This window comes from Lysinibacillus sp. KU-BSD001 (genome assembly GCF_042920265.1).
Classification (GTDB): domain Bacteria; phylum Bacillota; class Bacilli; order Bacillales_A; family Planococcaceae; genus Lysinibacillus_B.
This window is the reverse complement of sequence record NZ_JBDQZI010000002.1, coordinates 230,687-421,822: the sequence shown is the minus strand read 5'-3', so window position 1 is coordinate 421,822 and position 191,136 is coordinate 230,687. Positions and strand designations below refer to the sequence as shown.

The following is a 191,136-nucleotide window of genomic DNA, read 5'->3' as shown; positions in this document are numbered from 1 at the left end:
GTTTTTAATACGGATTCTTAAATGATCCCAGGGGCTGTTCGGCTTTCCTTCACTTCTACTATAAAAAAATAGTAGCACAAACCATGGCCGTGGTTTGTACTACTAATGTTAGTATGTTTTTACTGTTTTGTTCCTGAAAGTCGCGCATATTTCAGCCAAACTCGCGTATATTCTACTCAAAGTCGCGGATAAATGAAGTAACACACTCTCAAAAGCTAGGTATTTCCACTATAATGGTTGTAGTTAAAGAGGAGGGGATGTCATCATGCAAGCTTTACCATACATAGCGGTGTTACTGGCAGCGATGCTGTGGGGGACGACGGGAACAACACAAACATTTTTACAGGATGGGATTTCGTCATTTGCTGTCGCGTGTGTACGTTCAGGGATTGGTGGTGGGGCACTACTGATCGTTGTATTGCTGATGCGAAAAATGAATTGGCGCACATGGCCATGGAAATGGAACATAGCCGCCGCAGTCGCGATTGCGTTGTTCCAATGTTTATTTTTCTCATCGATTCGCTTTACAGGTGTGGCGATTGGCACTGTTGTCACGATTGGCAGTGCCCCTGTATTTGCGGGCATACTGGAATGGCTGATTTGGAAAACGAAGCCGTCTCGCATTTGGGCAATGGCGACAAGCTTTGCGATTACAGGTTGTATATTGCTTTTCGTGAATCGCGGGGAAGCAGTCGTCGATGTAGTGGGGGTTCTACTTGCACTAGGTGGTGGATTGATGTTTGCGCTGTATACAAACGTGAGTAAGCAGCTCACAAAAAGCGCGGACACATTGCCAGCTGTAGCGATGACCTTTTCTTTATGTGCGTTATTTTTATCCCCCATCGCGCTAATGGACGGGGTGGCGTGGATCGGCAATATGCAAAACTTTGTCCCGATGCTGTATATGGGCATTATGACGACGAGTGTGGCCTATTTGCTCTTTTTAGCTGGGCTTCGTTTCGTCAGTTCCTCTGCCGCGGTGACGCTTAGTTTAGCAGAGCCATTAACAGCCGCAATGCTCGGTGTGTTTTTCTTAGGTGAATACTTATCGTGGACGTCTTGGATTGGTGTTGGGCTTATTTTAGGCGGGATTTTAGTATTAACGATGGGGAGTAAGACTACTTCAGCGTGAAGTAGTCTTTTGCATTGAGTGACAAAGAGTGATTGATTACTGAAACAATTGTAGTCTTTTTTGAAGTTTCCCTAGTAATCGAAAGGCAATGGGGCAATTTCTACCGTTTTCCATCGTGACATAACGTTCTTTTATATTTAATTCTTTGACATTTTCAAGGTTAATAAGATAACTTTTATGGCAACGGAAAAAGTGCTCGCCTAGATGATCTAGTTCTTTTAACGTGCCGTAAAATGTATGATAGCCATTTCGTTCATGCAGCTCTAGTTTATGTGGTTGTGTAGATGTTTCAAAAAAATAAATATCTTTCAAGCGAATGTTTTTAACCTTCTCCCCGACTTTAATTTGAAACCACTTCGTCGAATCAGTGTTCCCTAATTGCTTGTATTTCATCAAAGCAGCTTGTAGTGCTTCTATAACGCCGAGCGCTATTTGTTCGGGCGAATCTTTTACAATAAAATCAAGGGCTGCGAGTTTATACTTAAATGTTAAGCTTAAACGATCGGCATATGTTGTAATAAAAATAATGTGAGCAAGTGGGTCTTGTTCGCGAATCCTTTTAGCAACATCTAAGCCATTGATCGTACTACCTAATTCTATATCTAATAAATAACAGTCAATATGTATGGATTTTCTTTGTTGTAATAATTCATGGGGGTCATTTGTACATAGAACTACTTCGATACTCGGTGCTTGAAATAATGCATAGTTTTGGATAGCTTTTAAAATGCATGCTCGGTGAAAAGTCTCATCTTCACAAATGGCGACTCTCATTTGAACTTACCTCTCTTTCAATAACCATTTCTTGAATAAACCAACCTGCTTCTACATAGGTGTTCAACACGGTAGTAGGGTAGCTTTCTAAAAGTTGCTTTACATTGTATAAACCGAAACCTCTATTTTCTCCTTTTGTTGAATAATTTTCGTCGAATAGCTGTTTCATATCCATATAGTGCTGATTCGTTGTATTTCGAATGACGGTGATTAGTTCGTGTCGATCACTATACAGGAAAGCGATTTGGATTTTTGGATTTGTATGCTGAAGGCTCGCCTCGATGGCGTTATCCAAAAAAATCCCCATTATTCTTGTCAAATCCATTACATTCAATGGTATGGATTTAATTTCTTCTGGCACCTCTATTTGAACTGTAATATGTAAGTTAGTTGCTTTTAATAGCTTTGCACCAATGAGTCCCTTTAGTTCGATTATTTTAATATGTTCAAGCTGTTGGAAATCATTAAACGGCTGCTGAGTTGTATGCAAGATATTTGTTTCAAAATGATCTTTTAATCCTTTCCAATCCTCCTGTTCAATATAGCCGTGCATGGATAGCAGTAGGTTCGAATAGTCGTGTTGAACTCTTTGGACTTTTCGGTTCATTTCCTCTAATCCTTCCATATACTCATGAAAATAACGCTGTTCAACCTCTTTTTGTTGCCATAAAGCTTCCTTCCGCATCGTTTGAATGATTGATTGAGATGAAATTAAAAGAAACAAAAAATACGCACAGAGCATGCCAAGATTTAATAAGGAAACCTTTATTTCACCATTCGTAGAAGGGACAAAGACCGTTACATAAAACACAATGAAGGTAATGATGCAAACAACGAGAAGTAGTCTCGGCACCTGAGCTGAAAACGCTAACTGATTTAAGGTGTTATGTATAAATTGTTTGTACCCATAAAGACTCACAGTGAACATGAAGACAATCAGTAATCCATGAATGATGAATGGTAGTTCAAATTGATGTACTAATAAGAGCGCAAAATATTCTATAAGCATCGTCATTAAGTGAACGAGCATTAAATGTAAAAAGACAATGCTTTTCTTCGTGATGAAATAAAATAGACTACCGCTAAACAACATACTGAGCGCAAGAGAAAGCCAAGGAATATGTGAGAATTGAATAGCTATAATTGCAACAAGTGCATTTAACATAAGACAAGCGAAAATGCGTTTAACAGTTGGTCGGATATTTAATAAATAAAACAGTGAACCAAACACAATAAAAAAATTTAAAACGATAAAAGGTACCCATTCCATTTCCATTATTCCCCTCCTTTTAGTATTGTACTGTAATTTCAAAAGATGTTCATAGGAATGAACAACGTTCCAGATGAGTTTCTTGACGTTGACGATAAAATGATGCGGAATGAAGGAGCTGTTTTTTATAATGAACCGAATGACATAGAGAAAGAGGGGTTCTGATGAGCACGGATCAATACTTATCAATGAGCAGTGATGTGTTGTTTATCGCTTTTATTTTATTATTAGTGGCGATTGTGCCGTTTGGGTTTGCTGCTAAGTCGAAGAGTAAAAGAAGCGCAAGGATAGCTTTAGCTCTCACAGCTATTGCATTTGTCTTACAAATTACATATTTTATTTGCCGATGGATAGCCTTGGGACATGCACCAGTTAGTAATATGTATGAGTTTATGACGTTTTTCGGCATTATGTTAATTGGCGCATTTTTACTTATTCATTATTTATATAAACAAATTATGATTGGGCTATTTGCTATTCCGATTTCGTTATTAATCTTAGGGTATGGGAGTGTTTTTTCACAGGAAGCCTCTCCATTAATACCGAGTCTTCAAAGTAATTGGCTCGCCATCCATGTGATGACGGTCGCTTTTTCAAGCGCCATTTTGTCCGTTGCCTTCGTGACAGGTGTGATGTACTTGCTTTGTGTACTGGATGTGACGAAAACAAGCCAACGTATAAGAAGCTTGGAGGGAGTTCTATATTGTTTAGTAGTTGTCATTGGTTTTGTCATCAGTTCGACCTGCTTTTCGTTATTTTTAGAGCCACAATCGGTAGAAATAAAAAATAGAGAAGGGGTTTCCGAAGTCACTACATATACAATGCCTGTTCTCGTCGTAAATGAAGGAGAAGAGAAAGTTGGTCTAATTTCTATCCCGAGCTCAATTGATGCCAAAAAATTAAATACGATTGTTTGGTCATTTATTGTAGGGACGGCACTATATACTTTCATTCGCCTAGTGACACGTAAAAGAATCGCGCAGCTTTTACAGCCATTTACAATAAAAGTGAATCCGAAATTATTAGATGAAATATTGTATCGTGCTGTGCTAATTGGCTTTCCATTGTTTTCTTTAGGAGGTCTCTTTTTTGCAATGATTTGGGCTCAAATTGCGTGGGGAAGGTATTGGGGATGGGACCCAAAAGAAGTATGGGCATTAATAACGTGGTTGTTTTATGCAGCATTATTACATCTCCGCTTATCCAAAGGCTGGGAGGGAGAGCGCACAGCATGGCTTGCCATTATTGGGTTCGGTTTAATTGTCTTCAATCAAGTATTTGTTAACTTAGTTATTGCGGGGCTTCATTCGTATGCTTGAGAAGGAGTTCTCGTGCAAATATCTAGTTCCATAAAAAATGAGCAATTCTGTACTCAGAATTGCTCATGACATGTCTTCACTTGTAATTGATCCATCCATAAATGACCGATTACGTACCTGCATCATTTGCTGAAGGAAAGTAGTTAATTGTTTTTCCGCTTCAAAAAAGCCGTATTGCTTCATCTGTTGCTCGCATTGCGCCATAACTTCCTGTAGTCGTTTCTCCGCTAGTTCCTTGTCGCCTTGTAAAGAGGCTAATAATGCTTCGCTGCGCTTATAGCTAATTGGTTCGACTTTTGATAATTGTGCATGCAATGACGTGATGAGCGCTGTATCGGGATGATCGGATACATACGAATCGATTTGACGTATATGGGTTAGATGTTGTAATAGGATTTTATTTTTCTTGGTAATCGGAATCGTTTTAAATGCATCCATAGCTTGCGATGCAGCCTTAAATCCGTTCGTCACGAATTCATAATAAAACACCGTATAGGCTACGAGAATATTGTCAGCAGATGATGTCATTTTTTTGGCTTCCTCAATCAATGATTTATTCCATTCGGAAGGTTTTTTTGGTGACATTAGTTCTTTCGTTAATAACAACATCGCCACATACTGCTGTGATTTTTTACCACCACGTTTTAACATGAGCCATATATAGCCATCGGAGTAGAAGCCGCCTGCTATCCGCATTGGAATAGCAGTAGCAACAAAAATGGCCCCGTGTAATGTCATAGCGTATGCCAAAAGTGAAGCATCGGTTAAGTACCATAATCCAAGTAAAAGGATTGCTGCCCCGATACTAAATAGTGGTCCCCCTGCTGCATACCACATATGTTTTTTCGTTAATTCGTGATCTGTGCTAATCGGCATACAGTAGGCGACACCCCCAAACATCACCCAGCTATAATTGGGTATAATTTTTAGCTTTTCGCTTTTTTCAATTGTAAAAGGCCCAATCGTCATATAGATAAAGCGATAGCCTGCGAATCGTCCGAATACAACATGCCCGAGCTCATGAATGAAAATCGTCATGAAAAATAATGCTAGAGACAGTGCGAAAAAGTTTGTTGTATGAGCAAATGATGTAAAAGCACTCACGATAAAAGCGATAGAAAGTGCAATGGTCACGTAAAAGGGAGAGAGCCATTTATTCAACAGAGAAAACCTCCTTTCATTGGACACTACCCAACGATCTCTTCAGAAGAATAAGTGTGCTAACATCTAGTCACCGTTCCGTGAAGATGGAAAATCAATTGAACATCGGAATGCTAAAGTGAGTGTTTTTTATTCATTGCCCCTAATTTTACCATAGAAGGTGCAAACAATTTCATCTATGAAAAAGAACGATTTACACTTCAATTGAAATTTCCGGCATTTTCAAGGTTATCTTTATAAGGTAACCTTATTTTATTTCAATATAATGGTATAATATGGTTATTTGGTAGTTGCTTAGTGTTTCTTAAGAAATTCTTCAGATTTGTCCTTATAAAATCCTAAGGTTTGTTCAGTACGATATAATTATAAGAAAAAGCAGTGAGGTGTTGAGGGTGGACAAGCTAACTGTACTTGTGACGGATGATGATCAAGATATTCGTGACGGAATTGAGATCTATTTAAAGAATGAAGGGTTTCATGTGCTGAAGGCAGCGAATGGGCTGGAGGCGATAGACATGCTCAAGCAGCATGAAGTACATTTAATTATTTTAGACATTATGATGCCGAAGATGGATGGGATTACGGCGACATTTAAAATTCGGGAGGAACGTAATATCCCGATTCTGATGCTTAGCGCGAAGGCAGAGGAGACAGATAAAATTCATGGGTTATCCATAGGGGCCGATGATTATTTAACGAAGCCATTTCATCCACTGGAGTTAATGGCGCGGGTGAAAAGTCAGCTACGACGCTATACGGAATTGGGTACGTATGCGCGGCAAGAGCAAACAGATGGGCTTACATTACATCCAGAGGCAAAAGAGGTGCGACTTGACGGAGAACCAGTGAAGCTGACACCGATTGAATATAAAATTACAGAGCTTCTTTTAAAAAATGCAGGACGTGTGTTTTCGATCAGTGAAATTTATGAGCTTGTATGGAACGAGGAGGCGTATAACGCTGAAAATATCGTTGCTGTACATATTCGTAAAATTCGTGAAAAAATCGAGGCTGATCCGAAAAATCCACGTTACTTGAAAGTGGTGTGGGGACTTGGATACAAAATTGAAAAATAGGCTACTCGATATTTGTACGACGTGTAGTGTGGTTGCAGCCATTATTGGATTCGTATGCATCGGGGCATATGTTTGGCGCTGGATCAACACCGATTTACTGGAGACTATCCAATTTTTACAAAGACTATTTTAGGAGGAATGACAAATGAAAAAACGTTTATTCCTTACTCTTTTTCTTATATTTTTAGCGGCATTAGGTGTTTGGTCGTTTTTAATAAAAAGCCAAGGTTTTATTGGGCAAAATTATTTTGATTCTCATGACATGATGAATGAGCAAGAGTACTTTTTACAAGGTTTGAAAGAATATATACTAGACCCGATTGATTTTGAACAAGCAGAGCGTGCTATTCAAGTGAATGATGACGAAATTATGTATTATCGTGAGTACTACGGCTCACTGGAAGAACAACTGGCGAATATTCGCGCGCAGTATGAAAGTGCAGTAACTAGTGAGGAGACCGTCACAGAAACAGAAACAGTAACGACGCAGGAAGAAACAACTGCGGAAGAAAAAACGGATACTGCGCCAGCTACAAGTGAAGCGCAACGCTTACAGCAAGAGCGGGATCAAAAGTTAGCGGAAGTACGAAGGAATTTTGAGAGTGATGAAGTAGTAAAGGAAAAAATACTTGCAATCAAGAAGCAAGCATTAGCCAAATATAAAGTAGAATATGAAAAAAGGGCTCGTCAGTTTAAAGAGCAATATAGCTATTTCACGTATCGATTAACGAATGAAGCGGGAGAAGTATACGAAAAAAAATCTCCAGAAAAAATCGTCAATCGTACACAGTTTAAAAAAGGCGATGAATTATATATAGACGGAGATCGCGCTATTTATTTAGATGATTATATAGCAGATAGCGCAGGAATTAGTAATACGTACATGGACTTATCGAATGCAAGTCAATCGTTTACAGGAGAAGTATCGTTATTAAAATCAGCTATGGATGAAACGGGATTTGCAGAATCGTATAATATTTTTACACTTCAAAAGTGGGTGTTATATACACTTTGGGTCATCAGTTTAGTGTCAATTAGTTTACTCGCTACGATGTTAAAGCCCAGTCGCGAACTTTTTTCAACTGTTCCAGAGCTAGAAGAAAAGTTCCATCGTTTACCGCTTGATATTCGTTTAGTCATTCCGATGATCACAGGATTACTGGCATTTAATTTTATAGAAAGTTTTCCGTATCGTATTGAATCACAGGCATATTTTATTTATCGAAGTGAGTATTATTTAAACTTTGAAGAAGCTGTGCTATTTTTATTTGGTTTTGCTTTCACCGCAGTTGCGATTGTGACAGCGATATGGGGATATGATGCTGTAAAACGTGAAGGGCTTTCGGCGGAAAATTCGATTTTTATCCGTTTAGTAGAAGCAGGGCGAGAAGCCTTTTTAAATAAATCGATTGGTCAACAAACGGTCGCCATGTTTATCGTCTTTTTCCTTGCAGGGCTTGGGTTTGCGGGTGTGTTATTACAGCCAGCGTTACTGTTAATTTATGCCCCGTTATTTATGTTCGTTTTGTTACCTGTGTTGTATGTGTATTTAAAACGCATGGGCTACCTAAACCGTGTGATGCAGAAAACAGAGGACATGGCGGCAGGCCGTTTAACGACGGCGATTGAAGTAAAAGGGAATTCACCGATTGCGAAACATGCGGAGAATTTAAATGCTTTACGTCAAGGTGTGGAGTTATCGATGCATGAGCGTGCTAAAAGCGAACGGTTAAAAACAGAGCTCATCACGAATGTGAGCCACGATTTACGTACACCGCTGACGTCGATTATTACGTATACGGATTTATTGAAAAACCCCGATTTGCCAGAAGACGAACGGACAAAATACGTGGATATTTTAGATAAAAAATCTGCGCGATTAAAAACGTTAATTGAGGATTTATTTGAAGTATCAAAAATGGCGAGCGGTAATATTGAGATTTTGAAGCAACGCGTCGATTTAGCGCAAATGCTCCAACAAACCGTAGTGGAGCATGAAGAGGATTTTACGGCGGCTGGTCTCGATTTACGTGTGACGATTCATGAACAACCAATTTATGCGTATGTGGATGGTCAAAAGTGGTGGCGTGTTGTCGATAACTTGCTTGTCAATGCCCGTAAATATAGCTTAGAAGGCACGCGTGTATACGTATCATTACGAGCCGTAGCAGGTGTAGCGGAGTTGGCAGTGAAAAATATCGCCAAGTACGAGCTCGGTGGTAATGTGGAAGAATTAACAGAGCGCTTTAAACGTGCAGATACGTCACGGCATACGGAAGGCTCAGGACTGGGGCTAGCCATTGCACAATCGATTGTGGATTTACATGGTGGGTCACTTGTTATTGATGTAGATGGTGATTTGTTTAAAGTGATTGTGAAAGTGAATATCGGGTAATGGGGAGCGCCTTCTATAGGAAGGCGCTTTTTTGTACCAGCTTGGTACCAGGGAAGTGCCTGGTACCAAGCTGGTACTACAGTGGCACATGCTATTATGCTATAATTTTTCAGTAGTAAACGATATAAAAATAGGGAGCGTGGGGCACATGCGACTATTGATAGGGGTACTTGTTGTTGCGATATATAGCGGCATGACAGGTTATTTAGGCTGGAACTTGAAGCAGTGGCTGATGGCACTCAATATCTTTCGTTTTGAGGTGGTGTATTGGCTTGTTTTATTTATTGTTTCATTTAGCTTTATTTTAGGGCGGATGCATGAACTATTGAAGCCACTGGCAGTTATTGGTAACTATTGGATGTTTGTGTTCCAATATGGACTTGTGATTTGTTTGATAGTCAATCTCGTCATTTGGCTGACACCATTTAAGAGTGTGCTATGGGTTGGGACATTTGGTATGATAGTGCTTGTTGTTTTATTTGCCATTGGCACATATAATGCCTATACGCCAGTTACACGTGAGTTGACCATTGAAATTGAAAAAGAAGGGGAGCCGCTACGTGTTGTTGTCGCATCTGATTTTCATTTAGGGGTGTTGTCCAACAAAGGACATTTACAAAAGTTCGTGAACCTAGCAAATGAAGCACAGCCGGATATCGTATTGCTTGCCGGGGATTTAATTGATGATGATCCAGCATGGTATATCGAAGACGGAATGCACGAAGTCATGAAGCAATTGAAGACGACATATGGTGTTTACGGGGTGTTAGGGAACCATGAATATTACGGTCGAAAAATCCCCTTACTCATTTCAGAAATGGAAGCCTCGAATGTAAAAATGTTACTCGATGAAACCATTTTAATTGACAATCGTTTCTATTTAACAGGGCAAGAAGATTTGACAAATACATCACGACAACTATTAAAACAGTTAAAGCCGACAGACGAGTCAAAACCTTGGTTTGTGATGAATCATACGCCGAATGATTTAGCAACACCATCCCATTTAGGTGTCGATTTTCATGTGTCAGGGCATACACATCGCGGACAAATGTGGCCGAATCATTTTATCACATCCAAACTATTTGAGCTTGACTATGGTCATCGGTTAAAAGGCACCATGCATGCACTTGTATCCAGTGGCTTTGGCTTTTGGGGGCCACCGACACGCATTGGTTCTCAATCGGAATTGTGGGTAGTTGATATTGAATTTACAAAATAAGGAGTACAACAATGGAGTTTTTGGAATTATTAAAAGCGCTCATCCTCGGCTTTGTCGAGGGGATGACGGAGTTTGCCCCTGTCTCTTCAACAGGGCATATGATTATTGTCGATGATTTATGGTTAAAAACAACGGAGTTTTTAGGGCAGGGCTCAGCCAATACATTTAAAATTGTCATTCAGCTAGGGTCTATTTTAGCGGTCGTCGTTGTCATGTGGAAGCGCATGCTCAGCTTAGTTGGGCTTTATAAAATGGAAGGGCACACAACGACACGCTTTAACTTAGGACATGTTATTGTCGGCATTATTCCAGCCGGTGTGTTTGGTGTATTATTCGAAGATTATATCGATGAAAATTTATTTGGGATTGAAACGGTGATTATCGGTTTATTCATCGGTGCATTTTTAATGATTATTGCCGATAAATTTGGACCGAAGCGACCAAAAATTACGTCACTGGATAATATTTCTTACGGAAAAGCATTCAAGATTGGTCTTGTGCAATGTTTATCATTATGGCCTGGATTCTCGCGCTCAGGTGCAACGATTTCAGGTGGTGTGTTACTTGGACTTGACCATAAAACAGCAGCGGATTTTACGTTCATTATGGCGGTGCCGATTATGGCAGGCGCGAGTGGATTATCGCTTGTGAAAAACTGGGATCAAATTAATCTAGATCACCTTAGCTTCTATATTGTTGGCTTTGTAAGTGCATTTATTTTCGCACTCATTTCGATTAAATTCTTCTTAAAATTAATTTCACGTGTGAAATTAACACCATTTGCGGTGTATCGTATTATTGTCGCGGTTATTTTAATGGCGATTGTATATCTATAATAAAAATGGCAGTCTCCTCAAAAGGAGGTTGCCATTTTTATTTAGAGCAAAAGCGGAGTGCACGGCTTAACACAGTAGGCGTGCTGCCTATTTAAATAATCCCCTTTGTATTGCATATGATGTACTGAAGTAAAGTGAAGCTTTCATTAGTCGGTATTTTTACGTTAATAAGGCATAAAAAGTATGACAACATTTAAAAAAAACGTTGTCATTTTCTATTATAAGCGAGAAAATTATTGTAATAAGTTCAAATTTTTTACTATATTGTAGAAAGAGATAATTGTTTCAAGTAGGAGGGGAATGCTAAGGAATGGAGAGGTGGAAGATGTTTCTATTTAATAGAAATAGACGGGAAAAACAATCTATTATCGACACGCAGTTTAATGGAGTAGGGATTTTTATTGAAGATGCTGCTCGCTTATTGCAGCTGAAAATAATTGACTTAACGGTCGAGGATCTGCATAGAGTCCGAGCTATCAAACCTTATGTAGAAGTGCATATTAAAGAAGTGGTCGATGCATTTTATGAAACGATTGAAAGTGTACCAGAGTTTTATAATATTATTAACGAGCACACTACGTCTGAACGTCTTCACCAAACATTACGTCATCACATTATTGAAATGTTCGATGGGCGTATCGATCATGCCTTTTTGGAAAAACGCGCACGTGTGTCGTTAATGCATGTACGTATTGGATTGACAACCCAATGGTATTTAGGCGCGTTTCAAAAGATTGAAAACATGATACGAAGCATTATATTCTCCTTAGATCTAGATGTCGTAGAGACAGAACTTATTATCAATTCTTTAAGTAAAATTTGTAATTTTGAACAACAGATTGTGTTAGAGGAATATGAAAAAGTAGCAGCTCACATGTTTCAAGAGCAACAAAATCAAATTAAACAAGATGTACGTGACACAATCGGACGTATTTCACACAATTTAGAGGTGCAGTCACAAGAAACATACGAGGCGGTCGTGAAACTAGTAGCGAGTATAAAAGAAGTGAATGCACAATTACAAAGTAGTATTCATGATGCACGTGAAACGAAAGAGGCATCGGAAGAAGGTACGGTGCAAATGCACTACTTAAGTGAACAAACGTCTCAAATTAACGAGAAAACGATACAGATGACAGCTATGGTAAAGGAATTAGACGCTTCCTCTTCAGAAATTAAAGCGGTAGTTGAAATCGTTAAAGGGATCGCCAATCAGACGAACCTACTCGCCTTAAACTCAGCTATTGAAGCAGCAAGAGCGGGCGTGCACGGAAAGGGGTTTGCTGTTGTCGCAGATGAGGTGCGAAAATTAGCCGATCAAACAAAGCAGTCCGTGGAGCAGATCGCCTTATTGATAGGGGATTCGAGCGCCGTGACAAATCAAGTCATTGAAGCGATTCATAACATTCAAACCCTTGTAGGAGAGGGCATAGAAGAAAATAAAAAATCGCTTGCATCATTTACGAACATTTCACATTCTATTGAGACAACTATTGCCGATTTTGAACATGTAGGCATACAAGTAGAAAAACTGTCCGTTGTAGCGGAGCGTATTGGTGAATCTTCTGAACGTTTAGAAGAGGCTGCGACAAAATTAGAGGAAACAATTCAAACGTTGTAACATACGTAAAGAGCATCCCTTATTAAAGCAGGCATGCTCTTTTTTGTATGGACTCCCACTATGTGAAAGCGAGGTATATCTTACTTATGCATATTTATCGATGATTTAGCGTACAGTTATTTATTGAACAAATCAAACAGTCCACCGATTCCGCCTTCACCTGAAGACTGACCGCCACCGCCTTGTGACATCGGAGCTGCTGCGAATACACGGCTCGCTAAGCGGCTGAACGGTAATGATTGTACCCATACTGTACCAGGCCCACGTAGTGTTGCAAAGAAGATGCCTTCGCCACCGAATAATGCTGTTTTAACGCCGCCTACTGCTTCAATGCTGTAGTCTACGTCAGCCGTCATTGCGACTAAACATCCTGTATCAATACGTAGACGCTCACCTGGTTGTAATTTGCGTTCGTGAATGGTACCACCTGCATGGATAAAGGCCATGCCATCGCCTTCAAGCTTTTGCATAATAAATCCTTCACCGCCGAAGAAGCCTGTCCCTAATTTACGCTGAAATTCAATGCCGACTTCAACGCCTTTTGCTGCAGCTAAAAAGGCATCTTTTTGACAAATAATTTTGCCGTTTAATGTACTTAAGTCCATTGGAATGATTTTTCCAGGATAAGGGGAAGCGAAGTACACGTGACGTTTGCCGGAGCCTTCGTTTGTAAAGGTCGTCATAAATAAGCTTTCGCCTGTTAGAATTCGTTTTCCAGCACCCATCAGCTTACCCATCAAGCCACTACCACGATTATTAGAACCATCACCAAATATTGTTTCCATCTTAATATCATCTTCCATCATCATTAAAGCACCCGCTTCAGCAACGACGGTTTCCTGTGGGTCTAATTCTACCTCCACAAATTGCATATCATCACCGTAAAGTTTGTAATCAATCTCATGATTATTCATGTACTCGCCTCCAGAAAAAAGTTATTTATTAGATAATACTGCGTAAGTGTACAAAAAGTTTCATCATTTAGGGAAAAATATTTCATGGGAATATATATGAGAGAAAAAGGGTTTAAAGTAGAAAATGTAGAATAAAATTACATAAAAGGGGGTCTGAAAGATGGGAGTGGAAAATTATATTAATGGGCATTGGGTGGCGACAAGCGTAAAAACGATGCCGGTCATCAATCCCGCCACGGGTGAACAACTTGCAACAATCCCATTGTCGACTGCGCATGACGTCAATGAGGCAGCAATTGCCGCAAAGCATGCACAAAAACAATGGGCACAGGTTCCCGCACCAAAACGAGCGGATTATTTATATGAAATTGGTTTTAAATTAAAAGAGAAGAAAGAATACTTAGCGGAGCTGCTCACAAAAGAGATGGGCAAAGTGATTGAAGAGGCACGTGGTGAAGTACAGGAAGCCATTGATATGGCGTTTTATATGGCAGGTGAGGGGCGTCGTTTATTTGGTGAGACTGTTCCTTCCGAGCTTGCCAATAAATTTGCGATGAGTGTGCGTGCACCAGTTGGGGTAGCGGGTCTCATTACACCATGGAATTTTCCAATCGCCATTGCATCGTGGAAAGCATTTCCGGCACTTGTTGCAGGGAATACAGTCGTATGGAAGCCGTCAAATGAAGCGCCACTCATGGCCTATGAACTCGGTAAAATTTTTGAAGAGGTCGGTTTGCCACCTGGTGTTGTCAATATTGTATTTGGTACGGGACCTACTGTTGGCACTGCGATCGTAGAGCATCCGGACATTCGCATTATTTCATTTACGGGGTCGAATGCAACGGGTAGTAAAGTAGCCGAACTTGGGGGCAAATTGTTAAAAAAGGTATCGCTTGAACTGGGCGGCAAAAATGCAGTCATTGTGATGGATGATGCCAATATCGAATTAGCAGTGGAAGGCATTTTATGGAGTGCTTTTGGAACAGCAGGGCAGCGTTGTACAGCGTGTAGTCGTGTGATTGTGCATAGAGATGTGAAAGAAGAAGTCGTTCATCGCTTATTAAAGGCAATGGATGAATTAACGATTGGGGACGGACTGGATCCAACGACGAAAGTAGGTCCTGTGATCAATAAAGCCGCATTAGAGAAAATTAATCATTACGTGCAAATCGGTAAACAACAAGGCGCTACATTGGTACGTGGTGGCAACATTTTAACGGAACCACCCTATGACAAAGGCGTTTATTTTGAACCGACGCTCTTTACGGATGTACGACCAGATATGATTATCGCACAAGAGGAAATTTTCGGACCTGTCATTAGTATCATTGAAGTAGGGAGTCTAGAAGAGGCGATTGAAGTCAATAACGGCGTGAAATTTGGTCTCTCTAGTTCTATTTTCTCGCAAGACGTGAATACGATTTTCAAAGCACAACATTTACTTGATACGGGCATTGTGTATGTCAATGCAGGCACAACAGGCGCAGAAATTCACTTACCATTCGGTGGCACAAAGGGAACAGGGAACGGTCATCGGGATTCCGGTCAGGCCGCACTCGATGTGTATACAGAGTGGAAGAGTATTTATGTGGACTATAGTGGAAAGTTACAGCGTGCACAAATTGACACTTAACAATACAAACAAAGGGGGATGTTTTGTATGAAAGTAGTCGTTTTAGGGGCGGGCTTGATGGGGAAAGAGGTTGCGCGTGATTTAGTCGCAAGTGATCATGTAGAAAAAGTATTGTTAGCAGATATCGATACAGAGGCAGCGAAAGCATTTGCTGCAACACTTGATACAAATAAAATTGAGGTTGTCGCATTAAATGCAGAATGCGATCAAGCACTACGAGATGTGATCATACGCGGGAATGTTGTAGTCAATGCATTATTTTATACATTTAATGAACGTGTCGCACAAGCGGCCATTGAAACAGGCGTACATGCAGTCGATTTAGGCGGGCATATTGGGGGTGTCACAGAGAAGATTTTACAACGCACAGAGGAAGCAAAGAGAAATAATGTGACAATTATACCGGATTTAGGGGTAGCACCGGGTATGATTAATATTTTAACAGGATACGGTGCCACAAAATTAGATAAAGTGGAATCGATTAAATTATACGTAGGTGGCATTCCGACCGAACCAAAACCGCCACTGCATTATACACGTGTATTCTCACTGGAAGGTGTGTTTGATCATTATACAGAACCAAGTAAAGCGATTCAAAAAGGGAAATTGACAGAAGTAGAGTCGCTGACAGGCATTGAACCGATTTATTTTGAGGAGTTTGGTGTATTAGAAGCGTTTTATACATCAGGTGGGATTTCAACGTTGTACAAAACGTTTCCACATGTCAAAACACTGGAGTATAAAACGATTCGCTATAAGGGGCATGCAGAAAAGTTTAAGCTGCTTGCCGATTTGGGCTTTTTAAGTAAAGACAATACAGTACAAGTCGAGGACCAAGACATCGCTGTACGCACGGTTGTACGTGAAGCATTAAAGAAAAAGCTGGACCTTGGGAAAAAGGTAGATGCCGTGCTGCTTCGTGCGATTATTGCTGGTCAGAAAGATGAAGAGCAATATACGTATGAATATGAGATGGTCGTGCGGAAAGATGTAGCAGCGAATATTACGGCGATGGCCCGTGCAACGGCCTGCACCGTATCGGTTGTGGCACAAATGATTGGCAATGGGGTGATTGCACAACGCGGTGTATTGCCACCAGAGATCGTTGTACCAGGAAGCGAGTTTATTCAAGAGATGACGAAACGCGGCATTGTCATTAAAGAAACATCCCACCGCTCATCCATGATTGTAAAATGGTAAGGTGAAAATTTTATATGCACGGAGTAATGCCTCGAATTTGTTTCGAGGCATTAGCTTTTGTTGTTAAACGTACTCGCTCTCCGCGAAAATCAACTAGTCCCCTCATTGGATGCGTGGACAAGCTAAAATCACAATCATAGGCTTTTATGATGAGGATAAAAATAGAGGTATTCGTAATAAGTAGTGGAATCCCTTCTTTCATTGTTATGAAATCATTTACTCATGTTGTTAAGTAATTTGCTGTAAAGTTTAAAGACATTGTAATTTTTTATGGTATGATCAATTTGTAAAATATTAGGGGGTTTTTCGGTGAGTATATTCGTAGTGTACACCTTTGCTTTGACAGCAACAGTCATTGCTGTACTTAATGATATGAAAATCAAGAAGTTAGAAAAACGCATTCAAGCACTTGAAAAAAACAAATGATTTTCTGTAATGGATATTAGGGTTTTAGAGCAATGTTTTAATCGCTCTTTTGCGTTTAGTGGACGAATTGTTCATTAGTTTACTGGAGCACCCAACGTTAAGTGTCTTTTTATGTTAAAATTTACATATATTGTATAAAGAGGTGATAACATGGGGAACGATAGATTAGTTTGTAAAGCTTGTGGTAATGATTCCTTCGCACAAGGTGAATTAGGCGGCTCTATGGCAAATGTAAAACCTGTTAAGCTCGATATGGTCCATTTTTCGAGTTCACCACTAATTTTGACTATTTGTACGAATTGCGGAGAAGTAGCTTCAATGAAAGTTAAGCAACCTCAAAAGTTCAAGTAGTCTCTTGTAGTTTATTTTTGGGTTACTTCTAAAATAGTGACCCTATGGTATTTTTGACGGAATGCTGGGTAATTTTTAAAAAGTTATAGAATGACTGGACAAACCTCTTTTAGTATTTCTTTCAACGTATCTACCGTAGTTACTAATGTTCCTTTATTTTTTTACTCTGGGTATACTAAAATCATACAAACTTGAAAGGACTGAATTATGCGCAGATGGCAATATTTTTTATCTAACTGATTAAAAATATTGGAGGTAAAAGTATTGATAAAAGAACTAAACACCCAAAGATTACATTTAAGAAGAATGGAAGTTTCAGACGCACATCGCCTGTTTAAAATTTGGTCTGATCCAGATGTAGCGAAATTTATGAACATCTCTAGCTTTACACACGAGTCGCAAGCAAAAGAAATGATTGAACTTTTTGAGGAGTTGGCTGAGGCTAGTGAAGCTATTCGGTTCAGCATGATTGAGCGAAAATCCAACGAAATAATTGGTACTTGCGGATTCAATTTTATAGACTTTGAAAATGCTAAAGTCGAGATTGGTTATGATATCGCTAAAGCCTATTGGGGCATGGGGTATGCTCCAGAAGGGATTAGTGCATTACTCAATTATGCTTTCGAAACTTTGAAACTAAATAGAATCGAAGCAAAGGTAGAACCTGCAAATGTGAATTCTATCAAGGTTTTACAAAAACTTAAGTTCACATTTGAAGGAACGCTAAGACAATACGAAAAATCTAAAGGAAACTTTGTTGACATCAATATGTATTCGTTATTAAAAACAGATTAATTTAGAATTTTCTAGGCCTATATCTTGCATTGAGGTATAGGTCTTTATTTTTATGTGAACACATTACTTGAGGTTTTGTCACAATTGAACTTAAAACATATTTCACTACATCTCATGTTATTATTCTTTATTCTCTAATGTTTTCCTTGTTTCTTATCAATCATTTACAAAATATTGATTAGATTACTGCATACAAAACGTTATCAATAAGCTCCGTCATACTATTTAATGCGTTAATTGAATTTCCTAAATTAGTAGCTTCATAGTATTTTAAACAGTCCAATCTACGCTCCCAATGTAAATAACTTGTCCAATCATAAAACAATCACAGCCACCATCTTCTACTACGTTGTTTTTTAGTGGGTGGTTTCTCAAAGTATATTTATTTAAATAGTTAGGAGGTATTAGTCATGCCAAAATGTACAATTAATAATGTAGATTTATACTATGAAACTAAAGGGGCAGGTGAACCAATAATTTTTACCCACGGTGCATCATGGGATCATAAACAATGGGATAAACAGATAGATTATTTTTCTCAATATTATCAAACCATCACCTGGGATGTTCGTGGTCATGGAGCATCCTCTCTCCCAAAAGGGAAGGTGTATGCAGAAGGTTTCAGAAAAGATTTAATTGGCTTGATGAATTATCTACAAATTAAAAATGCTCATTTATGTGGTTTATCAATGGGTGGACATATTTCTTTGCAAACAGCTATCCATCATCCAGAATACGTAAAATCTCTTATATTAATAGGTACACCCTTCACAAACCAATTCAATTGGTACGAAAAGTTACTAGTTCCTATTAATCGTTTTTCCAACTTGTTTATTCCGATGTCACTTTCTGCAAAAATACAGGCGTATACATTATCTAAGTTTAATAAGGAGAATAAACATTATATTCATTCCACAGTTGCATCGATGTCTTATAAGAATTGCGTTCGTATATGGAATGCCGTCTCCAAAATGGAAAGTGGAAATGAATTAGATAAAGTGAATTGTTCTACATTAATATTATACGGTGACCACGATACCATGATAAAAAGACAGCAGGAGTATCTACATAACAACATTAAGCAATCACACTTGAAAATCATAAACAATGCCCATCATGCAACTAATTTAGATAATCCAACTCAAGTAAATGAAAATATCCACCAGCACCTTATAAACTCATCCGCTATGTATTAAAACTTTTTGTGCAGTAAGTTCAATACTGTTATTTTTTGCTGTAAAATTCATTTCTGTTATTTGTTAAGTATAATTTAATTCCACCATTTATTACCGATATCCAAAATGATAATAAGATGCAGACTAATTATTATGATAGAGGTTCGGGTATTTTTTATAATTGAAAAATTAACCAAAAATTATGAATAAAATGTAACTTTTTTTCGCGCTCATCAGTCTAATCTGAAAAGAAGGGGTGTGAATAAAAATGAAGTATAAAGGCAAGTGGTATGTGGGCGGCGTTGTGACATTTCTCGCGGTTTTAACGATTGTGGCGGTGTCTTTCTTTAGCCAACAAGTGCAAGTGTATGCTACGTCCGCTATTTTCGAAAATCAACAGTTTCATGCAAGCTTTAATGAAGTATTAAAAGAGGAAAGCCTTACAAACGGGACGATTTCGATTACCGATGCAAAAGGGCATGTCGTAAAGCCGAAAATGTCCATTGAGGAAAAGGTGCTCATTATTCACGATTTACCAAAAGGGGACTATACGATTCATGTCGCGGAACAAGCTTTCAAGAAAAGGGTAAGTGCGGGGGCAACGGTGTCATTTTCGGTCGTAGATGAGCTGCAAACGATTGCATCACTAGAGGACTTAACAATCTATTTCCAATCGATTTTAAATGAACAGCAAGTAACGATGGGAGATGCTGTCACAGGGGTAGAAGAGGAATCAATGGAGATGGCTAATTCGAGTTCAGATAAAGCCGTATCCCATTCTGAAACGAACAACCAAGTGGACGGGATTGAAGAGGGGGATGTCACGGTCACAGATGGCAAGTACATTTACACGATGACAGATCAGACCGTGTTTATTACGGATGCGAAGCAGCTAAAAGTAGTGAGTAAAATCGAATTAAAAGACGTGTATCCATCGAAGCTGCTGTTACATGATAACAAACTGATTGTACTGTACGACCAATATACCGAATCTCGGACAAAAGAAGGCTATTATACAGGGGCAATGATGACTAAAATGGCGATGTATGATGTAACGAATCATCAAAAGCCAAAATTAGTTCGGGAAGTGGGGCAAGAAGGCCATGCAGTGGGAGTGCGCGAATATAAGGATGTGTTATATATCGTGACGAATACAGCACCAAATTATTGGTTGCTCCGAGAGGAAGAAGAGGTGGAGCTACGTCCCCAATTATTCGACTCAAATGATGCGTCTGTTACGCATGCAGCGCTAGATAGTATTCGTCTGTTCCCTGGCAGTAAGGAAGCGAACTACACAATCGTTTCCGCAATCGATTTACATCATTATGAAACAGCTGAATTTAAAGCACAGACATTTTTAGGGGCTGGGTCAGGTATGTATATGTCAACAGAGGCCATTTACATGACAGCGCCAAATTATAGGGCATTCGCTCCAAAAACGATTCGTGCGACAACGGAGATTGCTTTCTCGATGCAAAGCAATACAGAATTATATAAATTTGCGATTGATGGGACGAAGATTGAACTGACAGCACGTACAACACTGGAAGGGACGGTTTTAAATCAGTTTTCGATGGATGAGTATAACGGGTACTTCCGCGTTGCGACAACGACAGGCAGTGCATCTGGAAGAGAGGCTAACTCGAATAACCACCTAATTATTTATGATGAGCGTTTAAATGAGGTGGGGAAATTAACGGATTTAGCACGTGGTGAGCGTATTTACTCTGTGCGCTTTATGGGAGAGAAAGCGTATATTGTGACATTTAAAGAAACAGACCCGCTCTTTGTCATTGATGTAGCAGACCCTACGAATCCGAATGTGCTAGGGGAGCTGAAAATTCCTGGCTTTAGTAATTACTTGCATCCGCTTGACGAGAATCATTTAATCGGCATTGGCTATGATACAAAGATAGAGGTGGATTCATATTCTAAACAACCAATGGTGTATACAATGGGTATGAAGGTGTCGCTCTTTGATGTGACAGATGTTGCACATCCGATTGAAGTAGACAACGAGATTATCGGTGGACGTGGCACATATTCAGATGTACAGCATGACCATAAAGCATTGTACCGTGATACAGCGAACGGACATTACGGTTTCCCGATTGCCATTTACGATCAAGACGGCTATATTGGCTCGGGCGCGCTTGTTTACCATATTACGCCCGAGGGCATTGAGCTAGCAGGGGATTTGGTGACAAAAGCAAAAAATGAGCAATATGAAGATTGGCGTAAAATGGTCAAACGATTGCTGTATATTGAGGATACATTATATACGGTTGCGAACAATGAAATAACGGCTTATAACAAACACACATTTAAAAAGCTAAAAAGTATACCGCTCAAATAAAACAAAAGGCATCTAGGGGATCTCTAGGTGCCTTTTGTGTATTACCGATAAGGTAGAATTTCGCTGACTGTGACAAACTCATAGCCTTCACTTGCTAAGTAGTCTAGGATGCCATTTAAGCCATCTGCTGTTGACTGATGAATATCGTGCATTAAAATAATGGCGTTATTGTGCATTTGCTGTTTGACGATTTGTACGAGCTGTTGTGCATCGCGGTGTTGCCAATCGAGTGTATCGATTGACCAAAGCACGACATTATGGGGAATCATCGTATTAATCGCTTCGTTTGTTGCCCCGTATGGTGGACGGAATACAGTCGATTCTTGCCCAATCGCCTCGACAAGTGCCTGTTCTGTTATTGTAAATTCATTCATAATTTGTGATTGTGATAGTTTTGGTAGTACGGGATGACTCCATGTATGGTTGCCAATCTCGTGACCACGCTTTAGTACCTCACGTGCAATTTCAGGATAGTATTGTACCCGATTACCGAGCATAAAGAATGTCCCTTTTGCGTTGTGGCGATCTAAGCTATCAAGAATTTGAGTGGTTACTTCTGGATGTGGTCCATCATCAAAAGTGAGTGCGACCCGTTTTTTGTTGTCATCCACTACGCCATCCGCAGGTGCATCGACTTCCACCATCTGCATTTGGAATGCTGAAGCAAGCAGTGGATTTAAAAATGACATCGATACTTGCACGGAAATGGGACCTTGTTCAGGTGGTGCAATCGTTCCTTCATCAAAATAAATGTATAGTTCATCTTGATGGATGGCGAATTTATCAAATAATACCCATCGCGCTTCTGTTGCTAAGTCCACTTCTTCTGCGATTAATACGTCTTGTAAATCTGGATTGGCTTTTAGTAATTCACGGACATGACTGGCAAACGTTTCTAAGTTTTTAGTATCTTCACCAAGTAGTGTGCGAATATCTAATACTTGTGCTGTTTCAATATGATAGAAAACGGTTTTTAATGTTGTCTTTGTCGACTTCTCATTCGTAGACATACGTTCTGTAAAAACAAAAGAATAGTAATTTTCGTTATATTGATATGTATCAAAGTGAATATTTAGTTCACCAGAAAGTTTTTCTATTTTACGCGTATCTTTCTTTGGTCGCATCGCATTTATGTAGGCTTTTTTAGAAGAGTTAATATAATCTTCAATTAGCACATTAAAATTCTCATCGGCTGTTTGTGGGTATTGAATCGCAAACGGCAAGTCCGGGTCATTTGACATATCAGAAATGATGCGAATGCCTGGGAATGCAGATTCTGCTTCGGTTATACTTGAGTCAACAATCGAATCTGTCGCAATCACTTCATTGTCATGACCAGTTAATGTATCGTCCATAATGGTAAAGAAAATAATAATACTAACTAATAATAAGATGGAAGTAATCAACGCCAGATCAATCCAAGGTCCGCGTTTTTTCTTCCGTGTAATTCTCATGATGTTTGTGCTCCTCTCTATGATGTAACATATGCATCAGTTTTTTGAAAAAAGAAGTTGAGCTTTCGCTATTTATTCGTTAAGATGTGTCTAGTTTAAAAGGAGGTTCCGTTCCATATGAGCATGCATGAAAAAAACAATGAAATGGCCATTGACTGCATTTTACTAGCAGGTCGTATTATGATGGAAAGCGGGGCCGAAACTTATCGTGTAGAAGATACAATGCTTCGAATGGCGCGGTCGCAAAATTTAGAAGGTGCACAAAGTTATGTGACGCCGACAGGGATTATTTTTTCGCTTGGCCGAACACAGCCTACTAGAATTACATCTATTTCGACAAGAATTACGGATTTGCATAAAATCACACTTGTAAATAATGTATCTCGTAAACTTACATCTCACATCATAACACTAGAACAGGCGTATGACGAGTTAAATAAGATACAGAAAACGAATTATTTCTTACCAATTATTATACAAATGTTGGCAGCTTCTGTCGCTAGTAGTTGTTTCTTAATTTTGTTTAATGGACAGTGGTCAGATGTCCCAGCTGCTTTCGTAGCAGGGGGTATTGGATTATATGCGGTGACGGTTGTCCATGATATGACAAGAGTGAAATTTTTCTCAGAATTTTTTGCTGCACTTGTCGTTGGGGTCATTGGTTTTTTGGCCGTGAAATACGGTTTAGGGACACATTTAGATAAAATTCTTCTTGGTGGTGTCATGCCACTCGTGCCGGGATTACTCATTACAAATGCAGTACGGGATATGATGGCAGGACATTTTACAGCAGGAATGGCAAAAGGGGCAGAAGCCTTTTTAACAGCCTTTGCGATCGGTTCAGGCATCGCACTTGTGCTGTCGTTTTAAGGAGGCGCATCAATGGACATTTTTATACAAATTGGACTTAGTTTTTTAGGAACAGCTTGCTTTGGTGTCATTTTTAATGTGCCGATCAAAGCGATTCCGTGGTGTGGTATCGTCGGGACACTTGGTTGGACGATTTTCCATGTATTATCGCAGGCGGGTGTGTATGAGGTGCATGCCTCGTTTGTTGGGGCGTTTGTCGTCGCCATTGTTGCCTACATTTATGCACGTCGCCTCCGGATGCCGATGATTGTGTTTAGTGTATCGGGTATTATTCCGCTTGTCCCAGGAGGCATTGCTTATAATGCGATGCGTAGCGTGGTAGAAGTCGATTATTTAACAGGGATGGAATATGGGATGCGCGCCTTTTTAATCTCAGGTGCCATTGCGATGGGGCTTGTTTTCGCAGAGGTCATCATGCAATTAATGTTCCGCTTTATGCGCAAAGGACGCACATCGATTCAATCCTTTGTAAAAGAAAAGAAAGCAACAAAAATGCCGCCTAAAGTGACGAGGTAACGCATCCATTACACATGGCACACAAAAGGACTACTCGGATTCGAGCAGTCCTTTTTATTAGCGTGCTTTATATAAACGTTCGATTTCTTCCCATTCCACTGGTTTACTAAGATAGTAACCTTGTATGCTATCGCAACCATAGCTTTCAAGCAAGCTCTTTTGTTCTTCTGTTTCCACACCTTCTGCCAGTACAGTTAAGTTCATCGATTTGCCCAGTTGGATCATGCCATCAATGAGGCGCTGTGTTTTTTCAGATTTTGTTAAAGAGCTAATAAATGTCTGATCAATTTTTAAAATTTCAATTGGTAATAGTTGCATATAGCGGAATGATGCATAGCCAGTCCCAAAGTCATCAAGGACGAAGACAATGCCTTTTTCTTCAAGTTGACGCATTTGATTAATAATCGATGTTTCGCCTTCTGCTTCTAATGCGAACTTTTCCGTAATTTCAATTTGAATGAGCTGAGCAGGACAATTTGTTTTCTCTAATGTTTCTAAAATGGACTTTGCCATGTTTTTATCGCGGAACTCACGTACAGAGGAGTTAATGCTCACTTTCACATGTATCCCTGCATGATGCCATGCGACCGCTTGTTCACATGCTTTTTCTAACATAAAGGCACCGATACGATTGATCAACCCTGTTTCCTCGGCGACGGGAATGAGCTCATCTGGTGAAACGACCCCAATTTCCTCATCTGTCCAGCGTACAAGCGCTTCAACGGTTGTAATTTTCCCTGTTTGTAAATCCATTTGCGGTTGGTATAAAACTTGTAAATTTTGCTGATTCAGCGCAAGCAGTAAACGTTTTTCAATCACAGCTTGGCGATTTAATGTTTTATGTGTTGCTCTGGATAGCGAAGCGATATTGTTGCCACCTGCTTCACGTACAGTAGCAATTGTCGCAAGCGATGCTTTCATTAATTGTAAAAAAGTCGATTGATCTTCAGGGTAACGCGAAATACCACCACTAATAGCAAGTGGAATTGCAATGTTATCATTGTAAATCGGGTGTTGCTGCAAGTAGTTTAAGAAGCCCTGTATAAACCATTCTGGTAGCGGAGTAATGACAACGAATTCATGTTCATTAATACGTGCCATTGTACTATCCTGAAAGTACATTTTCATACGCTTCGTAAATTCTACGATTAACCCATTTTCGACTTCCTGATCATGTAAGTCTTTAATTGTATAAAATTTATCAATGCTTAAATACACAAAGGAGAAGTGGCGACCTTCTGCAATCATGTCTGTAATGACGCTTTCTAAGCGGTGTACATTCATTAGTCCTGTTTGTGCATCAATGAAAGCAATTTTTTCGAGTTGTAGCTGAATCGTTTTTTCTTTTGTAATGTCCTTTTCAATCAGGATAAAGCGTGTATCCTCTGATTTCGTTCCGATTGTCGGGATAGCGGTTAAATACACCCAGTACGATTCTCCGTTTTTCGTTACTTTTTCAACTTCACCTTGCCAAATTTGTCCGTTGTTTAATGTTTTCCAAATCGTTTGCGCCATTTTTTCACTATCTGGTGTTTCAGGGAACAACCGCCAGAATGTTTTACCTACTACGCGCTTAGGTGTCCAATGACTTGTTTTTAAAAAGTGCTGATTACCATTTACAATGAAGCCTTCATGATCCAGCGTGACCGTCATAAAGGAAGATTGAATACCGTTGCGAAGGTCGATCAACTCTTGATAGTTATCACCCATTGTGTGCACAGCATCCAGTGGTATACTCATGACGAATAATGCTTGTTCATCATTAAATAAACAACGTTTTGTAAACAAAGAAACATCGATAAGGTTGCCATTGCTCATCACGAGCTGTAAATTATTAAAACGGATCGCTTGTTCACTCGTTAAAATGACGTTCCAAGCTTCTTCGTGTACAGAAGCAAATAAGCTATTTCGTAAAGAATTTTGCGCAAAGTCATCTGCTGTATAGCCGAAATAAACCTCGCTCCAATTATTCGATTCTAACAAATCACCTTGAAGATTAATGAAAAAAGATGGGAAAGGGGTATGGTCGACTAGTTCATTCTTCATTTGGTCAATCGGTAGTGGGCTCATAGATTACGCCTCCCTATTTCAGAAATGTATAACAATATTATAGGGAATATCAGTCGCATAGTCACTATTAATGTAATATTAATATTTAATAAAGGTAGATATAAGGTCTTTTTTCTTAATTTTTATGATAAATAGTAATGGGATTATAGAAATAAGAAATGAGTAGAGAGCGTTGGTGAAAAGGAATTGACGTGCTAAAGTGGTGAAATCGAACCGCTTTTAAAAGTAGAGATGATTATGTCATAATATTTTGGAAAGAAATTAGAGTCTCGAATGAATTGGTGAGGAGATGCTGTTGTGAAGACTGTTTTTTCTTATATAAAACCTTACAAGTGGCCAGCGATGATTGCATTAATGTTAATGCTGATCGAGCTATTTGTGGAGCTTGTACAGCCGCTTATTATTGCCAAAATTATTAATGATGGTATTTTGCAAGGGAATACAGGTGTAATTGGGCAATGGGGTTTACTCATGTTTGGATTAGCAGGGGTTGCCCTAGTTTCAGGTATTACTAATTCTTATTTTAGTGCACATACTGCGCAAAGTTTTAGTTATGATTTACGCAATGCATTATTTAGGAAAATCCAGTCGTTTACGATGGCGACTTATTTGAAGTTTCCGACGTCAAGCTTAATTACGCGTTTGACGAGTGATATTACACAGGTGCAGAGCGTGCTATTTATGAGTTTACGTATTATGCTTCGTGCGCCGCTATCTGTAATTGGCGGTATTACGATGGCGTTTTTTGTGAATGCCAAAATGGCGATGTTTTTACTAATAGGGGCACCTTTTTTACTTATTTTTTTAGTAGTCATGGTGAAAAAAGGCGTTACATATTTTTCAGTGGTGCAATTCCGTCTAGACCGTGTGAATCGCGTGTTGCAAGAAAGCATACAAGGGATTCGATTAGTGAAGGCGTATATGCGCGGACAATACGAGGCGACACGCTTTAGCAAAGTGGCGTCAAACTTGCAAATGGATACGGTGAAGGCGCTACGTACGATGGAATTAATTATGCCTGTGCTAACGCTCATCATGAACTTTAGTTTGCTTGCAGTATTGTGGTTTGGCTCTGTGGAAGTGCGCAGTGGCGAGGCACAGGTCGGCGATTTAGTCGCGATCGTCAACTATACAATGCGTGTAACAGGTGCATTTTCAATGTTTGCGTTTATCATTATTGCCTTTGCTCGGGCGAAGGCGTCTGCTGAACGGATGGAAGAAATTTTGTTGATCGAAGAAGGCACGGAAGAGAAAGCAGGGGTTCGTGAGTTCGATGCTTCGCAGCTGGGTATAGTGTCGTTTCGTAACGTCACGTTCCAATATCCTAATACGAACGTGGACGTGTTATCCAATGTATCGTTTTCGGTGTCACAAGGTGAAAAGCTGGCGATCATGGGGGCAACGGGTGCTGGGAAGTCAACGTTACTGAACTTAATTCCTCGTTTTTATGAGGTGTCTGCTGGCGAAGTGTATGTCAACGGTCGGAACGTACAAGCGTGGGATTTAGATGTACTACGTGAGATGATTGGCTTTGTGCCACAGCAATCGATGCTTTTTACCGGGTCTATCTTTAATAATGTACGTTGGGGGAAACAAGAGGCTGAGCTAGAAGAAGTCCAGGTAGCGGCCGCACAAGCGCAAATTCACGGCGCAGTCGAAAGTTTTCCGAACGCGTATGACACACGTGTCGGCCAAAAAGGGGTTAACTTATCGGGTGGGCAAAAGCAACGTTTATCGATTGCCCGTGCGTTAATCCGAAAATCAACTATTTTAATTTTAGATGATAGTACGTCAGCACTAGATGTAAAAACAGAGGCAGCGCTATGGGAGGCATTAGCGAAAGAGCAGGCAACGATGCTTGTCGTGACACAAAAAGTCCGAACGGCTCGCGATGCCGATAAAATTTTGTTACTAGATGAAGGGCAAGTCGTTGGCTTTGGTACACATGAACAATTGCTTCACACAAGCCCGCTTTACGAGAAAATTGTGGCGTCACAGCAGGAGGTGGAGTAGGTGAAATTCATACAAAACCCTTTTGGCTATGAACGTATTTTAAAGAAAGAAGACTTAGGGTCAGGCAAAAAACCAAAGGGCTCGCGTGCCAGTGACTGGAAACGAACGCTCAGTCGAATTTGGCGCATTGTCGATGAACAGCGTGCCTTATTAGTGATGGTCCTTGTCATGGTTGTCATCAGCTCCGCTTTATCGTTGATTGGACCATTTTTAATCGGTCGGATCGTTGACTATTATGTGGTGCCGGGTAAATTTGAAGGGATGCGCACGATTATTCTTACGTTAATCGGTGTGTATGTTGTGCTGTCGATTTCTTTATTTTTGCAAAACTACTGGATGATTGGCATCGCGCAGCAAACGATTTACCGAATGCGTACAGGGGTGTTTGAGAAGCTACTGAAGCTACCCGTTTCATACTTTGATCAACGGCAACACGGGGAATTGATGAGCCGTGCGACAAATGATATTGAAACGGTTAGTTCGACATTAAACAGTTCTTTCATTCAAGTGTTTTCAAGTGTGCTGACATTAACAGGGACAGTCCTTGTCATGTTGTATTTAAGCCCGCTCTTAACGGTGCTGACGATGCTCATTATTCCGCTCATGTTTTGGGCGATGCGCTGGATTACCCGTCGTACGGGGAAGCTATTTAAAGAGCAGCAAGCTGCATTAGGGGCTTTAAATGGCATGATTGAAGAAACCATTTCTGGTCAACGCGTAGTGAAGGCATTTTCACAGGAAGAACGAGTGATTGAGGAATTTAGAGCGAAAAGTAGCCGTCTTCGCATGGTTGGCTTCTGGGCGCTTTCGTATTCAGGCTATATTCCGAAAGTGATGAATGGATTAAACAATATGAGCTTTGCAATTGTCGCGGGGATGGGGGGCTTACTGGCATTAAACGGGCATGTCTCCATTGGAACGATTGTCATTTTCGCCGAATATGCGCGCCAGTTTACGCGTCCGTTAAACGACTTAGCGAACCAGTTTAATACGGTGTTATCCGCTATCGCGGGTGCGGAGCGTGTATTTGCTGTGATGGATGAGCCGACTGAGGAAGATAACGGCAGTCGAGACGTGCAGCTGCGAGGTGCTGTTGCATTTCGAGATGTCTCTTTTAAATATGATGCAACTGCAGAACATGACACATTACGTCACGTGCATTTTGCTATTGAGCCAGGACAAACGGTCGCGTTAGTCGGTTCAACAGGAGCAGGGAAAACAACGATTATGCAGCTAATTGCAAGGTTTTATGATACAGCAAGCGGTTGTGTTGAATTTGATGGTCGTGACGTTCGTTCGATTGCGCGCCAAACGCTACGTAGTCAAATGGCGTTTGTGTTGCAAGACCCGTTTTTATTTGAAGCAACAGTGTACGATAATATTCGGTACGGAAAATTAGACGCGACCGATGAAGAGATTGTGGAAGCTGCGAAAAAGGCGAATGCTCATGATTTTATTATGAAGCTAGGTGAAGGCTATAACACCGTATTATCAGCCGATGGTAGCGAGATTTCACAAGGGCAAAAGCAGTTGTTATCGATTGCCCGTGCGTTAGTAGCAGATCCGGTCATTTTACTGTTAGATGAAGCAACCAGTTCCATTGATACGGTGACCGAAATGAAAATTCAAGAAGCGCTGGAAGTACTGATGGAAGGACGCACAAGCTTTGTCATTGCGCATCGATTAAATACGGTACGGAATGCAGATGTCGTCCTTGTGTTGCAGCAAGGGGAGATTGTAGAAGCCGGCTTGCAGGAGGAGCTCATCGCGCGCGATGGGATGTATGCAAGCATGCTGAAGGCTGGAAAAGATATAGATGAATTGTTAGATCGGTAAATATGGGAGAAGTCGCGTAAAACGTGTTGAAACTCGCGTATAACTTACGAAAAGTCGCGCATAAATCCGTCATCAACACGAATTGCATATTGGGAATCGTTCCTCTAAAATAAAGAACATCATTTTACAAGGAGTACGGAATATGAATTTTTCATTTATGACGGTATCGTTTCCCGTTGATGCAGAAACATTGAGGGAAATGAAGGGGCTTTGCGAGGAAGCCTACAAAACAGATGGGGTCCATTACGAATCGATTTTAAATTTGCCGAATGCACAAAACTATGAGGCATCTGGATTTTTTGTGCTCGTCTATAACGATGAAGACAATCAATTAGTCGGTTTAGCGAGCGCCATTGATTTATTAGGACTGAATACGTACGAGTGGTCGATTGTTGTCTTACCGATGTACCGTCAAATCGGGCTAGGGGACGCGGTTTATCAGGTTGTGCGTGAAGGGCTTGAGGTACGGGGGGCGGACGGCGAACTTGCGCTCATGATGGAAGGTGTTGTGAGTGGCAAGGCGTTTTTAGAAAAGCGCGGTTATGTGTATAGTTTCTCAGAAGCAACACTGGAAGCCCGTGCCGAAAAAGTAGAAACACGTGATAATGTAACGATTCGTCCATTTAAGTTGACGGATACGGAAGCGCTCGTGGACATTTTCTGTGAAGCCTTTGGGGATTTGCAGGAGGAAGCACTCGAGCTAATTACCTTTAATTCACAGACGGAAGGACTTGTGCTGTGGGTTGCCGAAGAAAATGGCACAGTCGTTGGTACCGTGACGACACGTAAAGAAGGAGATGCCCATTGGGTGACAGCACTTGCGGTTCATCCAACATACGGGGGGCGTGGCATTGGTACCGAGCTACTCAATTCGGTTAAGCAGTTCGCATTTAGCGGCGGTGAACAATTTGTCCTGTTAGATGTAGAGCTTGATAATAATCAAGCACTAGCTGTTTATCAAAAAGCAGGTTTTAGTAAATCTGCGCAAGTCGATTATTTTGCGTTCGGCGGGTAATACTCGTTCGTCAGCGTCATTATGAAGTGCAAAAGGGCATAATCGGACGTGCAGTAGCATATACTCCTATAAAGGAGATGATGCCATGCGAATGCCAGCGTTACCGAAAGATAAGCCAGCGTCTAAACGTACGTCAGCGATTCACCGTTTAAAAGAAACATTAAGTAAATTAAAACGTAAAAGTTTATTTGTGAAAGTGCCTGAACGAAAATAAGCTACGCCGATGGAACAAATCAGCGTAGCTTTTTCTAATGGTCCAACACTTTATAATAAAAACGTTTCCCGACTCGGGCCTATTAAATACAGTTCGTGCATAGCTCGTGTTAACGCTACATATAACAGCTTGCGGTCAATGGGGTGATCATAAAAGGGTGTATCAAATGCGGCAATCATGACTGCATCAAATTCCAGCCCTTTTGCTAAATGGCTTGGGACGACAAGGAGTTTTGATTGGTCGAGTGTAGCCGATTCATCCAGTAAATTCATGTCCATGCCAGCTGCTGTTAACTGTGCCACCATCGTTTTAGCGTCGGCTGTTGTTTTAGCAATTAATGCAATGGAGCGGTGCCCGTTACCCTTTATTTGCTGATAGGTTTCGGAAATAATAGCAGGGTCAAATGCCTCGCATGGCATAAAGGTCGGTTCTTTTCCATGCCTAACAACAGGCTCGACTAGCGGTAAATCTTCAGGCATCTTGGCTAAAATTTGATTGGCTACGTCCATAATTTCAATCGTTGTCCGATAGCTTTTTTGTAAAGTCGCATAGGTTGCACGCGGGAATAGCTTCAATACCGAGTCCCACTCCGTTAATGAACGGTAGCTATGAATCCCTTGTGCCAAATCGCCGACCATTGTAAACATATCCGTTTCTAATCCAGCCTTTAAGGCGGCTAATTGAAATAAGGAATAATCCTGGACTTCATCGATAAAGACGACGCGCATTTTCCACTTGTCTGGGATGCCTTTTATACGGGCATGTAAATAGTACAGCGCCGCTAAATCTTCCAGTACCCATGCTTCTTTTTGATGGGCCGCTACAAATTGCTCAATTTCCTCAAACGACCATTCTGGTGCCAGTTCTGTTAGTAACATCCGATTCGTGACAAGCTCGCGGTACATCGGTTTCACTTTGGCTTTTTCAAATTTTCGCATATAGCTCGTCGCAATCGATTTTGCTTCTTGTTTAATTTTTGGTATGCGCTCATCACGCTCATCGATATACTTTGTGACGATACGACGGCGTTTTTCATCATCGCGAATGCCATCAAGCGCACGACCAATTGCCTCCTCGTACTTGACATTTAATGTGTGTAAAACAGCGGTTGTTTTTCGTTTCACCTCGGTTTGAATGACCTTCTTAATGCGTTCCAGTCGCTTTTCAATCGGCATATATGCAAATTCCATGAGAAATAGCTTTTGCAGGTGATGAGCCCGCATAATACGGTATTTTTCAATGAACACATCGTCAAAGAGCGCAACGAGTTGTTTTTCGTGCCTTTTGAGATAGCAATCCATGATATGTTTGTATAACATCGAGCCCTTGATTTGGGCGATATTGAAGCGCGGGATGATGCCTGTATTGTTTTCTACGATACGCTCGAGCTGTTCATTTGGGTTTTGTAGTTTCAATTTGACACCAATGGCATGCTGTACATACTCGGCATAGGTGGTCTGGCAAATGCGATCAACGCCAAGCTCAGGTAACACCTCACCAATGTATTCGATAAATAAATTGTTCGGCGCTAAAATCATAAGCTGCTCCGGCTTAAAATGCTCGCCCATCGTATATAAAAAGTAGGAAATACGGTGAAGGGCAATCGTTGTTTTCCCAGACCCAGCAGCCCCTTGCACTAAAATTGGCTGGCGTAAGTGTGCACGAATAATTTCATTTTGTTCTTTTTGAATCGTCGACACAATTTCGGTTAAACGGACGTCTGCCTTTCCTTCTAGTGCCTCCTGCAATAACTCGTCATTTGTTGTTAAATCAACATCACGGAAATCGAGCAGCTCACCGCCTTCAATTTTATATTGGCGTTTGGCAAACAGATGTCCGCTATGCTCCTCGTCTCGCACCATATACGTCAAATCACCGAGCCGCCCGTCATAGTAAACATTGGCGACAGGAGAGCGCCAATCGACGATAATGGGCTCGTGTGTGTCGCGGTGAAAGAGTGAGGTTTTACCAATATATAAAAGCTCCTCTTGTTCTCCGTCTCGCTGAAAATGAATACGCGCAAAATAAGGCTTCTTCATGACGCCTTCTAAAGCTTCCTTTTGATGGCGCACCATGTCAAAAAAGCGCGAGTTCGTCAAAATATTTAAAAAACTGTCACTGGAATCGATATAGTCTACGTTTGCCATAGCCGCTCGAATGTTTTTCTGTGACGATTTTAAATCCGCTTCCGATATCGCTACTAATGTATCCATATAATTGCGCGTATTACGTAAGCGCTCTATTTCTTGTTGGAAATCGGGGTGTTGCATCGATGTCGCCTCCTATCGCTTCATCAAGTGAAATGTGGTAGGGGAGTCCCCTGTAAAGAAAATTAGAATTTCATCCTACTATATGTGCTATGATAGATTCAACAAATAGAGGAAGGGCAGGGATTGTTATGATGATGTTCGCGTCTATATTTATTGCACTCAGTGTCATTTCAATAGCGGGCCTCCTATCTGGCATCATCCTTCATAAAGAACAGCAAGACATGAAAGAGCTATAGAGAAAATATAGTGCTAGATAGTATTTAAATAAGAAAGTGTATCGTTTTTTATACAGAAACGCTTCAAGCAGGTGCTGTTATTGCTTTGCAAAAAGTACTATAAACATTGATTTTATGACAAAAGGAAAGCTCTCATTTAAAAAAATCATCAAAATGAGAGTTTTTAGTAAACTTAGATATTATTTCGTGAAAAATGATTATTTTTGAAAGCGAATGTTTAATGATTGGGTCTCTTATTCAAATGGTTCAATTAACTCTGTTTCAGCCTTTTTTAAAAAATTTTGATAGGTTTCGTACTGCTCTTTCAGACGCATATGTGCTTCTTCACGTTCTTCTGATGTTCCTGCCTCTATATAGGCATTCACGCTATGAACATATTTGTTCTTGGTATCTAGATAATCCATAAAATACTGTTCTTTAATATGCGGCTCCATTTGAAGCCCACCACCAGTATGGTTAGCGATGTCTGTAAACGTATCGTATAGTGGCTCAATTAATTGTACTCTTTGCTCCGGCTTATACTGTTCAGCTGTTTTCTGGAATATCAAAATACGTTCTATTGGCTTTTGTATTATGTATAGTTGATTGTAAAGTAGTGCCCGATAATCTTTTATTAGCTGATGTTGCCGATAAAAAAACGTACTTATCACCATCACTACTAACAATAATCCCACTAGATAGAGCTTTTTCATGAAATCATACTCCTACTTGTCTTGTTAGCTGGTCTTTTAATTTACTAAATATTAAAAATATATTGTTTAATATTTTTATTTAATCTTTTGGATGATTATTTTGTTAGTCTACAACTGTATATTTAGAAAAACACCTACAATAAAAACAATAGCTCGCTCTCAGCGTAGGGCGAGCTATTGTTTTACCATTTGGCTAGATGTTCTTCAATACAGCCAAGCATTTGGCTAATTCGTAATGCGCCATTTTCTAGTTGGACGTATCCATTATAGTAGCCTACTAGTTGATGGACTTCTGAGCGAATGAGCTTGGCATCTGTTTTGGCCACACGCTCAAAAAACGGGGTAAACGTTAAGTTGACGGTGTCGCTAAATTTAGAGGTGATTGTCCACGGCTTCATAAAGTTAGTTGGGTCATAGTAAAATAATACATCTTCATGGATTTTAGTCATGACCCCATCTACAAACACGGCATTTTCTGTCATACCGGTGCCATCTGTCCACTTGCCACCGAAATTGAGTCCAATACGGCGCCCGCGCATTTTTTGGCTCGCCATGCCCCAGTTCCATGTTGCCTCGCGCGGCCAAACACCACGACCAAAATCAAGTACAGCATAGCTTTCTTCTTCGTTAAAGGTGTAACGGCGCTCACCGATTTTCACAATCCCAGTCGTCGGCAGGGTATGGTGTTTTGCGGTAAATTGAAACAGCTGACGATTCCACGGAATAACCACATTAAGTGAGTCATCATCTGCGGGGTGATGAATTGTTAATTCTGCCTGCAAGCGTTCGCCATCAAAATTTGGGCATGTGACAGATAAATGGGTATCCCCATTAAAATAGGAAATGCGGATGTGTAATTCACTATTGCCATAGCTGACGGTTTCGAGCACTTGTGTCGGCATTTTCACTTTTGTGCCGAGTGGAATGACAATCGTTTTTTCAACATAACGTTGAGTCTCGTACTCTAGAAAATACACAAAGCAAACCGCTGCATAGTCTAGATGACTAATCGTGGCAGAAAATAAAATATCTTCGCCGTATACACACCAATAATTCCACTTCTTTTTCCGCATAAAATGTCCGCTTAAATTGCAATCGATGATGGGTTTTCGTGCATAGCCAATTGCTTCTGGGTTTAAATTTCCTTTTTTATCACAAAGCAATGTGGGTAGTAGTATTTCCCTTTCGGCATGCTGTTTCATGTCCTCATCCCCTTTACGCCCTTCTTTTTATATCCATATTGTAACAAACTGAAGGCATATTTGTTGAGAATCGCACATGATATTTCAATATATTTTTGATTGGATGAATTGCCAAATATATGTTGGTGCTCAGGCATATAAAAATAGAGAAAGGGGGCGTACCATATTCCGACATATTACAACCGTGATGCAGCGGTGGAATATGCAAACAGCTGGTGGGATGGCCGCAATCCAGATTTCCCGTCCTTTGCCGTAGATTGTACAAATTTTATTTCACAATGCTTGCTAGCAGGTGGTGCACCGATGTGGGGAGCACCGAACCGAGGAACGGGCTGGTGGATTACGTCTGGTTGGCGCAGTGGGCGAGAAGGACATTATCCAAATGAAACGTGGAGTTATAGCTGGTCCGTGGCGCATAGCTTGCGGTGGTATCTTGAAACATCGAAGAGAGGATTGACCGCGAAACGAGTGAGCGATGTGTCAGAGCTTGAGCTAGGTGATGTAATTTTATATGACTTTCAAGGAACGGGCGTCATTGACCATAGTACGATTGTGACGAGTATACGAAACGGTGTCCCATACGTGCATGCACATACAAACGATAGTGCGAATAGGCATTATGCATACCGCAATTCAGGTGCATACACACCGAATATTAAATATTATTTTTATAAAATTAGCGATGTGTTTTCAGGGTAGGATAGTACGAGATTCTGGTTGAAGGCTGTTTGAAAAAATGGTGAAATGTGTTAAGGTTGGTTGTAGGAAAAAAGACGATGTAAACACGAGGAGTTACGGTCTATTTTGAAGGAGTGATTTTGGAAATGAACACACAATCGTTATCAATCAGAGAAGCTATTCTGAATCGCCGTTCGATTAAATTATTTAACGGTCAGCCAGTGGATCGTGAAGATTTACTAACAATCATTGATGATGCGGTATGGGCGCCGAATCATGGCAATCGTGAACCGTGGCGCTTAGTTGTCGCGTGTGGTCCAGAACTAGCGCAACTACATGAATTGTTACGCGACATCGCCGTTCCGAAATGGCGTGAGCTGACAGCAGAAGAGCTTGAAAATCAAATGAAAAAATTTACGTTACCAGGCGGCTATGCGTTTGTCATCGTACCGGAAGATGTACGTCAAAAAGAGCGTTTAGAGGATTTAGGCGCAGCAGCAAGCTTCATTCAAAATATGCAACTACTGGCATGGGATAAAGGCATTGGTGCTTGTTGGAAAACACCACCATTTTTAGATGCACCAAAATTCCGTGAATCCTTAAAGGTAGCACAAGGAGAACGTGTAATAGCGATGCTACAATTTGGTTATTTCGATGAATTACCAAAAGCGAAAGCACGTAAAACAGCAGAACAAATCGTCACAACGTTTGGCGAATAATAGAAAGCGAGTCACTTCAACTTTGTTGGAGTGGCTTTTTTTATGCAATCACGTAGTTAAAGAAAAATGCTGGTCAAGGCATAAAAGCAGTAGGAGCGGGGCATTTTTATAGTAAAAGAAGGAGGTTGTTTTTTATGCACAAAATCAAATGGTTAGTCATTCCGCTGAGCTTTTTACTACTAACAGCATGTAATAAGGATAATGACGAAGCAACAAATGTACCAAATGACGCACCAACACAACTAGAAGATGAAACGACAGCAGGTGGTAATGGCACAAATGTGACGAATACGTCAGCAGCGAATGCGCCATTTAAATTTACGCATTTTTCATTAGATGTGGATTATTCGGATACGCAAAGCTTTGAAGTGGAGTATGAAAACGAGGAATCCGGTGTAGAAGCTTCAATTGGAGATGATGTAAGTGGAGAAGCATTAAATGGGAATGCGGCTTATGACCAGCTTGAACCGATTTTTAAGTCGTTCACATTTGATGCGGCAACAGCGGAGGTAGATGTCATTGCAGAAGTGATGAAGGCATTTGAATTAGAGGATAACTACCAAAAATTTGAGCTCGATATTCGCTTCGCAGATGGGACAGAAAAAGAATATCATGAGCAAAAATAAAGGAAAGGGGTGTACAGAAGGTCTTTTGCTTTCTGTACATCCCATCTTTACCGATGAAAAATTAAATAGTATTTCAGCAACCGAATGACTTCATTGATTTTTTTATATTCTCTCTCAATGAGATAAGAGATGCATACAATGGCAATGTTAAAGCTTAAGAAGGCTAAGATGAAGATTTGCAAATTCGTGACGGGCGTAGTGATTGTATTGTTGATAAAAGTAAGGATCATGGCTAATATGGTGAGCATTGCGCCACACAATGTAAAATAGGCAGCTCTTGATCGAATGATACCATTTGCTTGCATTTCGAGGATTTCAATGACATATTCGACTTCTTGCTGCGTATATTGCCGATCGAATGTAAGAAAATAAGATTCATATATTTCCTTCGATAGATTTTCACCGAGAATATTTTTATGAATTTGTGTGACGAGTCTATCACAAAAATCGCTATTTAGCGTATTTTCAGCTGAAAATAATTCTTTTTTATTCGTTAGTGCTTTTTCATTTAGTTGCGCCATGTTTTCCTCCTTGCTATGAACGTTTCTTAAAATAGTTTGCTAATGATAGTATATTAAAGAGTGTGTATTATATGTTTCAGTCGACAAAATAACCTATTTTCATTGGATAAACATTTCAAAAACCCCTAGTAAAATAAGGCGTGTTTTCGGATAAAGGTTTGGGTGAGCGAAACACGGCGTTATCCGATCAAAACAGTGGGGCGAACGAGCAAAAAGGCCGACTATCCGTTCAAAACCATCGGGCAATGGTTCAAGCAGAACTAAAAACAAAAAGGTGTGGCCAAATAGTGGCTACACCTTTTTCTACTGTGAAAAGACGTCTTGTAACGAATGGGCTTCTTGAATGGCTTCGAGTTGAAAGTGTTGGAGAGCATTGTGGATACCGGCACCTCCAATGAAAAATTTAATATGTGGCACCGTTTTGGCAAAAGCATCAATGGCTCGAATTGCTTGCCCGTCGTCTGCCCATACCGCTTGTGTCGAAGCAGTTAATAACACGATTGATGGGTTCGTCAGGCGAACGGTCGATTCAATGGCGTTCGGAGCGGGGGCTGGCCCGAGCATTAATGTACGATAGCCACGAAGCATACATTGGACGAGTAAAATGTGGATGGGGATTTCATGTCGTTCATTCGGTAAACAGCTACCTACTACGAGTGGTGCATGTTCAGGTACATGAAAACGACGGCGCAAATTCGCTAAAAAGTCCCGAATCGTTTGACTGCTCACCGCCTCTTGGTATTCGCCCCATTTCTTTTCACACCACAATTCGCCAATGCGTCTTAAAAACGGCGCAATAATTTGCTGCAGTAATACTTCTATCCCAAATACATGATGGGCCTGCTCCAGCAAATGCAAAATTTTCTTATCGTCCGCTAGTTTTCCTGCTTCCTCTAGGGCAAATAAAAAATACTTGACTTGATCGGTAGGCGCTTTCGGCTGTTCCACTTGTTCCTCTTCCTCTTGTTGTACAAGCATAGCCGCCTGCTTCACTGAGTGCCCTGCTTCTGTTAAGACAATAATTTGCTGTAGCCGTGCGACTTCTGCTTCGGTATAAATGCGGTAGCCATTATCAAGACGCTCCGGTGTGATAATCCCGTAACGATCTTCCCATTTTCGGATAACTTGCTTCGATAAACCAGTCATTTCCGCTACTTGCTGAATCGAATATGTGCGTTTTTTATTCATGCCATTCCCTCAATTTTTTAAAATTCATTCAAACCGTTGTGACTACCTGTTCCTACTAACATTCAACGAAAAAATCAATTAGTTGTCAAACGTTGTATAACTGTTGTACAATGTTTGTATAATATTATAGCACTTTAACAGCGGTTTAAGTATAAAATATACAGTGAATGATGCATTAATTAAACAAACCTTGTACTACTTTGTATAAGGTTTAACTCGGAGGGGAAATTGATGAAAAACATTGCAATTGTAGGAGCAGGTCCAGGAGGATTAGCCGCGGCGATGCTACTTGCCCATAAAGGATATACAGTACAGGTGTATGAAAAGCAACCATATGTAGGGGGGCGCACGAGTGAAATCCAATTAGGAGATTATAAGTTTGATATGGGGCCGACATTTTTAAATATGCTCTATATTGCGGAAGAAATTTTCGAGCTGACAGGGCGCAAACTACAAGATTATGTAGAGTTATATGATTTAGACCCGATGTATGAGCTGGTTTTTCATGATAAAAAAATCAACATGACACGCAATGCCCATGAAATGATCAAACAAATTAATGAGATTTTTCCAGGTAATGAGGGCGGGTATGAAGCGTATATTGAAAAAACACAGAAGAAGCTTGAAGTATTAGCGCCAGTATTACAATCACCGATGAATCGTTTTACAGATATGTTAAAGCCGCATGTATTAAAGGCGGTAGGTGAGCTGGAAATTGGGAAATCACTCGTCGATACATTATCACAGTTTTATAAAGATGAAGATTTACAATTAGCCTTCACATTCCAAGCAAAATACCTTGGCATGTCACCGTGGGAAAGTCCGGGTGCCTTCTCCATTCTTTCTTATATTGAGCATGCATATGGTGTGTATCATGTCAAAGGAGGACTCAATCGTTTAACGCAAGCGATGGCACGAGTCGCGTGTGAAATGGGCGTAAAAATTTATACGAATTGTGGCGTGAAACAGCTCGTGACATCTGGACGGAAAGTAACAGGATTAGCACTGGAAAATGGCGAGGTTGTGCAGGCGGATGAAGTCGTCATCAATGGTGATTTCGGTCATGTCATGACAAACTTAGTGGAGCCAGGTGTGTTGAAAAAATATACGCCTGAAAAAATGGCGAAAAAGCCGTTATCTTGCTCGACATTTATGCTCTATCTTGGGGTGAATAAACGATTTGACGATTTGGCGCATCATACGATTTGGTTTGCCAAAGACTACCGTAAAAATGTAGAAGAAATTACAAAGACGAAACTATTATCAGACGATCCGTCGATTTATATTCAAAATGCGGTCGTGACAGATCCGACAGTAGCACCAGCAGGCAAGTCTACGTTGTATATTTTAGTCCCTGTCCCAAATAATACGAGCGCGATTGATTGGGATGCGGTATCAGGAGACTTCCGCAATATGGTGTTGCGTATGGTGGCAGAAAAGCTAGGAGAGCCACATTTAGAAAATTTAATTGAAGAGGAACGTATGATTACCCCGAAAGATTGGGAGAATGATATTAATGTGTACAAAGGGGCGACATTCAATTTAGGTCACCAATTAACACAAATGCTGGCGTTCCGTCCACGCAATAAATTTGAAGAGCTGGACCGCTGTTGGCTAGTTGGGGGCGGGACACATCCAGGAAGTGGCTTACCGATTATTTTAGAATCGGCCCGCATTACGGTAAATGGCATTTTAGCACAAGATCAAAAAGCACTGTTCCCAGTCAAACCGTTGCCGAATGGTTCGACGTATAAACCAGTGAAGGAAGTTTCCAAACCAATTATTCAGATGTAGCGTCTCGTCACGGGAGTGCGAGGTTGATGGGTGAATCGAAATCAACCTCGCTTTTACATTATGAGCTTTTCAGTTGAAGGGTTTTGTTAAAAATAGGTATAAATAATGTATGAAGAGAAAACTATGATCATAGAAAAGAGGAACATGTATGAGTAAACACCCATTAGAACGATGGGGTGAAATGATGGGCGGGAAAAAATCGAGATGGGTTGTGCTTGCTTTATGGGTTGCGTTTGCAGTCATTCTGGCCACTGTTTTCCCTCAAGTCAATAATGTAGAAAACTATTCAGGTGCAGACTTGCCCGAAGATGTCATGTCCATGAAGGCGAATGCCATTATCGATGAAGAGTTTTCGTCTGATGCCGGCTTACCACTACTCATTGTGTGGTATAAAGAAGCCGGTCTTGACCGGACAGATTTGCAGCATATTCAAAGTTTATATGCACAGTTAAATGATAAGCCATTAGTAGATCAACAATTAGTACCCCCATATCATCAAATGCCAACCGAAGCATTAATGGGGTCATTATCGGAAAATGGTCAATCCATTGTAACGCCAATTTTCTTTGCCGCAGATGTTGATACGGATATATTAAAGGAAAACTACGATGAAATTCGCCGTATCACAGAAGAAATTACAGGTGTGAATCCGTATGATACGGACAGTTTAGCAGAAGATGGCTTACACGCCCGTTTTTCAGGTCCAGCGGGTATTGTGGTCGATGCAACGAAGCTATTTGAATCAGCGGACTTCCAGTTAATGGCGGCGACAGTCATCATTATTTTAGTTATTTTACTTGTCATTTATCGTTCGCCGATTTTAGCCGTGATTCCATTAGTCGTTGTTAGTATCGCGTACCTTGTCGTGAGCCCGATTCTTGGCTATATGGCGGAAAGTGGTTGGATTGATAAAGATGCACAAGCGGTATCGATTATGGTCGTGCTCCTATTTGGTGCAGGGACGGATTATTGTTTATTTTTAATTACAAAATATCGTGATATGTTGCTCGAGGAGGAGAATAAGTTCCTCGCTTTAGCAAAAGCGGTACGCGAGTCCACAGGGGCCATTGTGATGAGTGGGTTAACGGTTGTCATTGGTCTGGCGACACTTGGCCTTTCCGATTACGGTGCGTTTCAACGTTTCGCTGTTCCGTTTAGCTTAGGGGTACTATTAACAGGCTTTGCCGTCATTACACTACTGCCTGCAGTCCTGGCGATTTTAGGGCGTGGCGCCTTTTGGCCATTCGTTCCGCGTACACCAGACATGGCGAAAGCGGTGGCGGAGCAAAAGAAGAAGCCATATAAAGAGCCAAAACAAAATCATCGCTTTATGCGTGCTGTCGGGGATTTTGCGACGAATAATTCATGGATTGTCATCCTCTTGACAGGTGCGATTTTGCTGGGGCTTGCGTATGCTTCGACAACGATTAAGTATAGTTATGATTTACTATCGTCATTCCCAGAAGACTTAGGCTCTCGTGAAGGCTTCGCACTCATTGAAGAAAACTTTTCTGCTGGTGAACTAGCACCTGTGAAAGTCATTGTTGATACGGAAGGAAAGGATATTAATATTGGTGAACAGCTCGCTGCTTTACCATATGTGGCCTTAGTCGACGATGTACAAATCGGCCAATACAATTCCAATTATCAGCTATATGAAGTCGATTTAAATAAAAATCCATATTCAAAAGAAGCGATGGATGATGTACAACAAATGAAGGAAGATTTAAAGTCGATCATGGGAGACGTAGCGTTAGGTGATGCGAATTTCTGGATTGGCGGCGAAACGAGTACGCAAATTGATACAAGTGATGTGCAATCAAGGGACGAAGCCGTAGTAGAACCGATTATGATTATCATTATTTTCCTTGTGTTGTTACTGTATTTACGTGCCTTTATCACATCATTGCATTTAATGGTAGCGGTCATTGTTTCATTCTTCGCGGCATTAGGTGCAGGCTGGTTGATCATGACAGGGGTGCTCGGTCATGAAGCGATGGCAAGTTCGATTCCACTGTATAGCTTCGTGTTTATTATAGCGCTCGGGAATGACTATAATATCTTTATGATTTCGGATATTTGGAAAAATCGAAAGCGCGGCCTCGGTCATACAGAGGCAATTGCAAGTGGGGTCGCTTCCACGGGTGCGGTTATTACATCCGCGGGGCTTATTTTAGCAGGAACGTTTACCGTCCTAGCAACACTACCAATCCAGCTATTAGTGCAGTTCGGGTTAGTGACAGCGATCGGGGTATTACTTGATACATTTATTGTTCGTCCACTATTAGTACCGGCACTCATTACTGTGTTTGGTCGACTATCCTACTGGCCTGGCAATCTATGGCGAAAAGAATGATACAGACGACGTCGCTCATGTAGATGAGCGGCGTTTTCTTTTTTTGGATTGAAACTTTTTCCACACGCTTACCGTATATACTAAAAAGGTAAGTAACAGGGGGCGATTGGATGTATAGGTACGAGATAGTAAATATTGAAGTAGGGAAAATGACAGGCAAGATTAAAGCGGATATTGACCGCACGATTCATGACTATGCCAAGCAAGGCTGGCGTTTACATAGCTGTGTGCCGATTAATAATGGGGCGTCTGGCATGACAGGCGAAATAAAAGTCATTTTTGAGAAAGAAATGTAAAAGGGATATATACAAAGCGTGTAGAATCATACCTATGTAACGAAAAGGGAGGCTGTCATATGTTCAAAAAAATTGCTGCAGATGCGTTAGGGTTATCCGATATTGGGGTCGTTGTACCGCGAGCGGACTTCGATAAAACCGATGCCGATGATTTTATTTTTACTGAAATCGACGAGCAAATTTATTTCCTTATTAAAACAAAGGCAGATGAGTATTGCTTTACGAACTACGGGTTAATCCATGTAGACGGGGCGAATGCCATCAGTAAAAAGCGTATGCTTCGTCGCTATGATTATGAGCATAGCACGATTGATAACGTTCTACTGGAAACAGCAGGGACAATTGATCTCGATGTGGAGATTAAATTTACAATCGGTAACACATCGTTATCGATTGATATTCACAAAAAATTCCTGAATGAAATTAAAGACTTGTATAAGGCGCTACATGCGATTTCACTGGAGCAACAGTCGAATGCCTATAAGCTGGAGGCAGCGAAACAAAGCTTAACACTCGCTTCCAGTGCACTTGGGCGTATTGGCAATGATGACGTGTCCCCCGCGACATCCTTTGAGGACATCACGAAATTCGCACATAGCTGGCTTTTACAAAATAAAAAAGCGTATGTGAAAAAAGATTTCGGTGATGTGTTTGAGAAGTATATTAATAACTAAACGGCAGCATCCACTCGTGCAGTGGATGCTTTTTTATATGCTACAATAGTAGTAGTATGGAAAGAAATGGGCGATTTAAATGAAGAAAAAGAAGAACGTATACTACGGTGTGTATGGCCCCTTGTTTAAAGGGGTTGTACATTCTGGACAAGCATTCAAAGAGCAAGTATCAGGGAAAAAGGGGATGTATGGTAAACGATTTAAAACAGAGCAAGAAGCGCTGGAGTGGGTAGAAAACTTTATATCCCCGGCAGAAAAACACCAGCTACGCCAATCGGGTGATGCATGCGTGTATGCAATTTGTGGCCCAGATTTTACAGGGATAGTGCATTCAAAAGAGGAGTTTGTGGAAAAGGTGTTTGGTAAAAAGGGCATGCGTGGCAAAAAATGTGTCAATGAACAACAAGCACAGAAGTGGATGGACTCCTTTACGCAACGAGGGAAAAAGAAGAAAAAAGTGAAGCAGATAGTAGACATACGAGAGACGGTGCTATTTGTAGAGCCGACACCGAAAGAACTAAAGCAACAGGTCATTCTTTATATTGATGGTGGCTATAAAAATAATCGAGGGACATACGGCGTTGTGGCGTATTCGGCGAAAAGCATTGAGCCTATTTACCGAGATTTCGGCTATGTGTACGACGAGCGCTTTAATGCATTGAAAAATACAGGGGCAGAATTAATGGCTTGCCTGCGCGGATTAGAATGGGCATTTGCTAACAATATGGATCAAGTATGCATCATTTATGATTTTGAAGGCATCGTCAGTCATTGTGCTAAAACCCAGTCAAATGAAACTCTCACCCTCTATCAACAAATGATGGGGGATTTTAAAAAGCATCTGCATATTCACTTTTTACATGTGCGGCACGCCAACAAAACTCTTCACGCAGAAGCTCACCGATTAACGCAGTTAGTCCTGTAGCGGAATTTTAGCTGTGATTTCATGAACTTTTTCAGCCCCCTCATGGCGATAGGGGGCTTTTTTATCTCAATTATCACGAAGCGTCATAAAGAAAAAAGTGGTAAAAAAATATGCTATTTACACACGCTTAAAGTACTTTTTACAATTTCTTCATAAATGTGCGCGCACCTCTATATATCAATGTTTTGGAGGCCTATGTATTCTGGTCTAGGACAAAACGAACTTGCATAATGTTTGTACAAATTTTATTCTATGGCAACAGAAAAGGTTGTGGGGTGAAGAGGTTGGATGAGCAGGAGTTAGTAGTGAAGGATTATTTACTACAAGGAATCGCTGCGGGGGATTTTTCGCACGATGGAAAAATGCCAAGTGAATATACATTAGTGGAGATGTTTGGCGTTCCACGTATAAAGGTACGGAATGTTTATAACCTGTTGGAAAAAATGGGCTTTATTTATTCGCAGAAAGGGATTGGACGCTTTTTAAGGCATCAGCAAAAGCCGTTAGAGGTCGTGATGTCTGGGGATATCAGCTTTAGCGAAAAAATGCTCAACCATACCTCCAACTATAAATCGATTGTGACAAAAATTGAGCAAGTGTCAAAAGACCATGTCATTTTTAGTAAGCCGTATGTCACTGGTGGTACGCTGTATTTAATTGAGCGGTTGCGCTTTATTGACGGAGAACCAGCTGCGATTCATCGCTCGTATGTCGTGGCTGAAAATGTGCCTGAGGTGAAGCAAGTGAATAACCGTTTAACGTCCATGTACCAATTTTATAAGCAGCATGGTGTCAATCAATTCCGTAGTTCCTTCTCGCAATTAGCCGTCACATTTCCAAATGAGCTGGACCGGACATTGCTTGACTGTGAAATATTAGTACCCCTTGTGAAAGTAGAATCGGACAATTGGGATGCAGAGCGTAATGTATTACTGGAATATACCGAAATTTTATACCGAACAGATCGCTTCTTTTTTCAAATATAGCGTGTTTTTTAGTGCTCGTAATGAGTGAAAAATGCATCCTAAAAATACCAGTTAAATGGTGGAAGGTATGTAACATAGCCTCCGCGCTTTGCCACAGCCTACACAGGAGCTAAAACAGGCGCGGCCTGTTTGGATCTCCTGTTCCTGCTCCTGACGCTACGCTTTCGTCGCAAAGAGAATCTTGGCTCCTGTGGCTATGGTGCGCTACGGCAAAAGTGAATACTTCTCGATATTTTAGAAAAACATTTCTATTCTCTAAAAGAAATCAATTTCTTTCTATTTGCAAGTATAATTGCCCAGCCTCTACCGTAATGAATGAGCATCGTTCTTTATTTTTAGCAACTGATTATTGTATTGAACAATAGTTGCTTGTAGCGCAGGCGCGAGAGTGTAGCTGACGGCATACGCCTTTCGCTACAGAGCAAAGCTTCCTACGGGAAAAGCGAGACAATCAAGACCCCGCAGGAGTGAGGTACGAACGACGAGGAGGCTTGATCTCGCCCGTGGAAAGCGAGTGCCGGAGCGGAAAGCAACGGTTACTCAAATGGTAATATATGTTTTAGAATTTGCTCATTATGAGTTAGTAGATATTCATTAAGAAATGAAGGGCATATCCCGAAAGTTTTTACTTTCAGGATATGCTTTTTTTGATGGGGAAGAAATAAATCCTCACATGGCGCCATTTTTGTAAAAGTGAATTTACAGGAACTTCACGAAACCTTTTCACTACGCAACTTGGCGACAAGTTAAGGTAATGGTGAAAGGAGTTGGTCATGTGAAACGAGCTGAACGGACCAAATTATTAATTGAGGTTGGACGTGAAGAAGCATTACAGATGGCAAATGAAGTATGTACACAACACGAGGTGATTGAAATACAAGCGCCAAGAGAGGGGCTTGTCATGATTAAAATGCGGGAATCCGCACAGCAATCACTTTTTTATATAGGGGAAACGTTAGTGACAGAAACAAAGGTGAAAATTGGTGAGGCATTTGGACTTGGACTCGTTCGAGAGTATGAGCCAGAGCTGTCCAAAGCATTGGCGATCATTGATGCTGCCTATAATGGACAACTGCCTGAAGTAGCTGCGTGGGAGGAAATATTTACAAAACTTTCACAACGACTCGAACAGGAACAGCACGAGGTGAAACGCTCCATCGAACGGACAAAAGTACAGTTCGATACGATGTCGATTTAAGGAGGAGAAAAAATGGAAATGACACATTTTACTCAGCAAACATTTCGGACGCTAATGGATTGCTTTGCGCGACCAGGCAAAAAAGAGGCAGTACAACCATTGCATGCTGTTGACGGACTATACGCTGAAACATTGTCTGTTTTAATGACATTGCTGGATGGAGAAGTGAGCTTCCAAACGGTTGGTGAAGAGGAGCGACTGCAACGCGAGCTGCGCGCATGGACAGGTGCCAAGATGAACGAGTTTGGCGCGGCCGATTTTATCATTGTGCCTGCACAAGCGAAAGAGGAGCAAGTGCTAGAAGCATTAGCGGTAGCCAAAATCGGGAATTTAATTGATCCGCAGCAATCGGCTACATTCGTGATGGAAGTAGCGCAGGACCAAAGAAAGACGGTATATGCATTAACAGGACCAGGCATTCAGCATCAGGAAGTAATGGAAATCGCATTATCTCCGAACATTGTGCAGCTACGTGCGAAGCGAAATCGCGAGTTTCCGCTCGGGGTTGATCTCATTTTGATTGATCAAGCAGGTAAGGTACTTGCTTTACCACGAACAACGATGATGAAAGAGGTGAACAACTAATGGCATATGTAGCAGTGCGAGGCGGGGCAGAGGCGATTGACGCTTCTTTAGAGCATTTGCAGTATGAGCGCGTCAAGCATGGTGCCCACGTATCTGTGCAAACATTACAGGCAACGATGCGCGGCTTTTTAGATCAAGTGATGTCTGAAAGTAGCTTATATAGTGAACGTTTAGCCTCTTTAGCGATGAAGCAAAGCGAGGGGAATGCAGAGGAGGCCGTGTTTTTATTACGTGCCCACCGTTCCACGTTGCCGCGCTTATATTATTCGACAGTAACAGATGCACGTGAAATGTTTGTCCTACGACGCATTTCAGCGAGCTTTAAAGATATTCCAGGTGGACAAATATTAGGGGCTTCCCACGATTATTTACATCGTTTGTTGGACTTTGAGCTGCTGGAGGAGACGGTGGCAGATGTTGTGCGAAAGAAAGCCCAATTTGAACAAATCGATACACCTGAAGAAAGTAAGCTTCCTTTAGAGCACCTCCCTAAAGTAATGGATTACTTGCGAGAAGAAGGCTTAGTGCGAGAGTTTCCATTAAATGATCAGGAGCCAAGCGATGTGACGAAGCAAGCGATGGCGTTTCCAACGAATCGTTCCCAGCGCTTGCAAACATTAACACGAGGTCAAACGGGGACAGTTACGTCACTTGGCTATGCAGGTTTACGTGGCTACGGTGCCTCCCATCCAAATGTGGGCGAGGTACGAGTCGGCTGGCAACCGATTTATGTCGCATTAGAAGACGAGGCAGACCCTTACTATATTGGCGCCATTAAGCTAACGGAAGTCGAGTCCTTTATTCCGGTCAATGTAGATGAAGAAGGGCAACAAGTATTGGAATTTGATATCGGCTACGGTGCCTGTTTTGGGCAAAACGAAACGAAGGCGATTGCGATGTCGATCATGGATCACGCGTTAGAAGTCGGGGGCGATTCGCCAATTCATGATGAAGAATTTGTCCTACTTCACGTTGATATTATTGAATCGACAGGATTCATTTCCCATTTAAAAATGCCACATTATGTGACATTCCAAGCATTGTTAGAACAAATCCGCAGCATCAAAAAGGAGGGGAACCGATGAGTACAGTACCATTTGCATTGTTAGATGAACAATCAAAGCGTGAAATCCGACGGGCTATTTTGAAGGGGATTGCGATTCCAGGCTACCAAGTACCATTTGCCTCACGTGAGCTGCCGATTGCCCGCGGCTGGGGGACAGGGGGCTTGCAGGTGACGCTTGCATTAATCGGGAAAGAGGATGTGCTAAAGGTTATCGATCAAGGCTCGGATGATTCCGTCAATGCGGTTAATATTAAAAAGCTTGTGACGAAAACAACTGGCGTACAAACAACGATTCGTACGCAGGATGCGACACTTGTGCAATCACGTCACCGTATCCCAGAAGTACCACTGCGCCCGGATCAAGTATTAGTGCTACAAGTGCCAGAGCCAGAGCCATTACGTGACATTGAGCGCAGTGAATATAAAACAAAGCGCTATCATGCAGAAAAAGAATATAGCGGTGCGTATTTAATGTTATTTGAGCAAATTATGCGCTATAACCAAACGTCGCAAGGGGCGGATTATCCGGTAATGGTAAATGATCGCTACGTGATGAATCCAAGTCCGATTCCGCGTTTTGATAATCCGAAAATCCATGAAAGTGATGCACTGATCCTTTTTGGGGCGGGGCGTGAGAAAAAGATTTACGCTGTCCCACCTTACACAAAAGTAGAATCGCTTGCATTTGAGGACTATCCGTTTGTCGTCGAGCAATTTGAAGGGAAGGCTTGTCGAGAAACAGGCTTAACAGGAGTCTATTTAGATGAGCTCACAGATGAAGTGACAGGCGAAACGTACTATTTATGTAACGATACGAGTTATATGCAAGAAAAATTACAGCAAAAGGTGGCAGCAAAATGACGCAAGAACAACCGGTATTAACGATTCGGCAGTTATCTAAGCAATATGGTGATGGTTGTGCGCATTGTCAGCAAGAAGAGGCGAAGCTTGAAAAAAACTTTTGCCCTGTTTGTAAAACCGTCTATGCTTGTCGAAATGTTTCATTGGATTTATACCGCGGCGAAATATTGGGTATTGTTGGGGAAAGTGGTAGCGGTAAATCAACCTTTATGAAAAGTCTTTATTTTGATGAAACCGTTACATCAGGCGAGGGCTATTTAACGGATTACGAAAATGGCGAAGTCAATATTTTTACGGAATCGAGCCAAATGAAGCGCCATATTCGCAATACGATTTTAGGTATGGTGTACCAAAATCCGATGCTTGGACTGAAAATGGACTTTTCATCGATGAGTAATATTGCCGAAAAGCAAATTGCGGCAGGCAATCGCCACGTTCGGAATATGGAGGAGCGTAGCCTGGAGCTGCTGCGACATGTGAATATTCCAGTCCACCGCAGTAAGGAAGCACCGAAAAACTTCTCAGGTGGGATGCAACAGCGTGTTCAAATCGCGAAAGCGTTGTCTAATAATCCACCGATTCTACTATTAGATGAAGTAACAACAGGACTCGATTTATCGGTACAGGCAGATGTTTTAGATTTAATCAAATCGATTCAACGTGAATTAAACATTTCCATGATTGTCGTATCGCATGATTTAGCGGTCATTCGTATGCTTGCTGACCGCACGATTGTCATGCTGAACGGGGAAATTATCGAGCATGGTTTAACGGATCAGGTGTTAGAGGACCCGCAGCACGAATATACACAACAATTAGTTTACTCATTACTGTAAGGAGGCACATCGATGCTGGCAATTATTAATGGAGTTATTGTGACAGAAGAGCAATTTTTAACGAATCATATCGTATTAGTAGAGGGCAATACGATTCATGCGATTGTGCCGGAAGCAGATGTGGATTTACAAGGCATGGACGTGTTAGATGCACGAGGTGGCTATGTTTCACCAGGTTTTGTTGATATTCACTCAGATTATATTGAAACGATTGTGAGCCCGCGTCCAACTTCTGTGATGAGCATGAACATTGGGTTACGTGAGAGCGAACGCATTTTAATGACACACGGCATTACGACAATTTTCCATTCCTTATCTTATTACGGGGATGATAAATATTCACATAAGGCGATTCGCAATCCAGAAAACGTTCAAAAATGTGTCGATGCGATTTACGCTTCGCATGACGAGCCGCATTTAATTCGTCATCGCCTGCACGCACGTTTTGAAATTGATTCGATTGATCAAATTCCAAATTTAGAGCGCAATATTTTAGATGGCAAAGTGCATTTACTGTCATTTATGGATCATACGCCAGGGCAGGGGCAATATCGCAATCTAGAAATTTATAAAAATATTATGCGCGGCTATCGTTCGATGACAGACCAAGAGGCAGATGTGTTAATTCAGGAGCAGGTCGATAAGACGAAAATGACACTCGATGATATTGAGCGCTTAAGCCGACTCGCGATTGAGCATAACATTGCGGTTGCTTCGCATGATGATGATGATGTAGCGAAACTACAGCTCGTACAGTCGTATGGGACAACAATTAGTGAGTTTCCGATCACGCTTGATGTGGCAAGAGAAGCGAAAAAAATGGGCATGCGCACAATTGCAGGTGCACCGAATATTTTAATCGGGGGCTCACACTCAGGGAATTTAAGTGCGAGTGAGGCAATTCAAGCGCAAGTCATCGACATTATATGTAGTGATTATTACCCTCCGGCGATGCTCCATGGCATTTTTGAGCTCGCGACAAAATATGAGGAAGATTTACATCGTTTATTCCAATTAGTGACGATTAACCCTGCACGTGCCGTTAATTTAGATCATGAAATTGGCTCCATTGAGGTTGGGAAAAAGGCAGATTTATTAATTATTGAGCAAATGGAAGACGGCTATCCTGTTGTCACAACAACAATGGTGGACGGCAGCATTATTATGCAAACGAATTATCGCTAAGGGGGAGAACGATGTTAACTATACAAAATTTGCAAAAATCATTTACCATTCATCATTTACAAAAAACTTTCCCAGCACTTGATCGTATTTCACTGCATGTGAAGGAGGGCGGCTTTTTAGGGATTGTCGGGAAAAGTGGAAGTGGTAAATCAACCATTTTAAAAAGCATTTACCGCACTTATGAGCCGCAAGCTGGGGAAATCCTGTTTCATTCAGAAGCCTACGGGGAGATTGATTTATTGCAGGCAACACCTCGTCAAATTGTGTATTTACGCAAGCACGAGATTGGCTATGTGTCGCAATTTTTAAATGTCATGCCTCGAACGACAGCCTTAGAGCTTGTGACGCAATCTTTATTAGATGTTGGGGTAGGACAGGAAGAAGCGGTCGACCGAGCAAAAGCGGCATTACGCCATTTTGATTTAGATGAAAAGTTGTGGAATAGTTATCCGAATAATTTCTCGGGTGGTGAAAAGCTACGTCTCAATATTGCGTGTGCGATTGTCAAAGAACCGCGTCTCCTTCTTTTAGATGAGCCGACTGCGAGCTTAGACCAAGCGTCAAAGGTCAAGGTACGTGAATCGATTGAAAAGCTCAAGGCACAGGGGACGACGTTAATCGGTATTTTCCATGATCTCGAATTCATGGAAGGGCTTTGTGATGAGGTGTTTACGATGACGAAATATAGCGACAAGGAAGTGTTAGCGTGAAAATCGACTTGCATACACATAGCCGTTATTCCGATGGCAGCGAAACATTGGAACAATTATTTCAGCAGGCAAAGGCAGCAGGGATCACACATTTAGGGGTAGTGGACCATGATACAACAGCCCATCATGCAGAGGGACGACAGCTTGCAGCACAGTACAATATCGTGTTTATCGCGGGGGTTGAAATATCGGCCTATGACTTTCAGCGTCAACGCAAGGTGCATATGCTGGGCTATGGCTTTCAAGGCGAATGTCCGCACATTCAAGCATTGTGTGCACCACTTCTTGCACGCCGACATGCGCATTCTTTATGGCAAGTAGGGCGCATACAGGAGGCGGGCTTCGCGTTAGACAAGGAGCAGGCGCTTGCCTTTGCACGCGAAAGCGGGACGTTATATAAGCAGCATATTATGAATGCACTGACAGAGGAAGCGTACGACGCGAAAAATTATCAAACATTGTACCGCTCATTATTTAAACAAGCAGGGGTTGCCGCAGGTGATATTCGCTATGTGGATGCCTTTGATGCCTTACGCGCCATTCATGCAGATGGCGGGGTGGCTGTATTGGCACATCCAGGACAGCTGGATTCTTTTGATATCGCAGAAGAGCTTGTGCAAGAGGGGCTAGATGGGATCGAGCTCATTCACCCGGACCATACGCCTCTACATATGGAACGGGTGCAACAGTTGGCAGACAAGTACCAATTAGTTACAACGGGTGGATCGGATTATCACGGTCGATATGGTGCCTCTGTACAGCTGGGACACTATACAATCCCTCATTTACAAAAACCGGCATTTGTAAAGTGAATGTAAAGCATTATTAAGAAAAGCGCGCGGCTATTTTCAAGTGGGTATTGTGATGGTTAAATGGGGCATGTAGAGCGGTTTTACAAACTATTTGAATGATAAGGGAGAAGAAAAAAATGAACAAACGATGGTTATCACTTTTGGTGGGCATGTTAAGTGTACTTTTTTTAGCTGCTTGTAGTTCTTCAAATGATAAAAATGGAACAGGGGAAGTAAAGAAAGCAAATGCAGAATCGGATGAGCCACTTGTAATGGTGTGGTATCCAAATGAATCAGGCTCTGATTTAGCTCCTTCTCGTGATGCTTTTAGTGACATTTTTGAAAAGGCAACAGGTCGTAAAGTAGAACATAAATTAACGACAGATTATGCGATTGCGATTGAATCGATTACAAATGGTAATGCACATATTGCTTATATGGGGCCACAAGGGTATATCGAAGCAAAGGAAAAAAGTGCTGATGTGGAGCCATTAGTTGTACCATCAGGCGAGTCTGGTACGTTAGACGATGCGGTGTATTATAGCTGGTTAGCTGTTCCAAAGGACAAGGCAGAACAATATAAAATCAATGGTGAATTTACGTTAGATGCAACAGAAGGCAAAAGCATTTCGTTCGTATCGGCATCGTCGACATCCGGTTTCAAAGTACCAACAAGTTCAATTATTTCTCACTTTAGCGATAAAAATTTAACAGAGGAAGCATTAATGGAAGGTAATGAGGTGTATCCGGATGTCCTATTCGGTGATTCGCACCAAGGCTCAGCGGTAAATATGTTAATGGAGCGCTCGGACATTGCAGCATTTTGTAATACATGTGTAGAGGCGTATGTAGAGATCGTGGAAGGCGAAAAAAATACACCAGGGGCCGTATATAAAGTAAAAGACGATGCGGCAGCACCATTTAATACATTAGTTGGGGAAGAGTTTGTCCTAATCCAAGTAACGCCAGTATTAAATTCGCCATTCGTTGTAAACACATCGGTGTTAGCAGAAGAAGAGATTCAAACATTAAAAGAGATTTTAACGTCAGATGAAACAACAAATAATACAAGCATTTTTGTACCGGAAGATTCAGGCGGTGCAGGTCTATTTTATAAGGCGGCGGACGAGCGTTTCTTAGAAGTAGAAGATGCATGGTTTAACCCAGTTCGCGAACTATCAAAATAGTGCTCTAAAGGGCTTTTATCTTTCACGATAGAAGCCTTTTTTAAAAGATGTGAATCTTCAACGATAAAGACTTGCTATTAAAGGAGAGAACAAGATGTCTACGATTGTATTGGAAAGGCAGACCCAGCAGGCTGAATCCATCGTTGCACCGGATAAGACACAAGCAAATACGATTTTGCAGCTAAATAAAATTGGCAAAAGCTATGACCAAAAGGTCGTCATATTAAATGGCATTGATTTGTCATTGCACGAAGGAGAGTTCGTGTCCATTATCGGTCAATCGGGCGCAGGAAAGTCGACATTACTCCGTTGCATTAACCGTATGATTGAACCATCAAGTGGCGAAATCATTTTCAATCAGCAAGACATTACGACGTTAAGCAAAAAACAATTGCGGAAGCAACGTGCGAAAATCGGGATGATTTTTCAGCATTATAATTTAGTTTCTCGTCTTACGGTATTTGAAAATGTTCTCCATGGACGGTTTGGCTATAAATCTACGCTACAAGGGATTCTGGGCATTTATACAGAGGAAGAAAAGCGACTAGCCTTATCGATACTCGAAAAGCTCGGGATGAAGGACCATATTTATAAGCGCTGTGACCAGCTAAGTGGTGGACAAAAGCAGCGAGTAGGGATTGCCAGAGCATTAGTGCAGGAGCCGAAGCTATTATTATGTGACGAGCCAATCGCGTCCCTCGATCCGAATTCCTCGAAGGTCATTATGGATCATTTAAAGGAAATTTCACAGTCCATGGGCATTACCGTGTTAGTGAATTTACACCAAGTAGACGTGGCTATGCGTTATTCTGACCGAATTATCGGACTGAGTAAAGGAGCGAAGGTGTTCGACGGTGCACCGAAGCAATTAAGCCAGTTTGCGATACGCGATATTTATGGAACAAATGTGGACGAATTAATCATGGAGTAATGCGGAGGGTATAATGACAGAAACGAATATTTTACGTATGAAAAAGTGGCGAATGACGGGGGTATTGGTTGTTCTCATTGTATTAACGTATGGCTCAGCGGCGTTTACGAAGTTTAATCTAATCGACGGAATCAGCTCAATCCCGAGTACGATTGCCTGGATGATTGATAATTTAGTGCCATCAGCTGAAGCAATGGAAAATTTACCGAAAGTGCTAGAACGCCTGTGGGAGACGATTATTTTATCGGTGATCGCCTCTACAACAGCAGCCGTATTGGCGTTGTTTTTTGCGATGTTTGGCGCACAAACGACACAGTTCAATCGTTTCTTTGGCTTTGTCGCAAGGTTGATTGCCTCGATTTTCCGAAATGTGCCGGTTGTGGCGTGGGCACTAATCCTCGTTGTTTCATTTGGCCATAATGTCGTGACAGGCTATTTAGCTCTATTTTTCTCAACGTTTGGGTTTTTAGTGCGGATGTTCATTGAAACCATTGACGAGGCCAGCTCAGATGGGGTAGAGGCGCTAACGGCAACAGGCTCTACTTATTTTCAAATGGTATTTAAGGGTATGCTGCCAGATACGATGCCGCAAATGCTCAGCTGGGTGTTTTATATGATTGAGACGAACATTCGCAGTGCGACATTAATCGGGTTATTAACAGGTACAGGGATCGGGTATTTATTTGATCTGTACTATAAGCGGCTCGATTATGGCATGTTAGGGCTCATTACAATCATGATCGTGGCGGTTGTGTTTGTCATTGAGTTTACATCGAATAAAGTAAGGAGGGCGATTTCATAATGCAAGTTACGCCTTCATTAACAAATGTCAAAATGAGAAATGGCCGTATTCAAATCAGTAAGGTGACGAGAGCAAATGTCATGATGCGCCTCGTGCTCTGGGCACTATTGCTGATGACGGTAATCGGCCCCTTTTTACTGGATTATGGCTCGATTGAGTGGGCAACAGCGATTTCACTAACGCTAGGGAATTTAAAAATGATGTTTTTACAGCCGGCATTTCATCAAATTACATTTGCGACAGCGTTAGAGCAAATTGGTATTACACTTGCATTAGCCTTTTTAGCTACGATTTTAGGGGCAGTCGTGTCCTTTTTCCTGGCGATTTTTAGTGCCAAAAATTTAGCACCTCCGATGGTATCGAATGCGATTATTGCGTTTAATTCGTTTATAAGAGCCGTGCCGACTGTTCTCTGGGTATTGATTTTTGCGATTGTTGCAGGACTTGGGGCAGTGGCGTGTGTACTCGGGATGATGCTGCACACGATGGCTTACTTAACGAAGGCTTATGCAGAATCCTTTGAGGAGCTAGATGAAGGCACAATCGAGGCATTACGTGCGTCAGGAGCGAACTGGTGGCACATCATCGCCCATGCTGTCGTCCCGCAGTCTTCGTCTTATATGGTATCGTGGACGTTCCTGCGCTTTGAAACAAACTACGGTGTAGCCGTTGCCATGGGGGCAGCCGCAGCCGCGGGCGGTATCGGTTTCGAGCTCTTTATGGCTTCAGGCTTCTATTATGATTTACATGAAGTCGGGATGATTACGTATTGCGCCCTTATTGTCGCGATTATATTAGAGGTCGTATCGATGCGCATTAAACGAAGCTTAATGGCGAAATCATAAAAGAAAAATAGAGGTGGAGAAATGCAGAGTGCTTTCTTCACCTCTATTTGTTTTAGTAAAATCACAATGAGTAAAAATGTATCCTAAAAATACCAATTAAATAGTGAGATGTATAAAAGAAAGTGATATCATAGCCTCCGGGCTTTGCCACAGCCTACACAGGAGCTAAAACAGGCGTGGCCTGTTTGGATCTCCTGTTACGGCTCCTGTGGCTATGGCGCGCTACGGCAAAAGTGAATGCTTCTGGATATCTTAGAAAAACATTTCTCTTCTCTAAAAGAAATCAATTTCTTTCTATATAGTCGGTTTTTAAAATTTAGAGTTAAAAAAGTACGCTAATTTAACAAAGGTAGTGCATTCACCTATTTCAAATACTCTTTCTGACTCTAAAAAACCAATGCCTTCTATATAGTTGCAAGTATAATTGCCAGCCTCTACCGTAATGAATGAGCATCTTTCTTTAGTTTTAGCAACCGATTATTATATTGAACAATAGTTGCTTGTAGCGCAGGCGCGAGACTCCTACGGGAAAAGCGAGACAATCAAGACCCCGCAGGAAATTTATTTGCGACGAAAGCGTAGCGACAGGAGCAGCGAAGGATGAGCGACGAGGAGGCTTGATCTCGCCCGTGGAAAGCGAGTGCCGAAGCGGAAAGCAACGGTTACCCAAATGGTAACATATATTTCAGGATTTGCTCATTGTGAGTTAGTAAAATCATTTTATGAAGGAAGGTGAATGACGTGAAGTATTATACAATTCAAAGTAAAGCGGCATATGAACAGGCAGTGAAAAAGGGAACGCTGTCGGGCTCAAAGGAGTATGTTTGGGAAGAGTTTTTAGCTGCCTACGACTGGATGATACAGCAAATGAACAATCGAATCGGTCATAATGGCACATATCCTATTTGGCTATGGACGGAGAAACGAGATTTGCATGATGAAGCCTTGCTCCCAAGCGGCACAGCAGGCGTTCAAATTGAAGTGGAAATATCAACCCAGCAAGTACTGCTGTCTGATTTTGATGCCTGGCATATTGTGTTAATGAATGATTTCTTAGCATTACATGAAGAAGAGGATGAATTGTTTGATGCTGGAAAATGTAACCTCACAAAAGAAGCATCGTGGGAAAGAGTGTTTGATTTACAATTATTAAACCAGTCTGATTATTGGGCAGGGGCGCAAGTTATTCAGGTCACAACGGGCGAAATCAACGTATCTCAATTTAAAAAGGTGGAGCATTTTATTGCAAAATAAAGGATTTAGAGAAGGAGTACAACAATGAATGAATTTCATAAGGCATTAACATACATAAATGAACTATTTTATGCGCCTAATAAGCTCGCTATAAAAGATGTAGTAGAAGAAACTCAAAATGCGGAGTATGGGGCGGGGATATTTCAATTAAATTCTAAATCAATAAGGTTTCGAGTCGCGAAAATAACACCTACTAAGATCGGACAGTTTGTAGCCTTTTGGGAAAAGGATGATAAAAATAAAAACCAAGCATTTTCATTTGAAAAAGCGCCAGATTTATTGGTCATTAATACGTTTACTGATGATAAGCGTTTTGGACAATTCGTTTTTCCAAAAGAAGTTCTGGTGAAACAAAATATCCTAAAAACAGCTACTAAAAAAGGGAAGATGGCGATGAGGGTCTATCCTAGTTGGGATACGCCTACGAGTAAACAAGCAATAGCAACGCAAAAATGGCAATTACCCTATTTCGTTAATCTGGATGATGCCAATAGTTTAGCGGTACAGGAACTATTAAAGCTATATTCCAACTAAAATCCTTGAACCATATTCTCAGTTTAATTAGGAGCACCGTGTGCAGTAAAAAAAGCTGATTCGAATAGTCCAATCAGCTTCTGCTTTTGAGCCTTTTTTCCGTTTCAATCCCCGCACTGAAAACAGCCACTATCATCGTAAAGAAAAATAGGATTTGAATGAATCGATCTGCTGTCCAATAGCCCAAAAAATTCATAAATACAAGAATCACAAATAAAATGGCTGTCGCAATTCGGATATACAGGCGTAAATTATACGTCATGTTCAATCCTCCTATTTAGGTTAATAAGGTTATATTGTAAGGTTAACATGAAATGGATATTAAAACCAATTTATCGCTGAGTGCTTCGTTTAGAGAAACTTTTAGCGCCCTTTATCCGTATAACAACGAAAGGGGGGATCAGTATGAAGGAACGGTTGCAATTATTTGTAGATAATGTAGAAAAGATTCGCCTTTACTTCGGTGTGGACGGAGAAAGGTTCGTGAAGAAAATGGCGACACAATTAACGGTGCGCGGGCTTCGATTTTATTATCACGATTATGAGGAAGTACAAAAGCACATTAAGGCGAACACGAAATGGTATAGTGTTGCGCGAAGTAGTGTGAAAATCGCGCATGCGTATTATGTGCAGTTTGCGAAAGAGCCCGAGCAGGTGAAGCAAGCGATTGCACAGCAAGCATTCGTGAAAACAAAAGGCTTTGCCTCTTCGGAGGATGCGTGTTTAGCCGCGATGTATGTAAAAGACAGTGAGCAGGCACAAAAAATGGAGCTGTTGACGAAAGAGCTCATAAAGCAGCCAAGCTTAAAATTTTCGTCATTATCACTACCTTTACGCGCAATGCTAGCAACGCGACCCGAATCACCAGAGGAGCTAGCGACTACATACGAGCAATATTATCAACGACTAATCAGTCTAGGCTGGAAACGCGACGGTACAAGCAAACATGCCGCCTTTCTTTTGACGATTGGCACTGGTGCATGGGATGACACGATTTGGGCGAAGGTAGAGGAACTGGCGGCACTTATTCAAGCAGCGAATACAAAGCTCGAACCCCGTCATTATAGCGTTGTGTGTTTACTGGCACTGGCCAAGTTTGAAACGTCCGCCTTTCCAGCACTCACGGAAGTCCACGACCACGTGTGTCAAGTGTTAAAAGCGAAACCAAAGTATGATAATACATTACTGATCGCGACGCAAATTTACACAGCGAGCGAAGCATTTGGCGACCTCCCAACATATGATTTCGATTTTGCAGATATTGTGATGCAAGCCATCGATAGTGATTCAGGTGGTGATGCTGGTGGTGACGGCGGTGGTGGGGGAGACTAATTAAGACTAGGGTGCGAGTAAAAAATGTTGGTAAGCGGTCAAAAAGCAGCTGAACGAGCAAAAAGCCCGAGTAAACGGTCAAAAGCCACGTGTATGCGAGCAAAACGAACGTCTATCCGGTCAAAACCCGCAGCTATCCGTTCAAAAAACTAGCTCAAGCGATGTATAAAAATCGGTATTCCGTACAAACTAATTACACACTCTCCTGAGAGGTTTCTGTTTTCCGAGAAAGTGGAGATTTCTCTATTAACTTTATGTAGAGGTTTCTGCAAAGGAAGCGGGAACTCAAACTTTGATGAGATCGCATGCGATGTGGTCTCTTTTTTATGCGGAGGCACGAATGACAAAATTTTAATCCGCCAAATTTTGGTGAAGCGACCAAAAAGCGTTATAATATAAAATAACCAATCAGACAGGGAGAAGTGTTATGAATTTATTTATCGTAAGTGACATACATGGAATGGCCAAAGAATTTGAAGCAATTCTACAGCACTGGGATGAGGAAAGTTTGCTTGTAATTTTAGGGGATATGATTGATCGCGGGGAGTACTCTTATGAGGTGGTACAGCGTGTGATGGCTTTGCAGCAACAATATCCCGAAAAAGTGATTGTCATGAAAGGGAATCATGAGGATTTACTCATGTACTATGTGGACGGCTTGATGAAAGATCCAACACCGTTTTTAATGAACGGTGGTATGGAGATGCTGCGTTCATTCATTCAGGATGTCGATGTAGAGGCAACAGCTGACAATATAAAAATTTTAACAACACAGTTTGCTAAGGAAATCGACTTTTTACGGAATGCTCGCCACTATTACCAATACGGCAAGCTGCTACTGACACATGCGGGCTTTGATTCGGGACTCGATCATTGGCAAAATACAACGAGTCGTGATTTTTTGTGGATTCGAAATCATTACATACATGAAAATAAAACCGGCCTAGTGAATGTGTTTGGTCATACGCCAACACGCAATATGCATGAAATCGACGATATTTGGATTAGCCCGTGCCAAAGCTATATTGGGATCGACGGCGGCTGTGCATACGGCGGTCAATTAAATGCCCTGCTAATGAGCGAGCAAGGGGAGATTTTGGAGACATTTGTTGTGCTGTCGGGTAAGGAAATAAAGATGGAAGAAAAGGGACTGCCTCACGGATGAGACAGTCCCTTTTTTAATGCCCGTAAGTATGCTCCAGCAGAAAAGAAGCAAACTACTCGAAAGTATTTTAAAATTGAAAATATTTTATTTCGTGTAACGTAAATAGATTGTCCACGTCTAATGCCTTGAAGTACAGCAACTAGAAAAAGGAGAGAATAGTATGAAAAAAATGTGGATGATGGTGCTAACGGCGATGTTAGCGATGGTGATTGCAGCTTGTTCTGACAACGAGTCTGCGACAGTGGAAGTGAAGGAGTCTGCCAAAGAAATAGCAGACACGATGGTGACGGAAGTCGAGCAACCTGCACAAATCGAATTATCAGCAGAACAATTAAAAGAATTTTACAATATAGATGCGGAAAAGCTGGAAGATTTTTCAGTGCGCATGCCCATGATGAATGTTAAAACAAATGAAATTGCGATTTTTAAAGTAAAAGAGGCAAAAGACGTGGCAGAGATTGAAGCAGCGGCGAAACAACGCGCGGAAAATGTCATGAAGCAGTTCGAGCAATATTTACCGGATCAATATGAAAATGCGAAAAACTATAAAATCGTGACAAAAGACAATTATGTATTAATGGTGATTTCTGAAAGTGCAGAAGAACTAATCAACGTGTACGACCGCTTCTTCGAAAAAAAATAGACGGCGATGGTATTTAGTAGCCTGCTGTTCCTATTTTTATTTTTGCCGGCTGTTTTAATGCTTTATTATGTTGCCCCAAGACGAATGAGAAATCTCATTTTATTTATAATGAGCCTGCTCTTCTATGCTTGGGGTGAGCCGGTTTACATTGTCATTATGTTAGTGTCTACGGTGACCGATTATAGTTTTGGGTTGCTATTAGATAAACCGAATATGGCCGCCATTAGACGGAAGGGCATTGTCGTCTGTTCCGTTATCGTAAATCTGTTGCTGTTATCTTTTTTCAAGTACGCAGATTTTTTCATTCAAAATGTCAACGCGTTCGTCGGGACGAATATTTCACTACTAGAACTGCCTTTGCCTATCGGAATCTCTTTTTACACATTCCAATCGATGTCTTATATTATCGACGTGTATAGAGGAACCGCGAAAGCACAGCGCAATTGGATCGATTTCGGCGCGTATATTGCGCTGTTCCCGCAACTGGTGGCAGGACCAATCGTGAAATATAGTACGATTGCCGAACAACTGCAACGGCGTTCGGAAAATATGAAGATGTTCGCTGAGGGGGTTCGTCGGTTTACGATCGGACTAGCGAAAAAGGTGCTTCTGGCGAACAATATCGGCTTACTATGGGACACGATTTCTAGCTCTAATTTAGAGACGATGCCAGTGTTAACCGCTTGGCTCGGCATTATCGCCTTTGCGTTTCAAATTTACTTTGATTTTAGTGGTTATTCGGATATGGCGATTGGCCTTGGTCTCATGTTTGGTTTCCGGTTTAATGAAAACTTCAATAAACCGTATATTGCACAGAGCATAACGGACTTTTGGCGAAGATGGCATATTTCGCTTGGGTCATGGTTTCGCGAATATGTGTACATTCCGCTTGGGGGCAATCGGCGCGGGTTAGCCATCCAAATGCGTAATATCCTCATTGTGTGGATGCTCACAGGTTTTTGGCATGGTGCCAACTGGAATTTTATCGTTTGGGGGCTGTATTTTGGTGTTATTCTCCTCATGGAAAAATGGTGGGGACTTGCATTACTGCTTCGTTTACCTCGCTGGATGCGACATCTGTATGCGATCGTACTCATTCTCATCGGCTGGGTGCTATTTACCTTTGAACAGCCTGCTGCGATTGTCGATTATTTGGCAGCGATGTGGGGATTCAATGGTCAATCGCTTTGGAATGCTGAGACAGTGTACTTTTTCTACACAAACGCCGTGCTTCTATTCGTGTTACTCATTGCCTCGTTACCGATTAAGCAATGGTCAAAAACGAATGAATTATCGTTCGTTCATGTAGTGTGGTATGCCTTTCTTTATTTGCTTTCTGTCGCATATTTAGTCGATGCCACATTTAATCCGTTTTTATATTTTCGTTTTTAGGGAGGGAATCGTATGAAGCAGTATACCGAGCGATTATTCGTGTTTGGCTTTGTCGGTACGATGTTTCTAATGGCGCTCCTTTTTTTCATTTTGCCTCATCAACGCTTCTCTGAACTGGAAAATAGATATTTACAAGCGGCGCCACAGCTGACATGGGATAACCTACTATCGAAGCAATATGCCGAAGAGGTGGAAAGCTTCATCACGGATCATTTTCCGTTTCGGGACAAGTGGCTATGGGTGAAATCGACTGCAGAAAAGTACCGCTTGCAGCAGGAAAATAACGGCATTTATCAAGGGAAAGACGGCTATTTATTTGAAAAGTTTGTAGAGCCTGATTACGCGACAGTCGCGCACTATACCGAGGCGGTCAATGCATTTGCAGAGGGTCATCCAGAAGTGGCTATGACGTTTCTACTTGCCCCGACATCGATTGGTCTTTATCCGGAGCGGTTACCATGGTTAGCCCCGTCGTATTCGCAACGGAAGGTTAATCAATGGGTCGCCGGGCATATGCACAACGAAATCAAGTTTATGAATGGCTTTGATTTTCTCACACTACATGCAGCGGAGCCGATTTATTATCGGACTGACCATCACTGGACGACATATGGGGCGTATTTAGCCTATGTCGCGTATGCCGAGCAGCAAGGATGGCAGCCGCTGTCACCGCAACAATTTCACATTGAAACGGTCAGCCAGTCGTTTTTAGGCAGCTATCATACAAGAAGTCAATTTACGAATGTCACACCCGATCAAATCGACGTATACATCCCGCGTGATGCGGTCACGACCGAGATGTATATCGCGGATACCGATCAAACCGTGAACAGCCTATATGATCCCAGCTTTCTTGCCAAAAAGGATCAGTATGCTTATTTTCTAGGCGGGGTCCACGCGCTCATGAAGCTAACAACCGAGCTCTCTCCGCAACAGATTGACCAAGAGAAGCTACTCATCATCAAAGACTCGTATGCCCATAATGTCATCCCGTTTCTCACAAGGCATGTGCCGGAAATCCATGTCATCGATCTGCGCTATTATAATGGCAGCATTGATGCGTATTTGACGGAGCATGATATTCAAGACGTCTTGTTTTTATTCAACACGACTACATTTGTGGACGATGGATCTTTGTTGAAGTTGAAGTGATTAGGTGAATAAATTAGGGAAATCCCACTGCACAGGAGGCGGTGGGATTTTGTGTTAAAACAATTGTAATTGCTGTGTTTCATAAATGACACGGCTTTTCACACGTTCAACAGCCCATTTTGCAATCGGGTCAGCTACTGCTTTAGCGAGTAATACAGGAACGGCATTACCGATTTGCTTGTATTGCTTATCTAAGCGGTTATTTTCCGTTACATTCTGATTGCCGCCATCGCTAAATGTAAACCAATCCGGAAATGTTTGAATGCGGGCAATCTCCCGAACCGATAAACGGCGGTGTGCTTCCTCACCATCTGGGAAGCTCCACTCGTCCTTACCGACCTTTTCCATTGGTAAGCCACTCGGATGAAGAGGGGCTTGTCTACCAGATGCTTGAATCGTAAAGCTTTGCTCGTCCCAACGTTTCTTGCGGTTTCGGGACATATAAATGCTGGAATAGGAGCCTGTAAAATACGGACCGGGATTTGCCTCTAAATCCCCAATGGCTTCGCGCAATGTCACAAATGGCAACAATCCTTCTCCATGTGTTGGCTGCGGATAGTTATATTTAAAGCCAAGCCCTTTCTTCACACCGACGATAAACACCCGCTCCCGTAATTGCGGTACACCGTATTGTTCTGACGATAATAATTGATACTGCACATCATACCCACAGGCCGCAAAATCCTCGGTAATTTGTTTAATGACTTCACCTTTCCCAATCGTCATCAGTCCTTTCACGTTTTCTGCGACGAATACATCAGGCTTCGCTTGCGTAATGCAGCGGATGAAGTGAATGTATAGGAAGTTGCGCTCGTCGTCGATGAGTCTCAATCCGCCTTCGCTATAGCCGGTACACGGAAATCCGCCAATGACTAAATCCGCTTTTGGGAAGTGATGTACTTTCCTAATATCAATCGTTTGCTGAGCATTAGCAGGGAAATTGAATGAATAGGATTGATTTGCCTCTTTGAAACAATCAACTGTATAAATGGTATGAAAAATACTTTGATGACGAATGGCATTAAAATCTTCTTGTGAACGAAAAGCGGTCATCGCTTGTTCTTCCCCTATAGTCGCTACAAGTCCAGCTAATTCAAATCCAAGATCGAATCCACCACACCCAGAAAACAAACTGACGACATTGATTTTATCGTTTCGCCAGTCAATAGACGGGATCCCCTTCTCCATTTTCGTTTGATAAACACGTGCATATTCGGACGCAATCTTCTCCTGCAACACTTCTCGAATGTTTAGAACCTTGTTATCTATTGCCATAACCTCACCTTTTGCATGTAAACTGTAAGCACCATTCTAACAGGCCAGGTTGTACAAATCGGCCGAACGAAAGGGCCAAATTAACATGTTTTGTAATATTAATTAAGTAGATTATTGCCGCTTCTCATACAGAAGAAAAAGTTGTGCTAGGTATATCATGTGAACTGTATATTCAGCTCTTTCCAGTTGTCATTCGAAACCCCTGATAAAATTGAGATGAAAAAGCCAGGTTTCTTATTCCCATTAAATGAAGCTAATTGGATTGAGTATAAGTGTTTGTTAAGACTATAGGAAGTGATGAGGAAAGGATGTTTAGCTATTTGAATGAAATTTTAAAATTAGGAGAATTGCAGTGATGTTTAGATTAAAGTAAGAATTACGGATATAATGTTTATTTGTATATTATGGTATAAAATAACACTTAAGGAATAGGACTTATAAAGGGAAATGATGATAGGTATCTCCTCACATTAAAAATACACTATCAGAAATAATGCAATTGAAAAGGTGGCAAGAGGTATGAAACATAACCAAAAACTAGCACTAATTATTGCGTTTTATTTATCGAAATATGATCGAGAAGCTGTAGAAAAGCTAGGATATAAAAATTTTACCGAGGCCTTTAAAAGAATTGGTGACATTTTAGACGTAAAGCCAGCATCTATAAAGCAAATGAGAGAACAATTTGATCCGTATTTCGATAATCCACGCGTAGGCTGGTATCAAAGACCGCTGTCTCGAAGCCGTAAAGATGTGATGAATCAATATGGTGAATATAGTGAAGCAGCATTGCGAGAAGTGGTAAAGGACATTGTGAATTCGCTTCAGCTAGAAGAGCCTGTAAATAGCGTGTACACAGAATATATTTTAGAGGATGCTCTTGAAGTGAAGGAGGTTTTAGTACCCTATACGACACGAGGTATTACAGGGAAAGCCGCTGAAGAATTATTTTTAGAATTATACAGAGAAGGTCAAATTTTAAGTTTTTCAGCACCACTTGAAGATACTCGTGAACATGGAACAGGTTATGATTTTCGCATGAAGGAAGAGCCCTATTTTGTTTTTGAAGTAAAGGGGCTATATGAATCAGAAGGTGGTATTTTATTCACAGATCATGAGTGGAAAGTGGCACAAACTTTAGGTGAGTCCTATTTTGTTGTATTGTTAAGTAATTTAAAAGACCAAGCTCAAATTGATATTGTACATAATCCATACCAATTGTTAACACCAAAAATGAATGTTCAAGTGGCGACGCAGGTTAGTTGGTATGTGAGTAGTAGTGATTTTAAAAATTAGAGAAAGAGAAGCAATGTTATAGACCGTTTAAAGGTATGGAGTAGCCAACCTTATACCACATATAAGATTTTAAAAAGTTTGCTCAAATGACGAAGTAGTGCGACAGAAAAAGGGGAATAGCTATTAAAAAAGGGGACGTTTAGATAAAGTGTAATATATGTGAAACAGGCAATATGCATCATGAATTGATTTTAAGCAAATTTCAAGAAGAGGATGTCATGATTGCAACAACAGGGAGCTTATTATATTGAAAATGAAGGTGATGCTATGGCTTACAGCTCAGAAAAGGGAAATGTAAATGTAGATGTTTTACATAACGAATTGAAACTGAATAGAAAAGGTGCCGAAGTTGTATTCCAAAATGATGATTTATTTGTAATTTCGCCATCTATTCAAAACGGTGCGAATTGGTTTGATATACGAAAACTGAATTTAGATCGATTTAAAATGAGCAATAAAAAAGGATTACTAATATTACGACATGAGCAACATTTTTTATTCGCTGATTTACATGATTTTGCATTACAACTTATGAAAGAGACATATTTACGAAGTAGTAAAACTGGTGGGGAACATTGGAAATTTAATATAGAGAATCTCGATGCACAATACTTTGTTTATAACCAAGGTAATCGAAATCTTTTATATACAATGAGATATTCTGATAAACAAACGTTAAAAAATGATATAGAAAAGATGTCGAAAAAAATCACTCCTTATCAGCTCAATAATCAAGAAGAGTTTAATAATGAGGTAAACGAGGAAGGAATGAATTTAGTATTTACCAACTTAGATGATAAGGAAGTATTAGAACATACCCACTCCTACCTAACCTCCCGCGGCTTCCTTTATTCCAAAGAAAACATCGCCAACCTGTACCTCTCCCTTCGCAGTAAACCGTTTGTTATTATTTCTGGTATTTCGGGGACGGGGAAGACGAAGATTGTGCAGTTGTTTGCGGAGAGTGTGGGGGCGACGGAGGCGAATAGGCAGTTTAAGTTGATTTCGGTGCGTCCGGATTGGAGTGATAGCTCGGACTTGCTTGGGTATAAAAATTTGCAGGATCAGTTTGTGGAGGGGCAGTTGACGGAGATGGTGAAGCGGGCGCATGCTAATCCGCAGCTTCCGTATTTTGTTTTGCTGGATGAGATGAATTTAGCTCGAGTGGAGTATTATTTGAGTGAGTTTTTAAGTATTATGGAGAGCCGTCGAGTAGGAGAGGATGGGGAAGTCGTTTCCTCTATACTTGTGACAACGAATGACGGAGCATTTTCGTTGCCGAATAATCTGTACATCATCGGGACGGTGAACATGGACGAGACGACACATTCATTCAGTAAAAAGGTGCTGGACCGTGCCAATACAATTGAATTCAATGATATCCAACTCAATCATTTTGCGATGTTTGAGCAAGACGAGGAAGAGGTAGCTGCCGTTCGTGTAGGGAACGAGCAGTTTGAATCGAAATATCTTTATTTAAAGCAAGCTTATGCAGAAAATAAGGAGCTAGTTCAACAGGTTTCTGTGCAACTAGAGAAAATGAATGAACAACTCCAAATGATTTATGCACAAGTCGGTTATCGTGTACGAGATGAAATTTGCTTTTACATGCTGTATAACGATGAGATGCAGCTACTGTCTGAAGAGGAAGCATTTGATTGTTGTGTGATGCAAAAGATTTTACCGCGCATTTCCGGCGCTGATTCGACTGTGGATGACTTGCTTAAGAACTTATATAAGCAGTTTACAGGAAAAGCATATGAGAAAGATAAAGTAGTGTCAGAAGATGCACCTTATCCACGTAGTGCGAAAAAAGTAGTGGAAATGTTAAACCGATTATATAAAGATGGCTTTACGTCATTTTGGGTTTCATAAGGAGGCGGTATGATGCTCCAGTCGACAAAAGAAATAGAGTTATTAGTCATTGAAGCGACAGAGGTAACCGTTGTATTGAAAGGAAAGATTGATACAAGAAAGCATCGTTCCGCAACAGGGTTTATTCCGATGACCTTTTCGACAGATGTCAATGCCGATGTGCAACTGTATCATACGGAAAAAGAACAGTTAACCCCTTTTGAACCGAATCAAATGGCACCGATTTTTTTCGAGAATGGCAATTATGAAATTATCATTTTACCGAAAACTGAGGATGCATTTAGCTTTGATCATGAGTATGAGCCGTTTCGAAATGCCGTCACAAAGCTTTCGCGGTCTAATATTCTAACGGGGAATCTGCATTTTCGAAATGAAGTCGGCTTATCGACAATGAACATTTTAAAAAATGGGCAACCGCTTTTTTCATTTACCATCGAAGTATTTCCGACGAAGCTGGATTATCAAAAGGATTATACGGCATTACTTGATGAAGTGAATGCAGAAATTTATAATTTGGCGTTTAGTTTTATTCGTCGTACCCATTTACGAGCAAGTCGAAAGCAATATAAAGAACCGTCGTTGACCGAGTTTTATCGTATTTTGAGCGAGCATTTTGAGGAGTACATACAAGCTATCCGTAATGTTGAACGGTTTCCACATCATCAGATCGTCACAACGTATGAGGAGGTGCGCGGTGATCGTTTGCGCAAGCAGGATAGTAAGGGGCGGGCGTATTTACGTAAAAATGCCCATCGCTTTGTAGATGTTGCAAGTGGATTGCCGTTAGCGAATCGAACGGTGATGCCAGAAAAGGGCTTACTTCAGAAGAAGCAACAGACATATGATACCCACGAAAATCGCTATGTAAAATGGACGATGCATCGTATTCGAGCGCGGATTGGACACGTAAAAGAAAAAGTGTTGAAGTCTTATAAAAGTCGGAATGTAAGTCCAGACTCGGCGTTGTTACAACTGTTAGAGCACATGGAGCAACAGCTAGGTATTCATTTAAGAAAGCCATTATGGAAACAGGTCGGGCAGCTCGACCGTTCGGTGTATAGTTTAGTAATGCAGATGGGAACGGGTTACCGAGAAGTATTTCAAATCTATGCCATTCTTTCGCAAAGCCTTGTGCTGCACGGGGATATTTATAAAATGTCGGTAAAAGATATTGCGACACTTTATGAATACTGGACGTTCCTGAAGCTGGGGCAAATCTTATCGGATAAATGTATTGGACTAGAACAGGATATTGTACGTGTGAACCGAAACGGCTTATATGTAAACTTAAAACAAAATCAAACGGCTACTCGCACATTTAAGCACCCATTAACAGAAGAAGTGGTGACACTGCGTTATCAATATAAGCCAGAGAAGAACTTACCGACTGTTCAGCAAAAACCTGATTCGATGCTCAGTATTGCAAAGAAGGGGAAAGATTATTTATTCCAATATATTTTTGATGCTAAGTACCGCATTAATGTAGAGGGACAACCTGGACCAATGGAAGAGGATATTAATACGATGCATCGTTACCGGGATTCGATTGTTGTAGAGCAGGGCGGTACATATGAGCGCACGGCTTTTGGGGCATATGTGCTGTTTCCATGGAATGATGAAGGGGCGTATCGTGCGCATCCACTGTATAAAAGTATCGAAAAAGTCAATATTGGTGGGCTTCCGTTTTTACCGCACCACACGGGACTTGTAGAAGAAGTGATCGATAATTTACTGAATAAAAGCGCGGATGAATTACAGCGTGAAGGCATTTTACCAAGAGGGACGATCAGCTACTTGCAGGAGCAGGAAGGGACTGTACTTGTCGTGCATGAAAGCCATGTAGTGAATCAAGAGGTGCTAGTAGAAGATACGGTTTCTACATGGATTGACATAGCCAATGCATCTTTACCAGAAGGATATCGGGCTATTAAACAGATGGCTATCGGAAACAATCAAGGTGTGCATACAATTGCGAATGCTCAATTTGTACAAAGTGATGCATCTAAAGTAACGTTTTATTTGGACTATATAGAGCCGCATACGCTGTTATTAAAAGATTCTTATGAATGGGTGGCGCCGTTTGCTGTCAATATGAAAAGCTTTGACTTGGCTGATGCCTTTTCAGAGCTGTTTGTTCAAGAGAGAGAACTTGAATTATTCAAGATGTTCCGCCGGCTATCAAAAGATGTACAGGTGCAGTTAGGCCAGCGACATATTACGAGCATGAGCAAGGTGGAACGATTTATTGTAGGAGACAAAGTTTTTATTCTACAGGGAGAGAAGCTTATTTATGAGGGAATTGAAATAGCGATTACCGGTCGCCCGATATATGAAATTTTTGAGCAAGTAACGATGGTGTTAGGCATTTCTACTGTAGAGTAGGGATGCTTTTTTCCTTTTCACGTATTAATTTCTCCACCGCCGGAATATCTGCAGGGGCGAAATTAAGTGAACGTAATTGATGACGAGGGACCCATCTTGTCTCAGCATGCTCTAAAGCAGTATGGGTGCCCGTTAAAATTGTCGACATATAGGTTTCAAGGCGTACAATCACTTTTTCATATTCGTATGTTGTATCTTCTACTTTTTTACCAACGGCAATTTCGCAGTTCAATTCTTCTTGAATTTCACGAATAAGTGCCTGCTCCGGTGTTTCATTGGCCTCAATTTTTCCACCAGGGAATTCCTAATAGTTCGGTAAAGACATTGCGGGACTTCTTAAAGCACAAAAAATTTCCTGTTTTTCATTTTCAATAATCGCCCCTACAACGTGTACGGTTTTTTTCATGTAAATCATCCTTCCTATATAAAAATAGTATACCCAACTGTGTAACGGCATGCAGCGCAAAGTAAAATAGTGCTAATTAGTGCAAGGTTTCTTTATTGTGTTCAGCAAGGAGTGACGATGATGAAGTAAATTGTCATCAAAATTGCACATGGTTTAGTCGTACAAGTAATCGCGGAGGAAGAAGTAGAGCTGGTCATCCTGAATGTAGACGGAGGACATAAGGATCAAGAAATGGTGATGAATGGATGTGGTTATTTTGTAGAGGAATATGTAGCAGATGTTAATAAAAGAGAGATTGAGGTCATTAAAAAAGCGTTACGACAGAGAGGGTGAATACATGAACTCACCTACGCTTATGATTTTGCAGAGAGGAAGCATTTTTCCCCTGCAATTGCTGAATGCGAATAATTTTTTTCTATAATTCCGCCATATAGCGAAATCGAGATACAACTTATTCATAAATAAATGCCAAAATAGGACTTTGTGCATAAATGGCGCTTATTTATATTTAAGTCGTATATCAAAATCGATCAATTGAAATTTTGGAGTTTTTTGAAGTGGGCGTATTATTTTTTCTGTTGAAAAATTGCAAGTAGGAATTGATTTTTATTGTGATAAACAAGAAAGTATTATTTGTGAAAATAATAGGCTGCAGTTGATGGTGCTATCTTTTTTGAAAAGAGACTTCATTTTGTTCGTTTTTTATCTGAAAAGGTGTTTTTTTGCTCACTTCTTTTTTAGTAAATATCTCTGTTATTTAACATAGTAGCTATTCGTAGAGCACATGATTTCGCATAAAAATATGTATTTTTTCTCTTAAAATGGAGTGGTGTGTATAGTATCATCTGAAAAATTAACGAAAAAGGAGCCAATACCTTGAAAAATACATTACTGATGCAAATCGACATATCTTACACATTAAAATTTTTGATTTACCTATTTTCCGAACAGGAAAGCCTTTGCCTTTAGGCTTGGGATGAAAGTGAGGTCAGATAAGGAGCGCCAAAACCGGTGCTCTAATTATCTGAATTTTTAATGTATTTAAGTTGCAGTTTAATAATTGAACTGATACAATCAATATATGTTAAATGAATATAGAAGAACTAAAACAACTGTGTCATTAATTAATTATCATTTTGTGTTTTGTCCGAGATATAGGAGAAAAATTTTTCTCAACAGTAAAGTTGAAGAACGCTTCAAAACATTGGTTCAAGAGATTTGCGAAGAATTAGAAATCGAAGTCATTGCAATGGAATGCGATAAAGACCATGTGCATTTGTTTTTAAATACACTACCAACATTTAGTCCAACAGACATAATGGCAAAAATAAAAGGAGTGACTTCTAAAAAGTTGAGAGAGGAATTCCCTCATCTTCAACATTTGCCAAGTCTATGGACGCGTTCTTATTTTGTTTCAACTGCTGGAAACGTATCAAGCGAAACTATTAGACGTTATGTAGAAAATCAAAAAACGAGGGGGTGAATGCGATGTCAACGCCAAGCTATGTATTAACGTTGCGCTTAAAAACAGAATCTTTCCAAGATGATATTCTAGATAAACGTTTTGAAATTTCTCGCAAGATATACAATGCCTGCGTGAATGAATTATACAAACGTTATCGCACTATGCAACAATCAAAATCCTATCAAAAAGCCAAAAAGATGAAAAAAGGAAAAGAGAGAAATGCTATTTTTTCGAAGTTGAATGTACAGTTTGGGTTGACAGAGTATTCTATTCACGCTTTTTTAACACCTATGAGTCAACGATTCAAACAAAATATAGATTCACAAGCTGGTCAAAAAATGGGAACAAGGGCTTTTCAAGCTTTTAAAAAAATGATGTTTGGTGAAGCGAAGAAAGTATATTTTAAACGCTACGGAGAGATGGAATCCGTTGAAGGTAAATCAAATAAAACGGGTATCCGCTTCGTAAACGATCTGTTGACTTGGAAAGGTCTTTCTATTCCTGTTATTGTTCGAAAACAAGATGCATATGCTCATTTAGCACTTCAAGATAAAGTGAAGTACGTTCGTATTAAACGAGTGTTTCTAAAAGGAAAATATGTATATTATGCTCAACTTATATTAGAAGGCATTCCGCCGCAATCGTATAACTCAGAGGGATTAAAGCAACAGGTAGGCATTGGCAGAGTAGGAATCGATATAGGTACTTCGACTGTCGCAGCAAGCTCCGAGAAACAAGTAATGCTAAAGATTTTGGCTCCTAATGTGGTTCATTGTGAAAAAGCCATTCAACGAATTCAACGCAAAATGGATAGAAGTAAAAGAGCGACAAACCCTTTAAAATATAATGATGATGGAACAATCAATCGTAGTCATCGAGAAAGATGGGTATATTCGAATCGTTATGTTGAACTACGAAATCAATATCGAGAGTTGCATCGTAAGAACCGAATGGTAAGAAAACAAGACCATGAAACATTGTCTAATCAACTGTTATCTATGGGCGATACAATTTTCGTAGAAACAATGCCCTTTAAAGGACTTCAAAAACGAAGTAAAAAAACAGAGAAAAATAAAAAAGGTCGATTTAAGAAGAAGAAAAGGTTTGGAAGAACCTTATCGAATCGTGCTCCTTCTATGCTTTTAAGTTGCCTAGAACGTAAGTTAAAGTATAATGGTTTGAAATTAAACAAAGTGAATACAACTAAAGTAAAAGCGAGTCAATATAATCATTTTGATGATACGTATACAAAAAAATCATTGAGCAAGCGTTGGAATGACTTCGATGGCATCAAAGTCCAACGAGATTTGTATTCAGCTTTCCTTTTGATGAACATGGTTAATGATAAAGATTTAGATAAAATAGATAGAGATTTATGCTTTAAAACATTCGATTTATTCCTTAAAAATCACGATGCATTAATTAGTAAACTAAAAAAGAATCCCATACGCTGAAAAGTATGGGGATAAGGTAAACGATAAAAACGGTTTAGGCATGAGCCGGTGCGAACGCTAATGATGGCAAAGGTCGTCTTGTTCGTTGAAGTCTAAAGGAAATAAGAACGTGTCTTTATGTTGTACCCAACCAGTTTCATCGGTTGATGGGAGAGTAAAGAAGAAATCTTTTGTACTTTAGAACCCCACTCATTCATGGGTGGGAGTGTCAGCTACAAAATATGTACATGAACCAAGGGCAGCAGGAAGACCAATTGAAATTTCCGTATATGCCGATCACAGTAGCTTTTCATGAAGACTTTGAAGTGGCCTATCAAGTATTGTGGAAGGAAGCCTCACGAAGAATCGCGGAGTATGGTCATAGTGATTTAGATATGTTTTATAAGGAAAAAGAGTCGTTTTTCGGAAGGTTGTTCGCGTCCGATGCTGTTGGCTTCAAAGATTTCCATACGATTTATAAAACTTTTACCGTGTGGTGGGACAGTTTAGCCGGCGGTTTTTCAGTAGAACGATCGATTGATGACAGAGTAGAACAGGTATATAGAGATTTAGTAAATTCTTTAGCACAAGCAGGGAAATTGCCACAAAAGCCATTGCATATTAGTGTGCTTTATGACGACTGTTTATTAGGGAATGAAGAGCATTTTTCCTATTTTGCCATTGTGCCTATAAACGGTTTTGTTGTGCAGTATAAAGCGGTCGTTTTGAAATTGCAGGGATGTATGGAGTAGTGGGGAAGGTGGTACGTCCCTGGTACAAAGATGGTACGTCCCTGGTACAAAGGTGGTACCGGGGACGTACGATTGTTATTCGTTATTATGTTGTTGTTGTTTTTCGTAGTGTGGCTGTTGCACATTATTGTGAATCACTTGGTTAAACTCCGCTGAATATTCCTCGCGCTGCTTCTTTTTAGGATGAACGTCTTGCTTTTTCTTTTTGAAGCTTGTTTTTTCTTTTTTCGCCATGTCTGTTCACCTCCTCGCAACTAATGTGTACAGGAGAGAAGGATTTATGCTTGAGATTTTTATTTGAGATGAAGTAAAGGGATAAAACCTATCACCCGTGGAAAAATAACCATGGTGATGAAAATGAAAAAACTATCGATTCTGTTAACTGTTTTCACGTTGCTACTTTTACCGATTCAATCTGTCATGGCAAAACCTAATAGTGATGATGTAGTGAGTGATTTTATGATGGCGTTAGTGAAAAAGGATGAAAAGCGGGCTATGTCTTATGTAGCTGCTGACACTAAAATCCCTGAGATTAGGGAGGTTACATCGATCAAGCGTTTTTCAGGTTTGCCTTCGCCTACAGAACAGATGAGAGTTGTCATTGCATATTTTGACGATGGCGAAAATATCGCTGAAAGAATCGCTTTTATTTGGGAAGTGACAACGAATCAAGAAAAAATAACCGACATTCGAGTTGTTTATGATGGAGCGAATCCGTTTATGAATGAGGGAGCAATCATAAAAGAATATGAAGCGAAGCATAAAACGAAGATACTAAAAGCATCTGAATTTCCTTTTACGATTACGCATGTTGAAGGAAATATAGAAAAAGATATGCTAGTGCTAACCTATCAAAATGCGGATACTAATCAATCGTTCCAGGTGAAGATCGTACCGAATGCTGAGGAGGCACTCGAAGGCGAGGGTAATCAATTGTATACGTTGGAAAATGGTCGCCAAGTATTGTATCACTCGAATGCTGCTATTCCTCAGTTGGTGTTTCAACATCATGATTTTACGTATTCAGTCAGCGTACATGCTACAGTAAAACAAACGATTACCGTAGAGGATTTGCTGCTAATTGCTAACTCAATGTTTTAAAACGAATGATGGCGTTGATCCAAGAAGGATTGACGCTTTATTTTTGTAAAACTAATCATTTCCTCTCCTGATTTTACCTATTTTTAACCTTCATCTGGTATTGTCTAGCTATTATATGGTAGAAAGGTGTGCGTTTTTTGAAGATTGCGAGAGGGATCTGGTTACTCGTGTTCGCGCTAATGCTCGGGGCATGTGGCGATGAATGGTTAGAGGAAGAGGAAACGAGCAAGGTACAGGTTGAAACAGCGAGTACGCAAACAGAGGATGCTGCTAACTATGTAGATGAGGAGCTTGAAATGGTCGACCTGGTTGGAGATGGCTGTAAAGAGGGCGAGGTGTATATCGAGGAGGACGATGTATGTTCGCTTGTGGTGGCATGTGATGACCCAGAAGGCTGTGTTGAGTGGGGCGACGAGCTTGTGTCGGTGCTGGAGGAGGAGTACGGTTCGCTCGTGTATGAGGAGTCCGTGCCAGAGCCATTTGACGGGTTAGATACGATTGCGGTGTATGAGGTAGATCTCGAAACAGAGGAACTGTATGCAGATGCCAATATCGATGATGAGACAATGGAGTATCATGCAGGGCTTTGGTATAGCTATGCTTGGATTATTCCGGAGCATGCGAGACCAGAGATGGACCGCTTTGAAGTATTTCAAAGTGGTGACCGTTTAGCGCATGTATATATACATGACGAAACAGCGGCTTCTCAATGGACGCTCGGTATTAACAATGAGCATCAAGAATACGCATCTGAATCCATGGTGACGTATATTCACGAATTTGCGCATTTGCTGTCATTGCGTGAGACGGAAGTCGATTATTATTCAGAGGCTTGTGAAACCTCTTTAATTGAAGAGTATTGTTATTTTGATGATGCGTATATTGCGGATTTCTATCATCAGTTTTATGCAGATGGTAAGGCAGCGTACACAGAGGATCATTATGTAACGGAATACGCGGAGACAACGATTGTCGAGGATTTCGCAGAGACATTTGCGCATTTTGTGTTAACGGCCTATCCAGCTGGTGACACATTGGTGGAAGAAAAAATTCGATTCTTCTATCAATATGAAAATCTAATAGAGCTACGTGCGGAAATGTTAGGTCGTGCTGCTACGTGGATGGATCGGATTGTTGTCGAGTAATACGAAAGCGTTTGAACATGAATTTGTTCAGGCGCTTTTTTTCTGTCCCTTTTTTGTGCTCATGATGGGAAGTGGTGATGTAGGAATCATCCATCCGGTATTTGAAACATATAAAGTCTAGTAGGGAAAATAGATAATCATTGTGAAAGGGGGATTGTATATGTTGCAAGAGCTAGGGGTGCAGCAAGTAACAATACCATTACCATATCGTTTAAATCATGTGAATGGTTTTATCGCAGAAGGAGCAAATGGTTGGACTATCATCGATGCGGGATTAAATACGGAACAGACCGCAAAGCTGTGGGCACCGATTATTGAAGCACGTGAAATAGGCGATATGTTGATTACCCACCATCATCCAGACCATTTTGGCTATGCGGGCACGCTGCAACAGTTGACAAATGCGTCTGTTTGGATGACCGAAATCGAAGCACAGCAAGGCTTGTCCTTTTGGCAACCGGCGTTCACGGAAAGGATGAAACAGACGTCTTATACGTTTGGTTTTCATGATGCCACGTTCTCTGACACGTTCACAGTGGAGGGCGAAAGCTTCGTTCAACCGTATCCTGTGGTGAATCAATACTTGGAAGAGGGACAAGTCATTCCGTTTGGCAAGTATGAATATGAAGTGCTCATCACACCCGGTCATTCAGACGGGTTAATCACGTTATTTAATGAAGAACAAAGCATTCTTTTTTCGACGGATCATATTTTGCCGCATATTTCACCGAACATTTCGTACTGGTTTGAGGGGGAAGAAAATCCTTTAGGGTCGTATTTTGCCTCACTGGAGAAAATACGCGCACTCGATGTGGACCGAATCATTCCTTCGCATGGACAACCATTTCGCCGTGGGAATGAACGAATTGAGCAATTAATCGCGCATCACAAGGAGCGTTTAGCGCAAACATATGAAGTCATTCAACACCCGGTCTCTATTTTTGAAGCAAATGCACAGCTATTTAGTCAAGTGCTGACAGCTCATGAGTACCGCTTTGCAATTGGTGAAACAATTGCCCATTTAGAATATTTGTATCATCAAAAACAATGCCAAAAGAGCTGCGAAAAGGGTGTTTGGTATTATCAAGCAAGGTAAGGGGGAGTGTAGATGAGTAAACCGTATTTATTGGAAGAGCATCATATTTTCCGCAAGGCTTTTCGTCAGTTTCTGGCCCAGCATGCGGCACCATATTTTGAACAGTGGGAGCAGGACAAGCAAGTGCCACGGTCCTTTTGGTTAGAGGCAGGAAAGCACGGATTTCTTTGTCCGTGGGCAGCGGAGAAGTATGGTGGCGCGGAGGCGGATTTTGCTTATTCCGTTATTATTAATGAGGAGCTGTCTACAATTGGCGCAGGGCTAGGCGGTGTGGGGCTGCATAATGATATTGTGATGCCGTATATTCAAGATTTTGGGTCTGAGGAGCAAAAGGAAAGATGGCTCCCGAAAGCCGTCAGTGGCGAGATTATTTCAGCGATTGCGATGACAGAGCCAGGCGCCGGGTCAGATTTAGCAGGTGTGAAGACGACGGCGGTGAAAGACGGCGACCATTATCTCATCAATGGAGAAAAGACGTTTATTACAAATGGCTATTCAGCGGATTTAGTGTTAGTCGTTTGTATTACTGATCCACAGGCACAGCCGATTCATAAAGGGATTAGCTTAATCGCCGTGGAGGCAGGAACGCCAGGATTTACAAAAGGGCATAAGCTGCAGAAAGTAGGACAACATGCAAACGATACATCGGAGCTGATTTTTGATAATGTGGTGGTGCCAAAGGAAAACTTGATTGGGCAAGAGGGCATGGGCTTTTACTATTTAATGCAAAAACTACAGCAAGAGCGCTTAATTTTAGCGATTGGAACGGGAGCAGAAATGAAGCGCATGCTCGATATGACGGTGGACTATGTGAAGCAACGTACCGCTTTTGGGAAACCAATTAGCAAATTCCAAAACACACAGTTCAAACTCGCAGAAATGGCGACGAATATTACGATCGGGGAAACATTTGTCGATCGGCTTATTCAGGATCATATGACGGGGAAGGATATCGTGACGGAAGTATCGATGGCGAAGTGGTGGATGACCGATTTAGCACAAAATGTGGCAGTGGAATGCATGCAGCTTCATGGTGGCTACGGCTATATGGAAGAATACGAGATTGCGAGAAGATACCGCGATGTCGCAGTCGGTTCCATTTATGCCGGCACGAATGAAATCATGAAACAAATTATTGCGAAGAATATGGGGTTGTGAGATGGGGGTACCAGCGTAGTACCTGGTACGAAGGTGGTACAAAGGTGGTACTACGACGGTACAAAGGCGGTACCACATAGCTCGCTCTATTTTAGAGCGAGCTATATTAATTCTACAGACTATTTTACGAGGCGTATATGTCAATCACTTTGTCGAATGTTGCGTAAAGTTTTTTTCGTTGATGTAACATGTGAGCATGCATTCTTACATATATATTAAAAATTAAATGCAGTTCAAATTTTAACCATAGTTCAAATTATGATTGTCATCATAGTTTTCTACGGGAAATGTACTGTTAAAAGGGAGAGTGACAGATGGAGTTATTTGATATGAATACAGAGCAACGAGAGTTTCGAAAGGCGCTTCGAAAAATGCTAGAGAAAGAGGCGTTTCCTTATTTTAAAGAGTGGGAGGAACAGCGAGATATTCCACGTGCTTTTTGGGAGAAGCTCGGAGAACATGGTTTTTTAATGCCGTGGGTAGAGGAACAGTATGGCGGTTTAGGGGTAGATTTCAGTTATTCCGCTATTTTAACAGAGGAGCTAGAGAAAGTTGGCGTTGGCGTATCGAGTGGCATTTCGCTACATGCGGATATCGTCTGTCCTTACATCGCGGATTATGGCACAGCGGAACAAAAAAAGAAGTGGTTACCAAAAAGCGTAGCGGGGCAATTGATTAGCGCGATTGCGATGACAGAGCCGGGTGCGGGGTCAGACTTGGCAGGTGTAAAAACGGTCGCCAAACAACAGGGCGATTACTACATTTTAAATGGCTCGAAAACCTTCATTACAAATGGGGGGAAAGCGGATTTTATCGTCGTTGTTTGTAAGACAGACCCAGATGCGAAGCCGGCGTATAGGGGCATTAGCTTACTTGTTGTAGAATCGGATACACCGGGATTTAAACGAGGAAAGCAACTCGAAAAAATCGGGATGCATAGCGGTGATACAGCGGAGCTAATCTTTGAGGATGCCAAAGTACCAGTCAGCAATCTCATAGGACAAGAGGGCAAAGGCTTTTATTACTTAATGGACAAGCTCCAGCAAGAGCGGCTGCTTGTTGCGTTACAGGTGATGGTAGAAGCAGAAGAAATACTGAAGCTAACGATCCAGTATGTCAAAGAACGCCAAGCATTTGGTAGTCGCATTGCAGACTTCCAAAATACACGCTTTAAAATTGCTGAAATGGCAACGGAAATTGAGCTAGGGCGTAGTTATATCAATCAGCTAGTGCAAAAACATATACAAAAAGAAGAAATTGTGAAAGAAGTGTCCATGGCCAAATGGTGGATTAGCGAAATGGCGAAGAGAGTGGCAGCAGAGTGCCTGCAGCTACATGGAGGATATGGCTATATGGAAGAATACGAGATTGCAAGGAGATACCGTGATATGCCCGTGACATCCATTTACGCAGGCACAACCGAGGTCATGAAAGGCATTATCGCGAAGAAATTGCTGGATTAGAGGTGTAGTCATGCGAATAAGTGAAAAAAGAGCTCAGAAAAAAAGGGAAGAGATTTTAAAATCTGCATTAGCCATTGTCAATAAGAAGGGCTATGAAGGAACGACCATGGAGGAAATTGCAGCGGGATTACTTATGACAAAAGGGTCTCTTTACTATTATTTTAAAAATAAAGATGACCTAATCTTTCAATGTCATAACTTCGTATTAAGCAAGGCTGTGAAAGAACATGAGGATTGCTTACAAGATGAAAGAATAAAATCAGCAGAAGAGACGCTAACCAAAATGATTCAAATCCACATGCACTATGCTCTTCATGAAAAGGAAAGCTTCAACCTCATTATTGAGCCTCAGAAAGCATATAAGGCAGAGTATTTGGAGCCCGTTTTACAGTTGCGAAGACATTATGCAGGCTTATTTGATGAAATTATTAAAAGAGGCGTGGGGAGTGGTGAATTTACGGTACAAGAGCCAATCATTTCAAGGCAATTTATATTAGGTGGTTTAAATTGGGTACAACAGTGGGTAAGGTCACGTGGGCGTCTCGCGTACGATGAGATTACGGATTTATTCGTCAAATATATTCTGAAAATTCTGAAATAGAAAATATATCGGGGGGAATACAATGAAAAAATCTTTCATGTTGTTTGGTTTATTGCTTTTAGTCCTTGTATTAGTCGCATGTGGAGGTACAACAAATGAATCTACAGAAAATATGGAACCTGTATCTGGCGATAATGATGCCGCTGCAACAACGCAGGAAAAATTAAAATTCCGTGCATCCTCAGGGGTACCAGATAAGCACTTTTGGTATCGCGGTATGTTTAAGCCATTAACGGATGCGGTAGCAGCAGATACAAACGATCAAATTACATTTGATGTATTTAATGCAGGTGAATTAGTAGAGCTTGGTAACGAGTATGATGCATTATTATCAGGTCAAATCGATATTGCCTTAACACTTATGCCGCCATATGACCCAGCACGCTTTCCGTATACAGAAGCAGTGATGTTGCCGCTCCTTTCTTCGGATGCAGAAATTGCGCAGAAGGCATTTGCGAATGTTATGAGCAGTGACCGCGCAATTAAAGACGGCAAAACGTATTATGAGCTAGAGTTTGGCGATAAAGGATTAGTCGCATTTGCTAACCCACCGACAGAGCCATATGTATTCTCTACGACGAAAACTAACTTTGAAAGTGTAAGCGATTTCACGCAATCAATTCGCATTCGTACGGCATCACGTGTACATGAAATTTTATCGAAGGAATTAGGGATTACGGGGCAATCACTCCCAATTTCAGATGCTTATGATGCACTAAGTCGTAATGCATTAGACGGTATACTTTACAATGCACCGGACTGGATTGCATTTGGCTTAGACGAAGTCATTAAATATACAATTACAGGGGCGAACTTCGGGCATTTTGTAGGACATACAGCGATGACGGAATCTACGTGGAATAAGCTAACGCCAGAAGTACAAGAAATTTTCCAAAAGCGTGCACTGGAAGCAGCAGCTGGTGGTGCCACATTAACGAAGAGCGAAACACAACAAAATATTGACTCTAATATTGCAAAAGGCGGGAAAATTATCGAATTTGATGATGTAAATCCAGAAGTAAAATCATTAATTGAGGAAGCCATTGTGAATTCTTGGACACAGTGGATTAGTAATCTAGAAGCACAAGGTCATGCAGGAAAAGAAATGGCGTTACTTTGGAGAGATGAGCTAGTAAAAGTAGGTGCAACACTTCCACAAGAGATTATGGATTTATAATTGCTCAATACAAGCCGTCTGGCGGAACCGTTACGAACACTGCAAGAGCAATAGTTCTTAATGAATCATGATGAAGGATGGAAGGGTGTGTGCTGAAAATTTTTACCCCTTCCTTCCATGGAGGTGATAGTGATGGAAAATATCGTCATTCTAATATGTTTTGTGCTTTTCATTTATTTACTGCTCGTCGGACATTATATTAGCTCGTTAATGTTTGTGGTAGGGATCATCGGGATTTACTTAATCGGTGGCATGGATTTATTAAAAGGATTTCTGCAAAATGAACCGTTTAACCGGGTGGCGGTCTATTCCTTAACAACGATTCCCATGTACATTTTAATGGCGCAATTTATTATCCAATCTGGTATTGTCAAAGATTTATATGGGCTACTTTACCGATTGTCGAGAGGAAAACCAGGTCCCCTTGGCATAATGACGATTTTTCTAGGAGGGCTATTAGGGGGCGTATCAGGTTCTGGAACGGCGACATCTGCTGCCCTTGCACAAATTGCTGTACCTGAGCTAAGGAAACGCGGCTATTCCCCTGAATTAGCGGGAACAATTGCTGCTTGTGCAGGGTCGCTCTCAGCTATCATTCCACCGAGTGTAATTTTAATTTTATACGGAGTAGTCGCCCAAATTTCGATTGGGCAACTTTTTACGGCTGCTTTAATACCAGGCATTTTGCTCATGCTCATATTTTCTCTGATTACCCTTGTGTATTTGAAGATTTATCAAAAGGAAATGAGTGCAACTAATGAGGAGCAGGAGCAATTTGAAGAGGCTGTACCTGTTTCTCGGTATGTCATTGTGGCAATGCTTGGCACAAGTATGGGCGTAGCCATCTTTGGTGGAATTTATTTAGGGATTTTTTCACCAACTGAAGCGGGTGCGGTTGGCGCTTCCCTCGCTTTTGTGATGGCCTTATTACTGAGAAAGGTAAATTGGGCTTTTATGAATACCGCATTAGTCGAAACAGTGAAAATTACGGTCATGGCGATGTTCATTGTAGTTGGCGCTTCTTTGTTTGGACGCTTCATTTCATTATCGCTCGTACCCCGTAAAATTATTGATTTACTGCAACCAATTATCGATCAGCCTGTGCTGATTTTAGTTTTAATTATGATTTTCTACTTTATCCTCTTTATGTTTATCGAAAGTGTAGCCGTTATTTTAATGACTGTGCCAATTTTAACACCGATTTTAGATGTGATTCAGACAGATCCATTATGGTTTGGTATTGCACTCACAATCGTTTGTACCATTGGGATGTTAACGCCTCCTGTCGGTTTAAGTGTATATGTAGTAGGCAGTGTGACGGGTATTTCCATTGAACGGTTGTTTAGGGTATCGACTGTATTTGCCGTTATTAGCTCCATTATCATCATTGCCATACTCATTTTATTCCCTCAGCTTGTCACATGGTTACCGAGTCGAATGCATTAAGGGAGGTATAACATGAAGGGACTTTATAAGACGACCCACATAGGTAGAGAAGTGTGTAAGTACATTAGTTGTTTTGGTGTTTTTACCATGATGCTGCTCATCACAGCGGATGTTTTTATGCGCAATGTGTTTGGTATACCGGTTCCAGGTGTATATGAAATTACGGAAAACTTCCTCATGCCATTAGTTGTATTTCCGGCACTTGGTTATACGTATTGGGTCGGCATCTTGCCTCGATTAACAGAATTAGTCTCGAAAGCACCGCAAAAGTTTCGAATTGTCCACCATTATTTATTGCTAGTCATTGATACCGTTGTATTTGCTTTATTAACGTATTACGGTTTTCAGTTTGCTTTATCGGGATTGAATATTGGCATGGCCATTCCAGTAGCAGGAAAGTTAGTCCCGATTTGGCCCATTTATTTTTTAGTGCCACTCGGATTTTTCTTAGTATTACTTGAAGTGTTAATGCGCTTCGTTAAAAAAGAAGGAGATATTATATCTCCTAATGTAAGTGGGGATGAGCATGTTTGAAACAATTGAAACGACGCTGGAACAAGGCATTTTAACTGTTACATTGAATCGACCAGAAGCATTAAACAGCTATACGTACAAAATGAGTGAAGAGTTAGAGCAGTTATTTGATGAAGCAAAGGAGAATGACCAAGTACGTGTCATCATCGTCACGGGGAAAGGTCACGCCTTTTGTGCAGGCATGGACTTATCTGCGAGTGAGAATCCGTTTAAAGTCGAGGTGACAGAAGAGCAATTCCGTGATATTGGAGGAAAGGTGAGCTTGAAAATATACGAGCTCAATAAACCGATTATAGCGGCGATCAATGGTGCAGCTGTTGGAATTGGCCTTACGATGACGCTCCCGATGGATATTCGAATTGTGAAAAAGGATGCGAAAGTAGGGTTTGTGTTTGCAAGAAGAGGGATTGGACCAGAAGCATGTTCAGGGTGGTTTTTAACGAAACATGTTGGGCTTGGAAAAGCATTGGAATGGATGTATTCAGGGCGCTATATTTCAACGGCAGAAGGGATAGTGGCAGGCTTATTCCAATACGAAGTGGATGACCCGTTGCAAAAAGCGCAAGAAATCGCAGCGGAAATCATACGCTATACAGCCGCCACCTCGAATGCATTTACGAGAAAGTTGCTGTGGACGATGGTGAATGCACCGCATCCGTTTTCCTCACATGCGGCAGAATCGAAATTTTTATATTGGGCTTCTCGCCAAAAGGATGCATACGAAGGGATTCAATCATTTATGGAAAAACGCAATCCACAGTTTCCGTTGAAAGCTTCCGATTTACCACTGTTTTTTGACTAATTTTCTCGAGGGGAAGGGTGTTCAATTTGTTCATCACAAATATGTTGAAGCAGTATGCCACATCAAAAGCAGACCGTATCGTAGCACAGTTTAAAGGGGAAACATTAACGTATCAGGAGTTGTATAAGCAAGCGGAATGTGTAGCGGCATATTTACAGCAAAAGGGCTATAAAAAAGGCGATATCGCGGCCATTTATATGCATAATTCCAATCAGTTTTTAGTGAGCTACTTTGGCGTACAACTGCTAGGGATGGCGGCTATGCCAATCAATACAAAGTTAGCAGTTCCTGAGGTGCAATATATTTTGAATCATTCTGAAGCAAAAGTACTCATTTGTGATCAAGTGCTGGAGGAGAATGTGCTGGCGACAGGATATGTTTTTGAAGAAGTCATTAGTAGTGAAGGGACTTTACAAGACATTGTAGGAGATACTTCACTCGGTGATGCCTTTACTCCTGTTGAAGTAGATCCGGATGAAATGGCGGTTGTTATGTATACATCAGGTACGACAGGGAAGCCAAAAGGGGTCATGCTGTCGCAACGAAATGTATATGAAACGGCAAAAATTTGGGCGGAGTCTATGGAAATGACAGAACAGGACCGAATGTTCATTTGTACACCGCTATTCCATTGTGCAGGCAGTCATGTATTTGCTGTACCGACAATTTATGCGGGTGGCACGGTAATTATTGAAGAGGCTTTTTCACCAGAAAAGACATTACAGCAATTAGTGGAAACAGAGGCAACCATTTTCTTCGGCGTACCAGCTATGTATACGATTTTGTTAAGTCGCCCGGATACAAGAACATTGGCGTTTCCGCATTTACGATTGTTTTGTTATGGTGCAGCACCGATGCCCTATGAAATATTACGCCAGTTAAAAGAGGCGTTCCCGCAAGTGCGTGTACAAAATTTATATGGTCAAACAGAAAATACACCTGCCGCTTCGTCATTATTAGATGAACAAGCATTAGAAAAAATCGGCTCTGTCGGTCGGCCGCTCGTACGGACAGAAGTGCAAGTCGTCGATGAACACGGAGAGCCTTTACCGACAGGTGCTGTTGGAGAGATTATAGTCAAGGGTCCACAAGTGATGATTGGCTATTTAAAGAACCCTGAAGAAACCGCTCGTACACTAAAGAATGGGTGGCTGTATTCTGGTGATTTAGGTCGTTTTGATGAGGAAGGCTATTTATATATTGTCGATCGTAAAAAAGATATGATGATCCGTGGTGGAGAGAATGTGTATCCGATTGAAATTGAGGATGTGTTATATCAAATCCCGGAAATTTTAGAAACAGCTGTTGTCGGTGTACCTCATGAAGTGTACGGTGAGGTTCCGAAGGCGTATGTGGTGTTAAAAGAAGGGCAGACGCTAGATGCCGATGCGATTCTGGCGTATTGTGCGAAAAATTTAGCGAAGTATAAAGTACCAGCTGAAATTGAATTCATGGATATGCTTCCACGAAATGCATCGGGGAAAGTGTTGAAGCATACGTTGAAAGTGCAGCATGCATAGGGTAGTACCTGTATAGTACCAGGTACAAAGGTGGTACTACGATGGTACGAAGGTGGTACAAAGGCGGCAATACGCTGGTACCCACAACCCAAAAAGCTGAATGGCGACGGCCATTCAGCTTTTTTGTCTATCCCGAACTTCTAACAATATACGACTTCTCTCTGCTTCACCAAGCTGTTTGTTTGTTGAATGGACTGCTTGATAATTTGCTCACTACGTTGAAAGTGAGCATTGTCTCGTGTAAGCAAAGATGTTGTAAGGCATTGTTTAAGGTAAATGGCTTTTCTGCTGACAGGAGATAGGTGTTCGGTAGTGCGCAAATAATACTCTCGCTTTTGACCAAGTTTAAAAATAGCTGCGGCAATTTCTGCATTTTCTTCCACTAAAACAAAATCAACCCAACGCATAAAATAGAGTGCTAAGTAGTAGCTAAAGATAAATAAACGATCCGCATCCTCTTTCCATGTCTGTGTCATCTCAGCAATTTCCGCTGAATTGTTTAGCAATGTTGCAAAGTAATAGTCACATCGGTGGATAAAGTGTTGCTCCATATTTGGTATGGTGATAAATGGGTAATGCCGAATAAATACCCAACAGTTTAATACAGCTGCAAGTGCATTATCACGATTATGAATTTTGACAGTAAGAGGCGTGAGTACGTCCGCCCATGTTGTGTAAAGTACTTCAAATTCCTTAAGTTCTATTGGTGAAATGGGGTATAAAGAATGTTGAATTGTAAGATTTTTCATTTTCTCTATTGATTCTTCCTTTCAATTGCCAAGACTACTATACATGAAATGACAGTGATATATGATGGATATAATACGATACTAAAGAGAAAGAGGATTATACTAGGAAGAATCTATTTAATCTGTTTATTATCCTCTTAATGGAAGCACTTTGCTTTTTGATTTTTTACATTTATCCATCCTATGGTTGGACCAATTTTTACATTTGCTATTCTTGTGGTTAGACCAGTTTTTGCATGGCTAATCATTGTGGGGGAAATGATTGGCTAGCAATTCGATTTTTTGTGATTTACGGGAATGAGCAAACTTATAATATATATGCACATCGTAAATGAAATATTACATGTTTTTATTTTTTTTATTAATTTTATCCCGCTATTAAAATTTATAGGAAGACACGTGTTAGTGCAATAAATTCGGGAATAATACGAGCAAAAAGAGGTGCTCGTATGCAGATTTATGGGATTGAGCAATGTGATGTATGTTTTGATTTAATCGATATCGTTAGCCGGAAGCAACATCAATTCGTCCATTCTTATAATGTGAATTGCTTATTGTGCGAGACATGTTACGAGAAAATACTGGATATGACGGAAGAACAACTCGATTATTTTTTTCCGCCGCATATTAAACGGCAAGTCGTATATAAATATGAAGGTGTCCCATTTATGAAGTGGGTAGGTCGTTCATCGTCCTCTAAAGGCTATTGGTATTAGCGAAATACCGTCTCTTTCTCCACAACTTGTGTCTTTTGTGAGAAAAAGCTCTAGCATAATGGAAGTTAGACATAGGTTAGGGTATAATTATATGAAGTGATTATATGAGGGAGCATTTAATAGAGACAAAATGGTGAATCAATCATATTCAAAATTATGGGCACAGGCAGTCAAGACGGGGATTATTAAGTCCAATTTAGTCCCGATGGTCGCTGGCTTAATGCTCGCATTATATACTTATGAACTTAGTTTTATCGATAATATTTGGAAAGTCGTGTTCGCTTTAGCTGGTACAGCCGCCGTTATTGCAGCGGCAGGTTCGTTTAATAATGTGTATGACCGCGATATTGACGCTGTTATGCCGCGCACGAAAGTTCGGCCAACTGTAACAGGGGCATTGAGTGTAAAAACAGTATTAATTGCTGCAGTAATTTTATTAATTGTAGGGATTGTTTTACTTTATTTTACAACACCATTAGCCGCATTATTGGGGTTTCTTGGTGTGTTTTTCTATGTTGTGCCCTATACAATGTGGACAAAGCGTCGGACGATTTGGAATACAGAAGTCGGTAGTATTTCCGGTGCGATGCCGCCATTAATCGGTTGGGCCGCAGTGGCACCAGATATTTGGCATCCAGCATGCTGGGCCTTATTTATCATTATGGTCATTTGGCAAATGCCGCATTTTTACGCGATTGCCATTCGAAAGCGTGAGGATTATGCCGCAGCCAATATCCCGATGTTACCGGTTGTAAAAGGTGAACGCCGCACATACATTCAAACGAATGTGTATTTAGTATTAGTCATGCTAACAAGCTTGTTATTCTATCCGCTTAGTCTCGGACTGACAATCGTGTCGTTTGTGCTTGGCGGTGCGTGGTTATGGTTAAGCTTTGTTGGCTACCACAAGATGGAAGGGAAAACGTGGGCTAACAAGATGTTTACGTATTCGTTGTTCCATATGGTGGTTTTATTTGCCACAGTTATTATTTACTCCGCAGTCGGATTAATCTTACGTGCTCTATAAGCTATGAAAAACCCTTGAAGCGAATGTGCTTTGAGGGTTTTTGGCGTTTTAATGGGGAAAGTCGCGTAAAACCATAAGAAACCCGCGTAAAAACCCCCAACAAAAAACCACCCTTATGCGTAAGGATGGTTCATATGAGACAGGGAGACAACTTGATTTTTTCCTTGGCTTTTCGCCATATAAAGTGCTTGGTCAGCGATACGAAACAACTGCTTAAATTTACGGGCAATGACACTTGAGTTACAGACGACCCCCATACTAATCGTAAACTGCACATTGTATCCTTCACCTGAAACCGTCATATTTGTAAGCGCGTTGAATATGTCATTTACTTTATTGGCTATTTGCTGCTGGGAAAAGTTTTTCAGTAAAATCACGAACTCATCTCCACCGTAGCGCCCAATCAATGTTTGTTCTTCCTGTACAATTTTCCGACACTGTTGTCCGACAGCCGCAATTACTTCATCCCCGACGAGATGTCCGTAATAATCATTAATCGACTTGAAGTTGTCTACATCAAATACAAGGCAACAAATATGATCGCTTGTTTCTCGTGCTTCCGTTAACCAATGATCGCAGGTGGACTCCAAATAGTGGCGTGTATATACACCGGATAGCGGGTCCATATTCGCTCGCTGTTCCATTGTGGAAATGCTATGCTCGATGTCCAGCTCCCTCACTTTTGAAAACAGGCGCCCTTTGTACACTTGTTTTAGCATGTCAGCGTGTTTTTTCATATACTCATAGGCATTTTTGAAGCACTGCTGTTGTTCATACGCTTGCGCATGATAAAAATAAATCCGTTTGAGCAACACATAGTTATTCGTAGATAGCGCGATGATTTCTGCTTCCGATAAATAAGTAATCGCCTCGGTAAGTCGTTCTTGCTTTAGGGCAAGTAACCCTTTTGTATATAAATAATAACTGCGCTCACGCTGATTACTTTGAATAAAAGGGTTAGGTGAGAGTAATTCCAGTATTTGTGCTACATCAGTAAAGCGCTCCAGATGCACATAGGCGATAGCAAGACTACAGTAAATTTGGCAATGTAAGCGCACCTCTTCTGCGCAATGCGTTTTCGCGATCGCTAGCGCTTCTTGTGCCATAGTAAGCGCTTCTTCATAATGTTCTGTTACGAGATGAAAATTACTCATCATGCGATAGCTTTTACTTAATTCGTAAGGCAAGTTGAGCATTTGTGCGAGGCGAATACATTCTTCCGTTGCTTTTTTTGCTTTATCGTAATGTTGCTCATATTCATAGATCAAGGCGTAAATGTGGCATAAATTATAGTGTTCGTGCGGACTACCGTACTCATCGCATAACTGTTTGTACTGAAGTGTACTTTGAAAGGCATTTTCCATTTGTCCTAAACAATAGTAGCAAGACGCAATATTAATATGAGCAATCATGGCGCCATATGGATTGTTATGCTGCTCAAATTCTTCTAGAAAGGTGCACATGACGTCAATGGCTCCGTGATAATGCCCATCAGCAAATAGTTGGTCGTAATGTGATTCTACATGTGGAACGGGTTTATATTTTATACTCATTTTGTCACCTACTCTCTATTAGGAGAAAATTACTAGTCTACATAAATCATTTATATATATTAATTATACTATTTATCCAAAATTTAGGGTATATGTTTAGGGGGTATTTTAGTGTAGATTTTATGAAAAATTGTTTTTTCCTAGTGATATGTAGTGAGAAAATAGAAAAACCTGCACGCTTAGAGGGCGCAGGTGTTAGTGTGAAGTTTTTTACAGTTTCAGTGTCGCGACTTCATATAAATAGTCGCCTAATACACGAAGTCCTTTATCGAAGTTTTCGAGATGGAAGTGCTCGTTTGGCGCATGGAAGTTTTCGCTTGATAAACCGAAGCCCATTAGTACGACAGGTAAATCAAGAATTTGGTCAAATGCTGCTACAATCGGAATCGAGCCCCCGCCACGTATATAAGCAGTCGGCACGTCATACACACGCTCATACGAACGACCTGCTGCTTGGATCACAGGGTGGTCAAACGGCGTGATGAACGGTGCCCCTTTATCAAATTCTGAAATCGTAATATCCACACCAGCAGGCTTATGCTTCTCCACATGTACTTTTAGTAGGGCAACAATTTCATCTGGATCTTGATTTGGCACAAGGCGGCATGTAATTTTCGCACCCGCTTCAGCAGGCAGAACCGTTTTAATGCCTTCACCAGAGAAGCCACCGAATACGCCGTTTACTTCTAACGTCGGGCGTGCCCATATTTGCTCCAAATAAGAGTAGCCCGCTTCACCGAATAGTTCGTTCACGCCAACTTCTTCTTTTAATGCCTCTTCGTCAAAGTTCAGGTCGCGGTAAGCTTGGCGCTCGTCTTCTGATAACGGGAGGACTTTGTCATAGAAGCCTTCTACTTGAATCGTGCCGTGCTCATCGCGGAATGACGCTAAAATGTCAGCTAATGCATGAATCGCATTTTGGACGCCGCCACCATAAAGACCCGAGTGTAGGTCGCCCTTTGCTCCGCGCACATCAACTTGAATACCTGTTAAGCCGCGTAGTCCGTAGCAAACAGCTGGCTTACCTGGTGCATAAAGCCCCGTATCTGAAATTAAAATTAAATCGGCTGCAAGCTTTTCTTTATGTTTTTCTACATAAGGCGGTAAGTTCGGGCTGCCGATTTCTTCTTCCCCTTCAATGATGAATTTCACGTTTACTGGGAGTGTGCCATCTAACGCAAATAAGGCTTCGATTGTTTTTAAGTGCATAAATACTTGCCCTTTATCATCGGAAGCACCGCGCGCGAATAATTTATTGTCACGCACTTGCGGGTCAAACGGCGGCGTTTCCCACAGATGTAATGGGTCCACTGGTTGCACATCGTAGTGTCCGTAAAATAGGATAGTTGGCTTGCCAGGTGCATGGAGCCAGTCACCGTAAACGACAGGGTGACCACCTGTTTCATCGATTGAGATGTTTTCGAGGTTGACGCGTTTCATTGCAGCGGCTAACCAGGAAGCGGCCACTTGCATATGTTGTTTGTGTTCAGATAGGGAAGAAATACTTTGGATCCGTAAAAAAGCGTTTAGTTCTGTTAAGTGTTTGTCACGATTTTCAGCAAAATAAGCATCTAAGTTGGCTAAATGACTCATTTGTGAGCCTCCTTCAATAATTCGATAATAGAAATAGTATACCATATGGACTGGTTGGGCTGAAATGTTGAGGACCTTTATCACATGAATCACTATATTACAAAAGATTTCACTTCACCTTACATCATTGTAAGGTAAATGAAAGCAAATCCGATAGAGTGTAAGAAATAATTCTGCGAAAATAAACTTAACAAAACGAACGCTACATGGAGGCGATCTTTATGAATGAAAAACTAACTTTAATTTATAATGAATTTCATCGATATATTTATCATTTATGTTTAAAATTAACACGCAACACTTCAGAAGCAGAGGATTTAATGCAAGAAGTGTGGGTAAAAGTTGTCCGCTATGAGGATAACTTGACAGAAGTGGACCATGTAAAAGCTTGGCTGACAACGATTACAATGAATACTTTCCGCGACCGCTATCGCAAAAATGTACGCCGTAGTAAATACATGATGAGTCAACCTGAAACATTAGACGTACCGATTTTAGATTTGGTTCCCAACAATGACATTTCAACAGAGGAACAAATCGTCAAAACAGAAATTACGCAAATTGTACAAGAAAAAATGCGTCAGCTAGATGGCATTTATCAAAAAACATTATGGTATTTCTATGTCGATCAATATTCATTAGCGGAAATTTCAACGATTATGAAAGTATCTGTCGGTACAGTGAAATCACGTTTATTCCGTGCAAAAGCAAGACTAAAGGAAATTTTGTTAGCAGATCAAAAACTAGAAGCTGTTGTAACAGCTTAATCTTTCGCATAACGTCTATTGTGGCGTTATGCTTTTTTGTTTGGTTCGGAGAGGGGAGGGGCTGCGAGCAAAACGAATGCGCAAGCGGTCAAAAGCCACCCGCATCCGAGCAAAAAGCTAGGCTATCCGATCAAAATCAACCCCAACCCCACCCTAAAACTCAAAAAAATCCACGAGAATAATAGATTCTCGTGGATTTTTAACTGTCATGCACACATTTATTAAAAATGGTACGCATTGTGTCGATTTCTTCTTCGGTTAGCATGCCGAACAAATGGTTAATGAGTGTATCAATTTGTTTTCGAGATTGCTCCAATACATGAAGTCCCTGTGCTGTAATGGAGATTTGGGCAGCACGGCGATCATTTTCGCTTTGTGTTTTTTCTATAAAACCAGACTTTAATAGTTTTGTCGTAAGCACCGTTACGCCACCCGTTGTGACCTTCAAACGATCGGCGATAGCCGAGGGACGCTTTGGCCCTTCGCTTGCCAAATATTCAAGAATTAAAATATGAGATTTAGAAAAACCAAGTTCATTGTGGTTATTCCATTCATTCGCGACTTTACGTTCAAGGGCAGACATTGATTCGAACAGAGCAGCTAGGCTTTCTTTTCTTTTCTGGTCCATTTTGTTCAACTCCAACACAGTCTTTCGCAAATTTATGTAAAAAAAGGAAAGCGGATGACATTACTCAACCGCTAATTGTTGTAAGGCATTTAGTTCAAACGCACGAACTTTCCGTGGAATGAAACGACGAATGTCCATTTCATTATAGCCAACTTGGATGCGTTTTTCATCCAATAGAATAGGGCTACGTAGCATACGAGGATGCTGTTGAATTAAATTGAACAACTCCTGAATCGATAATTGATCAATATCGACTTGTAAATTTTTAAAATCATTGGAGTTTGTCGCAATGATTTCATCTGTTCCGTCTTCCGTCATACTTAAAATATTTTTAAATTCAGCTAGAGTAAGTGGCTGTGATGTAATACGTTTTTCAGTGTAAGCAATATTATTTTCATTTAACCATTTTAAAGCTTTTCGTGATGAGGAACAGCTAGATTGTGTATAAATTGTTACTGACATAATGAAATTCCTCGCTTTCGATTGTTTGATTTTTGAAATAGCTTACGAATAAGATAATTATTATACTTTTATCTTACTAGTAAGATATATGTTTTGCAAGTGTTTTTTTTGTAAATAAACTGTGTATGTAAAAGTTTATCCATTTACTTGTATACCCAGCTCTTTATAAATATATACGTCGTTTTTGAGAAAAAGTTTCAGAAAAATGCTATTCATTTACTCAGAACGAAAAAATACCTACAAGTAACCTATTGGTGAGTCAAAAGGCGGTATTAGTATGTATGATTCTATTTCCGTTCTCATGCATTATATAGAAATAAAATTTTCCATTACTGGGGGATGAGGGCATATCCGCCTCTAGACGGAGAGGAAAATCCATTCGTGGACGGTTAAAGGAAATCGCGATTCCAAGTACGATAAGTGTAACAAAACGAAAGGAGCACAACAGATGAAGAACTTTTTAAAATACACGGCAGTTGGTTTTGTCGTCATTATGTTAATAGCGATTTTAGGGCCCATGATTGGAGGATTTTTACTTGGTGCAGCGATCGCCATCTTTGGGGTTTGGGGCTATCAACGCAGTCAGTCGCTCGTCATGAAGCTGCTCAATATCACGATTGTCGCGGCGGGTGTCATGTTTGCGATTGGGAGTGTGCCATTCCTTCTATTATTAGCGGCACCTGTAGTCGGTTACTACACATATAAAGTATGTAAAGACGGTAACATCAAATTAAAAGAGCAAGACCCATTCGACAACTTTGAAGTCGAGTGGAGCAAATTAACGAAATAATAAGGAGCGAGTACACATGAATGTATTACAACGTTTAAGTACAACAGTAGAGGCTATGTTACATGATTTATTTGATTCGGCGGAGCGCAAAAATCCAATTGGGATGCTGAATCAATATGTTCGTCAGGCAGAGAAGGAAACAGAAAAAGTAGGGAAACTCGTGACACGTCAGTACGAGTTGAAAGAGAAAATTGCTGCTGAATTACGAGAAGTAGAGGGGAAACTCGCAAAACGTATGGAGCAAGTAGCATTAGCGGAAGCAGCAGGGGAGCAAGATTTAATCGACTTTACACAAGCAGAGGTGCAAGCGTATACGAGCCGAAAAGCATTGCTACAACAAAGCTACGAGGAAGCAGCGGCAGAGCATACGAAGCTGGAGCAACAATTTGAACAAATGAAGCACCGTCTACAAGATATGAAAGTGCGCCAATTGCAATTAATGAGTAAGGAAAATGTCGCGCATGCGAATTATCGTATGCAAGAAGTTTCGTCCAAGCAAGCGGACATGCATACAGGTAAATTTGACGATGCCGCCGATTATATTGACCGTCTCGCATTTAAAGTAAATCACAATTATGAAGTGACAACTTTCGAACGACGTTTAGCTGCACTGGAGCAAAAGCAATAGTAAATCGTCTACAGATGGTATTGTTTTTACATTTTACCTAAAAATAAGTGTAGATAAAGTCAAACACCGACTTTGTCTACACTTTTCGTTGTAAAATAAATGAGGAGGTGGGCAACAAATGAAAAATACAATACTGATCATTATTGGACTCATTATTTTTGTTGAACTATTTCTTTTTCATAACGGTGGGGTATGGTTCTTATTGTTTGCCTTTGCTCTTTATCGATTAAGTGTGCGTAAAGGGGAAAAAATGTACGCTGTCGCCGCACTGATCTTTTTCCTATTAGCGCTGTTGTCAATGGTGACAGTGAGGTGGCTTGTACCAGTAGCGGTAATCTATTGGCTGTATACACGACACCGAAAAGAGTTGTACGTCGCGGGTCCGTATATGACGCCAGAAAAGCCGTATGCTTGGCAGCAACAAGCAGTGACCCGTCTATTTGGCAACATCACCATCGATGCAACGAACACGATTTTGCCGTTAGAGCCGACGTTCATTTCGGTGTTTCAAGGCATTGGTAAAACAACGATTTTCGTTCCGTATGATGTGGCCTGTACCATTGCGGTCAATCAAGGATTCGGAAAAGTGCTCATTAATGGGCACGTGATGGACGCGAAAAAACACGTGTTGCTCGATGAAGGGGCAAGACGAACATGTATGATTCACGTATCAAATGGACTGGGCGAGGTGGAAATATGGCAAAAATAATTGGCTTTTGCTTTCGTACACTATTGCTCATGATTTTGTTAGGTGTTTTTGTGTATGGGGCGCTCCTCTTGTTATACGGTCAGCCAAGTGAAAAAAATTGGCGACCGCTCATAGAAGAGTCACTTTATACGAATGGGGTGCCGCATATCGCGATGATTGTGCTCGGTATTCTAATCGCGAGTTTTCTCATTTCGCTGTGGATGACGTTTATTATTGTATCGAAGGATTTTCAAACGAGTAGACAAATCAAGCGATTACTCGATATTGAACGGTATAAGGAGCCGACATTATCACCGCGCGCAACACGCAAGTCGTTAACCGAAGTAGCGGAGCTCATCGACCAGCAGCGCAAAACGTTACACCGCATTACAAATGAAAAAGTAGAAGCCGATGAAACGATTGTCCGGCAGCGTTTAGTCGAAGAAAGGCAACGACTCGCAAGGGAATTACATGATTCGGTCTCCCAGCAATTATTTGCCGCATCGATGCTGTTATCAAGCGTTACCGAACATAATGAAGACGCCGCGATTTTAGTGCAGATCGAAAAAATTGTCCAGCAAGCACAGCTCGAAATGCGGGCACTCCTGTTACATTTACGCCCGATTGCTTTACAAAATAAAACGTTAGCACAAGGGTTACGAGAGCTAATCGAAGAATTGCAGCAAAAGGCGAATATGGAACTACATTATGAGCTAGTCGATGTGCCGTTAACGAAAGCGCAGGAAGACCATTTATTCCGCATTGCGCAAGAGGCATTATCGAATACACTGCGACACGCAAAAGCAACCGATGTCGAGCTACTTTTAATGGAAAGAGAAAAAATGTATATTTTGCGTATTCAAGATAATGGGGTAGGCTTTGACATGCAAAATGAAAAGCTCGGCTCATACGGACTGAAAAATATCGTCGAACGTGCAACGGAAATCGGTGGGGTATGTACGGTGACATCGGTTGTGGGGCAGGGGACAAAGATTGAAGTCCAAATTGCGAAAGGGGTTTTGGTAGATGATTAGAATCGTCGTGGCAGATGATCATGAAATGGTGCGCATTGGCGTCGTCGCCTATCTGTCGGCACAGGCAGATATGGAAGTAGTCGGGGAAGCAGCAGATGGTGTTGAAGCAGTGGAAAAGGCGCTCGCGTTACGCCCGGATATCGTGCTTCTTGATAATGTGATGCCGAATATGACTGGGGTAGAAGCGGCAACAGACATTTTAAAGCAGTGGCCCGAAGCAAAAATTATGATGGTCACAAGCTTTTTAGACGATGACAAAGTATACCCAGCACTAGAAGCAGGTGCAGTCAGTTATTTACTAAAAACATCGAATGCAAAGCAAATTGCCGATGCAATTCGTCGTACCGTCAACGGGGAATCTGTATTAGAGCCAGAAGTGACAGCGAAAATGATGCAACGCTTGCGCCGCCCGAATACGACGGCACTGCATGATGAGTTAACAGAGCGTGAAATGGAAGTATTGCTCCTACTCGCCCAAGGGAAAACGAATCAACACATTGCCGATGAACTATTCATTGGGATTAAAACGGTAAAAACACATGTGAGCAATATTTTATCAAAGCTCGATGTACAAGACCGTACACAGGCAGTCGTATATGCCTTTCAACAGGGGCTTGTCTAAACAAAAAGCATTCGACCGTCAGAAATGGTCGAATGCTTTTTTAGTTAATCTTTTTGTAATGTTGTCATACGGAATGGATCGAGGATGACGTCGATCTCTTCTGCTGTGAAGTAAGCGTATTTTAAGCATAGCGAACGCACAGATTCACCTGTTTCTAACGCTTCACGTGCAAGCTTCGAAGCGATTTCGTAGCCAACATGTGGGGCAATAGCTGTAATGACACCGATACTGCGCTCTACGTTATTACGTAGTACTTCTTCGTTCGCACGAATGCCTTTTAAGCAGTATTCCGTGAAGGCAGTAAAGCCGTTTGTCATAATGCGAACTGATTGTAATAAGTTGAATACAAGAACAGGCTCCATTACGTTTAGCTCGAATTGGCCTGCTTCAGACGCCATGGAAATCGTTGTATCGTTCCCAACCACTTGGAAAGCGATTTGGTTAATGACTTCTAACATAACCGGGTTTACTTTCCCAGGCATAATTGATGAACCTGGTTGGCGCTCCGGTAGTAAAATTTCAGCAAAACCTGTTTTTGGACCAGACGCCATCAGACGAAGGTCATTACAGATTTTCGACATATTGAGCATACAGATTTTTAATGCACCTGAAACTTCTGTGTAAATATCTGTATTTTGTGTACCATCTACATGATCTTCACATTGCTTGAATGGAAGTCCTGTGTTTTCCTGCACGTACTCAACTGCCGATTTAATATAAGCAGCATCAGCATTCAAGCAAGTACCGATTGCTGTTGCGCCAAGGTTAATTTCGTATAAATCTTCTTTTGTTTGCTTAATGCGTTTAATATCACGGCGTAGCACTTTCGCATAAGCAAGGAATTCTTGTCCGAGTCGGATTGGCACCGCATCTTGTAAATGCGTACGCCCCATTTTAATAATGTGGTCAAATTCCTTCGCTTTCGCTTCGAATGCTTCAACCATTGTTTCCATTACGTTTAATAGCTCAATTAACACAGTTACTGTTGAGACGTGAATCGCTGTTGGGAAGGCATCATTTGTAGACTGTGCCATGTTCACATGGGAGTTTGGGCTAATAACTGCATAATTGCCTTTTTCGTGACCAAGAATTTCAAGTGCACGATTGGCGATGACTTCATTTGCATTCATGTTTAATGAAGTACCCGCTCCACCTTGAATTGGGTCAACGATAAATTGATCGTGCCACTGTCCTTCCATAATTTCATCTGCTGCTTGAATGATTGCATTCGCAATCACCGCATCTAAATGATTCGTTGCCAAGTTCGCTTGGGCTGCCGATTTTTTTACAATTGCGAATGCACGAATTAGCTCCGGATCCACTACTTGTCCAGTAATCGGGAAGTTCTCCTTTGCGCGCATTGTTTGAATTCCGTAGTAAACATTTTTTGAAATTTCCATTGTACCTAAAAAGTCTTTTTCGATACGTGGCGTCATTGTAATTCGCTCCTTAGAAGATTATATTGCCATTGTATAGGAAGTATTTGCAAAAGTTAAATAGAAAATGTATTCCGACGATTTGCATGACAGAGTGCTTTCTATTATGTTGTGTTATCGATATAATACGTGTACATAAGAAAGGGAATTTTTACATAGGGAGGAACAAAAAATGATTCGATCAGTCGGTACAGGCGGCACAAATTTAAACGGTCAAGCGCCGCGAAGAACGCAATCTCAGCCTCAAGCGGAATTTCCGAAAATCGGCACGAAGCCGCTTTTAACAGAGGAAGAAGTAAAATCTACACGCAAGCAAGTAATGGTCGGCGTCAAACCAAATGCCGCGATGCAGTCCATATTAGATGAAGAACATGGTGTAATGCGACTGAATGCAGATGGTGACCGATTAGAAGTCAGCAAAAAAGCCATTTCGTTAGCGAAAGAAAAATTATTTGTTTGATGAAGAATTTGGGGTTGTCTATTAAATCGCTGGGATTGTCTATAATCCTAGCAGATTGTCTATAATCAGTAAGAAATTGTCTATTATTGGTCCAAAGTTGTCTATTAACTAGAGTGGGTTGTCTATTATCAATCCCAAGTTGTCTATTAAATCCGAAAACGTGAACAACACAAAAAAAACTATGCCAGCGATCAGCTGGCATAGCTACCTCAAACTTATAAATCTGTTTTTCCTGATGTGAACCAGTCTTGGACGTTCCATACTTTTGTCGCTAAGCCTTCATAGAAATCAGGCTCGTGGGATACGAGAACGATCGTGCCTTTGAATGCTTGCATCGCACGTTTTAGTTCATTTTTGGCATCGATATCTAAGTGGTTTGTCGGTTCGTCAAATACAAGCCAGTTTGTTTCGTGCATCATCAGCTTACATAAACGAACTTTCGCTTGCTCACCACCAGATAGGGAATTCAGCGGGCGTTGGATATGCTCTGATTTTAAGCCAGCGCGTGCTAAAGCAGCACGTACTTGCGCTTGTTCCATCGACGGGAACGCATTCCACACATCATCAATTGGCGTAATTTTGTCTGCTTTTACTTCCTGCTCGAAGTAAGACGGATATAAATAATCCCCGCGTATTACTTTTCCGCCAAGTGGATTGATTTTGCCAAGCATCGTTTTGAGTAATGTCGATTTCCCGACACCGTTCATGCCGACTAAGGCAATTTTTTCGCCGCGCTCGATTTGGAATGTCAGCGGTGGTAGTAACGGCTTGTCCTTGTCATACCCGATTAATAACTCTTCCGCTTCCACAACGTAACGGCTCGAAGCACGTGTTTCTTTAAAGCCAAACTCTGGTTTGACAGCTGTTTCCGGGCGGTCGATACGCTCTAAGCGGTCCAGCTGCTTCGCACGTGATTTTGCACGACCTGTCGTCGAGTAACGCGCCTTATTTTTCGCGATGAAGTCCTCTTGCTTTTTAATAAATTCCTGCTGCTTTTCATACGCATCAATATGCTGACGTTTATTGATTTCAGCTAGCTCTAAAAACTTCTCGTACGTCGCTGTGTAACGTGTCATTTTCGAGAACTCTAAGTGGAAAATCACATCGACTACTTCATTCATAAATTCCGTATCATGCGAAATAAGTAGGAAAGCATGTGGATAATTTTTTAAGTAATTTTTTAACCATGTAACGTGCTCTTCATCTAAATAGTTCGTCGGCTCGTCTAGTAATAATACTTTTGGCTTTTCAAGTAAAAGCTTTGCGAGTAACACTTTCGTACGTTGTCCACCTGAAAGGGCTGCTACGTCACGTTCAAGACCGATTGCATCCAGTCCTAAACCACGTGCGACCTCTTCAATTTTCATATCTAATGAATAGAAGTCGCCTGCATCTAGTGCATCTTGAATTTCTGCCATTTTTTCTAAAAGTGTTTCGTAATCTGCATCTGGGTCCGCCATTTGCATCGAAATTTCATTTAGTTCTTCTTCCTTTTTATAAAGCGGCAAAAACGCATCACGTAACACATCGCGCATTGTACGACCAGCTGTTAATACCGTGTGCTGATCTAGGTAGCCGTAATGTGTACCAGGCAGCCATTCTACTTTTCCTGCATCGTGAATTTGTTGCCCTGTGATGATGCCCATTAATGTCGATTTCCCGACACCATTTGCGCCAACTAACCCGATGTGGTCGCCTTCTACAAGACGGAATGAAACATCTTTAAAAAGTGTACGGTCGCCAAATGAATGTCCTAAATTTTCAACTGTTAAAATTGCCATACCTATCCTCCAACTATTGCTTCGTTATTTTCATATAAAAACTCGCGGTGGAAAATACCGCGAGCAGATTAGAAAGCAGCCAGCTGTTTGTTTAATTCTGCTAGTCGTGCTTCCATTTTCTCAAGGCGCTCTAAAGCTTGTTTCACTGAACCTTCGTGCCCTAATGATTCAAGCTTTTCCATATCGCCTTGTAGGTTGATATAGTCCATTTTTAACTCTGTAATTTCCTGTTGAACTTGTGCTTTCGTAAGCATAAAAAATACGCCCCTTTACAAACAATCGCTACGCCTTATTGTAGCACATGAAAGGGAAGTTTGAGAATGAGGGAGATTCAGGCAAGTACATCTAAAAATATAATAAGTAAAATTTAATATTAGGCAAGTAAATCTACAAATATGGCAAGTAACATCCCATATTAAGCAAGTAAATCACGCTTACAACTGGGCTAAATGGCGGCCGTATGCAAAGTCTAGTAATAGCGCTTGCAAAATTTCATTGTTTCCTAATATATCTAACGAGCGTTGCTTGCGAATGGCGCGGTCTCGGCGATGCTCATGAAGAAGTAGCTCCATCACGGCATTTTGAATGGATGATTGTTTAATTTTGCGCCCTAAACCTAAATGGATAAAACCGTTTAATTCACGTGCAAAGGAATGTCCAATTTCACGCTCTTGCTGTGCCAGCGTAATACATGGGATGCTGACGGCGGCCACTTTATATGGTGTATAGTTATTGTTACATACGACAATATCGGCACTATGAAGTAACTCGTATAAAGCATCACTTTTTTGCACAATTTTCCCGTTGCGGCGGCTCAGTAGCATCATTTGTAAATCACTGACGGGATGCTTATATTCATCATCAATCGCCACCGAAATTTTGAGTGGAATATGCAGCTGTGTTAAATGGCGCAATGTACGGTATGTGAGATTGTTTTCGTCCCCGTCCTCAAATGCAATAACAATATGAGGGGGATCATTTTCAATCATCGTATTGCGCTCTGCCGCAATTTCTTGCAATTGTTCCTCCACTGCAAATGCATAACTACCTGCTAATGTATTAGGTGGGAGTAGTTCACCTGAGCCTAGCTCTTCAAATAGCGCCAATACATTGCAATCGACTAATACGTTACCACTCCCGAAATCATCGAAGTGAACCATTGTTTTACACAACGGTCGCAATAACTCCATTTGTTCAATTAATGAATCTCTACCATCTTGGATAATTAAATCTAACTCTAAATTACGGAGTGCCTTGACAAGCTCCTCGTACTTTTCAAATAAAACAGGTGTAATACCTGAATCTTCAAATTGTTTTAATATAATCGGATTATTTGTTTTAATAAACATAAATACGGATTCTTCATCTAACAATTTACTTAAAATCATTGCTCGTTTAAATGGATATAAGCCTTTAAAAGGGCATTGTTCTACGATAAAAGCAATTTTTCTTTTTTGATTTGGCATGTTTCATCGCATCCTTTCTCTCGCATGTTCTTTTTAAAATATGGTGAAAAATTGGTAAGTATGTGTGAAAATGAAACAAAAAGCATATTAGACGGTGAGTAAATGTGTTTTTCTGGATGCATTTGCATTTTTAGAAGCGTTTTAAATAGAAAGGTGGTTTTTTATATGGGCATGCGTTCAGCGATTGTGGTTGGTGCAACGGGGCTAGTCGGATCACAGCTTGTACAGCTACTTTGTGAAAGTAAGGAATATATGTCGGTCACAGTGCTTACAAGAAGGCAACTCAACTATACACATGACAAATTAGTAGAACGAATCGTAAATTTTGATGAGCTAGTTGAATCTGATTTGGAGTTTGCGGATGACGTATTTTGCTGTCTCGGGACAACGATTAAAAAAGCGGGGACGAGACAACAATTTGAAAAGGTGGATATTGAGTACCCGCTACATATTGCAGCGATGGCGAAAAAGCGTGGTATCCAGCATTTCATCGTTATCTCAGCTATGGGGGCCAATGAAAAATCGATGGCGTATTACAACCAGGTAAAAGGAAAGCTTGAAAAAGAGTTGATGGACATGGATTTGCCACAGCTCTCTATCGTGCGCCCGTCGCTACTTGTCGGCAATCGCCAAGAGTTTCGACTAGGGGAAAAAGTAGGGGAGGCCGCACTTCGAGCACTCAATCCACTCCTTATCGGCCCGATGAAAAAAGCGCGTGCCATTGAAGCGAGTCAAGTCGCCCTTGCTATGAAAGTCATTGCGCTACAAGGCAAAAAACAGAAAGTCTCGATTTATTCATCCGATGAGCTCATGACGATGCATATGCCCGTGACAGAGGAGAGGGTAGAAATCGCCCGTGAACGTGTATTTAATTGGGATAAACGAAAAAATGACGAGCTAGCTCCTCTAGATGAAGAAGTCGTGTTTGATCGCGATAAATTAAAAGAATTAGAAGTAAAAAAAGAACAAGAATAATCTACAGATAGTAAAAGACCGTCTAGAAAACGGAGGAATGATGATGCTTCATTCAATTTTATTTGAACTCACCTGTATTATTTTTCTCGGTATGTTAGCACAATGGATTGCATGGCGTTTCCGCATACCTGCCATTGTTGCGATGTCACTAATGGGCTTAATCATTGGCCCGTTTACGGGGTTATTTAACCCGTCTGAAACATTCGGCGATGTGTTTAACCCATTTATCTCCCTTGCTGTGGCCATTATTTTATTTGAAGGTAGCCTTAGTCTCGATTTCCGAGAAATACGAGGGTTTCGCAAGGCGATTTTACGTGTTTCTACAGTCGGTGCGTTTATCGCGTGGATTGCGGGCTCTCTTGCCGCCCATTATGTAGCGGGACTTTCATGGGCTGTGGCATTTGTCATCGGAGGTTTATTTATCGTAACAGGCCCGACTGTCATTTTACCTCTTTTACGGCAAGCAAAATTAAAAGAACGACCAGCTGCGATTTTAAAGTGGGAAGGGATTGTCGTCGATCCGTTTGGGGCACTACTTGCGTTATTTGCCTTTCAAGTTGTACTCACGACGAATAACTTAGAAGGTGGTACAACGATTCTGGCGTTTTTCTTATCCTCTGTTGCCGCGGCTGTTATTGGGGCAGCGTTTGGCTTCATACTCGGCGTTTTATTAGAGCGTGGCTTCATTCCAGAATACTTAAAATCACCCATTGTGCTGGCGTCTGTCCTCATGTCCTTCGCGCTTTCCGATTTAATTATGCACGAAACGGGTTTACTAGCTGTTACGGCCATGGGACTGGTGATGGCGAATATGCATTTAACGAGTCATCATGATTTATTGCATTTCAAAGAAAATATTTCGGTACTATTGATTTCGAGCGTGTTTATTATGTTAACAGCGTCACTGACAATGGATACATTATTAGCCATTTTAAATTGGCGTATGTTGTTATTTGTGTTAGCGATGATGTTGATTGTGAGACCAGTGTCAATGTGGATTGCAACGATCAACGTGGGGCTCACAAAAGAAGAAAGAACATTAATCGGGTGGATTGCACCGCGCGGGATTGTAGCATTAACCGTGTCCGGTTATTTTGCAAATGCCTTACAAAATGCCGGATTTCAAAGTGCACAACTGTTAACAGCCTTAACGCTGGCCCTTGTTTTTGCTACCGTATTAGCGCACGGTTTTTCGATTACGTGGCTCGCCCGTAAATTACATTTACAAGCAACGACCGAATCAGGCGTTGTCATTGTTGGAGGGAGCCCATTTACCGCACTACTAGGAGAGGCACTCGCTTCCTTTCATAAACCGGTGTTGGTTATGGATCGATCATGGCAAAATTTATATGAAGCCCGTCAAGCAGGACTCACTACTGAAGTAGGGGATGTGTTAAGTGAACAGACAGAGTTCTACGTAGATTTGGGACCGTATGACCGACTCATTGCAGCTACAGAAGAAGATGCTTACAATGCCCTCATTTGCATCAACTTTGTACCTGAGTGGGGACGAGAGGCATTGTATCAGACCGCTATTCACTCAGGTGATCCAACCAATTATTCAAAATCACTCGGCGGGAAAACATTGCTCACAGAAGGATTAGACATCCATAAATTGAATGATTTAGTACGGAGCGGCTATGTAATTCGTAAAACAACGATTTCAGAGCAATACACATACAAAATGTATCGTGAAGACAATGAACATCAAGTCATCCCGCTCTTTACGATTGGGCCAGGGAAAGATTTGCATTTCTTCGTTAATGGCAAAGTACGTACCGGAATTGAACCAGGTATCGTCATCGTCAGTTTGTCACCACCAAATACGCCGTAATACTGAAATTATATGAAGGTACTGGCTGCTGTAGAGGATTAACGACAGTATAAAAAAACCCGCTAACAGCTGACCAAGTAGCTGTTAGCGGGTTTCTATTTTTGCATGTGCGGAACGTGTGGCTCGCGCAAATGTTTAGATGAGTAATTAACCAAAAATCGAACTGAATACATCCATTAAGCTATACAGCCCTAAAAAAGTACAGATTATTGTGACAATTATGCCTAAAATATTAGCAAGAGGACCATTTTTATATTCACCAAGAAACTTTTTGTTATTCATAATAATTAATAACATAATCGTAATAACCGGTAATAAGATACCATTCAATGCTTGGGCAAACAATAGAACAGACAGTGGATTGATCTTTAACGCAGAGAATAAAATCCCGATCACAATAATGATTGTAAATACGAGTTTGAAGCGCTTGTCCTTCATGCCGTCTTTCCAACCGAGTACATTACTTACCGTAATCGCAGCACCTAATGGGGAAGCAAGAGCAGAAGAAAAACCAGCCGCAAATAAACCAATACTAATAAATACTTTTGCCCAATCGCCTAAAAGGGGCTCTAATTGTAATGACATTTCTGCCGCACTCGATACTTCTACACCATGAATTAACGTACCAGCCGTAATTAAAATCGCCGCTGTAATTAAGCCACCAATCCCGATGGAAATAATAATATCCCATCTTGATTCCTTTAAATGCTCTGGCTTATTCCATCTTTCTTGAACAGAAGCGGAATGTAAAAACAAGTTATATGGAACGATAGTTGTCCCGATTAACGCAATCACTGTAAGGATAGAGCCAGATGGCACACTTGGGATAAATGCACCGCTAAATACGGCTCCTAAGTCTGGCTTTGCAATAATCGCTGTTGTAAAGAAAGTAGCACTCATGACGATCACTAAACCGATCATGACTTTTTCAATTAATTTATAGCTACCCGATAAGCCTAATATTAAAATAACGATCCCAAACATCGGACCTAACACATTCGTTGGAATGTTTGTTAATGTATGAATCCCTAACGAGGTCCCAATTAAGTCACCGGCAATATAGGCAGCACAGCCTACCGAAATCGCCATTAATACAAGCCATACGGAACCGAACCGTAAGATTTTGTTATCAAATTGCTCTCGTACAGCATCACCTAACGTTTTACGTGAAATAATCCCAAGACGTGCGGACATTTCTTGCAAAACAATCGTCGCAATAATCGAAAATACGACTGTCCATAAAATCGCATAACCATAAGAGGCACCAGCTTTCGTCGCTGTCGTTACCGTTCCTGGTCCAATAAAGGAAGCGGTAATAATCGCTCCCGGACCAATCACCTTCAATTTATCAGCAAGACTTTTCTTCGTCGTTTGTTCTTTTGTCTGTTCCATGTTAACAGTCATAAATAGCCCCCTTTTCTCCTTTTAAAAACATCCCCTAAATTCATTAACTATTCTTTATCACATCTAAATAATTGTAGATGGTTTGCTTTGAAACTTGTAAAATATCACTTACTTTATCGACCGCGCCATGAATGAGGAAAATCCCTTTATCGTCTAAAATTTGCACGAAGCGGATTTTATCTTGTCTGGACATTTTTTCAACAGGTACATGTACTTCTAACAAAGAGCTTTGAATAATTTGTTCAAAGATTTCTTCTACGTTATTGGCATAGGACTCATTCATTTCGTCATTTGGTAGTCCAGGCTTAGCGCTAATAAAGTCGTCTAATACACTTTGAATATATTTAAATGCTGTCATATCATAATTGATACCGATGTAACCGATTACATCATTGTCGTCATTTCGGATAAACATAGTAGACGTTTTAATATGCTGGTTACTTTTCGTTTTAATCGTATAACCAAGCATATCTTGAATGTCATTGCCAGACTTGCGTAACTCTTTTAAAATCACATCTGTTACAGGTGCCCCGAGCGAGCGGTTTGTGACAGTACCATTAATATAAATTAAGGATGATTGAACATCTGCTAAATCATGAATGACGACCTCACATTGTGGTCCGAAAGTATGAACGATCATGTCAGCCATTTGAAAATAGTTTTCTAAAATTTTTCGATTTGTTTGTTTCTTATCCAAAATCATGTCCCCCCAGTTTAGAAAATAGTTACAGGATAGTGGTGAAATAATTTTTCCATCACAATCATACTTTTAACGCTATTCCCATTTTCGTCAAGTGGTGGGCTGAAAATTCCTAAACCTAGTCCATCAACAAATAACGGATGGTTTTTCGGAGAAGCGGGGATAATCCCTAAAATGCCTCCCGAGACGCCACTTTTTGCTGGAATGCCAATCGTTGTGGCAAACTTACCAGAACCGTTATACATGCCCGATGTGTACATTAAAATTTTTGTCAATCGTGCTACTTTAATCGGAAATACTTGCTCCCTTTTTTCGAGGTCGTAGCCGTCCGTTGAGAGGATGCAACCAAATTTCGCTAAATCCCCGACAGTTAACTCCATTGAACAAAGTTTCGTATACGCTTTTAAAATTTCATCGACGTCCCCTGAAAGGATTTGCTTTTCTTTTAAAAAGTGCACCATCGCTTTGTTGCGATCCGCTGTTTCCCACTCTGACAAAAAGACGTCTTGATTGATCTGCAGCCGTTTCCCAATTACAGAAGATAAGAAATCTAAGACAAAATTTACTTTGTCCTCTGCGCTATTGCCCGGTAACAACGAGACAACCGTGATCGCACCTGCATTAATCCAAGGATTAAATGGCTTTTTGGCATCGGATAATTCAAAACGTAGCAAGGAATTAAAGCTATCGCCCGTTGGTTCAACATCTACTTTGGACAGTACACTTTCAATGCCAATCGCTGTACAAGCCGCAATAAATGAAAATACTTTACTAATACTTTGTACAGTGAATGCATAATGCGTGTCGCCAATATTTAATGTATGCCCTTGTGGGAAATACAGCGAGATTGCCATCATCTCTGGATTTTGTTTGGAAAGTGCAGGAATATAATTCGCGCACTTTCCAATGGATTGACCTTTATACTCATTCGTTAATTGGATAAGAAACTGTTCAAGCCCTTTGATCATAGCCCTTTTTTGTAGTCGATATGACCAGCTAATGCATATAACACGATCGTTGATGCTAAGTGTGCAGAACGGTTGCTAGGGTCTTGTTGTGGATAAACTTCTACAAAGTCCATACCGATGATCCCTTGTTTCCCAAATTCGTTCACTAACGTTAATAGTTCATAAGATGTTAAGCCGTTGCCGTCTACTGGACCACCTGGATTGAATGCGTAGTCTAATACGTCACTACAAATACTTAAGTACACGCAATCTACATCTGTGCTTGCTTGTGCATAAATCTCTTTTGCGAACGCTTCCAAATCGCCGTGTTTACGAATATCATTCATTGTGATTGTTACAGCGCCAGCAGCTACTGCGTTTTTCCCGCTTTGAGGGAAGTTACGTGGGCCGTGAATCCCTGTATGAATGATGCTTTCATTGCGGACACCGTCTAATTCGTATAGACGCATGAATGGACTACAACGTGCATATTTATCTCCGTTATGTGAAGGTAAATTATCATAGTGTGTATCTAAGTGGATAATCCCCACTTTTTTCCCTGTATTGACTAAGCCTTTGATGATCGGGAACGTAATCCCATGATCGCCACCTAATCCAATAAGGAATTTTTCTTTTTTCCACAGTGCTTCTGTAAATTTCTCAATTCGGTGCATTGTTTCATCTACATCTGCTGGTACAACATCGATGTCACCAATGTCTCCTAATTTAATACTCTCAAATACATCTACGTGATTTAATTCAGGTAAATAGCCGCTATAGCGACCTGAACATAAGCGCATAACTTTCGGGCCTAACTCACAGCCTGTATAATCTCCCCACGTTACAGCACCTTCCCAAGGAACACCGTAAACGATTGCGTCTACTTCCTCTGTATTTTCAGCTTTAAGTAAATTTGTTGCATTTAAAAAGCAAGGTGTGTTGCCATATAAGTTGTCCATTCCAATGTACCCCCTGTTTGAATTGTTAAAAAGTTTGGAATTAATTTAAAAGATAAATTTATTTTTAAAAAAAGTCAAACACTTTTTTAAAAAAAATAAAATTAATCAAAAGTAATTAATTGCTCGACGATGGCGATAAACTCGCTAAGCCTTGTATTTAAAGCAATGTTTTTCTTCGTGACAATCCCTAACGTTCGCATATATTTTTCTTCGAAAGGAATGCAAGAAATGGATAACGGGATATTGTAAAGTAATAATTTAGGCATAATGGTAATGCCTACACCTTGCTCTACCATGGCTAAAAGGGCATGGTCTAAATCTGATTCATACATAATCGTAGGGTGTAAATGATTGGAATAAATTAAGGAATTGACATTGCGATCAATGGACTTTTTAGGCATTACCCACTGTTCATTTTTTAATTGAGTGAGTCGAATCGACGGTTGATTTCCTAATGGATGGGACGCAGGTAAAATACATAGCAGTTCATCATCTTGAATTTTTTTAAAATCAAAATTGGTTTTACTCGGTTGAATACTAAAAGCTAAATCAATCGTTTCGTCTAACACCCAATCTTCTAATTGATCGTAATTACTTTGATAAACTTGTAATTCCACATCGGGGTAGTGTGCATGGAAATATTTTAAAATGGACGGTAGCCAATTCATTTCAATACTTGGCAAGACGCCAATTTTAATCGTACCCCCCATGACATTTTTGATCGTACTTAACTCGTTCGTTAATTGTTCCTGCCAATGTAAGATTTGCAAAATCGAGTGTAAGAGCTGTTGGCCGTCTGAAGTCAGCCTTACATAGTTCGTATTTCGATGGAACAATAATAGTCCCCATTCTTTTTCTAAAGACTTGATCGCGTGACTCACTGCAGACTGTGTCATATTTAATTTAATCGCTGTTTTGGAGAAACTTTTTGTTTCGACTAACACTTTAAAAATTTCATATTGTACAATTGTCGCCATACTCTCCACCTACTTATGAATTTTACTCATATTCTATATGTTCATTATTCATTTGTGTAATGATTTCTCGTTTTTTATAATGGCGGTAAGTTAAAACTCGTAATGAGCAAAAATGCATCATAAAAATATCAGGTAAATAGTGAAAGATACTAATTGAAAGTGGCATCATAGCCTCCGCGCTTTGCCACAGCCTACACAGGAGCTAAAACAGGCGTGGCCTGTTTGGATCTCCTGTTACTGCTCCTGACGTTGCACTTTCGTCGCAAAGAAAATCTTGGCTCCTGTGGCGATGGCGCGCTACGGCAAAAAGTGAATACTTCTCGATATACTAGAAAAACATTTCTCTTCTTTAAAAGAAATCAATTTCTTTCTAGTTGCAAGTATAATTGCCTAGCCCCTACCGTAATAGATGAGAATCTTTCTTTCTTTTTAGCAACTGATTATTGTATTGAACCAGATGTGTTGATTATCAAAATATTTCCTTTATGAAGCATGTTTTTTAGAAAAACGTGATTAAAAATGACTTGCCAGTTGATTGAAGCGGAATCGGCGAGACTCCTACGGGAATAGCAATGTTTTTCTGCAACGAAAGCGTAGCGGCAGTTGCATGAGCTGAAGACCCCGCAGGAGCGAGGTACGAGTGACGAGGAGGCTGAGGCCATGCCCGTGGAAAGCGAGCCGAATGGAGCGGAAAGCAACGGTTACCAAAATGGTGATATATGTTCAAAAGTTTGCTCGTTATAAGTTAAAAATAAAATTTCAAAGGAGTTATAAAAACATGACAGAGTTGGCAATGAAAAATTTATCGATGGATATGATTAGCGCTAAAATGTTCACGTGTTTAGACAAAGAAATTACTGTGAAATACGGGGAAGAGGGGAAAACATATTTAGTCGAGGGCTTAACAAGATTTGGCTTAAAAGATGCGGAAGCGATGGCCAAAAAAGCAACAGCTGAAGGGGAAAACCACACTTTCTTTCAATACTTACCTAAACAAATCGAAGGGGTAGAGCAATATGCACACTTAACGGATTTTGCGAGATTCGCCAAAATGTTTGCGCAAATTGCAAAGGTTGTAGTGGATATACACGGGGATGAAGGAAAACAAGTCATTTCGGAAGCGGTGCGTAAATTTGGCGAGAGTCGCGGACAAGGGATTGCCCAACGTGCCCGTGCCAATGGGTTCGATAATGATATTGATAATTACTTAAAGCATTACGATATGGGGCGCAGTGATTTATTTCACTATGAATCGTATTTCACGTCCGACAATATCGAGCAAACGTTTTTCCACTGTCCACTAGGGCAACAGTGGGCGGATGATAATATGCATGAGTACGGCATTTTATATTGTCAGATGATCGATCCAGCAATCGCAAGTGGGTATAACGAAAAGTTTGAAGTGGAGCACGATCAATATGTTTTAAAAGAAGGCGTATGCCATTTTAACTTTAAAATGAAAGAGTGATGAGCTTGATTCAACTAAATCGATTATTAAGACATATTGAACAATTGGGGACAATCGGGCAAATGCCAGACGGTGGGGTTAGCCGATTATCTTTTACAGATGCAGAACACGAAGCCAATCAATTTGTACAAATGTTAATGCAGCAAGCGGGGATGGAAACGTCCATTGACCCGATCGGCAATATCATTGGTACGTATTGTAAAGATCGCTCTATAAGTCATGAAGCCCCGATTATTATGGGTTCGCATATTGATACTGTGCCAAACGGTGGGAAATATGACGGTGCTTTAGGTGTATTAACGGCCATCGAGGTCATACAGACATTCCATGAGAACGACATTACACTCGCAAGACCGATTCAAGTCATCGCGTTTAAAGATGAAGAAGGGGTACGCTTTGGTGTCGGTATGCTTGGGAGTCGTGCAGTCGCTGGCACATTGACAGCACCTATGTTAGAAGCGGTGGATGCACAAGGCATTACGGTCGCTCAAGCAATGGAAAAACAACATTTACAGCCTGCTAACATTCACTTGGCTAAAATCGACTCGATTTATGCATATTTGGAACTGCATATTGAACAAGGACGTGTATTAGAAACGGAAAATCTCCCGGTCGGTGTTGTGACAGGGATTGCGGGTCCACTTTGGTTGGAAGTAACGATTCATGGATTAGCTGAGCATGCCGGAGCCACACCGATGCAACTACGGCAAGATGCTTTAGCCGGCGCTGCTGAAATGATGGTAGCAATTGAGCGAATTGCAAACGGAATTGACGGAACAGTAGCAACAGTTGGGAAAATTGTTGTTGAAAATGCAGGCGTTAATGTCATTCCAGGTCAAGTCACATTTACCTGTGATCTTAGACATGTCATACAAGAAAGTCGAGATCTGGCAGAGCATGAAATCAAAAAAGCCATTTGTACGATTGCAACAAAACGTCATTTATATTCCTGCGTGAAAGAATTACAACGTGTCAAGCCTGTCACAACGGATGCGGCTATTATGCAAACGATTCATCAGGCCATGGAGAAGTGCGGTTACGATGCGTTTTATTTAAGTAGTGGGGCAGGGCACGACGCAATGCAATTTGCCCATCATTGCCCAATCGGCATGATTTTTGTCCGCAGCAAAGACGGCGTGAGCCACAACCCATTAGAATATTCGTCTCCAGCAGACATTAAAGCGGGTGCACAAGTGTTATTCGAAACAATTTTAGCGTTATAGGGGGTGCATAACATGTTCGATATGATGGTCAATAGATTGAATTGTAACTCGGTAAAGTGGGATGTCACAGAGAAAGCGAGCAATTCGGACAAGGCATTATTGCCGATGTGGATTGCTGATATGGATTTCAAAGTTGCGCCAGAAATTCAACAGTCGCTATTGAATGAAATTGAGCGGGGGATCTTTGGCTATACGTATATGCCTGAAAGTGCAAAAGAGGCGATTGTGCAGTGGGTGCTCAACAGGCATGGATGGTTGGTTGATGAACAAACCATTCTCTTCCGAAAAGGGGTCATTCCTGCCATTGCCGATGTCATTAAAGGATTCACAAAAAAAGGAGACGCTGTATTAATCGCGCCACCTGTGTATCCACCATTTCAACAACTGCCGGAATTCAATCAACGAAAAGTGGTGCACTGTCCATTAGTAGAACAAAACGGAAACTATTCAATGGACTTTGTACTGCTTGAACAGCTATTAAAACAAGACGATGTGAAGTTATTTATTTTCTGTAATCCGCATAATCCAGTCGGGAAAGTGTGGACAGAAGCAGAACTAAAGCAAATTTCAGCGCTATGTTATGAGCATAATGTGTTAATTTTATCCGATGAAATTCATGCGGATATCGTCTTTGGTGATGCACAGCATACGCCGATTGCGAAGGTGGCAACGGAGGCAGAACAAGCGAATATTATTACGTGCATGGCGCCTACGAAAACATTCAATTTAGCAGGGCTACAAATTGCGTATATGATTGTGACGGATCCCCAAAAAAGACAGCAACTGAATAGACAATATGAAGCGAGTGGATATGGGGACTTAAACTGTTTTGCAGCCGTCACGATGCAAACGGCCTATAATGACTGTGCCTATTGGGTAGAGGAGATGCTTCAATATATTTCAGCAAATATGGATTATGTGATCCGAGAGTTAAAGGTGATTCCGAAAGTAAAGGTATATAAACCAGATGCTACCTATTTACTTTGGATTGATTATCGGGAACTCCATATTTCTGAACAACAGATGATGAATAGTTTAGTGGAAGTGGGCGGCTTAGTGTTAGATCCAGGCACGAAATATGGTGTAGCAGGGGACGGATTTATTCGGTTAAATGTCGCATACCCGATGTCCACTATAAAAGAGGCAGTAGCAAGACTACTGCAAACATTTAACATGATTGAAGAAACAGAAGTGATAGCCGCTTTGAGGTAAAGTACGCCTTAAGACTGAAATTTAGCAAAGTGTGTACTCTGTTGTGTAGCATTCTGTTACAATACTATACGAGGATATGAACGCTCGTATTTCACAACGGAGGAACGATAACAATGAAAATTTTACTCGTTGACGGCACAATTTTCGGCAAGAAAACAGGTGCTTTATTGCAACAAGTTCAACAATATATCGCACAATATAATGCGGATTTACAATTAGAAATTCTTTCTTTTAGCGAGTTAAAGCATCAAATTTTAGATGGTAGCCCGCTAAATGATGATATGAAAATGATGATTCAAAAATTTGAAGAAGCAGATGGGTACGTATTTGCTTCACCTATTTTCCAAGCATCCATTCCAGGCGTGTTAAAAAATGCATTCGATATGATTCCACCGAAAGCACTACGCTACAAGCCAGCTGCAATCGTTGGGAATGGTGGCACATACCAGCACCATTTAGTATTAGAAAACCAGCTGAAGCCGATTCTAGATTACTTCCGCTGCTTAGTCACACCAAACTATGTGTACACACATGCCGATCATTTCGATGCAGACAATCGCATCATTGACGAAGACGTACATGCACGTTTACGTGAATTGGCGCGCGTGTTCGTACAATACTGCGAAATGAGCAAATCACTTACAAAAGAGCCTGTTGACGCAAAATAAAATAAGTACTTGATACCCCACCGAAATCATCATTCGGTGGGTTTTTTATTTGTTAGTGGACAGAAGGTAACCGATACAAACGATGACATGAGCTAGCAGGTTTATTGTTTAATTTAAATATTTATAAAATTCTTTTCAAAAAGATATTGACGCACAAAACACTTTTATGTATTATGTTTATTAACTTAGTAGGAATTAAAAACAAAGAGTAGCTCACTAGACAACTGGAGGCTCTTTACTGCGAAAACAGTAAAGGGCCTCCTTTTGTTTGTATACAGGGAATGCTTGCTGTTATTTTTTTCTTTTATATTCCTATTAATTTTATAGGTATAGTTAAAATTAAAATCATACTGTAGGAGGAGAGAAGATGGGAGAAAAAATTAGAATTGAGCGGTTGACGAAAACGTTTGAAGTGCGCGATCCAAAAAATAAACGTCTGACAAAACAATTTACAGCTATCGAAAATATGGATTTTCGTATTGATGAAGGCGAGTTTCTAACGATTGTAGGTCCTAGTGGTTGTGGGAAATCGACATTGCTTGATTTATTAGGCGGATTATCGACTGCTTCTACAGGACGTATTCTCATCGATGGTCGTGAGATTACAGGGCCAGGGCTTGACCGAGGCATCGTTTTTCAACAGTATGCATTATTTCCATGGAAGACAGCGCGCGGCAATATCGAATTTGGACTAGAGGCAAAAGGGATACCAAAATCCGAATGGAAGGAACAAGCCAATTATTATTTAAATTTAGTTGGGTTAAATAAGTTTGCGGAGCATTATCCGCATGAATTATCCGGTGGAATGAAGCAACGCATTGCCATTGCTAGAAGCTTGGCCTTCAATCCAGACGTACTCCTAATGGATGAACCATTTGCAGCACTGGATGCGCAAACGCGTGAAACATTACAAACAGAGCTGTTACGTATTTGGGAGAAAACAAAGAAGACGATTATTTTTATTACACATGGGATTGATGAAGCAGTGTATTTAGGGCAACGAGTCGTCGTCCTCTCACCCAATCCAGGGCGTGTGAAGAAAATTATTGAGATTCCGTTAAAAAATAAATTAGCGGATACGGATATTAAATCCAATCCGCAATTTATTAAGGCAAGACATGAAGTATGGAGCTTGCTACACGAGCTAGAATACCAAGGGGCTTATATTTAAGGAGGAATGCTAGATGGTAACAATTCGAAAATCGATTAATGAAGAACTACAGAAGAAAATACCGCCTCCTCGTGTGAAGGCTACTGTATTTCCAAGCTTTTTAAATGGCTTGAAAAAAACGATTGTACTGATTTTATTTTTTGTCACATGGGAAATTGCTCCTAAACTTGGTCTTGTAGATCGTGCCTTTTTCCCGACTTTTTCAGAAGTAATCGGAGCCTGGTGGCAGCTTATCCTATCTGGAGAACTATTTACTCATTTTCAAGCGAGTATTATTCGCTCCATTGTGGGCTTTTTATTGGCACTTCTAGTGGCGATTCCATTAGGACTTCTCATTGGCTGGTATCCGGTAGCGAGAGATTTACTGAGTCCGTTACTTGAGTTATTCCGTAATACAGCAGCATTAGCGCTGTTACCGGTATTTATTTTATTGCTAGGTATTGGCGAAATATCAAAGTTTGCGATTATTTTATTCGCATGTACATGGCCGATTTTATTAAACACTATTTCAGCTGTGAAAAATGTCGATCCATTGTTCATTAAATCGGCACGGTCGATGAATATTTCATCTTTTAAGCTATTTTATAAAGTGATTTTACCAGCTTCCGTTCCAACCATTTTTACTGGCATTCGCATGGCAGGAACAGGCGCCATTTTAGTATTAATCGCAGCTGAAATGGTCGGTGCGAAAGAGGGACTTGGCTATTTCATCACATACACACAATATAACTTTTTAATTCCCGAAATGTATGCCGGGATTTTAACAATCTCATTGTTAGGGTTAGTTATTAATCACTTATTAGTGTTATTAGAAAAACGATTTTCCAGATGGAAACAACTAGTTTAGATAGGGAGAGTGAAAACGATGAAAGTGTTTATTCGTATTTTAGAAATTTTAGCTGCCTTAAGTATTGTGGTGACGGTGCTGGGTGCATGTGAAGAGAAGGCAGCCACAACAGCAAGCGGGGAAAGCGGGAAGATATTACGCTATCAACAGCCTGCAAGTATCGTGTATCCAGTGGAGCTTGCGGCAGATTTAGGGTATTTAGGTGATGTGCAGTTAGAAAGTGTCGGAAACTATAAGGGGGGACCAGAGAGCATCCAGTTAACCGCAACGGGAGAGATCGATTTTGGTTGGGCATTTAATGGTGCATTGGTCAAATCTGCTTCGAAAAACGTTAACTTAGTTTCGGTGATTGGTGCATATGGCAGTGATGATGTGAATTTTACCGGAGCATATGTTTTAGAAGAGAGTGAGATTGATGAACCGAAAGATTTAATCGGGAAGAAAGTCGGTGTCAATATTTTAGGGGCACATTCAGAATTTACCCTCGTCGAATATTTGCGACAAGGTGGTTTAAATGAAGCGGAAATTAAGCAAGTACAGTTGGTGACGATTCCTACGACGAATGCAGAACAATCGCTACGTGCAGGACATTTAGATGCAATTTTATTGCTAGGAGCACCACAAGATTTAGCATTAGAGCGTGGTGGATTAAAACGATTGTTTACAGATACAGAAGTGTTTGGTTTTAACTTTACAGGTGGTAACTATTTCTTCACCGAGGCGTTTGTTGAAGAAAATCCTGAAACAGTACAACAATTTGTAGAAGGGATAGCAAAAGCAATTGAATGGGCACGTACAACACCACGTGAAGAAGTGATTACCCGATTTGCAGACATTATTGAAAAGCGTCCGGGCAATGAATCGACAGACTATGTTCAATATTGGAAGAGTTTTGGCATTGCCAATGAAGGTGGCGTAATTGCAGACGAAGAATTTGATGTTTGGATTGATTGGTTAGTGAAAAGTGGCGAATTACAAGAGGGTGACATACAAGTAAAGGACTTATATACGAATGAATTTAACCCTTACGCTAAATAATTTTTTCATATAATACCTACTAAAATTATAAGATAAATAGGAGTGAGATTACATGGTTAAAAAACAAATGAAATTAGGGGCATTCTTTTTCTTACCGGGGCATCATGTAGCGAGCTGGCGCCATCCACAAGCAGAGGTACACGATACATGGACGATATCTTACTTAACACAGTTAGCACAAACAGCAGAGCGCGGCAAATTCGATAATATTTTCTTTGCGGATGTATTTGGTCAAGGTGTGCACGAAAGTTCATTATCTGGCATTAAGTTGGATCCATTAGTGATCATTTCTGCATTAGCAGCAGTTACAAAAAATATCGGTTTAACCGCGACGTTAACGACAACGTATAATGAGCCCTTTCATGTAGCACGTAAATTTGCAGCGATTGATCACTTATCTGGTGGGCGAGCGGCTTGGAATGTCGTCACGTCACAAAATGAAAATGAAGCGCAATTATTCGGTAAAGAGCAGCACTTACAGCATGCAAATCGTTATGCTCGTGCCGAAGAGTTTGTCGATGTCGTGAAAAAATTATGGCATTCCATTGAGGCAGAGGCATTAGTCATTGATAAAGAAAAAGGGCAATTTTTAGATATTACGAAAACAAAAAAAGTAGAGCATGAGGGTAAGCACTTTAACGTAACGGGTTATTTGGATACGCCATCGACACCACAAGGGCATCCAGTCATCGTGCAGGCAGGTTCTTCAGAGGCAGGGAAAGAATTAGCAGCAAAAACAGCTGAAGTCATTTTTACAGCATGGCAAACATTAGAGGATGCTCAAGCATTTTATCAAGATGTGAAGTCGCGCTTAGCAAAGTATGGTCGTAGCGAAGAAGATTTAAAAGTAATGCCAGGCGTCTTTATTACAGTAGCTAAAACAGAGGAAGAAGCACGTCGTAAGCAAAAAGAGTTAAATAGCTATATTTCGCCTGAAGTAGGCCTTGGGTATTTATCCTACTTTATTGGTAAAGATGTGACGCAGTTAGACCCGGATTCGTCCATTCCAGATTTCGGCGTGAACGAAGAGGACGTAACTAATCCAAATACACGCGCCAATATTATTAAAAATACGATTATACAAAATGGCTTTACGACATTACGTGAGCTTTATGAGCATATTGCAGGTGCACGTGGTCATCGTGAAATTGTAGGAACGCCTGAACAAATTGCCGATCAACTACAAGAATGGTTTGAAAATGGCGCGGCAGACGGCTTTAATATTATGCCGCCAACGTTCCCACAAGGGCTGAACGATATTGTCGATTTAGTCATTCCAGAATTACAACGTCGTGGTCTGTTCCGTACAGAATATGAGGGTACGACATTACGCGAAAATTTAGGGTTAAAGCACCCAATAGCACAGCAAGTCGTGCATACAAATTAAGGGGGATGTCACATGGCACATGTAGTAATTATTAATGGAACGAATTCAGAAAGCTCGCGTATTCAAGGTGTGCAACAATATATTGAACAGCACGTGGAAGAAGCGCGTAGCATTGAAGTGTATAAGCTACCAGCACAAGCACTCGTCACAGCGGATTATACGAATGAAGTCATTCAAGCAGCAAACCGACTCATTGAGCAGGCACAGGTCATCATTATTTTAACACCTGTTTATAAAGCATCATATACGGGCATTTTAAAGACATTTTTAGATCTCATTCCGCAAAAAGGTTTAGAAAATAAGGTGATTCTACCGATTATGGTCGGTGGCTCTGCGCATCATTTACTGGTGATTGAATATGCATTAAAACCGGTATTATCTGTATTGGGTGCAACAACGATTTTACAAGGTGTTTATTTGATTGATCAGTCGATTGAACGGACAGCTCATGGCTTTACGATTCAGGAAGAAGCACGTGAGCGCCTACAATCACAACTTCAAAAATTACGTAAGGAACCGATATTCTTATCGTAAATGATCCCTCTCCGTTGTGTAGAGCTACACGCGGAGAGGATTTTTGTGATGTAATGATTCAAGTGGTGCCTTATAAATAGTGTATTGAAATCCATCATCACGTTTATATAGAAAAGTGCCTTTTGATTGCATGCTGAACAGTCATTTTGTTAAATAGGAGGGGGAATATTCAACAGAAGCTAGGAGATGAAAGCATACATGAATAAAATGGTGATGGCATTAGTGACTACGGGACTACTGCTTACTGCTTGCCAAGGGACAGATGAAAAAAGCAACGAGGTAGCAGAGGAAAATACACAGACGCCGCAAACAGGTGAAGAACAGTCAGCACAAAACGTGCCAAATGCATCAAATGATGAACAATGGGCTTCATTACCTGAATATCACGTCATTATGGAACAAATCGGGACGAAGGATTACAACGTTGAAACAGTAACAGATAACGAAGAGAAACGCATACTCCTCATTAGTGATGAATCAGGGGAATCACAATATAAAACGATATTTATTAAACAGACACAACGTCTCAAAATCATTGAAATGGGCGAGGACGGACAAATTTTCAATGACATCTTACCTGAAAAATAATTGAGTGAAACGCTACTTGTAAAAAATCCTATAAGTCCACAGCTTATAGGATTTCTATATATAAATCATCTTAAAATTTTCAACTGTGACCGGTCAAAAGGCTACCGTATCCGAGCAAAAGCCCACGATAACCTCAAAAATGACGCTGGAATAGTTAAAGACTATTAAACTATTATTTTTTTGTCTCTTCAGACTTTAACGTAAATGTAACCCAAATAAATACCGCAAAGCTAATTAATAATGTGGTACCCCCTGCGATAAAGAAGATGAGTGTAAAGACTTCACTCAAGTTAAATGGGTTGATATAGTAAAATAACATACCAATGGTTAAGCCAATCGAGCTAAGGATGGCAGTCCAGCCGTGTACACTAACCAATTTCTTCGAACGTACTTCAAACACGCGGTAAAATAGCCCCCAAGCAAAGACAGAAAGCCAGCCAACGACAAGAATATGAGCATGAATAGCACGTAATTGATAATTACCAGACCCCGACATATCAGAACCGATCACAGCCCCGATGAGTCCGAAAATAGCGGCTAAACGAATCAGACGAATACTCCATTGTTTTTCCATAAAAAAACCCCTCCATATTTTTTACAATACAGAGAGTATAAATCTGCTATCTAAACTGTATCTGAACTTTTTATCCTGCTCAGCAAGATTTCAAATTCTAGTCACAATTATGCGCATCAAACGTTAAAATAAAGGTAGTTCCTTTATGCTTCTCGCTTTTCACCTCAATCGTGCCATTGTGCAATTCCACGACTTGCTTGACGATGACTAAACCGAGCCCTGTTCCTGGTGTTGTCCGAGATTGTTCCCCACGGAAAAAGGGCTCGAAAATATGCGGTAATTGCGTGGCGTCAATTCCGTCTCCCTCATCTTGTATATGGAGTGTGATTTTCCCGTCCTGACATGTGCCAGTCATCGTAATTTCGCTCCCAGCATCGCTATATTTGATGGCATTATCCAATAAATTTTCGATGGCATACGTTAAAAATGGCGCACTGCCCTTCATCGGCATAGGGGCAAGTTCCAACCAAACGGTCATTTGCTTTTTTTGTAGCGACCACTGACGCTCCTGTACGACCTGCTTCACGACTTCATCTAGTAGGAGGCGCTCTTTTTGCTCGACAAGCTTCGTCGCACTTTGCCAAAGGAGGAGCTGTTTCGTTAAACGTGAAAGTCGCTCGCTTTCTGCCTCGATAATTTGCCCGTATTCCACTATTTGCTTACCACTCTCCTCATGTTTTTGAATGAGCGAGGCATACCCCCCGATATTTTGTAGGGGAGTTTGAAAATCGTGTGAGACATTGCGGATAAAGTCTTTCCGTATTTCCCGTTGTTTTTTTAATTCTTCCGTCATATCATTGAAATTTCGTGCCAGTTCACCAATTTCATCTTGGCGAGTCAGCTCTACATAAGCATCAAAGTTTTCGGTTGCCACTTGTTGCGTCGCGCGAGTCAGTCGTTGAATCGGCTTGATTAAATACCACGCAGCGAAAATCATCGCCACAATACTGAGAAGTGGAACAATGGTGATGATGGCCCCTACAATAAAATGCACTTCGTTAAACAATAATGGAATATCCAATCGTACGAACATGGCATATGTGTTTCCTTCGTATTGGAAGGGTAGCCCAACTGTGTTTGTTAAGTCATTCGCAAAAAAGCCGGTAATAAATAATTGTCTCGGGTATTGTTTAATGCCGTGATACGTTTCACCGTCCAAGACGCGCTCGATGACAGTTGGAGGGAGTTCACGTAGGCGATATTGGCCACCATAAAAGGTCCCTTGCAAATCCGTATCGACTAAATAAATTTGATAGCCAATTTGTCCAAGGTGTTGCATGTATGTGTCAAGTGAATCCGGTGATTCATGTTCAATGTAATCGACAATATGTGTCACGAGCTCGACGTACTTAGCGTCATTTTGTCCTTTAATGACTTGATGGTACAGGGCATTGGTCATTAAAAAGCCGATGACCGAGCTCATGATCATAATGGCAATGGTAAAAAGGGTAAATTTGCTATAAAGTGTTTTCATGTTCGACCTCAATTTGATAACCAACATTACGTACCGTTTTAATCGTTACCGTACTTTTTAGACGAGCGAGCTTGTCACGTAGCCTTTTAATATGTGTATTGAGCGTGTCATCACTTACGATATCCCCCCACACCTGCTCCATTAAATAAGGGCGCTCAAACACACGGGTACGTCCACATAAAATAGCTAATAGCTCAAATTCCTTATTCGGTAGCACAATGGAGATAGACCCTTTTGTCACTTCATATTGCTCCCGATTTAACATTAAATCCCCGCATTCTATTTTGTTTTGAGTCAGCTTGTCGTATCGACGTAAAATTGCTTGAACCCGGAATAGTAGCTCCTCAGGCTCGAATGGTTTCACGATATAGTCATCCGCCCCTGCTGTAAATCCAGCCCGTTTATCATCCAGCTGTGCACGTGCCGTTAAGAGTAAAACAGGTATTTCCCAATCTTCTTTTAGTATTTTAGTTAACGCCAAGCCGTCTACAAGTGGCATCATGACATCGACAACCGCAATATCGACCGTTTCATCCATTATGTCTAGCGCTTCTTGTCCATTTTTCGCGATAATTGTATCGTAATGCCATTGCTGAAAATGCGTAGCGAGTAATTTTAGTATAGAGACTTCATCATCGACTAATAAAATTTTCCTCAAATTATCCACATCCTTTTTGCCATCTCAATTGTTATGGATTATGACATGAAAAAAGAGCCATCGCAAGGAGCGGGAGGATGCCTTTTAAAATTTAAAAACAAAGGTTTGTCTATTTTCGCTAAATAAAGAAAAGAAAATATTTTCAGAAAAATGTTGACTTTTAAAAAATGATTGATTAAAATTTCTTTCAAGAGAACAGTTAAGCCTCGATTGGAAATAGTAAAAAGGCTGCGTACTTTTAGAGAGCCGGTGGGTGGTGCAAACCGGTAGACGCGAATTTTGAACTCGTCCATGAGCTACTCCCTGAACGTATGTAGTAAGGGACGTCGGTTGCCTCCGTTAACGGGCTAGACAGTGATAGCTGTTGATAAGGGGAATGCATGCAGTAATGCGCATTCAATTAGAGTGGTACCGCGAGAACAATCTCGTCTCTATGGAATTTGTTTTTCATATGAGGCGGGATTTTTTTTATCTTCATTCAGTAGAAGACTACTATTTCTATAGGTGGCAAGAGGAATACGATTGTAGCTTCTTTTGGAGAGAGTTCAAATGCGAATTGAATGAAGATAAAGCTTCCGGCGGATGTCACGGATTTTGAAAGGAATGAATTGTGCTTGCACAATTCAAAATCCGGACGCAATTCCGCCGAGGCGTAATTGATTGAGCTTTTTTCGTGCGAGCGTTCTCGAACAAATCAAATTGAAAAGGAGTTTTGACAATGAGTAGAAAAATTTGGGTTTTTGATACAACTTTACGCGATGGTGAGCAAGTACCGGGAGCAAAATTAAATTTATATGAAAAAGTGGAAATTGCCCAACAACTCAAAAAGTTAGGTGTCGATATTATCGAAGCAGGCTTTCCAGCTTCTTCTCAAGGCGATTTTAATGCGGTAAAGGCAGTTGCTGAAAAAGTCGGCAACACGTCAGATATTATGATTACCGCATTAGCTCGCGCAGTAAAGGCAGACATTGATTCGGTGTATAATGCGGTCAAATATGCAGAAAATCCAATGATTCATATGGTGCTTGGTACATCAGACATTCACGTAGAAAAGAAATTTAATAAATCAAAGGATCAAATTTTACAAATCGGTGTAGATGCCGTCAAATATGCCAAAACACTTTTACCGCAAGTGCAATACTCAACAGAAGATGCATCGCGTTCAGACTTTGAATATTTATGGAAGACGGTTGAAGCTGTCATGAAGGCTGGTGCCACGATGATTAATGTACCGGACACAGTGGGCTATGCCGAGCCAGAGCAATGGGGCGAAATGATTGCAAAGCTAAACTATCGTATGAAAAACGTCGACCCTTCCGTTCTATTATCTGTGCACTGCCACAACGATTTAGGGATGGCGACAGCGAATACATTAGCAGCCGTTAAAAATGGGGCAGATAAAGTGGAATGTACGATTAACGGTATCGGAGAACGTGCAGGAAACGCAGCACTAGAAGAAGTCGTGATGGCTATTCAGACACGCGGCGATGTGTACGATGTATTTACGAACATTAATACGAAGGAAATTATGAACACATCTCGTTTAGTGTCCAGTTTTATGGGACTTGATGTGCAAGTGAATAAAGCGATTACGGGCGACAACGCCTTTGCACACTCTTCTGGTATTCACCAAGATGGTTTACTAAAATCGCGTGATGCATATGAAATCGTGCGTCCAGAAGATGTCGGGTTAGAGGATATGGAGCTTGTATTAACAGCACGCTCTGGTCGTCATGCGGTGAAAAATTCATTAGAGAATTTAGGCTTCAATAACTTTACGGAAGAAGAATTTGAAGGCATTTTTGAAGACTTCCTAAAATTAGCCGACTCGAAAAAGGAAGTATACAATCACGATTTATATGTGATTGTAGAAAGCTATTACGAAAAAACACATACAAACAATCCGTATAAAGAAAGTTACGCGGATCAATTTTATGATATTGAAGATTTACAAATCATTTCTAACGCAACGTTCCCTTCTGCAAGTGTGAAAGTGCGAAAAGGAAATGACGTGTATAAAGCAAGTGCTGTTGGTTCGGGTCCGGTGGATGCATTATACTCAGCGATTGCCACGATTACGGACATTGAAGTGAAACTAGTGGAATACAATATTAACTCTGTTTCGCGCGGAAAAGAAGCAATCGGAAAAGTGAAAATTATTGTCGAGCATGAAGGCGAAAAGTATATCGCGAAGGCAGCAGATACAGATATTTTAAAAGCTTCTGCACTTGCCTATATTAATGCGATTAATAGTGTAATCGCCGCACAATTAAGCCCGCAGTCAAAAGATAAGGTCGCAACGGTATAGCAATGATCCCCTCTGTTCAAGCATAGCAGAGGGGATTTTTATGTATGAAAAGGGAATGGCATAATGGAAAAAGATACGGCATACATATAGAGCCGGAAGTGGAAATTCCTTAAGCATGTAGATGAAACATTTCTGTATGATTGCTCGTTTTATAATAAATTCGCAAAGGGTGGGATAGTGGATGAGCTTTATTTATACAAAATGGTTTGAAAGAATATTTTTTAGCATATGTTTGCTGCTCATTATATGGTTGGTTATAGGTTTTGTTGTTCTTGGCGGGTATATTTCATTGCTTTTTTTAGGGGAGCTGATGAATTAATCGTTAAATGTAGAATGTCTATTAACTACCAGGGTTTGTCTATTAACGACAGCAGTTTGTCTATAAACGAGCTCAGAATGTCTATTAACTACTAAAGTTTGTCTATAAATCGAAATTCCCCTATCCATAATTGGATAGGGGAGATTTCCTTAGCCTACGATGAGCTTACTTAAGTTTGCCATTTCAATGGCGGATACGGCTGAGTCGTAGCCTTTGTTGCCGACTTTTGTGCCAGCGCGTTCAATCGCTTGTTCAATTGTTTCTGTTGTTACGATGCCGAAGATAATCGGTACGCCTGTAGATAATCCAACACTTGCGATGCCTTTTGCGGCTTCATTACATACGTAGTCGTAATGCGTTGTAGAGCCGCGGATCACTGTTCCTAAGCCGATAATCGCATCGTATTTGTTTGCTTCGGCCATTTTCTTAGCAATCAGCGGTACTTCGAATGCACCGGGTACCCAGGCGATATCAATGTTTTCTTCTGCGACACCGTGACGTTTTAACCCGTCCATCGCACCGTCTAATAATTTTGCTGTAATAAATTCATTGAATCGGCCAACGACAATGCCAACCTTTAATTCTGTTCCGATTAATTGTGCTTCAAAAATTTGTCCCATTTGTCCCATCTCCTATGCAAAAATATGATTCATTTTTTGTTTTTTGATTTCGAGGTAAAACTCATTTTCTGGTACGGCATCAATCGTTAAAGGTACACGTTCTACCACTTCGATGCCATATTGTGCTAAGCCCGCAATTTTTGCTGGATTATTTGTCAGTAGGCGCACCTTCATAATGCCAAGGTCGCGTAGCATTTGTGCACAAAGCCCGTAATCACGCATTTCAGCCGCAAAGCCTAATTGTTCATTCGCTTCTACTGTATCGTAGCCTTGTTCTTGCAATTCGTATGCTTTTAATTTATTTAATAGCCCAATCCCGCGTCCTTCTTGCGCCATATAAAGAACGGCACCAGCACCTTCCTGTTGAATCATGTCCAGTGCCTGATGCAGCTGCGGCCCGCAATCACAACGTTTAGAATGGAAAATATCACCTGTTACACAAGCCGAATGAATGCGGACAAGTGGTACTACTTCCTTTGTCAGATCGCCTGTGTAAAGGGCTAAATGTTCTTTATCATCGAGTAAATTCGAATACCCATTCATGCGGAACGTACCGAAATCACTCGGTAAGTGGATGCTCGCTTCTCGTGTAATGAGCTGCTCTTTTTCATAACGATAGCGCACTAAATCTGCAATCGTAATTAGTTTTAAGTCATGCTTTTTCGCGATTTCGATTAGCTCTGGGACACGCGCCATATCACCGTTTTCATTCATAATCTCACAAATGACGCCAGCTGGCTGCGAGCCGCAAAGCACCGCTAAATCGACGGCTGCTTCGGTATGTCCATTGCGCACCAATACGCCTTTTTCTTTTGCGACTAACGGGAACACGTGCCCCGGACGACGGAAATCGGTTGCGACAGTAGCAGGATCTAGTAGCCGCAAAATCGTTTCAGAGCGTTCAAATGCACTAATGCCTGTATCCGTCGTTTTATAATCAATACTGACGGTAAACGCTGTTTGATGATTATCTGTGTTGTAGCTCACCATCGGATGGAGGGCTAATCGCTCAGCTAGGGCAGGGGAGAGCGGCGTACAAATGAGCCCGCGTCCATGCACCGCCATAAAGTTAATATTCTCCGGTGTAGCATGCTCTGCTAACACGACGAAATCGCCTTCGTTTTCGCGGTCTTCATCATCGACCACAATAATGACCTTTCCAGCCTTTAAATCTTCTAATGCTTCGTCAATTGTATGAAACATTCAAAATCCCCCCTAAAACCCATGTTGTAATAAAAAGTCTCGTGAAATACCAGACTTCTCTTGCTGTTTGAAATGATTCAGTACGTATTTACCGAGTAAATCCGTTTCAATATTGACGATGTCGCCTTCTTTTTTTATGCCAAGTAATGTTTCTTTGTACGTATGTGGAATTAAAGAAACGGTTACTGTTTTATTCGTTAATTCAAAAATCGTTAAGCTCGTGCCATCAATCGCAATCGATCCTTTTGGTAAGGACGCATTCGCTAGCTCAGGTGAAATCGCGATATCAATATAGACGGCATTCGCAACGGGGCGCTTTTTTAAAATGGTGCCGATTCCGTCTACGTGACCGGAAACGAAATGTCCACCAAAGCGTCCGTTCGCAGCCATCGCACGCTCTAAATTCACCAGGCTTCCTCTTGTTAAAGATTGAATGCTCGATGCTTTGACCGTCTCAGGCATCACATCGACTGTAAACGTATCAGTCGTAAAGGTCGTCACCGTTAAGCACACCCCATTGACGGCGATACTATCACCTAGATGTATATCCTCGACTATTTTTTTAGAGGAAATCGTCAGCTCCATATGATCTTTTCCTGATTTGAGGGCTGTTACTTTTCCTAAATCTTCAATAATTCCTGTAAACATTAGCTGTCATCACCTCTTTTACGCACAGATATTGGTGCAAAAGGGGAATGTAAAGCTTTTCTCCATTGCATGTGACTCACCTCCATCAAAAATAAAAACCCCTAACGAAAGTAGGGGTTGATGAAAAAGGCATCACGAAATAAGCCTTTAAAAAGACTGATTTTTCGCTCCTTCTCTCATCCAGACTATTACTGTCGGCTTTGGATTCGCACCAAATCCTGCTGTTACGCTCGCGGGCTTAAGAAAAATATCTATCACCGCCGATTGGGAATTACACCCGACCCCGAAGGAAATATTTTTTTCGATAAAAAAAGCCCAAGTGAAATTCACTTGGGGGTCATTTTTGAGTACACGAAAGAAACCTCAAAAAACATGTGTTTTTTGAGAAAATCGCTTCCTTCTCTCATCCAGACTATTACTGTCGGCTTTGGATTCGCACCAAATCCTGCTGTTACGCTCGCGGGCTTAAGAAAAATCTATCACCGCCGATTGGGAATTACACCCGACCCCGAAGGACTTTATTTATCATTGTCCTATATTATAGCATTATATTCGGAGAAAGCTATAAATTAAAATGAGGAAGTCGCGTAAAACTAGTTCGAACCCGCGTAAAACTCACCGAAAACCGCGTAAATAAAAAAGTCCCTTCATCACCGAAGGGACTAACTGTATAAGAGTACCGGTTAAACAGCTGTTTCCACTTCTATACCAATGCAAGCGATAATTTCTTCAGCCACACTTTCAGCAAGTTCGAGTTGGGAAGTGAAGCCGACACAGGAGCAGTTCATTTCACCCAAAATATACGTGTCATTCCCGTGTTCATCTGTATCTAAAATGAAATCGGCTGTCCAAATAAGTGGTAAGTCATATCCACCAAGTAAAGACGTAATGTCAGGTAATTGTGCTAAAAATGCATGTACTAGTGTAGCCCAATCTTCGGGAGCATCGTAGCGATATTGTGCACCTGAGAATAACGTGGCACTAAAGGCATCTGCATCTTCGGCAGGTTTTTTATGAACGACATTGACAGGTGTGTCACGTAGCATTAATAAACGAATTTCCCCTTCTTTAATGCGTGGTAAGAACGGCATATCGACAAGCATTCCGTTTGCGCCAATAATATATTGCTCACAGAAATCCATAAAGGCACCGAGTGTGTGATATTCAACATGATTGTCTTTTGCTTCTGTACACTTAATGTTGGCATCAAGTGGTACTTCTGTTGCATCTTCAGCTAACGCATCCACAAGTTGTACACGCCAAATGCCTTCGCCTGTTGAGCCACGATTTTGCTTTAATACACGCTCGCCACCAAGTAAACTTTTTGGGAATGTCGACTTGAATTCTTCCGTCGTGTAGTAAGCGTATGTATCTTCAGGCACAAGGGAAGTATGACGCAGTTTCACTAATGCATCTTTTGCACCATAGCCAATCATCGCATCAGGATGCGGCATACCGATCACACCAAGCGCACATAACTCGCGTAACATATCAAAATATTCCGCTTCATGCTTTAAATTGCCAGGGTTAATGCGCGAAACATAGGCGATGGCATTTTCTTTCACATAGTCAAAAATTTCATCACGTTTTTCAATAGTAAAGAAAATGACTTCTGCTTCTTGTCCACGCTTTTTCAGCGCATCCACCATAGGCATCGTATCTTTCCGATACCCATTTAACCACTTGTCTGTACCACCAGGAACTTCGAAAAACACTACTTTAGTCTTCATTACAAATGCTCCTTTCGAATTAGATTACATCTCTATTATAAATCGAAAATTTTAATTTAAAAGGTATAAAATGTAAACGTTTTGTTGATTTTTTTCGTTATCAAAATAACACGCCCATTCATTTTGAGAAGGCGTGCTGCATACGGGTACTTTAATAAATTTTGCCAAATTCATCACATCTAAATTCGATTGTAAAGGCTTTTTCATATGTTATATTATTTAAATCGAAAATTCCCTCAATCCGAATACGATACGTTCGACCGCCATCTATTAAAGAAGCTTGATAGGATGTTTGCTCCCATGTACCAGAAGAATTTGCCAATTGTGTTGAAATATCGTCTGCTACTATAAACAATTGGCGGTCATGATAGGCGCTATATTGTGTTTCGAAGTGACCTGTTACTTCAATCTTCCTTAAAATATCTGAAAAGTAAATGTATGTGAGTTTTGTTGCATTCCCATCTCCATTCATGACTGCTTGTTCAGGGGTTGTAGACATAGCACGGATTTTTTCACGTTCTGTTGCTAAATGTTCATCGACCATCGATTGAATCCGCTGTTCAAATTCTTTCGGTTCAACCCAATATTCTTCTTTAAACTCATCTATTGGGGATACAGCTATAGATATTCCCACTTTCTTTTCCATCGCTTGTTCTACAATTTTTACATATTGTGCATGATATTGTCGTTTTTGTTCATCCGTCAGAGAAAGTGGTGAATGATTCATTGTTAGTTCATTCGAATTATTTTCTATTACTTGTTCATCAGTAATAGATGATTCACTATTAGAAGCACTCTGTTCCACGGATTGTAAAGTCGGTAATAATAAAATGACGATTAGCATAACGGCTAAAATCGATACCATTACAGGTTTTGCTTGAAAGGTAGGGGGATGAGATGAACGTACACGGTACCGAATCTTTGCTTTTTCCTGCTCTGTTAAATGTAAGGACGTAGGAATAGATTTCTCAAGTTCCTTTTTAATATTCATAGTGACCCTCCTCTATCGTTATTTTGGCTAATTTCCGACCCCTTGCTAAACGTGTTTTCACGGTATTCGCGGAACATTTTAACACATCCGCAATCTCGGGAATTGTTAATTCAATATAATAATAGAGCCATATGACTTCTCGGTATTTGACAGGCAGCTTATTGACTAATTCCCCAATCGTTTGATTTTGTTCTTTTTGTATGTAGTCCGCTTCAAGACCATCTCGCTTTTTCCACGTTTTAATTTTTTCGGTCATTTCTAGTTTTCTGTAATGCCAGCTTTTTAAATAATTTTGACACTCATTTACTGCAATACGATATAGATACGTTTTAATGGAGGAGCGCCCTTCAAAACGATGAAGGTTGTTATAAAACTTCATAAAGACTTCCTGTACAAGATCCTCTGTCTTCTGTATATCTTTTACATATGTAAATATTAATCGCTTTAAATAATCTCCGTGTTGTGCCATTGCTGCATTTAAGTGAACGTCTTTTTCATCCTCGGTCAAAAAATCGCCTCCTATCTTATAGAGTTAGACAAAGCTAGAAGTTGTTCGGTTTCATTTCCGTGCAATAAATTACAAATATTTGCTCCTGTTTGTTTCAACCTCAAATGGTGGTACTAAATGTAAAACATATTGGTATAACAAAACCCGCAGAGTCTTCACATCTGCGGGTTGAAAAACATTATTTATCAGCTGAAACAATGGCGTAGCGTTCCCACTTGCGGCTTTTCCAGCGAAACAGGACAAGGATAGCACGAATCCATTCATCCGTCGCAATGGCTAGCCACACGCCGATAAGTCCTAAATCCATGATGAAGACAAATACATAACCGAGCGATAGGCTGATACAAATCATCGAGATAAAACCGATTTTGACAGGGAACCGTGCATCACCCGCAGCGCGTAATGCATTGATGACCGTAATATTAATGGTACGACCCGTTTCAAGTAGTACGCTTAGTAGAAGAACAGAAGCCCCAATCGTAATAATTTCTTCATTCGTTGTAAAAACGCGCATGAGTGGTTCACGGAAAATCGTCACAATCCCGACCATGACGCATGTGAAGAGCAGCGCGGTTTTGACACTAAACCACACACGCTTGTAGGCGATGTCTTGCTCACCAGCCCCGACATGACGCCCAATCAAAATGGCTGTCCCCATCCCAATAGCCATCGCAAACAAATACGTAAACATGGAAATGTTCATGGCATACTGTCTGGCGGCAAGTGCAGTCGCGCCTAAATACGTGACATAGTAGAGGAACACAATTTGGCAAGTTTGGTATAGTACTTGCTCAAGTGCCGATGGAATACCAATTTGTAAGATTTTCTTCATATAATTTTTTGAAAAAGTATAGTAATAGCGTAGTTCGATTGTGACATCGAGTGCTTGGTACAGCAACCAGAAGAAGACGATCGCAGCTAATGCACGGCTAATAACAGACGAAATCGCCGCGCCTTCTACACCGAGTGCGGGTGCCCCGAAATGACCGAAAATCAAAAGATAGTTCAACACTACATGTAGGACATTCATGCCAAGTGACACGTACATCGTCTGCTTTGTCCAGCCTTGCACGCGGATAATCGCCGCAAGCGAAGTAATGAGCGCTTGGAAGAAAATAAAGCCCCCAACAATCGCTAAATAATTTTGGGCAAAAACAAGGACATCGCCTTCTAAGTTCATAAACGTCATAATGTGACTAGAAAATACGATAAATAATAGGCTAATCGCTAAGCCGACGAAAAAGTTTAACGTCACAGAAAGGGCAGAAATTTTCGCCGCTTCTAGTTCCCGTTTAGAGCCAAGATATTGTGACACAACGATGGAAGCCCCTGTGCCAACAACCCCAAGAATAAGAATCGATATTTGGATATATTGATTGGCTGCACCGACCCCTGCCACTGCATCATCTGATACAGCACTTAACATAAATGTATCGGCAAGCCCCATTAACATAAATAAAAATAACTCGAGAAAAATCGGCCAAGTTAATTTAAACAAACTTAGCTCTTTTGGATTGCTCATAAAACACCTCATCAACTTCAATATGCAAAACATGGAGTAGCTTAACATACTATTGAAGAGGTGTGTTATTAAATATTTCGAAAAACGAAAAGATTAAAATGTCTGAATTGATACAATTATTCTCTAGCAAGTACACGTTGTAGTTCCGCCTGAAGATCCATACTTTGCAAAAGTTCAATGATAATCTGCAGCACCGCTTCGTCATAGTTTGGTGCCACGACATAGCGGTAATGCGCGTCCCGAATAAAAGCGAGTTTTTCTAAGTGGCTTGCTTGTTTTAAGAAATCTTGCATTCGTTGAAGCTCTTGCTCATTTAATGAATGATGAGAATCAAATGCGTAGCTTTTACCTTCCGCTGAAGCGTTTTCGCCTATAACGCCTAAACCATCTAAAGTGAACAGAGATTGTCTGTTTTTCCGCTCGAGTTGTACCTTTTGGAAGTAAGGAATTACTTGTTCTTGCTGTGTGCCGAATGTTGCTTGAAAACGTGTAAACACAGCTTGTCTCTTCTTTGCCCAATCATTTGGGGTATCTTTGTAAAATTCCTCGATGTGCGCCTGGATCTGTGTTGCATCATCATATGCCCAAAAATCATCTAGCATTTCAACATGGGGGACAGAGGATGCCAAATTGAAAAACTGCCCAATATTTCGAGCCATATATTTAATAGGTGGATCATTTGTGGGACTAACACAAACAATCGGCGCATCTTGTAAATCCTTCGTTAAACCAAAATCAGTTAAAAAGCCAAAATGAATCCCAGCCCCACCTGTATGAGCAAAGGGAATTAAATCTGGCGGGGTGATAGGGTAAGTAAACCAATCATGAAGCGGTTGTAATCCAATCATTTCTAAAGATAGATCTTCCCGATTTAGTTCCTGTTCAAGCGCATGTAACTGGTGAATTTCTTTTGGTACTTCATAAGAACCGTAAATTTGTTTATATGGATGAGCCATTGTCATCTTCACTCCTCTTTGTGATGTAAAATATTATACAATAAGTGCAATAATTTACTCATTGCTGTTTCGAGCGTTTTGATCGATTGTTAGCTACATGAACTTGTTTTCTCAAGGGGCATGATTAGCTCATGGAAAACGATTGGAACTATTTGGACACTTTACACGTATGGATTAAATAAGGGGATGCACGTGATCATTGAAATAATAGTGTCGTGGTGTTTGCAGTTGTTGACTACTATTATCCAGCAGAGCATAGTCATAACAACCCCGTTCATGTTAGGAGATAAATCAGTCTATGGTTACTATGTTTAGGCTATCTACGGCTAAGTGGTTTTGATTTTTTATCTCCATGTTTCATATCAACTGCGTTTATCGACATTTTTTTACACGCAAAAATACAAGACATTCAACAAAATGAGGGGGAATTGGATGATTAAAGTACAGGGGCAGTATACAGATTCGATTATTTATACAAATAACCCGCAAGAGGCAGCCATCCAGCAAATTGAGGAGCTCGTCAATCAGTCCTTTATGACGGGGACGAAAGTGCGGATTATGCCAGACTATCATGCGGGGAAAGGCTGTGTCATTGGGACAACGATTGCGCTAAACGGGCGAGTTGTACCCAATTTAGTTGGGGTCGATGTAGGGTGCGGTGTATTGGTCGCAGAGATTGGCTCGGGTGAAATGGACTTTAATCAGTTGGATCAAGTCATTCGCCAATTCGTCCCAAGCGGCAACGCTATTCACGATGACACAAGTAACACTCGTATGACCGAACAATTCGCCAATGATTTATTTGTGACAACCGGTCTACAAAATGCGTATACGAATCGATCACTCGGTACGCTTGGAGGCGGGAACCATTTTATCGAGGTCGCAAAAGATGATGCAGGTGTACATTATGTATTAATTCATACAGGGTCACGTTATGTTGGGGCAAAGGTAGCCAACTGGCATCAAAAACGTGCATATGAATCACTTCAACGGGCCGATTTAACAGAAAAAATTGACGCATTAAAAGCAGCCGGGCGTCACCAAGAAATTCAGCCAATGATCGCTGCGTTTAAAAAGGAAAACCCGGTAGTACCGAAAGAGTTAGCGTATCTTGAAGGGGAATTATTTCATGATTATATTGCAGATATGAAGCTCGCACAGCAGTTTGCCCACGAAAATCGCCAGACGATTGCGCGCATTATCGCGGAGCATATGAAGTGGGAGTATGGTACACAATTTGACTCGGTACACAATTATATCGATTTAGATGCAATGATTTTACGAAAGGGCGCGGTTCGGGCAGCGGCAGGGGAACAGCTGGTCATTCCAATGAATATGCGCGATGGTTCACTCATTTGTATCGGGAAAGGGAATGCCGATTGGAACGAGTCAGCTCCACATGGTGCAGGGCGTATTTATTCACGCACTGCGGCGATGAAAAATTTATCGATGACGGACTTTAAAGAAACGATGAGTGGGATTTGGACAACATCCGTTTCGGAGGAGACACTAGATGAAGCTCCTATGGCCTATAAACCGATGGTAGAAATTGTGGAGCAAATTGGCGATACGGTCGATATTCAGAAACAAATTGTCCCAGTTTATAATTTTAAAGCGAGCGACAAATGGACTGGACGTAAATAAAAAATAGCTTTTAATAAATCATATGAAACAACTTCTCTCGTAGAAATGAAAGAAGTTGTTGTTTTTTTGTTTTATATTACGTATAAATATCTTTTTTTTGCATGAATATGAAACCTTTTTTGGTAAAATAGGTAGATGAGTTGAGTTTATTCTTTACAGAAGTTCGTAATGTCTTTATTTGCACACGATATTTTAAGTGAACTCATGCGGAACAGGCAGTCAATACAAAATGCTTTTGTGAAAATTTAATTCAATAGATATAGAGAGAATTTGGAGGAATTTTGCATGAGGATATTTATACCTGTCATTAAGTTTTTAAATGGAATGAAGTATAGTAAAAAGTTTTTATTAATAGGTAGCATTCTAATTATTGCATTAGTATTTTTCGCTATAAAATATAATAGTGAAATGAACGAGAACTTTAAAAATGCAGAAAGGCGAAATGAAGGGGCAGCCTATAATTTTATTTTAAAAGATATACTGTACAATATGCAGCTGATGCGCGGAATGAGCGTGACTTTACATAATGGGGACACGTCAGTAGAAAGTAAACTACAGGAAACATCTCAACGTGTAGATGAATCATTAGATGAACTGAAACAATTAGACGGACAAACAAAATACCCATTAAATATTACAAAGGAAATCACACAGCTAGAGCAAGAGTGGCAGACTGTAAAAGTGAAAAAATGGAGTGATGGTAAAGAAATTATAATGGGGTATTCGCCTATAACCAATTCGATTTTAAATATGATGAGAATGGTCAGCAACCAATCCAAACTGTTATTAGCTGATAACCAAGAAATGTTTAACTTAACCTATAATATAGCTATTACCATTCCCCAATTAACAGAGGATTTAGGGATGCTACGTGCATCTGGCATCAGTTTAATTGAAGCAGAAACATTTACAACCGAACAAAAAAATAATGTATATAGTTTATATTACCCGATATTCAAAAACTTAGATTCTTTACAGAAAGCGTTAGACATTGTTTTTGTCAATGAAGCGTTTAAAGGAGATTTGGAAGCGCCTTATCATGAATTTGAACAAAAAGCAGAGGCATTTTTAACGTTAGCTAATGAGATGAATGAAGCAGGTTTGACCGATGACGTAAAAGCAAATTATTATACGGTTGCGACGGAAGCGATTGATGCTGCATTTGCTTTATATGATGCAAGTATGACAACGATGGTGGACTTCACGGTGGCAGAAAAAGAGTCCAGTTCCCGTACAACGATTACTGTATTTATTAGCTTAATCATTGTGACGCTAGTATCGCTATACATATTTATAGGTTTATATCTTTCGATTCGACATGCAGTACAGCAGTTAGACGTGGCAACGAAAAATGTAGCGAATGGTGACTTAACGACAACAGTTTCATTACACACAAAAGATGAACTAAATGATGTAGAAATCTCGTTCAACAAAATGGTTGCGAGCTTAAATCATCTTGTAACAGAAATTTCGTCCAATGCCCAAGTATTAGCGGCTTCCAGTGAACAGTTAAATGCAAGCGCAGAAGAAACGACTGCCGCGACAGAGCATGTAGCCAAGTCTGTGGAGCAAATGACAAGCGATTCAGAAAAGCAGACGGCGGGTGTGACAGAAGCGAATGAAGCATTTGATACAATGTCGATCGGCATTGAACGAATGGCGGAAAATAGTAACCGCGTATCGGATTTAACACGCGCAGCGACAGAACAAGCACAATACGGAAATGAAGCGGTAAATAAAACGATGAATCAGATGAAAACGATTCAGCACACAGTAGAACAATCGAGCGAAATGATTCGAGGATTAAATACCCATTCACAAGAAATTGGTCATATTTTAAACGTCATTACAGACATTTCAGATCAAACGAACTTACTCGCATTAAATGCAGCGATTGAAGCGGCTCGTGCAGGTGAGGCAGGGAAGGGCTTTGCTGTGGTAGCAGATGAAGTACGAAAATTAGCGGAACAATCGGCTCAGTCCGCTACGCAAATTGCGACGCTTATTCAAACGATTCAAAAGGATACAGGAAATGCCGTTATGTCTATGGACAAAGTAAACGAAGATGTTCACTTAGGTCTTGAAATAACAGAAGAAACGGCGAGCAAATTTATTCATATTGCACAAAGTATGCAAACATTAAATCCAGAGATGGAGGCAATTGCAGCTACTATTCATGAGTTCTCGGCTCAAACCCAACAAATTGTCGCGGCCATGAATGAAATTATGGTAGCATCTCAAAATAATTTACAAGTAACAGAGGAAGTATCAGCGACAACAGAAGAACAGCTATCCGCAATGGAGGAAATCTCGTCATCGGCTGAATCTCTTTCTGCTATGGCTGAAACATTACAAAGTCTCGTCACGAAATTCAAACTATAATTAACGAAGGGGTGTCCCGAAAGTTTTCACTTTCAGGGCACCCCTATTTCTTAAAGATTATTATTTTTTAATAAACATTTGTGTCCAGTAGTGACCATCTGTTACATAGCCAATACCGATATGTGTATAGCTTGTGTTCATAATATTCGCGCGGTGACCTGGGCTATTCATCCAATCATTTACTACTTGCGTTGCAGATGTTTGGCCTTTCGCAATGTTTTCGCCTGCTGATTTATAAGAAATACCAAATTGCTTCATCATATCAAATGGTGAACCGTATGTTGGGCTTGTGTGACTGAAGTAGTTTTTGTCGCGCATATCTTGTGATTTGTATTTCGCGACACGTGATAATTCCCAATCCATTGAAAGTGGCGCTAATCCTTCTTTCGCACGTTCTACGTTCACAAGGTGTAAGACTTCTTCCTCGACACTCGCTTGCTCGTTTTCAGCAATAATGATCTTTTGACCTGGGTAAATGACATCTGGATTTGCTAAATTGCTATTTAATGAGATTAACTCCGAAATCCCTACTTGATTTTTAGATGCGATGTTCCAAAGCGTATCGCCTTGTACTACTGTATATGTTGAACTGGCTGCTGATGCAGACATTGGTAATACGATAGACATTGAGAGTGCAGCTGTCATGATGATTTTTTTAAACATATTGTTGTTCATCCTTTCTGCTTTCGTATGAACCTATCATAATCGCTTTTTTTCGATAGTTCATTACTGAAATTATGGAAGGATCTTTACGAGAGTATTACATTTGTAATAATACCCGAGTAATTTACTCGTATAACAACATTCACACTGAAATATTTCTGTCACATAGCTGAAAATAGGAAAATATTACACTATTTTTATTGGTGTATTGTATTTTTTTAACTTTAAAGCTGTCGACAGTGAACAGTCTAAAAGCTATGGTATACGAGCAAAATGTCGTTGCATCCGATCTAAACCTTGCCGTATCCGAGCAAAAGCCCGTGATGAACGGTCTAAAAGTTACCGTATCCGAGCAAAACATCGCCGTATCCGGTCTAAACATCCTCGTACGAGCAAAACACGACCGTTATGCTGGAACATTAAAAGTAGCATTAGCTCTTTTCAGGCTAATGCTACTTTAAGTTCACTTACGGCAAATTACTTTTTGCATGGTGACGCTTTTCCTGAATACTCAGCACACCAATGAGACCGATGACGGAAAACAGAACAGGCGTGATGAACCCGTAATAATAGCCATCTATAATACTACCGGAAGTCTGAAAATAATCGAGTACATAACCAAAAATGAGGGGGAGCAATACGGCACTAAGGAAGCCCCCTGTATTCGCAAATCCAGAGACAATGCCCGAGTCAATCATCGGAAACGATTGACGAACGGCAGCAAATGTTAAAGCACTTGCCCCGTATCCAAAGCCAATAATAAAGAACAGTAGGATGAGCAAGAAAAAGGGCGGCTGCCCATGAAATAAAAGAAAGAACGCCCAGCTCGATAAAATCATGATATGAACGACAACATAAGGTCGTTTAATCCTGTCTAACCGACCAGAAATCCAACTCATTAAAGGCGCCCCAATGAGTGCCCCAATGAGACCAATCATAATGAGCTGACTCGCATCGGCCCGTGTCATGTCATACATCGTCATCCCGTACGGTACGGCCCATGAACTGATAAAGCCGACATACGCTCCGACAACCCCAAAATGGCAAAAAAATAAAGCCCATGCTTGCCGATTGGAAAAGATTCTTCGTAGTAAAACGGATATTTTTTCATGTGGTGTGTCATGTTGAATTGATACCGATTCATTCACAAAGAGCTGTTGCGGTTTTTTCACGAGTACAAAGTAAAGGACGATCCCACAAAAACATAACAGTAGCCCCGCTGAAAAAAAGGCACCGCGCCAACCAAGGAGGTCAATCCATGCAGAGAAGGGGACGGTCGCTAGCAGAAACCCAAGACTCCCCGTCATGCCCGCCACGCCAATTAACCGTACAAATTCCTTAGCACTAAACCATTGGCCCAAGATGAGCACCATATTGACCCAAATGGTCGCATCCCCGATCCCCGTTAGGATACGGGCAAAAAAGAGCACAAACTCATGTGTGCCTATACTATAAATCAGCGTCCCGATTCCTGTTAGTGTTGCACCGACAATGAGAAAAAAATTAGGCCCAAACCGATCAGCTAAAATCCCCATCGGCACTTGTAAACTTGTATAGACGAAAAACTGAATACTCGTTAGTAAGCCAATCGTTGCGGCTGTGACCTGAAAATCTCGCATTACCTGATCTGTAATTAATCCAGGAGCCGTTCGCTGGCTCGCCATTAATAAATACGTAAATAGGACAGTCGCAAAGACTACCCATCGAAACTTGCTCTGTTGTTTGTCCAATCGTTTTACCTCTGTTCGCTTTTACTCTATATATATGAAGTTTCTCTAAAGGTATAAACCCATTTTTCAAAAGTATTGCAGTGCGCTTATTCATATTTCACGCCAGCTAACTATGTTATAGTAGGTATAGCATACATAAAAAGGAAATGTGTTTTTAGAAGGGGACAAATATATTGTCACATGGGCGCTTGGTCATTTAGTGACACTTGCTGACCCAGAAAGCTACGATGTGAAATATAAATCGTGGAATTTAGAAGATTTACCGATGCTGCTAGAACGTTTAAAGCTAACGGTTATCAAGCAATCGGGGAAGCAATTTAATACCGTGAAATCACAATTAAATCGTAGCGATGTGAACGAAATTATTATCACAACCGATGCTGGGCGTGAAGGGGAGTTAGTCGCACGCTGGATTATTGCGAAAGCGAAAGTGAATAAGCCGATTCAACGACTATGGATTTCGTCTGTCACAGATAAAGCCATTAAAGAAGGATTCGCCAATTTAAAATCGGGGAAAGCATATGAAAATCTATATCATGCAGCGGTCGCGCGTTCAGAGGCGGATTGGTATATTGGACTCAATGCGACACGTGCACTTACAACGCGTTTTAATGCACAACTGAATTGTGGACGTTGTAACTTGTATCCTGTCAATAGTATGGGCGGAATTTGTTAATCTAGATTTTATCTAGGTTGTATGAATTTCGCCCATTTTTGTTTGGGTATAATTCCAGTTTTTTTGTAAAATCAGCGTTTTTTAAAGTATATACATTTAAAATGTAATATCCAAAAAAAATAAAACTAGTATATAATTTCAATTTAGAGAGGGTGAGTTGAATGGAATTAATCTATTTATGGTCAAAGGAATATAAAAATTTAAAGGATATTGGCTATAATTTTTCCCCAAACTTTGATGTCAACTTCCATGATGATGGGGAGAATAAATATTTAAGTATAAAAAAATTAAACCATGAATTTCATATTTTTGAGGAAAACGAAAAAATAAAAAATGTTACTGCAATTATAGGAAAGAATGGATCAGGCAAAACAAATATATTAAATTTATTAGGAGTTAGAAGGGATGAGCGAGTTAGAATAAATCAACAAAAAGATGTTGATTATTTTTTAATTTATCATTATCAAAATGATTTATTTGTTGTTGAAGGTAATGATTTCTCGTATATTAAACCATTATTAAGAGATGTTGAAAAATTAGGTTTTGTATCAGATACATATAGCATTATATTTAAATATGAAAATCTGCAATTCTATTGTTTAAGTTTTTTACAACATAATGAGGAAATTCATAATAGCAATATACTTTTTAGTTATAGAAGTGATTTTAACAGAGAAATAGCCGCTGGAAGTAGTTCTTTTGAATTGGATTCGGAGTACACAGTATTTTTTAATAGATGTTATTTAACTCCACAATATACGGGACATCTGGCTAAATATAAGATGTTAATTGATTTTAATAATAATGTTAAAAATAAAGAAGATTTAAATTTTAATATATTTAAATTTGTCAATCAAAAAAATCATCTAATTATTCAGCTGGATATACAATTTGATTCTAAGTTTAAACTAGATTTGAAAAAAAATTTTAATAGCGGGTTGAGGATTATTGGGAAGGAAAATGAAAGTCCTTTTAAGCCCAAAGAACATTATATAAATAAGCTTGTATATTCAATTTGTCAAAGTGTATCAAGTTGGGTATTTGATGATCCTAATGAAATTAAGAATTTAGAGCACAAATTTAATATAGTAGAAGAATCTTATACAGAATATTGCTTGAAAATCATCTCAATACTGCTAGAGTATAAAAAACAAAAAGACCCTTATTTTAATGATAAAGAAGTAATGTTATGTTTTAGAAAATATATCAAAATAATAAAGGAATTTGAAGAATCATATTTTTCCGAAGATAAAATATTAATACCGACTTACACTCAAGCTGATAAAAATGTAATTGAACTTTTACATTTGTTAAATTTAATATCTAAGCTGGATGGGTATATTCAATCTTTTGTTAAAGTTTTTTCAATTTCATACAGTTCTCTTAGTTCTGGAGAAGAAGCATTGATTTCTTTATTTAGTGCATTACACCATGGATTAACACAAAATATATTAAGCCAACCTAAACATGTAATTTTATTGTTAGATGAACCTGATAATTTTATGCACCCAGAATGGAGTAGAATTCTTTTAAACGAACTTATAAAATTTTTAAATACAATTGACACTGAATATCAATCATTTCAAATAATTTTATCAACGCATTCACCATTTATAATTTCAGATTTACCTGCTGAAAATGTAATTGCTCTTGAAAAAGAAGAAATATCAGGGGATTGTTATATCGCACAACTTGGAAAAACATTTGCAAATAATATTCATAGTTTACTTTCCGAAGAATTTTTCATATCAAGTACGCTTGGTGAGTATGCAAAAAATAAAATTAATGAAGTAATTGAATTAATAATAAGTCCTAAAGAGTTAACAAAAGATGAAGAAGCAAAAATTGAGTATTTTATTAGTATAATAGGAGAACCTTTAATAAAAAATAAATTGCGTAGCATTATGAATCAGCGTTCAAACAAAAAATAAATACTTACTATAAGGGAGAATATAATGATTGCTATTAAAAGTGGAAATTTGAAATATTTATCTAAAATGCATTTTGAAGCAATTAAGATTCATTTAAATCATCCCCGCTTAAAATTTAAATTTGAAGATATAAATAATTGGTTTTTAAACAATGGAAAAGGTCGTACTTTTGAAGAAGTTATTTTGGCAGATTTCGCACAATTAAAATTAATAAAAGAAGAATATACTAATACTCAACCTTCAAAAATTACTAATTATATTAAAGACGTACTCTTTGAAAGGTATTTTTCTCAATCTACAGTGGGGTTAAAAGGTACTAAATACAATGCTAGTAAACTCATTGAAGGGCTAGATATTATTGTGTGTCCTTATTGTAATAGAAATTTTATAAATAACATTAAATACAAAAACGGTCAGGCTAGAAGAACTAGTCACATAGATCATTTTTTTAGTAAAGATAAATATCCGTTTTTATCAATGTCTTTTTATAACTTAATTCCTTGTTGTCCAAGTTGTAATCACGTTAAAAGTAATAAAATTATTGGATATTCACCCTATGACAATACCATAGATAGCAATTTAAATTATAAATTTGACTATCTGATTAATTCAATAGATTTTCTTACCAATCTATCTGCTTTTGAAATAAGACTTATATCCGAAAACAGTGAATTTGAAAACAACATAGAAGTATTAGGGCTTCGTGAATTGTATGGGTGTCACAAAGACATAGTTCAAGAAATATTAAAAAAGAAAACAATATATACAGCGACAAAAATTGAAGAATTATATAGAGATTTCAACAGATTATTTAGCAATAAAGAAGAAATGATTAATACCATATTTGGGTATTATTTAAATGAGGATAATTTTCATAAAAGACCCTTATCCAAATTAGCCACGGATATTTATAATAACTAATTTTGTGTAGTATTATATAAATTTATATATCGTTTTGATAGCTAAAAATTTACGAATAAAAATAATACATAAGATTGCATAAATGTAGAATGTTTCTGAGAAGTTTAATAGAAAATAATTGAACAAAAAAATGCTAATGTAGTATTAGATTAGGGAGGGAAATTAAATTTTTATGCACGTAAAAAAGCTGAGTCTAGTAGCTCTGTTACGTGCATATGATTTTATTTAATTTTAATCAAACTTCATATCCTTCAACAAATCCGCAAACGCATTATTAATCGGCTCAGCTTCTTTTTGTTGTTCTTTCATGAATTTCTGTACACTCCGCTTATCAACCTTACCGCCGCCTTCCTTTTTACGACGAGCTTCAAAAGCAGATAATTTCTCACGATAGCCACATTTACATACGAAAATTTGTCCATCGCCTTCACCACGTAGTTCTAGCTTTTTCTTACATTGAGGACAGCGTGCGTTTGTAACACGTGCAACGTTTTTACGGTGTCCACATTCACGATCTTGGCATACAAGCATTTTGCCTTTTTTACCGTTTACCTCAAGCATTGGTTTACCACAATCAGGACAAGACTTCGTTGAAATATTATCGTGTTTGAATTTCTTATCACTATTTTTAATATCAGCAACAATCTCTTTTGTATGCTGCTTCATTTCATTAATGAATGTTTCTTTTTTCAGTTTGCCTTTAGCAATTAACTCTAATTTTTGTTCCCACTCAGCTGTTGTAGTAGGGGATTTTAATTCATTTGGTACTAAATCTAAAAGCTGACGTCCTTTAGAAGTAATATGAATGTCTTTTCCACGTTTTTCGATTAGGAATGAATTAAATAGCTTCTCGATGATGTCTGCACGTGTTGCAACCGTGCCAAGTCCACCAGTCGATTTTAACGTATCTGCAAGTTGCTTGTTTTGTGTATCCATATACTTCGTAGGATTTTCCATAGCCGATAGTAGGGTAGCCTCTGTGAAACGTGCAGGTGGTTTGGTTTGACCTGATGTTTGAACGATTAAGTTTGTTTTTAATACTTGCCCTTTTTCAAGGCGAGGTAATAATTGTTCCTTCACGTCTTCGTTTGATTCTTCATCGTCAAAACGATTCGAATAAACTTCTTTCCAACCAGCATGTAAGACAGTTTTACCACGAGCAACAAATTTTTCATTGCCGATTTGAGCTTGTACTGTTAATTGCTCAAATTCATGTGCTGGGAATAATACCGCTAAGAAGCGCTTCACAACTAAATCATAAATTTTACGCTCTTTATCAGTAAATGCAGAGAAGTTCACATATTCCTCTGTAGGAATAATCGCATGGTGATCTGATACCTTGCTGTCATCTACAAATGATTTATTCGCTTTAATTGGCTTTGTAAGTACCTTATTCGCTAACGAACGATATTCGCCCACACCACACGCTTTTAAACGCTCTGGAAGGGTGCCAACGATGTCTGAAGATAAATATCTCGAATCTGTACGAGGATATGTCAGCACTTTATGTGATTCATACAGTTTTTGCATGATATTTAACGTTTCCTTTGCTGAATAGCCGAACATTTTATTCGCATCGCGTTGTAATTCTGTTAAGTCATATAAACCTGGAGCATAGGATTTCTTTGGTTTACGCTCAATATCAATAACCTTTGCATCTTTTTTTCCTAAAGAATTGACAATCGCATCGATTTTTTCTTTATTGAAACTACGAGAATTCCCATTTGCATCTTGCCATGTTAATTTCAGCTCTTTTGTTTGAGCTTCAATTCCATAATATGTTTGTGGTTTGAAATGTTTAATTTCATCTTCACGTGCTGCGACCATTGCTACTACGGGAGTTTGCACTCGACCTGTATTTAATTGGGCATTATATTTTGTGGATAGTGCGCGACTCGAATTTAAACCTAAGTACCAGTCTGCTTCGCTACGTGCAACAGCTGCATGATACAGATTATCGTAATTTTTACCAGGTTTTAAATTTGCAAAACCTTCTTTGATGGCTTTATCCGTAACAGATGAAATCCATAAACGTTTAATTGGTTTATTTACTTTCGCACGATCGATAATCCAACGAGCTACTAATTCACCTTCACGACCAGCATCCGTTGCAATGATAATTTCATTCACATCGTTGCGTGTTAACTGCGACTTTACAGCATTATATTGTTTACTCGTTTGCTTGATTGTAGTTAACTTCAAACGCTCTGGCAGCATTGGTAAATCTTCTAGATTCCACTTCTTATATTTCTCGTCATAACTCTCTGGATCAGCTAAAGTTACTAAGTGACCTAAAGCCCAAGTAACAATATATTTATCTCCTTCAAGGTAACCGTTTCCTTTTTTATGACATTTCAGCACATTCGCGATATCGCGTGCTACTGAAGGTTTTTCTGCTAATACTAAACTTTTAGCCATACATAACATCCTTTCGTACTTCCTTGTGTTTAATATAGCACATGCTTTTTACTTATACTTATTTTAAACAGATTGGAATAATAATTGGTTTTGTATTTTGGATATTATACAATAATTATGAAAAAACTTTATTAATTGATGCTGGTTTCTCATATGATTTAGGTATATCTTCCAATAACGCGAATGTGGACACCGTAAAAATGTTTCACGTGTGACAAATGCGCGCTGTCCGCAATGTAAGAAAAAGCTGGAGTTACGCGGGGAAGGCGAAGGGCAAATTTTTGTGTGTAAATGTGGGTACCGCGAAAAATTATCTGCATTTGAAGCACGCCGTAAAAAAGAAGGCGGCGGCAAAGTGGATAAGCGCAGTGTCCAAAAATATTTGAAGCAGCAAAATCAAGAAGAGCCTGTCAACAATGCCCTCGCTGAAGCGTTAAAGGGACTGAAATTTGACTAAGAAGTGTTAATAAATAAGCGAAAAGGATGCGCATTCAATGTGAGATGCGCATCCTTTTTTAGGTGTATGCTAGCTATAAATGGGTTCATTAATCAAGTAGCAACTACCTTTTATTTTTTTGCAATGTTTTTTTACGAGCGCAGCGGTTGTCGCAAGCTGCTCGATGGAATCGTATTGTTTGTACTCATTGGTCACAACCGCAACGGACAATGAAGAGACAGTAAACGGTTCGAGCTCCCCGTTTCGTCCAGGGACAAGCAAGTTTTGATGGAGATGAAAATCATCATAAAATTTACGAATGTTCTGATCAAATGCTTCAATAATACGGCTACAAAGTGGTCCTACATCGTAATGCGGGACAATCGCGACAAAATCATCCCCACCGATATGCCCTAAAAACATATTCGGCATATTGATGAAGTGCTTTAAAATATCCGTTAAATAAAGGAGCATTTTATCGCCTTTTTTAAACCCATATAAATCATTGTATTTTTTGAAGTGATCTAAATCGAAATAAATTAAACTGTAATTGGGTAGATCGAGCAACTCTTGCATTTTTTGTTCGATGACATGATTGCCTGGTAAGTGGCTGAGCGGATTCATAAAGCTGGCGATTCTCACTTGTGTTTCCGCTAACTTTAACAGTAATGCGCGAATACTCACGACGCCCTTAAAACATTGTTCTTTTGTCACAATAATATCGTCGTATAAGTCTGGCTCTTCTCGTTTCATCGCCAGTTGGCTGATGTCCGTAATCGGCATCGCATAATCCACAATAAGCGGGGAAGATTTATATAATAAGCGACATTCTCGCCCCATATATAAGTTATAGCCATATTTCGTACCAATTTTTTCGTAAAAATGTGTGCGCGAAATGTGCCCAATCGGTTTTTCTTCACGAAGCACAACAATCCCTCGTAATGTAGGATCTTCAACGAATAATTGATCTACCTTTTTACTTTTTGTATACTCATCGATGCAAGGAACAGTCTGTATGATATTTTCAATGCTCATATCCTTCTCCTATACATGTACTTTGTGTAATTGTTCAGCGGGTTTACCAATTGCGTACCCTTGTGCATAATGCACACCTACTGTTTGTAAGTAGTGAAGCTCCTCCACCCGTTCAACTCCTTCTGCAATGACTTTTGTATCGACTTGCTTGGCATAATTCAATAAGATTTCAAGCAAATGTTGTTGTGGTTGTTGCTGATCAATATATTGAATGAGCGAACGGTCAATTTTAATAAATTCTGGCTTTAAATAAATGAGTGTTTTTAAACTGTTGTAACCTGAACCGACATCATCAATGGCAATGCGATATCCTTGCTGCCGATAATGATGGAGTACCCGTGAAAATTCTTGGAAGTCTGTCACAGCGCTACGTTCTGTCAACTCAAACACAACTTGCTCTGGTGATAAGCCGAATTGCTTTAACAGTTGTCTCGTTTCACCGCTATGATAGTTGGCATCCAACAATACATGGGGATGGATATTTAAAAATAACACTGGTTGTTGCTGTTTAAAATGCTGCGGCGCTCGTTCATGAAAACGTTGCAATGACAAGTTGCGACATAAACATTCAAAGGCAAATACATTGTTCGACTCTCCGATAAATTCGTAAAATGCATCCGTTGTTGCAAAGGATGTTTGGAGAGCAGGTCGATTGAGTGCCTCGAACCCAAATGTTTTGCCTTCTTGTACGTCTAAAATTGGTTGGAAGTACGTATTGAGTGCTTTATGTTCTAAAATGGTTTGTAATGCATTTACTTGTTGTGTATATGTAAAGTAATTTTTACGGCGTTCGAGAATATATTTTCTGTAGGATAAAAAATTATCTTTTTTCGGTACTTTTGTAGATTTCATTGGTACACCTCATCATCGGTCTTTCGTTTTATTTTAACGATGAAATATTGAGTTTTTGTGAAAATTTAGTAAAATATTTTTTAATAATTTAATTTATTGAATCGATACGACTCAATTGATAAAGGAATGGGGGGAGAAATATGAAGATTGCTCAATTAATGACGGGAACGAGTTTTGATTTAGAACAGCGTAAGCGGGCCATACAGCGGCGTGAAATGGGCGATGCCTACAAAAAGAATGCCCAATATCAGTCGCCTAAAAATGAGATGCTTGAAGTATTAGAAAACTTACTTTCTGGTAAAACAGAAAAAGAATTGCATGCAGCTGATCAAGCGGCGAGGGAGTTTGAAGCATCTGCAAGTAACGAGCAAAAGCTTGAACGGACGGAAACAGAAGGTATGGCACATCAGTCAATGGATCATCGTGTAACGGGACCGATAACGTACACAGATGGGTCAGAGTACAAGCCATATATCGATGGTGGCGAAGTTCCAATTAGTATGCAAGAGGAAACGCTAACCATTTTAGAGAAGGTAAGAGCGGCAGCACTAGCACCAGCTGAACCATCTCCACAAGATTTGCGTGTAGCGGCAAGTGCCACAGCGCAAATCGAGCAAACACGTGCAGCGATTGCTCGTCCATTCGACGAAGAGGAAACGGAACCTTTTGCAGATGTGGATACAAGCGTCGAAATACCAGCGCGCTTTATGCATCCTTTCGACGAGCGAGATGCGTCGCAAGGCACACTATTAACGGGTCGCGAGCTCGACAGCTTGTTATACAACCGGACTTTTAAAAAGGCCAGTATGAATTATTCAAACCATATCGCGATGGTAAAAAACGGCTATCGTTCTTTAAATGAGCCGACATTCTCCCAAACAGCATAAGCTATGTTTTTCAAAGCATAGAGGCATCTATGCTTTTTTGTTTTGCGATATAATAATAGGAGAAAGAGGGGATATGTGTGGCAAAAAAGGTGACGAAAACAAATGCAGTACGTTTCATCGAACAACAAAAAATTCCACATGAATTATTAGAATATACAGCAGAAGATGGGCAAGCAGTGGATGGCGTCACAGTGGCGACTAAAATTGGGCAACCAATTGACCATGTGTTTAAAACATTAATCGCTACAGCAGGAGGCAATCGGTACTATGTGTTTGTTGTACCTGTTGCGGCTGAACTGAACTTAAAGCAGGCAGCTAAAGTAGCAGGTGAGAAAAAGATTGAGATGCTGGCAGTAAAAGATTTACTTGGTTTAACAGGCTATGTGCGGGGCGGTTGTTCACCAGTGGGCATGAAGAGATTATTCCCGACATTTATTGATGCATCTGCCGAACAGCTGGCGTTTATGATTGTCAGCGCAGGAAAAATCGGTATGCAAATGAAGCTCGCTCCTGCTGATTTAGCACGTGTGACAAAAGCAACATTTGCGCACGTTGTAGAGCAGTAAGCAGTCAAAACCCAGAGCTATCCGGTCAAAACCACCGTGCAATATCCATTTATAGAAAGCAGGTACATCATGTCAAAACAATTTAAGTGGCGATGGGGCTTTTTCTTTACGGGTCTCATTGTCATGTCACTAGGGATTACGCTAACGATTAAAGGAAGTAGCATCGGCACGAGCCCTTGGGACGTATTACATATTGGTTTATTTAAGCAAATCGGTCTCACGATTGGTTCATGGTCGATTTTAACAGGGTTATTTATCGTAGTATGTACATCGATTTATTTAAAAGCATGGCCTAAAATGGCAACGTGGCTCAATATGTTGCTAATCGGTTCTTTTATTGATGTGTTTAACTGGTTGCTACCAGAAGCAAATCTGTTTGTGTTTCAATTCATTTATTTTATAGCAGGTTTTTTTGTGTTAAGCATTGGTTGTGGATTATATATTTCCGCTGAGCTTGGAGCCGGACCACGTGATACTGTCATGATGATTTTAGTGGAGAATTTCGGTGTTTCAGTCCGTGTGGGACGCATGGTGATGGAAGTACTCGCAGCATCTGTAGGGTGGCTACTGGGCGGTCCTGTAGGAGCAGGGACGGTTATTTTAGCGTTAGGAACGGGGTATATTATTCAGCCGAGTCTTCATTATTTCAGAAAAAGATTGCACCATATACTTGACGAAGTAGCTGTGGATAAGTAGTTATCCACAGCTCTTTTTTGAATGAAATCGGATTCACATACTACTTATGCACAAATTTTCTGAATAATCAACAGGAGAATGTGAGTAAATATAAGAAATGTGTATAACTTTGCATCTCATCCACAATATTGGGAGTATGCTAAAATGTTAATCATCTGAAAAGGGAAAGGGTGGGGAGCTTTGTCAAACGTGTTACAACAATTTTTAGAGGAAAACTTGGAGGCGCTACGTGAGCAAGGGTTGTACAATGAAATTGATCCCGTAGAAGGTGCGAACGGTCCAGTCATTCAAGTGCGCGGTAAAAGCTTAATTAACTTATCGTCCAACAATTATCTCGGTCTTGCAACAAATGAACACTTAAAACAAATTGCACAGCGCACAATTGAACAATACGGGGTTGGGGCAGGGGCTGTTCGGACGATTAACGGCACGCTCGATTTACACGTGAAATTAGAAGAGACACTCGCGAAATTCAAAGGAACAGAAGCAGCAATCAGCTATCAATCTGGGTTTAACTGTAATATGGCGGCGATTTCGGCTGTTATAGATAAACATGACGCCATTCTTTCCGACCAATTAAACCATGCTTCGATTATTGACGGCTGTCGCTTGTCGAAAGCAAAAATTATTGCCTACAATCATTCGGATATGGATGACCTGCGTGCCAAAGCAAAAGAGGCAAAGGCATCCGGTCTTTACAAGAAAATCATGATTATCACAGATGGTGTATTTTCGATGGACGGCGATCTAGCTAAACTACCGGAAATCGTAGACATCGCAAAAGAATTTGATTGCATCACATACGTCGATGATGCACATGGTTCAGGTGTAACGGGGAAGGGAGCTGGAACGGTCAAGCATTTCGGTCTGCAGCAGGACATCGATTTCCAAATTGGTACATTATCAAAGGCCATTGGTGTTGTGGGGGGATATGTAGCGGGGAAGAAAAACTTGATTGATTGGTTAAAGGTGCGTTCCCGTCCGTTTTTATTTTCCACAGCGTTACCACCAGGGGATGTGGCAGCGATTACGCGTGCGGTAGAAATGTTAATGGAATCGACAGCGCTACACGATCAGCTATGGGAAAACGGTGATTATTTAAAGAAAGGTTTACAGCAGCTTGGCTTTAATATCGGGCATTCTGAAACACCGATTACCCCTTGTATCATCGGTGACGAGAAACTAACACAAACTTTTTCAAAGCGCTTATTTGAAGAAGGCGTCTATGCGAAATCAATCGTATTTCCAACCGTCCCAAAAGGAACAGGGCGTGTCCGCAATATGCCAATCGCTACCCATACAAAAGGAATGCTAGATGATGCGCTAGCGATTTATGAAAAAGTCGGTCGTGAGCTAGGAGTCATTGGGTAAAGAAAGAAACCGTTTCTCTGCTGAGGAACGGTTTTCGCAAGTAAATTATTGAATTAGGCAAGTAAACCTAGGAATTCAGAAAAATCCACTAGTGAGCAGGAATTTTAAACAACCCTAATTTTTCCACGCGGACAATCGCTTCTTTCATTCGTTCTTCCGAAACGAGTAGACCGACACGTACATAGCCTTCACCGTATTCCCCAAAGCCGTTACCGGATGCGACCGCAACATCGGCTTGGTCGAGCAATAAATCGGTAAATTGTTGGCTAGTGAATCCTTCTGGTACCGGTAGCCATGCAAAGAATGAACCTTTTGGTGCCGTTACGTCCCAGCCGATGCGGCGCGCTTCTTCGATTAATACGTTGCGACGGCTTTCGTATGTAGCCCGTAATGCCTCCACACAGTCTTGCTCTGCTAATAGTGCTTCTGCTGCTGCATGTTGTACGGCAGGGAAGAGGCTACAAAATAGGTGATCTTGAATGATATTAATGGCTTCAATCATTTTCGCATTTCCTACGGCAAAACCAACGCGCCATCCTGCCATATTATAAGATTTTGATAATGTATAAAGCTCGATGCCTACTTCTTTGGCACCTGCTGCTTGTAAAAAGCTTGCCGGCTTCACGCCATCAAAACCGATTGCTCCGTAAGCAAAATCATGTGCCACCATCACGTTGTTTTCGCGAGCGAATGCGACTGTTTTTTCGAAAAATGCCTGGTCTGCCACCCCGCCTGTCGGGTTGTTTGGGTAATTAATATACATTAATTTCGCGCGGCTTTTCACTTCATCTGACAGTGCATTATAATCCGGTAAGAAATCATTTGCAGCCGTGAGTGGCATCGTATCAAACTGCACATCCGCTAATGCCACCCCAGATAAGTAATCTGGATACCCTGGGTCGGGTAGTAACATATAGTCGCCCGAGTTTAACATCGCGAGTGGGAGTTCCACGAGTCCAATTTTCGTCCCACCTAAAATGGCTACCTCTGTATTGGGGTCAATCTTGACACCGTATTCTCGCCCGTAAAAGTCAGCTGCTGCTTGACGTAGCTCAGGTATGCCGCGGAACGGGGAATACTTATGTGTGAGTGGGTTTTCAGCCGATTGTTGCAATGCTTCAATAATATGTAGCGGCGTTGGCTGGTCTGGATTCCCTTGTCCTAAGTTAATAATGTCTCGTCCGTCTGCGATTGCTTGGGCTACTCTACTCGCAAGTGCAGCAAAAAATTGCGGGGGTAGCTGTTGTAGTTTCTTTGAAAATTCCATCTATAAATCACCTGTTTTTTCAGAATATAATAAAAATTATACAAATCATGTTATGATATTTATGAGAAAAAGTCTATAGGCGGTGTAGGAATGATGAAAATCGGATGTATTCAATTAAATGTAGCATTTGGCAAAGTAGAGGAGAATTATGCGCGGGCCGAGCAGTTTATTCGCGAAGCAGCGAGCAAAGGTGCTGAAGTCATCGTGTTACCTGAAATGTGGAATACAGGCTATGCACTTGAAAAATTAGCGGACCTAGCAGATGTGAACGGAGAACGGACAAAAGCCTTTTTAACGAGCTTAGCGAAAGAGCTTCGTGTACATATTGTCGGTGGCTCTGTTTCTGTAAAATGCGACAACAAGTTTTACAATACGATGTATACGGTCAATCAAGACGGTGAGCTTGTAGGCGAGTATTCTAAGGCCCATTTATTCCGTTTAATGGATGAGCATTTATATTTGGAAGCAGGTTCAGACATGAATCGCTTTGCACTCGGTGACCTGGAAGCAGCAGGTGTCATCTGTTACGATATTCGCTTCCCAGAGTGGCTACGTAGTCATGCATTAGCGGGCGCAAAAGTATTATTTGTACCAGCACAATGGCCAACACCACGTATCGATCATTGGAAAACCTTACTGCAAGCACGTGCCATTGAAAATCAGTGCTTTGTCATTGCAGTGAACCGTATTGCCAATAAGGTAGAAAACTTTAATGGGCAGTCCATGGTCATTCAGCCGTGGGGAGAAGTGCTCTGGACAGGGGCAGCCGATGAAGAATTAGCGATCATCGATGTCGATTTCTCCATCGTCGATGAAGTACGTGGACGCATCCCTGTCTATGATGATCGCCGTCCAGAATTATATGAAACAGTTGTAAAAGGATAAAAGACAAGGGTGTGTTCTGAAAGTTTTCACTTTCGGGACACGCTCTTTTACTTTATAAGGCTCATCACCGTAACTTAGAGTTGATTTCCGTTCCAGCTGGGCGCTTTCCGGGGGGCGTCCGATGAGCCGCTTCCCTCGCTACGCTCAGTCCAGGGTCTCATCTAGGACGCTAATCCCCCAGGAGTCGCCCAGCCTCCACTTCAATCAACAAACGCTTTATTCCATAAATTAGAAATTAATAAAAAGTACAAAAATAGTAAAAAGTGTTAAATAAAATAAGCATTGTAACCTTTACACTTCACCACAGCACGTTTCCGTTGTGAACTAAAGCTTGGTTTCTATGACAATAGTATGCTACGGCAAAAATGAATACTTCTCTATATTCTAGGAAATTATTTTTCTTAGTAGAAGCAATTATTTTCTTTCAGTTTAAACATATTACGCATAAACTACCTCAGTATGGTCGTTTTCCATCATAATCTGTGTTCGACTTATAGCAAAATTATTTTTATAGCAAACAATTTATGTAAAAGTAGGTAGCACACGGAACGGAGAGCGGTGACTCCAGCGAGGGGAAGTGAGCAAAGGCTAAAGTCGCCACGTCCTGTGGCAACGCCTTTGTGAGCAACATCATGTTGCCCCGAGCTGAAGGCCCCGCAGGAAATTTATTTGCGACGAAAGCGCAGCGACAGGAGCACTGAGGGACGAACGACGAGGAGACTGAAGCCATGCCCGCGGAAAGCATCCGCTCGGAGTAGAGTGTGCCATGTATATAAGGTAACCGCGACTTTTGGTTATTAACCCTTTATAAGGAAATTTTTAAGTGGAATTTAAGCAGAATCGGCTATTATAAAATATAAGAATGATAGAAAGGTGCGTGCATATGTTTCCAAATAAGATACAAAGTACAAAGGCGATAAATGCTAGACATCAAGGACAAAACGAACAGATTGCCCCATTAGACAATAAATCGTACCGTGATGACATCACAGGGGTTTATACGATTGATAAAATGCAGCAAACATTACAGAAAAAAATGACAGAGCCACAGTCCACGTTTAGTGTCATTTGTTTAAATATCGATTTGTTTACAGAAATGAATGAAACATATGGTTGCCAGGTTGGAAATGCAGTACTAAAGGAGAGTGCACGTAGACTGGTCACTGTAACGAAAAATGAACAATGTGTTTTTCGGAAATATGCAGATGAGTTTATGCTGCTCATTGATCGGCCGGCACATGTAAATGGCTTAATGACGAGCCTTCATCGTGTATTTCTAACGCCATTCTGCATCGATGGGCAGTCAATTCGGCTGTCGCTTAGTATCGGTGTCGCACATTATCCCAATCAAGGGCTGACAGAAGAGATGTTGATGTATGTCGCACATGTTGCGATGTGTCGCAATAAACAGATGAAACTAACAGATAAAAATACAGACGGTTTGCCACAAATATAAAAAGAGCTCGTATTAACGAGCTACCTTAATGGATTCATACAAGTTGGTTAGTTCTTCAGAAGGTTTGAGGTCGAGCTCTTTTTCGAGCGTCTCCTTATACGTATTGTATAGTTTGACAGCTTCCACACGTTGACCGAGTTCAATATAGAGCTGCATGTAAGTAAGGACAGTAACATCATCATACGGTTCAAATTGTAGCTTCCGTTCCATATAAACGAGTGCTTTCTCCTTGTCATGCACAATACAGTAGTCGATCGCTTTGTTTAATAGATGTAGCATGTCATTCATCCATTGTTGTGTGAAGTGCCCTGCCCATTCAAAGTGATCCACTTCAAATAAATGCCCTTTATAAAGCGCTAGACATTCATCGACGATGTGTAGGTTATCGGCATGGATAGTGTCGACTGAAGATAGCAAGTTCCCTAGTACTGAGAAATCGGAGACGAGATGTTCTAGTGTAAATACATAGCTTTTATTGACGAGCGAAATGCACTCTGTAAAGCCAACCCCTGCCAAAAACTTGCGTAAGTGTGATAAACAAGTGTGCAAATTGATTTTTGATTTTTTATAGTCTTGTTCAGGCCATAATGTTTCAATTAAAATATCACGCTGCACGGGTGTATTTTGATGCATTATAAAGTAAGCAAAGAGCTCTTTTACTTTGGCAGTTTTAAAGGCAATGAGCTCATCGTTTGAAAATACTTGAAATTCATGTAAACATTCAATCTTCAAGTGTGTCGTTTGCGTTTGTTCTATTAGTTGCTCTGGCACAATGGTTTTCAGCCGAGCAATGTTTTTTTTCAGCCGCGTTGTCGTCACGGGCTTTAGCAAGTAATCAATGGAATTGACCTCAAATGCTTGAACGGCATATTCTGCATGTGCTGTGACAAATACAATATGGATGTGCGGATATGCGGTTTGAATCATTTCTGCTAAATCAATACCATTAATTTTGCCCATCTCGATATCTAAAAAAGCAACGTTCACAGGTAAATCCTTCAATACTTCCAATGAAAATTGCGTATTTAAAAATGCCTGTTGAACTGTCACTTCAGGGAAGTCAGCTAGTTTATGCTGCAGAAGTGCTAAGGCAAGTTGTTCATCATCTACCAAAATAGCAGAAATCATAATAGTCACCACCAAAACTTAAATACTACTGTTATTATACATAATAGAAAGAATTTTTCGAAAGGGCGAATAGGGCTACGAAATGAAACGATCTAGTATCATACTATTTTCATTCATATTAATTGTTATAACGATGTTCATTTATATTGATAGCCGATTTTTATCGAAAAATAGTATCAATATTATTCAAGACGGTCAAGTGGATATTACGAATTCGATACTGGCAGGGAAGACGACCAATTTAGATGGCTATTGGCGTTTTTATCCGAATGAATTATTAACCCCGAATGAATTACATAATCATTTTACGACGATGTATGTGCCAAGTAATTGGACGAATGTAGAAGAGCGAAATGGTACTAGTGCTGGAACATATCATCTGACCGTAAGCGTTCCTAAGGATGGCGTTTATGGTTTGCGCTTTCACTACATACGTCATGCGAGTAAAGTATTTATCAATGGAAAAGAAGTGGGGGGGGTAGGAAACCCGACATTTGACCCGAATGAATTTGAGTTTTATGAGAAAAAATTTAGTGTATTTGGTGAAAGTAACGATGGAAAGCTAGATATTGTCATTCAAGTGGCTCATAATTTCTTTATGAATCCTGGGATTGTCAAATCGGTAACGATCGGAACGGATGAAGCAATTGAAAATTTTATACAGCGCTCACAACTGATAGAGAGTGCGATTGTAACTACTTATATTGTCATTAGTTTTATTTTTCTATTTATTATGTTGCAACGCGGTCGTTGGACAAATGAAATGTATTTTGCCCTGTATTGTCTTGCAATCGGCTTCTATAGTTCGACACAAAACGAACGGTTATTATTGGTGTATGTACCGGATTTACCATTAAATGCACTTTGGTTTTGCCAATTCTCATCGCTTTATTTAGCAACCAGCTTTTTATTGTTATTTGTGTCTAAAATATTTCCGCAATATGCTAGAACATCATTTGTTTATGCCCTGTTTTCATTTATGCTGACGGTTCTTATGACGCTGATGCTTCCGACAAAGCTACGTGATGTTTTGTTTGCCCTATTGCCAGAAGTGGTGACACAATTATTGTTAGTTATCGGAGTAGCTTTAGGGTTTGGCTATACGCTTTATTTATTAGTACGGGTGGCACAAAAGGAGAAAGCGGAAGCAAGTTATTTATTGCTCGTGTTTATTTCATGTGTTTGTTATTTTAGTACAATCGTCATTGAATTTTTCTTTGAGGTCGATATGGGTAGCTGGTCGCTCATTACACTGCTCATCACGAATATCGTACTTACACTGTTTGTGAGCTATCGCTATGAAAAAGGGTATCGCAAAGCACAGCGACTCACACGAGAGTTATTCGTACAAAACGAATTAAAAGATGAATTGCTTGTAAAAGTAACGTCTGAAATGCATGAGCCATTCACACAAATTTATGCAAAATCCAAGGAGTTACTAGAAGGACAGGCAGGCCCATTAAAAGTGGAGCAGCAACAGCTTGCCTTCTCCATTCATACGACAATTAATAAGATAAGCCATATGTTTCAAACGATTTATGAGGCAGCTCAAAAGGATAATATCCGTTTTTCAGTAAAGCCTGTAGCACTTCGAAGTTTTACGGAATTAATCGACGAGCTGACCTTTTTAGTGAAAAATTCGGATGAGGTCGTCATTCGAAATGAAATCCCAAGCAGTGTCCCATCTGTATGGGCAGATGATAAGCGTTTAAGGCAAGTATTATTAAACGTCATACATAACGCGATTCATTATACAGAGCGAGGGACCATTACAATACGTGCCTATGAAAAGCATGGACAAATCGCGATTGAAGTAGCAGATACGGGCATTGGAATGGAGGAAAAGCATTTAGTAAAGATTTTTGATACATTCTATCAAGTAGAGCCCAATCACATGAAGCAAGGGATGGGGCTCGGATTAAGCATTGTTAAACAATATATGCAGCTAATGGACGGTCATGTTGAGATTTCATCGCAATTGGGTGTAGGGACAACGGTCACACTTTTACTACGGAAAGCAGGAGACGCATCCAATACGCTATTCGTACCACCCCCATCGTTAGGTGAGCAACACTATATGACGTATCCACTGTATGTGGAAGGGGAACGAGCAGAGACGATTATGGTCATTGATCAAGATACAGAGCAATTATTTAACGTGATGAAGATGCTCTCCCGTCACGGTTATAATGTATATGCATACAATAACGGTGAGGATACGCTAAGTGTTTTATTGAACAATCGTGTAGATTTAGTCATTGCTGATGTCAATATGCCCGATAAGTTTGTGTTAACAGTGACGAAAAAAGTGCGCGAACTGTACAATTCAGTAGAGTTACCGATTATTTTGCTCTCACAAAATGATCGAATTGGCCATATGACACAATTATTTGAGGAAGGGATTAACGCCATTATTCGTAAATCCGTTGTTCAAAAAGAGTTACTTTCCCATGTTTCGTCATTACTGAATATGCGGGAAGCCGTAAAGCGCTCCATTCAGCAAGAATTAAATCATTATCATGCACAAATTACACCACATTTCTTATACAATACATTGAACTCTATTATAGGGTTGAGCTATGTTAATCCAGAAAAAATGCGTGAAGCGTTGGAGTATTTAGCGATTTATTTTCGTGCGAAACTGGATTATCAAAAGCAACAGAGCATTGTACCGATTGAAGAAGAGCTGGAGTTAATTGAAGCCTATTTAGCGATTGAACAGATTCGTTTTGAGCATTTGCGTGTCGTAATGGACATTGATGAAACGGTATCATTTAAAATTCCCGTAATGACATTGCAGCCATTAGTTGAAAATGCGATTCATCACGGATTGAAAAATAAACATGAAAATGCGGAACTGAAAATTTCACTTCAACGAGATGGAGATTTAGTGAAAATTATCATTGCGGATAATGGAGCAGGCATGTCCATTGAAAAGCAAGCACAACTAGTGAACGGACAGAGTCAACGCCTCGGCTTGTTAAATCCCTTTGAAAAGCTAAAATTATTACAACAGTCTACCTTCCAGCTTGAGAGTATAGAAGATATAGGCACAACAATAACGATCACATTAAAATTGCAAGAAAAAATAATCCATTCCTCGTGAATGGATTATTTTTTTGCAAATAGGAAAGTATACGCTTAATGGAAATCCGCAAAGAAGTGTCTTAAAAGAAGCTATTTTAAAGTTCTTTCTCGTTATGAGTAAAAACGCATCCTAAAAACACCAATTAAACAATAAAAGGTATGTACCATAGCCTCCGCGCTTTGCCACAGCCTACACAGGAGCTAAAACAGGCGGGGCCTGTTTGGATCTCCTGTTACGGCTCCTGTGGCTATGGCGCGCTACGGCAAAGGTGAGTGCTTCTTAATATTCTAAACAAGTATTTCCCTTCACTAAAAGGAATCATTTTCTTTCCGTTTGTACGTATAACTCGCCTAGCTACTATTACCGCCAATGAGGGTCTTTTATTATTTTTAAGCCACCAATTACTTTATGGAATAATAGTTGCTTGTAGCGGAGGCACGAGACTCCTACGGGAAAAGCGAGACAATCAAGACCCCGCAGGAGCGAAGCATGAGCGACGAGGAGGCTTGATCTCGCCCGTGGAAAGCGAGTGCTGGAGCGGAAAGCAACGGTTACTCAAATGGTAATAATGTTTGTGAATTTGCTCATTATGAATTCTTTTTTAGACTTATACGATAAATGAAGCGTGGAGTATTTTTGACGTGTAAAAATGTTTTGCATCAGAGGAGGGAACAAACAGATGAAAAGAATGATTGTAACAGGTGCTCTCGGTCAAATTGGGTCAGAATTAGTCGTGAAGTTACGTGAGATTTACGGAGTGGACGCTGTACTGGCAACAGATATCCGTAACACGACCGATAGTATAGAACCATTTGAAGTATTGGATGTTATGGATGATAAGTGTATGCATAAGCTGGCAAAAGAATTCCGTGCAGATACGATGATTCATATGGCAGCTTTACTTTCTGCGACGGCTGAGAAAAATCCGTTACTTGCATGGAACTTAAATATGGGGGGCTTAGTAAATGCGTTAGAAGTAGCCCGCGAGTTAAACATGCAGTTCTTTACGCCAAGCTCCATTGGCGCATTTGGTCCAACTACGCAAAAGAACAATACACCACAAAATACATTGCAACGTCCGACAACGATGTATGGTATCAACAAAGTGGCTGGTGAGTTATTGTGTGACTATTACCATCAGAAATACAACCTTGATACACGCGGTGTCCGTTTTCCTGGGCTCATTTCTTACGTGACGCCTCCTGGGGGTGGCACGACGGATTATGCGGTAGAAATTTATTATAAAGCCATTGAAGAAGGGCAGTATCAATCGTATATTGCGCAAGGGACGTATATGGATATGATGTATATGCCCGATGCACTACAGGCCATTATCGATTTAATGGAAGCAGACGGTAGTAAGCTTGTGCATCGCAATGCGTTCAATATTTCAGCGATGAGCGTTGAGCCAAGTGAGCTCGCAGCAGAAATTCAAAAGCACATCCCTCATTTTACATTGAGCTACAAGGTAGATCCAGTACGTCAAGCGATTGCCGATAGCTGGCCTAATACCATTGACTCCACCGCAGCCCGCGAAGAATGGGGCTTTACAACCCAATACGACTTAGCCAAAATGACGATTGATATGCTCGAAAAATTAAAAATCAAACAACAGAAAAAAGCCATTTCATAACAAGAACGGTAGCAAGTGCGCTACCGTTTTTTTCTGTTAGAAACACTTTCATAGAAAGAAAGGATTGCTTTGAAAAGAGTAAAAAGTACTTGCTTTTACCGTAGCGGAAATCAACACATGCTATTCTATATATCCATAAGCAAACTCACGAAAAAGACGAATGCAACTTAACCACCCCTATGATGCAGCTTAGACCTTATGATATTGTGAGAACGATTTCCTTAATTTACACTGTACTTAAATAACTGACAGGAGGTGTTGACATGAAGGTAACTATTGACATTGTTTCGGAAGGGGAAAATGAAATAATTATAAAATGTCAACAGCTTGATGAAGAAATTGAAGCGTTGCTACAACTTATTGAAGAATCTGTAAATAAGCTAATAGTAAATAGAGAAGGAGAAATGATTTTTCTGCAGCCAAATGAAATATTTTTTGTTGAGGCTGTGGATAACAAAATATTTGTGTATACAGAAGATGCTGTATGTCAGTCACAGGAATCTCTCTACAATTTGGAGACGATGTATTCGCATATGGGCTTAGTGCGCATTGGGAAATCGCAGTTAGTCAATCTGCATCATATCAAAAAATTGAAGAGTATTATGAATAGCCGCATAGAAATTACGCTAGAAAGTGGCGACCGTCTAGTTGTATCTAGGCATTATGCACGTGCATTTAAAAGTCGTCTCGGTCTGGAGCATTAAAAGAGGAGGAATAGCAGATGAACAATAAAAAATGGCAAGATTTTTATCTCTTCATGTTTGATATTAAAACAACGGTAGGCATTTACTTTTTAGCGTTTGTTTTTTTCTATCTCGTATTTGGCGTCTTAGAACCTGAAAACGCCACAACACTAGACTTTTGGACAGCGATGCAAATTTTTACGGCCTGTTGGTTAATTGGAATGGGTGAGGGATTATTACTGTATAAGAAAGACGTATCTTTTTCACGAATTTTGTTATGGAGTGTTTGGGCATTTTTTATCATGGTCGGTTTTTCAGAAGGTTTTGGCTGGTTTAGTCATTATACGGAATGGTATCGATATATTTTTTATAGCATGATCACCATTTCATTTTTCTTCTACTGGCTTGCATTAGATTGGCGTTTGCAAAAAGAGACGAAAGATTTAAATGATGCACTCGTTAAATATAAAGAAATCATGAAGAAATAACGAAGGGGGATTGTGTATGGATGCGATTCAAATCCGTCAGTTAAAAAAGTGTTATGGGAAAAATCAGGCAGTTGAAGATGTGACGTTTTCTGTACAGGAGGGGGAGATTTTCGGGTTTGTGGGACCAAATGGCGCGGGTAAATCGACGACAATCCGCATGCTATTAAATTTTATCTTTCCAACTGGGGGCCATGCGACGATTAGAGGGAAGGATATTGTAAAGGAAAGTAACGAGATTAAAAGATTCACAGGCTATGTACCAAGCGATGTACGGTTTTACGGAAATATGACCGTTCAGGATTTAATCAAGGTAAGCAATGGTTTTTACGATCAAGCGTATATGGAAGAAACAGCGAGACTTTGTGAGCTGTTTGACTTAGATCAAACGAAAAAATTTGATGAGCTTTCAACGGGCAATAAGAAAAAAGTGGCGATTGTCTGTGCGCTGGCTGTAAAACCAAGCATATTAATTTTAGATGAGCCAACGAATGGGCTTGATCCAATTATTCAAAAACGGTTATTTGTAGAACTAAAACAGCAAGCCGAAAAGGGCGTTGCCATCTTACTTTCCAGTCATAATCTGAGTGATGTGCAAGAATATTGTGACCGGGTTGGTTTTATTAAACAAGGAAAAATTGTTGCTATCACCGATTTAAAAGAAATGGGTCATCCAAGAAAAATCATTACCACTTGGGGCGGCAAAGAAATGCTAGATCAAGATATGAGGCTGATCGAGCAGAAGGACGAGAAACGAGTGTACCGCTATGAAGGGGAGAATCATTTAGTACTGCTTTCATTATTACAACAAGTAGCATGCGATGATTTTACAATTGAACATGAAAGTTTAGAAGACCGCTTTATGCATCTGTATGAAAAGGAGGCAGGGCAATGAAGGTATTTCAATTAGAATTAAGAAACACATGGAAGAGTACGTTCATATGGACGGCTGTCCTCAGTAGCATTATATTTTTGCTGCTTGCCTTTTTCCCTTCGATGCAAACAGAGTCGATGAAGGAACTGGCAGGGGCGAAAATGGAAGGCTTAGACCCGAAATTACTAGAGGCGTTTGGGTTGGCGGAACTCACAGACTTTACAATCATCACGAACTACTTTGGTTACGTGCTACAATATTTAGCGTTAGCGATCATGGTGTATGTCTGCCAATCCGCAGTCCTGTTTTTAGTGAAAGAAGAAACGGATGGGACGATTGAATTTTTATATAGTAAGCCGATTTCCCGAAGCGCAATATTTACACAAAAGGCACTGGCTCATATCGTTTCTTACGTAGCTATGCTCATCGTTCTTTGGCTCATAACGGTCATTGGTTATCTGTCTTTTAGCGACTATGATTATGTCGAAAGTATCAAGGAAGTAGGGGCTTTTTATAGTGCCATCCTATATGTGGGTCTTGTATTTATGGCGGTCGGCTTCCTATTATCCGTATGTTTAAAAAATAGTAAAGGTGCGACGGGCGTAGTGATAGCCATCGTGTTCGGCTCGTTTATTTTAGGCATCATAAGTACAGTCGTGGAGGCTTTAAGTTTCTTATATTATGTATCGCCTATGGACTGGATTAAAACACAAAAGCTCATGACAGATGGCATCCTTTTAGAAGAATGGGTGATTGGTCTAGTGCTCATTGTTTTTTGTCTCACAGCGGCAAAAGAAATGTATAAAAGAAAGGATTTACGTTTGTAACATTGAATCCTTCAGTTTACAGTCGGAAAAAACGGTAGCAAACGCGCTACCGTTTTCTATTTTATCTAAGAGCTATTTTTTGCTAGAAATAGAAGATTATTTACTTATCCGAGTATAATGTATTAAAATTAAGGTGTTGGGAAAAATTTCATGTACAGAAGGGGAAGATGGTTATGATGCAAACACCGCTGTTATTAGTGGACATGTTCAAACGTGCAGAAACATACTATGCGCATAAACAAATTATTTCACGAACAAGCGATACAATGGTTCATCGTCTGACGTATGGAGAATGGGCAAAACGTACGCGTAAATTAGCCCATGCACTTACAAAGCTGGGGATGAAAAAAGGGGATAAAATCGCTTCGTTTGCATGGAATCAACATCGCCATTTAGAAGCATATTTCGCTGTACCATGTGCAGGGGCATGCTTACATATGGTAAACATCCGTTTATCACCGGAGCATGTCTCATTCATTATTAATCATGCAGAAGATAAAATATTAATCATTGATGAAGATTTAGTACCAATCATTGAATCGATACAAGATGAGCTAAAAACGGTCGAGCATTTTATTATTATGGCAGATGGGGAACTGCCACAAACGACGTTACCGAACGCTTTTAGCTATGAACAGTTACTGGTGGAAGCGGATGAGACATTTGAGTTCCCGACGGACTTAGATGAAAATACGCCAGCTGGTATGTGCTATACAAGTGCCACGACAGGCAATCCAAAAGGGGTTGTGTATACACAACGCTCAATAGTGCTTCATTCGATGATGCTATCGATGGCCGATTCGATGGCTATTTCAGAGCGTGATGTCATCATGCCGATTGTGCCAATGTTTCACGTAAATGCGTGGGGGATGCCATTTGCGAGTGTGAATGTGGGGGCAACACAAGTTTTAATTGGTCCACAATTTACCCCTGCATTAATTGTAGACTTTATCGAACAAGAGGGTGTCACAAAAACAGCGGGTGTCCCAACGATTTGGCTTGGCGCAGAGCAGGAGCTCGAGAAGAAACCACGCGATTTAAGCTCACTCCATACTATTTTTGCTGGTGGTTCTGCTTCACCAAAAGGGTTAATCCGTCATTTTGAAGAGAAATACGGTGTGAATTATGTTGTTGTATACGGGATGACCGAAACATCCCCAATCGTGGCACTATCAAACTATTTAAGCAAAATGGATGATTGGGCTATTGAAGATAAAATCGAAGCGCGCGCAACACAAGGCTTAACGATGCCATGTATCGAATCAAGTATTGTTAATGAAGACGGGGAGGTACCGTGGGACGGTGAGACAATGGGCGAATTACGCCTACGTGGACCATGGATTGCCAGCGAATACTTCCGTGACGAACGTACAACGGATGCGATGAAGGACGGCTGGCTGTACACAGGTGATATTGCCGTTCGTTCGAAAGAGGGCTTCATTAAAATTACAGATCGTACGAAGGATTTGATCAAATCTGGTGGGGAGTGGATTTCGTCCGTCGATTTAGAGAACGGGTTAATGTCGCACCCAGAAGTATTTGAAGCAGCCGTGATTGCTATCCCACATCCGAAATGGCAGGAGCGCCCACTTGCTTGTGTTGTAGTGAAGGAAGGGGCTACCGTGACAAAAGAGGAATTAATGACGTATTTAGAAGGGCAGTTTGCAAAATGGTGGATGCCAGATGATATTGTCTTCTTAGAGGAGATTCCAAAAACATCTGTCGGAAAATTCCTAAAAGCGAAACTGCGCGAAAATATTCAAGAAATTTATCCGCAGCTACAACTCGGATAATCACCAATTAACTGGGCAAAACCAACCGCCAAGTAGGTAAAATATAAAGGAGTTAACGATTATTCAATTGAATCGCTAACTCCTTTTTTATGTTTTAATCCTTCGAGCATCACAGCGGTGAACAACCGCATTTCGTTCACTAAATCAAATGTCTCATTATGAATGAGCCAGTCATACACATTGGCACGCATACACCGCTGAACCATTGATTTCATTTCCTCTATCGTCACGTCTTGTCTAAACTCACCCGATGCGAAGCCTTCCTCCATATACCGATTAATAATTTGAAAAATTTTGCGCTCAGAACTAATTAAGTAATGATCTTGCTTTACGTGATTCGTCATAGCAGCGGTATACACCGTTCTTAATACATCTTTCCCGACTACATGGAGCAGATAGCGCATTTGCTCTTCGTAAATGATTAAAATTTTTTTGATAGCGGGCAGTGTCGGATCAATATTTTTCTCTACTGTATCGTAAAATGAATCGAACTGTTTAAATTTTTCCAAAATGACATCGTACTTTGAAGGGAAATGAGTATAAAACGTTCCTTTTGATACATCACAAGCTTTTGTAATTTGTTCAATCGATACATGCTCGAAGCCATATGTCCCGAACAGCTCGAGTGATTTATTTAATAACTTTTCACGTGTTTCAAGTGCTTTTTTTTGGCGCTCAGTTAAATGTTCCACCTAATCGCTCCTTTACTCTCTTTACAATTATCGACAAAAAAACAGAATAAAATAGAAAAAATAGCCGTTGACGGGATTTCACTTCGTACATTATGATTTAAGTGACTGCGGTCATCGAAATTTTGTTTTTATTATCTTACGACAAAATAGGAAGACTGACTAGTTATTTTTTGCTTAGTCTTAGGGGATTTTCACTTCAATCATAATTAAGGGGGATTTATGCATGCCAACAGCACAAGAAGTAAAAACGTTAACGCATTTCATCGGTGGGGAAATGGTGGAAGGAACGAGTGGACGATACGGTTCCGTGTACAATCCAACAACAGGAGAGGTCATTGCACAAGTACCGTTAGCGACAGCGGAGGAAACACGTGAAGCAATCGCTAAAGCACAGGCTGCATTCCCACAGTGGCGCGATGTGTCCGTCGCAAAGCGTGCGGAAATCGTCTTAAAGTTCCGTAATTTGTTAACTGAAAATACAGATAAATTACTAGAATTAATTTGCACAGAAAGCGGGAAAACAATCGAAGATGCAAAAGGGGAAATTACGCGCGGTATTGAATCGGTGGATCTTGCAATTGGTGCACCGCATTTAGTAAAAGGGGAGTATTCAGTCAATGTTGGTGGAGGAATCAATGCATACTCAGCGAAATATCCGTTAGGTGTTGTTGCGGCTATTTCGCCATTTAACTTCCCAATTATGGTGCCACTTGCACAAACGAGCATGGCTGTTGCAGTAGGCAATGCGGTTATTTTAAAGGCATCAGAAAAAGTACCGATGACGGCGCTGTTTGTCAGTGAACTATGGAAAAAAGCAGGATTACCAGACGGCATTTGGACGGTGGTGAATGGTGATAAAGATGCGGTAAATGAATTATTAGAAAACCCTGCTGTACAGGCGATTTCATTTGTCGGCTCAACACCTGTTGCTAAATATATTTACGAAACAGCGGCGAAATACGGGAAGCGTGTGACGGCTCTTGGTGGTGGTAAAAACAATATGGTCGTGATGCCCGATGCAGATTTAGAGCAAGTGGCAGATGCATTCATTGGTGCGGCGTACGGTGCTGCTTCACAACGCTGTATGGCCCTTTCGACAATTATGCCCGTTGGCGAGGAAACAGCAGAGCGCCTTGTAGCAATTTTAAAACGAAAAATTGACGGGCTGAAAGTGGGCGCCTATACAGAGCCAGATACAAACTTTGGTCCAGTCATTTCACAGCAATCCAAAGACATGGTGTTAGCAGCGATTGAGCGCGGTGAAAAAGAAGGTGCAGTCGTTGTATGTGATGGACGCGAGTTAGAAATCGTGAAAGAGTCCAATGGCTTCTTTATTGGTCCTACGTTATTTGACCATGTGAAACCGGGGACGGAAATTTACGAACAAGAAGTATTTGGTCCTGTACGCAATGTCGTACGTGTGAACTCACTAGAGGAAGCCATCCAATTAATTAATGAACATGAGCTCGGAAATGGTGTCACGATTTTCACAAATGATGGGGCAGCGGCGCGCAAATTTACAACAGAAATTGAAGTCGGTATGGTCGGGGTGAATGTGCCGATTCCAATTCCAGTGGGCTATCATAATTTTGCTGGTTTCAAAGGTTCTCGTTTTGGTGAAGGGCATATGTTTGGACCAGACCAAGCACGCTTCTTTACGAAAACAAAAACGATTTCTGAACGCTGGGCAGCACCTGTAACGAATACATCGACATTTGCCTTCCCAAGTAATAGCTAAGTCTTTATCAAAATGGGGGATATAGACATGATTCAAACAAAAACGACTTTTACAGTATACTCACCACCCACTTTAGTTTATGGACGCCATGCTTTTGAAGAGGTAGGGGTGCAGGCGAAAAAGCTAGGTACAAAGGCGTTGATTGTGAGTGATCCGATTATGGATCGTTTAGGCTTCGTCGATCAATGTCGCGTTTTATTAAAGGAGCAAGGGGTAGAAACGGTTTCGTATTTAGGGGTAACATCGGAACCGATTGATACGTATGTCACGGAAGCACTTGATATACTCCAGCAGTCTGCATGTGATATCATCATTTCGCTTGGTGGTGGAAGCTGCATCGATACAGCAAAGGCTGTGGCGGTTGTCGCAACAAATGGCGGCTATATCGGGGATTATATGAATTTTAAAAAGGTAGCGAATGAAGAGCCCGTTCCGCATATGGCCATTCCAACAACAGCGGGTACAGGTTCAGAGGCAACGAATGCAACCGTCATTACAGATATGACGAACGATATCAAAATGATGATTAAGCAGCCGGCCTTTATGCCGAATGTCGCGATTGTGGACCCGGTGTTAACATTAACGTCACCACCATCCATTACAGCGGCAACAGGGATTGATGCATTAAGCCATGCGGTGGAAAGCTATTTATCGCGCCTCGCTCATCCGTATACAGATATGCTTGCCTTATCGGCGATGAAGCTCATTGTGGAAAATATGCTGACAGTGTACGAGAACGGGGATCATATTGATGCGCGTGAGGCGATGGCTCTTGGCTCCCTGCAAGCGGGCTTGGCGTTTTCCAACGCATCTGTCGCGTTAGTGCACGGAATGTCCCGTCCGATTGGCGCACTATTCCACGTACCACACGGCATTTCGAATGCGATGCTACTACCAGCAGTGCTTGATTATTCAAAGGATACTTGCATAGATCGTCTAGCAGATTTAGGTACATTTTTTAATACAGAAGGGCTTAGTATGTCGCAAGCAGAACTAGCGGATTTTGCGATTCAGTCGATTAAGGTACTATGTAAAAAGATGGGTATCGGTAACTTAAAAGAGTGGGGCATTGATGAGCAGGCATTTTACGAGGCGATTCCGAAAATGGCCACCGATGCACTAGCAAGCGGTAGCCCAGGCAACAACCCGAAAGTACCGACACATGAAGAATTAATGGCGTTGTATAAAGTAGCGTATCATTATGAGTTTTAATCGTTCGTGATAATCAAGAATCTTCTCTCCAGTTTTACAGGAGGAGGATTCTTTTTTTGTTCATTTGATAAGCGGTAAACGGGCAAACAGGAAGGTGCGAGCAAAACGAGACGGTATCCGGTCAAAAACCCGTGGTGAACGGTCAAAAGCCCCAGCACGAGCAAAAACCAACCAAAAAAAGATCCACTCACCCTATAAAAAGTGAGCCAGATCTTTTCTCATTTTACTTCTTTAACATCTCAAATACTTGTTCTACGTCCTTATCACCACGGCCAGAAATGTTGACGATAATACTATCTTCTGGTGATAGTGTCGGAGCTAACTTCAATGCATGGGCTACTGCATGCGAAGATTCTAATGCTGGAATAATGCCTTCTACTTTCGATAACGTTTGGAAGCCTTCCAGTACTTCTTCATTTGTCACAGCTACGTATTCTGCGCGGCCTGTTGTTTTTAAATAGCTATGCTCAGGGCCAACACCAGGGTAGTCAAGACCTGCTGCAATCGAATATGTTGGTAGTGGATTGCCTTCTTCATCTTGCAGCACTAAGCAACGGAAGCCATGTAAGTCACCAGGTGTACCGTATGCCATTGTCGCTGCTTTATCTGGCTCAATACCGATTAGGCGAACGTTTTTGTCATCGATGTATTCAGCAAAAGCACCAATGGCATTGCTACCGCCACCAACGCAAGCGAGTACCGCAGTTGGCAGTTTACCTTCCTTTGCTAAATGCTGCGCTTTCGATTCTTTTGAAATAACGGATTGGAAGTGCTTCACCATTGTTGGGAATGGATGAGGACCAACCGCTGATCCAAGTAAATAGAATGTATGTTCATAGTTTTCCACAAGATCTGCAAACGCTTCATCGACGGCATCTTTTAGACGGCCCTGACCTTTGTCAACAGCTACGACTTTTGCGCCTAACAGCTCCATACGGAATACGTTTAGTGCTTGACGTTTTGTATCCTCAGCGCCCATATAAACTGTACAGTCCATACCAAACATCGCACAGACAGTCGCTGTTGCTACCCCATGTTGCCCTGCACCTGTTTCGGCAATGATACGTTTCGCGCCCATGCGTTTGGCAAGGAGAATTTGCCCTAATACGTTGTTAATTTTATGTGAGCCTGTATGATTTAAATCTTCACGCTTTAAATAAATTTTTGCGCCGCCGCACTGTTTCGTTAAGTTTTCAGCAAAATAAAGTGGGGATTTGCGTCCTACATATTCTTCGAAATAGTAGTTTAACTCTTGGTTGAAGTCTTCATCCTCTTTATACTTCTCAAAGTTTTCCTCTAAAATATCTAATACTTTTTGTAATTCTGGTGGTACTTGACTACCACCAAATTCACCAAAATAGCCACGTTGTTTTGTTGCTTCCATTTTACTTTACCTCCATTTGTTTAGATGCTTTTATAAGTTGCTCAATTGTGTCCCAGTCGTCATTCGCTAAAGCGTCTACAATTTTACTACCAACGATGACCCCGTCGCTAAATGCACCGAAATTCGTGACGTGTTCGGGTGTCGAAATACCGAACCCAGCTAAAACAGGGATCGCGCTGTATGATTTTAATTGTGCAAAATGCTCAGCTAAATGGCTAGCGAAATCGGCACGTGTACCTGTAATGCCGTTTACTGTGACCGCATAAATAAAGCCTTCACTTGCTTTCGCTAGCTTTGCAATGCGTTCAGGTGGGCTTGTTAAAGAGATAAGCTGTATAAGCGAGATGTCTGCTGCACGAAGTTCTTCATGAATAATGCCGCTTTCTTCAAGTGGCATATCCGGTACGATTAATCCACGAATGCCTGCCTCGTACGCATCACGTGCAAAGGCTTCCGCTCCGTAAGCTAAAATAGGGTTTAAATATGTCATTACAACAAGTGGAATTGTCACTTCAGCTGCAAAGTCCTTTAATGTCGCTAATACATTGCGTAAGTTCGTACCGTTTACGAGTGCACGTTCGCCGGCTTCTTCAATTGTAGGACCGTCTGCCACAGGGTCTGTAAACGGGATACCAACTTCAATGGCCGTCACGCCCAGCTCTTGTAAACGTAGAATCGTATGACGAAGCGCTTCGAGTCCACCATCACCCGCCATAATATAAGGAACAAATGCCTGATCACCTCGCGCATTTACTTGTTCAATTGCTTGTTGTAATGTCATTGCACCTGTCCTCCCATTGCGTCGATTAATGTGTGTACGTCTTTGTCACCGCGTCCTGATAAACAAACGACGATGATGTCATCTTTTGTCATAGTTGCTGCCAGCTGTGATGTGTAATAAATGGCATGTGCACTTTCTAACGCGGGTAAAATACCTTCTGTCGCACAAAGGAGCTTCACGCCTTCCAGTGCTTTTTGATCTGTCACCGCATCATAAGTTGCACGACCAATATCCGATAAATAGCAATGCTCTGGACCGACAGCAGGGTAGTCAAGGCCAGCTGAAATGGAGTGTGCCTCTTGGACAAAACCATTTTCATCTTGAAGTAGGTACATGTATGCCCCGTGTAAGACGCCTTTTTGTCCGCCAGCAATGGCCGCAGCATGCTTACCTGTTTTAATACCACTACCTGCTGCTTCCACCCCGATTAATTTGACATCGTGATCTTCAACGAAAGGGTAGAACATGCCAATTGCATTACTACCGCCGCCCACACAAGCGACGACTGCATCGGGTAAGCGACCTGCTTGTTTTTGAATTTGTCCGCGTGTTTCATCTCCAATGATGCGTTGGAAATCACGTACAATCGTTGGGAATGGGTGAGGGCCTAAAGCTGACCCTAAAATATAGTGTGTATCTTCAATATGTGTTACCCAGTGACGAAGCGCTTCGTTTACCGCATCTTTTAGTGTAGCAGAGCCTTTTTCCACTGCTACGACTTTCGCCCCAAGGAGCTCCATACGGAATACGTTGAGTGCTTGTCGTTTCACATCTTCAGCCCCCATATATACGATACATTCAAGGTTCAGAAGGGCACAAGCTGTAGCTGTTGCCACCCCGTGTTGACCCGCGCCTGTTTCAGCGACGATTTTCTTTTTCCCCATACGGATCGCAAGGAGCGCCTGACCGAGGGCGTTGTTGATTTTGTGTGCCCCTGTATGGTTCAAATCTTCGCGCTTTAAATAAATTTTCGCACCGCCGCATTTTTCCGTTAAACGCTCTGCGAAATAAAGCGGTGTTTCACGCCCTACATAGTTTTTTAAGTAGTAACGTAACTCCTCAGTAAAAGTAGGGTCTTGCTTTGCTTCGTTATAGGCTTTTTCAAGCTCGATTAATGGGGTCATTAAAGTTTCCGGTACGAATTGTCCGCCGTATACCCCGAAACGTCCTGTCGTCATTGTGTTTTCGCTCCTTTAGCTGCTTGTAAAAAACTTTGGATTAATGCATGATTTTTCACACCATCTCGCTCGACACCACTTGACACATCAACGCCAAATGGTTGCACAAGTTGAATGGCTTCCGCGATATTAGAAGGGTTTAGTCCACCTGCTAAGATGACTTTTTCACGTGGAATATTCGATTGCTCCAGTAATGACCAATCGAACGTATGCCCGCTACCGCCACGGTAATCTGTACCTGGTGCATCAAATAAGTAATAATCGACATCATAGCTCGCTGCCGTTGCGACATTTTCCTGACTTCGAATAGAAAATGCTTTAATCGCGGGTAATCCGATTTGTTGAATGAACGCATTTGTTTCATCACCGTGATATTGAATGTAATCAAGAGGGACTTTTTCGTATACCTCTTTTAAAAAGGACGCCTCTGCATTCACAAATACACCGACCTTTTTCACGTTTTCAGGAATGTGTTTGGCTAAAGCTTGCGCCTGTTCGATTGTCACTTCACGTTTACTTGGCGCAAAGACGAAGCCAATCAAATTTGCCCCTGCATCCACGGCTGTTTGTACGTGCTCTGGGTCCTTTAATCCACAAATTTTGACGAATGTCATTGTGCTTCGCCAACTTTCAGCTCAATTTGGAGTGATTGCAAGTCTGCTACAACATTGCCACTGCGCATTAACGATTCACCAACTAAGACTGCTTTTGCTCCGTAGCTTGCGACAAGTGTGGCATCCTTTTCATTCCAAATCCCACTTTCAGAAATGAATGCAATATCGTCGCAGTTAAATGCACGAGCAATCGTTTCTGTTTGCTTTAAATCGACTTCAAATGTTTTTAAGTTTCGGTTATTTACACCGATAATGCGTGCATCAATCGCTAAGGCACGCTCTAATTCTGCTACGTCATGTACTTCGACGAGTACTTCCAGTCCGTGTTGACTCGCGTATTGATGCAGTCTAGCTAATGCTTCATCTGTTAAAGCCGCCACGATGAGTAAAATAACGGAAGCCCCAGCTGCTTTCGCATAATCGATTTGCACTTCATCAATGATGAAATCTTTACATAATACCGGGATATTCACCGCATTGGCGACGGCATGTAAATCGTCATAAGAGCCTTTAAAATATTTGCGTTCTGTTAAGACCGAAATACAAGCAGCGCCTGCTTTTTCGTATTGGGTTGCTTGCTCGACTGGCTCAATATGTGTCGCAATATCACCTTTTGAAGGAGAGGCCCGCTTCATTTCTGAAATCACTTGCAGACGGTTTGCACGAATCAGCGTTTCATAAAGAGACGGACGCTGTTTTTCTACCGTGTTAAATGATGGTGTATTTGCTTTTAAGCCCGGTAATTCTGTTTTTTTATGGTCAAGGATTTGATCTAAAATCGTCATGTATTGGCACCTGCTTCCTTCATTTTTTTGCTATATGCGACAACGGCATGGAGTTTATCCATCGCACGTCCTGAGAAAATGCTGTCCTTCGCCATTTCAATGCCTTCTTTCATCGTTTCTGCTAAACCGTAAGCAAAGAAGCCGATTCCCGCATTTAACACAACCGTGTCAAAGTAGGCGCTTTGTTTGCCCGCAAGTAATTCTCGTAAAATGACGGCATTTTCCTCTGCGTTCCCGCCGCGAATTGCTTCAAGCGGTTGCGGTGTTAACCCAACATCCTCGGCGCGGAGTTTAAATGGTAAAAGATCACCGTGATCGAGCAAGACAAATGTATTTTCACCTTCGAGTGAGGCCTCATCCATCCCCCGCGCCCCCGATACAACCATTGCCCGCTTGCGACCAAGCATATCAAGTACTTGTGCATAATCTGTTGTAAATTCAGGGCGGTTAATGCCGACAAATTGTGTTTGTAGCGGTATTGGATTTGTGAGCGGACCCACCATATTAAAAATCGTCGGCTTGCCGATTGCGCGTCGTACTTCACCGATACGTCCTAGCTTTGGATGCATATTTGGTGCATGTAAAAAGGCAATGCCTTCTTGTGTTAATAGTTCAGTTGTTTGTTCCAGATTTGATAAAAGCCCGATGCCAAGTGCTTCTAATACATCTGAGCTACCAGATAAGCTTGAAACTTTTCGGTTCCCATGCTTTGCGACAAGCAGTCCACCACCAGCTAGAACGAATGCAGCGGTTGTGGAGATATTGAAGCTTTGTAGTCCGTCGCCACCTGTACCACAGTTATCGATGTAAATGCCTTCCGGTACATCTACCTGTACAGCATGCGACCGCATGACAGAAGCAAGGCCCGCTATTTCATGGGCTGTTTCACCTTTTGCACTTAATGCGAGAAGAAAGTTTGCGATTTGTTCTTTTGGCGTTTCTTCATTGAAAACAAGTTGCGCGGCTTGCACCATTTCACCCAATAGTAAGTTTTCGCCGCTTGTGACACGCGTTGTGTAAGCTTGTAAAGTCATCGTACTCATCCTTTCTTCACTTGCAAAAGTGCCTGTGTTTGTTGATATAGCTCTTGCGGATTACTATTTGCTGTCACCGTCGCGCCGATTTCCGTTATTGCTTGATTATGTTGTAAAAGCACTGTACGAGAGGCTAACGCAAAGTCAATTTGTCCGTTAAAGCCGATATAACCGATTGCCCCACCGTAAAGTGCGCGCTGTTCAGGCTCAATTGCTTGAATCGCTTGTAAGGCTACCTTTTTTCGTTTCCCTGTTACGCTATCTGCCGGTAATAAATGCGTTAATGCATCAATCGCGTGCAAAGTAGGGGAGAGGATGCCGAAAGTTGTATGCCCGTCATATTGAAGTGATTCTTTGACCGAAATGGCTTCAATATCTGTTGCAGTTGCTGTTTTTAATTGTCCATCATATACCGTCACAATACTTTCTGGTGACGCACCAATGACTGTATGGTCATCAAATTCGATATAGTATAAATAAGGAGAAGGCAGTTTCACACGTAAATCACGATAGAGGGAGAAAGCGTCCCCTGAGAAATCCGCTTGTAGCTTTCGCGACAGGACAATTTCCGTGGCTTCTCCTGTTGCCATCACGTCTTGTGCCTGTTTTACTTGTGCTTCAAATTGGGCGAGTGTCGTTTGTTCTGTAAATGCCCCCATTGAAAACTCGTTCGGCGAGAGTGCTGTACCGTTTACAATTTGGTCAATGATGTCGTCAATATTCGGCTCTTTTATTTCAGCATCGATGTTTGTATGGACGATTGTTAATTCATCTGTGACATGATCGAAAATCACAACGGTGTCGTATACATGGAAATTTACAGCTGGAATCGTGCTTTGTTCACGGTTGAAGCGAATATAACCGATTGCCCCGCCTGTGAATGGATATTCTGTGTGATTCGAAACACGTGGCATGACCTGCTTTAATGAACGCACTAAATCACCTTCGTAGCTATAAGACTGTCCTGTTACATGCGAACTTTCTGTTAGTGTTGTATTCGATCCTGTGTATGTTTTGCGTGGGTTCGCCCCGATAAATGAATAGCGTCCTGTCGTTTCGTGTTTCGCTGAACTTTCCAATAAAAATTTTCGTGTCCCTTGTAGGCGATTGAAAATTAATACAGGTGTTAAGCAATCGCCATTTACTTTTTTAATTGTCGTACGTAATGTGTGTTTAATCATCATTCTCACTCCACTCTTCTAAAATAAAAAAAGTCCTCTACAAAAAGCATAAACACTTTTTGTAGAGGACGATATGAACCGCGTTGCCACCTCAAGTTGAAGCTAAAAAAGCTCCCATCTCGAATCTCGTAACGTGAGATATCCCGTTCGCTAACTCATGCTAGCGACTCTCATAAGGCCCATTCACAAGCGAAAATGACACGTTTCCACCAACCACGTGCTCTCTAAACATTTGGCTGCTTGCTACTCTTCTTATTCATCAATTTGCTCAGCTATTCTTCACTCTGCTCGTATGGCGATTACAGCTCCCCGTAATCTTCAACCAACCCGAACATTCTAATTAGTATCATTGTACGAGGAAAAGAACGATAAGTCAATATTTTCAGAAAATAATAATATGTAAGAATGCTATCCATAAAAAAATCGAACGGCACATCGACCGCTCGATTGAAAAATTTTAAATTAAATTTTTGAAATTTAAACGGTTATTTAATAGGTACATAATCGGTGCACCTACTGCCAATACGACGAATTCACCCGCTGCTACTGTTAACCATGTCCAGAAGAAAGGTAGCTCCAGTGCGAGATTTAATTCGAAGGCAATAATAAACATTGTAAACGTAAATAGGAGCGTATTTAATACTAAACGTACCATAATATTTTTCACGAATTTACAAATCAATACAAAAATTGAAATCGTAATGATGGAGTGTGCAACACCGAAAATAAGGTCATACAATCCTAATGGTGAAAACATATTAGCAATAAATACCCCTAGTATAATCCCGATTGAAAAACGAGGATTAAATGCTACTAAATGATTGAATATTTCAGAAATACGGAACTGCACTTCTGTAAATCCAAACGGTGCAACGAGCATTGTTACAGCAATATAAAGCGCTGCAATAATCCCTGTCGTTGCCATAAATTTAACCTTCATATAAAATTCCTCCTAGTTTTTTTACGTGGGATGGTTTCGAACCACGGCGACTTAGCACGAAGTAATATTTTAGTATAATAGATGGCTATCGTCAAATATCTTATAAATCGAAATATATCAATAGTAAAGAAAATTTGAGATGTATGATTCATGAGGCGTTTGGGCTGATCATGCTATACGCCATGTGTGAATAAAATCATTCTCTTAAAAGGGAGAGCGGGGTGTAACTGAAAATAGCATTCATTACTAAAGAAATCTAGAAAATGTACACGCCACAACAATAGACCCCTTTTCGTACGTAAAATAAAGTCTCTTTTTCAGTCTGCTTTCCTCATCAAACTAGACTTAAATACTAGATATCAACAATTAATTATTAGAAAATTGCTAGAAGTATTTTTAATATTTACATGATAAATAGCTAATTAATTTAGTGCTTTAAAGCGCAAAAATATCTTAAATTAGATTTATAGTATTTAGAAAATTCATAATGTTATTGACTGTCAGATAATATGAGTGTAAGATAGCGGTACATTCATACTTTGCTAAGTTGAATCAGCAAAGTGCAAATAGATAAATAGTTCTAGGGGGATAACAGAAATGGCTATTACTTTGAAAAAGCTTTCATTTTTATCGTCAGCAGCGTTAGCATTAATGCTTGCGGCATGTAACAGTGACGACACAAGCTCGTCGGATGCATCAACAGGTTCATCAGGTGGTGATGCGGCACCAGAAGAAACATACGTAATCGGTGTGACACAAATTGTTGAGCATCCATCACTAGATGCGGCATATGAAGGGTTTAAAAAAGCACTTCGAGATGCTGATTTAGATGTCGAATATCAATACAATACAGCAAATGGTGATCCGAGCCAGACAGTAACGATTGCACAAAAGTTAGTAGGGGACGGAGTAGATTTAATTTTTGCTAACTCAACACCTTCAGCGCAAGCGGCGAAGTCAGCAACATCTGATATTCCAATTGTCTTCACATCTGTAACAGATGCCGTGGGGGCAGAATTAATCGCTTCTATGGAAGCACCAGGTGGTAACGTGACAGGTACTGTCGATTTACACCCAGAGACAATTGCTAATACAGTGAAATTCCTAAAAGAGGAGCTAGGTGCAAAAAAGGTTGGGACAGTATATAACACAGGTGAGCAAAACTCGATTGCACAAGTAGAGCAAGTAAAAGCTGCATTAGAAGCACAAGGGTTAACGCTTGTGGAAGCTGCCGTATCAACTTCAGCTGAGGTACAACAAGCGACAGAATCATTACTTGGAAAAGTAGATTCTTTATACATTATTACAGACAATACAGTTGTATCCGCACTGGAGTCAGTGATTGGTGTGGCTAATACGAATCAATTACCGTTAATCGTTGGCGAGATGGACTCTGTAGCGCGCGGCGGATTAGCAGCTTACGGTTTCGAATACTATGATATCGGTTATGAAGCAGGACAAAAGGCGGCTGAGATTTTAAAAGATGGTAAATCAGCAGGTGAGATTCCGGCGACATACCCAGCTAACTTAAAACTTGTCATCAATAAAGCAACTGCAGAAAATTTAGGTCTTGAAATTAAAGATACTTGGAATGCAGAAGTAATCGAATAAATAACTTAGGAGATGATTCAATATGTTTACAGCTCTATTCGGTTCTGTTGAGCAAGGAATCATCTATGCAATTATGGCACTCGGGGTGTACTTAACATTCCGAGTGTTAGATTTTCCGGATTTAACGGTTGATGGAAGCTTTGTTACAGGGGCGGCAACAGCAGCGGCAATGATCGTGCTGGGCTACAACCCTATCATTGCTACATTAGTCGCGATAGTAGCTGGATTTATTGCAGGATGTATGACAGGACTTTTACACACAAAAGGAAAAATAAATCCACTGCTTTCAGGGATTTTAATGATGATTGCCCTATATTCCATTAACCTTCGAATTATGGGTACAACAAAGGAAAGCGCGACAGGTATTTCCAATGTTCCTTTATTAACAGCAGATACACTGTTTACACAGTTCCAAAGCTTTTGGGCGGGATTAGGAATTGATACAGCTATTAACGATATGTTGCGCGGGATGGGGCTTACGTCACTCCCATCAACATATGGGACAGTTTTAGTTATATTAGTCATTACGATCGCTATTAAATTGATTGCTGACTGGTTCTTAAAAACAGAGGTCGGTTTAGCTATTCGGGCTACGGGTGATAACAAGCGCATGATTCGTAGTTTTTCGGCAAATACGGATTCACTCATTATTCTCGGACTCGGTTTATCGAATGCGATGGTTGCTTTTGCAGGTGCATTAATCGCGCAATACTCGAAATTTTCTGATGTTCAAATGGGTGTTGGGATGATTGTGACTGGTCTTGCTTCTGTTATTATTGGGGAAGCGATTTTTGGTACAAAGACGATTGTACGTACTACGTTTGCGGTTGTTGTAGGTGCGATTATTTACCGTATCATTTATGCGCTTGCTCTTCGTGTAGAATTTTTAGATACAGGAGATATGAAGCTAATTACGGCTGCGATTGTTATTTTAGCGTTAGTCATTCCGCAAATCATCGATAAACGAAAAGAGAAAAAACGAAAAGCAAGACGTATTGCAGAACGTAAGTCTTCAGTACGAACAGTAGAGCAAGGAGGGGAGCCACTTGCTTAAATTAGACGGTATTAACAAAATTTTCAATGAAGGTACACCAGATGAAAAGGTGGCTTTAGATCACATTCATCTGCATTTAGCACCTGGTGACTTTGTGACGATTATCGGGAGTAATGGTGCAGGAAAATCAACGATGATGAATATGATTTCTGGTGCATTGACGCCGGACATCGGTACCGTATCGATTAATGGCAATGATGTGACGCGCTTACCAGAATATAAACGCTCACATTTTATCGGTCGCGTATTCCAAGATCCGATGGCCGGTACAGCACCATCGATGACGATTGAGGAAAATTTAGCGATTGCCTATTCGCGCAATGCAAAGCGTACACTCCGTTTTGGTGTCGATAAGAAGCGCCGCGATTTCTTTAAAACATCACTTGAGCGTTTAGGGCTAAATTTGGAGAATCGGTTATCTGCAAAAGTCGGTTTACTTTCAGGTGGTGAGCGACAAGCGTTATCACTGTTGATGGCGACGTTTACGAAGCCATCTATTTTATTGCTAGACGAGCATACTGCAGCACTTGATCCATCTCGCGCAGATTTGATTACACGTTTAACGAAGGAACTTGTAGACGCGGACAATTTAACAACATTAATGGTTACGCACAATATGCAACAAGCACTGGACCTTGGCAATCGTCTCATTATGATGGATAAAGGGCAAATTATTTTACAGGTCGGTGCGGATCGTAAACCAGATTTAACGATTCCGGATTTAATGGCAGAGTTCGAACGTATTCGTGGCGAGAAAATGAACTCAGACCGTGCATTATTAGGTTAATCGTGAAAGGCAATGCTACATTGATGGCATTGTCTTTTTTTGTCGTGTATTAATCTATTACCCAGGAAATAAAATTCACCAAATTACGAGTTTGGTAAATTTTGTTATTTTAATTAGAAAACGAATCCCACCTTTTCTCTACTCCAAAGTAAGGAGGGGGAGGGATGATTATCTTCAATAGAAGTGTGCCAGAAAAATTGAGGAAACTGCAGTGTGTAATGAGAAGGGTATTTTCGGAATTAGAAGATGAGTTGCTGAAAATAGAAGCTGGGTATGCGGGAGAACGGTATGTAGATTTGCGTTGGCAAGATATGAATCTACATTATTCCACGCTTACTCGTTCTGTCTCAATGGTTTTTCTTATCAGGTTGATACCGTTTTTGTATGTAAGCAGTTTATGTTAATACTTGAAATTAAAAATATGGTAGGCGAAATTCATTTCGATGAAGAAAAGCACCAGTTTATTAGAATAAAGCAAGATGGAAAGGTAGAAGGATTTAGAAACCCCATCAATCAAGTAAAACGCACGTACCAGCTCTTCGCCAGTTAATCGGAGAGTCCTTACCAATAGAATATGCGGTTATTTTCTCAAATAGTAAAGCAATCCTTGGAAGGAAGCCGTTATCGAAGCGCTCATATTTTTGACAAATGGCCGATAAGTGAAGTGAATGCGCCGATATATCGCAGAAACCGCTGATAATTCAAGAAAAATCGCTGATAAAAACCCGCGCATTGCTCAAATGCGCGGGTTTTTACGTAATGCTTACACTAATAAACCAAATAGTGTACTGTCTTTGTTCACTTCTTTATATTCAAATCCGTTTGCTTTCATACGTTGAAGTAGCTCAGGGTAATCTGCGCGGTCGAGTACTTCGATGCCTACTAATGCAGGACCGCTTTCTTTATTGTTCTTTTTCGTGTACTCGAAATGCGTAATATCATCCGTTGGGCCAAGTACTTCCGTTAAGAATTGGCGAAGCGCTCCCGCACGTTGTGGGAAGTTGACGATAAAGTAGTACAGTAACCCTTCATATAATAACGATTTTTCTTTAATTTCTTGCATACGACCTATATCGTTATTCCCGCCTGAAATAATGACAACGACCGATTTTCCACGAATTTGCTCTGCATAGAAATCCAGTGCAGCGACAGGTAATGCCCCAGCAGGCTCTGCAATAATCGCATGTTTATTATATAAATCTAAAATTGTTGTACATACTTTTCCTTCTGGTACAAGCACCATATCATCTAAATAACGCTGACATACTTGGTATGTTTCTTGGCCGACACATTGCACAGCAGCACCATCGACGAATTTATCAATCCAATCCAGTGTCACAGGGCCACCTTGTTCCATAGCCGCTTTCATACTACCAGCGCCAGCAGGTTCTACCCCAATGACTTTTGTATGAGGGGATAGATTTTTTACATAGGCGGATACACCAGACATTAAACCGCCACCGCCAACACTACCGAAAATGAAATCGATTGGCTCTTCGATATCGTTCATCACTTCTACCGCTACGGAACCTTGCCCCGCCATGACATCCATATCGTCAAATGGGTGAATGAAAATCATATCGTGTTCTTCACAATATTCAAGTGCACTTGTAGCTGAATCATCAAATGTATCACCTGATAAAATGATTTCCACGAATTCACGGCCAAACATGCGCACTTGTCCGATTTTTTGTTTCGGTGTCGTTTTTGGCATGAAAATTTTTGCTTGAATTTTTAAGTGAGCACATGCATAAGCTACACCTTGTGCATGATTGCCTGCACTGGCACAAACAACGCCTTTTTCACGTGCCTCTGCTTCAATCTTTTTAATTTTATAGTAAGCGCCACGTAGCTTAAATGAGCGTACGTGTTGCAAGTCTTCTCGTTTGAAATAAATTGTTGCACCGTACTTTTCCGATAAATAATCATTTTTTTGAAGTGGCGTATGAACGACGACATCTTTTAAAAAATGATGTGCAATTAATACGTTCTCGACGGCCACGGTTTTTGGTTGAGCAACTTCTTCCATTGATATGTAACCTCCGTTATTGAAAAACATTGACTAATTCTATCATAAAATACAGACGAAATGTTATTAATATTTCATTTATTCTAAAAATTAAAGAAAATGTCACAATGAAAGCGTTATCTCTTTCGTGACAAGGGGTAAAGGCAAAATGATGCGCTATTTTAAAAAAGAGTAATTCATATTCTTAAGATGTGAAATAACGTATAATTTAAGGAACTATTTGTTAAATGAAGGGGTGGGCATAGTGATTGTATTGCAACCACTAGATTTGACCGATGCGTTAGAACAACAATGGGAAAGCGTCATTACGCAGCCGCTACAAGCAAGACCTCTGTATGAAAAAAGAGGGGAAAGTATTCGATATACGCGTATCGCCCAAACAATGCTCGGTGTTTTTGATGATGAACATACGATGAAGGAATATTTATATAACTTACAAGCATTGCCGATTGGCTGGACACGACTATTTGACGGGTTGCCAAAAACAATAGATGCGCAAACAAGAACAGAAATTATTAATATTTTGCAAATACATAAGCAAACACCGTTATCGCTGAACCGGATGTTGGCGTTCTTTGTCGCAAGACAATTACTGCCGTTAATGCAGACAGATTATAAAGAAACAATGATGCAAGCTTTTAAAGCATGGTTAGAGTTAATCGATCATAAGTATCCTCATTTCGCACATCCGAACTTACAGCGGATTGTGTTAGATTTTGTGAAGTGGTCTAAGCATTACTTTCCGCTTTGGTTAGCGGAGGCACCTTATGAAGTGCAGATGCCGAAAATTTTATGGTACGGCCCGATGACAGAAAGTGAAGCGTACTTTATTTATTTCTTGTACTTATTCGGTTGCGACATTGTTATCTTTGAGCCTACTGGGGAAAACCCAATGGCCAAGTATGGGCTACACGGTATACCGGTCACAAAGCTTGCTGCAACATGCGACTTATTTGAGTTTCCATATGAAAAACCATTACAAGTACAAACAGTCACGGCACGAACGTATGAGAATATAAAACAAAACTTCTATGAATCATCGAAGATTAATTATCCGTGGAAATACATGGAGCATGAAACGCGGGCTATTTTGTTAAATACAACGTACGATGAAATGTTCATTTTAAGTGAGGCAAAGCTTGAACATCGCGAAGGGTTCGATGCAGATGAACAATATGTATATTTACCCGTTCTTTTCGGAAAAATCGATGGTGTGTCAGCGGATATGCGGGAATATGCAAATCAACTAAAACGGTTAAAAGCGAACACGCTATCATATGTGGAGCATACGTTTCCACTCATTGAACCACAGCGAGCTAATATGCAGTTTTATGTGCAAGATGCGAGTACAAATGGTGAACTAGATGCCGAAAAAATGATTCACATGGTGAACTGGCCGTATAAAGATTTACCCATCCCTAATCAGCGAAATATCGCGAAAACATTAATCCGTTTAATAGACATGCAAATCATTCAACGTCTACCACATGAAACAGATGTCGATTATAAAGGATTCATCATGGGGCAGCTTTTTAAAATCCCAACTGAAATACTAAAGCTGTATCGTCAGTTCGATTATAGCTATGAAAATCCAAAGTATATTCTTTTTATAGAAGAAGATGCCAAGATGCAACGTAGCGATGCATTGTTTTTAGTGTTTCTCGCATTTTTAGGATTTGATGTGTTCATTTTCTCTCCAGGTGGCGGCAATAATATTGAATTGTTTTTAGCAGAGCCAATTGTCATGACACACCGTCTTGAAAAAATTGAATTTCATCTAACGCTAGATGAGGTACTTGTCGAAACAACACAATCAACGAAAAATAAGCGCATGTCGTTAAAAAATATTTTCAATCGTATTAAGCGAAGAGATTTTTAAGTGGGCGCATTAATTGGAAAAAATTTTTTGAGATGTTAATATTTAAATTGTTAGATAATTCAAATAGAAAAGGAGTGTGTTTGATTGGTAGTCAATCTCCAAAAGGGACAGCGCGTCGATTTAACAAAAGGAAATGCAGGGTTAAATAAAGTAATTATCGGCCTTGGCTGGGACCCTGTTGAACAACGTAGTAGTGGCGGTGGCTTTTTAGGCGGTCTATTTGGCGGCGGTGGAAGTTCACAACCGAATATTGATTGTGATGCATCCGTTCTGATGTTACAAAATGACAAACTAGTGAGCCAAGAGAATGTCATCTATTTTGGTCGAACAACGAGTGTATGTAGCTCTGTTGTCCATTCAGGTGATAATTTAACAGGTCAAGGCGATGGGGATGATGAATCCATCATTGTGAGCTTAAATGCTGTACCAGCGCAGTTTAATAAACTCGTGTTTGTCGTTAACATTTATGATGCACAAGGTCGTAAACAACACTTCGGCATGATTCGCAATGCGTATATTCGTGTTATCGATCCATCAAATAATAGCGAATTAATTCGTTACAATTTATCAGAAGATTATCAAAATCAAACGGCCCTCATTACTGGCGAAATTTATCGTCACAATGGGGAATGGAAGTTTGGGGCCATTGGTACAGGGACGCAAGATTTAAAATTAGGCGATGTTTGTGCACGCTTTACATAAAACTAAAGGGGGAAATTGAAAATGGTTGTTTCATTAGCAAAAGGTCAAAAGGTTGATTTAACAAAAACAAACCCTGGTATTAAAAAAGTGATGATTGGTTTAGGTTGGGATACAAATAAATACGACGGAGGGAACGATTTTGACTTAGATTCATCGATTTTCTTATTAGATGAAACGGGGAAAGTAAAGGACCCGAGTGATTTCGTTTTCTATAATAATACAACAGGTGGTGCGGGTTCTGTTGTCCATTCAGGTGACAACTTAACAGGTCAAGGTGACGGGGATGATGAAGTCGTATATGTGACATTAACAGATGTACCAGCTACTGTACAAAAAATCACATTTACTGTAACGATCCATGATGCAGAAAGCCGTAACCAAAACTTCGGTATGGTATCCAATGCATTTATTCGCATTGTGAATGATGCGACGGGTGAGGAATTAATTCGTTATGACTTAGGGGAAGATTTCTCCATTGAAACAGCACTTGTAGTAGGGGAATTATATCGTCATAACGGCGAGTGGAAATTCTCTGCGATTGGCTCTGGTTATCAAGGGGGCCTAGCTGCTTTATGTAAAGATTTCGGTCTACAAGTTGGATAAAGGAGAGGTTTTATGGCAATTCAGTTAAGCAAAGGTCAACGGATTGATTTAACAAAAAGTGACCCTTCCCTACAGCGAATTATCATTGGTTTAGGCTGGGATGTGAAGAACTTCGATGGTGGTCAGGACTTTGATTTAGATGCATGTGCTTTTATTTTAGGCGCTGACGGTAAATGCCGTAATGAGTTAGACTTCATTTTTTATAATAACTTACAAAGCGCGGACGGCTCTGTTATCCATACAGGCGATAATCGGACAGGTGAGGGCGATGGGGACGACGAGCAACTGAAAGTGGATTTATCCAAAGTGCCAGCTTCTGTCGATCGTATTGCGATTACTGTGACGATTCATGAGGCAGAAGCGCGTCGTCAAAACTTTGGGCAAGTTTCTAATGCGTTCGTGCGCTTAATTAACGAAGATACGAATAATGAAGTACTGCGCTTTGATTTAGGGGAAGATTTCTCCATTGAGACAGCCGTAGTGTTTTGTGAACTATATCGTCATAATCAAGACTGGAAATTTAATGCGGTTGGCTCAGGCTATCAAGGTGGGTTAGCGGCATTAGTGCGAACATATGGCTTATCGGTATAACCGATTTTTGATGAATCGGTAAGCGTTTTGCAAAGATAAGGCAATCATCTTGCTTGAGCGATGTTTTTTTTAATCATCACCATTTTAATTGATTAAGAGGGGGGAAGCTGTTCCACAAGAGGAGCAGCTTTTTCTTTTCAATGGAGGGTTTTATGCGTTTTTTTATGAATCTACGTGACGAAGCATTAGCAACGATTTTTTTTAAGCGACCGACTGTCTTTTCAAAAGATAGCAGTAAGGAGCAGCTGGCCTATTGCTTAGGTGCGACGCTTTATATGCCTGCGACAAAACCACAGATAGCACAAGATTTAATGAGCAAAAAGTTTCTGAACGTCACGTCTGTTGTAGTGGATTTAGAAGATGCAGTAGGGGATTTACAAGTGGCAAGCGCACTACAAAATGTGTATGAGACCCTAGAGGTACTTGCGATTGCGCTACAGTATGGGGAAATGAAGCAGGAAGAGCTCCCATTATTATTTATCCGTGTACGTCATCCCGCGCAATTAGCACAATTGACCACGATGCTTGGTGCTTTACAACATCTGTTAACAGGCTATGTCTTTCCGAAGTTTTCATTGGATAACGCGGACGATTATTTAACGGTATTACAAGCACAGCGAAAAAAAGGCTATACCCTTTATGGGATGCCGATTTTAGAGACAGGCGATATTTTATATAAGGAACAGCGGGCGCATAATTTGTTAATGATTCGGCAGAAATTGCTGCATCATTACGATGCCATTTTAAATATTCGGATTGGTACGACCGATTTTTCAGGGCTTTACGGGATTCGTCGGACACAGCAGACAAGCTTGTATGACATTGTTGTGGTTCGAGATTGTTTGGCTGATATTTTTAATGTGTTTGGTCGTAGTGATTACCCGTTTGTCATGTCGGGTAGCGTATGGGAATACTTTGATGCAACGATGGAACACAATGGACAGACGGGCAGTGTGGTGACAAAACAGACCGTATCAGCTACAGAAGGGCTCATCAAGGAAGTACAGCTCGATCGGTTAAATGGGCTGATTGGGAAAACGGTGATTCATCCGACCCATACTAATATTGTCAATGCGCTCCATGTCGTGACGCATGAAGAATATTTAGATGCGCTCTCCATTATGGAACACGAGCGTGGGACAGTCGGTGTGCAGAAAAGTGAGTATGCTAACAAAATGAATGAAATGAAGCCGCATTATGAGTGGGCGCGAAAAGTACTGCTTCGAGCCGAAGTATATGGTGTATTTCATCCGCAATGTCAGTTCAACGATTTACTGTAAGGGAGAGGGTAAAGATGTATGCCGTTTTGGATAAGCTTTATGTGAAAACATCCATTCAAGAAAATCCATATCAATTCGACCGTGCCGATCTATTTGATGTGGCTGCACGTATTAATAAAAAACGTCCTTTTTTATTTGTTAGTAAAGTATTAGGGAAACATATAGCGGTGCCACCACAAATCCCTCTTCTAACAGGTGCTCTACTCGCAATGCGTGTGGCGGATGTCCTATGGCAACAAAAGCATCCGCTAACAGAACAGGTCGTACAAGCGATTAAAACATGTACAGGATTAGAGATTGTAGCACAAATCGGAGAACAGCCTATTATTCTACCTGAAAAACAGTTGATTATCGGCTTTGCGGAAACAGCAACCGCATTAGGGCATGCGTTTTTTTATGCATGCGATGAACAAGCGGCTTATATTCATACGACACGAGAAGAAATTTGTAGAATGGAGCCAATTATTCGATTTGAAGAAGAACATTCTCATGCGACAAGTCACCGGATGTATACAGAAAATGAGCAACTATTGTTAGCACATAAAAATATTATTTTAGTAGATGATGAAATTTCTACAGGGAAAACAAATGTAAACATCATTGAACAATTAAAACAGACGTATCCACACTTGCAGCAATTTACAGTCGTTTCAATTTTGGACTGGCGCAATGACGAGCAACGTGCCGC

General features: G+C 40.6%; 172 protein-coding genes, 4 pseudogenes, 3 riboswitches and 2 other annotated features (1 of these 181 running past the window's edge). Of the genes and pseudogenes, 119 read left to right on the top strand and 57 right to left on the bottom strand.

Translation table 11 applies throughout. The features are described 5' to 3' along the window. The first annotated feature begins 265 nt into the window (after nt 1-265). Nucleotides 266-1,132 carry a DMT family transporter gene (locus AAGS61_RS05235; protein ID WP_391368310.1) on the top strand — a complete coding sequence of 289 codons (867 nt, stop codon included), beginning with the start codon at nt 266-268 and terminating at the stop codon, nt 1,130-1,132. A gap of 36 nt (nt 1,133-1,168) precedes the next feature. Here AAGS61_RS05235 and AAGS61_RS05230 read toward each other — a convergent pair whose 3' ends face one another. Beyond that, entirely contained in the window at nt 1,169-1,906 is a 738-nt protein-coding gene (locus AAGS61_RS05230) for a LytR/AlgR family response regulator transcription factor (RefSeq protein ID WP_391368307.1), read from the bottom strand. Further along, nucleotides 1,887-3,182 (bottom strand): sensor histidine kinase, encoded by a 1,296-nt coding sequence (locus AAGS61_RS05225; RefSeq protein ID WP_391368304.1) that lies wholly within the window; start codon nt 3,180-3,182, stop codon nt 1,887-1,889. Before AAGS61_RS05225 ends, AAGS61_RS05230 begins: the two co-directional genes overlap by 20 nt. A gap of 158 nt (nt 3,183-3,340) precedes the next feature. Between AAGS61_RS05225 and ccsB the strand changes: the two genes are divergently transcribed. Further along, nucleotides 3,341-4,495, top strand: a complete 1,155-nt coding sequence (ccsB, locus tag AAGS61_RS05220; RefSeq protein WP_391368301.1) for a c-type cytochrome biogenesis protein CcsB — start codon at nt 3,341-3,343, stop codon at nt 4,493-4,495. Nucleotides 4,496-4,558: 63 nt separating this feature from the next. On the opposite strand, the gene AAGS61_RS05215 is transcribed toward ccsB, so the two are convergent. Continuing rightward, nucleotides 4,559-5,656, bottom strand: a complete 1,098-nt coding sequence (locus tag AAGS61_RS05215) for a M50 family metallopeptidase (protein ID WP_391368298.1) — start codon at nt 5,654-5,656, stop codon at nt 4,559-4,561. 392 nt (nt 5,657-6,048) lie between these two features. On the opposite strand from AAGS61_RS05215, the gene AAGS61_RS05210 reads away from it, so the two are divergent. The 5 genes from AAGS61_RS05210 to AAGS61_RS05190 all read left to right on the top strand — a co-directional run bounded on the left by AAGS61_RS05210 (nt 6,049) and on the right by AAGS61_RS05190 (nt 12,806). Beyond that, nucleotides 6,049-6,732 (top strand): response regulator transcription factor, encoded by a 684-nt coding sequence (locus tag AAGS61_RS05210; RefSeq protein ID WP_391368296.1) that lies wholly within the window; start codon nt 6,049-6,051, stop codon nt 6,730-6,732. A gap of 145 nt (nt 6,733-6,877) precedes the next feature. Further along, nucleotides 6,878-9,127, top strand: coding sequence for a sensor histidine kinase (locus tag AAGS61_RS05205; RefSeq protein ID WP_391368293.1), 2,250 nt, complete (start codon nt 6,878-6,880; stop codon nt 9,125-9,127). 148 nt (nt 9,128-9,275) lie between these two features. Then, on the top strand, nt 9,276-10,349 hold the full coding sequence (locus tag AAGS61_RS05200; RefSeq protein WP_391368290.1) for a metallophosphoesterase: 1,074 nt from the start codon (nt 9,276-9,278) through the stop codon (nt 10,347-10,349). An 11-nt stretch (nt 10,350-10,360) separates the two neighbouring features. Then, nucleotides 10,361-11,185: an undecaprenyl-diphosphate phosphatase gene (locus tag AAGS61_RS05195; protein ID WP_391368287.1), complete on the top strand. Its 825-nt coding sequence runs from the start codon at nt 10,361-10,363 to the stop codon at nt 11,183-11,185. Between the two features lie 310 nt (nt 11,186-11,495). After that, nucleotides 11,496-12,806 (top strand): protoglobin domain-containing protein, encoded by a 1,311-nt coding sequence (locus AAGS61_RS05190; RefSeq protein ID WP_391368284.1) that lies wholly within the window; start codon nt 11,496-11,498, stop codon nt 12,804-12,806. A 116-nt stretch (nt 12,807-12,922) separates the two neighbouring features. Here AAGS61_RS05190 and AAGS61_RS05185 read toward each other — a convergent pair whose 3' ends face one another. After that, nucleotides 12,923-13,720: a TIGR00266 family protein gene (locus tag AAGS61_RS05185; RefSeq protein ID WP_391368282.1), complete on the bottom strand. Its 798-nt coding sequence runs from the start codon at nt 13,718-13,720 to the stop codon at nt 12,923-12,925. Nucleotides 13,721-13,880: 160 nt separating this feature from the next. Between AAGS61_RS05185 and AAGS61_RS05180 the strand changes: the two genes are divergently transcribed. The 6 genes from AAGS61_RS05180 to AAGS61_RS05155 all read left to right on the top strand — a co-directional run bounded on the left by AAGS61_RS05180 (nt 13,881) and on the right by AAGS61_RS05155 (nt 21,656). Then, a complete protein-coding gene (locus AAGS61_RS05180) occupies nt 13,881-15,353 on the top strand; it encodes an aldehyde dehydrogenase family protein (protein ID WP_391368279.1) in 1,473 nt (490 codons plus the stop codon). 27 nt (nt 15,354-15,380) lie between these two features. Beyond that, nucleotides 15,381-16,553, top strand: coding sequence for a saccharopine dehydrogenase family protein (locus tag AAGS61_RS05175; protein WP_391368277.1), 1,173 nt, complete (start codon nt 15,381-15,383; stop codon nt 16,551-16,553). A gap of 576 nt (nt 16,554-17,129) precedes the next feature. Beyond that, nucleotides 17,130-17,330, top strand: a complete 201-nt coding sequence (locus tag AAGS61_RS05170) for a hypothetical protein (RefSeq protein WP_391368275.1) — start codon at nt 17,130-17,132, stop codon at nt 17,328-17,330. A gap of 264 nt (nt 17,331-17,594) precedes the next feature. Then, nucleotides 17,595-18,125, top strand: coding sequence for a GNAT family N-acetyltransferase (locus AAGS61_RS05165; RefSeq protein WP_391368273.1), 531 nt, complete (start codon nt 17,595-17,597; stop codon nt 18,123-18,125). 410 nt (nt 18,126-18,535) lie between these two features. Next, nucleotides 18,536-19,321: an alpha/beta fold hydrolase gene (locus AAGS61_RS05160; protein ID WP_391368270.1), complete on the top strand. Its 786-nt coding sequence runs from the start codon at nt 18,536-18,538 to the stop codon at nt 19,319-19,321. A 247-nt stretch (nt 19,322-19,568) separates the two neighbouring features. Continuing rightward, nucleotides 19,569-21,656 (top strand): beta-propeller domain-containing protein, encoded by a 2,088-nt coding sequence (locus AAGS61_RS05155; protein ID WP_391368267.1) that lies wholly within the window; start codon nt 19,569-19,571, stop codon nt 21,654-21,656. Nucleotides 21,657-21,697: 41 nt separating this feature from the next. Here AAGS61_RS05155 and AAGS61_RS05150 read toward each other — a convergent pair whose 3' ends face one another. Continuing rightward, the gene (locus AAGS61_RS05150; protein WP_391368264.1) at nt 21,698-23,110 is read right to left on the bottom strand and encodes a polysaccharide deacetylase family protein; all 1,413 of its coding nucleotides are present in this window, start codon (nt 23,108-23,110) and stop codon (nt 21,698-21,700) included. 123 nt (nt 23,111-23,233) lie between these two features. Here AAGS61_RS05150 and AAGS61_RS05145 point away from each other — a divergent pair, with 123 nt between their 5' ends. Beyond that, the gene (locus AAGS61_RS05145; protein WP_391368339.1) at nt 23,234-23,980 is read left to right on the top strand and encodes a threonine/serine exporter family protein; all 747 of its coding nucleotides are present in this window, start codon (nt 23,234-23,236) and stop codon (nt 23,978-23,980) included. Nucleotides 23,981-23,992: 12 nt separating this feature from the next. Then, complete coding sequence (locus AAGS61_RS05140) at nt 23,993-24,496, top strand: threonine/serine exporter family protein (RefSeq protein ID WP_391368261.1); 504 nt, start codon at nt 23,993-23,995, stop codon at nt 24,494-24,496. Nucleotides 24,497-24,553: 57 nt separating this feature from the next. Here AAGS61_RS05140 and AAGS61_RS05135 read toward each other — a convergent pair whose 3' ends face one another. Continuing rightward, nucleotides 24,554-26,566, bottom strand: coding sequence for an EAL domain-containing protein (locus tag AAGS61_RS05135; RefSeq protein ID WP_391368258.1), 2,013 nt, complete (start codon nt 26,564-26,566; stop codon nt 24,554-24,556). A 297-nt stretch (nt 26,567-26,863) separates the two neighbouring features. Between AAGS61_RS05135 and AAGS61_RS05130 the strand changes: the two genes are divergently transcribed. The 4 genes from AAGS61_RS05130 (at nt 26,864) to AAGS61_RS05115 (ending at nt 31,644) form a co-directional block, all read left to right on the top strand. Then, on the top strand, nt 26,864-28,579 hold the full coding sequence (locus AAGS61_RS05130; protein ID WP_391368256.1) for an ABC transporter ATP-binding protein: 1,716 nt from the start codon (nt 26,864-26,866) through the stop codon (nt 28,577-28,579). Continuing rightward, entirely contained in the window at nt 28,580-30,415 is a 1,836-nt protein-coding gene (locus AAGS61_RS05125) for an ABC transporter ATP-binding protein (RefSeq protein WP_391368253.1), read from the top strand. Between the two features lie 142 nt (nt 30,416-30,557). Then, the gene (locus tag AAGS61_RS05120) at nt 30,558-31,430 is read left to right on the top strand and encodes a GNAT family N-acetyltransferase (protein WP_391368250.1); all 873 of its coding nucleotides are present in this window, start codon (nt 30,558-30,560) and stop codon (nt 31,428-31,430) included. Between the two features lie 85 nt (nt 31,431-31,515). Further along, nucleotides 31,516-31,644, top strand: a complete 129-nt coding sequence (locus AAGS61_RS05115; RefSeq protein WP_391368247.1) for a hypothetical protein — start codon at nt 31,516-31,518, stop codon at nt 31,642-31,644. A 50-nt stretch (nt 31,645-31,694) separates the two neighbouring features. Here the strand turns inward: AAGS61_RS05115 and helD are convergent, their stop codons facing one another. From helD to AAGS61_RS05100, 3 genes are all read right to left on the bottom strand, one after another. Beyond that, a complete protein-coding gene (gene helD, locus AAGS61_RS05110; protein ID WP_391368244.1) occupies nt 31,695-33,914 on the bottom strand; it encodes an RNA polymerase recycling motor HelD in 2,220 nt (739 codons plus the stop codon). Nucleotides 33,915-34,383: 469 nt separating this feature from the next. Further along, nucleotides 34,384-34,842 carry a hypothetical protein gene (locus AAGS61_RS05105; RefSeq protein ID WP_391368241.1) on the bottom strand — a complete coding sequence of 153 codons (459 nt, stop codon included), beginning with the start codon at nt 34,840-34,842 and terminating at the stop codon, nt 34,384-34,386. Between the two features lie 182 nt (nt 34,843-35,024). Beyond that, nucleotides 35,025-36,044, bottom strand: coding sequence for a DUF2804 domain-containing protein (locus AAGS61_RS05100; RefSeq protein ID WP_391368238.1), 1,020 nt, complete (start codon nt 36,042-36,044; stop codon nt 35,025-35,027). A gap of 165 nt (nt 36,045-36,209) precedes the next feature. Here AAGS61_RS05100 and AAGS61_RS05095 point away from each other — a divergent pair, with 165 nt between their 5' ends. The 3 genes from AAGS61_RS05095 (at nt 36,210) to AAGS61_RS05085 (ending at nt 38,067) form a co-directional block, all read left to right on the top strand. Next, nucleotides 36,210-36,743, top strand: coding sequence for an amidase domain-containing protein (locus tag AAGS61_RS05095; RefSeq protein ID WP_391368336.1), 534 nt, complete (start codon nt 36,210-36,212; stop codon nt 36,741-36,743). 125 nt (nt 36,744-36,868) lie between these two features. Next, nucleotides 36,869-37,441, top strand: a complete 573-nt coding sequence (locus AAGS61_RS05090; protein ID WP_391368235.1) for a nitroreductase family protein — start codon at nt 36,869-36,871, stop codon at nt 37,439-37,441. A gap of 134 nt (nt 37,442-37,575) precedes the next feature. After that, on the top strand, nt 37,576-38,067 hold the full coding sequence (locus AAGS61_RS05085) for a YusW family protein (RefSeq protein WP_391368233.1): 492 nt from the start codon (nt 37,576-37,578) through the stop codon (nt 38,065-38,067). A 47-nt stretch (nt 38,068-38,114) separates the two neighbouring features. Here AAGS61_RS05085 and AAGS61_RS05080 read toward each other — a convergent pair whose 3' ends face one another. Together AAGS61_RS05080 and AAGS61_RS05075 are read right to left on the bottom strand one after the other, a co-directional pair. Next, nucleotides 38,115-38,588 carry a hydroxymyristoyl-ACP dehydratase gene (locus tag AAGS61_RS05080; RefSeq protein ID WP_391368230.1) on the bottom strand — a complete coding sequence of 158 codons (474 nt, stop codon included), beginning with the start codon at nt 38,586-38,588 and terminating at the stop codon, nt 38,115-38,117. A gap of 303 nt (nt 38,589-38,891) precedes the next feature. Then, nucleotides 38,892-39,776 carry a MerR family transcriptional regulator gene (locus tag AAGS61_RS05075; RefSeq protein ID WP_391368227.1) on the bottom strand — a complete coding sequence of 295 codons (885 nt, stop codon included), beginning with the start codon at nt 39,774-39,776 and terminating at the stop codon, nt 38,892-38,894. Nucleotides 39,777-40,007: 231 nt separating this feature from the next. Between AAGS61_RS05075 and AAGS61_RS05070 the strand changes: the two genes are divergently transcribed. From AAGS61_RS05070 to AAGS61_RS04975, 20 genes are all read left to right on the top strand, one after another. Further along, nucleotides 40,008-41,570 carry a phytoene desaturase family protein gene (locus AAGS61_RS05070; RefSeq protein ID WP_391368224.1) on the top strand — a complete coding sequence of 521 codons (1,563 nt, stop codon included), beginning with the start codon at nt 40,008-40,010 and terminating at the stop codon, nt 41,568-41,570. Nucleotides 41,571-41,718: 148 nt separating this feature from the next. Continuing rightward, complete coding sequence (locus AAGS61_RS05065; RefSeq protein WP_391368222.1) at nt 41,719-43,926, top strand: MMPL family transporter; 2,208 nt, start codon at nt 41,719-41,721, stop codon at nt 43,924-43,926. Between the two features lie 110 nt (nt 43,927-44,036). Further along, on the top strand, nt 44,037-44,222 hold the full coding sequence (locus AAGS61_RS05060; protein WP_391368219.1) for a DUF4177 domain-containing protein: 186 nt from the start codon (nt 44,037-44,039) through the stop codon (nt 44,220-44,222). A gap of 59 nt (nt 44,223-44,281) precedes the next feature. Beyond that, on the top strand, nt 44,282-44,896 hold the full coding sequence (locus tag AAGS61_RS05055; RefSeq protein ID WP_391368216.1) for a PH domain-containing protein: 615 nt from the start codon (nt 44,282-44,284) through the stop codon (nt 44,894-44,896). A gap of 79 nt (nt 44,897-44,975) precedes the next feature. After that, nucleotides 44,976-45,821, top strand: a complete 846-nt coding sequence (locus tag AAGS61_RS05050; protein WP_391368213.1) for a hypothetical protein — start codon at nt 44,976-44,978, stop codon at nt 45,819-45,821. A 275-nt stretch (nt 45,822-46,096) separates the two neighbouring features. Further along, nucleotides 46,097-46,807: a GntR family transcriptional regulator gene (locus AAGS61_RS05045; RefSeq protein WP_391368211.1), complete on the top strand. Its 711-nt coding sequence runs from the start codon at nt 46,097-46,099 to the stop codon at nt 46,805-46,807. A 775-nt stretch (nt 46,808-47,582) separates the two neighbouring features. After that, nucleotides 47,583-48,005 (top strand): phosphonate C-P lyase system protein PhnG, encoded by a 423-nt coding sequence (phnG, locus tag AAGS61_RS05040; RefSeq protein ID WP_391368208.1) that lies wholly within the window; start codon nt 47,583-47,585, stop codon nt 48,003-48,005. Between the two features lie 12 nt (nt 48,006-48,017). Further along, on the top strand, nt 48,018-48,590 hold the full coding sequence (phnH, locus tag AAGS61_RS05035; RefSeq protein WP_391368206.1) for a phosphonate C-P lyase system protein PhnH: 573 nt from the start codon (nt 48,018-48,020) through the stop codon (nt 48,588-48,590). Continuing rightward, a complete protein-coding gene (locus tag AAGS61_RS05030; RefSeq protein ID WP_391368203.1) occupies nt 48,590-49,675 on the top strand; it encodes a carbon-phosphorus lyase complex subunit PhnI in 1,086 nt (361 codons plus the stop codon). The genes phnH and AAGS61_RS05030 overlap by 1 nt, the downstream gene beginning before the upstream one ends. Beyond that, nucleotides 49,672-50,517, top strand: a complete 846-nt coding sequence (locus tag AAGS61_RS05025) for an alpha-D-ribose 1-methylphosphonate 5-phosphate C-P-lyase PhnJ (protein ID WP_391368200.1) — start codon at nt 49,672-49,674, stop codon at nt 50,515-50,517. Before AAGS61_RS05030 ends, AAGS61_RS05025 begins: the two co-directional genes overlap by 4 nt. Next, nucleotides 50,514-51,353: an ATP-binding cassette domain-containing protein gene (locus AAGS61_RS05020; protein WP_391368197.1), complete on the top strand. Its 840-nt coding sequence runs from the start codon at nt 50,514-50,516 to the stop codon at nt 51,351-51,353. The genes AAGS61_RS05025 and AAGS61_RS05020 overlap by 4 nt, the downstream gene beginning before the upstream one ends. 12 nt (nt 51,354-51,365) lie before the next feature. Continuing rightward, the gene (gene phnM, locus AAGS61_RS05015) at nt 51,366-52,538 is read left to right on the top strand and encodes a phosphonate metabolism protein PhnM (protein WP_391368194.1); all 1,173 of its coding nucleotides are present in this window, start codon (nt 51,366-51,368) and stop codon (nt 52,536-52,538) included. A gap of 11 nt (nt 52,539-52,549) precedes the next feature. After that, complete coding sequence (gene phnL / locus AAGS61_RS05010) at nt 52,550-53,248, top strand: phosphonate C-P lyase system protein PhnL (protein ID WP_391368191.1); 699 nt, start codon at nt 52,550-52,552, stop codon at nt 53,246-53,248. After that, complete coding sequence (locus AAGS61_RS05005) at nt 53,245-54,060, top strand: PHP domain-containing protein (protein WP_391368188.1); 816 nt, start codon at nt 53,245-53,247, stop codon at nt 54,058-54,060. Before phnL ends, AAGS61_RS05005 begins: the two co-directional genes overlap by 4 nt. 116 nt (nt 54,061-54,176) lie before the next feature. Further along, the gene (locus tag AAGS61_RS05000) at nt 54,177-55,226 is read left to right on the top strand and encodes a phosphate/phosphite/phosphonate ABC transporter substrate-binding protein (protein WP_391368185.1); all 1,050 of its coding nucleotides are present in this window, start codon (nt 54,177-54,179) and stop codon (nt 55,224-55,226) included. 94 nt (nt 55,227-55,320) lie between these two features. After that, nucleotides 55,321-56,157: a phosphonate ABC transporter ATP-binding protein gene (phnC, locus tag AAGS61_RS04995; protein WP_391368182.1), complete on the top strand. Its 837-nt coding sequence runs from the start codon at nt 55,321-55,323 to the stop codon at nt 56,155-56,157. A 13-nt stretch (nt 56,158-56,170) separates the two neighbouring features. Further along, on the top strand, nt 56,171-56,959 hold the full coding sequence (phnE, locus tag AAGS61_RS04990) for a phosphonate ABC transporter, permease protein PhnE (protein ID WP_391368179.1): 789 nt from the start codon (nt 56,171-56,173) through the stop codon (nt 56,957-56,959). Continuing rightward, nucleotides 56,959-57,804, top strand: coding sequence for a PhnE/PtxC family ABC transporter permease (locus tag AAGS61_RS04985; protein ID WP_391368176.1), 846 nt, complete (start codon nt 56,959-56,961; stop codon nt 57,802-57,804). The genes phnE and AAGS61_RS04985 overlap by 1 nt, the downstream gene beginning before the upstream one ends. Before the next feature lie 741 nt (nt 57,805-58,545). Further along, nucleotides 58,546-59,058, top strand: a complete 513-nt coding sequence (locus AAGS61_RS04980) for a DUF3841 domain-containing protein (RefSeq protein ID WP_391368173.1) — start codon at nt 58,546-58,548, stop codon at nt 59,056-59,058. A gap of 24 nt (nt 59,059-59,082) precedes the next feature. Beyond that, the gene (locus AAGS61_RS04975) at nt 59,083-59,592 is read left to right on the top strand and encodes a MepB family protein (protein WP_391368170.1); all 510 of its coding nucleotides are present in this window, start codon (nt 59,083-59,085) and stop codon (nt 59,590-59,592) included. A gap of 73 nt (nt 59,593-59,665) precedes the next feature. Here the strand turns inward: AAGS61_RS04975 and AAGS61_RS04970 are convergent, their stop codons facing one another. After that, a complete protein-coding gene (locus AAGS61_RS04970) occupies nt 59,666-59,854 on the bottom strand; it encodes a hypothetical protein (protein ID WP_391368167.1) in 189 nt (62 codons plus the stop codon). Between the two features lie 143 nt (nt 59,855-59,997). Between AAGS61_RS04970 and AAGS61_RS04965 the strand changes: the two genes are divergently transcribed. The 5 genes from AAGS61_RS04965 to AAGS61_RS04945 all read left to right on the top strand — a co-directional run bounded on the left by AAGS61_RS04965 (nt 59,998) and on the right by AAGS61_RS04945 (nt 65,276). Next, nucleotides 59,998-60,924 carry a DUF4003 family protein gene (locus AAGS61_RS04965; RefSeq protein WP_391368164.1) on the top strand — a complete coding sequence of 309 codons (927 nt, stop codon included), beginning with the start codon at nt 59,998-60,000 and terminating at the stop codon, nt 60,922-60,924. A gap of 427 nt (nt 60,925-61,351) precedes the next feature. Then, the gene (locus AAGS61_RS04960) at nt 61,352-62,089 is read left to right on the top strand and encodes a metallophosphoesterase (protein ID WP_391368161.1); all 738 of its coding nucleotides are present in this window, start codon (nt 61,352-61,354) and stop codon (nt 62,087-62,089) included. Nucleotides 62,090-62,249: 160 nt separating this feature from the next. Then, a complete protein-coding gene (locus AAGS61_RS04955; protein ID WP_391368158.1) occupies nt 62,250-62,732 on the top strand; it encodes a DUF4358 domain-containing protein in 483 nt (160 codons plus the stop codon). A 6-nt stretch (nt 62,733-62,738) separates the two neighbouring features. Next, the gene (locus tag AAGS61_RS04950) at nt 62,739-64,124 is read left to right on the top strand and encodes an MBOAT family O-acyltransferase (protein WP_391368155.1); all 1,386 of its coding nucleotides are present in this window, start codon (nt 62,739-62,741) and stop codon (nt 64,122-64,124) included. A 12-nt stretch (nt 64,125-64,136) separates the two neighbouring features. After that, nucleotides 64,137-65,276, top strand: coding sequence for a DHHW family protein (locus AAGS61_RS04945; protein WP_391368152.1), 1,140 nt, complete (start codon nt 64,137-64,139; stop codon nt 65,274-65,276). A 54-nt stretch (nt 65,277-65,330) separates the two neighbouring features. Here AAGS61_RS04945 and AAGS61_RS04940 read toward each other — a convergent pair whose 3' ends face one another. Beyond that, nucleotides 65,331-66,551 carry a DNA cytosine methyltransferase gene (locus AAGS61_RS04940; protein ID WP_391368149.1) on the bottom strand — a complete coding sequence of 407 codons (1,221 nt, stop codon included), beginning with the start codon at nt 66,549-66,551 and terminating at the stop codon, nt 65,331-65,333. A gap of 519 nt (nt 66,552-67,070) precedes the next feature. Between AAGS61_RS04940 and AAGS61_RS04935 the strand changes: the two genes are divergently transcribed. From AAGS61_RS04935 to AAGS61_RS04925, 3 genes are all read left to right on the top strand, one after another. Further along, a complete protein-coding gene (locus tag AAGS61_RS04935) occupies nt 67,071-67,847 on the top strand; it encodes a protein NO VEIN domain-containing protein (RefSeq protein ID WP_391368146.1) in 777 nt (258 codons plus the stop codon). A 222-nt stretch (nt 67,848-68,069) separates the two neighbouring features. Further along, a complete protein-coding gene (locus tag AAGS61_RS04930; protein WP_391368143.1) occupies nt 68,070-69,722 on the top strand; it encodes an McrB family protein in 1,653 nt (550 codons plus the stop codon). Between the two features lie 12 nt (nt 69,723-69,734). Continuing rightward, complete coding sequence (locus tag AAGS61_RS04925) at nt 69,735-72,104, top strand: DUF2357 domain-containing protein (RefSeq protein WP_391368140.1); 2,370 nt, start codon at nt 69,735-69,737, stop codon at nt 72,102-72,104. On the opposite strand, the pseudogene AAGS61_RS04920 reads toward AAGS61_RS04925, so the two are convergent. Then, a pseudogene (locus tag AAGS61_RS04920) lies at nt 72,091-72,510 on the bottom strand ((deoxy)nucleoside triphosphate pyrophosphohydrolase). The gene AAGS61_RS04925 and the pseudogene AAGS61_RS04920 overlap by 14 nt on opposite strands. 1,081 nt (nt 72,511-73,591) lie before the next feature. Between AAGS61_RS04920 and tnpA the strand changes: the two are divergent. The 3 genes from tnpA to AAGS61_RS04905 all read left to right on the top strand — a co-directional run bounded on the left by tnpA (nt 73,592) and on the right by AAGS61_RS04905 (nt 76,160). Further along, nucleotides 73,592-73,993: an IS200/IS605 family transposase gene (tnpA, locus tag AAGS61_RS04915; protein WP_391368137.1), complete on the top strand. Its 402-nt coding sequence runs from the start codon at nt 73,592-73,594 to the stop codon at nt 73,991-73,993. Nucleotides 73,994-73,998: 5 nt separating this feature from the next. Continuing rightward, nucleotides 73,999-75,429 carry an RNA-guided endonuclease TnpB family protein gene (locus AAGS61_RS04910; protein ID WP_391368134.1) on the top strand — a complete coding sequence of 477 codons (1,431 nt, stop codon included), beginning with the start codon at nt 73,999-74,001 and terminating at the stop codon, nt 75,427-75,429. 221 nt (nt 75,430-75,650) lie between these two features. Next, a complete protein-coding gene (locus AAGS61_RS04905) occupies nt 75,651-76,160 on the top strand; it encodes a hypothetical protein (protein WP_391368131.1) in 510 nt (169 codons plus the stop codon). A 75-nt stretch (nt 76,161-76,235) separates the two neighbouring features. Here the strand turns inward: AAGS61_RS04905 and AAGS61_RS04900 are convergent, their stop codons facing one another. Further along, nucleotides 76,236-76,394 (bottom strand): hypothetical protein, encoded by a 159-nt coding sequence (locus AAGS61_RS04900; protein ID WP_391368128.1) that lies wholly within the window; start codon nt 76,392-76,394, stop codon nt 76,236-76,238. 123 nt (nt 76,395-76,517) lie between these two features. On the opposite strand from AAGS61_RS04900, the gene AAGS61_RS04895 reads away from it, so the two are divergent. The 11 genes from AAGS61_RS04895 to AAGS61_RS04845 all read left to right on the top strand — a co-directional run bounded on the left by AAGS61_RS04895 (nt 76,518) and on the right by AAGS61_RS04845 (nt 88,203). After that, nucleotides 76,518-77,261: a hypothetical protein gene (locus AAGS61_RS04895; RefSeq protein ID WP_391368125.1), complete on the top strand. Its 744-nt coding sequence runs from the start codon at nt 76,518-76,520 to the stop codon at nt 77,259-77,261. A 137-nt stretch (nt 77,262-77,398) separates the two neighbouring features. After that, nucleotides 77,399-78,406, top strand: coding sequence for a hypothetical protein (locus AAGS61_RS04890; RefSeq protein WP_391368122.1), 1,008 nt, complete (start codon nt 77,399-77,401; stop codon nt 78,404-78,406). Nucleotides 78,407-78,566: 160 nt separating this feature from the next. After that, nucleotides 78,567-79,502 carry an MBL fold metallo-hydrolase gene (locus AAGS61_RS04885; protein WP_391368119.1) on the top strand — a complete coding sequence of 312 codons (936 nt, stop codon included), beginning with the start codon at nt 78,567-78,569 and terminating at the stop codon, nt 79,500-79,502. 12 nt (nt 79,503-79,514) lie between these two features. Continuing rightward, complete coding sequence (locus tag AAGS61_RS04880) at nt 79,515-80,660, top strand: acyl-CoA dehydrogenase family protein (protein WP_391368116.1); 1,146 nt, start codon at nt 79,515-79,517, stop codon at nt 80,658-80,660. 314 nt (nt 80,661-80,974) lie between these two features. Further along, complete coding sequence (locus AAGS61_RS04875; RefSeq protein WP_391368113.1) at nt 80,975-82,123, top strand: acyl-CoA dehydrogenase family protein; 1,149 nt, start codon at nt 80,975-80,977, stop codon at nt 82,121-82,123. A 10-nt stretch (nt 82,124-82,133) separates the two neighbouring features. After that, the gene (locus tag AAGS61_RS04870) at nt 82,134-82,724 is read left to right on the top strand and encodes a TetR/AcrR family transcriptional regulator (RefSeq protein ID WP_391368111.1); all 591 of its coding nucleotides are present in this window, start codon (nt 82,134-82,136) and stop codon (nt 82,722-82,724) included. Nucleotides 82,725-82,746: 22 nt separating this feature from the next. Then, nucleotides 82,747-83,901, top strand: coding sequence for a TRAP transporter substrate-binding protein (locus AAGS61_RS04865; RefSeq protein ID WP_391368109.1), 1,155 nt, complete (start codon nt 82,747-82,749; stop codon nt 83,899-83,901). Between the two features lie 132 nt (nt 83,902-84,033). Continuing rightward, nucleotides 84,034-85,347: a TRAP transporter large permease gene (locus tag AAGS61_RS04860; RefSeq protein WP_391368107.1), complete on the top strand. Its 1,314-nt coding sequence runs from the start codon at nt 84,034-84,036 to the stop codon at nt 85,345-85,347. A gap of 12 nt (nt 85,348-85,359) precedes the next feature. Beyond that, nucleotides 85,360-85,881 carry a TRAP transporter small permease gene (locus AAGS61_RS04855; RefSeq protein WP_391368104.1) on the top strand — a complete coding sequence of 174 codons (522 nt, stop codon included), beginning with the start codon at nt 85,360-85,362 and terminating at the stop codon, nt 85,879-85,881. Beyond that, the gene (locus AAGS61_RS04850; RefSeq protein WP_391368101.1) at nt 85,874-86,683 is read left to right on the top strand and encodes an enoyl-CoA hydratase-related protein; all 810 of its coding nucleotides are present in this window, start codon (nt 85,874-85,876) and stop codon (nt 86,681-86,683) included. The genes AAGS61_RS04855 and AAGS61_RS04850 overlap by 8 nt, the downstream gene beginning before the upstream one ends. A gap of 26 nt (nt 86,684-86,709) precedes the next feature. Then, nucleotides 86,710-88,203, top strand: coding sequence for a class I adenylate-forming enzyme family protein (locus AAGS61_RS04845; RefSeq protein ID WP_391368098.1), 1,494 nt, complete (start codon nt 86,710-86,712; stop codon nt 88,201-88,203). Nucleotides 88,204-88,343: 140 nt separating this feature from the next. On the opposite strand, the gene AAGS61_RS04840 is transcribed toward AAGS61_RS04845, so the two are convergent. Next, on the bottom strand, nt 88,344-88,952 hold the full coding sequence (locus tag AAGS61_RS04840; protein ID WP_391368096.1) for a hypothetical protein: 609 nt from the start codon (nt 88,950-88,952) through the stop codon (nt 88,344-88,346). 449 nt (nt 88,953-89,401) lie between these two features. On the opposite strand from AAGS61_RS04840, the gene AAGS61_RS04835 reads away from it, so the two are divergent. Next, the gene (locus AAGS61_RS04835) at nt 89,402-89,668 is read left to right on the top strand and encodes a hypothetical protein (protein ID WP_391368094.1); all 267 of its coding nucleotides are present in this window, start codon (nt 89,402-89,404) and stop codon (nt 89,666-89,668) included. A gap of 130 nt (nt 89,669-89,798) precedes the next feature. Further along, on the top strand, nt 89,799-90,695 hold the full coding sequence (cyoE, locus tag AAGS61_RS04830) for a heme o synthase (protein WP_391368091.1): 897 nt from the start codon (nt 89,799-89,801) through the stop codon (nt 90,693-90,695). A gap of 113 nt (nt 90,696-90,808) precedes the next feature. Here cyoE and AAGS61_RS04825 read toward each other — a convergent pair whose 3' ends face one another. Both AAGS61_RS04825 and AAGS61_RS04820 read right to left on the bottom strand, forming a co-directional pair. Beyond that, on the bottom strand, nt 90,809-92,248 hold the full coding sequence (locus tag AAGS61_RS04825; protein WP_391368088.1) for a tetratricopeptide repeat-containing diguanylate cyclase: 1,440 nt from the start codon (nt 92,246-92,248) through the stop codon (nt 90,809-90,811). 210 nt (nt 92,249-92,458) lie between these two features. Beyond that, complete coding sequence (locus AAGS61_RS04820) at nt 92,459-93,841, bottom strand: dipeptidase (protein ID WP_391368085.1); 1,383 nt, start codon at nt 93,839-93,841, stop codon at nt 92,459-92,461. Nucleotides 93,842-94,062: 221 nt separating this feature from the next. Here AAGS61_RS04820 and AAGS61_RS04815 point away from each other — a divergent pair, with 221 nt between their 5' ends. Beyond that, a complete protein-coding gene (locus AAGS61_RS04815; RefSeq protein ID WP_391368083.1) occupies nt 94,063-94,608 on the top strand; it encodes an RNA polymerase sigma factor in 546 nt (181 codons plus the stop codon). Nucleotides 94,609-94,807: 199 nt separating this feature from the next. Here AAGS61_RS04815 and AAGS61_RS04810 read toward each other — a convergent pair whose 3' ends face one another. Together AAGS61_RS04810 and spx are read right to left on the bottom strand one after the other, a co-directional pair. Further along, entirely contained in the window at nt 94,808-95,236 is a 429-nt protein-coding gene (locus AAGS61_RS04810) for a MarR family winged helix-turn-helix transcriptional regulator (RefSeq protein WP_391368080.1), read from the bottom strand. Between the two features lie 60 nt (nt 95,237-95,296). Beyond that, nucleotides 95,297-95,698: a transcriptional regulator Spx gene (gene spx / locus AAGS61_RS04805; RefSeq protein WP_391368078.1), complete on the bottom strand. Its 402-nt coding sequence runs from the start codon at nt 95,696-95,698 to the stop codon at nt 95,297-95,299. A 448-nt stretch (nt 95,699-96,146) separates the two neighbouring features. Between spx and AAGS61_RS04800 the strand changes: the two genes are divergently transcribed. From AAGS61_RS04800 to AAGS61_RS04780, 5 genes are all read left to right on the top strand, one after another. Next, the gene (locus AAGS61_RS04800) at nt 96,147-96,488 is read left to right on the top strand and encodes an ABC transporter permease (protein WP_391368075.1); all 342 of its coding nucleotides are present in this window, start codon (nt 96,147-96,149) and stop codon (nt 96,486-96,488) included. A 16-nt stretch (nt 96,489-96,504) separates the two neighbouring features. Further along, complete coding sequence (locus AAGS61_RS04795) at nt 96,505-97,116, top strand: PspA/IM30 family protein (RefSeq protein WP_391368072.1); 612 nt, start codon at nt 96,505-96,507, stop codon at nt 97,114-97,116. Between the two features lie 118 nt (nt 97,117-97,234). Beyond that, nucleotides 97,235-97,825, top strand: coding sequence for a LiaF domain-containing protein (locus tag AAGS61_RS04790; protein WP_391368069.1), 591 nt, complete (start codon nt 97,235-97,237; stop codon nt 97,823-97,825). Then, the gene (locus AAGS61_RS04785) at nt 97,813-98,838 is read left to right on the top strand and encodes a sensor histidine kinase (RefSeq protein ID WP_391368066.1); all 1,026 of its coding nucleotides are present in this window, start codon (nt 97,813-97,815) and stop codon (nt 98,836-98,838) included. The genes AAGS61_RS04790 and AAGS61_RS04785 overlap by 13 nt, the downstream gene beginning before the upstream one ends. Then, nucleotides 98,831-99,460 (top strand): response regulator, encoded by a 630-nt coding sequence (locus tag AAGS61_RS04780; RefSeq protein WP_391368063.1) that lies wholly within the window; start codon nt 98,831-98,833, stop codon nt 99,458-99,460. The genes AAGS61_RS04785 and AAGS61_RS04780 overlap by 8 nt, the downstream gene beginning before the upstream one ends. Before the next feature lie 44 nt (nt 99,461-99,504). Here the strand turns inward: AAGS61_RS04780 and aspA are convergent, their stop codons facing one another. Continuing rightward, nucleotides 99,505-100,896 (bottom strand): aspartate ammonia-lyase, encoded by a 1,392-nt coding sequence (gene aspA, locus AAGS61_RS04775; protein ID WP_391368060.1) that lies wholly within the window; start codon nt 100,894-100,896, stop codon nt 99,505-99,507. A 172-nt stretch (nt 100,897-101,068) separates the two neighbouring features. Between aspA and AAGS61_RS04770 the strand changes: the two genes are divergently transcribed. Further along, the gene (locus tag AAGS61_RS04770) at nt 101,069-101,356 is read left to right on the top strand and encodes a DNA primase (protein ID WP_391368058.1); all 288 of its coding nucleotides are present in this window, start codon (nt 101,069-101,071) and stop codon (nt 101,354-101,356) included. Between the two features lie 215 nt (nt 101,357-101,571). Here AAGS61_RS04770 and AAGS61_RS04765 read toward each other — a convergent pair whose 3' ends face one another. The 3 genes from AAGS61_RS04765 to AAGS61_RS04755 form a co-directional block, all read right to left on the bottom strand. Further along, nucleotides 101,572-103,137 (bottom strand): ABC-F family ATP-binding cassette domain-containing protein, encoded by a 1,566-nt coding sequence (locus tag AAGS61_RS04765; protein WP_391368055.1) that lies wholly within the window; start codon nt 103,135-103,137, stop codon nt 101,572-101,574. Between the two features lie 68 nt (nt 103,138-103,205). Further along, a complete protein-coding gene (locus AAGS61_RS04760; protein ID WP_391368052.1) occupies nt 103,206-103,391 on the bottom strand; it encodes an SE1832 family protein in 186 nt (61 codons plus the stop codon). Between the two features lie 180 nt (nt 103,392-103,571). Then, on the bottom strand, nt 103,572-104,603 hold the full coding sequence (locus AAGS61_RS04755) for a PseG/SpsG family protein (RefSeq protein WP_391368049.1): 1,032 nt from the start codon (nt 104,601-104,603) through the stop codon (nt 103,572-103,574). A 165-nt stretch (nt 104,604-104,768) separates the two neighbouring features. Here AAGS61_RS04755 and AAGS61_RS04750 point away from each other — a divergent pair, with 165 nt between their 5' ends. After that, nucleotides 104,769-105,578 carry an oxidoreductase gene (locus AAGS61_RS04750; protein ID WP_391368046.1) on the top strand — a complete coding sequence of 270 codons (810 nt, stop codon included), beginning with the start codon at nt 104,769-104,771 and terminating at the stop codon, nt 105,576-105,578. Between the two features lie 43 nt (nt 105,579-105,621). Beyond that, entirely contained in the window at nt 105,622-107,412 is a 1,791-nt protein-coding gene (locus tag AAGS61_RS04745) for a cation:proton antiporter (protein ID WP_391368044.1), read from the top strand. Between the two features lie 147 nt (nt 107,413-107,559). Here AAGS61_RS04745 and AAGS61_RS04740 read toward each other — a convergent pair whose 3' ends face one another. The 5 genes from AAGS61_RS04740 to AAGS61_RS04720 all read right to left on the bottom strand — a co-directional run bounded on the left by AAGS61_RS04740 (nt 107,560) and on the right by AAGS61_RS04720 (nt 112,399). Next, entirely contained in the window at nt 107,560-108,816 is a 1,257-nt protein-coding gene (locus tag AAGS61_RS04740; RefSeq protein WP_391368042.1) for an Nramp family divalent metal transporter, read from the bottom strand. 43 nt (nt 108,817-108,859) lie between these two features. Continuing rightward, on the bottom strand, nt 108,860-109,513 hold the full coding sequence (locus AAGS61_RS04735; protein WP_391368039.1) for a helix-turn-helix transcriptional regulator: 654 nt from the start codon (nt 109,511-109,513) through the stop codon (nt 108,860-108,862). A 17-nt stretch (nt 109,514-109,530) separates the two neighbouring features. Further along, on the bottom strand, nt 109,531-110,484 hold the full coding sequence (glsA, locus tag AAGS61_RS04730) for a glutaminase A (protein ID WP_391368036.1): 954 nt from the start codon (nt 110,482-110,484) through the stop codon (nt 109,531-109,533). Next, on the bottom strand, nt 110,481-111,422 hold the full coding sequence (locus AAGS61_RS04725; protein WP_391368033.1) for an agmatinase family protein: 942 nt from the start codon (nt 111,420-111,422) through the stop codon (nt 110,481-110,483). The genes glsA and AAGS61_RS04725 overlap by 4 nt, the downstream gene beginning before the upstream one ends. Before the next feature lie 101 nt (nt 111,423-111,523). After that, a complete protein-coding gene (locus AAGS61_RS04720) occupies nt 111,524-112,399 on the bottom strand; it encodes a LysR family transcriptional regulator (protein WP_391368030.1) in 876 nt (291 codons plus the stop codon). 778 nt (nt 112,400-113,177) lie between these two features. On the opposite strand from AAGS61_RS04720, the gene AAGS61_RS04715 reads away from it, so the two are divergent. The 10 genes from AAGS61_RS04715 (at nt 113,178) to AAGS61_RS04670 (ending at nt 122,535) form a co-directional block, all read left to right on the top strand. Beyond that, nucleotides 113,178-113,867: an L-2-amino-thiazoline-4-carboxylic acid hydrolase gene (locus AAGS61_RS04715; RefSeq protein WP_391368027.1), complete on the top strand. Its 690-nt coding sequence runs from the start codon at nt 113,178-113,180 to the stop codon at nt 113,865-113,867. Next, entirely contained in the window at nt 113,867-115,090 is a 1,224-nt protein-coding gene (locus AAGS61_RS04710; protein ID WP_391368024.1) for a Zn-dependent hydrolase, read from the top strand. Before AAGS61_RS04715 ends, AAGS61_RS04710 begins: the two co-directional genes overlap by 1 nt. A gap of 12 nt (nt 115,091-115,102) precedes the next feature. Continuing rightward, nucleotides 115,103-116,302 carry a MalY/PatB family protein gene (locus AAGS61_RS04705; protein ID WP_391368021.1) on the top strand — a complete coding sequence of 400 codons (1,200 nt, stop codon included), beginning with the start codon at nt 115,103-115,105 and terminating at the stop codon, nt 116,300-116,302. Nucleotides 116,303-116,415: 113 nt separating this feature from the next. After that, nucleotides 116,416-116,970 (top strand): NADPH-dependent FMN reductase, encoded by a 555-nt coding sequence (locus tag AAGS61_RS04700; RefSeq protein ID WP_391368018.1) that lies wholly within the window; start codon nt 116,416-116,418, stop codon nt 116,968-116,970. A 367-nt stretch (nt 116,971-117,337) separates the two neighbouring features. Beyond that, nucleotides 117,338-118,141 (top strand): ABC transporter ATP-binding protein, encoded by an 804-nt coding sequence (locus AAGS61_RS04695; protein ID WP_391368016.1) that lies wholly within the window; start codon nt 117,338-117,340, stop codon nt 118,139-118,141. Between the two features lie 13 nt (nt 118,142-118,154). Beyond that, a complete protein-coding gene (locus tag AAGS61_RS04690; protein ID WP_391368013.1) occupies nt 118,155-118,988 on the top strand; it encodes an ABC transporter permease in 834 nt (277 codons plus the stop codon). Nucleotides 118,989-119,006: 18 nt separating this feature from the next. Next, complete coding sequence (locus tag AAGS61_RS04685) at nt 119,007-120,026, top strand: ABC transporter substrate-binding protein (RefSeq protein WP_391368011.1); 1,020 nt, start codon at nt 119,007-119,009, stop codon at nt 120,024-120,026. A gap of 52 nt (nt 120,027-120,078) precedes the next feature. Then, on the top strand, nt 120,079-121,413 hold the full coding sequence (locus AAGS61_RS04680; RefSeq protein ID WP_391368008.1) for an LLM class flavin-dependent oxidoreductase: 1,335 nt from the start codon (nt 120,079-120,081) through the stop codon (nt 121,411-121,413). Between the two features lie 12 nt (nt 121,414-121,425). Further along, the gene (ssuE, locus tag AAGS61_RS04675) at nt 121,426-121,947 is read left to right on the top strand and encodes an NADPH-dependent FMN reductase (protein WP_391368005.1); all 522 of its coding nucleotides are present in this window, start codon (nt 121,426-121,428) and stop codon (nt 121,945-121,947) included. 198 nt (nt 121,948-122,145) lie between these two features. Next, entirely contained in the window at nt 122,146-122,535 is a 390-nt protein-coding gene (locus AAGS61_RS04670; RefSeq protein WP_391368002.1) for a hypothetical protein, read from the top strand. A gap of 172 nt (nt 122,536-122,707) precedes the next feature. Here the strand turns inward: AAGS61_RS04670 and AAGS61_RS04665 are convergent, their stop codons facing one another. The 3 genes from AAGS61_RS04665 to AAGS61_RS04655 all read right to left on the bottom strand — a co-directional run bounded on the left by AAGS61_RS04665 (nt 122,708) and on the right by AAGS61_RS04655 (nt 125,241). Continuing rightward, the gene (locus AAGS61_RS04665) at nt 122,708-123,109 is read right to left on the bottom strand and encodes a hypothetical protein (protein WP_391367999.1); all 402 of its coding nucleotides are present in this window, start codon (nt 123,107-123,109) and stop codon (nt 122,708-122,710) included. 97 nt (nt 123,110-123,206) lie between these two features. Then, entirely contained in the window at nt 123,207-124,583 is a 1,377-nt protein-coding gene (locus AAGS61_RS04660) for an ATP-binding protein (RefSeq protein ID WP_391367996.1), read from the bottom strand. Continuing rightward, nucleotides 124,567-125,241, bottom strand: coding sequence for a response regulator transcription factor (locus tag AAGS61_RS04655; RefSeq protein WP_391367994.1), 675 nt, complete (start codon nt 125,239-125,241; stop codon nt 124,567-124,569). Before AAGS61_RS04655 ends, AAGS61_RS04660 begins: the two co-directional genes overlap by 17 nt. 197 nt (nt 125,242-125,438) lie before the next feature. Beyond that, nucleotides 125,439-125,677, top strand: a binding site (T-box leader). Nucleotides 125,678-125,959: 282 nt separating this feature from the next. Between AAGS61_RS04655 and AAGS61_RS04650 the strand changes: the two genes are divergently transcribed. After that, the gene (locus AAGS61_RS04650) at nt 125,960-127,549 is read left to right on the top strand and encodes a 2-isopropylmalate synthase (protein WP_391367991.1); all 1,590 of its coding nucleotides are present in this window, start codon (nt 125,960-125,962) and stop codon (nt 127,547-127,549) included. A gap of 468 nt (nt 127,550-128,017) precedes the next feature. On the opposite strand, the gene ribH is transcribed toward AAGS61_RS04650, so the two are convergent. The 8 genes from ribH to AAGS61_RS04610 form a co-directional block, all read right to left on the bottom strand. Further along, nucleotides 128,018-128,488, bottom strand: a complete 471-nt coding sequence (gene ribH, locus AAGS61_RS04645) for a 6,7-dimethyl-8-ribityllumazine synthase (RefSeq protein ID WP_391367988.1) — start codon at nt 128,486-128,488, stop codon at nt 128,018-128,020. Nucleotides 128,489-128,500: 12 nt separating this feature from the next. Continuing rightward, nucleotides 128,501-129,691, bottom strand: coding sequence for a bifunctional 3,4-dihydroxy-2-butanone-4-phosphate synthase/GTP cyclohydrolase II (locus tag AAGS61_RS04640; RefSeq protein ID WP_391367986.1), 1,191 nt, complete (start codon nt 129,689-129,691; stop codon nt 128,501-128,503). 12 nt (nt 129,692-129,703) lie between these two features. Continuing rightward, complete coding sequence (gene ribE, locus AAGS61_RS04635) at nt 129,704-130,339, bottom strand: riboflavin synthase (protein ID WP_391367983.1); 636 nt, start codon at nt 130,337-130,339, stop codon at nt 129,704-129,706. Between the two features lie 164 nt (nt 130,340-130,503). Next, a riboswitch (FMN riboswitch) is annotated at nt 130,504-130,634 on the bottom strand. A gap of 96 nt (nt 130,635-130,730) precedes the next feature. After that, nucleotides 130,731-130,859, bottom strand: a riboswitch (FMN riboswitch). A 163-nt stretch (nt 130,860-131,022) separates the two neighbouring features. Beyond that, nucleotides 131,023-132,069, bottom strand: a complete 1,047-nt coding sequence (locus AAGS61_RS04630) for a Cj0069 family protein (protein WP_391367981.1) — start codon at nt 132,067-132,069, stop codon at nt 131,023-131,025. Between the two features lie 151 nt (nt 132,070-132,220). Next, the gene (locus AAGS61_RS04625; RefSeq protein ID WP_391367978.1) at nt 132,221-133,060 is read right to left on the bottom strand and encodes a hypothetical protein; all 840 of its coding nucleotides are present in this window, start codon (nt 133,058-133,060) and stop codon (nt 132,221-132,223) included. Then, nucleotides 133,050-133,568 carry a sigma-70 family RNA polymerase sigma factor gene (locus AAGS61_RS04620; RefSeq protein WP_391367975.1) on the bottom strand — a complete coding sequence of 173 codons (519 nt, stop codon included), beginning with the start codon at nt 133,566-133,568 and terminating at the stop codon, nt 133,050-133,052. Before AAGS61_RS04620 ends, AAGS61_RS04625 begins: the two co-directional genes overlap by 11 nt. A 178-nt stretch (nt 133,569-133,746) precedes the next feature. Next, nucleotides 133,747-135,090, bottom strand: coding sequence for an MATE family efflux transporter (locus tag AAGS61_RS04615; protein WP_391367973.1), 1,344 nt, complete (start codon nt 135,088-135,090; stop codon nt 133,747-133,749). A 116-nt stretch (nt 135,091-135,206) separates the two neighbouring features. Next, nucleotides 135,207-136,052, bottom strand: coding sequence for a hypothetical protein (locus tag AAGS61_RS04610; protein WP_391367970.1), 846 nt, complete (start codon nt 136,050-136,052; stop codon nt 135,207-135,209). Nucleotides 136,053-136,478: 426 nt separating this feature from the next. Here AAGS61_RS04610 and AAGS61_RS04605 point away from each other — a divergent pair, with 426 nt between their 5' ends. Both AAGS61_RS04605 and AAGS61_RS04600 read left to right on the top strand, forming a co-directional pair. Continuing rightward, a complete protein-coding gene (locus AAGS61_RS04605; protein ID WP_391367967.1) occupies nt 136,479-137,690 on the top strand; it encodes an RtcB family protein in 1,212 nt (403 codons plus the stop codon). Between the two features lie 285 nt (nt 137,691-137,975). Then, nucleotides 137,976-140,072 (top strand): methyl-accepting chemotaxis protein, encoded by a 2,097-nt coding sequence (locus AAGS61_RS04600; protein WP_391367964.1) that lies wholly within the window; start codon nt 137,976-137,978, stop codon nt 140,070-140,072. A 60-nt stretch (nt 140,073-140,132) separates the two neighbouring features. Here AAGS61_RS04600 and AAGS61_RS04595 read toward each other — a convergent pair whose 3' ends face one another. Continuing rightward, complete coding sequence (locus AAGS61_RS04595) at nt 140,133-140,735, bottom strand: CAP domain-containing protein (protein ID WP_391367961.1); 603 nt, start codon at nt 140,733-140,735, stop codon at nt 140,133-140,135. Between the two features lie 257 nt (nt 140,736-140,992). On the opposite strand from AAGS61_RS04595, the gene AAGS61_RS04590 reads away from it, so the two are divergent. Next, nucleotides 140,993-141,196, top strand: coding sequence for a hypothetical protein (locus AAGS61_RS04590; RefSeq protein ID WP_391367958.1), 204 nt, complete (start codon nt 140,993-140,995; stop codon nt 141,194-141,196). A gap of 6 nt (nt 141,197-141,202) precedes the next feature. On the opposite strand, the gene AAGS61_RS04585 is transcribed toward AAGS61_RS04590, so the two are convergent. After that, a complete protein-coding gene (locus AAGS61_RS04585) occupies nt 141,203-142,465 on the bottom strand; it encodes an MFS transporter (RefSeq protein ID WP_391367956.1) in 1,263 nt (420 codons plus the stop codon). Nucleotides 142,466-142,604: 139 nt separating this feature from the next. Between AAGS61_RS04585 and AAGS61_RS04580 the strand changes: the two are divergent. The 3 genes and pseudogenes from AAGS61_RS04580 to AAGS61_RS04570 all read left to right on the top strand — a co-directional run. Next, nucleotides 142,605-143,099 (top strand): annotated as a pseudogene (locus tag AAGS61_RS04580) (toprim domain-containing protein); the annotation flags it as partial. 203 nt (nt 143,100-143,302) lie between these two features. Beyond that, nucleotides 143,303-145,072: an AAA family ATPase gene (locus AAGS61_RS04575; RefSeq protein WP_391367954.1), complete on the top strand. Its 1,770-nt coding sequence runs from the start codon at nt 143,303-143,305 to the stop codon at nt 145,070-145,072. 24 nt (nt 145,073-145,096) lie between these two features. Then, nucleotides 145,097-145,993: an HNH endonuclease gene (locus AAGS61_RS04570; RefSeq protein WP_391367951.1), complete on the top strand. Its 897-nt coding sequence runs from the start codon at nt 145,097-145,099 to the stop codon at nt 145,991-145,993. Between the two features lie 231 nt (nt 145,994-146,224). On the opposite strand, the gene AAGS61_RS04565 is transcribed toward AAGS61_RS04570, so the two are convergent. After that, nucleotides 146,225-148,411 carry a DNA topoisomerase III gene (locus tag AAGS61_RS04565; protein ID WP_391367949.1) on the bottom strand — a complete coding sequence of 729 codons (2,187 nt, stop codon included), beginning with the start codon at nt 148,409-148,411 and terminating at the stop codon, nt 146,225-146,227. 178 nt (nt 148,412-148,589) lie between these two features. Between AAGS61_RS04565 and AAGS61_RS04560 the strand changes: the two are divergent. Continuing rightward, nucleotides 148,590-148,868, top strand: a pseudogene (locus AAGS61_RS04560) (DNA topoisomerase III); the annotation flags it as partial. Nucleotides 148,869-148,937: 69 nt separating this feature from the next. Here the strand turns inward: AAGS61_RS04560 and AAGS61_RS04555 are convergent. Beyond that, nucleotides 148,938-149,882 carry a GGDEF domain-containing protein gene (locus tag AAGS61_RS04555; protein WP_391367946.1) on the bottom strand — a complete coding sequence of 315 codons (945 nt, stop codon included), beginning with the start codon at nt 149,880-149,882 and terminating at the stop codon, nt 148,938-148,940. 9 nt (nt 149,883-149,891) lie between these two features. Further along, nucleotides 149,892-150,734 (bottom strand): EAL domain-containing protein, encoded by an 843-nt coding sequence (locus tag AAGS61_RS04550; RefSeq protein ID WP_391367943.1) that lies wholly within the window; start codon nt 150,732-150,734, stop codon nt 149,892-149,894. 140 nt (nt 150,735-150,874) lie between these two features. On the opposite strand from AAGS61_RS04550, the gene AAGS61_RS04545 reads away from it, so the two are divergent. The 4 genes from AAGS61_RS04545 to AAGS61_RS04530 all read left to right on the top strand — a co-directional run bounded on the left by AAGS61_RS04545 (nt 150,875) and on the right by AAGS61_RS04530 (nt 154,254). Then, nucleotides 150,875-151,621: a putative metalloprotease CJM1_0395 family protein gene (locus AAGS61_RS04545; RefSeq protein WP_391367940.1), complete on the top strand. Its 747-nt coding sequence runs from the start codon at nt 150,875-150,877 to the stop codon at nt 151,619-151,621. Nucleotides 151,622-151,698: 77 nt separating this feature from the next. Beyond that, complete coding sequence (ybaK, locus tag AAGS61_RS04540; RefSeq protein ID WP_391367937.1) at nt 151,699-152,187, top strand: Cys-tRNA(Pro) deacylase; 489 nt, start codon at nt 151,699-151,701, stop codon at nt 152,185-152,187. Between the two features lie 69 nt (nt 152,188-152,256). After that, a complete protein-coding gene (locus tag AAGS61_RS04535; RefSeq protein ID WP_391367935.1) occupies nt 152,257-152,883 on the top strand; it encodes a YczE/YyaS/YitT family protein in 627 nt (208 codons plus the stop codon). 180 nt (nt 152,884-153,063) lie between these two features. After that, complete coding sequence (locus AAGS61_RS04530; protein WP_391367933.1) at nt 153,064-154,254, top strand: glycine C-acetyltransferase; 1,191 nt, start codon at nt 153,064-153,066, stop codon at nt 154,252-154,254. Between the two features lie 88 nt (nt 154,255-154,342). Here AAGS61_RS04530 and AAGS61_RS04525 read toward each other — a convergent pair whose 3' ends face one another. Further along, the gene (locus AAGS61_RS04525) at nt 154,343-155,521 is read right to left on the bottom strand and encodes a pyridoxal phosphate-dependent aminotransferase (protein ID WP_391367931.1); all 1,179 of its coding nucleotides are present in this window, start codon (nt 155,519-155,521) and stop codon (nt 154,343-154,345) included. A gap of 93 nt (nt 155,522-155,614) precedes the next feature. Between AAGS61_RS04525 and AAGS61_RS04520 the strand changes: the two genes are divergently transcribed. Continuing rightward, a complete protein-coding gene (locus tag AAGS61_RS04520; protein ID WP_391368333.1) occupies nt 155,615-156,406 on the top strand; it encodes a carbon-nitrogen family hydrolase in 792 nt (263 codons plus the stop codon). An 883-nt stretch (nt 156,407-157,289) separates the two neighbouring features. Then, nucleotides 157,290-157,862 (top strand): GGDEF domain-containing protein, encoded by a 573-nt coding sequence (locus tag AAGS61_RS04515; RefSeq protein WP_391367928.1) that lies wholly within the window; start codon nt 157,290-157,292, stop codon nt 157,860-157,862. A 12-nt stretch (nt 157,863-157,874) separates the two neighbouring features. Here AAGS61_RS04515 and AAGS61_RS04510 read toward each other — a convergent pair whose 3' ends face one another. Continuing rightward, the gene (locus tag AAGS61_RS04510; protein WP_391367925.1) at nt 157,875-158,990 is read right to left on the bottom strand and encodes a response regulator; all 1,116 of its coding nucleotides are present in this window, start codon (nt 158,988-158,990) and stop codon (nt 157,875-157,877) included. An 82-nt stretch (nt 158,991-159,072) separates the two neighbouring features. Between AAGS61_RS04510 and AAGS61_RS04505 the strand changes: the two genes are divergently transcribed. The 7 genes from AAGS61_RS04505 (at nt 159,073) to AAGS61_RS04475 (ending at nt 168,373) form a co-directional block, all read left to right on the top strand. After that, the gene (locus AAGS61_RS04505; RefSeq protein WP_391367923.1) at nt 159,073-162,096 is read left to right on the top strand and encodes a hybrid sensor histidine kinase/response regulator; all 3,024 of its coding nucleotides are present in this window, start codon (nt 159,073-159,075) and stop codon (nt 162,094-162,096) included. Nucleotides 162,097-162,757: 661 nt separating this feature from the next. Next, a complete protein-coding gene (locus AAGS61_RS04500) occupies nt 162,758-163,711 on the top strand; it encodes an L-threonine 3-dehydrogenase (RefSeq protein ID WP_391367920.1) in 954 nt (317 codons plus the stop codon). A 263-nt stretch (nt 163,712-163,974) separates the two neighbouring features. Next, nucleotides 163,975-164,415, top strand: a complete 441-nt coding sequence (locus AAGS61_RS04495) for a LytTR family DNA-binding domain-containing protein (RefSeq protein ID WP_391367917.1) — start codon at nt 163,975-163,977, stop codon at nt 164,413-164,415. 17 nt (nt 164,416-164,432) lie between these two features. Beyond that, nucleotides 164,433-164,882, top strand: a complete 450-nt coding sequence (locus AAGS61_RS04490; protein WP_391367914.1) for a hypothetical protein — start codon at nt 164,433-164,435, stop codon at nt 164,880-164,882. Nucleotides 164,883-164,898: 16 nt separating this feature from the next. Continuing rightward, nucleotides 164,899-165,774, top strand: a complete 876-nt coding sequence (locus AAGS61_RS04485; protein ID WP_391367912.1) for an ABC transporter ATP-binding protein — start codon at nt 164,899-164,901, stop codon at nt 165,772-165,774. Continuing rightward, nucleotides 165,771-166,580: an ABC transporter permease subunit gene (locus AAGS61_RS04480; protein ID WP_391367909.1), complete on the top strand. Its 810-nt coding sequence runs from the start codon at nt 165,771-165,773 to the stop codon at nt 166,578-166,580. Before AAGS61_RS04485 ends, AAGS61_RS04480 begins: the two co-directional genes overlap by 4 nt. Before the next feature lie 173 nt (nt 166,581-166,753). Beyond that, nucleotides 166,754-168,373 carry a long-chain fatty acid--CoA ligase gene (locus AAGS61_RS04475; protein ID WP_391367906.1) on the top strand — a complete coding sequence of 540 codons (1,620 nt, stop codon included), beginning with the start codon at nt 166,754-166,756 and terminating at the stop codon, nt 168,371-168,373. 59 nt (nt 168,374-168,432) lie between these two features. Here AAGS61_RS04475 and AAGS61_RS04470 read toward each other — a convergent pair whose 3' ends face one another. Further along, entirely contained in the window at nt 168,433-169,065 is a 633-nt protein-coding gene (locus AAGS61_RS04470; RefSeq protein ID WP_391367903.1) for a TetR/AcrR family transcriptional regulator, read from the bottom strand. A gap of 223 nt (nt 169,066-169,288) precedes the next feature. Here AAGS61_RS04470 and AAGS61_RS04465 point away from each other — a divergent pair, with 223 nt between their 5' ends. Further along, nucleotides 169,289-170,803, top strand: a complete 1,515-nt coding sequence (locus AAGS61_RS04465) for a CoA-acylating methylmalonate-semialdehyde dehydrogenase (RefSeq protein WP_391367900.1) — start codon at nt 169,289-169,291, stop codon at nt 170,801-170,803. Between the two features lie 27 nt (nt 170,804-170,830). Continuing rightward, a complete protein-coding gene (locus AAGS61_RS04460) occupies nt 170,831-172,015 on the top strand; it encodes an iron-containing alcohol dehydrogenase (protein ID WP_391367897.1) in 1,185 nt (394 codons plus the stop codon). Nucleotides 172,016-172,238: 223 nt separating this feature from the next. Here the strand turns inward: AAGS61_RS04460 and trpB (AAGS61_RS04455) are convergent, their stop codons facing one another. The 8 genes from trpB (AAGS61_RS04455) to AAGS61_RS04420 all read right to left on the bottom strand — a co-directional run bounded on the left by trpB (AAGS61_RS04455) (nt 172,239) and on the right by AAGS61_RS04420 (nt 179,912). Then, entirely contained in the window at nt 172,239-173,399 is a 1,161-nt protein-coding gene (gene trpB / locus AAGS61_RS04455) for a tryptophan synthase subunit beta (RefSeq protein ID WP_391367894.1), read from the bottom strand. A 1-nt stretch (nt 173,400) separates the two neighbouring features. After that, nucleotides 173,401-174,180, bottom strand: a complete 780-nt coding sequence (gene trpA / locus AAGS61_RS04450) for a tryptophan synthase subunit alpha (protein ID WP_391367892.1) — start codon at nt 174,178-174,180, stop codon at nt 173,401-173,403. Next, entirely contained in the window at nt 174,177-175,358 is a 1,182-nt protein-coding gene (gene trpB, locus AAGS61_RS04445) for a tryptophan synthase subunit beta (protein ID WP_391367890.1), read from the bottom strand. The genes trpA and trpB (AAGS61_RS04445) overlap by 4 nt, the downstream gene beginning before the upstream one ends. After that, nucleotides 175,355-175,972, bottom strand: coding sequence for a phosphoribosylanthranilate isomerase (locus tag AAGS61_RS04440; protein WP_391367887.1), 618 nt, complete (start codon nt 175,970-175,972; stop codon nt 175,355-175,357). Before AAGS61_RS04440 ends, trpB (AAGS61_RS04445) begins: the two co-directional genes overlap by 4 nt. Continuing rightward, nucleotides 175,969-176,757 carry an indole-3-glycerol phosphate synthase TrpC gene (gene trpC, locus AAGS61_RS04435; protein WP_391367885.1) on the bottom strand — a complete coding sequence of 263 codons (789 nt, stop codon included), beginning with the start codon at nt 176,755-176,757 and terminating at the stop codon, nt 175,969-175,971. The genes AAGS61_RS04440 and trpC overlap by 4 nt, the downstream gene beginning before the upstream one ends. Next, on the bottom strand, nt 176,754-177,791 hold the full coding sequence (trpD, locus tag AAGS61_RS04430; RefSeq protein ID WP_391367882.1) for an anthranilate phosphoribosyltransferase: 1,038 nt from the start codon (nt 177,789-177,791) through the stop codon (nt 176,754-176,756). The genes trpC and trpD overlap by 4 nt, the downstream gene beginning before the upstream one ends. A gap of 5 nt (nt 177,792-177,796) precedes the next feature. Further along, nucleotides 177,797-178,972 (bottom strand): chorismate-binding protein, encoded by a 1,176-nt coding sequence (locus AAGS61_RS04425; protein WP_391367879.1) that lies wholly within the window; start codon nt 178,970-178,972, stop codon nt 177,797-177,799. Nucleotides 178,973-179,033: 61 nt separating this feature from the next. After that, nucleotides 179,034-179,241: a binding site (T-box leader), on the bottom strand. Between the two features lie 188 nt (nt 179,242-179,429). Further along, a complete protein-coding gene (locus AAGS61_RS04420; protein WP_391367876.1) occupies nt 179,430-179,912 on the bottom strand; it encodes a QueT transporter family protein in 483 nt (160 codons plus the stop codon). Between the two features lie 6 nt (nt 179,913-179,918). Then, nucleotides 179,919-179,963, bottom strand: a riboswitch (PreQ1 riboswitch). 546 nt (nt 179,964-180,509) lie between these two features. On the opposite strand from AAGS61_RS04420, the gene AAGS61_RS04415 reads away from it, so the two are divergent. The 5 genes from AAGS61_RS04415 to AAGS61_RS04395 all read left to right on the top strand — a co-directional run bounded on the left by AAGS61_RS04415 (nt 180,510) and on the right by AAGS61_RS04395 (nt 183,914). Then, nucleotides 180,510-181,523, top strand: a complete 1,014-nt coding sequence (locus AAGS61_RS04415; protein ID WP_391367873.1) for an ABC transporter substrate-binding protein — start codon at nt 180,510-180,512, stop codon at nt 181,521-181,523. Nucleotides 181,524-181,545: 22 nt separating this feature from the next. Continuing rightward, nucleotides 181,546-182,577, top strand: a complete 1,032-nt coding sequence (locus AAGS61_RS04410; RefSeq protein ID WP_391367870.1) for an ABC transporter permease — start codon at nt 181,546-181,548, stop codon at nt 182,575-182,577. Further along, the gene (locus tag AAGS61_RS04405; protein ID WP_391367867.1) at nt 182,570-183,364 is read left to right on the top strand and encodes an ABC transporter ATP-binding protein; all 795 of its coding nucleotides are present in this window, start codon (nt 182,570-182,572) and stop codon (nt 183,362-183,364) included. Before AAGS61_RS04410 ends, AAGS61_RS04405 begins: the two co-directional genes overlap by 8 nt. 164 nt (nt 183,365-183,528) lie before the next feature. Then, nucleotides 183,529-183,768 carry a hypothetical protein gene (locus AAGS61_RS04400; RefSeq protein WP_391368342.1) on the top strand — a complete coding sequence of 80 codons (240 nt, stop codon included), beginning with the start codon at nt 183,529-183,531 and terminating at the stop codon, nt 183,766-183,768. Beyond that, nucleotides 183,666-183,914 (top strand): nuclease-related domain-containing protein, encoded by a 249-nt coding sequence (locus AAGS61_RS04395; protein ID WP_391367865.1) that lies wholly within the window; start codon nt 183,666-183,668, stop codon nt 183,912-183,914. Before AAGS61_RS04400 ends, AAGS61_RS04395 begins: the two co-directional genes overlap by 103 nt. A 213-nt stretch (nt 183,915-184,127) precedes the next feature. On the opposite strand, the gene ilvA is transcribed toward AAGS61_RS04395, so the two are convergent. Beyond that, the gene (ilvA, locus tag AAGS61_RS04390; RefSeq protein ID WP_391367862.1) at nt 184,128-185,393 is read right to left on the bottom strand and encodes a threonine ammonia-lyase IlvA; all 1,266 of its coding nucleotides are present in this window, start codon (nt 185,391-185,393) and stop codon (nt 184,128-184,130) included. Nucleotides 185,394-185,637: 244 nt separating this feature from the next. On the opposite strand from ilvA, the gene AAGS61_RS04385 reads away from it, so the two are divergent. From AAGS61_RS04385 to AAGS61_RS04360, 6 genes and pseudogenes are all read left to right on the top strand, one after another. Beyond that, a complete protein-coding gene (locus AAGS61_RS04385; protein WP_391367860.1) occupies nt 185,638-187,272 on the top strand; it encodes a YceG family protein in 1,635 nt (544 codons plus the stop codon). Between the two features lie 84 nt (nt 187,273-187,356). Next, nucleotides 187,357-187,974, top strand: coding sequence for a TerD family protein (locus tag AAGS61_RS04380; protein ID WP_391367857.1), 618 nt, complete (start codon nt 187,357-187,359; stop codon nt 187,972-187,974). 21 nt (nt 187,975-187,995) lie between these two features. After that, nucleotides 187,996-188,577, top strand: a complete 582-nt coding sequence (locus tag AAGS61_RS04375; protein ID WP_391367855.1) for a TerD family protein — start codon at nt 187,996-187,998, stop codon at nt 188,575-188,577. 12 nt (nt 188,578-188,589) lie between these two features. Then, the gene (locus AAGS61_RS04370) at nt 188,590-189,168 is read left to right on the top strand and encodes a TerD family protein (RefSeq protein ID WP_391367852.1); all 579 of its coding nucleotides are present in this window, start codon (nt 188,590-188,592) and stop codon (nt 189,166-189,168) included. A 152-nt stretch (nt 189,169-189,320) separates the two neighbouring features. Then, nucleotides 189,321-190,448, top strand: a complete 1,128-nt coding sequence (locus tag AAGS61_RS04365) for an HpcH/HpaI aldolase/citrate lyase family protein (RefSeq protein ID WP_391367849.1) — start codon at nt 189,321-189,323, stop codon at nt 190,446-190,448. Continuing rightward, nucleotides 190,424-191,136: pseudogene (locus AAGS61_RS04360) on the top strand (phosphoribosyltransferase family protein); its annotated part runs 580 nt beyond the window's last position; the annotation flags it as partial. The gene AAGS61_RS04365 and the pseudogene AAGS61_RS04360, both read left to right, overlap by 25 nt.

What these genes read in the sequence shown, in the direction of transcription:
- AAGS61_RS04715 (WP_391368027.1), top strand. Translation starts at nt 113,178, where the DNA reads ATGACAGAGTTGGCAATGAAAAATTTATCGATGGATATGATTAGCGCT.
- AAGS61_RS04500 (WP_391367920.1), top strand. Translation starts at nt 162,758, where the DNA reads ATGAAAAGAATGATTGTAACAGGTGCTCTCGGTCAAATTGGGTCAGAA.
- AAGS61_RS04520 (WP_391368333.1), top strand. Translation starts at nt 155,615, where the DNA reads ATGAAAATCGGATGTATTCAATTAAATGTAGCATTTGGCAAAGTAGAG.
- AAGS61_RS04925 (WP_391368140.1), top strand. Translation starts at nt 69,735, where the DNA reads ATGCTCCAGTCGACAAAAGAAATAGAGTTATTAGTCATTGAAGCGACA.
- AAGS61_RS04370 (WP_391367852.1), top strand. Translation starts at nt 188,590, where the DNA reads ATGGCAATTCAGTTAAGCAAAGGTCAACGGATTGATTTAACAAAAAGT.
- AAGS61_RS05190 (WP_391368284.1), top strand. Translation starts at nt 11,496, where the DNA reads ATGGAGAGGTGGAAGATGTTTCTATTTAATAGAAATAGACGGGAAAAA.
- AAGS61_RS05060 (WP_391368219.1), top strand. Translation starts at nt 44,037, where the DNA reads ATGTATAGGTACGAGATAGTAAATATTGAAGTAGGGAAAATGACAGGC.
- AAGS61_RS05230 (WP_391368307.1), bottom strand. Translation starts at nt 1,906, where the DNA reads ATGAGAGTCGCCATTTGTGAAGATGAGACTTTTCACCGAGCATGCATT.
- AAGS61_RS04495 (WP_391367917.1), top strand. Translation starts at nt 163,975, where the DNA reads ATGAAGGTAACTATTGACATTGTTTCGGAAGGGGAAAATGAAATAATT.
- AAGS61_RS04790 (WP_391368069.1), top strand. Translation starts at nt 97,235, where the DNA reads ATGAAAAATACAATACTGATCATTATTGGACTCATTATTTTTGTTGAA.
- phnE (WP_391368179.1), top strand. Translation starts at nt 56,171, where the DNA reads ATGACAGAAACGAATATTTTACGTATGAAAAAGTGGCGAATGACGGGG.
- AAGS61_RS05205 (WP_391368293.1), top strand. Translation starts at nt 6,878, where the DNA reads ATGAAAAAACGTTTATTCCTTACTCTTTTTCTTATATTTTTAGCGGCA.
- AAGS61_RS05170 (WP_391368275.1), top strand. Translation starts at nt 17,130, where the DNA reads ATGGGGAACGATAGATTAGTTTGTAAAGCTTGTGGTAATGATTCCTTC.
- AAGS61_RS04795 (WP_391368072.1), top strand. Translation starts at nt 96,505, where the DNA reads ATGAATGTATTACAACGTTTAAGTACAACAGTAGAGGCTATGTTACAT.
- AAGS61_RS05195 (WP_391368287.1), top strand. Translation starts at nt 10,361, where the DNA reads ATGGAGTTTTTGGAATTATTAAAAGCGCTCATCCTCGGCTTTGTCGAG.
- AAGS61_RS05160 (WP_391368270.1), top strand. Translation starts at nt 18,536, where the DNA reads ATGCCAAAATGTACAATTAATAATGTAGATTTATACTATGAAACTAAA.
- AAGS61_RS04690 (WP_391368013.1), top strand. Translation starts at nt 118,155, where the DNA reads ATGGTAACAATTCGAAAATCGATTAATGAAGAACTACAGAAGAAAATA.
- AAGS61_RS05080 (WP_391368230.1), bottom strand. Translation starts at nt 38,588, where the DNA reads ATGGCGCAACTAAATGAAAAAGCACTAACGAATAAAAAAGAATTATTT.
- helD (WP_391368244.1), bottom strand. Translation starts at nt 33,914, where the DNA reads ATGCAACACCCCGATTTCCAACAAGAAATAGAGCGCTTACGTAATACG.
- AAGS61_RS05225 (WP_391368304.1), bottom strand. Translation starts at nt 3,182, where the DNA reads ATGGAAATGGAATGGGTACCTTTTATCGTTTTAAATTTTTTTATTGTG.
- AAGS61_RS04700 (WP_391368018.1), top strand. Translation starts at nt 116,416, where the DNA reads ATGAAAATTTTACTCGTTGACGGCACAATTTTCGGCAAGAAAACAGGT.
- AAGS61_RS04825 (WP_391368088.1), bottom strand. Translation starts at nt 92,248, where the DNA reads ATGAGTATAAAATATAAACCCGTTCCACATGTAGAATCACATTACGAC.
- AAGS61_RS04705 (WP_391368021.1), top strand. Translation starts at nt 115,103, where the DNA reads ATGTTCGATATGATGGTCAATAGATTGAATTGTAACTCGGTAAAGTGG.
- AAGS61_RS04685 (WP_391368011.1), top strand. Translation starts at nt 119,007, where the DNA reads ATGAAAGTGTTTATTCGTATTTTAGAAATTTTAGCTGCCTTAAGTATT.
- AAGS61_RS04765 (WP_391368055.1), bottom strand. Translation starts at nt 103,137, where the DNA reads ATGGCAATTTTAACAGTTGAAAATTTAGGACATTCATTTGGCGACCGT.
- AAGS61_RS04955 (WP_391368158.1), top strand. Translation starts at nt 62,250, where the DNA reads ATGAAAAAAATGTGGATGATGGTGCTAACGGCGATGTTAGCGATGGTG.
- AAGS61_RS05200 (WP_391368290.1), top strand. Translation starts at nt 9,276, where the DNA reads ATGCGACTATTGATAGGGGTACTTGTTGTTGCGATATATAGCGGCATG.
- trpA (WP_391367892.1), bottom strand. Translation starts at nt 174,180, where the DNA reads ATGACATTACAACAAGCAATTGAACAAGTAAATGCGCGAGGTGATCAG.
- AAGS61_RS04660 (WP_391367996.1), bottom strand. Translation starts at nt 124,583, where the DNA reads ATGAAAACACTTTATAGCAAATTTACCCTTTTTACCATTGCCATTATG.
- AAGS61_RS05065 (WP_391368222.1), top strand. Translation starts at nt 41,719, where the DNA reads ATGAGTAAACACCCATTAGAACGATGGGGTGAAATGATGGGCGGGAAA.
- AAGS61_RS04410 (WP_391367870.1), top strand. Translation starts at nt 181,546, where the DNA reads ATGTTTACAGCTCTATTCGGTTCTGTTGAGCAAGGAATCATCTATGCA.
- AAGS61_RS04875 (WP_391368113.1), top strand. Translation starts at nt 80,975, where the DNA reads ATGGAGTTATTTGATATGAATACAGAGCAACGAGAGTTTCGAAAGGCG.
- AAGS61_RS04870 (WP_391368111.1), top strand. Translation starts at nt 82,134, where the DNA reads ATGCGAATAAGTGAAAAAAGAGCTCAGAAAAAAAGGGAAGAGATTTTA.
- AAGS61_RS04640 (WP_391367986.1), bottom strand. Translation starts at nt 129,691, where the DNA reads ATGTTTCATACAATTGACGAAGCATTAGAAGATTTAAAGGCTGGAAAG.
- AAGS61_RS04770 (WP_391368058.1), top strand. Translation starts at nt 101,069, where the DNA reads ATGATTCGATCAGTCGGTACAGGCGGCACAAATTTAAACGGTCAAGCG.
- AAGS61_RS04895 (WP_391368125.1), top strand. Translation starts at nt 76,518, where the DNA reads ATGAAAAAACTATCGATTCTGTTAACTGTTTTCACGTTGCTACTTTTA.
- ilvA (WP_391367862.1), bottom strand. Translation starts at nt 185,393, where the DNA reads ATGGAAGAAGTTGCTCAACCAAAAACCGTGGCCGTCGAGAACGTATTA.
- trpB (WP_391367894.1), bottom strand. Translation starts at nt 173,399, where the DNA reads ATGGAAGCAACAAAACAACGTGGCTATTTTGGTGAATTTGGTGGTAGT.
- ssuE (WP_391368005.1), top strand. Translation starts at nt 121,426, where the DNA reads ATGGCACATGTAGTAATTATTAATGGAACGAATTCAGAAAGCTCGCGT.
- ccsB (WP_391368301.1), top strand. Translation starts at nt 3,341, where the DNA reads ATGAGCACGGATCAATACTTATCAATGAGCAGTGATGTGTTGTTTATC.
- AAGS61_RS05020 (WP_391368197.1), top strand. Translation starts at nt 50,514, where the DNA reads ATGACGCAAGAACAACCGGTATTAACGATTCGGCAGTTATCTAAGCAA.
- AAGS61_RS04365 (WP_391367849.1), top strand. Translation starts at nt 189,321, where the DNA reads ATGCGTTTTTTTATGAATCTACGTGACGAAGCATTAGCAACGATTTTT.
- AAGS61_RS05070 (WP_391368224.1), top strand. Translation starts at nt 40,008, where the DNA reads ATGAAAAACATTGCAATTGTAGGAGCAGGTCCAGGAGGATTAGCCGCG.
- AAGS61_RS05105 (WP_391368241.1), bottom strand. Translation starts at nt 34,842, where the DNA reads ATGAAAAAGCTCTATCTAGTGGGATTATTGTTAGTAGTGATGGTGATA.
- AAGS61_RS04905 (WP_391368131.1), top strand. Translation starts at nt 75,651, where the DNA reads ATGTACATGAACCAAGGGCAGCAGGAAGACCAATTGAAATTTCCGTAT.
- AAGS61_RS04550 (WP_391367943.1), bottom strand. Translation starts at nt 150,734, where the DNA reads ATGAAATCTACAAAAGTACCGAAAAAAGATAATTTTTTATCCTACAGA.
- aspA (WP_391368060.1), bottom strand. Translation starts at nt 100,896, where the DNA reads ATGACGCCACGTATCGAAAAAGACTTTTTAGGTACAATGGAAATTTCA.
- AAGS61_RS05235 (WP_391368310.1), top strand. Translation starts at nt 266, where the DNA reads ATGCAAGCTTTACCATACATAGCGGTGTTACTGGCAGCGATGCTGTGG.
- AAGS61_RS04610 (WP_391367970.1), bottom strand. Translation starts at nt 136,052, where the DNA reads ATGACAATGGCTCATCCATATAAACAAATTTACGGTTCTTATGAAGTA.
- trpD (WP_391367882.1), bottom strand. Translation starts at nt 177,791, where the DNA reads ATGACTTTACAAGCTTACACAACGCGTGTCACAAGCGGCGAAAACTTA.
- AAGS61_RS05075 (WP_391368227.1), bottom strand. Translation starts at nt 39,776, where the DNA reads ATGAATAAAAAACGCACATATTCGATTCAGCAAGTAGCGGAAATGACT.
- AAGS61_RS04595 (WP_391367961.1), bottom strand. Translation starts at nt 140,735, where the DNA reads ATGTTTAAAAAAATCATCATGACAGCTGCACTCTCAATGTCTATCGTA.
- AAGS61_RS04600 (WP_391367964.1), top strand. Translation starts at nt 137,976, where the DNA reads ATGAGGATATTTATACCTGTCATTAAGTTTTTAAATGGAATGAAGTAT.
- AAGS61_RS04400 (WP_391368342.1), top strand. Translation starts at nt 183,529, where the DNA reads ATGATTATCTTCAATAGAAGTGTGCCAGAAAAATTGAGGAAACTGCAG.
- AAGS61_RS04780 (WP_391368063.1), top strand. Translation starts at nt 98,831, where the DNA reads ATGATTAGAATCGTCGTGGCAGATGATCATGAAATGGTGCGCATTGGC.
- AAGS61_RS04375 (WP_391367855.1), top strand. Translation starts at nt 187,996, where the DNA reads ATGGTTGTTTCATTAGCAAAAGGTCAAAAGGTTGATTTAACAAAAACA.
- AAGS61_RS05115 (WP_391368247.1), top strand. Translation starts at nt 31,516, where the DNA reads ATGCGAATGCCAGCGTTACCGAAAGATAAGCCAGCGTCTAAACGTACG.
- AAGS61_RS04750 (WP_391368046.1), top strand. Translation starts at nt 104,769, where the DNA reads ATGGGCATGCGTTCAGCGATTGTGGTTGGTGCAACGGGGCTAGTCGGA.
- AAGS61_RS05155 (WP_391368267.1), top strand. Translation starts at nt 19,569, where the DNA reads ATGAAGTATAAAGGCAAGTGGTATGTGGGCGGCGTTGTGACATTTCTC.
- AAGS61_RS04880 (WP_391368116.1), top strand. Translation starts at nt 79,515, where the DNA reads ATGAGTAAACCGTATTTATTGGAAGAGCATCATATTTTCCGCAAGGCT.
- AAGS61_RS04625 (WP_391367978.1), bottom strand. Translation starts at nt 133,060, where the DNA reads ATGAATATTAAAAAGGAACTTGAGAAATCTATTCCTACGTCCTTACAT.
- AAGS61_RS04840 (WP_391368096.1), bottom strand. Translation starts at nt 88,952, where the DNA reads ATGAAAAATCTTACAATTCAACATTCTTTATACCCCATTTCACCAATA.
- AAGS61_RS04710 (WP_391368024.1), top strand. Translation starts at nt 113,867, where the DNA reads ATGAGCTTGATTCAACTAAATCGATTATTAAGACATATTGAACAATTG.
- AAGS61_RS04760 (WP_391368052.1), bottom strand. Translation starts at nt 103,391, where the DNA reads ATGCTTACGAAAGCACAAGTTCAACAGGAAATTACAGAGTTAAAAATG.
- AAGS61_RS04575 (WP_391367954.1), top strand. Translation starts at nt 143,303, where the DNA reads ATGGAATTAATCTATTTATGGTCAAAGGAATATAAAAATTTAAAGGAT.
- AAGS61_RS04885 (WP_391368119.1), top strand. Translation starts at nt 78,567, where the DNA reads ATGTTGCAAGAGCTAGGGGTGCAGCAAGTAACAATACCATTACCATAT.
- AAGS61_RS04815 (WP_391368083.1), top strand. Translation starts at nt 94,063, where the DNA reads ATGAATGAAAAACTAACTTTAATTTATAATGAATTTCATCGATATATT.
- AAGS61_RS04440 (WP_391367887.1), bottom strand. Translation starts at nt 175,972, where the DNA reads ATGACATTCGTCAAAATTTGTGGATTAAAGGACCCAGAGCACGTACAA.
- AAGS61_RS04565 (WP_391367949.1), bottom strand. Translation starts at nt 148,411, where the DNA reads ATGGCTAAAAGTTTAGTATTAGCAGAAAAACCTTCAGTAGCACGCGAT.
- AAGS61_RS04725 (WP_391368033.1), bottom strand. Translation starts at nt 111,422, where the DNA reads ATGGACAACTTATATGGCAACACACCTTGCTTTTTAAATGCAACAAAT.
- AAGS61_RS04535 (WP_391367935.1), top strand. Translation starts at nt 152,257, where the DNA reads ATGTCAAAACAATTTAAGTGGCGATGGGGCTTTTTCTTTACGGGTCTC.
- AAGS61_RS04975 (WP_391368170.1), top strand. Translation starts at nt 59,083, where the DNA reads ATGAATGAATTTCATAAGGCATTAACATACATAAATGAACTATTTTAT.
- AAGS61_RS04940 (WP_391368149.1), bottom strand. Translation starts at nt 66,551, where the DNA reads ATGGCAATAGATAACAAGGTTCTAAACATTCGAGAAGTGTTGCAGGAG.
- AAGS61_RS04800 (WP_391368075.1), top strand. Translation starts at nt 96,147, where the DNA reads ATGAAGAACTTTTTAAAATACACGGCAGTTGGTTTTGTCGTCATTATG.
- trpC (WP_391367885.1), bottom strand. Translation starts at nt 176,757, where the DNA reads ATGACGATTTTAGATCAAATCCTTGACCATAAAAAAACAGAATTACCG.
- AAGS61_RS04670 (WP_391368002.1), top strand. Translation starts at nt 122,146, where the DNA reads ATGAATAAAATGGTGATGGCATTAGTGACTACGGGACTACTGCTTACT.
- phnH (WP_391368206.1), top strand. Translation starts at nt 48,018, where the DNA reads ATGGAAATGACACATTTTACTCAGCAAACATTTCGGACGCTAATGGAT.
- AAGS61_RS04490 (WP_391367914.1), top strand. Translation starts at nt 164,433, where the DNA reads ATGAACAATAAAAAATGGCAAGATTTTTATCTCTTCATGTTTGATATT.
- AAGS61_RS04985 (WP_391368176.1), top strand. Translation starts at nt 56,959, where the DNA reads ATGCAAGTTACGCCTTCATTAACAAATGTCAAAATGAGAAATGGCCGT.
- ribE (WP_391367983.1), bottom strand. Translation starts at nt 130,339, where the DNA reads ATGTTTACAGGAATTATTGAAGATTTAGGAAAAGTAACAGCCCTCAAA.
- AAGS61_RS04740 (WP_391368042.1), bottom strand. Translation starts at nt 108,816, where the DNA reads ATGACTGTTAACATGGAACAGACAAAAGAACAAACGACGAAGAAAAGT.
- AAGS61_RS05000 (WP_391368185.1), top strand. Translation starts at nt 54,177, where the DNA reads ATGAACAAACGATGGTTATCACTTTTGGTGGGCATGTTAAGTGTACTT.
- AAGS61_RS04695 (WP_391368016.1), top strand. Translation starts at nt 117,338, where the DNA reads ATGGGAGAAAAAATTAGAATTGAGCGGTTGACGAAAACGTTTGAAGTG.
- AAGS61_RS04590 (WP_391367958.1), top strand. Translation starts at nt 140,993, where the DNA reads ATGGTATACGAGCAAAATGTCGTTGCATCCGATCTAAACCTTGCCGTA.
- AAGS61_RS05140 (WP_391368261.1), top strand. Translation starts at nt 23,993, where the DNA reads ATGGACATTTTTATACAAATTGGACTTAGTTTTTTAGGAACAGCTTGC.
- AAGS61_RS04945 (WP_391368152.1), top strand. Translation starts at nt 64,137, where the DNA reads ATGAAGCAGTATACCGAGCGATTATTCGTGTTTGGCTTTGTCGGTACG.
- AAGS61_RS05050 (WP_391368213.1), top strand. Translation starts at nt 44,976, where the DNA reads ATGAAGAAAAAGAAGAACGTATACTACGGTGTGTATGGCCCCTTGTTT.
- AAGS61_RS04505 (WP_391367923.1), top strand. Translation starts at nt 159,073, where the DNA reads ATGAAACGATCTAGTATCATACTATTTTCATTCATATTAATTGTTATA.
- trpB (WP_391367890.1), bottom strand. Translation starts at nt 175,358, where the DNA reads ATGACGACAGGACGTTTCGGGGTATACGGCGGACAATTCGTACCGGAA.
- AAGS61_RS04965 (WP_391368164.1), top strand. Translation starts at nt 59,998, where the DNA reads ATGAAGGAACGGTTGCAATTATTTGTAGATAATGTAGAAAAGATTCGC.
- AAGS61_RS04425 (WP_391367879.1), bottom strand. Translation starts at nt 178,972, where the DNA reads ATGATTAAACACACATTACGTACGACAATTAAAAAAGTAAATGGCGAT.
- AAGS61_RS05135 (WP_391368258.1), bottom strand. Translation starts at nt 26,566, where the DNA reads ATGAGCCCACTACCGATTGACCAAATGAAGAATGAACTAGTCGACCAT.
- AAGS61_RS05025 (WP_391368200.1), top strand. Translation starts at nt 49,672, where the DNA reads ATGAGTACAGTACCATTTGCATTGTTAGATGAACAATCAAAGCGTGAA.
- AAGS61_RS04605 (WP_391367967.1), top strand. Translation starts at nt 136,479, where the DNA reads ATGATTAAAGTACAGGGGCAGTATACAGATTCGATTATTTATACAAAT.
- AAGS61_RS04480 (WP_391367909.1), top strand. Translation starts at nt 165,771, where the DNA reads ATGAAGGTATTTCAATTAGAATTAAGAAACACATGGAAGAGTACGTTC.
- AAGS61_RS04475 (WP_391367906.1), top strand. Translation starts at nt 166,754, where the DNA reads ATGATGCAAACACCGCTGTTATTAGTGGACATGTTCAAACGTGCAGAA.
- AAGS61_RS04745 (WP_391368044.1), top strand. Translation starts at nt 105,622, where the DNA reads ATGCTTCATTCAATTTTATTTGAACTCACCTGTATTATTTTTCTCGGT.
- AAGS61_RS04460 (WP_391367897.1), top strand. Translation starts at nt 170,831, where the DNA reads ATGATTCAAACAAAAACGACTTTTACAGTATACTCACCACCCACTTTA.
- AAGS61_RS04820 (WP_391368085.1), bottom strand. Translation starts at nt 93,841, where the DNA reads ATGAGTCATTTAGCCAACTTAGATGCTTATTTTGCTGAAAATCGTGAC.
- AAGS61_RS04415 (WP_391367873.1), top strand. Translation starts at nt 180,510, where the DNA reads ATGGCTATTACTTTGAAAAAGCTTTCATTTTTATCGTCAGCAGCGTTA.
- AAGS61_RS04810 (WP_391368080.1), bottom strand. Translation starts at nt 95,236, where the DNA reads ATGGACCAGAAAAGAAAAGAAAGCCTAGCTGCTCTGTTCGAATCAATG.
- AAGS61_RS05175 (WP_391368277.1), top strand. Translation starts at nt 15,381, where the DNA reads ATGAAAGTAGTCGTTTTAGGGGCGGGCTTGATGGGGAAAGAGGTTGCG.
- AAGS61_RS04860 (WP_391368107.1), top strand. Translation starts at nt 84,034, where the DNA reads ATGGAAAATATCGTCATTCTAATATGTTTTGTGCTTTTCATTTATTTA.
- AAGS61_RS05180 (WP_391368279.1), top strand. Translation starts at nt 13,881, where the DNA reads ATGGGAGTGGAAAATTATATTAATGGGCATTGGGTGGCGACAAGCGTA.
- AAGS61_RS05100 (WP_391368238.1), bottom strand. Translation starts at nt 36,044, where the DNA reads ATGAAACAGCATGCCGAAAGGGAAATACTACTACCCACATTGCTTTGT.
- AAGS61_RS04555 (WP_391367946.1), bottom strand. Translation starts at nt 149,882, where the DNA reads ATGAGCATTGAAAATATCATACAGACTGTTCCTTGCATCGATGAGTAT.
- AAGS61_RS04515 (WP_391367928.1), top strand. Translation starts at nt 157,290, where the DNA reads ATGTTTCCAAATAAGATACAAAGTACAAAGGCGATAAATGCTAGACAT.
- AAGS61_RS04900 (WP_391368128.1), bottom strand. Translation starts at nt 76,394, where the DNA reads ATGGCGAAAAAAGAAAAAACAAGCTTCAAAAAGAAAAAGCAAGACGTT.
- AAGS61_RS04650 (WP_391367991.1), top strand. Translation starts at nt 125,960, where the DNA reads ATGAGTAGAAAAATTTGGGTTTTTGATACAACTTTACGCGATGGTGAG.
- AAGS61_RS04680 (WP_391368008.1), top strand. Translation starts at nt 120,079, where the DNA reads ATGGTTAAAAAACAAATGAAATTAGGGGCATTCTTTTTCTTACCGGGG.
- AAGS61_RS04420 (WP_391367876.1), bottom strand. Translation starts at nt 179,912, where the DNA reads ATGAAGGTTAAATTTATGGCAACGACAGGGATTATTGCAGCGCTTTAT.
- AAGS61_RS04615 (WP_391367973.1), bottom strand. Translation starts at nt 135,090, where the DNA reads ATGAGCAATCCAAAAGAGCTAAGTTTGTTTAAATTAACTTGGCCGATT.
- spx (WP_391368078.1), bottom strand. Translation starts at nt 95,698, where the DNA reads ATGTCAGTAACAATTTATACACAATCTAGCTGTTCCTCATCACGAAAA.
- AAGS61_RS04485 (WP_391367912.1), top strand. Translation starts at nt 164,899, where the DNA reads ATGGATGCGATTCAAATCCGTCAGTTAAAAAAGTGTTATGGGAAAAAT.
- ribH (WP_391367988.1), bottom strand. Translation starts at nt 128,488, where the DNA reads ATGGGACAAATTTTTGAAGCACAATTAATCGGAACAGAATTAAAGGTT.
- AAGS61_RS04665 (WP_391367999.1), bottom strand. Translation starts at nt 123,109, where the DNA reads ATGGAAAAACAATGGAGTATTCGTCTGATTCGTTTAGCCGCTATTTTC.
- AAGS61_RS04785 (WP_391368066.1), top strand. Translation starts at nt 97,813, where the DNA reads ATGGCAAAAATAATTGGCTTTTGCTTTCGTACACTATTGCTCATGATT.
- AAGS61_RS05150 (WP_391368264.1), bottom strand. Translation starts at nt 23,110, where the DNA reads ATGAGAATTACACGGAAGAAAAAACGCGGACCTTGGATTGATCTGGCG.
- AAGS61_RS04960 (WP_391368161.1), top strand. Translation starts at nt 61,352, where the DNA reads ATGAATTTATTTATCGTAAGTGACATACATGGAATGGCCAAAGAATTT.
- AAGS61_RS04910 (WP_391368134.1), top strand. Translation starts at nt 73,999, where the DNA reads ATGTCAACGCCAAGCTATGTATTAACGTTGCGCTTAAAAACAGAATCT.
- AAGS61_RS05145 (WP_391368339.1), top strand. Translation starts at nt 23,234, where the DNA reads ATGCATGAAAAAAACAATGAAATGGCCATTGACTGCATTTTACTAGCA.
- AAGS61_RS04950 (WP_391368155.1), top strand. Translation starts at nt 62,739, where the DNA reads ATGGTATTTAGTAGCCTGCTGTTCCTATTTTTATTTTTGCCGGCTGTT.
- AAGS61_RS05185 (WP_391368282.1), bottom strand. Translation starts at nt 13,720, where the DNA reads ATGAATAATCATGAGATTGATTACAAACTTTACGGTGATGATATGCAA.
- AAGS61_RS04525 (WP_391367931.1), bottom strand. Translation starts at nt 155,521, where the DNA reads ATGGAATTTTCAAAGAAACTACAACAGCTACCCCCGCAATTTTTTGCT.
- AAGS61_RS04720 (WP_391368030.1), bottom strand. Translation starts at nt 112,399, where the DNA reads ATGGCGACAATTGTACAATATGAAATTTTTAAAGTGTTAGTCGAAACA.
- AAGS61_RS05120 (WP_391368250.1), top strand. Translation starts at nt 30,558, where the DNA reads ATGAATTTTTCATTTATGACGGTATCGTTTCCCGTTGATGCAGAAACA.
- AAGS61_RS05090 (WP_391368235.1), top strand. Translation starts at nt 36,869, where the DNA reads ATGAACACACAATCGTTATCAATCAGAGAAGCTATTCTGAATCGCCGT.
- AAGS61_RS05055 (WP_391368216.1), top strand. Translation starts at nt 44,282, where the DNA reads ATGTTCAAAAAAATTGCTGCAGATGCGTTAGGGTTATCCGATATTGGG.
- cyoE (WP_391368091.1), top strand. Translation starts at nt 89,799, where the DNA reads ATGGTGAATCAATCATATTCAAAATTATGGGCACAGGCAGTCAAGACG.
- AAGS61_RS04570 (WP_391367951.1), top strand. Translation starts at nt 145,097, where the DNA reads ATGATTGCTATTAAAAGTGGAAATTTGAAATATTTATCTAAAATGCAT.
- AAGS61_RS04855 (WP_391368104.1), top strand. Translation starts at nt 85,360, where the DNA reads ATGAAGGGACTTTATAAGACGACCCACATAGGTAGAGAAGTGTGTAAG.
- AAGS61_RS04465 (WP_391367900.1), top strand. Translation starts at nt 169,289, where the DNA reads ATGCCAACAGCACAAGAAGTAAAAACGTTAACGCATTTCATCGGTGGG.
- phnC (WP_391368182.1), top strand. Translation starts at nt 55,321, where the DNA reads ATGTCTACGATTGTATTGGAAAGGCAGACCCAGCAGGCTGAATCCATC.
- AAGS61_RS04835 (WP_391368094.1), top strand. Translation starts at nt 89,402, where the DNA reads ATGCAGATTTATGGGATTGAGCAATGTGATGTATGTTTTGATTTAATC.
- AAGS61_RS05030 (WP_391368203.1), top strand. Translation starts at nt 48,590, where the DNA reads ATGGCATATGTAGCAGTGCGAGGCGGGGCAGAGGCGATTGACGCTTCT.
- AAGS61_RS04865 (WP_391368109.1), top strand. Translation starts at nt 82,747, where the DNA reads ATGAAAAAATCTTTCATGTTGTTTGGTTTATTGCTTTTAGTCCTTGTA.
- phnM (WP_391368194.1), top strand. Translation starts at nt 51,366, where the DNA reads ATGCTGGCAATTATTAATGGAGTTATTGTGACAGAAGAGCAATTTTTA.
- AAGS61_RS04970 (WP_391368167.1), bottom strand. Translation starts at nt 59,854, where the DNA reads ATGACGTATAATTTACGCCTGTATATCCGAATTGCGACAGCCATTTTA.
- AAGS61_RS04935 (WP_391368146.1), top strand. Translation starts at nt 67,071, where the DNA reads ATGAAACATAACCAAAAACTAGCACTAATTATTGCGTTTTATTTATCG.
- glsA (WP_391368036.1), bottom strand. Translation starts at nt 110,484, where the DNA reads ATGATCAAAGGGCTTGAACAGTTTCTTATCCAATTAACGAATGAGTAT.
- AAGS61_RS04755 (WP_391368049.1), bottom strand. Translation starts at nt 104,603, where the DNA reads ATGCCAAATCAAAAAAGAAAAATTGCTTTTATCGTAGAACAATGCCCT.
- AAGS61_RS04850 (WP_391368101.1), top strand. Translation starts at nt 85,874, where the DNA reads ATGTTTGAAACAATTGAAACGACGCTGGAACAAGGCATTTTAACTGTT.
- AAGS61_RS04630 (WP_391367981.1), bottom strand. Translation starts at nt 132,069, where the DNA reads ATGAAGACTAAAGTAGTGTTTTTCGAAGTTCCTGGTGGTACAGACAAG.
- AAGS61_RS05085 (WP_391368233.1), top strand. Translation starts at nt 37,576, where the DNA reads ATGCACAAAATCAAATGGTTAGTCATTCCGCTGAGCTTTTTACTACTA.
- tnpA (WP_391368137.1), top strand. Translation starts at nt 73,592, where the DNA reads ATGTTAAATGAATATAGAAGAACTAAAACAACTGTGTCATTAATTAAT.
- phnL (WP_391368191.1), top strand. Translation starts at nt 52,550, where the DNA reads ATGTTAACTATACAAAATTTGCAAAAATCATTTACCATTCATCATTTA.
- AAGS61_RS04510 (WP_391367925.1), bottom strand. Translation starts at nt 158,990, where the DNA reads ATGATTTCTGCTATTTTGGTAGATGATGAACAACTTGCCTTAGCACTT.
- AAGS61_RS04545 (WP_391367940.1), top strand. Translation starts at nt 150,875, where the DNA reads ATGAAGATTGCTCAATTAATGACGGGAACGAGTTTTGATTTAGAACAG.